At 44.8% G+C, this 230686-nt stretch carries 200 protein-coding genes and 2 riboswitches (2 of these 202 only partly in view); of the genes, 36 read left to right on the forward strand and 164 right to left on the reverse strand.

The genetic code is table 11. The annotated features are described in order from the left end of the window. Window positions 1–566 carry the 3' portion of a uracil-xanthine permease family protein gene (locus tag ACHZES_RS09460; RefSeq protein WP_395548139.1) on the forward strand. 895 nt of this gene lie to the left of the window's left edge, so the window shows 566 of its 1461 coding nt (coding positions 896–1461); its start codon lies off the left edge, out of view; the stop codon is at window positions 564–566. Between the two features lie 70 nt (window positions 567–636). Here the strand turns inward: ACHZES_RS09460 and ACHZES_RS09465 are convergent, their stop codons facing one another. Then, complete coding sequence (locus ACHZES_RS09465; protein ID WP_395548138.1) at window positions 637–2886, reverse strand: glycogen/starch/alpha-glucan phosphorylase; 2250 nt, start codon at window positions 2884–2886, stop codon at window positions 637–639. 140 nt (window positions 2887–3026) lie between these two features. On the opposite strand from ACHZES_RS09465, the gene ACHZES_RS09470 reads away from it, so the two are divergent. Together ACHZES_RS09470 and ACHZES_RS09475 are read left to right on the forward strand one after the other, a co-directional pair. After that, window positions 3027–3923, forward strand: a complete 897-nt coding sequence (locus tag ACHZES_RS09470) for a helix-turn-helix domain-containing protein (RefSeq protein WP_395548137.1) — start codon at window positions 3027–3029, stop codon at window positions 3921–3923. A 36-nt stretch (window positions 3924–3959) separates the two neighbouring features. Continuing rightward, window positions 3960–4424, forward strand: a complete 465-nt coding sequence (locus ACHZES_RS09475) for a TspO/MBR family protein (RefSeq protein ID WP_051835283.1) — start codon at window positions 3960–3962, stop codon at window positions 4422–4424. 79 nt (window positions 4425–4503) lie between these two features. Here the strand turns inward: ACHZES_RS09475 and xdhC are convergent, their stop codons facing one another. The 11 genes from xdhC to addB all read right to left on the reverse strand — a co-directional run bounded on the left by xdhC (window position 4504) and on the right by addB (window position 22316). After that, on the reverse strand, window positions 4504–4998 hold the full coding sequence (gene xdhC / locus ACHZES_RS09480; RefSeq protein WP_038283622.1) for a xanthine dehydrogenase subunit XdhC: 495 nt from the start codon (window positions 4996–4998) through the stop codon (window positions 4504–4506). Continuing rightward, window positions 4998–5879, reverse strand: coding sequence for a xanthine dehydrogenase subunit XdhB (gene xdhB / locus ACHZES_RS09485; RefSeq protein ID WP_038283624.1), 882 nt, complete (start codon window positions 5877–5879; stop codon window positions 4998–5000). Before xdhB ends, xdhC begins: the two co-directional genes overlap by 1 nt. Window positions 5880–5913: 34 nt before the next feature. Beyond that, window positions 5914–8196 (reverse strand): xanthine dehydrogenase subunit XdhA, encoded by a 2283-nt coding sequence (gene xdhA, locus ACHZES_RS09490; RefSeq protein ID WP_038283626.1) that lies wholly within the window; start codon window positions 8194–8196, stop codon window positions 5914–5916. A gap of 188 nt (window positions 8197–8384) precedes the next feature. Continuing rightward, window positions 8385–9779 (reverse strand): NCS2 family permease, encoded by a 1395-nt coding sequence (locus ACHZES_RS09495; protein ID WP_395548135.1) that lies wholly within the window; start codon window positions 9777–9779, stop codon window positions 8385–8387. A gap of 81 nt (window positions 9780–9860) precedes the next feature. Continuing rightward, window positions 9861–11141 carry an amidohydrolase family protein gene (locus ACHZES_RS09500; RefSeq protein ID WP_038283628.1) on the reverse strand — a complete coding sequence of 427 codons (1281 nt, stop codon included), beginning with the start codon at window positions 11139–11141 and terminating at the stop codon, window positions 9861–9863. Between the two features lie 151 nt (window positions 11142–11292). After that, a riboswitch (purine riboswitch) is annotated at window positions 11293–11388 on the reverse strand. A 274-nt stretch (window positions 11389–11662) separates the two neighbouring features. Beyond that, window positions 11663–11899, reverse strand: a complete 237-nt coding sequence (locus ACHZES_RS09505) for a DUF3343 domain-containing protein (RefSeq protein ID WP_038283631.1) — start codon at window positions 11897–11899, stop codon at window positions 11663–11665. Between the two features lie 66 nt (window positions 11900–11965). Then, window positions 11966–12871, reverse strand: a complete 906-nt coding sequence (locus tag ACHZES_RS09510) for a selenium metabolism-associated LysR family transcriptional regulator (protein WP_154522216.1) — start codon at window positions 12869–12871, stop codon at window positions 11966–11968. Then, on the reverse strand, window positions 12868–14010 hold the full coding sequence (locus ACHZES_RS09515; RefSeq protein WP_154522219.1) for an aminotransferase class V-fold PLP-dependent enzyme: 1143 nt from the start codon (window positions 14008–14010) through the stop codon (window positions 12868–12870). Before ACHZES_RS09515 ends, ACHZES_RS09510 begins: the two co-directional genes overlap by 4 nt. Before the next feature lie 4 nt (window positions 14011–14014). Further along, a complete protein-coding gene (selD, locus tag ACHZES_RS09520; protein ID WP_154522222.1) occupies window positions 14015–15061 on the reverse strand; it encodes a selenide, water dikinase SelD in 1047 nt (348 codons plus the stop codon). Window positions 15062–15175: 114 nt separating this feature from the next. Then, window positions 15176–18865: a helicase-exonuclease AddAB subunit AddA gene (gene addA / locus ACHZES_RS09525; protein ID WP_395548134.1), complete on the reverse strand. Its 3690-nt coding sequence runs from the start codon at window positions 18863–18865 to the stop codon at window positions 15176–15178. Further along, on the reverse strand, window positions 18855–22316 hold the full coding sequence (addB, locus tag ACHZES_RS09530; RefSeq protein WP_395548133.1) for a helicase-exonuclease AddAB subunit AddB: 3462 nt from the start codon (window positions 22314–22316) through the stop codon (window positions 18855–18857). The genes addA and addB overlap by 11 nt, the downstream gene beginning before the upstream one ends. 172 nt (window positions 22317–22488) lie before the next feature. Here addB and ACHZES_RS09535 point away from each other — a divergent pair, with 172 nt between their 5' ends. After that, entirely contained in the window at window positions 22489–22929 is a 441-nt protein-coding gene (locus tag ACHZES_RS09535) for a hypothetical protein (protein WP_038283642.1), read from the forward strand. A 132-nt stretch (window positions 22930–23061) separates the two neighbouring features. Then, window positions 23062–24459 carry an MATE family efflux transporter gene (locus tag ACHZES_RS09540; RefSeq protein ID WP_395548132.1) on the forward strand — a complete coding sequence of 466 codons (1398 nt, stop codon included), beginning with the start codon at window positions 23062–23064 and terminating at the stop codon, window positions 24457–24459. A gap of 73 nt (window positions 24460–24532) precedes the next feature. Here ACHZES_RS09540 and ACHZES_RS09545 read toward each other — a convergent pair whose 3' ends face one another. After that, entirely contained in the window at window positions 24533–25405 is an 873-nt protein-coding gene (locus ACHZES_RS09545; protein WP_038283644.1) for a YitT family protein, read from the reverse strand. A gap of 475 nt (window positions 25406–25880) precedes the next feature. On the opposite strand from ACHZES_RS09545, the gene ACHZES_RS09550 reads away from it, so the two are divergent. After that, window positions 25881–27290, forward strand: coding sequence for a spore germination protein (locus ACHZES_RS09550; protein ID WP_038283648.1), 1410 nt, complete (start codon window positions 25881–25883; stop codon window positions 27288–27290). Here ACHZES_RS09550 and ACHZES_RS09555 read toward each other — a convergent pair. Beyond that, complete coding sequence (locus ACHZES_RS09555) at window positions 27275–28126, reverse strand: PHP domain-containing protein (RefSeq protein ID WP_395548131.1); 852 nt, start codon at window positions 28124–28126, stop codon at window positions 27275–27277. The genes ACHZES_RS09550 and ACHZES_RS09555 overlap by 16 nt on opposite strands. Window positions 28127–28335: 209 nt before the next feature. On the opposite strand from ACHZES_RS09555, the gene ACHZES_RS09560 reads away from it, so the two are divergent. The 4 genes from ACHZES_RS09560 (at window position 28336) to ACHZES_RS09575 (ending at window position 32102) form a co-directional block, all read left to right on the forward strand. Further along, window positions 28336–29271 carry a MurR/RpiR family transcriptional regulator gene (locus ACHZES_RS09560; RefSeq protein ID WP_154522234.1) on the forward strand — a complete coding sequence of 312 codons (936 nt, stop codon included), beginning with the start codon at window positions 28336–28338 and terminating at the stop codon, window positions 29269–29271. Further along, a complete protein-coding gene (gene murQ / locus ACHZES_RS09565) occupies window positions 29228–30133 on the forward strand; it encodes an N-acetylmuramic acid 6-phosphate etherase (protein ID WP_154522237.1) in 906 nt (301 codons plus the stop codon). Before ACHZES_RS09560 ends, murQ begins: the two co-directional genes overlap by 44 nt. Before the next feature lie 38 nt (window positions 30134–30171). Continuing rightward, complete coding sequence (locus ACHZES_RS09570; protein ID WP_038283655.1) at window positions 30172–31608, forward strand: PTS transporter subunit EIIC; 1437 nt, start codon at window positions 30172–30174, stop codon at window positions 31606–31608. Between the two features lie 74 nt (window positions 31609–31682). After that, window positions 31683–32102 carry a DUF3842 family protein gene (locus tag ACHZES_RS09575; RefSeq protein ID WP_038283658.1) on the forward strand — a complete coding sequence of 140 codons (420 nt, stop codon included), beginning with the start codon at window positions 31683–31685 and terminating at the stop codon, window positions 32100–32102. 58 nt (window positions 32103–32160) lie between these two features. Here ACHZES_RS09575 and guaB read toward each other — a convergent pair whose 3' ends face one another. The 4 genes from guaB to groES all read right to left on the reverse strand — a co-directional run bounded on the left by guaB (window position 32161) and on the right by groES (window position 36411). Then, on the reverse strand, window positions 32161–33615 hold the full coding sequence (gene guaB / locus ACHZES_RS09580) for an IMP dehydrogenase (RefSeq protein WP_038283660.1): 1455 nt from the start codon (window positions 33613–33615) through the stop codon (window positions 32161–32163). A 218-nt stretch (window positions 33616–33833) separates the two neighbouring features. Beyond that, window positions 33834–34289: a DUF6106 family protein gene (locus ACHZES_RS09585; protein ID WP_404820361.1), complete on the reverse strand. Its 456-nt coding sequence runs from the start codon at window positions 34287–34289 to the stop codon at window positions 33834–33836. A gap of 128 nt (window positions 34290–34417) precedes the next feature. Next, a complete protein-coding gene (groL, locus tag ACHZES_RS09590) occupies window positions 34418–36037 on the reverse strand; it encodes a chaperonin GroEL (RefSeq protein ID WP_038283665.1) in 1620 nt (539 codons plus the stop codon). 83 nt (window positions 36038–36120) lie between these two features. Further along, the gene (gene groES / locus ACHZES_RS09595) at window positions 36121–36411 is read right to left on the reverse strand and encodes a co-chaperone GroES (protein WP_038283666.1); all 291 of its coding nucleotides are present in this window, start codon (window positions 36409–36411) and stop codon (window positions 36121–36123) included. Window positions 36412–36782: 371 nt separating this feature from the next. Between groES and ACHZES_RS09600 the strand changes: the two genes are divergently transcribed. Further along, window positions 36783–37427 carry a hypothetical protein gene (locus ACHZES_RS09600; RefSeq protein ID WP_038283667.1) on the forward strand — a complete coding sequence of 215 codons (645 nt, stop codon included), beginning with the start codon at window positions 36783–36785 and terminating at the stop codon, window positions 37425–37427. A 73-nt stretch (window positions 37428–37500) separates the two neighbouring features. On the opposite strand, the gene rhaD is transcribed toward ACHZES_RS09600, so the two are convergent. The 9 genes from rhaD to ACHZES_RS09645 all read right to left on the reverse strand — a co-directional run bounded on the left by rhaD (window position 37501) and on the right by ACHZES_RS09645 (window position 46432). Further along, complete coding sequence (rhaD, locus tag ACHZES_RS09605; RefSeq protein ID WP_038283784.1) at window positions 37501–38328, reverse strand: rhamnulose-1-phosphate aldolase; 828 nt, start codon at window positions 38326–38328, stop codon at window positions 37501–37503. A 13-nt stretch (window positions 38329–38341) separates the two neighbouring features. Continuing rightward, on the reverse strand, window positions 38342–39592 hold the full coding sequence (locus tag ACHZES_RS09610) for an L-rhamnose isomerase (protein WP_154522243.1): 1251 nt from the start codon (window positions 39590–39592) through the stop codon (window positions 38342–38344). 65 nt (window positions 39593–39657) lie between these two features. Further along, the gene (gene rhaM, locus ACHZES_RS09615; RefSeq protein WP_038283669.1) at window positions 39658–39972 is read right to left on the reverse strand and encodes an L-rhamnose mutarotase; all 315 of its coding nucleotides are present in this window, start codon (window positions 39970–39972) and stop codon (window positions 39658–39660) included. Window positions 39973–39995: 23 nt separating this feature from the next. Continuing rightward, on the reverse strand, window positions 39996–41429 hold the full coding sequence (rhaB, locus tag ACHZES_RS09620) for a rhamnulokinase (RefSeq protein WP_395548128.1): 1434 nt from the start codon (window positions 41427–41429) through the stop codon (window positions 39996–39998). A gap of 130 nt (window positions 41430–41559) precedes the next feature. Continuing rightward, on the reverse strand, window positions 41560–41793 hold the full coding sequence (locus tag ACHZES_RS09625) for a hypothetical protein (protein ID WP_038283672.1): 234 nt from the start codon (window positions 41791–41793) through the stop codon (window positions 41560–41562). 252 nt (window positions 41794–42045) lie between these two features. Beyond that, window positions 42046–42873, reverse strand: coding sequence for a carbohydrate ABC transporter permease (locus ACHZES_RS09630; protein WP_395548127.1), 828 nt, complete (start codon window positions 42871–42873; stop codon window positions 42046–42048). Between the two features lie 14 nt (window positions 42874–42887). Then, window positions 42888–43796 (reverse strand): sugar ABC transporter permease, encoded by a 909-nt coding sequence (locus tag ACHZES_RS09635; RefSeq protein ID WP_313580945.1) that lies wholly within the window; start codon window positions 43794–43796, stop codon window positions 42888–42890. An 8-nt stretch (window positions 43797–43804) separates the two neighbouring features. Continuing rightward, window positions 43805–45100: an ABC transporter substrate-binding protein gene (locus ACHZES_RS09640; RefSeq protein WP_395548126.1), complete on the reverse strand. Its 1296-nt coding sequence runs from the start codon at window positions 45098–45100 to the stop codon at window positions 43805–43807. A 51-nt stretch (window positions 45101–45151) separates the two neighbouring features. Beyond that, complete coding sequence (locus ACHZES_RS09645) at window positions 45152–46432, reverse strand: Gfo/Idh/MocA family protein (protein WP_395548125.1); 1281 nt, start codon at window positions 46430–46432, stop codon at window positions 45152–45154. A 367-nt stretch (window positions 46433–46799) separates the two neighbouring features. Between ACHZES_RS09645 and ACHZES_RS09650 the strand changes: the two genes are divergently transcribed. Both ACHZES_RS09650 and ACHZES_RS09655 read left to right on the forward strand, forming a co-directional pair. Further along, complete coding sequence (locus ACHZES_RS09650) at window positions 46800–47744, forward strand: AraC family transcriptional regulator (protein WP_154522251.1); 945 nt, start codon at window positions 46800–46802, stop codon at window positions 47742–47744. Window positions 47745–47824: 80 nt separating this feature from the next. Continuing rightward, a complete protein-coding gene (locus ACHZES_RS09655) occupies window positions 47825–49711 on the forward strand; it encodes a DUF5696 domain-containing protein (protein WP_395548124.1) in 1887 nt (628 codons plus the stop codon). On the opposite strand, the gene ACHZES_RS09660 is transcribed toward ACHZES_RS09655, so the two are convergent. The 6 genes from ACHZES_RS09660 to ACHZES_RS09685 form a co-directional block, all read right to left on the reverse strand. Continuing rightward, a complete protein-coding gene (locus tag ACHZES_RS09660; RefSeq protein ID WP_038283684.1) occupies window positions 49700–50662 on the reverse strand; it encodes an AraC family transcriptional regulator in 963 nt (320 codons plus the stop codon). The genes ACHZES_RS09655 and ACHZES_RS09660 overlap by 12 nt on opposite strands. A 21-nt stretch (window positions 50663–50683) precedes the next feature. Next, window positions 50684–51544 (reverse strand): hypothetical protein, encoded by an 861-nt coding sequence (locus ACHZES_RS09665; RefSeq protein WP_395548123.1) that lies wholly within the window; start codon window positions 51542–51544, stop codon window positions 50684–50686. After that, window positions 51537–52985: a PLP-dependent aminotransferase family protein gene (locus ACHZES_RS09670; protein WP_395548122.1), complete on the reverse strand. Its 1449-nt coding sequence runs from the start codon at window positions 52983–52985 to the stop codon at window positions 51537–51539. The genes ACHZES_RS09665 and ACHZES_RS09670 overlap by 8 nt, the downstream gene beginning before the upstream one ends. Before the next feature lie 153 nt (window positions 52986–53138). After that, window positions 53139–54812: a glutamine--tRNA ligase/YqeY domain fusion protein gene (locus ACHZES_RS09675; RefSeq protein ID WP_154522260.1), complete on the reverse strand. Its 1674-nt coding sequence runs from the start codon at window positions 54810–54812 to the stop codon at window positions 53139–53141. A 111-nt stretch (window positions 54813–54923) separates the two neighbouring features. After that, entirely contained in the window at window positions 54924–55199 is a 276-nt protein-coding gene (locus ACHZES_RS09680) for a GNAT family acetyltransferase (protein ID WP_395548121.1), read from the reverse strand. A gap of 151 nt (window positions 55200–55350) precedes the next feature. Beyond that, window positions 55351–57048, reverse strand: coding sequence for a L,D-transpeptidase family protein (locus ACHZES_RS09685; protein ID WP_038283689.1), 1698 nt, complete (start codon window positions 57046–57048; stop codon window positions 55351–55353). 218 nt (window positions 57049–57266) lie between these two features. On the opposite strand from ACHZES_RS09685, the gene ACHZES_RS09690 reads away from it, so the two are divergent. After that, window positions 57267–57776, forward strand: a complete 510-nt coding sequence (locus ACHZES_RS09690) for a hypothetical protein (protein ID WP_038283692.1) — start codon at window positions 57267–57269, stop codon at window positions 57774–57776. A 105-nt stretch (window positions 57777–57881) separates the two neighbouring features. Here ACHZES_RS09690 and ACHZES_RS09695 read toward each other — a convergent pair whose 3' ends face one another. The 4 genes from ACHZES_RS09695 to ACHZES_RS09710 are packed head-to-tail and all read right to left on the reverse strand — an operon-like array spanning window position 57882 to window position 61719. After that, window positions 57882–59564: an ABC transporter ATP-binding protein gene (locus ACHZES_RS09695; protein WP_395548120.1), complete on the reverse strand. Its 1683-nt coding sequence runs from the start codon at window positions 59562–59564 to the stop codon at window positions 57882–57884. Next, window positions 59555–60328, reverse strand: coding sequence for an energy-coupling factor transporter transmembrane protein EcfT (locus ACHZES_RS09700; protein WP_038283696.1), 774 nt, complete (start codon window positions 60326–60328; stop codon window positions 59555–59557). The genes ACHZES_RS09695 and ACHZES_RS09700 overlap by 10 nt, the downstream gene beginning before the upstream one ends. A gap of 20 nt (window positions 60329–60348) precedes the next feature. Next, complete coding sequence (locus ACHZES_RS09705) at window positions 60349–60951, reverse strand: ECF transporter S component (RefSeq protein WP_038283698.1); 603 nt, start codon at window positions 60949–60951, stop codon at window positions 60349–60351. Window positions 60952–60978: 27 nt separating this feature from the next. Continuing rightward, window positions 60979–61719 carry a nucleoside phosphorylase gene (locus tag ACHZES_RS09710; RefSeq protein ID WP_395548117.1) on the reverse strand — a complete coding sequence of 247 codons (741 nt, stop codon included), beginning with the start codon at window positions 61717–61719 and terminating at the stop codon, window positions 60979–60981. Between the two features lie 149 nt (window positions 61720–61868). On the opposite strand from ACHZES_RS09710, the gene ACHZES_RS09715 reads away from it, so the two are divergent. Beyond that, window positions 61869–62693, forward strand: coding sequence for a MurR/RpiR family transcriptional regulator (locus tag ACHZES_RS09715; RefSeq protein ID WP_038283700.1), 825 nt, complete (start codon window positions 61869–61871; stop codon window positions 62691–62693). After that, complete coding sequence (locus ACHZES_RS09720) at window positions 62677–63462, forward strand: MurR/RpiR family transcriptional regulator (protein ID WP_051835286.1); 786 nt, start codon at window positions 62677–62679, stop codon at window positions 63460–63462. The genes ACHZES_RS09715 and ACHZES_RS09720 overlap by 17 nt, the downstream gene beginning before the upstream one ends. Before the next feature lie 63 nt (window positions 63463–63525). On the opposite strand, the gene ACHZES_RS09725 is transcribed toward ACHZES_RS09720, so the two are convergent. The 27 genes from ACHZES_RS09725 to ACHZES_RS09855 form a co-directional block, all read right to left on the reverse strand. Further along, window positions 63526–65067 (reverse strand): PTS transporter subunit EIIC, encoded by a 1542-nt coding sequence (locus ACHZES_RS09725; RefSeq protein WP_404820362.1) that lies wholly within the window; start codon window positions 65065–65067, stop codon window positions 63526–63528. Window positions 65068–65158: 91 nt separating this feature from the next. Continuing rightward, window positions 65159–66484 (reverse strand): 6-phospho-alpha-glucosidase, encoded by a 1326-nt coding sequence (locus ACHZES_RS09730; RefSeq protein WP_154522278.1) that lies wholly within the window; start codon window positions 66482–66484, stop codon window positions 65159–65161. A gap of 264 nt (window positions 66485–66748) precedes the next feature. Then, window positions 66749–68161, reverse strand: a complete 1413-nt coding sequence (locus tag ACHZES_RS09735; protein WP_395548113.1) for a L,D-transpeptidase family protein — start codon at window positions 68159–68161, stop codon at window positions 66749–66751. A gap of 84 nt (window positions 68162–68245) precedes the next feature. After that, window positions 68246–69130 (reverse strand): DMT family transporter, encoded by an 885-nt coding sequence (locus ACHZES_RS09740; RefSeq protein WP_038283705.1) that lies wholly within the window; start codon window positions 69128–69130, stop codon window positions 68246–68248. A 249-nt stretch (window positions 69131–69379) separates the two neighbouring features. Continuing rightward, entirely contained in the window at window positions 69380–69580 is a 201-nt protein-coding gene (locus ACHZES_RS09745; protein WP_154522287.1) for a DUF4177 domain-containing protein, read from the reverse strand. Window positions 69581–69812: 232 nt separating this feature from the next. Beyond that, entirely contained in the window at window positions 69813–70853 is a 1041-nt protein-coding gene (locus tag ACHZES_RS09750) for a dihydrodipicolinate reductase (RefSeq protein WP_154522290.1), read from the reverse strand. Between the two features lie 107 nt (window positions 70854–70960). Then, on the reverse strand, window positions 70961–71815 hold the full coding sequence (locus ACHZES_RS09755; RefSeq protein ID WP_089993937.1) for a MerR family transcriptional regulator: 855 nt from the start codon (window positions 71813–71815) through the stop codon (window positions 70961–70963). A 151-nt stretch (window positions 71816–71966) separates the two neighbouring features. Further along, window positions 71967–72710 (reverse strand): ABC transporter ATP-binding protein, encoded by a 744-nt coding sequence (locus tag ACHZES_RS09760; RefSeq protein WP_395548112.1) that lies wholly within the window; start codon window positions 72708–72710, stop codon window positions 71967–71969. A 66-nt stretch (window positions 72711–72776) separates the two neighbouring features. Beyond that, window positions 72777–73787, reverse strand: a complete 1011-nt coding sequence (locus tag ACHZES_RS09765; protein WP_395548111.1) for an ABC transporter substrate-binding protein — start codon at window positions 73785–73787, stop codon at window positions 72777–72779. 22 nt (window positions 73788–73809) lie between these two features. Beyond that, a complete protein-coding gene (locus ACHZES_RS09770; RefSeq protein ID WP_089993945.1) occupies window positions 73810–74571 on the reverse strand; it encodes an ABC transporter permease in 762 nt (253 codons plus the stop codon). After that, a complete protein-coding gene (locus ACHZES_RS09775; RefSeq protein ID WP_025231669.1) occupies window positions 74540–74836 on the reverse strand; it encodes a thiamine-binding protein in 297 nt (98 codons plus the stop codon). Before ACHZES_RS09775 ends, ACHZES_RS09770 begins: the two co-directional genes overlap by 32 nt. Before the next feature lie 63 nt (window positions 74837–74899). Beyond that, window positions 74900–75012: riboswitch (TPP riboswitch) on the reverse strand. Window positions 75013–75097: 85 nt separating this feature from the next. Further along, complete coding sequence (locus ACHZES_RS09780) at window positions 75098–75589, reverse strand: transcriptional repressor (RefSeq protein ID WP_395548110.1); 492 nt, start codon at window positions 75587–75589, stop codon at window positions 75098–75100. Window positions 75590–75628: 39 nt separating this feature from the next. Continuing rightward, entirely contained in the window at window positions 75629–75766 is a 138-nt protein-coding gene (locus tag ACHZES_RS09785) for a FeoB-associated Cys-rich membrane protein (protein WP_038283714.1), read from the reverse strand. A gap of 58 nt (window positions 75767–75824) precedes the next feature. Continuing rightward, the gene (gene feoB / locus ACHZES_RS09790) at window positions 75825–78008 is read right to left on the reverse strand and encodes a ferrous iron transport protein B (protein WP_395548108.1); all 2184 of its coding nucleotides are present in this window, start codon (window positions 78006–78008) and stop codon (window positions 75825–75827) included. A gap of 74 nt (window positions 78009–78082) precedes the next feature. Beyond that, complete coding sequence (locus ACHZES_RS09795; RefSeq protein WP_395548107.1) at window positions 78083–78301, reverse strand: ferrous iron transport protein A; 219 nt, start codon at window positions 78299–78301, stop codon at window positions 78083–78085. Window positions 78302–78316: 15 nt separating this feature from the next. Continuing rightward, window positions 78317–78532, reverse strand: a complete 216-nt coding sequence (locus ACHZES_RS09800; protein WP_054740529.1) for a FeoA family protein — start codon at window positions 78530–78532, stop codon at window positions 78317–78319. 250 nt (window positions 78533–78782) lie between these two features. Then, the gene (locus ACHZES_RS09805) at window positions 78783–80852 is read right to left on the reverse strand and encodes a M13 family metallopeptidase (RefSeq protein ID WP_395548106.1); all 2070 of its coding nucleotides are present in this window, start codon (window positions 80850–80852) and stop codon (window positions 78783–78785) included. Between the two features lie 88 nt (window positions 80853–80940). Next, on the reverse strand, window positions 80941–82038 hold the full coding sequence (rpsA, locus tag ACHZES_RS09810; RefSeq protein WP_038283721.1) for a 30S ribosomal protein S1: 1098 nt from the start codon (window positions 82036–82038) through the stop codon (window positions 80941–80943). Beyond that, entirely contained in the window at window positions 82019–82870 is an 852-nt protein-coding gene (gene ispH, locus ACHZES_RS09815; RefSeq protein WP_038283723.1) for a 4-hydroxy-3-methylbut-2-enyl diphosphate reductase, read from the reverse strand. Before ispH ends, rpsA begins: the two co-directional genes overlap by 20 nt. Further along, the gene (gene cmk / locus ACHZES_RS09820; RefSeq protein WP_038283725.1) at window positions 82861–83556 is read right to left on the reverse strand and encodes a (d)CMP kinase; all 696 of its coding nucleotides are present in this window, start codon (window positions 83554–83556) and stop codon (window positions 82861–82863) included. The genes ispH and cmk overlap by 10 nt, the downstream gene beginning before the upstream one ends. Beyond that, entirely contained in the window at window positions 83553–84809 is a 1257-nt protein-coding gene (locus ACHZES_RS09825) for an NAD(P)/FAD-dependent oxidoreductase (RefSeq protein ID WP_395548213.1), read from the reverse strand. The genes cmk and ACHZES_RS09825 overlap by 4 nt, the downstream gene beginning before the upstream one ends. A gap of 137 nt (window positions 84810–84946) precedes the next feature. After that, window positions 84947–86446, reverse strand: a complete 1500-nt coding sequence (gene pap, locus ACHZES_RS09830; protein ID WP_395548105.1) for a polyphosphate:AMP phosphotransferase — start codon at window positions 86444–86446, stop codon at window positions 84947–84949. A 31-nt stretch (window positions 86447–86477) separates the two neighbouring features. Continuing rightward, on the reverse strand, window positions 86478–87593 hold the full coding sequence (locus ACHZES_RS09835) for an aldo/keto reductase (RefSeq protein ID WP_395548104.1): 1116 nt from the start codon (window positions 87591–87593) through the stop codon (window positions 86478–86480). Window positions 87594–87825: 232 nt separating this feature from the next. Continuing rightward, window positions 87826–89157, reverse strand: a complete 1332-nt coding sequence (locus ACHZES_RS09840; protein WP_154522318.1) for a 6-phospho-alpha-glucosidase — start codon at window positions 89155–89157, stop codon at window positions 87826–87828. A gap of 11 nt (window positions 89158–89168) precedes the next feature. Further along, window positions 89169–90776, reverse strand: a complete 1608-nt coding sequence (locus ACHZES_RS09845) for a PTS transporter subunit EIIC (protein ID WP_395548103.1) — start codon at window positions 90774–90776, stop codon at window positions 89169–89171. 276 nt (window positions 90777–91052) lie between these two features. Next, window positions 91053–92717 (reverse strand): alpha-glucosidase, encoded by a 1665-nt coding sequence (locus tag ACHZES_RS09850; RefSeq protein ID WP_395548102.1) that lies wholly within the window; start codon window positions 92715–92717, stop codon window positions 91053–91055. 86 nt (window positions 92718–92803) lie between these two features. Beyond that, a complete protein-coding gene (locus ACHZES_RS09855) occupies window positions 92804–93718 on the reverse strand; it encodes an AraC family transcriptional regulator (protein WP_154522324.1) in 915 nt (304 codons plus the stop codon). Window positions 93719–93927: 209 nt separating this feature from the next. On the opposite strand from ACHZES_RS09855, the gene ACHZES_RS09860 reads away from it, so the two are divergent. From ACHZES_RS09860 to ACHZES_RS09885, 6 genes are all read left to right on the forward strand, one after another. Then, the gene (locus tag ACHZES_RS09860) at window positions 93928–95745 is read left to right on the forward strand and encodes a sensor histidine kinase (protein ID WP_395548101.1); all 1818 of its coding nucleotides are present in this window, start codon (window positions 93928–93930) and stop codon (window positions 95743–95745) included. 1 nt (window position 95746) lies between these two features. Then, window positions 95747–97282 carry a response regulator gene (locus ACHZES_RS09865; RefSeq protein ID WP_395548100.1) on the forward strand — a complete coding sequence of 512 codons (1536 nt, stop codon included), beginning with the start codon at window positions 95747–95749 and terminating at the stop codon, window positions 97280–97282. A 107-nt stretch (window positions 97283–97389) separates the two neighbouring features. Next, entirely contained in the window at window positions 97390–98667 is a 1278-nt protein-coding gene (locus ACHZES_RS09870; protein ID WP_038283740.1) for an ABC transporter substrate-binding protein, read from the forward strand. A 24-nt stretch (window positions 98668–98691) separates the two neighbouring features. Further along, complete coding sequence (locus ACHZES_RS09875; protein WP_038283742.1) at window positions 98692–99570, forward strand: carbohydrate ABC transporter permease; 879 nt, start codon at window positions 98692–98694, stop codon at window positions 99568–99570. Continuing rightward, window positions 99570–100400, forward strand: a complete 831-nt coding sequence (locus tag ACHZES_RS09880; RefSeq protein WP_395548099.1) for a carbohydrate ABC transporter permease — start codon at window positions 99570–99572, stop codon at window positions 100398–100400. Before ACHZES_RS09875 ends, ACHZES_RS09880 begins: the two co-directional genes overlap by 1 nt. A 15-nt stretch (window positions 100401–100415) precedes the next feature. Beyond that, window positions 100416–102035 carry an alpha-glucosidase gene (locus ACHZES_RS09885; RefSeq protein WP_395548098.1) on the forward strand — a complete coding sequence of 540 codons (1620 nt, stop codon included), beginning with the start codon at window positions 100416–100418 and terminating at the stop codon, window positions 102033–102035. Between the two features lie 99 nt (window positions 102036–102134). Here the strand turns inward: ACHZES_RS09885 and ACHZES_RS09890 are convergent, their stop codons facing one another. The 4 genes from ACHZES_RS09890 to ACHZES_RS09905 form a co-directional block, all read right to left on the reverse strand. Then, on the reverse strand, window positions 102135–102932 hold the full coding sequence (locus ACHZES_RS09890) for a MurR/RpiR family transcriptional regulator (protein WP_395548097.1): 798 nt from the start codon (window positions 102930–102932) through the stop codon (window positions 102135–102137). Window positions 102933–103003: 71 nt separating this feature from the next. Next, window positions 103004–104323, reverse strand: a complete 1320-nt coding sequence (locus ACHZES_RS09895; RefSeq protein WP_038283746.1) for an aspartate kinase — start codon at window positions 104321–104323, stop codon at window positions 103004–103006. 121 nt (window positions 104324–104444) lie between these two features. Then, the gene (locus tag ACHZES_RS09900) at window positions 104445–105026 is read right to left on the reverse strand and encodes an HD domain-containing protein (RefSeq protein WP_395548096.1); all 582 of its coding nucleotides are present in this window, start codon (window positions 105024–105026) and stop codon (window positions 104445–104447) included. 27 nt (window positions 105027–105053) lie between these two features. Then, window positions 105054–105521, reverse strand: a complete 468-nt coding sequence (locus ACHZES_RS09905; RefSeq protein ID WP_395548095.1) for a DUF523 domain-containing protein — start codon at window positions 105519–105521, stop codon at window positions 105054–105056. Window positions 105522–105996: 475 nt separating this feature from the next. On the opposite strand from ACHZES_RS09905, the gene xdh reads away from it, so the two are divergent. From xdh to ACHZES_RS09920, 3 genes are all read left to right on the forward strand, one after another. Continuing rightward, window positions 105997–108615: a selenium-dependent xanthine dehydrogenase gene (gene xdh, locus ACHZES_RS09910; protein ID WP_395548094.1), complete on the forward strand. Its 2619-nt coding sequence runs from the start codon at window positions 105997–105999 to the stop codon at window positions 108613–108615. An 84-nt stretch (window positions 108616–108699) separates the two neighbouring features. Continuing rightward, entirely contained in the window at window positions 108700–109731 is a 1032-nt protein-coding gene (locus ACHZES_RS09915; RefSeq protein WP_038283756.1) for an XdhC/CoxI family protein, read from the forward strand. A gap of 101 nt (window positions 109732–109832) precedes the next feature. Continuing rightward, entirely contained in the window at window positions 109833–111035 is a 1203-nt protein-coding gene (locus tag ACHZES_RS09920; RefSeq protein ID WP_038283757.1) for an FprA family A-type flavoprotein, read from the forward strand. 90 nt (window positions 111036–111125) lie between these two features. Here the strand turns inward: ACHZES_RS09920 and ACHZES_RS09925 are convergent, their stop codons facing one another. The 6 genes from ACHZES_RS09925 to ACHZES_RS09950 form a co-directional block, all read right to left on the reverse strand. Beyond that, window positions 111126–112130 carry a tripartite tricarboxylate transporter substrate binding protein gene (locus ACHZES_RS09925; RefSeq protein WP_038283759.1) on the reverse strand — a complete coding sequence of 335 codons (1005 nt, stop codon included), beginning with the start codon at window positions 112128–112130 and terminating at the stop codon, window positions 111126–111128. A gap of 2 nt (window positions 112131–112132) precedes the next feature. Beyond that, window positions 112133–114367, reverse strand: a complete 2235-nt coding sequence (locus ACHZES_RS09930; protein WP_038283761.1) for a sensor histidine kinase — start codon at window positions 114365–114367, stop codon at window positions 112133–112135. 73 nt (window positions 114368–114440) lie between these two features. Then, window positions 114441–114695 (reverse strand): hypothetical protein, encoded by a 255-nt coding sequence (locus ACHZES_RS09935; RefSeq protein WP_404820363.1) that lies wholly within the window; start codon window positions 114693–114695, stop codon window positions 114441–114443. 76 nt (window positions 114696–114771) lie between these two features. After that, the gene (locus ACHZES_RS09940) at window positions 114772–116289 is read right to left on the reverse strand and encodes a tripartite tricarboxylate transporter permease (RefSeq protein WP_089991737.1); all 1518 of its coding nucleotides are present in this window, start codon (window positions 116287–116289) and stop codon (window positions 114772–114774) included. A gap of 12 nt (window positions 116290–116301) precedes the next feature. Then, a complete protein-coding gene (locus ACHZES_RS09945) occupies window positions 116302–116823 on the reverse strand; it encodes a tripartite tricarboxylate transporter TctB family protein (RefSeq protein WP_395548093.1) in 522 nt (173 codons plus the stop codon). Between the two features lie 73 nt (window positions 116824–116896). After that, window positions 116897–117952 carry a tripartite tricarboxylate transporter substrate binding protein gene (locus ACHZES_RS09950; protein WP_038283765.1) on the reverse strand — a complete coding sequence of 352 codons (1056 nt, stop codon included), beginning with the start codon at window positions 117950–117952 and terminating at the stop codon, window positions 116897–116899. Window positions 117953–118143: 191 nt separating this feature from the next. On the opposite strand from ACHZES_RS09950, the gene ACHZES_RS09955 reads away from it, so the two are divergent. Continuing rightward, complete coding sequence (locus ACHZES_RS09955; protein ID WP_038283766.1) at window positions 118144–118836, forward strand: response regulator transcription factor; 693 nt, start codon at window positions 118144–118146, stop codon at window positions 118834–118836. 98 nt (window positions 118837–118934) lie between these two features. Here ACHZES_RS09955 and ACHZES_RS09960 read toward each other — a convergent pair whose 3' ends face one another. The 9 genes from ACHZES_RS09960 to ACHZES_RS10000 all read right to left on the reverse strand — a co-directional run bounded on the left by ACHZES_RS09960 (window position 118935) and on the right by ACHZES_RS10000 (window position 129367). Then, window positions 118935–120959 (reverse strand): beta-galactosidase, encoded by a 2025-nt coding sequence (locus ACHZES_RS09960; protein ID WP_395548092.1) that lies wholly within the window; start codon window positions 120957–120959, stop codon window positions 118935–118937. Between the two features lie 83 nt (window positions 120960–121042). Continuing rightward, a complete protein-coding gene (locus ACHZES_RS09965; protein WP_038283769.1) occupies window positions 121043–121849 on the reverse strand; it encodes a carbohydrate ABC transporter permease in 807 nt (268 codons plus the stop codon). Then, complete coding sequence (locus tag ACHZES_RS09970; protein WP_038283771.1) at window positions 121842–122735, reverse strand: carbohydrate ABC transporter permease; 894 nt, start codon at window positions 122733–122735, stop codon at window positions 121842–121844. The genes ACHZES_RS09965 and ACHZES_RS09970 overlap by 8 nt, the downstream gene beginning before the upstream one ends. A gap of 24 nt (window positions 122736–122759) precedes the next feature. After that, a complete protein-coding gene (locus ACHZES_RS09975; protein WP_395548090.1) occupies window positions 122760–124076 on the reverse strand; it encodes an ABC transporter substrate-binding protein in 1317 nt (438 codons plus the stop codon). Window positions 124077–124196: 120 nt separating this feature from the next. Next, window positions 124197–125126, reverse strand: coding sequence for a helix-turn-helix domain-containing protein (locus tag ACHZES_RS09980; RefSeq protein ID WP_395548089.1), 930 nt, complete (start codon window positions 125124–125126; stop codon window positions 124197–124199). A 141-nt stretch (window positions 125127–125267) separates the two neighbouring features. Next, window positions 125268–125780 (reverse strand): ferritin, encoded by a 513-nt coding sequence (locus tag ACHZES_RS09985; protein ID WP_395548087.1) that lies wholly within the window; start codon window positions 125778–125780, stop codon window positions 125268–125270. Between the two features lie 260 nt (window positions 125781–126040). After that, window positions 126041–128212, reverse strand: a complete 2172-nt coding sequence (gene secF, locus ACHZES_RS09990; RefSeq protein ID WP_154522363.1) for a protein translocase subunit SecF — start codon at window positions 128210–128212, stop codon at window positions 126041–126043. Window positions 128213–128238: 26 nt separating this feature from the next. Continuing rightward, on the reverse strand, window positions 128239–128658 hold the full coding sequence (locus ACHZES_RS09995; RefSeq protein WP_038280896.1) for a hypothetical protein: 420 nt from the start codon (window positions 128656–128658) through the stop codon (window positions 128239–128241). A 133-nt stretch (window positions 128659–128791) separates the two neighbouring features. Further along, complete coding sequence (locus tag ACHZES_RS10000) at window positions 128792–129367, reverse strand: MarR family winged helix-turn-helix transcriptional regulator (protein WP_395548086.1); 576 nt, start codon at window positions 129365–129367, stop codon at window positions 128792–128794. Between the two features lie 266 nt (window positions 129368–129633). On the opposite strand from ACHZES_RS10000, the gene ACHZES_RS10005 reads away from it, so the two are divergent. After that, window positions 129634–130101: a GyrI-like domain-containing protein gene (locus tag ACHZES_RS10005; protein WP_395548085.1), complete on the forward strand. Its 468-nt coding sequence runs from the start codon at window positions 129634–129636 to the stop codon at window positions 130099–130101. 104 nt (window positions 130102–130205) lie between these two features. On the opposite strand, the gene fsa is transcribed toward ACHZES_RS10005, so the two are convergent. The 21 genes from fsa to ACHZES_RS10110 form a co-directional block, all read right to left on the reverse strand. After that, entirely contained in the window at window positions 130206–130859 is a 654-nt protein-coding gene (gene fsa / locus ACHZES_RS10010) for a fructose-6-phosphate aldolase (RefSeq protein WP_395548084.1), read from the reverse strand. 34 nt (window positions 130860–130893) lie between these two features. Further along, complete coding sequence (locus tag ACHZES_RS10015; protein WP_038280900.1) at window positions 130894–131268, reverse strand: VOC family protein; 375 nt, start codon at window positions 131266–131268, stop codon at window positions 130894–130896. A gap of 10 nt (window positions 131269–131278) precedes the next feature. Further along, a complete protein-coding gene (locus ACHZES_RS10020) occupies window positions 131279–131917 on the reverse strand; it encodes an RpiB/LacA/LacB family sugar-phosphate isomerase (RefSeq protein WP_395548083.1) in 639 nt (212 codons plus the stop codon). After that, complete coding sequence (locus tag ACHZES_RS10025; RefSeq protein WP_038280902.1) at window positions 131914–132849, reverse strand: transketolase family protein; 936 nt, start codon at window positions 132847–132849, stop codon at window positions 131914–131916. Before ACHZES_RS10025 ends, ACHZES_RS10020 begins: the two co-directional genes overlap by 4 nt. 4 nt (window positions 132850–132853) lie before the next feature. Beyond that, the gene (locus tag ACHZES_RS10030; protein ID WP_038281157.1) at window positions 132854–133666 is read right to left on the reverse strand and encodes a transketolase; all 813 of its coding nucleotides are present in this window, start codon (window positions 133664–133666) and stop codon (window positions 132854–132856) included. 34 nt (window positions 133667–133700) lie between these two features. After that, on the reverse strand, window positions 133701–134708 hold the full coding sequence (locus ACHZES_RS10035; protein ID WP_286173334.1) for an ABC transporter permease: 1008 nt from the start codon (window positions 134706–134708) through the stop codon (window positions 133701–133703). After that, window positions 134702–136210 carry a sugar ABC transporter ATP-binding protein gene (locus ACHZES_RS10040; protein ID WP_038280903.1) on the reverse strand — a complete coding sequence of 503 codons (1509 nt, stop codon included), beginning with the start codon at window positions 136208–136210 and terminating at the stop codon, window positions 134702–134704. Before ACHZES_RS10040 ends, ACHZES_RS10035 begins: the two co-directional genes overlap by 7 nt. 52 nt (window positions 136211–136262) lie before the next feature. Continuing rightward, window positions 136263–137252 (reverse strand): sugar ABC transporter substrate-binding protein, encoded by a 990-nt coding sequence (locus ACHZES_RS10045; RefSeq protein WP_395548082.1) that lies wholly within the window; start codon window positions 137250–137252, stop codon window positions 136263–136265. Between the two features lie 350 nt (window positions 137253–137602). Next, window positions 137603–138298 carry a FadR/GntR family transcriptional regulator gene (locus ACHZES_RS10050; RefSeq protein WP_038280905.1) on the reverse strand — a complete coding sequence of 232 codons (696 nt, stop codon included), beginning with the start codon at window positions 138296–138298 and terminating at the stop codon, window positions 137603–137605. Window positions 138299–138510: 212 nt separating this feature from the next. Further along, window positions 138511–141654, reverse strand: a complete 3144-nt coding sequence (locus ACHZES_RS10055) for an alpha-mannosidase (RefSeq protein WP_395548081.1) — start codon at window positions 141652–141654, stop codon at window positions 138511–138513. A gap of 20 nt (window positions 141655–141674) precedes the next feature. Next, complete coding sequence (locus ACHZES_RS10060) at window positions 141675–142496, reverse strand: carbohydrate ABC transporter permease (RefSeq protein WP_038280907.1); 822 nt, start codon at window positions 142494–142496, stop codon at window positions 141675–141677. Window positions 142497–142508: 12 nt separating this feature from the next. Next, entirely contained in the window at window positions 142509–143387 is an 879-nt protein-coding gene (locus ACHZES_RS10065) for a carbohydrate ABC transporter permease (protein ID WP_038280908.1), read from the reverse strand. A gap of 150 nt (window positions 143388–143537) precedes the next feature. Continuing rightward, complete coding sequence (locus ACHZES_RS10070; RefSeq protein WP_038280909.1) at window positions 143538–144959, reverse strand: extracellular solute-binding protein; 1422 nt, start codon at window positions 144957–144959, stop codon at window positions 143538–143540. Window positions 144960–145111: 152 nt separating this feature from the next. Continuing rightward, window positions 145112–146371 (reverse strand): ABC transporter substrate-binding protein, encoded by a 1260-nt coding sequence (locus ACHZES_RS10075; protein WP_395548080.1) that lies wholly within the window; start codon window positions 146369–146371, stop codon window positions 145112–145114. A gap of 1 nt (window position 146372) precedes the next feature. Then, complete coding sequence (locus tag ACHZES_RS10080; RefSeq protein ID WP_395548079.1) at window positions 146373–147884, reverse strand: response regulator; 1512 nt, start codon at window positions 147882–147884, stop codon at window positions 146373–146375. Between the two features lie 19 nt (window positions 147885–147903). After that, a complete protein-coding gene (locus ACHZES_RS10085) occupies window positions 147904–149730 on the reverse strand; it encodes a histidine kinase (protein WP_154522387.1) in 1827 nt (608 codons plus the stop codon). 189 nt (window positions 149731–149919) lie between these two features. Continuing rightward, window positions 149920–151833: an anaerobic carbon-monoxide dehydrogenase catalytic subunit gene (gene cooS / locus ACHZES_RS10090; RefSeq protein ID WP_154522390.1), complete on the reverse strand. Its 1914-nt coding sequence runs from the start codon at window positions 151831–151833 to the stop codon at window positions 149920–149922. A gap of 60 nt (window positions 151834–151893) precedes the next feature. Then, window positions 151894–152517, reverse strand: coding sequence for an undecaprenyl diphosphate synthase family protein (locus ACHZES_RS10095; RefSeq protein WP_038280911.1), 624 nt, complete (start codon window positions 152515–152517; stop codon window positions 151894–151896). A 175-nt stretch (window positions 152518–152692) separates the two neighbouring features. Beyond that, a complete protein-coding gene (locus tag ACHZES_RS10100) occupies window positions 152693–154390 on the reverse strand; it encodes an FAD-dependent oxidoreductase (protein ID WP_395548078.1) in 1698 nt (565 codons plus the stop codon). 33 nt (window positions 154391–154423) lie between these two features. Further along, on the reverse strand, window positions 154424–155806 hold the full coding sequence (locus tag ACHZES_RS10105; protein ID WP_395548077.1) for a cation:dicarboxylate symporter family transporter: 1383 nt from the start codon (window positions 155804–155806) through the stop codon (window positions 154424–154426). Beyond that, window positions 155807–157000: a MalY/PatB family protein gene (locus ACHZES_RS10110; protein WP_395548076.1), complete on the reverse strand. Its 1194-nt coding sequence runs from the start codon at window positions 156998–157000 to the stop codon at window positions 155807–155809. A gap of 277 nt (window positions 157001–157277) precedes the next feature. On the opposite strand from ACHZES_RS10110, the gene ACHZES_RS10115 reads away from it, so the two are divergent. After that, a complete protein-coding gene (locus ACHZES_RS10115; RefSeq protein ID WP_038280915.1) occupies window positions 157278–157760 on the forward strand; it encodes a MarR family winged helix-turn-helix transcriptional regulator in 483 nt (160 codons plus the stop codon). 175 nt (window positions 157761–157935) lie between these two features. On the opposite strand, the gene ppdK is transcribed toward ACHZES_RS10115, so the two are convergent. Continuing rightward, complete coding sequence (gene ppdK, locus ACHZES_RS10120) at window positions 157936–160560, reverse strand: pyruvate, phosphate dikinase (protein ID WP_038280916.1); 2625 nt, start codon at window positions 160558–160560, stop codon at window positions 157936–157938. Window positions 160561–160778: 218 nt separating this feature from the next. Beyond that, window positions 160779–162095 (reverse strand): MATE family efflux transporter, encoded by a 1317-nt coding sequence (locus tag ACHZES_RS10125; RefSeq protein ID WP_395548075.1) that lies wholly within the window; start codon window positions 162093–162095, stop codon window positions 160779–160781. Window positions 162096–162330: 235 nt separating this feature from the next. On the opposite strand from ACHZES_RS10125, the gene ACHZES_RS10130 reads away from it, so the two are divergent. From ACHZES_RS10130 to ACHZES_RS10145, 4 genes are all read left to right on the forward strand, one after another. Then, a complete protein-coding gene (locus ACHZES_RS10130; RefSeq protein ID WP_038280918.1) occupies window positions 162331–163494 on the forward strand; it encodes a BMP family protein in 1164 nt (387 codons plus the stop codon). 257 nt (window positions 163495–163751) lie between these two features. Beyond that, complete coding sequence (locus tag ACHZES_RS10135) at window positions 163752–165287, forward strand: ABC transporter ATP-binding protein (RefSeq protein ID WP_038280919.1); 1536 nt, start codon at window positions 163752–163754, stop codon at window positions 165285–165287. Beyond that, entirely contained in the window at window positions 165284–166393 is a 1110-nt protein-coding gene (locus tag ACHZES_RS10140; RefSeq protein WP_038280920.1) for an ABC transporter permease, read from the forward strand. Before ACHZES_RS10135 ends, ACHZES_RS10140 begins: the two co-directional genes overlap by 4 nt. Next, entirely contained in the window at window positions 166390–167343 is a 954-nt protein-coding gene (locus tag ACHZES_RS10145; protein ID WP_395548074.1) for an ABC transporter permease, read from the forward strand. The genes ACHZES_RS10140 and ACHZES_RS10145 overlap by 4 nt, the downstream gene beginning before the upstream one ends. Before the next feature lie 113 nt (window positions 167344–167456). Here ACHZES_RS10145 and ACHZES_RS10150 read toward each other — a convergent pair whose 3' ends face one another. The 17 genes from ACHZES_RS10150 to mtaB all read right to left on the reverse strand — a co-directional run bounded on the left by ACHZES_RS10150 (window position 167457) and on the right by mtaB (window position 185458). After that, the gene (locus ACHZES_RS10150; protein WP_038280922.1) at window positions 167457–168845 is read right to left on the reverse strand and encodes a glycine--tRNA ligase; all 1389 of its coding nucleotides are present in this window, start codon (window positions 168843–168845) and stop codon (window positions 167457–167459) included. A gap of 14 nt (window positions 168846–168859) precedes the next feature. After that, on the reverse strand, window positions 168860–169489 hold the full coding sequence (locus tag ACHZES_RS10155) for a hypothetical protein (RefSeq protein ID WP_395548073.1): 630 nt from the start codon (window positions 169487–169489) through the stop codon (window positions 168860–168862). Window positions 169490–169750: 261 nt separating this feature from the next. Next, window positions 169751–170416, reverse strand: a complete 666-nt coding sequence (recO, locus tag ACHZES_RS10160) for a DNA repair protein RecO (RefSeq protein ID WP_038280924.1) — start codon at window positions 170414–170416, stop codon at window positions 169751–169753. A 15-nt stretch (window positions 170417–170431) separates the two neighbouring features. Beyond that, window positions 170432–171337, reverse strand: a complete 906-nt coding sequence (gene era, locus ACHZES_RS10165; RefSeq protein ID WP_038280925.1) for a GTPase Era — start codon at window positions 171335–171337, stop codon at window positions 170432–170434. A 68-nt stretch (window positions 171338–171405) separates the two neighbouring features. After that, on the reverse strand, window positions 171406–174330 hold the full coding sequence (locus tag ACHZES_RS10170) for an insulinase family protein (protein ID WP_395548072.1): 2925 nt from the start codon (window positions 174328–174330) through the stop codon (window positions 171406–171408). Window positions 174331–174516: 186 nt separating this feature from the next. Further along, window positions 174517–175341, reverse strand: coding sequence for a YdcF family protein (locus tag ACHZES_RS10175; RefSeq protein ID WP_038280927.1), 825 nt, complete (start codon window positions 175339–175341; stop codon window positions 174517–174519). Between the two features lie 199 nt (window positions 175342–175540). After that, window positions 175541–176926 (reverse strand): TrpB-like pyridoxal phosphate-dependent enzyme, encoded by a 1386-nt coding sequence (locus ACHZES_RS10180; RefSeq protein WP_395548071.1) that lies wholly within the window; start codon window positions 176924–176926, stop codon window positions 175541–175543. A 430-nt stretch (window positions 176927–177356) separates the two neighbouring features. Further along, the gene (locus ACHZES_RS10185; RefSeq protein WP_154522420.1) at window positions 177357–178082 is read right to left on the reverse strand and encodes a cyclopropane-fatty-acyl-phospholipid synthase family protein; all 726 of its coding nucleotides are present in this window, start codon (window positions 178080–178082) and stop codon (window positions 177357–177359) included. A 253-nt stretch (window positions 178083–178335) separates the two neighbouring features. Then, window positions 178336–179562 carry a U32 family peptidase gene (locus ACHZES_RS10190; RefSeq protein WP_154522423.1) on the reverse strand — a complete coding sequence of 409 codons (1227 nt, stop codon included), beginning with the start codon at window positions 179560–179562 and terminating at the stop codon, window positions 178336–178338. Between the two features lie 101 nt (window positions 179563–179663). Further along, on the reverse strand, window positions 179664–180305 hold the full coding sequence (locus tag ACHZES_RS10195; RefSeq protein WP_038280931.1) for an O-methyltransferase: 642 nt from the start codon (window positions 180303–180305) through the stop codon (window positions 179664–179666). Further along, window positions 180302–180697, reverse strand: a complete 396-nt coding sequence (locus ACHZES_RS10200; protein ID WP_038280933.1) for an endolytic transglycosylase MltG — start codon at window positions 180695–180697, stop codon at window positions 180302–180304. Before ACHZES_RS10200 ends, ACHZES_RS10195 begins: the two co-directional genes overlap by 4 nt. A 21-nt stretch (window positions 180698–180718) precedes the next feature. Further along, a complete protein-coding gene (locus tag ACHZES_RS10205; RefSeq protein WP_089991584.1) occupies window positions 180719–182386 on the reverse strand; it encodes a ribonuclease J in 1668 nt (555 codons plus the stop codon). Between the two features lie 15 nt (window positions 182387–182401). Then, window positions 182402–182869: a Fur family transcriptional regulator gene (locus ACHZES_RS10210; protein ID WP_395548070.1), complete on the reverse strand. Its 468-nt coding sequence runs from the start codon at window positions 182867–182869 to the stop codon at window positions 182402–182404. A 33-nt stretch (window positions 182870–182902) separates the two neighbouring features. Beyond that, a complete protein-coding gene (locus ACHZES_RS10215; protein ID WP_100305860.1) occupies window positions 182903–183184 on the reverse strand; it encodes a DUF1292 domain-containing protein in 282 nt (93 codons plus the stop codon). After that, window positions 183174–183614, reverse strand: a complete 441-nt coding sequence (gene ruvX / locus ACHZES_RS10220; RefSeq protein WP_025231562.1) for a Holliday junction resolvase RuvX — start codon at window positions 183612–183614, stop codon at window positions 183174–183176. The genes ACHZES_RS10215 and ruvX overlap by 11 nt, the downstream gene beginning before the upstream one ends. A gap of 141 nt (window positions 183615–183755) precedes the next feature. Next, window positions 183756–184016, reverse strand: coding sequence for an IreB family regulatory phosphoprotein (locus ACHZES_RS10225; RefSeq protein WP_025231561.1), 261 nt, complete (start codon window positions 184014–184016; stop codon window positions 183756–183758). 80 nt (window positions 184017–184096) lie between these two features. Continuing rightward, the gene (gene mtaB, locus ACHZES_RS10230; protein WP_395548069.1) at window positions 184097–185458 is read right to left on the reverse strand and encodes a tRNA (N(6)-L-threonylcarbamoyladenosine(37)-C(2))-methylthiotransferase MtaB; all 1362 of its coding nucleotides are present in this window, start codon (window positions 185456–185458) and stop codon (window positions 184097–184099) included. Window positions 185459–185618: 160 nt separating this feature from the next. Here mtaB and ACHZES_RS10235 point away from each other — a divergent pair, with 160 nt between their 5' ends. Continuing rightward, on the forward strand, window positions 185619–185852 hold the full coding sequence (locus tag ACHZES_RS10235; RefSeq protein ID WP_013271604.1) for a PTS sugar transporter: 234 nt from the start codon (window positions 185619–185621) through the stop codon (window positions 185850–185852). Window positions 185853–185911: 59 nt separating this feature from the next. On the opposite strand, the gene thiI is transcribed toward ACHZES_RS10235, so the two are convergent. The 10 genes from thiI to hrcA all read right to left on the reverse strand — a co-directional run bounded on the left by thiI (window position 185912) and on the right by hrcA (window position 197007). Then, the gene (gene thiI / locus ACHZES_RS10240) at window positions 185912–187090 is read right to left on the reverse strand and encodes a tRNA uracil 4-sulfurtransferase ThiI (RefSeq protein WP_154522432.1); all 1179 of its coding nucleotides are present in this window, start codon (window positions 187088–187090) and stop codon (window positions 185912–185914) included. Between the two features lie 82 nt (window positions 187091–187172). Next, entirely contained in the window at window positions 187173–188327 is a 1155-nt protein-coding gene (locus tag ACHZES_RS10245) for a cysteine desulfurase family protein (protein WP_395548211.1), read from the reverse strand. 74 nt (window positions 188328–188401) lie between these two features. After that, on the reverse strand, window positions 188402–189139 hold the full coding sequence (locus tag ACHZES_RS10250; protein ID WP_038281167.1) for a 16S rRNA (uracil(1498)-N(3))-methyltransferase: 738 nt from the start codon (window positions 189137–189139) through the stop codon (window positions 188402–188404). 20 nt (window positions 189140–189159) lie between these two features. After that, entirely contained in the window at window positions 189160–190116 is a 957-nt protein-coding gene (gene prmA / locus ACHZES_RS10255; protein WP_395548068.1) for a 50S ribosomal protein L11 methyltransferase, read from the reverse strand. Between the two features lie 9 nt (window positions 190117–190125). Next, complete coding sequence (locus tag ACHZES_RS10260) at window positions 190126–190872, reverse strand: TSUP family transporter (RefSeq protein WP_154522441.1); 747 nt, start codon at window positions 190870–190872, stop codon at window positions 190126–190128. A gap of 510 nt (window positions 190873–191382) precedes the next feature. Beyond that, complete coding sequence (locus tag ACHZES_RS10265) at window positions 191383–191943, reverse strand: glucan-binding protein (RefSeq protein WP_395548067.1); 561 nt, start codon at window positions 191941–191943, stop codon at window positions 191383–191385. Window positions 191944–191983: 40 nt separating this feature from the next. Continuing rightward, window positions 191984–193117, reverse strand: a complete 1134-nt coding sequence (gene dnaJ, locus ACHZES_RS10270) for a molecular chaperone DnaJ (protein WP_395548066.1) — start codon at window positions 193115–193117, stop codon at window positions 191984–191986. 203 nt (window positions 193118–193320) lie between these two features. Continuing rightward, window positions 193321–195183, reverse strand: coding sequence for a molecular chaperone DnaK (gene dnaK / locus ACHZES_RS10275; RefSeq protein ID WP_089991561.1), 1863 nt, complete (start codon window positions 195181–195183; stop codon window positions 193321–193323). Between the two features lie 112 nt (window positions 195184–195295). After that, window positions 195296–195940: a nucleotide exchange factor GrpE gene (gene grpE, locus ACHZES_RS10280; RefSeq protein ID WP_395548064.1), complete on the reverse strand. Its 645-nt coding sequence runs from the start codon at window positions 195938–195940 to the stop codon at window positions 195296–195298. Between the two features lie 17 nt (window positions 195941–195957). Next, entirely contained in the window at window positions 195958–197007 is a 1050-nt protein-coding gene (gene hrcA, locus ACHZES_RS10285) for a heat-inducible transcriptional repressor HrcA (RefSeq protein ID WP_154522447.1), read from the reverse strand. Between the two features lie 372 nt (window positions 197008–197379). Between hrcA and ACHZES_RS10290 the strand changes: the two genes are divergently transcribed. Together ACHZES_RS10290 and ACHZES_RS10295 are read left to right on the forward strand one after the other, a co-directional pair. Next, a complete protein-coding gene (locus ACHZES_RS10290) occupies window positions 197380–197949 on the forward strand; it encodes a 3D domain-containing protein (protein WP_395548063.1) in 570 nt (189 codons plus the stop codon). Between the two features lie 195 nt (window positions 197950–198144). After that, the gene (locus ACHZES_RS10295) at window positions 198145–198867 is read left to right on the forward strand and encodes a 3D domain-containing protein (RefSeq protein WP_395548062.1); all 723 of its coding nucleotides are present in this window, start codon (window positions 198145–198147) and stop codon (window positions 198865–198867) included. A 95-nt stretch (window positions 198868–198962) separates the two neighbouring features. Here the strand turns inward: ACHZES_RS10295 and hemW are convergent, their stop codons facing one another. The 4 genes from hemW to gpr all read right to left on the reverse strand — a co-directional run bounded on the left by hemW (window position 198963) and on the right by gpr (window position 204822). Next, window positions 198963–200177: a radical SAM family heme chaperone HemW gene (hemW, locus tag ACHZES_RS10300; protein ID WP_154522456.1), complete on the reverse strand. Its 1215-nt coding sequence runs from the start codon at window positions 200175–200177 to the stop codon at window positions 198963–198965. After that, on the reverse strand, window positions 200167–201981 hold the full coding sequence (lepA, locus tag ACHZES_RS10305) for a translation elongation factor 4 (RefSeq protein ID WP_395548061.1): 1815 nt from the start codon (window positions 201979–201981) through the stop codon (window positions 200167–200169). Before lepA ends, hemW begins: the two co-directional genes overlap by 11 nt. 397 nt (window positions 201982–202378) lie before the next feature. Next, window positions 202379–203788, reverse strand: a complete 1410-nt coding sequence (locus ACHZES_RS10310; RefSeq protein WP_395548060.1) for a stage II sporulation protein P — start codon at window positions 203786–203788, stop codon at window positions 202379–202381. 56 nt (window positions 203789–203844) lie between these two features. Continuing rightward, window positions 203845–204822 carry a GPR endopeptidase gene (gene gpr / locus ACHZES_RS10315; RefSeq protein WP_038280960.1) on the reverse strand — a complete coding sequence of 326 codons (978 nt, stop codon included), beginning with the start codon at window positions 204820–204822 and terminating at the stop codon, window positions 203845–203847. Between the two features lie 279 nt (window positions 204823–205101). On the opposite strand from gpr, the gene rpsT reads away from it, so the two are divergent. Next, entirely contained in the window at window positions 205102–205365 is a 264-nt protein-coding gene (rpsT, locus tag ACHZES_RS10320; RefSeq protein WP_038280961.1) for a 30S ribosomal protein S20, read from the forward strand. Between the two features lie 121 nt (window positions 205366–205486). On the opposite strand, the gene ACHZES_RS10325 is transcribed toward rpsT, so the two are convergent. The 27 genes from ACHZES_RS10325 to ACHZES_RS10455 all read right to left on the reverse strand — a co-directional run. Continuing rightward, window positions 205487–207145, reverse strand: a complete 1659-nt coding sequence (locus tag ACHZES_RS10325; RefSeq protein WP_395548058.1) for an alpha-glucosidase — start codon at window positions 207143–207145, stop codon at window positions 205487–205489. A gap of 13 nt (window positions 207146–207158) precedes the next feature. Then, window positions 207159–208877, reverse strand: coding sequence for an amylo-alpha-1,6-glucosidase (locus ACHZES_RS10330; protein ID WP_395548057.1), 1719 nt, complete (start codon window positions 208875–208877; stop codon window positions 207159–207161). A gap of 12 nt (window positions 208878–208889) precedes the next feature. Continuing rightward, window positions 208890–211862 carry a beta-phosphoglucomutase gene (gene pgmB / locus ACHZES_RS10335; protein ID WP_395548056.1) on the reverse strand — a complete coding sequence of 991 codons (2973 nt, stop codon included), beginning with the start codon at window positions 211860–211862 and terminating at the stop codon, window positions 208890–208892. Window positions 211863–211879: 17 nt separating this feature from the next. Next, window positions 211880–212704, reverse strand: coding sequence for a carbohydrate ABC transporter permease (locus ACHZES_RS10340; RefSeq protein WP_038280966.1), 825 nt, complete (start codon window positions 212702–212704; stop codon window positions 211880–211882). 13 nt (window positions 212705–212717) lie between these two features. Next, complete coding sequence (locus tag ACHZES_RS10345; protein ID WP_100305890.1) at window positions 212718–213614, reverse strand: carbohydrate ABC transporter permease; 897 nt, start codon at window positions 213612–213614, stop codon at window positions 212718–212720. 87 nt (window positions 213615–213701) lie between these two features. After that, entirely contained in the window at window positions 213702–215060 is a 1359-nt protein-coding gene (locus tag ACHZES_RS10350) for an ABC transporter substrate-binding protein (protein WP_038280969.1), read from the reverse strand. Between the two features lie 22 nt (window positions 215061–215082). After that, window positions 215083–216102 carry a LacI family DNA-binding transcriptional regulator gene (locus ACHZES_RS10355; RefSeq protein WP_395548055.1) on the reverse strand — a complete coding sequence of 340 codons (1020 nt, stop codon included), beginning with the start codon at window positions 216100–216102 and terminating at the stop codon, window positions 215083–215085. A gap of 252 nt (window positions 216103–216354) precedes the next feature. Next, window positions 216355–217188: a lysostaphin resistance A-like protein gene (locus ACHZES_RS10360; protein WP_404820364.1), complete on the reverse strand. Its 834-nt coding sequence runs from the start codon at window positions 217186–217188 to the stop codon at window positions 216355–216357. A 210-nt stretch (window positions 217189–217398) separates the two neighbouring features. Continuing rightward, entirely contained in the window at window positions 217399–218229 is an 831-nt protein-coding gene (locus ACHZES_RS10365; protein ID WP_395548053.1) for an N-acetylmuramoyl-L-alanine amidase, read from the reverse strand. A 1-nt stretch (window position 218230) separates the two neighbouring features. After that, the gene (locus tag ACHZES_RS10370) at window positions 218231–218386 is read right to left on the reverse strand and encodes a hypothetical protein (RefSeq protein WP_157724375.1); all 156 of its coding nucleotides are present in this window, start codon (window positions 218384–218386) and stop codon (window positions 218231–218233) included. 85 nt (window positions 218387–218471) lie between these two features. After that, window positions 218472–218888, reverse strand: coding sequence for a holin family protein (locus ACHZES_RS10375; protein ID WP_395548052.1), 417 nt, complete (start codon window positions 218886–218888; stop codon window positions 218472–218474). Window positions 218889–218899: 11 nt separating this feature from the next. Further along, entirely contained in the window at window positions 218900–219037 is a 138-nt protein-coding gene (locus ACHZES_RS10380; protein ID WP_395548051.1) for an XkdX family protein, read from the reverse strand. A gap of 1 nt (window position 219038) precedes the next feature. After that, on the reverse strand, window positions 219039–219350 hold the full coding sequence (locus ACHZES_RS10385; RefSeq protein ID WP_395548049.1) for a hypothetical protein: 312 nt from the start codon (window positions 219348–219350) through the stop codon (window positions 219039–219041). Window positions 219351–219367: 17 nt separating this feature from the next. Further along, window positions 219368–220840, reverse strand: a complete 1473-nt coding sequence (locus ACHZES_RS10390) for a glycine-rich domain-containing protein (protein ID WP_395548048.1) — start codon at window positions 220838–220840, stop codon at window positions 219368–219370. Beyond that, window positions 220833–221267, reverse strand: a complete 435-nt coding sequence (locus ACHZES_RS10395) for a hypothetical protein (RefSeq protein ID WP_395548047.1) — start codon at window positions 221265–221267, stop codon at window positions 220833–220835. The genes ACHZES_RS10390 and ACHZES_RS10395 overlap by 8 nt, the downstream gene beginning before the upstream one ends. Window positions 221268–221279: 12 nt before the next feature. Then, on the reverse strand, window positions 221280–221693 hold the full coding sequence (locus ACHZES_RS10400) for a phage tail protein (RefSeq protein ID WP_395548046.1): 414 nt from the start codon (window positions 221691–221693) through the stop codon (window positions 221280–221282). A 15-nt stretch (window positions 221694–221708) separates the two neighbouring features. Next, window positions 221709–222626 (reverse strand): putative phage tail protein, encoded by a 918-nt coding sequence (locus ACHZES_RS10405; protein WP_395548045.1) that lies wholly within the window; start codon window positions 222624–222626, stop codon window positions 221709–221711. Beyond that, window positions 222619–223674 (reverse strand): baseplate J/gp47 family protein, encoded by a 1056-nt coding sequence (locus ACHZES_RS10410; protein ID WP_395548044.1) that lies wholly within the window; start codon window positions 223672–223674, stop codon window positions 222619–222621. Before ACHZES_RS10410 ends, ACHZES_RS10405 begins: the two co-directional genes overlap by 8 nt. After that, on the reverse strand, window positions 223674–224075 hold the full coding sequence (locus ACHZES_RS10415; RefSeq protein ID WP_395548043.1) for a DUF2634 domain-containing protein: 402 nt from the start codon (window positions 224073–224075) through the stop codon (window positions 223674–223676). The genes ACHZES_RS10410 and ACHZES_RS10415 overlap by 1 nt, the downstream gene beginning before the upstream one ends. 16 nt (window positions 224076–224091) lie before the next feature. Beyond that, the gene (locus ACHZES_RS10420) at window positions 224092–224406 is read right to left on the reverse strand and encodes a DUF2577 domain-containing protein (protein ID WP_395548042.1); all 315 of its coding nucleotides are present in this window, start codon (window positions 224404–224406) and stop codon (window positions 224092–224094) included. Beyond that, window positions 224399–225355 (reverse strand): hydrolase, encoded by a 957-nt coding sequence (locus tag ACHZES_RS10425; RefSeq protein WP_395548041.1) that lies wholly within the window; start codon window positions 225353–225355, stop codon window positions 224399–224401. The genes ACHZES_RS10420 and ACHZES_RS10425 overlap by 8 nt, the downstream gene beginning before the upstream one ends. Before the next feature lie 10 nt (window positions 225356–225365). After that, window positions 225366–226034, reverse strand: coding sequence for a LysM peptidoglycan-binding domain-containing protein (locus ACHZES_RS10430; RefSeq protein ID WP_395548040.1), 669 nt, complete (start codon window positions 226032–226034; stop codon window positions 225366–225368). After that, window positions 226034–228460: a phage tail tape measure protein gene (locus ACHZES_RS10435; protein ID WP_395548039.1), complete on the reverse strand. Its 2427-nt coding sequence runs from the start codon at window positions 228458–228460 to the stop codon at window positions 226034–226036. The genes ACHZES_RS10430 and ACHZES_RS10435 overlap by 1 nt, the downstream gene beginning before the upstream one ends. A 59-nt stretch (window positions 228461–228519) precedes the next feature. Then, window positions 228520–228687: a hypothetical protein gene (locus tag ACHZES_RS10440; RefSeq protein WP_395548038.1), complete on the reverse strand. Its 168-nt coding sequence runs from the start codon at window positions 228685–228687 to the stop codon at window positions 228520–228522. Between the two features lie 14 nt (window positions 228688–228701). Then, window positions 228702–229130 (reverse strand): phage tail assembly chaperone, encoded by a 429-nt coding sequence (locus ACHZES_RS10445; protein WP_395548037.1) that lies wholly within the window; start codon window positions 229128–229130, stop codon window positions 228702–228704. 22 nt (window positions 229131–229152) lie between these two features. Beyond that, a complete protein-coding gene (locus ACHZES_RS10450; RefSeq protein ID WP_395548036.1) occupies window positions 229153–229626 on the reverse strand; it encodes a phage tail tube protein in 474 nt (157 codons plus the stop codon). A 16-nt stretch (window positions 229627–229642) separates the two neighbouring features. Next, window positions 229643–230686, reverse strand: partial view of a phage tail sheath family protein gene (locus tag ACHZES_RS10455; protein ID WP_395548035.1) — the 3' portion only. The gene runs 255 nt beyond the window's last position; 1044 of the gene's 1299 nt are visible here — the last part of the coding sequence; its start codon lies off the right edge, out of view; its stop codon occupies window positions 229643–229645.

Genomic DNA, 230686 nt, shown 5'->3' on the forward strand with positions numbered 1-230686 from the left:
TCACCATTGCAGCGTTTGACAGGGAACCTACCTCCGAAGAAACATCTGGTGCTATCCTCGCAGATGCAGCTGGATCGATGTTAGCGGCTGTATTTAACGCACTGCCAAACACCGCGTTTGGACAGAATGCGGGCATTATCTCCATGACAAGAATCGTAAACAAATGGTGCGTTGCCATAGGAGCTATATTCTTGGCTTTGTGCGGACTCATTCCGAAATTGGCAGCTCTTTTCCAAACCATCCCGGATGCAGTTTTGGGCGGCGCTATTATTTCTGTATTTGCCATGATTACATTAAATGGTATTAAAATGATTGCCAAAGCAGGTTTCTCCGAGAGAAACGTAACCATTATCGGTATTACACTGTCATTCGGTATTGGACTTACCTCCATGAGTCTGGCCGTGGAAACATTCCCAGCGTTCATTCAGCCTTTATTAGAAGCCATTGCACCTTTAACAAGTGCACCGGCTGCTGTATGCTGTATCGTATCAATCTGCGCAAGCCTTTGCTTCCCAATGAGTAAAGAAGATAAAGAGAAAGCAAAAGCTGCTATGCTGGATGCATAATTAAACAAAATATTAACAAAATGCCCTTCCGCTTTAAGCCAAAGCTTTCAGCGGAAGGGCATTTATTATTTTACAGCTTCCAAATATCCCGGTTATACTCAAGAATAGTCCTGTCCGAAGAGAAATACCCTGCCTTACTAATATTAATTAACATCTTTTTCGCCCATACAGAAGAATCCTCATAATCCTTATAAATTCTTTCCCTGGCGGCCGAATAAGCTTTGTAATCTAACAGGGTCATGAACCAGTCTTTCTTTAATATCTCATCATAGAGCCTTTTTAAGTTCTCCTTATGGCCGATAGCAGTCATCTCCGCTCCCACCATAAAATCCAGAGCTTCCCGGATCTCCTCATCCGTTTCGTAATATTCCTTAGACACATAATCCGCTTTTTCATAATGCTGAATCACCGTTTCACTGGATTCTCCGAATATATAAATATTGTCCTCTCCCACCAGCTCTGCGATCTCCACATTGGCACCATCCATCGTTCCAAGAGTCACTGCCCCGTTTAACATGAACTTCATGTTTCCGGTCCCGCTGGCCTCCTTGGATGCCAGGGAAATCTGCTGGGAGATATCACAGGCAGGAATCAGCTTTTCTGCTTTGGATACGTTATAGTTTTCCACCATCACCACCTTCAAGTAAGGGCTTACCTGTGGATCATTGCCCACTAGCTCCTGTAGACACAGGATCAGGTGAATGATATCCTTTGCAATCACATAGGCAGGGGCTGCCTTGGCACCGAAAATCACGGTAACTGGGGTGGACGGTAAGTTTCCTTTTTTTATCTCCAGATACTTGTGAATCACATAAAGGGCATTCATCTGCTGTCTCTTATATTCATGAAGGCGCTTAACCTGAATATCATAAATGGAGTTTTCATTGATATCTACCCCCTGGGTTGACATAAGATATTCCTTTAATACTGTCTTATTCTGCCTCTTAATATCCAGGATTGCTTTTAAGGTTGCTTCATCATCAAACGCAGCCAGCTTTTCCAGCTCCATGGCGTCTTTCTTATACCCTTCTCCGATTCTGGAGGTAATCAGCTGTGTAAGCAAAGGATTGCATTGGAGAAGCCACCTGCGGAAGGTAATCCCGTTTGTTTTATTGGAAAATTTCTCTGGATAAATATCATAAAATTTCTTCAATTCACTTTTTTTCAAGATTTCTGTATGAAGGTACGCCACTCCATTGACGCTGAAGCCATAATGGATATCCATATGGGCCATGTGTACCAGATCCTTTTCATCAATGATCGCTACAGAAGGATCCTGATGAACGTTGCGGGCAAGCTTATCCAGCTTCTTTATGACAGGCACCAGTTGGGGCACAGCCTCCTCTAAATATTCCATCGGCCACTTTTCAAGGGCTTCCGCAAGAATAGTATGATTGGTGTAAGCACAGGTCTTGCTGACGATCTCCGCTGCCTCTTCAAAGGAAATCCCTCGTAGGGTTAAAAGGCGTACCAGTTCCGGGATCACCATGGAAGGGTGGGTATCATTGATCTGGATCACCGCATAATCTGGTAAATCATAAAGTTTGCAGCCCTTTTTAACGCACTCTTCAAGAATATACTGGGCAGCGCTGCTGACCATAAAATACTGCTGGTAAATACGAAGCTTCCTTCCGGCCTCGTCACTGTCATCCGGGTAGAGGAACAGGGTCAGATTCTTTTTAATGTTCTCTTTATCAAAGGAAATTCCATCTTGTATGATCTCCTCATCAATGGATTCTAAGTCAAACAGATGAAGCTGATTAGTCCGTCCTTGATAGCCAGTCACCCCTATATGATACATTCTGGAACGAACGGTCAGCCCTCCAAAGGTCACTGGATAACTGACTTCTGTCCGGGTAAGCCAGCTATTCTGCTCGATCCAGGGATTGGGATCCTCCATCTGAAGATGGTCCTCAAAGCTTTGCTTAAATAAACCAAAATGATAATTTAGACCAATGCCGTCTCCGTTTAGGCCAAGGGTTGCCATAGAATCCAGAAAACAGGCGGCAAGACGTCCCAGTCCGCCGTTTCCAAGAGAAGGCTCCGGCTCCATTTCCTCGATCTCGCAAATATTTTTTCCGTTTTCCATAAGGAGTTTACGGACCTCCTCATACATTCCAAGGTTGATCAGATTATTGGAAAGAAGTTTACCGATTAAGAATTCCGCAGATATATAATATACCTTTTTCTTTCCATCCTCTTGCTGTCTTTTTTCTGCTTCCTCCTGGACAATTTTCAGCAATGCAGAATATATTTCCTTATTAGAACACTGATTTACCACTTTATCGTTTATTTCAATAATCCGTTGCTCAAGATTCATAAAATCCACTCCTTTTTTGCATTCTATACCGCTACTCTTGTATTATAGTATCCCATGCGGTGTTTATCTTGCAGCATTCTGGCATATTATGATACAATACTATCATCAACCACTTAATCATTTCGAAAAACAGGTGTTTTATGAATATCATACAGTACGAAAACTATCAAGAAAAGCGGGAACAGGACCCTTCCGGTTTTCCTTACTTAACTTACCCCTGCACCATTCCCCTGGATTTTAACAAAGTTCCACTACACTGGCACGATGAGATGGAATTCATCTATATAAAGAAAGGGACAGGACTGGTATCGGTGGATTTTGTTCCCTATGAGGTCCATGGGGGTGACATTATTGTCGTCAGCCCTGGTAAGCTTCATACCATCGAAAAGTGGAAGCAGGAATCCATGGAGTATGAGAATATCATCTTTGACTTAAATCTGCTGCGCTCCAGGCATCCAGATATCTGTTGGGAATCCTATTTCTCCCCCATCAGCCGTGGACAGAAAAATCTTCCGGTGCATATGACAAAAGATATTCCCTTTTACAGTGGAATCGCTTCCTGCTTAGACCAGATTGATCAGGTCCGTGAGACATTTCCTGAGGGCTATGAGCTTTTAATCAAAGGAAAATTAATGGAACTGTTTTTTCTTTTCTGGAGCAATGAGGCATCATCTTCCTCTCCTCCTCCCCGCCCCAAAAAAGAGTTGGAGCGGACCAGGCAGATCCTTAAATATGTGGAACAGCATTACAACAGGCCGCTTTCCATAGAAGAAGTATCCGACGCCTGCGGCATGAGCCAGTCTCATTTTATGAGATTTTTTAAGAACACCATAGGTATGCCTTTTACCGCTTACTTGAATGATTACCGCTTAACCATGGCCTCCAGGCTGCTCCTATCCTCTGAGGATTCGGTACTAACCATTGCAGGGGATACGGGGTTTAACAATCTGTCCTATTTTAACCGGATCTTTAAGGAAAAATTCGGAATAACCCCCAGGGAATTCAGACGGCATATGGATATTACACCCTCCAGCTGAATAAGATAGTATCAAATCATAGACAGGTGAAGCCATATGGATAAAAACCAGATAAAATTATCTGCTTTTACCGCTATTCCCTTAGGAGTTGGGGCTTTGACAGCATTTTTGACGAGAAACGGCTTGTCCATATATAAAACCTTAAATCACCCTGCTCTTTCTCCCCCTATATGGCTCCTTCCGATCATCTGGACCGCATTATATATCCTCATGGGGTTCGGTTCCTATCTTGCCGTCTCCTCGCCGTCTCACAGAAAAGGAGAGGCTCTCCGGCTATATGGAACTCAGCTGCTGCTTAACTTCCTCCGGAGCCTGGTGTTTTTTAACTTAAAAAACTATCTGCTGGCATTTTTGATTCTCGTTTTCCTTTGGTACTCTGTTGTAAAAATGATATCTGCCTTCTGGACTGTCAATCCGGATGCAGCAGTTTTACAAGTTCCTTATTTACTTTGGATCACATTTACCGGTTACTTAAACCTGGGTATCATATTTCTTAATTGAATATAAAAGGAGCAAGGCTACGGCAACGTTTCTGTTGCTTTGGCCTTGCTCCTTTTTACCTGTTCCTTTTTAGCTGCATTTAGGATGGCAGCTTTCCTAATCTGCGGAGCATGGTTTTCTCTACCGCATTTAAGATATTCTCATAGCCCGTGCACCGGCATAAATGGCCGGACATCAGCTTTCTAAGCTCATCTCTGGTATACTCTTTTCCGCTTTCTAAAATTTCTACCGCTGACATGATAAATCCCGGCGTGCAGAATCCGCACTGGACCGCTGCCTCGTCGATAAATGCCTGCTGGATGTCGGAAAGCTCTCCATTTGGACCCATAAGGCTTTCTAAGGTTGTGATACTCTTTCCATCTGCCCAAACAGCCAGATAGATGCAGGAATTGAAGCATTCATGATCTATGATCACGTTACAGGCTCCGCATTCCCCTACCTCACAGCCTTTTTTTACGGAAGTCAGGCGGTAATCATCCCGCAGCAAATCGGTAAGAGAAGCCCGGACATCCACCATTGTTTCTGTGTATTTTCCATTGATGGTACATTTTACTAACTTATATTGTGCTGGCATTAGATCTCACCTCCTGAAAGTTTCACTGACTCTATGAAACAACGGGTTGCCATTTCCACAGCGATGTGCTTACGGAAATCCTTTGAGGCCCGCCAGCTATCACGAGGATTGATATCTTCAAGGATTTCTTTACCGAAGGCTTCTGCCAGCTCTTTCGATACCGGCTGTCCCTTTGCCAGTAGTTCTGCGCTTTTCGTGCGCATGGGAATCGGGCCTGCTACTCCAAAAGCGATCCTGATGTCTTCGATTGTCTTTTTATCCTCTGACAGCTTGACATTTACGGAACAGCCTGTGGTTGCGATATCCATAGCGTTTCTGTTGGCGTATTTGATATAATGGCCCTTATATCCTTCATAACTATTCTTAGGAATGATTACCGCTGTCTGGAGTTCTCCCTCTTTAATATCCACGGTTCCTGCTTTTATATAGAAATCGCTGATAGGGATCCGACGGATGCCTTCCGGACCGGTCAGTTCGATCACTGCATCCCATGCAAAAAGCGTAGATGCCGAATCCGCTGATGTAACACCGTTGCAGGTGTTTCCACCGATCGTTGCAATGTTTCTTATCTGGGGACCGCCAACCATATCTACTGCTTCTCCAAGAACGTTAATGTATTCCTGGATGATCGGATCCTTTGTAATATGGGAAAAACTGGTGAGAGAACCTATGCGTATGGCCTCTTCCTCGTCAAGTTTCACGCCTCTCATTTCATCAATCATATAAATACTGATCAATTCCTTACCGGCACGTTTTCCTTCTCGCATCTGTATTAAAACATCGCTGCCGCCAGCTATGATCTGTGCTTCCGGATGTTCCATACGCAGCTTTACCGCCTCTTCTACGGTATTTGCTTCATATAATGCTTTCATATCATACATAGAGCATTCCTCCTTACTATTCAGTTGTTACAGTTCAGAATAGTTCCTCTTCCTTGAACCGTTTAAATAAAGCCTGGGATGTCATTGGTATCTGGTACATGCTCACGCCTGTTGCATTTAAGATGGCATTACGGATTGCCGGAGCCACCGGACAGGCCGGAGGTTCACCCAAAGACTTAGTTCCAAATGCACTGGTTGGTTCATAATTTTCCACGAATTGGGCCTCCAGATGAGGATGGTCCATGGTAGTAGACAATTTATAATCCAGCAGATTGTCGTTTAAAGTTTTTCCAGTTTTTGCGTCAATGAGAAGCTGTTCTGAAAGAGCATAGCCGATTCCCATACTCATTCCTCCATGTACCTGAGCCTCGGCAAGAGCCGGGTTGATCAACTGTCCGCAGTCATGGACATTGATGATATTAACCAATTTCACTTTACACATCGGAATATCCACTTCTACCTCGGCAAAGCAGCATCCAAAGGAGTAGGCATTGGATTTTATCTGATAAGTACTCTCAGAGGTCAAATGCTCACTGTGAGACAGGCTGTAAAGAGCCTCCGTGGATAGTTCACCTAAGGTCATAAGCTCTCTTCCATCTGTGGTCCGCACAATCTTTCCATCTTTGATATCCAGGTTAAAGGACGGCATCCGGGTCAGCTCATAAGCATATTTTAAGATCCTCTCTTTTAATAAGAGTGCCGTCTGCTTTATGGCAAAGCCTCCTACATAGGTCTGTCTTGAGGCATAGGAACCAGTACCAAAAGGAGTGATGTCCGTATCCTGGCAGGAAATTACGTGAACCATTTCAAAAGGAATTCCCAGAGTAGCTGCTGTCATCTGGGCAAATGCCGTATCAGCACCCTGACCGATCTCTGTCTCCGCCAGCTGCACCTGTACCGAACCATCCTGATTGAGAACCATCCGGCAGGACGCGGATTCCAGACTGATGGGCCATACCGCTGTGTTATACCAGAATACAGAGCAGCCAACGCCCTTGCGTACAGGGCCGGTCTGGTTTTCGTATTCCTTCCTTTTCCGGTCAAAATCTATATAAGCCTTTCCCTTTTCCAAACATTGGTTAAAGGTGTCATAATAGTTTTCGTTTTTAGAAAAGCCATCCACATAGCCTACGGGCATCAGATTTTTACGGCGGAATTCCACCGGATCCATGCCGATAGCCAATGCAATGTCATCGGTCTGGCTTTCCACCGGGAACATAGCCTGAGGGATTCCGTAGCCACGCATGGCGCCTGCCACAGGCATATTGGTGAATACTGTATAAGCATCGCATTCTATATTTTCGCAGGGATATAACTGCGGGAAGGCATTCATGCCCTTAGCTGCAATTCCATGTCCGTGAGAAGCATAGGCTCCCTGATTGGAAAAGCACTCCAGTTTACGTGCGGCAAATGTACCGTCAGGGCGCACCCAGCTGATGATATGGCTGCGGATTGCGTGTCTTGTACGATTGCTTACAAATGTTTCCTCCCGGGTCACATCAAGCTTGACCAGACGTCCTCCCACGACCTTTGAAAGATAAGCACAAAGAGGCTCATACAAAGCATCCTGCTTATTTCCAAAGCCGCCTCCTATATAAGGTTTGATGATGCGGACGCTTCCCCACGGAATTCCAAGGGCCTGCCCCACGACTCTCCGGACGATATGAGGAATCTGGGTAGAAGATACTACTGATATTTTTCCATTTTCCATGCTGGCAAAACAAATATGGTTTTCAATATGGCAGTGCTGAACAACGGGAGTGTCATACCACTGATCAACTTTGATCAGCCCTGGTTCTTTAATGGCTTCTTCTAGATTCCCTTTTCTGATGCTGGAATGTCCCAATACATTACCCGGGTATTTCTCATGAAGACAGGGAGCTCCATCTGCCATAGCCTCTTGGACGTCAAGAACAAAGGGATATTCCTCATATTCCACCTTTAAAGCCGCGATTGCCTGCTTTGCAGCTATTTCATTTTCTGCGATTACTGCTGCCACATCATCGCCGCAAAAACGAACCCGGTCCGTTAAAAGAAGCCGGTCCGCCACATCCTGATGACTAGGATCTGTTGACCATGGATGTCCTGCTGTTGGGAAATAGATCTTAGGTACATCGAAGCAGGTCACTATCTTGACCACTCCCGGAATTTTCTCTGCTTCTGAGGTATCAATGGAGGTTACAACCCCATTGGCTTTGGTTGAGTGATAAATTTTAGCTACCAAAGCATTTTTCTCACAAAGATCATCGGTGTACTTAGATCTTCCCGTGACCTTATCAAGTGCGTCGACACGGGTAACACTTTTTCCGATTATCATATTTAAGCCTCCTATTTTTGATTCTGATGAGTAAACAGTTTTTCGGTCTTCCCTTATGATAAAGACTGACGGGGACGAGACTTTTTCAAAGCGCAAAACGCTTATCAAAGTGATGTCGCCGCCAGTCCCTGTATATTTTGACCGGTTATTAAGATTTTATTAAACTGTTTTATCAGTTGTTTTTTTATTTATATTAATATATATTTTAGGACAAATAATACTGCTAAAACATACATAAGGGTACTGATTTTCTTTTCTTTTGCTCTGCCTGTTAATACATTAATAACGACATAAGAGATAACTCCCATGGAGATTCCCTCGGAAATGCTGTACATAAAAGGCATAGCAATAATTGCGATATAGCATGGAATTGCCTCTGTGAAATCTGCAAAATCAACCTTGGTAACGGAAGTCAGCATTAAGAACCCTACCACTACCAAAGCCGGAGCCGTAGCAAAGGACGGAATGGCTAAGAAAATCGGGGATAAGAACAGGGATAAGCCAAACAAGATGGCTGCAACCACCGCTGTTAAACCAGTTCTGCCGCCTTCAGCAACACCAGCAGCGCTTTCTACGAAGGTAGTAGTTGTGGAAGTACCGAATAGTGCGCCTGCAGTTGTACCAACGGCATCTGCCATTAATGCACCCTTAATCTGAGGAAGCTTTCCGTCTTTATCCAGCATATCTGCTTTGGAAGCCACACCGATTAAGGTTCCCAGAGTATCAAACATATCAACAAACAAGAATGCAAACATGACTACCAGGAAATCCAGGGATAGAACTCTGGAGAAGTCCAGCTTTAAAAAGGTAGGACTCATGTCCGGAATACCAAAACCAGCGGAAAAATTAGGGAATACACTGAACATTCCAAGCTCTGCATTGGGCTGATATAAACCAATCGCCTCACAGATCATACCTAAAACCCAGGTAAAGATAATTCCCCACAAAATATTGCCCTTTACATTTTTAACTACCAGCACAGCTGTTACCAGAATGCCGATAATCGCTAATAAAACAGTAATGCCAACGGTATGGAAGGAACCATCCGCCAGAGACCCTTTAAAGGAAAACATTGTTACAAGAGTTGCCCCATCCACAACGATCTTTGCATTCTGCAGTCCGATAAATGCGATAAATAAACCGATACCAACAGATACTGCATGCTTTAAGTTTGTAGGAATTGCATTGAAAATCGCTTCGCGGACGTTGGTCAGTGAAAGTGCGATGAAAATAAGACCCTCAATGAATACGGCAGCCAAAGCCATCTCCCATGTATAGCCCATGTTAAGGACTACGGTATATGCGAAATACGCATTAAGTCCCATACCTGGCGCCAGTACGAAGGGATAGTTTGCAAGCCCTGCCATTAAAAGGGTGGCAAACAGAGATGCAAGTGCAGTAGCCGTAAATACAGCTCCGCTGTCCATTCCCGCGGCACTTAAGATGCTTGGGTTAACTGCCAGAATATAAGCCATGGTCATAAATGTGGTGATACCGGCTACGATCTCGGTCCTTGCATCTGTGTGATTCTCAGATAAGTGAAATACCCGTTCTAAGAGTCCTCCGCTTTTTTGTGTTTCCATACTTTACCTCCTTGTTAGTTAGAATATTTTCTTTGCTGTATTAAGATCTGCCCCATGCAGTTCTTTTTTTAATAAATAAAGCTAAAAAATTCTACTTCCCCCCGTATATTTCCCCTTTAAATGCCTGTCATCGGACAGATAGATGAATCGTTCCAGTCTCTCCCTTAAGTTAAGGACCTGAGGATGAGGCAAACCACTGTCATCCAGAATCAATGCGTCAAATTCATAGCCTTCCAGGAAGCTTCCCACCTTTCCAAAGAAAGAGCCTCCGCCTAAGGTACCTAAATAAAATGCCTCTTCTACAGTTAATGGCTTTAAGCTTTCATCTTTTAGCCTCCATCTAAGCTTTGACACCTGAATGGCATCTGCCATAGCGCGGAAAATGGATTCTCCGCTTCCTCCTGCCACGTCAGTTCCAAGCCCTACATTCAACTCATGGTCCAGATAAGTTCTGACCGGAGCGATCCCGGAAGATAAGTTGGTATTAGACTGTGGACAATGAGCGATATAAACCCCTCGCTCTTTTATTAATTCAATTTCCTCTTCGGAAGAAGATACACAATGAGCCATAACGGTCTTCCCGTTTCCTCCGAATAAGCCGAATTGATCATAAGCATCTCCGTAAAATTCAGAAGTCGGGCATAGTTCTTTTACCCATGCGACCTCCCCCTGGTTCTCCGACAAATGGGACTGAACCGGGAGTCCGTGCTCCTTCTGCAGCCTTCCCAACCGTTCCATCAGATCATCGGTACAAGACGGAATAAACCGTGGTGTAAGGATAGGCTTTACGTTTTCATATTTGGATCCTATTTCTTCAAGCCAGCGGAGAGTTTCCTGCTCCGACTCTTCTGCTCCCTGTTCCCGTAAGTAATCCGGTGAATTCCGATCCATATTGACTTTACCAATCATAGTCTTTAAACCGGTTTCCTCCATCAGGTCCATTAAAAGCTCTGTGGCCGGCCTGTGGATCGTTCCAAAGATACAGGCCCTTGTAGTCGCGCTTTTTTTCATGGATTCTGCAAAAATTCCATAAGCTTTTTTTGCATATTCCAGATCGGCATACTTGGCCTCCTCCGGAAATGTATTGGTATTCAGCCAGTCCAAAAGCTCTAAATCCATTCCCAGACCCCGAAAAGCAAACTGGGGCGCATGAATATGAAGATCCACAAGTCCGGGTACAATGAGCATATCTCCCCAGTCCTCCAAAGGATAATCTGTAAACTGCACAGGAAGTTCTTTATAAACTCCTGCCGACTTCCCATCCTGACAGACCAAGTACCCCTGCTCCACCGTCTTTAACGAGCGGACATCTTCACTGTAACAAATGTTTCCCTTCAAAACAAAATTTTTACCACCAGTCATAGAACCTCCTATTCCGTACCAGAAAAATCAAAAATGAGGCAGCCAAAATTGCGGCGTTCCATACATTCTGAAATTTTTACGCAATAAAAAACTACCGCTATTTCCATTTGTTCACACGCGCATAATAAAAACACAACAAAAAAGCCGGGCTTATTGTGGCGTGGAAACTTATAGGCAACTATTACGGTAGTTGGTAGAGACGCTCAACCAATTATGAGCATATATAAGTTCCTTTGAATACTGATACTAAAAAATCCTGTAATTTGTGACAGGTAGACTATATCATATTGTACAACTATTTGTCAATACTCATTTTATTTTTGTACATTATTTATAATTTAGTAGTATTCTTTCCAACCAAACCAATAATTGTCGGTAAATAATTCATAGATTTTTTCTATAAATAAAGTTTCATGCCGCATATTTAAAAAAAGAGAGTCATAAAGAAGCAACCGCAGCCCTTCCCCTCTGACCCTTTTTTCTTGAATCCGTTAAACTTTTCACATATTCCATGGAAATGTTTAGATCAAATATTCTCCAAACTTATCCCAATGGAGTCCCCTCGCCTCCATCCATTGACCGATATTTCCATCCCAGTCCGTTGGCATAGCCCAGGAAAGACCGCAGCCGGAAGAAATCTGTCTGGGAACCGGAATGAGTCGTCCCGGTATCCCCTCTTTCTGACATTGGGTCTCCATGGCAATGGCCTCCGCCGTTGTACGGAAGGTAATCACAATTTTTTGTTCTTTTTTTCTCATAATCTTTTACCTGCGTTGTATTAATAATACCAATTTCATAGGTTATTCCGATCCTATAGGAAGATTCTATAAATACGCATACAGTTCCCGGACAAAACGTATGAATAATCTGGCTGCCTTACCGGGCTTGTGATTTTTACTCCATACCATATACAATTTTCGGTAAACTTCCTGGTCTCCCAGTGAAAAACGAAGGAGGGAGCCCTGCTCTACATAATCATTCACAGCTGCTCCTGATATGATGGAAATACCCATTGCCGCTTCCACAGACTTTTTAATGGTTTCCTGATTGCTGATGGTTGCCACAATTTCCAGACGGTTTAAATCGACTCCCATATCCTGCAAATAGCGTTCCGCTTCTTTTCTCGTGCCGGAGCCTTCTTCCCTGACGATCCACCTCTCCTCATAAAGCTGCTCTATGGGAAACCCAGTTTTCTCATATTGGCGGTATTGGTCATTATTGGGGGTAATAATCACCAGACGGTCATGATAAAAAGGTTCAAATACGCAGGTAGGATCGGAGCCTGTGGTTCCTGTAAAACCAATTTCTACCAGCCCATCCTGAACCATCCGAACCACTTCCATGCTGTCCGCTTCCCTTAACTCCAATTGATTTCCGGGATAGGTTCTGGAAAACAGGGAAAGAATCTGAGGCAGAATATACTGACCGGGCACTGTGGAAGCACCCACGATGATTTTATTGGCTGTTTTAGAATCCTTCTGAGTGAAATCCCTGAGAATATTTTTTTCCAGCTGCAGCATCCGCCTTGCATTGTCATAAAGCAGCTCTCCCTCACGGGACAGCTCCACATCCTTAGTCGTGCGGACAAACAGCCGGACTCCCAATTCCTTTTCCAATGAGCTGATATGGGCGCTTACCGTAGGCTGAGTCAAATACAGTTTCTTGGCAGCCGCAGAAAAGCTTTTTCCTTCCGCTACACATACAAACGCTTCCAATTGTTTTAAATTCATAGGCTCAGTTCCCTCACAGCACGAATGGCTTCGTCAATCTCTTCTTCCTTATTATAATGGGACATGGAAAAACGCACGGCCCCCTGCTCCACTGTCCCAAGAGCCTGATGCATAAGAGGAGCACAGTGGGCTCCCGCCCTGGTATAGATTCCATAGGAACAGGCAAGCTCGTCAGCCACTTCTCCGGAATCGTAATCCCCAATGTTGAGAGCCACCACCGGGGCACGGAAAAGAAGGGCTTTTTCTGAAAAGTCCCCATATACTTTAACGCCAGGGATATCCGTTACCCCTTCATAGAACCGTCTCATAAGAAGAAGCTCCCTCTCCCGAATGGTTTCAATTCCGGTTTCTTTAAGATACAAAAGGGCTGCATGAAGACCTGCAATCCCGTGTCCGTTTAAGGTTCCCGCTTCCAAGACCTCCGGCATCTCCTCCGGCTGGGTCTTTAAATAGCTTTTCACTCCGCTGCCTCCTACCATATAAGGACGTATGGAAACACCCTCACGGACACAGATTCCTCCTGTCCCCTGAGGTCCCAAAAGTCCTTTATGCCCGGTAAAGCACAGCACGTGGATTCCCGTTTTCTCCATATCGATGTCAAACACTCCGGCTGTCTGGGAAGCATCCACCACCAGGAGAAGTCCATTTCTTTTACAGATGTTCCCAATGAGCTCTAAGTCGTTTATATTTCCAGTTAAGTTGGAAGCATGGGTACAGACCACTGCCTTTGTATTTTGTTTTACTGCCTTCTCGATGTCCTCATACCGGATCCTCCCCTTTTGATCTGCGGGAAGGATGGTAAGCTCTGCCCCCTGCTCTTCCATGCGGTACAAAGGACGAAGCACGGAATTGTGCTCCATCATGGTGGTGATCACATGATCACCCGGTTTAAAAAGGCCCTGGATGGCCATGTTTAAGCTGGCTGTGGAATTGGCTGTAAAGGCCACCCGGGAAGGATCTCCTGCATGAAAAAGCTCTGCAATGAGCCTTCGGGTATCGAAAATCAAGCGGGAGGCATCGAGAGACGCCCCATGAGCTCCCCGGCCGGAATTTCCAAAGGAACGCATGGCGTCAGTCACCGCCTGTATCACTTCCTCCGGCTTCCGGCAGGAGGTTGCCGCATTATCCAGATAGATCATGGCCTTACCTCAACTTTACTGATTTTCCTTCTTGCTCCACAACCCGCCCGATGATGCCGTAGGCTGTCTCCATTTGCACCTCTTTTAAATCCTTCATAATGTTTTTTGCATCCTCAGGGGAAACACTGATCAAAAGTCCGCCTGAAGTCTGGGGATCACAGAAAATATCACGGAGATATTCCTCTGTCTCTCCAAAATCCAGTTTTTCCTCTGTGTAGGAACGGTTCCGGTAAGCCCCTTCCGGAATAAGTCCCATTTGGGCAAGGCTTATTGCTTCTTTCTGAATGGGCAAATCCTTAACAGAGATTTCAATTGTAACCCCGCTGCCCTCCGCCATTTCAACCGCATGGCCTGCCAGGCCAAAGCCTGTGACATCAGTGCAGCTATGAACATCATAATGCTCAATGACCTGCTTTGCCTTTTTGTTCAAAGAGGTCATGACGCGGATCACTTCCTGCTTTGCCTCTTCTGATGCCATATCCGCCTTAACTGCCGTGTTAACGATCCCGGTCCCCAAAGGCTTTGTCAAAATAAGTACATCTCCCGGTTTTGCCTCGCAGTTTTTAAATACCTTGTCCGGATGGACAAAGCCGGTAACACTTAAGCCATATTTCGGTTCGTCATCCTGAATGGAATGTCCGCCGGCAAGTACGGCCCCTGCCTCAACAACCTTAGAAGCCCCGCCCTCTAAAATTTTCCCCAAAAGAGCCGGATTGACGCAGTTCGGCCATGCCACAATATTAAGAGCCACTTTTGGTTCTCCGCCCATGGCGTAAATATCGCTCAGTGCATTGGCAGCCGCAACCTGGCCAAAGGTATAAGGATCATCCACCACCGGGGTAAAAAAATCAAGGGTCTGGATCAATGCGGTCTCCTCGTTCACCTTGTAAATGGCACCGTCATCAGAGGTTTCAATCCCCACCAGCAGATTAGGATCCTCAAATTTTGGCAGGTTTTCTAAAATCCCGGCAAGAGTTCCAGGACCGATTTTAGCGGCGCAGCCGGCAGTTTTCGTCATTTGTGTAAGTCTCACTTCTTGATCTGGTATCATACCTGTTCTTCTCCTTATTCTCGCCCATGCTTTCTGGATATAGAGGTATCCCTGAAAGGGGGCTCCTCGTACTTATAGATATTTTCTATCACTATTTTAACATATAGTCGTTATTCAGGCCAGGGGTATTTCCTTTTCCAGAGCCATAGAATAAATAATTTTTTCTTTTACCTTTTTCCCCGTCATCTGTTCCAGCGCCCGCTGATAATAATTCATCTGCATCTGATACCGCTCAATGAGTATCTTTTCTTCTCCGGGCCTGATATGATCCGTCTTATAATCCACCAGAACCAGGCCTCCCTCTTCTTCCATATAGGCATCCATAATTCCCTGAATGAGGATCCGTTCATCAGAATCCCCTGCATCCATATCCCGGGCAGGAATTCCCACGACAAACTGCTGTTCCTTTTTTAAACGACCTGACAACTGAGCCGCAGCCAGCCGTTTTCCCATGGAAGAGTTTAAAAAGCCCATAAGCATATCCTCTGATAAAAGGGAAAGACTTTCTTCATCCATCCGCTGATCCCTTCGAAATCCATCCAGGGCATTTTGTAGGTCTTCTCTGGTTCTTACCTTTCCAAAATTCAAAAGCTCCAGAGCCCTGTGATAGGCAGTTCCCCGGAAAGCACCTTTCGGGCCTTCCTCTTTCCCTTCTTCTCTCAGGAATAAAGGAATCGTAGGCAGAAACTCGCTTTCCTCTTCATCCGTAAACTGACCCTGCTTTTTTAACTCGGATACGGTCAGCTTGGTATGAAGCTTAATATCAGCCTCATAGGGATAACGGTATTCAAAAGCAGCCTTTAAGTCTGCTGCAAACACCTCATCGTAAACCTTTCCCGTATCTAGGGAAAGGAGCGCATCCTTTGTCAGCTTTTTTTCAGCCTGGCGTTCTATCTCTCCCCCTACCAGACCGGAGACCGACAATTCCTTTAAAATCAGATTCCCGGTGTCTGCTCCTTCCTCCCCAAGGATCTGGGAAGGGGAATATTTTCCAGACAAACTCATGAGCATCCAGTCTAAGTAGGAATCCGCAGAACCGAGAATGGTGAAAGGGATCTGGCCCTCCACTCTTATAACGTCGGCAAAGCGTTCCAGCTTTTTGTCCAGATACCGGTCGAGTCCGGTCATCACAAGCTTTTCTTTTGCCCTTGTCATAGCCACGTAGAGCACACGAAGCTCCTCCCCCATGGCTCCAAGGTCCGTTTTTCTCCGAAGGACATGTTTCTTTAAGGTAGGTGCCTTGATCCGCCGATCAAGGTCCAGATGGTCGGTCCCTATGCCTAAGTCCGGGTCAATAAGGATCTTTCCATAGGAGTCCTGTTTATTAAACTTTTTCCCCATACCTGCCAGAAATACCACCGGAAATTCCAGTCCCTTGCTCTTATGGATGCTCATGACACGGACCGTGTTCTCCTCCCCTGCCAGGGAAGCTTCCCCAAAATCCGTATCGTATTTTTTTAGGTTTTCGATATAGCGGATAAAATGGAACAACCCGGTGTAGCTGGTCCTCTCATAGGCAGACGCCTTTTCCACCAGCATGGCAAGGTTGGCTCTCCGGACTTCTCCTGCCGGCATGGCGGAAATATAATCATAATACCCGGTTCCTTCATATAGATCATAAAGCAGTTCATGGATGGAAAGATAGGAGGATTTTTCTCTGTAAAGGGAAAGCAGTTCAAAGAAAGTCTTAAGCTTCTGAGACAGTTCCGGGTATTCCGGATCAGCCGCCTCTTCATATTCCTTCCTGTAATGCTGCCATGCTCCATATAATCCCCTGTCCTGGCCTTTTTTAGCCGTCTTTTTCCAGACAGCCATCAAATGAGCCATTTCCTCATCCGTTATCCTGCCAATGGGGGACTTTAATACTGCAGCCAGAGGAATGTCCTGCATGGGGTTATCAATGATATTCAGCATGGAAAGTATGGTTTCCACTTCAGGAGCGGTGAAATATCCGGTTTTCCGTTCCGCATAGGCCGGAATCCCTTCATTCATCAGAACGTTCACAAAGTCTTCCGCCCAGCCGCTTAAAGATCTTAGCAGGATTACCACATCTCCATATCCTGCGGTGCGGTAGCCTCCCTTTCCTCCCAGCCGTTTATCCCAGATCTGAAGGCCGTTTACCGGATCCGTCAGTTCTTTGATCTTCCCTGCAATTACCTTTGCCTCCATCTCCCGGCTGGTGTAATCGACAGCATCTTCATCAAGCTGCTTTAATAAGTTCCCTGACCCATGGATCATGAGAAATTCTGTTTTCTCCCCCACACGACCCTCAGCCTTAGGAAAATCCGCCCCCGGATGGAGTGCTGCATCCTTTGTATACTGTATATTCCCCAAGTTTTTTGTCATGATCTGGTAGAATACCTCGTTAATACTCTGAAGAACTTCATCCCTGCTTCGGAAATTCTGGTGCAGCTCAATTTTCTGGTATTTTCCTTCCTCTTTCGAGTAGGAATCGTATTTTTCTAAAAACAACTGAGGCCTGGCCAGACGGAACTGGTAAATACTCTGCTTCACATCACCAACCATAAATACATTGGGAGTTCCAAACCGCTCTCTGGAAATACTGCCGATCAGGGCTTCCTGGACATCATTGCTGTCCTGGTATTCGTCCACAAGGATCTCCTCGAACTGCCTGCTGAGCTCATCTGCCACCTCGGTGGTCACCGTCCTGCCATCTTCCTTCGTCAACAGGATTTCCAGAGCATAATGCTCTAAGTCATTAAAATCCACCAGGTTCTTTTCCCGTTTCTTTTCCTGATACCTTCGGGCATATTCTCCGGCCAGATGAAGCAGGGTCGCCACCGCGTCCCTTGTTCCACTGATATCGGATAGAACCTCATCCGGCGATTCAAAGCAGTATAAATCAAGGAGCTTTCCAACCGACTTTTTCACCCGGTCCCGAATGCCCGTTACAAATGCCTTCTTATCTGCATCAATATCCTTGCTCCGAATGGAAGCCAGGCGGTCGAAAGAGGCCTTTTTTAACTGCTCATTAAACGACTCATAATCCTCGGCAAGACTTAAACGGTCTAACAGCTGCAAGTCGTTAGCCAGCATGGGCAGATAAGCCTCCGGCCCGTTATCTTCCTCACAGACCTCCATGGCCTTCTTCACCTGAAATTTTAATTCCGAAAGCTGAAGCCCGGCATCCTTCATTAAAAATTTCATCCAGCCGGTATCCATGATCTGATCCATGTCAGAAGTCTCAAGCTCTTTTCTGCACTGGTCAAGCCACTCCATCGGCCAGGGATTGCTCTGGGAAAAGGTAAACACCTGCATGATATAATCTTCAATTCCCTTATCGGACTTTCCCGTGGCATAAGTTTCTACAAACTTTTCAAACAATGGATCTGCCTTCTCGTAATATTCTTCCAGCATATCCTTCATCACATCTGCCCGTAAAAGGATGAGCTCTCCCTCATCCCCCACTCGGAAGGCAGGGTCAATATCCAGCTTATTATAGTGATCCTTGATAAGCCCCAGGCAGAAACTGTCAATGGTGGTAATCTGAGCATAGGGAATCATGGCTGCCTGCATCTGTAAATGAGAGCTGTCCGGATTCTCCATAAGCTTTTCATCTACTGCCTTTAACACCCGCTCCCGCATTTCATCGGCAGCCGCCTTTGTAAAGGTCATGACCAGGAGCTGATCGATCCTAAAGGGAGCATCTCCTTCCGTGATCATGCGGATAATTCTTTCTACTAATACAGCCGTCTTACCGCTTCCTGCTGCTGCCGATACCAAGAGATTTCTGTTTCTGCTTTCAATGACGGCCTTTTGTTCCTCTGTCCAGCTAATCGCCATTTGATTCACCTTCCTCCTCTTCTCCCTCAATGACCGGCCATATTTCTTCGGATTTCAAGGCTTTAAATTTCCGGAAGCCATATCCGGTAGTCTTTAAATCAAATCCGCAGACCGCATGGTAAGGACAGTAATCGCAGGCGCTGCGGTTTCCCTGCTTATAGGGATTTACATCGATCACGCCGTCAAGGATCTCTCTTCCTTCTGACGTTAACTTTTCCCGAACAAACTGTCTTAATGCGGAAAAACGATTGCCGCCTGCAACCGATGACCTTGCTTCCTGAATGATCCCATTTTTCATGGCAACAGGAATTACATCAGATTCCGTTTCAATCTCATGATCCAGGTGCGTGATGGCATCTAAATCACTGTTGACCAGGCCATTCATGCGAAGCTGTTTCAATATCTTCCCGTTTATCTCCTCATCAGTCATGTCACCTTCCCTGTCGATGACCGGGTCGTTGATGTTATAATAAAAGATCCCGGCAGGAACCACAGACTTGTCCGGCTTTTTCCGCTCCTCCATCTCCAAAGCTGCATCCATGTAGACCACCAACTGAAGCTGAAGGCCGTAATACAGGGCCGTTAAGTCAAATGCCGTACTTCCTGATTTGTAATCAATGATCTTTACATAGACTTTATCTTCATCCTCGCATAAGTCCATGCGGTCAATCCTACCCCTTAAATGAATGGCTTCTTCCTTTGAGAGAGGAATCCTCATGGCATTTAACTGGTCGGCAGCGGAAAAGGAAACTTCAAATCCCACCGGGACAAAATCTCCTTTTTTCAGCTGCTCGGAAAGAGCCCACACCGTCCGGTCCGTAATCCGTTCCACCTTGCCGGCCAGATAGGCATTCCTGGCAGAGCTTTTTAAAATGGTATTGCCGTATTCTTCGGTTACCTTTGTCACGCATTCATGAACCAGGATTTTCCTTTCTTCCTCGGTCAGGGTCTTAAAATCCCTTCCTTCTTCTTTCATGCGCTGAAACCATAGGTCAATGGAATCATGAAACAGGTTTCCAATATCCATGGCAGCCAGTTCATATTCCTGCCTCTCCATTAACTCCAGCCCGTAATTTAAGAAATGGGCATAGGCACAGGAGGCGTACTGCTCCATTCTCGTAACGCTTCCGCTTATGACGGAACCGTAGAGAGCCTTTGCCGCCGCTTTTCCGATTCCTCTCTGATCATAGGCATAGAAAGCAGCTTCTGCCAGCCTCTTTCCTTCCTCCCTATGGTCCTCAGATAAAAGAAATGCCTTAAAAAGCTCCAAAAGCTTCCTGTCTTCCACAGTATTTCCAAACTCCCTAAGTCCCGTCGCCAGTCTGTCCTTTGCCTCCCTCATGGAAAGAGGAACTGCCGTCCTTAAAGGGGAAACTTCTAAAAGACCAGGAAACAATCGTTTCAGTTCGCCTACCAGAGTGGATGGGCGCAGACTTTTTCCGCTGCCATCCATGGCTGCATAGGATAAAACCAATCGTTTCTCCGGTTTTGTTAAAGCCAGGTAAAGATAAAATCTTTGCCGGAGTCCCTCTTCCCTGGCAGTCGGAGCCAGCTCCATATCATGACTTCCCAGAAATTCTCTTTCCCGGTCCGTAAATAAGCTGCTTTTTTCTTTTTTTACAGGCACGATCCCGTCATTGACCCCGACAAAGAACAATACCTTAATGTGATCCAGCCTGGTTCTGGTGATATCTCCCACCACCACACGGTCTAAAGTGGCCGGAATCAATCCCACCTGGATCTCCGAAAATCCGGCATCCAGAATCTCTCCATACTCTCTGCGGCTTACATGTTCTTCTCCTAAAAGCCCGGCAAGACGGTCAAATAAGTCTATAACCAGTCCGTAAACCTGGCTGTATTCCATGGCAAGGGTGAATTCGCCCATTTCCCGGAATCGTTCCTCGTAGGCCAGCATCTTTTCTTCGATTCCAGTCTCCATGAGAAGAACTGCCACTGCCCCGGTCATGGAAGCTACCGTGGAATCCGGATCTTTAAAGGCCTCTCTTAAACGTCTTAAGGGGGCCATAAGCTCTTCCCGGAATCCGTTTAGTTCTTCCAGATTAAGCTCCTTGCCTCCCCGGTACCAGCCTTCCCACGGGGCATCCCATCTTTTAAATCCCCTGATTCCCATGGCTATGACATAATTCTCCAGGCGGTCTATTTTCTCCTCATCCTCTTTCGCCGCAATGAGACCGGTTCTCAAATAGCGAAAAACAGATTCATAGGAAAAGTCTTTTTGAATGATCTCCATGGCAGCACGAATCAGCTCCACCATGGGATTTTTTAAAATGCTCTTTTTATTGTCCAGGAAAAAAGGAATTCCATTTAACTGAAACTGATGAATGATTTCATTGGAATAGCCCCCGATATCTCCGGTAATGACTGCCATATCCCGGTAGCGGAGCCCCTGATCCCGGATTTCTTCTTCCATGGAGCGGATCACAAAGGCGATTTCCTCATTTGGATTTAAAGCCTTAATCAGACGTATGGAATCGGAACCTTCCTGGCAGGATCTCCCCTTATAGCGGTATAAGTTTTGTTCCAGAAAATCCAGGGAATTTTCTCCGCAGCCGTTTTCTTCCGGGTTCTCTCCATTGGCCTCACAAAGGAAACGGACAGCCGGATGGTTCTTAAGAAGGATATCCTTTTCTTTACCGGCCTCTGTTTCTTTTGCCAGCTCATTTAATTTCCAGATCATCTGACGGCTCATGTAAAACAGCTCCTGAACTCCGGATCTTCTGCTCATGTTTTCGGCAGGGTCTATGGTCACTGTAACGATGACCCGTTTGCTGTAACGGAGAAAAAGCTCCAGGATCCGGTACTGGACCGGAGTAAAACCGGTATAGCCGTCAAGGGTGATCACGCTGTTCTTAATCAGTTCCGACCGTGGCAGAACCCGGCACAGCACATCTAAGATTTCCTCTGTGGTGATATATTTATCCTTTATGTAGTCCTTAAAACCCTGATAAATGACAGAAATATCGGAAAGCTTTTGTCGAAGCATAGGACTTATGGTATCCGGTATCTCCTCGTTCAGCATCTCCGGTGTTACGCCGTACTGATAAAGCTCTGACAGCATGGATTTTAGCTGGGAGATAAATCCGGACTTTGATAAATGTTCTTTATAAAGGACTAAGTCCTTTTTCTTATTGGCAGCTACCTTCCGCAGCACCATGGATTTTCCCATATCATCAAGAACCTGAGGACTTGAAATAGCAAGCTCCTCAAATACCCGGTAAGCAAGACGTTTAAAGCTTACGATATCAATATTCATGACCCCGTGGTTTGGATGAAGGGAAACGATCTCCTTCTGGGTCTGCATAGTAAACTGTTCCGGTACAATGGCGAAGTACCGGGTATCCGGTTCTTCTATGGATTGACGGATCAAATCCGTATAAAGGCGGAAGGTCTTACCGGAACCGGATCCGCCTAATATTAGTTGAAGGGACATAGCCTTTTTCGTCTCCTTTCCTACTTTTTACCCATGCATCCTGGGCAGAAACCAAAACTCGTGTTCGTTTACCATCTTAACACAGATTTCCTCCTCCAACAATGAAATCTTAGGTATGAAACCCCCGAACCCATTCATACATTATAACAAAACTGTACGGAGGGCTTATTTTATGAGCTCAAAAACAAAAATTGTTGTTTTACGAATGAAAGAAATTATCTATACCGCAATCTTCGTCGGCCTTGGAATCCTACTCATCACTTTGTTTTTAGTCATGTTCCGTCCGAAGAAGGATGCTGTTCCGACTTCCGGCGATCCTGTGTGCTATGTTCCGGGAGTGTATTCCTCTGTCATCACGTTGAACAGCCAGGATATTAATGTGGAGGTCACGGTTGACTCCAAAAAAATCACATCCGTTACCCTGGTACCTTTAAGCGAAGCCATCACCACCATGTATCCCCTGATGCAGCCGGCCATGGATAACCTTTCCCAGCAGATTGTTAAAAACCAGTCCACTAAGAACGTCTCCTATCCAACCGAATCCCGTTATACTTCGGGCGTGCTTCTAAAAGCCGTGGATCAGGCCATTACAAAAGCCCAGATTACAGAATAAGTCCGGGGATTGTATTTTTCCATTTTTGACAGTATAATGGAAAAAAAGATTACATAATTACTTACATGAGGAAACACCCGGCGGGTATACCTCCATGTCCAGAAGGTAAGGGCAGGAAAGAGGAAAATGGAGATGAACCAGAATACGGTCAAAACAGATGCACTTAAGCAGAATCAGATTACAGAGGGAGTGATTTGGAAACAACTTCTTCTGTTTTTCTTTCCCATTTTATTCGGGACTTTTTTTCAACAGCTTTATAATACCGCCGATGCAGTTATTGTTGGGCGGTTTGTAGGAAAGGAAGCACTGGCAGCCGTGGGAGGCCCTACAGGACCCCTTATCAATCTTTTGATCGGGTTCTTCATAGGGCTTTCTTCCGGTGCCGGGGTCATTATTTCCCAGTTTTACGGAGCCAGGCAGGAGGAACGAGTGAACAAGGCGGTCCATACCGCGATTGCCTTCTCCATCCTATGCGGCGTGATCGTGATGGTGGTCGGCATCGTGACAGCACCTTATGCCTTAAAGGCCATGGGAACGCCTGATGAGATCTTATACTACGCAGTCCTTTACATACGGATCTATTTTGTGGGAGTGATCCCAAATCTTGTTTATAATATGGGAGCGGGAATCTTACGGGCCATCGGGGATTCCAAACGCCCTCTTTATTTTTTGATTGCAAGCTGCTTCACCAATATCATCCTGGATATCATATTTGTGGTTTACTGGCACATGGGCGTGGCGGGAGCGGCGATTGCTACCATCATATCCCAGTTGGTCAGTGCCGTTCTTGTGATCCTGGTTTTAATAAGGTCAAAGGAGGCTTACCGGCTGGTGCCAAAAGCCATTGGAATTGATCGGGACATGCTGCAGCGGATTATAAGAATCGGTTTTCCTGCGGGTCTGCAATCCGTTATGTACTCTTCTTCCAACATCATTATCCAGTCCAGCGTTAATAGTCTGGGAACCGATACCATTGCTGCATGGACAGCCTATGGAAAGATAGACAGTGTGTTCTGGATGATTATCAGCGCCTTCGGTATTTCCATCACGACCTTTGTGGGGCAGAACTACGGAGCCGGAAAAAAAGACCGGGTCTACAAAGGGATCCGGGTCTGCATGGTCATGAGCTTTGCTTCAGCCATCGCGCTCAGCGCGCTTCTTTTTACCTTTGGAAATTACGTATACTTACTGTTTACCACCGATACAGCTGTAATTGAAAAAGGAACGGAAATACTCCGTTACCTTGCTCCAACATTTTTCACTTATGTCTGCATTGAGATTTATTCCGGTGCCCTCCGGGGAGCCGGTGACTGCTGGATTCCTATGATAATCACCAGCCTTGGTGTCTGTGCGCTTCGTGTTATGTGGATCTGCGTGGCAGTTCCCCTGCGCCCAACCATTGAAACCGTTATTTTCAGTTACCCATTGACCTGGGCTGTCACTTCTATCCTATTCATTATATATTTTAACTGGTTCGGCAAACTGCGGCGGAAACGGTTTCCCGCTCTTTTTAAGAAAAAACTGTCATAAAACCTCTTGCGAGACATTTCCTGCATTTTCTAAGCAGGAAATGTCTCACTTTCGATTTAATAGACCACCGGAATTATTCCATGGGAGCTCTGTAAAAATTCCCGTAAAACTGCTGGGTTTTAAACATGTTTACAATCACATGCTCATCCACCTCATGTAGCAGCTCTACAATGTCGGCTACCTCATAGGAAGACACCACAGTATGAAGAAGGTACATCTTCTTCTTGCTGTAGCCTCCTACTGCATCCACGCAGGAAATTCCATGATGGAAGGCCTCTACATATTTATTAGCAAGCATTGGGCCCTGGGCCGTAGTGATCTGAAGAGTTACTCGTTCATATCTGTGGTGAAAGGTGGAAATAACCTTTGTCCCTACAAACTGGAACAAAATGGAATACCCTGCGTAATCCCACCCAAAAATCTTTCCGAAAATACAAAGCAGCAGCACATTTCCTACGAAAACCTGGGACCAGATGGAATTGCCCGTCTTATTGGAAACATACAAGGCGATGAAATCCGTTCCCCCGCTGGAAGCATTGCCCCGAAGAGCAAGTACAATGCCAAAGCCATAGAGAACTCCGCCGTAAATAACATTTAAAATCCTGTCATCAAATATGGGTGAAAAATTAAATATCCTTAGAAACGCACTGGTTAAAAATACCTGCATTAAGGAAAAAAAAGTAAACCGTTTGCTGATATTTTTGCTGCAGGCCCATGCAACCGGAATGTTTAAAGCGATCATGCCCAGGGAAGTAGAAATATTAAACCCATACAGGGACGTCACCCGATCAACTAAAATCGCAATACCTGTAAATCCTCCTGACAAAAGACCTGCCGGTTTGATAAATGCCTGGATAACATAGGTCTGTAAAAGTGCGGAGACTACAACCGCTATGGTTGTCATCACATTGCGGGCACGTTTATCATGCCTCAATTTCTTCCACATAAAATTCCTCCTCATCATCTCCTAATTTTCGTCCAGCTTCTCAGGGCATAAAGTATCCCTGGAAGGTATTTCTTGATATTATATGTAAATCTTGCTCTTGTATCAACATTTTTAAAATTAATAGAGGATTGCCCTTCCCCCACAGAAGGCAATCCCCCGTCACGATCTAAAACCGTCACACTATTCAGTTTTTGCCAACTGGCATCCCCATGCCAAGATCATGCACACAAGGAACCCCTTTGTGCTTCTCACATGGACGATAATACCATCTATTGCCTAAAAAGTCAATGTTTTTAGTACATTTTACTAAAAGTCTTTTTATAAAAAAGGGCCATTCTCATATCTTTTCATACAATACCGGGACGAAAGTCTTTCATTTACGTACAGATTTTATAAAACATAATTTCATGGAAAATGCGCATACTTATCTTATTAACGTCTTAAACGATGGACTAACTGCAAGGAGATAATCACCATGGAATTTTCCAACAGCCTTTCCAATAATATGAACTATTTAAACACAAAGATTGATGTAGCCGGAAACTTTGACATCGTTTACCGGACCTTTTATATCGGGGAACAGGAAGCCTGCCTTTACTTCATCGAAGGATTCACTCAGAGTGATGCGTGGCAGAAGATCCTTAACAGCTTATTATCCATCAAAGCGGAGGATATGCCGCCGGATGCCCATGAATTTTCCAAAAGATTTCTCCCTTATGGTCAGGTAGGGCTTGTAAAAGACGATGTAACCATGATCAATCAGCTTTTGACCGGAGTATCCTGCCTGTTCGTTAACGGATACGACAAATGCTTAACCGTGGACTGCCGCAGCTATCCTGCCAGAAGCGTTTCAGAGCCGGAAAAAGATAAAGTGCTAAGGGGATCAAGAGATGGATTTGTGGAAACCCTGGTTTTTAATACCGCTCTTATCCGCCGCAGGATCCGTGATCCAAAGCTTACCATAGAAGTCATGAATGCCGGGGAAAGCTCCCACACGGATATCGCCATCTGCTATTTCAAGGGACGGCATGATGAAAATCTTCTTACCCTGATCAAGGATCGGATCAACAAGCTGAAGGTCGATGCCCTTACCATGAACCAGGAAAGCCTTGCGGAGTGTATCTATCCACATAAATGGTACAACCCTTTCCCCAAATTCAAATATTCCGAACGCCCGGATACCGCAGCCGCTTCCATACTGGAGGGGAACATTGTCGTCCTGGTGGACAACTCTCCCTCCGCCATGATTTTGCCTTCCTCTGTTTTTGATATTATCGAAGAAGCCGATGACTATTATTTTCCGCCTGTGACCGGGACTTACTTAAGGCTGTCCCGCCTGGTTATTTCCATTCTGACCTTGTATTTAACACCTTTGTGGCTGCTTTTTATGCAAAATCCGGAAATGATCCCTTCCTGGCTGCAATTTATCCGCTTATCGGAACAGCCTCAGGTACCCTTACTTTTCCAGCTCCTGATTCTGGAATTTGCCATTGACGGTTTAAGGCTTGCCGCAGTCAATACTCCCAGCATGCTGACCACACCTCTCAGTGTGATCGCCGGTATTGTACTGGGTGAATACTCCGTAAAATCCGGCTGGTTTAACAGTGAAACCATGCTTTATATGGCCTTTGTGACCATTGCTAACTATTCCCAGTCAAGCTTTGAGCTTGGCTATGCCTTTAAATTCATGCGTCTGATCATGCTGATCACCACCGCCCTGCTGAACTTCTGGGGATTTGTGGCTGGTGTGGCGCTTTCCATAGGCGCAATCGTATTTAACAAAACCATAGCCGGAAAAAGTTATATCTATCCCCTGGTTCCATTCCACATTTCAGAACTGAAAAAACGGTTCTTCCGGGGAAGGCTTCCTCACAAGGAGAAATAACCGGTTAATAAATGCTTTAATCCTACAGCCAGTTCTTCCGGCAGTTTTTCAGACCCCGGAAGAGCTGGCTGCTTCATGTAAATACCGTGGTAATCACTGCCGCCGGTGACCATGAAACGCCTGCTTTCAGCCACTGCCAATAATTCTGCCCGGACATCTTCCGGGTTATCATGATGGTAAACCTCCACGCCATCCAGACAATCTTCTCTTAAAAGGGCATCATAAAGCTGGCGGTTCTTTCTCTTTATCTTACCGGGGTGAGCCAAAACCACATATCCCCCGGCTTCCTTTATCATCCCGCATATTTTATAGAAGCTTTTATAAGAGAAATGATCTTCTTCCTCATAAGGAGCTCCTTTACCAAAATAAAGGGACAGACTTTTCATAATATCTTCTCTTCTAAGGAGCCCATGGTCAGCCAGAACTCCCAAAAGCTTAGCCCGGTAAAGCGGTCCGCCTCCAGCCTTTTCAAAAAACTCTTTTTCTTCAATCTCAATTCCAGCCTGCTGCATTTTTAAAATCTGGCGCCCTGACCGTTCATTCATCTGTTCTAAAAAGCAGTTGGAGTATCGAAGCAATTCCGGATTATCCGGATCAATCCCATATCCCAGTACATGAAATTTCATCCCCTTCTCTGCCGCCGTAAACTCTGCCGCCGGTATAAAAGGAATGCAGTACTTTTTTGATGCCTTTTCTTCTTCTTTAAGGCCTAATATTGTATCGTGATCCGTTATGGCTGCCGCTTTAAGGCCCTGCTCCTTTGCCAGGGAGTAAATCTGCATAATGGTTTCACTTCCGTCAGAAAAACTAGAATGCATATGAAAGTCCGCTTTCATGAATGACCTCCTTAAACTTAAAGGTTCTAATAGTCCCATTATAGGCTTATGCTATAGAAAGGTCAACAAATTGCCCATTTTCTGGCATAGGACAAGATAAAAACCGTACATTTCCTCCAATATATGGTATAAAGTTTCATGAGAAGCTTAATGTCTTGAACTATTAATCCATGCTGCATATACTAATACCACAACAAGGGGAAATAAAAATGAAAAGTGTACTGGTTCGTTTGCGAGAATATCAAAAAGAAATGAGTGTTGCGGAGACCGGCGTCGTACGGTATCTGTTAGACACACCGGAACAGGCAGTGAAGCTTTCGGTCCATGCTTTGGCGGAAAAAGGGTTTTCTTCCTCTTCCACCGTTATCCGGTTATGTCATGAACTTGGTTTCTCCGGGTACAAAGAAATGAAGGCCGCCCTGATCTGTGAACTGGCCATCCGGCAAGAAAATACCAGAGAAAAAATGGAGGAAATCACAGAGAACGATACTCTGGATCAGATTATCAACAAAATTACATATAAAAACATCGCCTCCTTAGAAGATACCAGAAATTTAACCGATATATCCGCCCTGAAAAACTGCATCGACCTCTTGTGCCAATGCCGTACCATCTGTTTGTTCGGAATCGGTTCTTCCCTTCTGGTTGCCCGGGATGCCTATTTAAAATTCCTCCGGATCAATAAGCCCTGCATCTTAAATGATGACTGGCATTCCCAGCTTTTACAGGCCCGTAACATGAGCCGGGATGATTTAGGACTGATGATCTCCTATTCCGGCAGAACCATGGAAATGATCGAGTGCGCCAGGACCATGCAGCAGGTAGGGGCAAAATTCATCCTGATCACCCGTTTTGCCGTATCACCGCTTTCGGAAATGGCGGATTACAACCTTTATGTGGCTGCCAATGAATCCATCTTTCGGAGCGGAGCCATGGGAAGCAGAATCAGCCAGTTAAACATTATTGATATTCTGTATACTGCATACGCCAACCACAACAGCCAATATTCTCTGACACAGTGGCGTAAAACACACATCTCCAAGAAAAATCCGTCGTATTTTGAACCTTTCGACGAAGCGTATAATGAGGAGGAAATCAATCATGGTAGATTTAAGCAAGATGACAACAGAAAGCCGCAATCCTGACACCATGGATCTAGACACCATGACACCTTTCGAACTGGTGACGGCCATGAACCAGGAAGACCGGAAGGTGGCTGAGGCGGTGGAAAAAGTCCTGCCCCAGACCGCCAAAGCAGTGGAATGGGTCTGTGAAGCTTTTGAGGCCGGAGGCCGGCTCATCTATATGGGGGCCGGAACCAGCGGAAGGCTGGGCATCTTAGACAGCTCCGAATGCCCTCCCACCTTTGGGGTTGATCCGGGCATGGTTATCGGCCTGATTGCCGGCGGGGATGAGGCCATAAGGCAGGCGGTAGAAGGAGCCGAGGACTCTGAGACTCTTGGCATCGAAGATTTAAAGGCCTTATCCTTATCCCCAAAAGATGTCGTGGTAGGCATTGCGGCAAGCGGAAGGACGCCCTATGTATCGGCTGCCTTAAGCTATGCTAAAAGCATAGGCTGCCGCACCGTATCCATTGCCTGCAATGAGGGAAGCCTCATTGGGACCCATGCAGATCTGGCCATCGAACCGGTGGTGGGACCTGAGGTGCTGACCGGCAGCACCCGATTAAAAGCCGGGACCGCTCAGAAGATGATCCTTAACATGATCAGCACCGGCGCTATGGTGGGCATCGGAAAAGCATATCAGAACCTGATGGTAGATGTGGTGCAGAGCAATGAGAAACTGCGCTCCCGGGCTGAAAACATCCTGATGGCTGCTACGGAAATAACACGAGATGAAGCCAGAAGGCTGTTAGACGAAGCTGGCGGCAGCGTAAAGCTTGCCATAACCATGAAACGAACGGGCGCAGGGCCGGAAGAAGCAAAAAAGAACTTAATGGAATCCCGCGGACATATCCGCGCATGTATGATAAGGGATTCCATATAAATATCAATTCATTCATTTCAAATATGGAGGTGTCTATTATGACAAATGAAGTATTGCTTCAAAAGATCCTGGAATTATCGGGAGGGAAAGAAAATGTGGCAGCTGCAGCCAGCTGCATGACACGCCTTCGCTTAAAGGTAAAGGATCCTGATCTGGTACAGGAGAAGGAACTGAAAGAGACTTCAGGAGTACTTGGTCTGGTTGCAAACGGAATCGATGTACAGGTGGTCGTCGGACCTGGAAAGGCCAGAAAGCTCATGGATATCTGCCTTGGCATGGGCATCCCAAGCGAGCTTGGCGGCAAAGGACTCTCCACCAACGCTTCCTGGCAAGAAAACAAGGAAGCAGTAAAGGCCGGCCAGAAAGGTGGCGGTTTAAAAAGCAGCATACGGGTTATCTCCGATATCTTTATTCCTATGATTCCTGCTATCGTTGCAGCCGGTTTATGCAACGGTGTAGCCAATATCATCAGTCAGGGTGTGGACGCACAGATATTGGGAGGCAGCTTCTGGACCCTTCTCATCACTATACTGAAGCTGTTTGGCGGTGCATTTCTCGGTTATTTTTCTATTTTTACCGGTGTCAATGCAGCAAAAAGCTTTGGAGCAACGCCAGCCCTTGGCGGTATGATCGGCTCCATGAGCATTATGTCGCAGATCACGGACATATCGAAGTTCTTTGGTCTTTACAATGAACAGATCCCGAACAGCTCAACCTTGATTAGCGGAAAGGGCGGGATCATCGGCGTTATCATCGGTGTCTGGGTTCTCTCTAAAGTAGAACGCTGGGTGCGCAAGCATGTTCCCGATGTCCTTGACATCATGCTGACCGGATTTCTAAGCATACTGATCACCGGAACCTTGTTTGTTCTGGTACTGATGCCGGCTGCCGGCTTTTTATCTGACGGTCTGGTCTGGGTATTATCACTCCTTGTAAATTCCGCAAATCCGGTCGTCAGCGTTTTGTCCGGTTACATCATGTCAGCCGTATTCCTTCCCCTGGTCCTTTTGGGACTGCATCATGGGCTGGTTCCCATCTATGCGGTTCAGCTGGAACAAATGGGCGGAGTCTCCTTATTCCCGGTCCTGGCCATGGCTGGCGCAGGGCAGGTGGGTGCGGCCATTGCCATCTATTTAAAAGCAAAACGATGCGGAAACAAACGCTTAAAGAGCGTCATCATCGGTGCACTCCCGTCTGGATTCTTAGGCATCGGCGAACCGCTTATTTATGGAGTTACTCTTCCCCTTGGTAAACCTTTCATAACTGCAGGATTGGGAGCCGGATTCGGCGGCGCTTATGTGATGCTCATGCATGTAAGGAGCATTGCCTGGAGCCCGTCTGGCCTGTTAGCCATTCCCATCATGAGCAGCCCTGTTAATATGCTCAATTATTTTCTGGGCCTGGTGATCGCTTACATTGCTGGATTTATTATCACCAGCCTGTTTATTAAGGAAGATGAAGTTGCTAAAGCATAAGCAATAAAGCTTAACCGGCCTTTTACTTGATTTCTTTCCTGCCCTATAATACAATAGAGGATAAGGAGGATGCCATGAAGAAGGAAGACAAGAAAATCGTTATCATTGACGGGCAGGGCGGTAAAATGGGGCAGTCCGTGATCGCTCAGTTTAAAAAGTCCTTTCCCAGTCTTTCGGTCATTGCCATCGGTACCAATTCCATTGCTACTTCCGCCATGCTAAAGGCAGGAGCCGATGCAGGAGCAACCGGTGAGAATCCGGTCCTTGTGGCCAGCCGGGATGCCGATATTATTATCGGCCCTATTGGGATCGTCATTGCTGATTCTCTCCTGGGAGAGATCACTCCGGCCATGGCTGAGGCCATCGGAAAAAGCCGTGCCTATAAGATCCTTATACCGGTGAATAAATGCAATCATCATGTGGTAGGCTGTGAAAACCTGACTTTAACGGAATCCATTGCCCTGGTAATCAAAGAGGTGGAGAATCATTTATGATCTCCACCTCTTTATTTATGAGGAAATTGGCTTTGCCATCGGCTTATCCAACTTCTATCTATTCATCAATACTATAGTTTGGCGCTTCCTTTGTGATATGAATGTCATGAGGATGACTTTCCTTAAGGGAGGCTGCCGTGATCTTTATGAATCTTCCCGTTTCCTGCATGGTCTTGATATTCACTGCTCCGCAGTATCCCATACCGGACCGCAAACCGCCGAGCATCTGGAATACAGTATCCTCTACCATTCCTTTGTAAGCCACACGGCCTTCTACTCCTTCCGGAACCAGCTTCTTTGCATCTGTCTGGAAGTAACGGTCCTTGCTGCCGTTTTCCATGGCTGCAATGGAACCCATGCCACGGTATACCTTGTATTTTCTACCCTGATACAGTTCAAAGGTTCCCGGGCTTTCGTCGCATCCGGCAAACATGCTTCCCATCATACAAACGCTTCCGCCGGCTGCAATGGCCTTTGTTAAATCTCCGGAATACTTGATTCCGCCGTCAGCAATGATTGGCACGCCGTATTCTTTTGCAACTGCATAGCAGTCCATAACAGCCGTGATCTGGGGAACACCGATGCCGGCTACCACACGGGTCGTACAGATAGAACCTGGCCCGATTCCCACCTTCACTGCATCAGCTCCTGCTTCTATGAGATCCTTTGTTGCCTGTCCGGTTGCTACATTTCCTGCTATGACAGAAAGAGCCGGATAAGCTTCTTTAATCATTTTCACGCACCGGAGTACGTTTTCGGAATGTCCGTGAGCGGAGTCTAAGACCACCACATCCACTTTTGCTTTTACCAGAGCGTCCACACGGTCAAGCACGTTGGCAGTGATACCAACTGCGGCTCCGCACAGAAGTCTTCCTTGTCCATCTTTTGCGGACAACGGATATTTGATCTGCTTTTCAATATCCTTAATGGTGATAAGGCCCTTTAAATTAAAGTCTTCGTCAATGATCGGAAGCTTTTCCACCCTTGCCTTTGCAAGGATCTTTTTTGCTTCCATAAGGGTAATGCCTTCCCTGGCTGTCACCAGATTTTCAGAAGTCATGCACTCCTTAATCTTCCTGCTGAAATCCTCTTCGAATTTTAAGTCACGGTTGGTGATGATTCCCACCAGCTTTTTTCCTTCTGTGATCGGCACTCCGGAAATGCGGTACTTGCCCATAAGTTCATCCGCATCTTTTAATGTATGTTCCGGGGAGAGATAAAATGGGTCCGTTATAACGCCGTTTTCTGACCTCTTTACCTTATCAACCTCTTCTGCCTGCTCCTCAATGGACATATTCTTGTGAATAATACCGATACCTCCCTGTCTTGCCATGGCAATTGCCATACGGTGTTCGGTAACGGTATCCATGCCTGCACTCATAAGCGGTATATTGAGCTTGATGGTTTTTGTAAGGTTGGTCGTTAAGTCAACCTGATTAGGAATGACCTCTGAATAGGCCGGAACTAACAGCACATCATCAAAAGTAATGCCTTCGCCAATTATTGTACCCATTAACTTTTCCTCTCCTTCTTTATTTTTTTATTATTGAAACTAATAAGCCTTTTCACTTGTTAGTTACATAGTTTAACAAATTTTGCAGGGGTTGTCAACGGACATTTTCCTGTTTCTTTCCGTCACTCATGGACAGCTATGGATAGGGTCGTCTGTCTTTTCTGTAAGGAAAAAGGAACCGGACGGTTTTTTGTAAAACCGACTGATTCCTTTTTCTTTTATACCTGCTTTATAACCTTACGGGGCGCTGTCATCCGCATACACTGAAGCAGCTTATCGTTAGGTTCAAATATGATCTTTGTGGTTTCAGCACCGGACTGGCTGATTAAAGTATAAGTCTTTGCTCCCGGTACGTGAGATGAAAAATCAAGTAATTTCATGTTTTTTGTTTCATGGTCCCTGGCCTCTGTGGAATCGGTGGGAGCTACAATCTGGATCCCTTCCATAGAGCCTTCCCAGGCTTTCTTTCTCTTGCTTCTGCCGTAGATCCGGTCAATGGAAAGCGTGTTGGTTACATACAGGTATTCAAATTCTACTTCGCTGTTGCGGAATACAAAGTATGTGGCAGCTGCGGCTGCAAGCAGAATAAGCACTCCAAAGATTCCGAAAACCGGAGACATGGAGAGGAAAAATGCTATTACGCATAGGATTCCCATCGCAATTTTTATCAACATGGTATAGGCTGGTGATTTTCGCTTCACTAGCCATTCTGCATACATTTCATTCATAACGATTTGGGTCCTTTCTTGTTACCTGCTTGGCTGCATGCACTGCTCATTGCTTTCGTGAACAGTCTAGAAGCTTACATCATATCCATTCCGCCTGGAGCTGGCATTGCAGGTGCTTTTTCTTTAATATTAGCAACAACGGACTCTGTTGTCAATAAGGTAGATGCAACACTTGTAGCATTTTGAAGTGCACTTCTGGTAACCTTAGTCGGATCCAGGATTCCTGCTTCTACCATGTCTACGTATTCTTCCTTATATGCGTCAAAGCCGGTTCCTACCTTGGACTCTCTCACCTTATTGATGATAACGCTTCCTTCTAATCCTGCATTGGCTACAATGTGGTATAACGGAGATTCAAGAGCCTTTAAGATGATCTTTCCGCCGGTTCTCTCATCGCCTTCTAAATGCTTAACAAGTTCTTCAATCTGATTGATGGCATGAACGTAAGCAGAACCGCCGCCTGCAATCACGCCTTCTTCAACTGCTGCTCTTGCTGCAGATAAAGCATCTTCCATACGAAGTTTTGCTTCCTTCATCTCGGTTTCTGTTGCAGCGCCTACGCGGATCACTGCTACACCGCCGGATAATTTAGCAAGTCTTTCCTGTAATTTTTCTCTGTCAAAATCAGAAGTGGTATCTTCGATCTGGCCCTTGATCTGGCCGATTCTTGCAGTGATAGCTTCCTTATCGCCGCAGCCGTCTACGATTACGGTATTTTCCTTCTGAACCTTAACGGATTTTGCACGTCCTAAAAGATCAAGAGTTGCATTCTTAAGCTCATAGCCTAATTCATCAGAGATCACAGTACCACCTGTTAAAACAGCGATATCCTGTAACATTTCTTTTCTTCTGTCGCCATAGCCTGGTGCCTTAACAGCGATTACATTGAAGGTTCCTCTTAATTTATTAACGATTAAGGTTGTTAAAGCCTCGCCTTCCACATCTTCTGCGATGATAAGAAGTCTTGCGCCGGACTGTACGACCTGCTCTAATAAAGGAAGGATCTCCTGAATGTTTGTAATCTTCTTATCAGTAATGAGAATGTATGGATCGTCTAAATTAGCTTCCATCTTTTCCATGTCGGTGCACATATAAGCAGAAATATAACCTCTGTCAAACTGCATACCTTCAACCAGGTCTAACTCTGTCTTCATGGTCTTTGATTCTTCAATGGTAATAACGCCGTTGTTGGAAACCTTCTCCATAGCGTCAGCTACCATCTCGCCAACTTCATCATCTGCTGCGGAAATTGCTGCAACTCTTGCGATGGATGCCTTGCCCTTGATCGGCTCGCTCATCTTTGCAATTGCTTCTACTGCTGCTTCCGTTGCTTTTCTCATACCTTTTCTTAAAACGATTGGATTAGCGCCTGCTGCCAGGTTCTTCATTCCCTCGTTGATCATAGCCTGAGCTAAAACGGTAGCTGTCGTAGTACCGTCACCTGCTACGTCATTCGTCTTAGTAGCAACCTCTTTTACAAGCTGTGCGCCCATATTCTCAAAAGCATCTTCCAGCTCGATTTCCTTTGCAATGGTAACACCATCATTAGTGATGAGCGGTGAACCAAATGATTTATCAAGTACAACGTTTCTGCCCTTAGGCCCTAATGTTACACGAACGGTATCTGCTAACTGATTCACTCCAGATTCAAGTGCTTTTCTGGCATCTACGCCATATTTAATCTGCTTTGCCATGATTCATTCCTCCAGTTTTCTGTTAAAATAAAGATACGTACTATCTAAAATCTGACCTTATGACTGCGGTATCGCCTTCTTAATTATCCGATCACTGCCAATATGTCATTCTGTTTTACAATCACATATTTCTCGTCATCTTCTCCGGTCTCTATTTCTGTTCCTGAATACTTGGAGAAGATTACTTTATCGCCCACTTTAACCTGCATGGTAACTTCCTTGCCGTCTACCAGACCGCCAGGTCCTACTGCGATAACTTCAGCCTGCTGCGGCTTTTCTTTTGCCTGACCCGGCAGAACAATACCGGACTTTGTTGTCTCCTCTGCAACCAATGGTTTTAACACAACTTTGTCAAATAATGGTACTAATTTCATTGCAATTCCTCCTCATAACTTTCTGCTTATTATTTCTTTCTTTGGCCTTCCGAAAGAAGATTTATTTTATTCACATACTAAGTTATATCACTCATTATTAGCACTGTCAATAGTTGAGTGCTAACTTTATATTTTTTTTACATTTTTACCATATTTGTACGATTTTCTCCTTTACTTACATAGTTTATAGAAATTTTCTTATTATATACCTTTATTTTTTCTTATGAACGTATTACAATAACAAAGAGAATGAAGCGCCTTATAAGCGCACCATTATGCCCATCAAGCATAAGCCGTGACAAGGAAGCACCTTGCAGGCATACCTCTATGCCCAGAATACATGGACGGTAATAAGGAAAGGAGTGTTTCAAATGGCAAAAAAGGGAAATGGGTTAGGAAAATTCGTGGCTTTGGCCACTGTGGCCGGCGTTGTTGCTGCCGGCATCTCTTATTTCACGAAATACAAATCCTTCCACAAAGAACTGGAAGAAAACTTCCACGACTTTGAGGATGAGGGAAATGACGACATTTCCAAAATTGACAGCACGATGAACCGCAACTATGTTTCTTTACATGCCAATAAGGATGAATTTAAGGTCGCCGCTGACCATATGGCAGATGCTGCCAAGGATGCGGTAAGTGCGGCAAGAAACTTAGTAAAGGATGCAGCGAGCATTGTCTCTGATACGGCAAAGGAAGCGGCTTCAGCCGTGGCATATACCGCGAAGGACATGTTTGACTCTGCAAAAGAACAGACAGATACGTTTTTAGATGACGAAGATTTTACAGAGGATGGCGGTTTGGATTACGCTGCCGGAGCTGCAGAGCAGCTGGCAGAGAAGGCCAAAGAAACTGCAGATACGATAAAAGAAACAGCGGAAACTGCTGCCGAAGCAGTAAAGGATGCGGCGAAGGATGGGATTGATGCGGCAAAAGAAGCAGCGAAGTCCACCGGAGAAGCAATGAAAGAACTGGCTGATGAAACTACTACCATTGTGGAAGAAGAGATGGATTAATCATAATCTATAAGAAGGAATTGAAAAAGCCATTGGAAAGCATTTGTGCTCTCCAATGGCTTTTTTTCACAGATTATTTTTCATATAGAAATTCTTCCGGCAGATTCACTTTAAAATCAACCGCCAGATCACGGAAGTTCTGAGACGTAATGGTCTGTAGCTTATCCGGACGGATAGAAAGTACTTTAACAAGGATTTCCGCAGACTTTTCCACCGTATGCATAAGGCCAAAAGTTAAGTCGAAATCCTCTCCTGAAACGAATAAGCCGTGATGAGCCCATACAGCCACATCGTACTTCTTCATCAGCTCGCTGGTTGCCACTGCGATGTCCCGCCCACCCGGCACCATCCAGCCGACTACACCTACGCCGTCCGGGAAAACCACCGGACATTCTGTAGCCATTTCCCATAATTCCCGGGTAAATACTTTATCCTCTAAAGGAAGAACAAACGTAAGGGCAATTACATTGGCAGGATGGGCATGGTAGATTACCCTGTGCTTACCGGACGTAGCCTCTTTCTTTACTTCATGGTTCATAAGATGGGAAGGAAGCTCGCTGGTAGGACGCCCGCCGTTTACCAATCCCCAGCGGATTCTGTAATTTTCACCGCTTTCATCCACTTCAATGATGCAGGTATTGGCTTCCGGATCAAGGATTACGTTACGGAAATATTTCCCGCTTCCGGTCACCATGAAATACTCTCCAGCCAGCCCCTTTACACTGGTTCCGATGGGCTGCCAGGGATTCTTATCCGTAAAACCTTCTCTCACTGATTCTACTTCTGACTCCTTGATGCGGTAACTTAAATTGCCGCCGTTTCTCTCATGCCAGTTCTGGCAAAAGCCGTCGTCACATAAGCGGATAAAGCCTTTTACAAATTCAGTATCTAACATATTCATATTCTTTTTCTCCTTATTTCCGGTTAAGCAGCACTTCTTTTTCATAGCTGCGTACTTCTTCAAACCAGTCTTCCTTTGCCGGGACTCCGTTTATCTCGCAGAAGTAATTCCACACATCGCCTACGGGATAAAGCTTAAGCTCTTCCTGAAGCATCATCTGTTCTGTAAACTCTCGTTCCTCCTGTAATCTTGCAAGTGTTTCATTCGGAAGAAGAAGGGCATTTAACAACGCCTTCTGCATGTTGCGCATTCCCACAATCCAGGCACTTAAGCGGTTGATGCTTGCATCAAAGAAGTCAAGGGCTAAAAGGATGCGGTCCGCCCCGCCCCGGATGATTTCCTTTGCGATCTCCTTTGTTTCGTCATCAAATAACACCACATGGTCGCTGTCCCAACGCACCGGCCTTGTTACATGAAGGGCCACCTTGTCAAAGAATAGGAGCATGGAAGATATCTTATCGGACACAACCTCCGTGGGATGATAATGGCCGCTGTCTAACAGGCATAAGATATCGTTCTTAGAAGCGTAATTCATATAAAATTCATGGGAACCAACCGTACAGCTTTCCATTCCGATTCCAAATACCTTGGATTCTACGGCTACATATACCTTGGTTTTATCGTAATCCATGGAAAGGATCTGGTCAAGAGAATCTTTTAACCGTGCCCTTGGAGAGGTACGATCCGCAGGAATATCCTTAAATCCGTCAGGAATCCAGATGTTCATGGTACATGGAGTACCCTGCTCACCGGCAAAATATTCAGATATGCGGATGCATGCCTGTACGTGTCTGATCCAGAAGCTGCGGATCTCCTCGTCTTCACTGGACAAGGTGGCATTCTCTGCCTTTGGATGAGAAAACAGGGTAGGATTAAAGTCAATACCGATTCCTCTCTCCTTGGCAAACTCCACCCATTTTGCAAAATGCTTTGGTTCCAGCTGATCACGGTCCGCCCATTCTCCCTCTTCAAATATGGCATAGCTTGCATGAAGGTTGATTCTGTGTTTTCCTGGAATGAGGCTCAGCGCTTTGCCCATATCATTCATCAGCTCCTGAGGATTTCTGGCCCGTCCCGGATAATTGCCTGTCGTCTGAATGCCGCCTGACAGCCCGCCGGCTCCGTCAAATCCAATTACGTCATCTCCCTGCCAACAGTGCATGGAGATAGGAATCCTCTTAAGTGCCTCCAATGCCTCATCTGTATTTACACCAACGGCCTTGTATGCTTCCCTTGCTGCTTCGTATCTTTCATTTATTGTCATAGCTCTTTTCTCCTTTTCCTAATTTCCGCCCGGCCTCTAAGAGCCTGAGCTTCCTATGATATCGTTCAGTCTAAATGAAATACAGGCTTTAAGCCAACAGAAACCGGGCTGTTATCCGGGTTGGTCTTCATGATATCGGCCATATAATCCCACCATTTCCGGTTGATCGGCGTATCCGCTGATTCTGCCCATTTCGCTTCATCCTCTATCTCAATATATCCGTAAAGGACATTGGTTTCCTCATCTAAGAAAATAGAGTAATTATGTCCTCCGTGCCGGCTGATCATGTCCTTCATTTCCGGCCAGAGCAAATTGTGCCTTTTCTCATATTCTTCGGTCATTCCTTCATTTAAGTACATTTTAAAAGATTTTCTAATCATGAATTTCCTCCGTTCTGGGACAACTAATTCCCTGGTTTATACTCCTTTACGGCAAAGGACCGGTATACTGCCTTCCTTGCCTGTTCCAGGCTTTCAAATTCTCCGGCAGCCAGCATTTGGGCTAAAAGATTTCCGATGGCAGTGGCTTCTCCAGGTCCGGCATAAACGGTCCGTCCGGTGCGGTCTGCTGTCAGCCGGTTCAAATACTCCGCATTAGAGCCACCTCCTACCACATGGATGGCCGGATAGGTCCGTCCGGTGATGGATTCCAATTCCTTTACCGTATTTCCGTAGCAGGCTGCAAGGCTGTTGTATATGACTGCCGCAATCTGTCCCGGAGTCTTAGGAATCTCCAGCCCAGACCTCCTACAAAAGTTCTGCACCTCCATAATCATGCTCTCAGGAGACAGGAATGCAGGATCATTGCAGTCTACAATAGAAGGGATCACTTCCTCAGAGGCCATCTGGCAAAGCTCTGCAAAGGAATAGGCCTCTCCCTTTTCCTTCAGCTCCTTTTTCACAGATTGAATCATCCAAAGCCCCATGATATTTTTTAAATACCGGAAGCGGTGATCATAGCCGCCTTCATTGGTAAAATTCGCTTCCATGCTTTCCATGGTACAATCCGCCTTAGGAAGCTCCGTTCCCATAAGGGACCAGGTTCCTGAGCTTATGTAAAGAAGATCGCCTACGGAATCTTCACCGTCCGTATCCAGGGGAACCGCCATGACGGCAGAGCCAGTATCATGGGTAGCCGGAAGGACTACCTGGCAGGGAAACCCTACTTCCTCTTCAATGGCTTTTGTCAATGGTCCCACTGATATTCCCGGCATGGACAGCTCCCCAAACAGCCTTTCAGGCAGTCCCAGTTTCCGAATCAGCTCATAATCCCAGGTTCCGGTTTCCCCACTCACCAGCTGGGTGGTTGTTGCATTGGTATACTCCTGTTTTTTCACCCCCGTCAGCAGATAGTGGAAATAGTCCGGAATCATAAGGAAGGATTCCCCTTTCTCTAAAAATTCCGGGGTTTCTTCCCTGACAGCCATGAGCTGATAGATGGTGTTAAAGATCTGCTTCTGGATTCCGGTTCTTCTATATAAATCATTTAAGGAAATGGTCTCATATAACTTATTATCCATTCCCTGTGTCCTGTCATCCCGGTATCCCACCGCATTTCCCAGCATCCGGTTCTCTCCGTCCAAAAGGACAAAATCCACAGCCCAGGTATCGATCCCCATGGTGGCCGGGATCTTCCCAAGCTTTCTACACTGCTTCATTCCCTCTTTAATTTCGTAAAATAAGGAATCTACATCCCAGCACAAATACCCATCCTGTTGTTTCATACCATTGTCAAACCGGTAAATCTCCTGAAGGACCAGTTTTCCCTCCCTTACGGTCCCAAGAATATGGCGGCCGCTGGATGCGCCGATGTCCACGGCAAGATAATACTTCTCCATGTAAACCACTCTCCCATTATTTTCTTCTTTCTTTATCTATCATAGCGGATTTCAGCAAAAAAAATAAGGACGCTGTTTAATTAAAACTGCGTCCTTATTTGCATATCCGTTTTCCGGTCATCTAAGCGTTTCAATCTGCCTTTGATGAAATAAGCAATTCCTTTAAATCCATGATCGACATTTCATGCTCGTCCAATATTGTTGATACTTCCTTAAATTGTTCCAGCTTTATTTTATCCTGAATGTCTTTCTCTTTTTCGCCTAAAGTTACCAGACAGTTCTTGTATTGCTGAATCGATTCCTGGACCTCTTTTAATTCTTCCTGAAGTTTTTCAAGTGGTGTCTTTCTTACTCCTCTTGGCATACTGGTTCTCTCCTTTACAGAAATATTTTTATCAACCATATATTACCAAGTATATGCAAAGTTCCATTTGTTTATTACTTTATAACTCCCATTATTGAAATATTTCCTGAAAGAACTTTTGTCAATGCGTTTCGATTTTAAATGTCCGTACATGGATAAATGAAAGGAAAGGAAAACGAATATGATCCGCTTTCCTTTCCCTGTTTCAAACAATCCTCTTATCAATTCTAAAAACAATTACCTGTTGGTTCTTTAACCTTTTACTCCCGTATGAGCCACTCCTTCAATAAACTGTTTCTGGAAAACAAAGAACAAAACAACCATTGGAATAACAGCCAGAACAGCGCCTGCCATCTGTGCAGGATAATCGTTGGTATGCTGTCCCTGAAGTGTCGATAGTGCCGGAGCCAAAGTCATTTTTGTTGTAGTCGTATTGACAATCAAAGGCCACATAAAGTCGTTCCAGGCAAACTTTGCCGTGAAAATCACAAGGGCTACAATCCCCGATTTTACCAGAGGGACCATGATATTGATCAGGATCTGGAACCTGCTGCACCCGTCCAGTATGGCTGCCTCCTCCAATTCATCAGGAAGGGATAAGAAAAACTGTCTCATCATAAAAGTTCCGAAGGCACTGAATAAGTTTGGCAGAAAAAGTGCACACAGGGTATCTAAAAGCCCCAACTTCTGCACGATTAAATACTGAGGCACCAGAAAGATCTGTCCCGGCACCATCAGAACGGAAAGCACCAACAAAAACAGGATATCTCTTCCCGGAAACTTAATTCTGGCAAAGGAATAAGCAGCCAGAGTACAGATTATTACCTGTCCTGCAACCGTTATGACTGTAGAAAATACAGTATTCATATAGATCCTTCCAAAGGGAAGGGCGGTCAGAACATTATGATAGGCTTCTGTGACAAACCGTTCCGGCAGAATCGTGGGAGGAATCATCATGGATTCTCCCTTTGTTTTAAATGAGGTACATAGCATCCAAAGAAATGGAAGCACGGTAATACCGATTCCTGCGATCAGTATCAGGTGGATCAATAGTTTTTTACGTCTGCTCGATTTCATCATCCGGCTTCACCTCCTTAGTCGTAATTGACCCATTTTCTCTGTCCAATCATCTGAATCACTGTTACCAGCATGATGATGGAAAAGATCAAAATGGATATGGCAGCTGCATAGCCCTTATGGCCATAATCAAAGGCATTCCGGTAGAACATCATGACCAGGGTCTGGGTGCTTCGATAGGCCGTATTCGTTTTTACAACCATCATATAAATGGTATCAAACACCTGAAATCCGCTGATGATAGAGGTGATCATGACGAAAAATATGGTCGGTGACAGCATGGGGATTGTGATTTTAAAAAACTGGTGAATGCCGCTTGCCCCATCCACAGATGCCGCCTCATAATAGGATCTTGATATCCCCTGCATGCCTGCTAAAAGAATGATCATGTTATAACCTACAGTTCCCCATATCCCAACGATCATTATCATGAACAAAGCTGTTTTGGGGTCGGTGATCCAGCCGTGTGGAGCAAAACCCACAGCCTTTAACGCCGCATTTAAAAGACCGTACTGCTCATTATAAATCCATTTCCAGACCATTGCCACCGCGGCCGACATGGTCACGGATGGCAGAAAATAGATGGTCCGGTAAAAAGAAGTTCCCCTGATTTTCGTATTGAGCAGGGCAGCTACAAACAAGGATAACATAAGGCCCAGGGGCACGGTGATCCCGACGTAGAGAAGTGTATTGCCAAGAGAGTTCCACAGTTCTTTATCCTTAAACATTTCCAAATAGTTGTTAAGGCCATAAAAGGTGGCTACATTGAATTTATTCACTTCATTAAAGCTGAACCAGAAATTCTGAATAAAGGGAAAAATATAAAATACGAAGATTCCAAGCAACAGGGGTGTTATGAATAAGTACCCCTCTCCCCATTCTTTCCATTGCCGCTTAGCTATTTTCTTTTTTGTCGTACCCTGCATATAAACACCTACTTATTATTTTTTGCTAAAATCGCATCAGCGTCTGTTTTAAGCTGGCTGCATACATCCGCTAAAGTCTTATCGCCGGAATAAGCTGCCTTCAAAGCTTCTGCTTCTATATCATAGAGTTCTGCCACAGATTTGCATACAGGAAGAGGATTGGCTTCCCCTGAATGATTGGTGTAGGCTGCCAGGTTTAAATCCTTGTTGGAATCGGCAAAATACTTCTGGGCATCGTTCCGTGCGGAAATAACGACTCCGCTTTCTCCCTGGATCTTCATGGCCTCTTCGCTTCCAAGCCATAATGCAAAATCTGCTGCCGCGTCCTTATTTTTACTTCCTGCAAACACGGCATAACCAAGTCCGTTAATGATATTTGGCTCTTTTCCGTTAAATTCCGGGAATTCTACCAGGTTGATCTTGGTGTTGATGGCGTCATTAGAAGTATACTCCGGTGTCATGTAGGAGCCTGCTAAAACCATTGCCAGCTGTCCGCCTTCGAACATGGCATCGGCACTGGTTTCTGACAATGCTGCTGCTGATGGGGAATATCCCTCATTGATCAGATCGATCCAGCACTGGATTCCTTCCTGGGTCTTAGGATCTGTATAACCGGTTTCTGTTTTGTCAGCATTTAAGATCCAGCCGCCACCCGCATATACGGTTGGATAATACCATGTCTGGAAATCGATAGGGCAGGCAAAAGGATATGCTCCTGAATCAAGACCTGCTGCCTTTAAATCCTTACATGCCTTTGCAAGATCATCAAAGGTCCAGTCATCGGTTGGATATGCCACTCCTGCCTTATCAAAGATATCCTTGTTATACCAAAGAGCATTGGTATCAAAATCCTTTGGTATGGCGATCTGCTTCTCCTCAAAGTTATAAGCCTTTATAAGGGCTTCCGGGAAATTCTTCTCTATATCAAGGTCTGATTTTTTCAAATAATCATTTAAATCCAGAAGAATTCCTCCGTCATAGTAATCCTCTGCGTGAAGTACATTGATCCAGAATACATCCGGTGCTGTTCCGCCTGTTGCCGCAGCCTCCAGCTTGGTCCAGTATTCGCCTCCTTTATAAGGGGTAAGCTGGATATCAATCTTTACATTTTCATGAGTTTTCTGGTAGGCCTGGATCATGGACTCCATGACCGGACGCTGTTTTTCATCCCAAATTCCGAAGCTTAAGTTCGTAGTCCCTCCCTTAGAAGCTCCGCCTCCGCCACTGCATCCGGCAAGACTCATAGCTGCCATGGCTAATGCCATTCCCATTGCCAGCACTTTGGTTCCTCTCATTCTCTTCATAATCTACTCTCTCCTTTTTATATTGATATTTTATTAATTTGCATATCCTATTTAACGAATGTCCTCTAAACGAATCAGCTTTCCTCCGGAGATTCTGGACTGTTCCGCCGCCAGAGCAATATAGTGGCTTTCCAGGGATTTATCCAGTGTGGTCATGGATCGATTCGGTTCGGTTCCTTCCCTGACCATATCAAGTAACTGCTCCACCATCCGGTTATCGCCTCCGGCATGACCGGAAAAGTCATCGGACAATTTGGAAACGTCTATGACTTCCTGTTCCTTGCCAAATGGTTTTACGGTTATGAGATTGGAGTGAAGGCTGGCTTCAATTTCTCCTTTGGTTCCCATAAATCTGGTAAACCGGGAATTTTCTTCTGTACAGCCTGTCATGGTAAAGCTGATGGTAGAGCCGTCAGTCATATTTAAATTTACTACCTGATGATCCACCACATTGTTATCGCAATGATACACACATCTTCCATAAGGGCCGGTCTTTATGGCTTCCATAACCGATTCTTCCGTGGGATGAAGGGTAAGTATGTTGCATGGCCAGTCAGACTTACCATGGGCAATGCCGGTTTTTTCATTGGTTATGTAAATCTTTTCTGCATCAAAGGGACATTCTGCCTTTACAGCGCATCCATCCAGACAGCGTTTTGCTGCGCCCTCCGGAGCTTTTTCTTCTTTGAATAAATAGGTGCTTCCAAAGGAGTTCACGGATTCGCAAGTCTTTCCTGTCAGCCACAATAAAAGGTCCATGTCATGGCAGCATTTTTGAAGGATCATGGGGCTTGTTATCTCTGAGTTTCTCCAGTTACCCCTGACAAAGCTGTGGGCCTGATGCCAATAGCCTACATTTTCAATCCCCATAACAGTGACCACATCGCCGATTACTCCGGAATCGATGAGTTCTTTTACCTTTGTGTAAAAAGGAGTATAGCGCAGAACATGGCAGACTACAACCTTCCGGCCCGTTTCATTGGCAACCTTTAACAGCTCCCTGCATTCGTCTAAATCTGGCGAAACAGGCTTTTCCAGCAAAAGGTCATATCCTTTTTCAAGGGCCGGAATCGCATGGCCCACATGTTGCCTGTCCTGTGTGGCAATAAACATCACATCAGCCAGTCTTTCCTGTTTTAGCATTTCCTCTGCACTGGTATAACACCGTTCCTTTGGAATTCCGTATTCCCTGGCTACCTCTTCTACCTTTTCCTCAACAATATCCGCTATGGCTGTGATTTCCATTTTTTCAGGAAGCAGCTTTGCAACCGGCGCATAGGTATCTTTGCCTCTGCTTCCCAGGCCCGCAAGGGCAACTGTAATTCGTTTCATATTTTCTTCCCTTCCTGCATCTTGGTTCTTTTTGTAAATGTATAATAATTATATAATGAATTGAAATGATATGCTTATACTATTATCCAGACTCATTGCCAAATTCATTGTTTTTTAGGTTATTATGCACAAATCATTCCATAAAATATTCCATCATTAGGTTATTTCAACGGATTATGACTGGAGATATAAAAAAAGGCATCCATGCAAATCGATGAATGCCTCCATTGGCGAATTAATATTTTATTCATTATACTCTAATTAAATGGGTTTGAATTGCAGGATTGTCCTATCTTGTTATCAAATTAACCATTCTTGCCAGCGGCTTTATTTCATGCTAACATAATGTTCAAAGGAGGTATTTCAAATGGCATATTGCAGCACAGCGCTACCCATCGAATTTGAAATCCATGAGATCATAACCGTCCACTATTTTGAATACATGAAGGATTTTGTGTTTTCGGGAGAATCCCACGATTTTTGGGAGTTTCTTTACGTGGACAAGGGGGAAATCACAGTACAGGCAAATCAGTCCATCTATCAACTAAAAGCCGGAGACGTGATTTTTCACAAGCCAAATGAATTCCACGCCTTAAAAGCGTCCGGAAACAAGGCCCCTAATCTGGTAGTCATGTCCTTCCGCTGCTCTAGCGAAAGCATGAGTTTTTTTGAAGAAAAATCCTGTTCCTTAAATCAGGAAGAGCGTTTCCTCATTTCCATGATAATTGCAGAAGCGAAACAGGCCTTTTCCACTCCCCTTCACATTCCATCCGTGGAAAAGGTGGAGCTGGTCCCTTCCCCGCCATTCGGAGCCCCCCAGCTCATCCTATTATACTTACAGGTTTTCCTGATCCATGTGAAACGGAATCATTTTGAAGAAGGTGATGCACCCATTCCTAACCTTCCAACCGAGCAGATGGTCCTTTCCTCCAATTCCAGCCATCTGGAACAGATTATTCAGTTTATGGAGTTTCACATCTGCGAACACCTTACTATAAAAAATATTTGCAATGAATTCTCCATAAGCCGTTCCACCCTTCACTCCCTGTTTCACAAGGAAAAAAACTGCGGGGCTATCGATTATTTCAATTTAATGAAAATCGAACGTTCTAAGGAAATCATGCGGGATGGCAACATGAATTTTACGGAAATTGCTTATTTCCTTTCCTACAGCTCATTACAGTATTTTTCCAAGCAGTTTAAGAAAACAACCGGAATGTCACCTTTGGAATATTTTAATTCCGTAAAAAAATATTCCAATGATATCACAAATGCTAGTAAGAAAAAGAGAGAGGATAACCGGATGATTTGACAAGCTTCCGTGATGATTCCGTAAGGCTTTTTTCTGAAAAAGTGCTATATTAGAACCATCAATACAGTGGAGGATGGACAATGCACGATATTAAATTCAATCAAACAGCCTTGAGCTTTGAGGAAAGCTCCCTCCTTTTTTCCATTCAGCATGGAAGTGCAATTTGGAAATGGGATGCAGCTTACAAACCCCGCCTGATCGCCGGAGAACAAACCGTTTATTTCCACGATGCCGCTTCCATTACCCATAGCCAATGGAAAACAGGAGTCGGGGAAGGGATCATCAGCCATTACCAGGGCTTCCAGTTAGATGGCGCCGATCTTTCACTGGCCTTCGAAACAGTCACATGGATCGAGTATGCCACGGAGGACGTTCATTTTGAATGGATCCCTCTCACAGAAAGCAGCATCCCGGTTTCAGAAATATACTGGCCCGGATACATGGAATTTGAAAAGGAAAGTGACCGCTGGTATACTCTTTTAAACATCCAGCAGGGGCTTCTTATCCCAAATACCTGGGAAACAGCTCTTGATAAGCTGCCCTTTGACGGCATGATGTGCACAGCCGGCTCTTACATGCCATGGTTTGGACAGGTTAAGGAGAAAGACGGCTACTTAGCCATCTGTGAACAGCCCTGGGATGCCGCTTATTATGCGGAGCATCCGGCAAAGGGACCTTATACCCACACCGGCATCAAATGGCTGCCTAGCCTGGGCCGGATGAACAGCCGCAGGACGATGCGTTATTCCTTTCTGACAGACTGCGATTACAATGATATCTGCAAGCATTACCGGACCTACGTAAAAGAACAGGGCACCTTTTGTTCCTTGAAGGAAAAAGCGGCAAAGGCCCCTGTACATAAGCTGGTCGGCGCTTCCTTTATCCATAAGGGAATCAAAACCAAGGTCATGCCGGATTCCCGCTTCTTTGACCCAGAACAACCGGACAAGAATAACCATGTCTACAGCTTTGAGAAACGAACCGGCGAGATCCATCATTTCTACAAGGATCTGGGCCTTAAAAAGCTGTATCTCCATCTGGATGGCTGGGCGGAGCCAGGTTATGATAACCAGCATCCCGACTATCTTCCCGCCTGTGAAGAGGCTGGCGGCTGGGAAAAGATGAAGGAGCTTGCGGATACCATGCACGGATACGGATATTCCTTTGGCATCCATGACCAGTACCGGGATTATTACCGCAGAGCCAGGACCTTTGACCAGAATTTTGCAGCACAAAAGCCTGACGGAACCCTTACAGAGCACGCCAACTGGGCAGGCGGACCTCAGACCTATCTGTGCGCCACACAGGCCCCTTATTATGTAAAAAGGAATTTTACTGAAATCGAGAAAAACGGTGTAGAATTAGACTGTGCTTATTTAGATGTGTTCACATGTAATGAGCCTGACGAATGCGACCACCCATGGCACCGGATCAACCGGAAGGAATGCTTAGACTACCGGAGTCTTTGCTTTGAATACCTGCTTTCCAAAGGGATCCTTCCAAGCTCTGAGGAAGTGACGGACTGGTCCGTAAAAAGTCTTGTGTTCTGTCACTATGCTCCCTATTCCTTTATGATGCACGAGCCAGGGGCTGACCGTCAGGGAATCCCGGTTCCTCTCTTTAACCTGGTTTATCATGACTGCCTGATCATCCCTTGGATGATGGAAAAATACGAAAAAGAGGATTTTATGCTTTATGCTCTCTTAAACGGCGGTGCGCCATATTTTATCCGGGATGGGGCTTATGAGAACATTGACGGCTCCTTTGGCGGCCATCAGACCCTCTCAGAGGAAGAGATGGCAGCCCGCTGCAGTGTTGTTGCTTCCCTTCACGAAAGAGTCGCCATGTGTGAAATGCTGTCTCATGAATTGATTGACGGAGACCCCTTCCGGCAGCGTACCGTCTTTTCTGATGGCACCACAGTGGAAGTCGATCTCCTTCACGGAACCTATGTCCTAAGTGTCTGAAGCTCTGTATTCCTTTGGGGACATTCCATAATAGTTCCGGAAGATTCTATGAAAATAGCTGGTATTATCATATCCTACCGCAATGGAAATATCTGTCACGGAAAGCCTGGTATTTAAAAGAAGAACAGAAGCCTGATTCAGCCGCTTTACCTGCAAAAGCTCCTTATAGGTCCGTCCGGTCAATCTCTTTATCGCCCGGCTCAGCCAGTAAATGTTATAACTTAAGAGGGCCGAAAGCTCAGTCAGCTCCCCATCTTTATAATTTTCATCAATGTAGGTGAGCACCTGAAAGATAAGCTTCTGTTCAAAGCTTTCCAGAGTATGGCTGATCTTATCCGTATAATGCATAAGCTGAAGAAACAAAAGCCCCATGGTAATCTGGTTGATGCTCCTTTTATTTGGCTGATCACTTAAGAGGGTCCACACCATGTTTTCCACCAGATTCTGTACCGGCAGTACATCGGCTACCTGAAAATGAAGGTAACTGGCGTAACGGGGATCAAAACAGAGACAGCCTACCAGGAAGTCCCGCAGCAGGTTTTCTTCTTCCCCCATCATTTCAAAGGCAGTATCAAAAAACTCCGGCAGGATAATGAAGTTTATTCCAATATCCTCCTCTCCTGCCGGAAGGATCTCCTGGGTGGCATGCTGGTTTAAAAACAGCAGCTCCCCTGTCTTTAAGACTACCTTTTCCCCATCAATAAAATGGACCGTTTCTCCCTTGCACATATAGATCACTTCAATGTAATTATGCTTATGCTTAGGGAAATGGACGAATCTGGTGTGGGGCCTGATGCGGATCATTTTCCCATGCTCCAGCATCTTTTTGCTGTCAATGACCAGCTCCTGTCCCTCGGTATACCGGTTACGGTCGATTTCTGTCCGTCCGTTTATAATTTCCCGTTCCTCGTCTGTAATCACTCCCAGACGGTCTAAGATCTCCTGGTTCATCCGTCAAGGCCTCCTTTTTTGTCACACATAGGGGAATATGATCAGGTTTTTCCACCTGTCCTCTCCTATGGCGTTTTCCCCCAGAGCATAGGCATGGACTATATCATCTTTTGCCATTAGTTTATAAATAACGGCCCCGGAGCTGTCCGTATCTTTGATCCATCGATCATCCTTAATAATCACACCATCTGCAACCTGAAACTGCCAGACAGAAGCTCCCCCTTCCGCATTGGTACTGGTATAGGTAATCTCTCCCTGCATCAGATCATCCTTAAAATCACCTCTTTTTGCATTGAGCTTGGTGATGTCATCTATAACTCCGTCGTAATAATTGTAACCACACTCACCGTTCCCGTTCATCTTTCCATTCGCCCATGTCCCATAGGAGTAATCGTAACGCTTCCCCTCCTCCAGTTCCAGGACCTGAAGGGCCGCACATTCTCCCTCAGGCTTCCCGTAAGCAAAATTCCCGTAATAAACCGTGGAGGCCTTTACAAACACCAGGCCTTTTCCAGAAGTTATCTTCCCAGTCATCGCCGCTCCATCATACATACAGGGAAAATCTTTCCAGGGAATGTCATATCCGTCTAACAGCCTGGCCGCTCCTTCTAAATCCCCCTGGTCAAAGAACCCGGTCAGCTGCGTTAAAAACTCCTTGTCCCCGGGAGAAAGGATAATCTCATCTGATAAAGTCTCATTTAATGGCACAGCCATTGCTTTTGGTTCCGCTTTTTCTACATCCTTTACGGGATCTTCGTATCTCTTTCCATTCCTGAAAGAGCCAGCCATGCTAAGAAGCAGCAAAAGCACCGTAATCAGCCCGATCCAAAGAAGGATGCGAAGATTATCTCTTTTTCTTGGATCCGTCCATTTCTCAAACACAAAATCCCTCCTTCCCGTCATATACAGACCACGCCTGGCTAAGAAGCACAAGGCCTATCCTTATCTCTTCTTCCGTAAGGCTTGCAAACCCAAGAACAATGGTTGAAGAATAGGTCCCCGGCTGTTCATGGATAAAATAACCCGACATGCCGTAAACCTTAACCCCGGATTTTGCCGCCATATTAATGAGAAGACTCTCCGCCCTTCCCTTGCGGTCTGTTAACAGAAGATGGAGTCCCGCATGTTCTCCTCTGATTAAGAACTGGCTTTCAAAGGGTTTCAGCCCTGCAGCCAATGTATCGTGCTTTGCCTTATAGACCGCCCTCATCCGGTTCAAATGGCGCTCATAGTGCCCCTCTGCCATAAACTGATAAAGGATGTTCTGGTCAATACGGGATACTGTGGAAGCATAGAAATTCATCCGCTCCCGGTAAACCGCCAAAAGTGGGACAGGCAGCACCATATAGCTTACACGGATGGCGGGAGCAATGGATTTGGAAAAGGTACCGTAATAAATTACCCTGTTTCTTCCGTCCATTCCCTGCAAAGCAGGAATCGGCTGTCCCTTATACCGGAATTCACTGTCATAATCATCCTCAATAAGATACCGCCCTTCCTTTTCATAAGCCCATACAAGAAGCTCCTGCCTTCGCTTTACCGGCATAACAATACCGGTAGGATACTGATGGGAAGGCATGACGTAGGCGATATCCGCCCCGCTTTTTTCCAATAGCTCTACATCCATGCCGGACCGGTCCATGGCAACAGGAACCACCTGGTATTTTAAGCTGCCAAAAACCCGGTATGCCTGCTTATACGTGGGGTTTTCCATGGCGATCACCCGGTCGGTTCCCAAGATCTGGGACAGCAGCATCAAAAGGTATTCACTTCCGGCGCCTACAATGATCTGATCTGCCTGACAATTTACCCCGCGGGCGGAATGGAGATAGGATCGGATGGCCTCCCTTAAGGCCGGTTCTCCCTGGGGATCTCCCGGCATAAACATCTCCCGGTTGTCATCAACCAAAGTATTTTTTGATATCTTCCTCCATGTATTGAAAGGAAATGCACAAAGATCAATGCCTCTGGGAGAAAAATCCACTTTCCAGTCCGGGACTTTTTCCTTATCAAAGGATGAGGGACTAAGAAGAGAGGGAATCTTATCCCTTTGTTCCTGCCCGGTATGCACCAGATCCTCGATCCTGCATACAAAATACCCTTTACAAGGGACTGCCTCAATGTAACCCTCCGATAAAAGCTGTTCGTAAGCCATTTGGGTGGTACTGCGGCTGACCTTTAAATTCTCCGCCAGCCTTCTTGTGGAAGGAAGGCGGTTGGCCGGCTTTAGATTCCCTTTTTTTATTTCCTCTTTGATGTAGCTGTAAATCTGGCTGTAATAGGGCGACCCAGGCTGATTCTTTAAAGGTATCATTAGCTCCATAAAAAAACTCCTTTCCTGCCCATATTTTCGGCATATCTATATTATGAACACAGGTTGTCTCTTTCCAGGATATGAAGAAATGCCGCACGTCCTTGTTTCTTCCGGTCATGCAGCACTCTTCTTGTTTGACCTGCCTCTTGGCCTGTCAACGTATTATTTTGTTATTTTAAATGAACTCTTTAATGAAACGATCCGGTTGAATACCAGCTGTTCCGGTCTGCTGTCCTTGCAGTCAACACAGAAAAATCCGTTTCTCACGAACTGGAAGCTATCATAGGCTTTTGAACCTACAAGGCCCGGTTCCACATAACAGTTCTTTAAGATGACCAATGAATTTGGATTTAAGTTTAAGCTGCCGTCCTCGTTAAGCTTACCTTTTTCTTCGTCCACAATGTTTTCATACAGACGGCATTCTGCCTGTACTGCGGTGGAGGAAGCTACCCAGTGAATCGTTCCCTTTACCTTTCTTCCTTCAAAGCCTGAGCCGCTCTTGGTCTCCGGGTCGTAGGTACAGTGAACCACAGTCACATTGCCGTCTTCATCCTTTTCGCAGCTGGTACAGGTCACAAAATAGGCATTCATCAGGCGGACTTCATTGCCTGGGAAAAGACGGAAATACTTCTTAATGGGTTCTTCCATAAAATCTTCCCGTTCAATGTAAAGCTCTTTCCCAAAGGGAACCTTTCTCTCTCCTAATTCAGGATTTTCCAGGTTATTTGCAACATCCAGATACTCTATGGTATCTTCCGGATAGTTATCGATGACCAGCTTAATGGGATCCAGGATCGCCATCATTCTTGGCCTTTTCAGCTTTAAATCCTCACGGATACAGTATTCAAGCATGGCGTAGTCAACAGAGCTGTTAGCCTTGGATACACCTACCAGATCCACAAACATACGGAGGGATTCCGGCGTATAGCCTCTTCTTCTTAAAGCTGCAATGGATACCAGGCGTGGATCATCCCAGCCGTCAACGATACCGTCCTCTACCAGCTTTTTAATATAGCGTTTTCCCGTAATCACATTGGTAAGATACAGTTTTGCGAATTCAATCTGACGAGGCGGATGCACGAATTCACATTCTTCAACTACCCAGTCGTAAAGCGGTCTGTGATCTTCAAATTCCAGAGTACAGATGGAATGGGTGATGTGCTCAATGGCGTCCTCGATTGGGTGGGCAAAATCATACATAGGATAAATGCACCACTGATCGCCGGTGTTATGATGAGTCATGCGGGCTACACGGTAAATGACCGGATCACGCATGTTGATGTTGGGAGATGCCATATCGATCTTGGCACGGAGAACCTTTTCTCCATCCTGATACTTGCCTTCCTTCATCTCTTCAAACAGTTTTAAATTCTCTTCCACGCTGCGGTTCCGGTAGGGGCTTTCTTTACCGGGAGTCTTAAAATCTCCCCGGTATTCCCTGATCTCCTCCGCAGTTAAATCACAGACAAATGCCTTTCCCTTCTTTATTAATAGGATGGCACAATCATACATCTCCTGGAAATAATTGGACGCAAAGAAAAGGCGGTCATCAAACTCAGCCCCCAACCACTTTACATCTTCCATAATAGATTCTACAAATTCAGTTTTCTCTTTTGTCGGGTTTGTATCGTCAAAACGGAGGTTGAACTTTCCACCATACTTCTGAGCCAGGCCGTAGTTAAGTAAAATTGATTTTGCATGTCCGATATGCAGATAACCGTTTGGCTCCGGTGGAAATCTGGTCTGCACATGATCATAAACACCCTCCGCAAGATCCTTATCTATCTCCTGTTCAATAAAGTTTTTAGAAACTACTTCTTCTTTGTTCTCTTCCATTTCTCTTCCTCCATGTCAGTAATCCCAATATTAAACTATCATACCATACTTCATCCATTTAGGAAAGGGGGAAAATACTGCAAAGAGCCGGGCTTTTGGCGGGCAGAACATTCATTTTCTTGCGGCCTTTTCCCAGGCCGTCTGGTTTTCCTCATACTGCTCATTGATCCAGTCCACAGCCTGTCCCCGTCCCTCTTCTGTAAAAGGAAAGGATGTCCTTATTTTCTGCTCCTCAGGAGTCGCTTCATAACAATAGGGCTCCGGATATACCACGGCTGAAAATTCCTCTTCTTCCTTTGCCACCCGGTAACGCATTCCTTTCATACTTCCGGTGTAAGCCTCTTTTTTAAAGAACTGCAATGGTACGAAGGTATCTTTATTAAGCATTTTATTTTCCTCCTTACATATGGCTTTATCTATTGAAACCCTATACCAGTATTATGCCATTGTCAAGAAAATCCTATCTTGCCATGTAAAAATAAAAGGCTGCAGCCCCGGTTTATGTAAACAGCCGGTGCCGCAGCCTAAGGGCTTCGCATTACTTATGTACGCCAGGCCCTGACTTCTTCTTTCCTGAGCTATTAGAAACTCCAGGTCCGATTTCCCCGTCCTTTGAAGGAGCACTTGTTGAAACCTCTGTCTCCGGTTCCTTTGTTGCTGGAGGAGCCGCAGTCGTGGGCGCTGCTGTTGTGGGTGGAGCCGTTGTTGGTGCTTCCGTAGGTTTCGCTGCGGTGGTCGGCTCAGTCGCAGGCTTTGTCTCCGCCGGCTTTGACGTTCCGTTAGAAGCTGTCTGGGATTCCGTTCCAGGCAGATGATAACAAAGAACCGGAACTCCTGCTGCTATATTTTCGAAGATGGTCTTTGCCACAGCCGGGGGCAGATTGACACAGCCGTGGGAGCCGCTGGTCTTATAGATGGTTCCGCCGAAGGTACTGCGCCATGTAGCATCATGGAGGCCGATATTTCCGTTAAATGGCATCCAGTAGGACACGGGAGTCCTGTAAGTTTCTCCCTTTAGCGTCGCATCCCTTTGCTTATAGGTAAGGGGAAAGACGCCCGCAGGAGTGGACCACCCCTTTGACTCATTGCCGGATACAAAATCTGATTCTACCAAAAGCTTTCCGTCTTTATAAAAAAACAGGTGCTGGGCTGTTAAATTGATTTCCACATAAGTACTTCCGTAATCGTTCTCTCCATGGCTGGCTGCCTTCTGTTTGTAGACAGGCTCCCTGACCACGCTTTGCCCGGAACGGATCAGCTCCGCCAGTTCATCCGCCTCGGTGCTTTGATCGATTCTCCAGCCATAGCTTCCTCCCGTGATCCTTACGGTCTGTCCATAGGAGGTCTTTAAGTTTTTGGCTCTGGTGGACGTATCATACTGGGAAGCCAGCTCCTTTACGTATGCAGAAACAGAGGAACTGCTTAAATAAACCTTGCCATCCTCTCCGATCCCGATCCACTTGGAGATTGTATCACCGTTTAATACCTTTTTTTCATTACCAAAGTTGTATGTAATCGTGACATTGACATATTTGTTCAATGTCTGTATCTGCGCGATCAACTGAGGATCGTCAGCAGGAATCTGAGGCTTCACATAAGCCCCAAGCTCTTCTAAGGATATTTCCGGGTTTAAGCCCATCACAGCTTCAGAAATTCCTGACTTCACCTTTTCCGGGTCAAGCTGGTTTCCTTCCTTGGCAGCTATAATGTGGTAGCCCTGCCCTGATACATAATCGGACACATGTGCATTTTCCGGCTTCTCCACAAGTTCATCCTTTAAACAGTCTAATCCGGAAACAGCCGTATCAAATTTGTCCTGATCATACTGTATCATGGTCCCTATATCAAATTCCTGGGGCGTTTTTACATGTTTCAGCCATTCATAAGTCTTCTGGTCCGCCAAAAGCTTTTCAAGGCTCCCGTCAAAAACTGACTCAAGGCCGATATCCCGTCCCTTTATCTCTTGTGTGCTTCCTCCTCTTTCCCCGATTGACAACACATATTCCTGCGCGCCGGAAGCTATTGCATTCTTTACTTCTTCAACGGATTTCTTTGATGCATCCATTCCGTTGATCGTGGTGTTGGGGAAAAACACCTTCTCATACTGCTTGCCCGTCTGAAGATAGACAAGGGCAGCAATCAGCGCCGCTGCAGCTACAGTCCCGCTTCCAATTGCTGCCAAGCCCTTTAATCCAAATGGCTTTTTCTTTCTGCTGCGCGGTTTTACATTTTCCATTTACTACCTACCTCTTTACCAGCCTTTTCTTTCAGTATTCATTATACATGAAAACCGCGAAATTTGTCTAAATTTTTACGGTATTTTTCTTGACTTTTTTATTACGATTCCTCTTTGGGACCTAAAAGTGATCCGTCTCTTTGTGGTGACAAAATATTTCATAATACTCCCGCAGTCTTCATAAGATGAATTAAGAATGATGAAAAAAGGATTCCTTCATGGCACGCTATACCCCAGTCTACGGAGAAGTAACCGCCGTCAACCCTTTAAGGTCCTCTGCCACAGACAAAAGCTGTTCTATGATCATTTCCATAATGAGCGAGAGCATCGGACAGACCAACTTTATTGTCACTCCGCAAACCTATGTCTTTAAACAGCACACCTTTAACCCCGGAGATTCTATTGTCGCCTTCTATGATACAAAAGCACCTGTTCCCCTGATTTATCCGCCTCAGTACACAGCAGTCGTCCTTGCGGAAAACAGCGATGGGTTTGAGGCTGTTTTTGATTATTTTGATGAAGACCTGTTAAATTCATCACAAACCTTAAAGCTGAGCCTGTCCGACCAAAGCGAGACCGATATCCTCCTTTCCAACGGCCAGACCTTCTTTTACAATCCAGGAGGCCATTTTCTTCTTGTCTTTTATGCCTTTACCACTCGCAGTATTCCGGCAATCACCACTCCTCAGACAATTGTAGTCTTCTGCACTCCCGAGAAGAAAACCTAGGAAGGTCACTGCTGCCGGCATAAAAAAACACCTGGCTTCAAAGGAATTCCTCTGAGCCAGGCGTTTCTGCCTGAATATAAGCGAAAAAGCATGAGACTACCTGCCTTAAACTTTCATATCTTCTGCTGTCAGAAATGCACCCTCATACCCCAATCGTTCACACAAACGGGTAGTATGGGGCTGTTCCAGCCGGGCCTTTAACAGGCTTTCTTTCTCATAAAAAACCTTTTCCCCCGGCCCGTCTGAGAGCACCTTTCCGTGGGCCATAATTATGACCCGTTCAAAGTACTCCGCCACAAAATCCATATCATGAAGAATCGCCAGTACAAATTTTCCTTTTTTACTTAAGGTTTGGACAATCCTTCCCAGCACAACCCGGCCATTTGCATCCTGAGCAATGGTCGGTTCATCCAGAATAAGCACCTTCGTATCCATAGCCACCACCGAAGCAATGGCTACCATTTTCCGCTCCGATAAATCCAGGTCATAGGGATTTTCCTCCGCCGCATCCGTAAGCCCTACCATCTCAAGAGCATCAGCCGCCAGCTTTTGCGCCTCTTCCCGGCTCTTTCCTAGGTTTAATGGTCCCACCATAACCTCTTCCATCACCCGGTTTTTGAATATCTGGTCATCCGGATTCTGGAACACATATCCCACCTTTCCGGCAAGCTGGGCCACGGTTTTTTGGGATATATCCTCGTCTTCAAAGAATATATTCCCTGCATTTGGCTTTAAAAGTCCCTTTAACAGCTTGACCAGAGTGGTTTTTCCCGCACCGTTCTGACCGATGATTGCGGTAGGCCTTGCATCCAGACAAAGATCCAGGTGTTCGATCACCGGAATGTCAGGAAGATAATGAAACTTTAAATCCTGGATCTGGAATACTTCCTGACCATCGATCTCCTGCTCACCATTTACAAAAGTCCTGCCGGTAAGCGTTGGAGGAAACTGGTCCCTTAAACGCTCCATCTGTGCCAAAGTAACCGGATAAAGCCTGTCCTCTCCCTCAATCCTGCTCACTTCAAGCGCTCTGCAAACCTGAGTATAGACCGGTGGCTTAACGCCCAATTCCTCTAAGTCATCCCTGGAAAAAATCCGTTCCGGAGTATCATAAGCGATCTGCTTTCCTTTGTGAAGAAGGAGGATCTTATCGCAATAAGAAGCCAGCTTTTCCATCTTCTGTTCTACCATGATAATGGTTATGCCTGTTTTAGCCAGCTTTTCAACCACCCGGAATACCTCTTCACTTCCCTGAGGGTCTAATTGGGAGGTGGGCTCATCAAGCACAATCACTTGAGGCTCCATAGCAAGGATGCTGGCAATGGCTACACGCTGTGTCTGGCCTCCTGATAAATCAAAGGGATTCCTGTCTCTGTATTCCTCAATATCCAGAAGCTTTAAATTTTCTTCCACTCTCTTAAAAATCTCTTCCCTGGGAATTCCCAGATTCTGAAGCCCAAAGGCGATTTCCTCAAAGACCGTATCTTTTGCCCCAGAAAGCTGGTTAAAAGGATTCTGGAACACAAGACCAACCTTCTGACACAATTCGGCAATGGGAGTTTTCGCCGCTTCCGCTCCGTCAATGAGAAGCTTCCCACCGTATGCCCCGCGAAACATGGTGGGGACCAGACCGGCAAAGGCCTGACACAAGGTGCTTTTCCCGGCCTTATTTTCACCGGCGATCCCGATAAACTGCCCCTTCTCCACTTTAAAATCGATTCCGTCAAGAGCTAAGTTTTCCGTATGGGGATACCGGTATTTTAAGTTTGTCACTTCGATCAAAGCCATGTAAGCACCCTCCATACAATAGAACCTGCAATAAGCAGGGCCATCAATAACATGAATGTTTTGTCCTTGCCTGCCAGCTTATGTTCTCTTAAAAATGTCTTTTTGTTTTTCGAATCAAATCCCCGGACTTCCAGGGCAATGGCCCTTTCTCTGGTGTTGATCAGGGAGCTGCTGACCACAGGTGAGATCAGTGGAATAAATGCCTTAGCTCTTACAAACAGACTGCCTTCTGTTTCCATTCCCCGGCTTCTCTGGGCATCCATGATAGTGTTCATGGTCCCCATCATCTGGGGAATAATCTGAAAAACAGAACTGATCATGTATCCGAACCTGGGAGAAAAGCCTGCCTGTTCCAGATCATCAACTAAGTCCGCAGGCTTGGTAGTCAATACAAACGTGGCGAAGGCCAAAAGCATGTTTAAGATATTAAGCCCGATCCTGGCGGCATAGAGAAGTCCTTCCTCATAAAAGGCAAGAGGCCCTAAATGGAACAGAACCTTCTGGTTTTCCTGGTTAAAAAGACCATGAATCAAAAAAATGGTGATTATAATGGTAAAAGAAAAGGCAATCAGAGGGAAAACCTTTCTGATAATCTTCCCGCTGATCAAAAGACACAGGCTGATGGCAAGAAAAAGGCCATAGATCCACAGCGCACCCCCGATCAGGGGTGCGCTGACGGCTGCCAGAATATAAAACATCTTGGCAAATGGATGAAGCCTGGTCAAGCAGGTATCTTTATCCACGTAAAGACTGATACTTTTCATATGATTCTGCCTTTCCTGCTTTAATCCAGACTTGCCACTTCATCATCCAGCTCGTAAAGGGAAGTCAGTTTCTTTGGAAGACCTTTGATGATCGCGTACACGATCAAAAGGGTGATTAATTTATCCGGCACATCCACGAGAACCTCATCAAGGAAGGAGCCAAGAGCAACGGGAAGCCCTGATGCCTGTGACCAGGCAAACACAGCGTCTCCCCAGATATTTCCTGTGGTTCCGCCCCAGAAAATGAGATTTAAAGGTGTGGAGATTACAACAGCCGTAAGGCCTGCCACACAGGCGGTAAGAATCGCTCCGGAAAGCTTTTCCATACGGCCAAGTCTTGCCATGATTCCTACTGCAACACCGATACCTAAGCTGGTTAAGGCATATACCAGAGTGATGGAATCACCGGTGGTAAAGCCGTAAATCAAGTTATTAGCCGCACCGCAGATTCCCCCGATTATGGGGCCCCCAAGAATACCGCCGATGCAGGTACCGATCGAATCCAGCCAAAGGGGAAGCTTTAAAACAGACGCAAAAAGCTTTCCTAAATAATTGATTCCAATACAAGCCGGAATCAATACAAAACAGGCTGCATTCAATTTGGTTTTAAATAAATTTTTCATCTCATTTTCCTCCAATTATGTTTTCTTTCAACCCTGATTCATACGGACAAAGGCTTCCAATGCCGTAAGAATCTCCAAATGCTCTCCCCTCATCATGGCGGACTCTCCAACCGTATAACTGTTGATGTTGTCCTCTAAGGATTCCTCAGACTCCACTACTACATTTAAAATGGAGGCGGTTTTTACTCCCCTCAGTCCGCCTACCACAAATAATGCAGCAGTTTCCATATCCGAACCCATGACGCCTTTTCCTGCCCAATAAGCGCAGACCTCTTTTTCTTCGTCAATGTAAAAGCTATCATGGCTTCTGGCTATTCCCACATGAGATCTCGCTCCCAATTCCCTTGCACTTTCCATGCAGGCCAGTAAAAGCTTTGTATCCGGTATCGCCGGATAGATGGAGTCCGCATAAGAGGACGATGCTCCGTCATCCCGGACCGCTCCGTTTACCAGAATTAAGTCGCCAAGGCGGATCCCCTTTTGAAGTGCTCCGCAGCTCCCGATCCGGATCATGGCCTTAACTCCAATTCTTGCCAGTTCCTCCACTGCGATCGCCGCAGACGCACCTCCAATCCCTGTAGAAACCGCCATTACGGGCACTCCCCTGTATTTTCCCTTAATACTTCGGAATTCCCTGTTGTAAGCCAGTTCCTCCGCCTCCGTCAGACAGGTGGCAATCCGGTCCAGGCGTTTTGGATCACCCGGCAGCAGCACATAGGGAACGGCCTGTTCTTTCGACAGCTTGATATGAGGCATGATCTCAGCCACAGGTATCATCTCCTTTCACCTTTTTATGTCCTGAATGTAGCACAAAGAGGCTACCCTGTCAATCTGTTGACACAAACTATTACCCGGCTGCATTGACTTATCATGTATTCGTGATAAAATGGACGGAGAGATTTACGAGGAGGTTTCCTATGGTCACACTTCATCTGGATGACGCTGTTATCAAAAGCCTGAGCAACAATGAACTGAATGTCTTAAAATATGTCTATGAACACTCGGATGAGGTTTTGGATATGAGCATACAGACACTGGCCGCCCAGACATCTTATTCCTCTGCCACGATTCTGCGCTTCTGCAAGAAGCTTGGATATTCCGGCTTTGCGGAATTCAAATATGCCCTCCGCGCAGAGGGAAGAAAAGACACTCCCGGAACATCGGCTGCGAAGGCCCAGAATTTTAATACCCGGATCATGATTGACAGCCTGTGTTCCAATGTCGAAGGAACCTCCAATCTGATATCGGAAGACCAGCTCATCCATACGTTCCGGTATTTTGACAGCAACTGTCCCATCTACTTATGGGCCCCGGGAGGGATCACTTCTATTCTGAGCGACTATTTTGAGAAGCTTCTTTTCTCCATCGGACGCCAGAATGTATACAAGATCGAATCCAGTAAAATGGGAGAACACATTTTAAGAAATATCCACTCAGAATCCCTGCTTATCTTAATTAGCACCACCGGGGATTTCGGTCCGACCGTACGTCTTGGCAAAATCGCCCGGATGAACAATGTCCCGATTCTATCCATTACCCCATATACCAACAATGAAGTTGCCAATTTAGCCACTGTCAACTTCCGCTTCTTCACCAACCAGCGCGAGAACCGGGGAGCGGAGTTCACTTCCAGGCTACCTGTGTTTTATATGATCAACGCAATTATACGCTGTTATCTTCAGTACAAGCTGTCCGGCCGGGAACAAACGGAACAGGGGGAAAACCATGATTCCATTATTTGAAAAAGCACATCAGCTGCACCTTACGGATACGGAAGAAGAAATCCTTAAGTATTTTGAATCCAATCTTCCCTCGTCCGTGTATACCAATTTAAATGACTTAAGTGCCAGCCTGTATACTTCCAATGCAACCATTGTCCGTTTCTGCCAAAAGCTGGGACTGAAGGGCTATAACGAATTCAAATACCAGGTGCGAAAGGAATTAAAGCAGCTTCACCCCCAGAACTTCCGTACCGATGATCTGGTCCATCATTCTCTCGCCCTGTTTAAGGATAATTTAGATCAGATCGATGAAAAGGAGCTGGAGGAGATCGCCGGGCTTTTAACCAGTGACCGGCCCATCTATATCTATGGCTCCAATTTAAGCTCCCTTGCCGCCAAATATCTCCAGACGGTCTTAAACACCCTTGACTATCCCTGTATTCTGGTCGAATGGCGGCGCCTGTTAAATGGCCTTGTTCATGAGATAAACAGCGACGCCGTACTTTTCATTATCACGGCCCATGGAGATGCCAGGCGGTATCTGTCTGTATTCCGAAAAGCTAAGGCCCGGGGCACCATCACAATTCTGCTCACCTGTGAGAAGGACAGCCCTTTAATCCCCTACAGCACCTTCGCACTCTGTACCAATGACCGGAATGAGGAGTACCGTCATGTCGATATCAATCCAAGGCTGGGGATCTTTACGATCGTCCAGATTCTGATTGAACTGGCCGCCAGGATCAAACAGAATTCCCAGGACGGCGGTGATACCTTTGGTTCCCTTTCTTAACGAAAACAAAAAAGCTGCCCGGTTCCATGTTTCCCATGGCCGTGCAGCTTTCTCTTTGTATCTTTAATATTTTAATACTTCCCTTACATTTGATGCAATTCCTTCCACTTTCGGTCCATAAATCACCTGGATATGGGTATCACTGGTGCGGACTATTCCCATGGAGCCTGTTTTCTTTAAAAGTTCGTCACTCACCATTGCCATATCTTTAATATCCACACGAAGTCTTGTCAGGCAGTTGTTCACTGTTTTGATATTACCATATCCGCCAAGTCCCTCTATAATTTTCGATGCGAGGGCTTTTTGTTTTTCTTCCATGGTGTTCTCCGAAACATCCGCTTCCTGCTCTTCGTCAGATACATCGATGGAGAGCTGTTTTCTGGTCAGGTAACTTTTAAATACAAAATAATAAATAACGGAGAAGAACGGCCCGGTAATGATCACCCAGTACCAGCGGGATCCTGGCTGGAATACGCCCCAGATCAGGAAATCGATCAGACCGCCGCCGGTATTGCCGATAACAACCTTAAATGCTGACATCAGCATGAAGGACAGACCGCCCATTAACGCATGGAACAAAAACAGCGGCGGTGCAATGAACATGAATGAGAATTCCAATGGTTCCGTAATGCCTGACACAATGCTGGCTGCGACGCCTGCAATCATAAGAGCCTTTACTTTATTCTTTTTCTCCGGAGGAGAGGTCCTGTAAATAGCCAGTGCTGCTGCCGGAAGACCAAACATCATCATCGGCATTTTGCCCTGTCCTAAAAATACCGTAAACGGCCTCAGCTCTGAGATGTCTACTTTATCGACAAATTGAAGGAAGATATTTAAGCATCCTTCTACTCCTTCATAGGTTCCGCCAATGGAGGTGGTACGGAAAATACCGTTTAATACATGGTGCAGACCGGTAGGAATCAGCAGCCGCTCCAGGAATCCATAGCCGAATACTCCGACCAGTCCTGTAGCAGATATCAAGCCTCCCAACCCGTCAATAACCATGGAAACCGGTGACCATAGGATCGGTGCGGCAAGACCCACAACTGCCATGGCCATAATAACAACAATGGCAACAAAACGTTTCCCTCCATAAAAGGAGATTGCCACTGGAAATGTGACTTTATGATACCGGTTATGGAGTGAGGCAGTCATGATACCTGCAACAATACCTGCGACCGCACCCATATCCAGGGTTTCCACACCCAGGATCGTGGATATCTTCAAAGCACTAAAATTCATAAAGCCGGAATTGATCATACATGCCGATGCCGCCAGAAATGTATAATAACCGATAAATCCTGCAAATGCCGCGATTTCCTTTTCCTCTCTCGCCATTCCAAAAGATATGGAAATGGAAAACAGCACCGGAATCAATGTAAATACAACACCTGATATTTTATTTAAAGTAGAAATAATGAAATAAATAAGCCCCTGCTGTAAAAATGGAACAGCCGACTGTACCTGCGCTTTCATAAGCGCAGAAGTTAACCCCAAAACGATACCGCATGCGGCCAAAGCAGCAATCGGCATCAGCAAACTACGTCCGAGAGCCGAGAAAAAATCCATTGCCCTGTTTTTCTTCATGATAATATCCTCTCCCATCACAGACTACCCTGCAACGTTACATCCTGTTTTCTTATGATTCTCCATAGGAGTACATTTCATTTCACTCCCGCCAAGTTTTTGCTTCCCCTTAATTTAACTCCGGCCACATTCCTTTATTGGCTTCAATCAAAGCATCCAGCACCTTTCTTGCTTTCTTTGCATCGCCGATCAGCCTGTTAAGAGTAAATGCCTCCAGAGCCTTCTGATAAGAATTCTCAAAATAAGCATCTACAATCAGCTTTTCACAGGATACCTGGTTAACCAAAAGTCCCAGATAGAACTGAGGAATATTTCCCACTCTCATGGGGCGGGGGCCATTTGCTCCAAGTTCGCATACAACCTCTACCATGGCATCGTCCTGCATATTGGCTATGGCACCGTTGTTCTCAACAATCAGGATATGCCTGTCATTTTTATTAAAAGCGATGGATTCCGCAACCTTAATCATCATTTCGGCATGGGCATCGGAAATCTCATCAAACTTATCTCCCAGCTTTCCTTCTTTGATCACCTGGGCACACTCGCTGAATACCCGTTTTTCTCTCCCCGCCATAACCTCATCCGCACGTGTAAAATCAGCATCCAGATGACTAGCCTTATATTCCGGATATAAGTAATACTGATCATAAGTGTTTGGCAAAAACTCCGGGAAATCTTCCATGATTGTCTTTACCATTCCGTAGGTATCCAGCCAGGACTTATCTCTCTGTTCTGCATCCTGGGGAAGGAAGCCGTTCTGAGCAACCATTTCCCTGATTTTGGGAAGCAGGTCTTCTCCCGTATGAACGTCATACATATGGGTAAACCAGCCATAATGGTTCAGGCCAAAATAAACCGGGTCTAAATCTTCCCAACTGCATTTTAAAAGTCTGCTGCAGGAGCGTACCACATTCTCCGGCTGATCACAGATGTTTAAGATTCTCTTGTCATCCGGAAACTCTCTGCGGAGTGCTTCTGCAACAATAGCTGCGGGATTGGAGTAGTTTAATATCCATGCATCCGGTGCATAGGTACGGATATCGTGTACGGCCTTGATCATATCCACGCAGGACCTGAGACCATAGGCCATCCCTCCCGCCCCGCAGGTTTCCTGTCCGATGATTCCCATGCTCAGCGGAATGTGCTCATCCTTTGCACGCATCGGAAGTCCACCGGAGCGCATCTGCATAAATATGAAATCCATTCCCTCATAAGCTTCCTTAACATCAGTTGTGTAAGAGAAATCCAGCTCCGGAAATCTTTCCTTAAACAGAATCTCACCATACTTTCCTATCGGTTCCTGGCGGTCGTTATCGATGTCAAACAGCACCAGCTTCTTTAAAGGGAATTCCTCTTTAAGTCTGACAAATGACTTTAAGAAACCTAGTGTAAAAGTACTTCCCCCTCCAACGATGCATACGTTAAATGTTCTCATTGTTTTTCTCCTTTACCTCTTTTTACTTATCCTTGATGGCCTTATGATACTTCATTTCATTTAACGTGTAAATAGTTTCACATGCATACGGATACGATCCCATATTTCAACATTTATTACTGTTACAGTTATAATTTTCACTCTTTTTATTACAAATGATGACTGCATTTTTCAAATAAAAAACGGCACAATTAAAAGCCGGTTCGGATATAAAACCCGAATCGGCTTTCTCTTTTTTTCTTGTCCAAGACCAGGACATTTAACTTAATAGTGGCAAATTACCGGAATTCCGGAATAAACAAGTCCATATAATACCTTTGCCTTCTCCGGCGGAAGATTCACACAGCCATGGCTTCCCGTTGTTTGGTAAATGGCCCCGCCAAACCGGGACCGCCAGTTGGCGTCATGGAAACCGATCCCTCCGTTAAACGGCATCCAGTAATCCACATGACTTTCATATTCATAGGTGCCGTCTGCCTTTTTGGCTCCACGCAGAATCCGGTCTGTTTCCTTATTGTACAGGGTGAAAATACCCTCGGGAGTTGTGTAATTTTTGGAAACATTTCCTGTCACACAGGGAGAATCCCATACCAGAGCGCCTGCCTTATACATGTAAACATGCTGGGCCGCCATATCTGCTTCCACATAAGTCCCGCCCCAGGCACTGGTTTTGTCAGCCACTGTCTGAATATACTTTGGTTCCCTTTTCTGACTGTGTCCCGATTGAATGATGGCATTAAGGGCAGCCGTTTCTTCCGCCTGATCCATCTTACGGCCATAGGAACCAGGAAGAAGGCTGGGTTTTCCATTTGTAACGCGAAATGCCCGTTCCTTTCCTTGTATATCATACTTGTCCGCCAGACCTTTAACATAAGCCGTAACCTTATCTCCCTTTACATTTATAACGCCTTCCGTCATTCCTGATACCCAGGAATAGATTTCCTCTCCCTTTAAGACCTCTGACTGGCCGTCTCCAAGGACATAAGTGATCTCCATTGCCCTTATCCCGTTAAAGGAATCCCGTTTGGCAATCAATCCGGCATCTTCTGAGGTGACTGTAATGGTATCATAACAGCCTGATTCTTCAATATTTATCTGGGGTGACACCTCATTTAGCGCAGCCTTTACCAACGCTTCCAGTTTTTCAAGGTTTACGCTGTTCCCCTGTACTTCCGGAAGTATCGTAAAGGGAATTCCCTGCTGCCAGTCAGTAATCCGGGCATTCGTCGTAGCCGTAATACCCTCGCCGCTCATGCAGGAGAGTGAATTCAGTCTTTCCTTTAACTTTCCTTCATCATAACTGACTACTCCCTTTTGGCTATAGTTATTATCAGCTGCAGGACCTGCCACTCTCCCCGAAGCATTCTGCTCATCTAAAACCGTCTTAAGCCCTTCCGAAAAAACCACCTGATAGCCGATCTCAGGACCATTTATGACTTCTTCAGCGTCTCCCTTCTCCTTAATGGAGAGCTGATATTCCCTGCTATAAAAGCCTTCTATTTGTATCTTCGCTTCTTCAACTGTCATTCCTCCTACAAGAACACCGTTTATTTTGGTTCCCGGGACAAATTTAGAAGCGTCATCTGCCAGTGCAATCGTCGTACCTGCCAGCATAAATAGGACTGCCAGAAGGATGCTCTTACTCATCGTACCTGCATGACTTCTTTTTCTGCTCATTTACCATAAATCCTTTACTTGATATTTGGAATATTATTCCACAACTTCTAGAGTAACACTATTTATACGGAATCTCAAGAAAAATCATTCCCCATTTTTCTCCACTCTGGAATACAGAAGCACACCGCCAATGGTAATCAGGCCTCCGGCAATCTGTAAAAGTGCTGGAAGCTCAGCAAAAAGGAAAACAGCAAATAGAGCCGCAACCACCGGCTCACAGAGCTTGGATGCCGATACAAATGAGGGAGACAGGAATTTTAAGCACCAGCTGAAGATACTGTGTCCTAAAAGGGTGGAGAATACAGCCAGAAGAAGTCCCACCACCACAGAACTCATCCCATAACCATGGAAAGGAATTCCGGCCGCTGCCGTAAATATGCATAGCACCAATGCACAGAAGAAATATACGATGTAGGTGTAAGATATTGTCGACATTCCTTTTCTTACTTCCCGGCCGATCAGGGTATAAACAGCGGAAAATATTGCCGCTGCCAGAGCCAGCCCGTCACCGGACAAATGGTCTCCTCCTGCCGAATAATCAGAGAAGGCAATAAGCAGGCTGCCGAATACAGTTATAGCAATGCTTAAAAGGGCTGCTTTTCCAATCTTTCCTTTTAAGAACACGACAAATCCCAAAGCCACCCAGATGACCTCCGTGCAGACAATTGCCGTCGAGCTTGCCACAGAAGTCTGCTTTAAAGATTCAAACCATGACGTAAAATGAAGAGCCAGAAATATTCCGCTCACTGCACATAACACAATGGTCTTCCCGTTCGTCTGTTTTAACTCCGCCCGGACCTGGGCTTTCCCAAATACAACCGGTGTCATTAGCCCCACCGTCCACAAGAGCCGGTACGCAGCCGTCACCACGGAGGGTGCACCGGAATATTTGACAAAAATTGCAGAAAGGGAAATTCCTATGACACCGATTACAATCATGACCATGGGATGCTTTTCAAGAACTTTCATTTTTCTTCTCCTTTGTTATCCTGTCTCAATATATGCCTCCTGATTATAGCATCACTTCTGGTATTGTCAAAGCTTAATAAGGAAAGAAAGCAAATCCGTGCTTGCTGATCTATATCATTTTTATCATGCTTTTTCGATTGTCTATTAAGGTTCACGGTTGAATCCTAATGGTTATTGGGTTATTTCCCCCTTTTCATGCGTAAAACCTTATATTTCCACATTTACCCATTATATATCACTCATCATTCGTCACGCTACGACTTTCCGTTTGAATATTGAAATAATCCACCGTGTGCTCCCATAACTTTGAGCGGCAGGAACCGTATTTACCAGCTCCCAGCCCTGCTGGCCTAACTCATTTAACTCTCTTTGAAATGCGTTCTGGTCCACTTTCCCCCCAAGCATTCCCTTTGCATCAGTAAACAATGTCTTGTACTCAAATTGCTCCATATTCTTACCTCCTGTTATTTTTCCTTCCTTGTATCGTAGAGAAATCTAACGAACTTCTGGCTGCTTTAAATAACAGCAGTCTTATCCTCATAATACCATGTTCCAACTAATGAGAAAAGGGTTAACTTTCCCCGGTCGGACTGCCATGACCGTTCTGCCGGAGCAGTCACTTTTTAACATGCAAAAAAACCGCAGAGTCTGATTTCTCTGCGGATTTTTATAATCTTAATTCTTAGCTTTCCAGATATAAATGCATTGGATAAGACATGTACTGAACATCGTCAAGCTTTTCAACCGTTACAAATCCTGCCGGAGCATTTAGTATGGTTGGAATGCGGTTTACAATGTTTGCACAGGTATGCTCTACCGTAGCAGGCTTCTTAACGAAGAAGGTAGTGTCCGGCTCACCAATGATTTTCCAGTCACACATATCTCCGTCATCCGGGCCGTAAACCTTGCCGATGCACTGGGTTTCAATGACCGGTCCCTGGAAGGTTTCCGTAGTTACAACTGCGCTCATGCCGATGCAGTTACCCTTGGGAATCGTAGCTCCAAGAGTTTCGGAATATAAGTCTTTATCATAAAAATAAGGAACACACTTCTGCGTCTGGGATTTGATGGTCCAGCCCATCTTATTGCACAGCGCCTCGTTGGAGTTCCATACATAAGAAGGCTCCAAAGTGGTCGGATGGGCAATCTTTTCTTCGAATTCCTCAGGGGTAAGGCCTGCGCCGTGAGCTTCGGCAAGAGCCAGTCCATAGTCTTCCACGTTATAGCTGACTGCTCCTTCAATGCGGTCGATCCGATGAACACCACCTGCCACACAGCCAATCATGTTGATCCAGTAAATATCCTGCATTCCGGCTCCAACGATGGTACAGCCATTTTCTTTTGCCAGACGGTCCAGGCGGTTGGTAATGGCGGAGGCAGTGGTCCATGGATAAATGGCTTCCTCACAGGTTGTCACCACGTTGATTCCTCTGGAAACACATTTCTCGAAATGAGGATATACATCTTCCATAAAGCTGAACAGGGTAACGACTGCGATATCTGCATCACACTCATCCAGAACCGCATCTGCATCGCTTCGGATGGGAACACCGATATTAAATCCAAGACCGGCAAACTCGCCTACATCCATGCCTACCACATCAGGGTTTACATCAATGGCGCCTACGATTTCCGCACCCTTTTCATAGAGATATCTTAGGATATATTTTGCCATTTTTCCGCATCCATACTGTACTACACGAACCTTTTCATAATTCATCATCATCGTCATCCTTTCTTTATAAGAAATTGTTTTGGAGCACAGCTCCTGATGCTTTCATTATAAAGGTTATAGATGGTATCAGGTCAATGGAGCAAAATCACGAATTATCAGGACATGCGTACCGGTACCTGAAGGCGCAGGAACATGCCTCTTTCTTTATAGTCAAGAGGCATCTCAACAATGACTTCACAAATATAATCTCCGATTACCGTGTAGTGATTCTCTTCTATGGTCGCCAGCAGACGGTCAATGTACTCTTTTTCTTTGGAAAAGCGGTCACAATATATGCAAAGATAGGAATTGGCCGGTATGACGGTAATCAGCTCTTCCTCAACGTATTCCTGGTCCACGAACACAAACACCTGGGTGGAATACAGGTTTCGCTTCATGAAATTCTCCCGCTTCAATATGGTCCCTGCATTGGCAAAGTAAAACGGAGATATCTTACGGGCTCCCATATCCTCCTTTAAGCTGCGCAGGAGACGTTCGTATTCATCGATTTCATAGTCATAAAAGTTCGTTTTCGTCTCTTTAACATACATCCGCCGTTTTGGTATGTACTCCATAACAATGGCTCCATCGGGAGGAGCCGCTTCATAGCGGTCATAACTGTCAAGAGTCCGTTCTATGGCACGCTTTTGAAGATTAAGTTCCACAATCTTCTGGTCAATTGCATCCCGGTTCTCCCTGAGAAGCTGTTTTACCCGTCCCATATCCCACTTTTTCATGTGAATCCGGATCTCCTTTAAAGGCATCCCCAAGGCTTTCATGTACCGGATCATGTCAAGCTGGGCACTTTGGCGAATGTCATAGTAGCGGTATCCGGTGTTTTCATCCCGGTATACGGGAGAAAACAGTTCTTCCCGATCGTATAGTCTTAAGGTCTGCTCTGTTATGTGATTGATTTTAGCCATTTCTCCGATCGTCATTTTTTTAACGTTGAAATTTTTCAAATTTATCATATTTAACAATCTCCGCAGTTGATCATAGTGGTTTCTCTCTTTATTATACAAAATAAACCTGATACTTACAATAATGTTTTTGATATTTTCTTCACATAGTCTTTTTAAATATAGTGAAAAAAAAACGGGCTTTTAAAAAGCCCGCATACAATCATATCCCTTCCAAATGCCTTAGAATCTCCCTCTTATATTCCATAAATTCCTTCGAGATGTTAAAATCCTTATCCCGTGGCTTTGGTTCCTTTATGACGATTTCTTTTGTAATCCTGCCGGGAGATCCGGTCAGCAAACAGATTCGGTCTGACAAAAGAATGGCCTCGTCAATATCATGGGTGATAAAAAGAGTGGAAAGATGAATGTCATCCATCACCTTTAAATACCATTCATGTACCCCCCGCTTGGTCATCATGTCAAGAGCGGAAAAGGGCTCATCAAGAAGAGCGATGCGATTGGAGAACAGATACGTCCTTAAAAGAGCTGCCCTCTGCCTCATACCGCCGGATAGCTGGGAAGGGTACTGCTTCTCCGTCCCTTCCAAACCAAACAGCTTAAAATACTCTCCCGCCATTTTCCTTGCCTCTGTTTTCTTCATGCCCTTAATAAGAAGGGGGAGGGCCACATTATCCACGATGGTACGGTATGGCAGCAAAAGGTCCTTTTGCAGCATATAGCTGACTGACCCCGGTTTTCCGGTAATTTCTTCCCCATTCAGATAAACATGTCCCTCATCCGGCAGAGAAAGGCCTGCAATGATATGAAACAGGGTTGTCTTACCTCCACCGCTGACGCCAAGAAGAGATACCAGCTCCCCTTCCTTAAGCTCTAAGGATACGCCTTTTAAGACCGCCTTTTCATCAAAGGATTTTGTAATACCTTCCACCTTTAAATGTGTCATGGTTTCCTCCTCTATGTTTGCAGGATTACCTACATGGCAAATGCTGCAAAAGTCAAATCCTCCCACTTACTGAGGCAAATAATCGTTTGAAAATCCGGCATTTTCCGGGATCTCAGGACTAGAAAGGCCATTTTCATTCAGCCAGCCATAAAATTTATTCCACCGTTGCGGATCGATATATCCCCACGTTTCCACATCCGCCTGATATTTATCCGCAAGATATTTCTGGCTTTCCATTACCAGCTTTTCATCAAGCTCCGGCGCTGCCTTAAGTAATATACGGGCTGCCCCTTCCGGGTCCTTTTCTGCATCCTCATACCCTTTGCTCACAGCCCTTAAAAATGCTTTGGCTGTCTCAGGGTCCTGCTTTAGGAATTCATTTCCCGCAATAATAACCGGTGTGTAATAATCAAACGCCGGATTTAAATCTGCAAATGCAAAGTAATCCGTATCAAGGCCTTCTACTTCCATCTTAATACCTGCCCATGCATAGAAGATCCAGATGGCATCCACTGATTTTGACTTTAATGCGGAAACCTCATCCGTAACAGTGCTTGGAATCAGCTGCACCTTGGAAAATTCCCCTCCATCGGACTCCACCACATCTTTGACCATGGCCTTTTCCACCGGAATATCCCAGGTGGCATATTTCTTTCCTTCCATTCCTTTTGGAGAAGCAAGTCCTTCGCCCTTTCTGGAAATAATACCGGAGGTGTTATGCTGAATAACCGCTGCTACTGCTGTAATCGGAAGGGCATTTTCCCCTGCCAGAGCCGGAGCCATGGAGTCCTGAAAGGACATTCCAAACTGGGCTTTTCCAGAGGCTACCAGAACTGCCGCCCCATCCTCAGGTGGCTGAACGATTTCTACCTCAAGCCCTTCATCCTTAAAATATCCCTTTTCCTCTGCCACATAAAGTCCGGTATGATTGGTATTGGGCGTCCAGTCTAAAACAAATGTTACTTTTTTTAAATCCGATGCATTTGTATTTGCTGCCTGTTTCCCGGTTCCCCCGCAGGCAGTGAGAAATACGGCAGCGGCTGCCGCCATAAGAATTGCCAAACCTGTTTTCTTCATTTTATCCTCCAATTCTATCCTATCACTGTTTATCCCATGGCATGCATTTCTTAGAAAGCATGTCCACGCCTTTCATAAGAAGAAGACTGATGGCCGATATGAGAAAAATGACCGCAAACATCTTATCAAAGGAGAACGATTTTTTCACCCGGGTCATGTAGACTCCCAGCCCGCCAAAGCCTCCCAGCCATTCGGAGATGACTGCCCCGACCACGGCATAGGAAACTGAGATCCGAAGGCTTGCAAAAAACTGCCCCATAGCTCCGGGAAGCTTAATATAGCGAAATATTTTTACTCTTCCTGCTCCCATGGATTTTAAAAGGTTCACGGCATCCGGATTCACTGACTTAAAACCGGTAAGCATGCCCACGGTAATGGGAAAAAAGGTAGTCAATACGATGAGGATTACCTTAGGAGCCATTCCGTAGCCAAACCACAATACCAAAAGAGGGGCAATGGCTACTGTGGGAACGGTTTGTGTCAGAACCACAAGGGGATAAAAAGCTCGGTAAAGGCCTTCAAAATGATCCATGATCACAGCGATCACAAAACCAGTTGCCACCCCCAGGAAAAGCCCGGTAAACGCCTCGGCGAGAGTGACTCCCGCATTGACTGCCAGTACTGGGAATTCCGTTACAAATGCCCTTCCCACACTGATGGGTGAGGGGAGCAGAAAGCGGTCCACAAGACCGAAAGAACTGATCCCCTGCCACAAGACCAAAAGTCCAAAAACCGCAGAGCAGGACCAAAGCTTACTTGTGATGCTTTGTGACTTTCTTTTCAATGGTAAGTACCTCCCCTTCCGGCCGGTAGGTGACTTTGATATAAGCGGCTACAGAAGGAGCACCTGCCCTTATGGCAATGTGCTGACATTCCTTAACAATGTCCATGAGTTCATCATAATCCCCTTCAATGGCGGTTTCAAAAGGCCCTACATAATAGTTCAGACCGGTACTCTTAATATAATCAATCACCTGGTCAACGATACGGATCAATTCCTCATCATTCTTTGCCTCCGGCAATGTTTGGATCGCTACGCTTGCATTCATATCTTTTCTCTCCTTTTATCATTAATAGAAATCAAAAACCCGCCCGGATATCCGGGCGGGTGAACAGGCTTAGCCTGAAAGCTTCCTACGCTGGCATTATCCAGATCAGGTTACAGGGTTTAAAGCAATACTGCCTTATCTCAGCCGGACTTTCTCCAGCACCCCTTTTCAATTTTCATTGCAAGTATACAACGGTATGGTCAGAAAGTCAAGCAACCTTCTGACGGAGCCGGTAAGCCGGCTCCAATGGTTTCATGCATATCAGACACAGTCAGCGTTTTCGCATTCACAGGGTTTTACGATAATGGAGGATATCTTCTGCCCATCTAGGTATCCGCAGGCGGCAAGTCCGGCCTGAACCACTGAGTTCCAGTTCTTTGCAGAAAGCTGATAGGTGGTCTCATCATCTAAGACCACAGTACATGCCTCCTCCATAGGGCAAGTCTCCGAATAAACGACTTTATACATGTTCTTTCGGCTAATGGCTCCGATCTCCTCCAGGATATTGACCATCCGGTAAACGGTCGCAGCGCCGATGGTCTCGTCAACGCCTGATGCCTTATAATAAATCTCCTTGCAGCTGGAGCATTCATGCTCCAATATGATATCTAACAGCGTACTGCGCTGCTTCGTGATTCTGCAGCCCTTTTCCTTCAGCTTTTCAATGATCAGTTCTTTCTGCATCTTAGTCCTGTGATAGCTTCTGGAATCAGGCGTTTTTCTTTTCTCAATAATATTCGTTCGTTTCTCCATTTGCGCGCCTCCGCTTATTTCTTCCAGCTGCCGCCTCAATTAATGGCAATGGCCTCCGCAATGTTTACAATCTCCGCCGCACTGAATGGATTTTCCGCTCTTTTTGTCATTGATCATGCTTCTTACTGCCAATGACACCAACCCGGCAACAACGATAAAAACAACAAGTGTTCCCATAAAGTACCTCCTTATATTTTGAGCCTGCAGATAAGGTGCAGGCTCTCATGGGGCAAGCCTACTTAGCTCCTGCCACGCTGTTTAAATGAATTTTTGTTACTTTTTCTTCCTTTGACGGTCTTATGAGCAGGTAGATGAATCCTGCAATCAGCGCAAAGGCAACGACTGTAAAGATCCCAAAAGCACCTGTAGAAATAAGAGTGCCGATCTGATAAACACAGAGAGATACTACATAAGCCAGAAGGGTCTGATATCCGATCGCAATCCAGAACCATTTTGCATTATTCATCTCTCTCTTAATGGCGCCCATAGCCGCAACACAGGGAGCGCAGAGAAGGTTGAATACCAGGAAGGAGTAAGCGGCAACAGCTGTCATGCTTCCTGCAAGAGTGCCCCAGATTTCCGATCCGTCTTCCGCCACTTCCGCAAAACCGTAAAGAATACCAAAGGTTCCTACTACGTTTTCCTTGGCAATCAGTCCGGTAATAGCAGCTACTGTTGATCTCCAGTTCCCCCAGCCCAGAGGTGTAAAGATCCAGCTGATCGCGCTTCCGATTACCGCCAGGATGCTGTGATCAAGCTCTACCGCATCCAGCATCCGGAACTCTCCGTCTACCCAGCCAAAGAAGGAAGTAAACCATACGAATATGGTGGAAACTAAAATGATGGTTCCTGCTTTTTTTATAAAGGACCAGCCGCGCTCCCACATACTGCGGAGAACATTTTCAACTGTCGGCATATGGTACGCCGGAAGCTCCATAACGAAAGGAGCCGGGTCCCCTGAGAATAATTTAGTCTTCTTTAAGATGATTCCGGAACAAATGATAGCGGCAATACCCACAAAATAAGCGCTTGGGGCTACCCAGGCCGCGCCGCCGAATAAAGCACCTGCAATCAGGGCAATAATGGGAAGCTTGGCTCCGCAAGGGATAAACGTGGTGGTCATAATTGTCATTTTACGGTCCCTGTCATTTTCAATGGTACGGGAGGCCATGATACCGGGAACGCCGCAGCCGCTTCCTATCAACATGGGAATAAAGGATTTTCCGGAAAGACCAAATTTGCGGAAAATACGATCCATAATAAATGCAACTCTTGCCATATATCCGCAGCTCTCTAAAAATGCCAGGAAGATGAAAAGAACAAGCATCTGAGGTACGAATCCAAGAACAGCGCCAACTCCGGCTACGATTCCGTCAAGAATCAGACCCTGGAGCCAATCCGCACAGCCTACGGCCGTTAAAATGCCTTCTACAACAACCGGTATACCAGGAACGTCTAAGCCAAAGAAGGTAAAGCCCTCTCCGAATAAGCTGTCATTGGTCCAGTCAGTCGCCCAGGTTCCAACCGTTGTAACAGAAACATAATAGACAATGAACATCGCTGCTGCAAAGATCGGCAGAGCCAGGAAACGATTTGTTACAATCCGGTCTATTTTATCCGATATGGTCAGCTTTTCCACCTTGTTACGTGTAAAACACTCATGAATGATAGATGAGATATAGACGTAACGTTCATTGGTAATGATGCTTTCGGTGTCGTCATCCATTTCCTTTTCGATCCGGTCGATTTCTTCCGTTACATCCGGTACATGCTTCATCTGAGCCTGGATCTTATTGTCCCTTTCTAAGAGCTTAATAGCAAAGAAGCGCTTCTGCTCTTCCGGGATCTCATTTCCCAGCTTATCCTCGATGGAGTCCAGAACAGATTCCACTTCCGGTGCAAATTTATGGACAGGGATTGTATTGTTTTTCAGATTAGCCAGGGCTACGGCCTTTTTAGCCGCCTCCTGGATGCCGGTTCCCTTTAATGCGGAAATCTCTACTACTTCACAGCCCAGCTTCTGGCTCAGCTTCTGGATATGTATCTTGTCTCCGTTTTTCTCAACAATATCCATCATGTTGATTGCCATAATCACCGGGATACCCAGTTCCATAAGCTGAGTGGACAAGTATAAGTTACGCTCGATGTTGGTTCCATCTACAATGTTCAGAATCACATCCGGCCGATCAGTGATTAAATAATTTCTGGCCACCACTTCCTCCAGGGTATAGGGAGAGAGTGAATAAATGCCGGGAAGGTCCATGATGATCACATCTTTATGGCCTTTTAACTTCCCTTCTTTCTTCTCTACCGTTACGCCCGGCCAGTTCCCCACAAACTGATTGGATCCCGTAAGCGCATTAAACAGCGTTGTCTTTCCGCAGTTTGGATTACCTGCTAATGCAATCTTAATTGACATACTCTACCTCTTTCTGCCTGTCAGCACCTGATTTATCGGGTATTAGTCATACCTAACTCATTTGCAAAAATCAATTATTCCACAAGAATCATTTCCGCATCCGCTTTCCGCAGAGACAATTCATATCCTCTTACGGTTACCTCAATCGGGTCCCCAAGGGGTGCGACCTTACGCACAGAAACGTCCACACCTTTTGTGATACCCATGTCCATGATCCGTCTCTTAACCGGGCCTTCCCCGGTAAGCTTTGTTACCTTAACTGTTTTTCCGCACGGAATTTCCTTTAATGTCATTGTCTGCCTCCCTCTCTATTCCACCAGAATCTTGTTTGCCATATCTTTTCCAATCGCCACTCTGGAATCTTTTACATTTACAATCATATTTCCGCCAATTTCAGAAACAACCGTCACAACTCCTCCGGATACAAAGCCCAGATTCTCTAAAAAACGTCTTGTTTCTTCCTTGCCGCCTACCTTACGGATTACATTCGGTTCGCCTGTTTTCACCATTGTCAGAGGCATCATTCATCATCTTCTTTCTTTTTATATTGCCCTTCCATTTGGTCAGGGGCCAGCCCCGCATTGCGGGATGTAAAGATACATCTAGGAAATATTTTTTAATAATATTAATGAGAATCATTCCCATTACGCAATAGTTAGTATACACTAACCTAAGGCAGTTGTCAAGATTTTTATAAAATCTTTTTGTATGAAATAAAAAAAGGGCTGCGGCAAAATATCAATACTATTTTGCCGCAGTCCTCTTCGATTGTTCTTACCAGATCTTCACTCGTTTCTCGGGCGCCACGTACATGGCATCTCCCTCCTTTATTTCCGGATAAGCCTTATAAAAAGCATCGGTGGCGCTAAGCACTGCATTAACTCTCACCTTGGCTGGAGAATGAACATCCGTGTTTAATCTTCTGATCATGTTTTCCGGCGTGTATTTCGCAGCCCATATGGTCGCATACTGCTCAAAAACCTTCTTTAGACTCTCTGCATCATCTCCAACAATGGATGTGATACAGGCCATGGAACCGAGATCCGCAATATTCTCATTTAACGTCTGCGCTCCGTTTACGTGGCGTCCTTTATAGCCATCCTGTTCGCTATAGTAGGCCACCACCTGGTCCGCCAGCTGTTTAAATTTAGCCCTGTCCTCATTGGTCCACCATACATGATAATTTCCCTTTTCGTCATAAAGGGAGCCGGAGGAATCAAAGGCATGGCTGACTTCATGGGCAATGACTGTTCCGATCCCTCCCAGATTTGATGCGTAATCCTTGTCAGGATCATAGAAAGGAGCCTGCAAAATAGCGGCCGGGAACACAATTTCATTACCAGTAGGGTTATAATAGGCATTCACCGTCTGAGGTGTCATGCCCCATTCCGTTTTATCCACCGCTTTACGGTACTTTTCCTTGTTCACAGCATTTTGGGCCTTTGTAAGGGAAATGACGTTATTAATTAGGTTCCCTCCTTTTTCAACCGGTGTGATGGTTGCTTTTGCATAATCATTAGGCCACTTGTCAGGATATCCGATCTTAAGGGTCATGTTGTCCAGCTTTTTCATTGCGGCTGACTTTGTTTCTTCTCCCATCCAGTCTAAGCCCATAATCTGCTTTTTGTAATTCTCAAGGATATGGTGAACCATCTCTTCAATGGCCGTCTTATCTTCTTTTGAAAAACGCTTTTCCACATATAGTCTGCCGAATTCAAACCCAAGCATGTTCTGGGTTCTTTCACTGGCCAGCCTCTGATCGGTTTTTCTTTCCTTAATGCCGTTCTGGGTGTTATTCCAGTCCTGATAATTATCTCTGATCTCAGCGGTAAGGTATGGTGCAAAATCATTCACCAGGCAGAAGATCGAATAGTTCTTTAATACAGGGAGATGCTCATTGGTAAGATACTTGCCTATTTTCTCCATCTGCGCCTTCTGAGTTACCACTAAGGAATTAACATCGGTCAGTCCTGCCGACGTAAGATAATAGTCGGCAGTGCCTTCCGGAAGCAAACCCTTGATATCCTTCATGGAATAAGGGTTGTATATGATATCCGGGTCGTTTTGCTGGCTTAAGGGAAGGGCGCTTGCAGCCATATCTCTCTGAAGTACCATAATATCTGCAGCAGCTTTCTCTGCCTCCTCACGGCTCAGTCCCGTGTATTCCAGGGTACTTCTTATATAGCCCTGGTACTGGTCCATCAGCTTTGCCTGGGTCTTATCCTCCAGTGTTTCCTTTCCTGGCCCTAAATCCGCCCCATCCACATACAGGGCATACCGGCTGGAATCCTTCATATCTTCCATCCACTGCATCGTAAGAATGCTGTTGGCTCCCAGATCCCCATAGATGGTGCCCACCGCTTTCAAATATTCATCGATATCAGAGGCATTTCTTAACTTATCCAGATAAGGCTGAAGCTGTCCAAAACCGGCTTTTTTCCGCCCTTCCATATCCATGGCTGATAAATATAAGTCTGCGATTTTCTGCTCCAGGGAACCTGGCTTCGCATGTTTCCGGTTTTTTACTGCCTCTTCCAATACTCCCTCAAGTACTTCATAGGAATCCTTTTCCAGCTTATAAAAATAACTCCAGCCGCTGGAATCATTAGGTATTTCCACCTGGTCTAAGATTTCCTGGTTTACATAATCATAATAATCATCCTCCAGCCGAATTCCATCTGATTCATCCGCAGCAGCACTTCCCGCTTCCCCTTGCACATTGACAGGCTGAGCTGCTGTCTGCTCCGGCTGCTCCGGCTGCGTCTCCATCTTCTTACGGCACCCGGTCAAGAGTAAAGACATCATTAATATAGCTATCAGACAGAACTTGATCCTGTTTTTCATATTGTACCTCATATCTTTCTACAGGTTTTTTGCACTAAAAAGGAAGTGGATCTCTCCACTTCCTTATCGGTTCTATCTTCTATTATGCTTAAACTTCGTCAGAATATACTGCTGCGTCATCTGCAGCCTCATCCTGTGACTGAAGTGCCTTAATGCTTAAACTGATCTTCTTATCGCCTTCATTGAAATCAACCACTCTAGCCTCGATTTCCTGGCCGATCGCCAGAACATCAGCAGGTTTATCCACATGCTCTTTGGAGATCTGGGATACGTGAAGCAGTGCATCTACGCCTGGTTCCAGCTCAACAAATGCGCCGAAATCAGTCATACGTGCAACTTTACCGCTTACTACGTTGCCTACTGCATATTTTGTAGAAGCATCTTTCCATGGATTGGTCTCTGGGAACTTTAAGCTAAGGGCGATCTTATCACCGTTGATATCTTTAACCAGGACTTTGATCTTCTCACCAGCCTTGAAAGCTTTCTTCGGGCTCTCAACTCTGCCCCAGCTCATCTCGGAAATATGAAGCAGACCGTCAGCACCGCCAAGATCAATAAATGCACCAAAATCGGTTACATTCTTGATGGTACCTTCTACAACATCGCCTGTATGGATTCTTTCAAATAATTCCTTCTGGAGTTCAGCTCTCTTAGCAACCATGATCTGCTTTCTGTCGCCGATGATTCTTCTTCTCTTAGGATTGAATTCGGTAATGATAAATTCAATTTCCTTATCTGCATACTTGGATAAATCCTTCTCATAAGTATCGGATACCAGGCTTGCAGGAATGAAGACTCTTGCTCCCTCTACAACCACACTTAAACCACCGTCAAGTACCTGCGCAACTTTTGCAGTAAGTACCTCGTGGTTTTCAAATGCTTCTTCTAATCTCTTATTGCCTCTGTCTGCAGCCAGTCTCTTGTAAGACAGGGCTACCTGGCCTTCGCCATCGTTTACCTTGATGACTTTGGCTTCCATCTCTTCACCAACCTGTACAACAGTTGTAAGATCTAAATTCTGGTCATCCGTGTACTCACTACGCGGAATGATGCCGTCGGACTTGTAACCTATATTCAAGACGATTTCATCTTCCTTTACGTCGATGACTTTACCAGTGACGATCTCTCCTGTACGTATAGTTTTCAATGATTCTTCTAACATTTGTTCAAAACTTAACTCTGACATTAGTATGAACCTCCTCGATAATATAATTCGGGGTTGAAGCCCCGGCTGTAATACCTACGCTGCGCACAGAATTTCCACAATCAGGATCTAAATCACCTAGTGTCTGGATATAGTAAGTGTTCTTACATTCCCTTCGGCATATGTCGTACAGCTTCTGGGTATTAGAACTACTTTTTCCGCCTATAACAATCATGGCATCCACTTCTGAAGCTATCCGCTTTGCTTCCACCTGTCTTTCCTGTGTTGCATTGCAAATCGTATTTAAAACAAGTATATCATACCTCGTTTCAGAAATTTTTTCAACTAAATCTTGAAATTTATTGTAATTAAATGTCGTCTGTGATACAATACACAGCTTTTCCCCTTCCGATAGAGGTAATCTTTCCACTTGCTCGGGTGTTTCCACCACTAAAGTATTGTCATTTCCCCAGCCTTTAATACCTTCCACCTCCGGATGGGATTCATTGCCGATAATAAGAAGCCGTCTTCCCGCCTGATTTTGCTCCTCGGCAATGCGATGGATCTTCTTCACATAGGGACAGGTTGCGTCTACAATCTCGATCCCGTTTCGCTCCATGATCTCATAAATCCGCTTCCCTACTCCGTGGGACCTTATGACAACAACTGCATCCCTGACCGCTTCCAGTTCCTCTTCCGAATGAAGGACCTTTACTCCCTTTTCCTCTAAATCACGTACCACTTCCTCGTTGTGGATAATGGGGCCGTAGGTATAGATGGGCTTGTCGTCTCTTTTCAGCTGTTCATAAACCTGTTCTACCGCCCGCTTTACTCCAAAACAAAACCCGGCGGTTTTGGCAACAATCACTTCCATAGGCTGCCTCCTTCCGTTTTTCTTTCCTGAAAAAGTGCAAGGATCCGGTCCACTACCTGTGGAACGGTCATGGAGGAAGAATCCACAAGGACAGCATCCTCTGCCTGCTTAAGGGGAGAATTCTCCCGGTTCATATCCCGGTAATCCCGTTCAATGATATCTTTTTCAATGTCATTAAGGCTGCATTCTTCTCCCTTTGCCCTAAGCTCCTCATACCGTCTTTTTGCCCGGACCAGGCTGCTGGCTGTTAAATAAATCTTTAAGTCCGCCTCAGGAAGGACGCAGGTTCCGATATCCCGTCCATCCATAATGACATTTTCTTTTAAGGCCAGATTCTTTTGAAGCTCCACCAACTTATTGCGTACCGACATATAAACGGAAGCCGCAGAAGCCATGGCGCTGACCTCCCCCGTGCGGATCAGTCCGGAAACGTTTTCTCCGTTTAAGATCACCTGCTGCATCCCGTTCTCATAGGTAATGGTGACGTTCACCTCTCCTGCTGACTTTGATATTGCTACCTCATCATCTGCCGGTATCCCATTTCTTAAAAAATGCAGTGCCATCGCACGGTACATGGCTCCTGTATCCACATATACGAAGTTTAGCTTTTCTGCAACAGACCTTGCAATGGTGCTTTTTCCTGCCCCGGCCGGTCCGTCTATGGCTATATTATAAACTTTTTTCATTCGTTGAATTTCTCCTCTCCGGCAGCACTTCCGGCCGCCCATCCGGTGGACCAGGCGATTTGTAAATTAAAGCCTCCGGTCACTGCATCAAGATCCAGCACTTCCCCGGCAAAATAAAGGCCGGGAAGAAGCTTGGATTCCAAGGTGGATGGGTTTACCTCTTTAACAGAAACACCGCCCTGGGTGATGATGGCCTCATTGTAGCCCCGAAGTCCTGTAAGGGTCAGGAGAAAGCCTTTGGTTACACGGACAAGACGCTGGCGTTCTTCTCTTGTAATTTCATTGACCTTCTTCTCCGGCGGTATATTGCTTCGATCCACCATGACCGGCACCAGCTTGGAAGGATACAAATGCTCCAGAGAATTCTTAAACTGCTTGTTCGCAGCCTCTTCAAAATCCCGCAGGATCCTGGCATCAAGCTGTTCTTCGGAAAGAGCCGGCTTTAAGTCTATGGAAAGGGTCAAAGGCCCTTTCTTCAGTTCCTTTACCGCATAACTGCTGGCGCTTAAAAGAACCGGACCGCTGACCCCGTAATGGGTAAACAGCATTTCCCCGAATTCCTTATAAACCACCTTTTTCCCGTTTAATATGGAGGCCTCCACATTGCGAAGGGATAAGCCCTGCAGTTCCTTTACCACCGGCTCCTCTACCACAAAGGGAACCAGGGCAGGAGAAAGAGGGGTAACCTTGTGTCCGGCTTCTTTTGCCATCTCATACCCGTCTCCTGTGGAGCCGGTTGCCTGATAGGACAATCCGCCGCAGGCTACGATCACCGCATCTCCGTGCACCTTTGTATTTTTTCCACCGTCTTTTATAACCAGCCCCTTAAGGCTGCCGTTTTCTATCAAAAGATTCTCCACCTGGGTGCGGTAATGGATGGAGACTCCAAGGTCTAAAAGTCTTTTTGTAAGAGCCTTTATTACGTCGGAAGACTTATCAGAAGCCGGAAATACCCGGTTTCCCCGTTCTGTCTTTAAGGAACAGCCAAGTTCTTCTAACATGTCCATCATATCAAAATTGGTAAAGCCGTAAAAGCTGCTGTATAGGAATTTGGCATTGGTTACTACGTTTCCGAACAGCTCCTCTGTATCACAGGCATTGGTTACATTGCAGCGTCCCTTTCCGGTGATATAGACCTTTTTTCCAAGTTTTTCATTTTTCTCAAAAATGTGGACGGTACCGCCCTTCATGGCTGCTGCTATTCCAGCCAGCATCCCTGCAGCGCCACCGCCCACGATTAAAACCGTATTCATGCTTTCCTCTTTCCTTCCCATGCTTTCTGGGCATAAAGGTATCCCTGGAAGGGGCTTCCTCTTTCTATCCCTGAAAGGGATTTGCTTTCGTTCACTATTTTCTTACTTTACACGAAAAAGAGGGAAAAAACAAGCGGTCATGAATTTTTCTTTCTTTTTTTTATCTCTGACTCCAAGGCCTCCACGACAGTCTTTAACACCTTAACCCTGGCATAATACTTACAGTTTCCTTCCACTACCACCCAGGGAGCATAGGTGGTGGAGGTCCGCACCAGCATTTCATTGACCGCAGATTCATACTGATCCCATTTCTCCCGGTTTCTCCAGTCCTCCTCCGTGATTTTCCACTGCTTCGACGGATTTTCCTGACGCTCTTTAAAGCGTTTTTCCTGCTCATCTTTATCAATATGGAGCCAGAATTTAATGACAACGGCTCCGGCATTTGCCATGTGGTTCTCCATCTCGTTGATTTCCTGATAAGCCTGCTTCCACTCAGCCTCGCTGCAAAATCCCTCGATCCGTTCTACCATGACCCGGCCGTACCAGGTCCGGTCAAAGATGGCAATATGGCCTGCTTTTGGCACATGATTCCAGAAACGCCACAGGTAATGATGGAGCCGCTCCAGATCATTGGGAGCCGAAGTTGGATATACCTTATAGCCTCTGGGGTCTAGATTGCTGGTCAGACGCTTGATTGCCCCGCCCTTTCCTGCCGCATCCCAGCCCTCAAAGCCAAGGACTACAGGGATTCGTAACCGGTATATCTGGCTGTGAAGGGATTCCAGCTTTTCTCCCAGCTGGCTCATCTCCTTCTTATATTCTTCCTTTGTCAAGGTCTTTGATAAATCCACGCCGGATAAGACTCCGTTCTGGAATTTCTCTGAACGGACCGGCACCTCTTTTTCTTTTCTATCTCCCCTTAGCTTCCTCTGCCTTAGGGCATCCTCTAAGCAGTCTGACACCTGGGTGATGATTTTGGCGGAGGCAAAGTCCTTATCAGTGCCCTCGATGATAGTCCATGGAGCACAGTCCATGTCCGTCCTCTGAAGCATCTCCTCTGAGATTTCTAAAAAACGGCCGTATTCCTTATTTCTGCGCCAGTCCTCTTCTGTCACCCGCCAGCTGTTTTCCTTCGAGGCTTCGAGCCGGTTAAACCGCTTCTTTTGCTCATCCTTTGATATATAGAGGAACAGCTTTATGATGACCATGCCATCGTCTGTTAACTGCCGCTCAAAGGACTGAATATCTTGAAAGGCCTCTGGCAGAGCTGTCTCCGGGATCTTGCCTTCAAACCGCAGGGTGGTCACCTGCCGGTACCAGCTTCTATCAAAGAGGGCGATTCTTCCCTGGGCCGGAAGCTTGGTCCAGAAACGCCATAAAAATGGGCGCATCCGTTCCTCTTCCGTTGATTTATCATTGGCATATACATCAAAACCTCTGGGATCCAGCGCCTGAATCAGGCGGTTGATCTGGGTGCCCTTTCCTGATGCTCCCATGCCCTCAAACACGATCATGACAGGAATGCCTGCTTCCTTGCACTCCCGCTGCAAAAGGCCCAGCCTTTCGCTTTGCTCTTTCATTGTGTCTTTGTAGGTTTTTTTATCTATCTTCTTCGATAAATCAAGTTTCTCCAGCATAAACCGTCCCTCCTTTGTTAAACAGTTAAGCTTAAAGCTTTGCAAACACCTTAGCCACTTCCGGCATAACCTCACTGATCTTAATCATCTGAGGACATTCCTTTTCGCAGTGATGACATGCCTTACAGCCTTCTGCCTTTACTCCCATGGCCTCGTATCCGGCCTTTGCCTCGTCCTCTTTATGGGCGGCAGTCATATTGTAATAAGAGAATATTTCCGGGATTTCCAGGCCAAAGGGGCAGGGGAGGCAGTAACGGCATCCGGTGCATCCCACTAAAGCCATGGAATCAAAGATTTCCTTTGCCTTTTTATAAATCTGCTTTTCGTCCTCTGTCACCATTCCGATATGGCTGCGGTCTGCATATTCTATGTTTTCCCGAAGCTGCTTTTCGTCGCTCATTCCACTTAGAAGAAGGCTCACTTCCTGCTGGTCCCATAAAAAATCAAGGGCATATTCCACCGTGGATTTTTCCTCAGGAAACACCGTTTTTACATGATCTGCAGGATCAGCCAGCTTTCCTCCAAGAAGCGGTTCCATGACAACCACCGCAAGTCCCTTGTCAGCCGCAGCCTTCAGTCCTTTTAAACCAGCCTGATGCTCTAAGTCCACGTAGTTATACTGAATCTGGCAGAAATCCCATCCATCATAATAATCTAGGATATCCTGAAATACATCATATGAATCATGGAAGGAAAATCCAAGATATTTTATTTTGCCGTCTTCCCTTGCTTTTTCCATGCGCTTTACAAGATCGAATTTTTTGATCTTATCTTCAAAACGGTCTCTGCTTAAGGCATGAAGCAAATAAAAATCAATATGGTCTGTCTGAAGCTTTTTTAACTGTTCATCTAAAACTTCATCAAAATCTTCCGGCTTTTCAAGCTTCCATACCGGACATTTGGTGGCCAGATAGGTTTTCTCCCGGTAACCATCCCTTAATGCGTTTCCTACGATTCTTTCACTTTCTCCCTGGTGGTAAGGATATGCCGTATCAATGTAATTTACCCCTTCATCAATGGCATGGCGGATCATGGATACCGCCCGGTCTTCATCCACCTGGTCTCCCTGAAGGATCGGAAGTCTCATGGCTCCAAATCCCAGGGCCGATACTTTTATTCCTGTTCTTCCAAAATCACGATATTGCATAATCTTCCTCCGAATAATATGTATTACGGCTTTTTCTGCCCGCCGCTCTTCCCTATATTGTACCATATTTCAATCCCGTGCCAAATACTTTTTTCTCAACCCGAAGAATAAACCGCAGGGCAATAAAGATCATACTAAAATGCCGCGGTAATACTGAATTTCAGTACACCGCGGCTCAATCAATACTCCCCTGTTATGCGAGATCAGAATCAGATCCGGCCTGATTATTATTTTATTTTAACTCTGGCCAGTAATCCTTATTCGCTTCAATCATTTCATCCAAAATCTGTTTTGCGACCATTGCTGATGGTATGGTCTTGTTCAATGTAAATGCTGCCAATGCTTTGTCATAGCTTCCTTCTATTGCCGCCTCAACGATCAGCTTTTCACAAGCCTCCTGCTGCTCGATCATTCCTTTGAAGAAAGTCGGAATTTCTCCTACTCTGGTAGCTTCCGGGCCTTCCTTTGTAATATAGCAGGGAATTTCTACCATGGCATCGTCCGGTAAATTTTTAACAGCACCATTGTTCATAACCATAACCAGATGACGTTTCTTTAAATTAAATGCAAGGCTCATCGCTACTTCCACGATAAATTCCCCATGAACACCGGTAAAGAATGGAGTCATATCAATTTCTCCGGTTGTTTCATACTGTTCAGCCGCCTGGAAAATCCGTTTTTCCCGTCCATCCATAACTTCATTGGCTCTTGTATAATTCTTATCGGAATGCTTTACAATCTCATCCCCTAACAGATAGTATTGCATATAGGTATTAGGCAGATAGTCCGGGAACATTCTCATTAAATTCTTTGCATTGTCAAATGTGTGTTTCCAGGATGCATCATTATGACGTACTTCACTTCTGTCATCCGGAGGCATATAGCCATGTTCTCTTACATAATCCTTTAATTCTTCTGTCCGGTCCTCTTCCCCGACACGGATTTTTGTAAACCAGCCAAAATGATTCAGTCCAAAATAATCCGGTACAATATCTTTTCTGTCACAATCCAAAATGTTAGACATGTTTCTCATGATTGCTACCGGCATATCACAAATATTTAAAATTCTGGCATCTGGACGAAGCTTATGCATAGCTTTTGCAACAATGGCAGCCGGATTGGAATAGTTTACGATCCAGTAGTCCTTGCTTGCATATTTTTCACAATAATCGATGATTTCCACCATTGGGTTAATGGTTCTTAAACCATAGGCAAGTCCGCCAGGTCCGCAGGTTTCCTGCCCTACTACATCATATTTTAAAGGGATCTTCTCATCCAGTTCCCTCATATGATATAGCCCTACCCGCATCTGGGCAAAGATAAAATCTGCATCCGTAAATGCTTCTTCGGGATCTGTTGTAAGAACCAGTTTCACTTCCGGATCAAACATCTCAATTACCTTTTTTACCAAAACTCCTACTTTGTCCTGGCGTTCTTTGAAATTATCATAAAGCCTTAATTCGGAAAGTTTAAATTGATCCTTCTGATCCAAAAGGCTCTTTACAATTCCCGGTGTATAAGTACTGCCGCCGCCTACAATGACTAATTTAAACGTTTTATTCATAGCTAATCTCCTTATTTATTTGATTCCATCTTCTCTAATGCATCATCTACCAAGGTTCTCATTTTTGAAACACTAAGACCGTAAACCACCTGGACATCATTTCCCTTTTTCATAATACCGGCTGCTCCAGTGCCTTTTAGAGTCTCTTCATCAATCCTTGTACTGTCTTTAACTTCCACTCTTAATCTGGAAAAGCAGTTTTCCAGGCTTAAGATATTCTCTTTTCCGCCTAATGCTTCTATGATGGTCCTGCCCTGGTTCAACCGGTCTTCCTCAGTCTCTCCGCCGCCGGACTGTTTTGCTTTTAATTCTTTTTTTACTGCTACTGCATTTGCATTTAAATCAAGTGCTATTTCCGTATCATCATCCTCACGTCCCGGAGTTTTTAAGTTCAGCTTTTCAATCATAAACTTAAAGACAACGAAAATCACAAGGATTTCAATAAGGCCGACCAGTACATACAGAGGCCATAAGGTTCTGCCGATTCCTGCCGGAAGATTTAACACAAGGAAATCCAGAATTCCGTTGGTGGCGCAGACACGGACGCCGATTAAATAAACTACCATCTGAAAAAAGCCATCCAGAACAGAGTATACCAGCCATAATAATGGAGCTGCAAAAATAAAGGTAAATTCCAGGGGTTCTGTAATTCCTGCGATCACTGCTGTTAAAGTAGCCGGGATCATCTGAGCCTTTAAGTTCGCCTTTTTCGCTTTCTTTGCGGTTACATAGAAAGCCAGTGCCACACCGATGATACCAAATGTCTTCATCAGACCATAGGTCAGGAAACGGCTGGTATCCGGCATCATTCCGGCTGTTGGATCACTTAAGAGCGCCAGGAAGATCGGCTTTGCACCAATTACGTTTTCTCCGCCGATCACCGCCTGTCCGCCAACTGCTGAATAAAGGAAGGGTGACCAGATTAAGTGGTGCAGCCCGGTGGGTATCAGGAACCGGTTTAAGAATCCGTATACAAATACACCGGCAGCTCCGGCAGTGCTCATAAAGCCGGTCAAAGCGGATATTCCGTTTGCAACTCCCGGCCACACATAGGTCACGCCAATGCTTAATACTGCAATGACAGGAATCATGATCATGTAAACAAGTTTGCTGTTGCCATAAGGAGCAAAGCCGCCCTTAAACTCGGTATCACAATGCTTGTTGTGAACCAGAGCCACCAGAACACCGATGATCATACCAAGAAACACGCCCATATCTGTTACGTGAAATCCTAACTGAATTGTTTGACCTGTACCATATAAAGCTCCGGCAGTTGCCCCTTCTATCATCTTTCCTGACAGCTCCAGCCACTTGCTGTTAGCTCCTAAGAACATGATGTATGACATCAATGCTACGAATGATGCATCTGCTTTTTTCTTTTTTGCCATACCATTTGCAATTCCCACGCAAAATAAAATACTTAAATTCCCCATAATAGAATTCAGCATGCTGTTAAAAAATTTGCCAACCGTCCACAGCATCCCACCTTCTGATACAAATGCGGTATTGGTCATAATTGCAGTCAAAGCAATCATCATACCTACGACAGGCAAAAATAACACTGGCCCAATCATAGCTTTAGAAAAGCTCTGCATGGATTTTACTACTTTATCCCTCATCTCAAATTCCTCCATATATAGTTGTTTACACTGGTAATTACCTTGTGGTGGGATTTTATCATACTTGAATACAAATCAAAATATTTTAAACGTTATTCACAACATGTTGACCATATAGTGAACATATTTACTTATATTCATGACATATTTTGATGCCAGATGGTGTAATAGGCATAAAAAAAGCATTAATACTCATTTCCTATCACGAAATGAGTATCAACGCTTTCCTCTTTTATACTTATTATTCCCGATAAATACCTATGCCGCACTGGTCAATTAAATTTCCAATACAAGGAACTGCCAGCCTTTTAAACGAATCCTGGTCTCGTCATAAGATACTTCCTGATAATTATTGATCAAAATCTCCTTTGGCATCCGGGGAAGAGGTACTTCCTGCTCATCCTTTTGAAAATTCCCAATGATCAGGAGTGTTTCCGGCCCTTTCCGGTAGTAGGCCATAATATTCGTTTCATCCTCAAGAACAGGTTCCAGGGTTCCATAGATTATGGTTTCCTTCCATCTGGGATGTTTCCTTAACTGGATCAGCTTTTTATAGAACATGAAAACCGAATGTTCATCGTTCATCTGGTCAGCCACATTGATATCCCTGTAATTCGGGTTCACCTTCAGCCAGGGGGTGCCATTTGTAAAGCCTGAATTGGCAGATGCATCCCACTGCATGGGAGTTCTTGCATTATCCCTGCTGTAACGGCTTACAATGTTAAGCGCCTCTTCCGGTGAGTGCCCTGCCTCCAGGGCGGTCTGGTACTGGTCAAGGGTGGCAATATCATCCACATCATCAATGCTGGAAAAAACAGTATTTTCCATACCGATTTCCTGTCCCTGATAAATAAAGGGGATTCCCCGGAGCATAAAGTTTAAGCCGCCAAGCATCTTTTTTGCTTCCAGACTGCATTCTCCTTCCGGAAGGTAATGGCTGACTCCTCTAGGCTCATCATGGTTTTCAATGATGTTGGATAAAAACCCGGTAGTCCCCACATGCCTTTGGGCGGCAAAGCAGCAATGCTTATAATCTTCCGGAGTGATCGCTTTGGCATCGTACCAGCCCTTTTCACTTCCGCCGAATATGGTTTCATTAAAATCAAATTTACTGGAAAAGTAACCATTTTCACCGATAAAGGAATCTAATTCTTCCGGCTTTTCATCAAAGACCTCTCCAACGGTAAAAGCATCATGAGGTTTAAAGCAGCGGTCCCGCATTTCGCTTAAAAATTCACCGACTCCATTGGCGCGGGACAGCATTTCCTGGATGCTGCATAAACCATCTGCCCTGTCTGGTTCATAATCCTGTAAGGGAAGGGCCTTTTTTATATTAATGATTGCATCAATCCGGAAACCGCCCAATCCTTTATCCAGCCACCAATTGATATTTTTATAGACTTCCTCCCGGACTGCTTCATTTTCCCAGTTTAAGTCCGGCTGTTTCTTATGGAACGAATGGAGATACTGCTTATTGGTACCGGGAATATCGCTCCATACAGAATTCCCAAAGTAGGAACGCCAGTTGGTCGGTGATTTACCGTCTTTTTTCTCACGGATATAAAAGTAGTTTCCATATTTTCCATCCGGATCGGCACATGCCTTTTTAAACCATTCATGCTCGTCGGAGCAATGGTTAACAACCAGATCCATGACGATATACATCTCCCGTTCTTTCGCTTTCTCAATGAGTTCCTCCATATCCTCCATGGTCCCGAACCTGGGGTCTATGTTGTAATAATCGGCGATGTCATATCCCTGATCTGCAAAAGGGGAAACGTAAATCGGGGAAAGCCACAGGATATCCACACCCAAGTCCTTCAAATAATCCAATTTACTGATAATCCCCTTTAAATCTCCAATGCCGTCCCCATTGGTATCCAGAAAGCTTTTTGGATAAATCTGATAAGCTGTTTTGTCATGCCACCATTTCTTAGTCATCGTATGTCAACCTCTCTTTTCAGTAGTAGCTTCATTCTACCTCTCAGAACAAGATTTGTCTTACACTTCTATGATTAAAAAATTCACTATTTTGACTTTTCTTTCCGATATTGTAAGGGAGTCGTACCGGTATACTTCCGGAATATTTTCAAAAAATTTCCAAGGTTAAAAAAACCGGAGTCCAGACATATGTTCATGATCGGGAGGTCGGTGGTTTCCAGCAACGTGATTGCCTTCCGGATCCGGTAATCATTGATGTATTCGGTTGGAGTCCTGCCAAGTGCCTTTTTAAAAAAGCGGCAGAAGTACTGTTCATTCATATTGGCAAGAGAAGCAAGGTCATGGATATAAATCTTTTCCCTGTAATGGTTCCTGATAAAGGTAATAGAGGCTTTGATCAGTTCTACCCGCGTATCCGTGTTGCGGTGGGAATCGGAATATAAGTGGAACTGGTACAAAGTGGCAAGCATTTTAAGAAGGGAAGCTTTGATCTGAAGCTGGGAGATCACAGCTTCAAAAACATCTTCCTGCTGCTCTAAGCCTTCCTCTCCGCCAAAGGAATCAGTCACGTTTATAAAGCACTCCAGGATAGAAGAATAAGACGGATGATCTGGCTGAATGCATCTGGGAAAGGAAAGTTTATTATTTTTTAGGGGATTGATTAAGTACATCTGAGCGGAATCATAGGCGTCAAAGCTTAAAAGCCCCGGCTGGAACACGATGGCATGCTCCTCTTTTAAGCTTTTGGATTCACTGATGATTCCATGAAGCTCCCCTGGATTGATAAAAAAAATACATTCTTCCTTAATTTCATAGGACTCCATGTTGACTAATAAACGAAAATGCCCTTTAAGAAAATGGATCATTTCAATTTCCTCGTGCCAGTGGTGCTTTACCAAAATGCCCTTTTGTGTTGATTGTGTCCGGTAGATCCCACAGGGAAAAGAACTGGTGCCATGGGGACGTCCCTCTTTTAATTTGGATTTTATCTCTGGATTCATGATTATCCTCATTCCCGGCCGTATTTATGCCTTTAAATCAAGCGGATTTTCGCAATCCGCCCGCTGCCTGATTTGGTGAAATATACGGTATATTACGTGTATCATACCACAGGGAGGGAAAGGGATTCAAGCAAAAGCAACTGGTCAAGAAGTTATGTTTATAGTACACTTAGTAACATAACCCATGCCAGAATACCAGGAGGAATATTATGATCAGACGATTCCGCAGATTATCTTTTCAGTCCAAAATACTGCTTACTTATTTGCTCTTACTGCTGTTTACCGTGGTTATTTTTGCCATCTGCTATATTCAGGGGGTCTCTTCTGCCCTTACCTACAACATTGAATACATGAAACAGTCTAACCAGCAGAAAAACATGAACTTAGATATTGCCATGGGAAATAACAGCTCCTTAAATCTTCTGCATCTCATCGATCCCAAGATCAATGTCATACTCCATGAAAAATCCAGCAATATGACCCCCAAAGACCGTTATGAAAGGGACTATTATATGCAGACCGTTCTTAAAATGCTAACGGTCATCAATCCCCATGTACAAAGAATAACCATCCTGACTTCTGCAGGAGACACCTATTGCAGCATAAACAATATATCAGAGGACTATATAGGAAACGCATGGAAGACCATCGATAGCGTCGCCTGGAAAACAAAGAGCCAGAAATACTATACAATCCCTTATCCTCAGAAAATAGGGAATACCGGATATTCCCTATTAACGGTATACCACCAGCTTTCGGATATCGGCGAGTATAAAACCTATGGATATCTGCTGGCAGACTTGGATTTTGGATCCATTGCAAAAGATTTTAATTCCACGGATGCAGCCGACGGTCTGGCATCTTCCTTTGCTATTGTATACAAAGATCAGGTCATCTATAATTCCAGAAACGCCCACATCAATCTGGAGACCGACCTTTCAGAAAAGGAAAAGCAGGAAGCCTTTCCTCATCTGGAACAAATTGAAGCCTCCGGAAAGGAATCAGGGGAGCTTTTTCTAAATGGTACCCTCTGCATAGCATCTGTTTTAAAAAATGAATCCACCGGCTGGTATCTGGTACAGTATATCCCAAAGCATCTGCTGATCAACACCAGCATGGAAAGTATGCTAAATGTCATGGCATGGGTGATGCTTATCCTGACTGCAGCCGGAATCTTAAGCCTCATATTATCCAAGCAGGTCAGCCGTCCCATTAAAGCACTGGCAGAAACCATGAACCAGGCAAGACAGGGAGAGGTAAAGCTTTTAACAGGATTGGAGCCCAGGGAGGATGAAATTGGCAATCTAATTGAAATCTATAATGATATGGGAAAAAGGATCAATGACAGCATTACCAAACTGTATATTATGCAGATCAATCAAAAGCAGACAGAACTTAAAATGCTTCAGTTCCAGATCAATCCCCACTTTCTGTATAATGCGCTTAACACAGTTACCGCCATTGCAAGGCTGGAAGAAATTGAAGAAATCCCTGCCATCACAGAAAGTCTGTCGGATATGTTCCGCTATAACATAAAAGGAACTGATTTTGTAACCTTAAAGGATGAAGTGATCCAGCTAAAGAACTATATCCGCATTCAGTCCATCCGGTTTCCCGGGCGCTTTGCAGTGAAGTATGATATCCCTGAGGAATACGAAAATAATGGGGTGATTAAATTCATCCTGCAGCCTATTGTGGAAAACTCCATTCAACATGCGTTTAAGAATAAACGGGACCAGGACTATTTAAAGATATCCGTCTCACAGGATTCGGAAGATTACCTTTTGATCTCCGTGTACGATGACGGTTGCGGTATACCAAAAGAGAAAGTGGATGAATTAAACGATGCATTATGGAATACAAAAGCCAACACCCTGTTAGGAGAGGATGGAACAGGCATCGGGTTAGCCAATGTAAATGCCAGACTCAAAAACTTTTATGGAGAAGATTGCGGAATTGTGGTGGAAAGCCGGTACGGAAGCTTTACCTGCATTCACATGAGGATCAAGAGAAATAAGGAGGGGTAGAATGAAAGTCATCATAGCGGAAGATGAATATTACGCAAAAAAAATGCTTGTTAAGCTTTTAACTAACATTAATATGGACATCACCGTATGTTTGGAAGCCGAAACCGGGAAGCAGGCCGCAGATTATCTTGCCGTCAAGGACGCAGACCTTGTGATCACTGATATCCGCATGCCGGAAATGGACGGGCTGTCCCTTGCAAACTATGTAGAAGAACACTGCCCTGCAACGGATGTGGTTATCGTAAGCGGCTATTCGGATTTTAACTACGCCAGGGAAGCCATGAAGTATGGGGTCCGGTATTACCTTACCAAGCCGGTAAAACCAGAGGAACTGGAAAAAGCCATATGGGATATTACAAAAGCCAGAGAAGAAAAGAGAAGGCTGCTTGAGAAGCAGGTGGACCGGAGGCTTTTGCAGGAATCCCTCCAATATGTGAATATCTCCGGCATTCTGGCTAACCGGGCCCTAATGGATACCTTCCGTGATCTGTGCGGCGGACAGCTAAAGGAACGCTCCTACCAGATGATCTTATTGCAAGGGAAACAGCGTTTGAGCCGGGAGGAGGCAAAGAAGCTGGCTGAATTCTTAGAATCCGCATCAGACCACGCCAATATCCAGGTCTTTTATTTCCAGCAGCCGGACGAGGTGATTGCCATGAAGTTTGATGGGCAGGATGAGCTGTGGGATCAAAAGCTTTACCACCGGCTGAAGCAGGAACTGCCTCAAAGGGAAATAGAAATCACCTGCGGCATAAGTAGGATTTACAAAGGGGAAGAACTGTTAGGAGACGCTTACCGAGACTGCGTATATGCCATTAACGGAAGACTGCTTGATGAAAAGACCAGAGTGTTTGAATATGAACCGGAGCTTTCTATGGAACAGATTCTGACACAGCAGGAGGAGCTGTCAATCTACGAAAGTGTGATGAAGGGAAGCTACCAGCAGGCAGAGACTGCTCTCCGTCAGTTTTTTGAAAAATGCAGGTCGGATAGCAGGAATGTATATTCCTTGTACAGCGGTATCATGCAGATTTTTTCCGTAATCAGCAGAGCCTATTGCAGCAGGGAAGCTTCTTCCGAATCAGAAGAAGTAAACCGGTATCTTTTATTTTCCTTCAAATCAGATCTTTATCAGTTCCGTACCATGGAAGAGCTTAAGCGGTACATGTTTAAAATTCTGGAAAACACCTGCGGCTCCCAGGAAGAAAAAGGAAGCATCATCGAGGAAATCAAGAATTACGTATCCCTTAATTTCCGGTACGAGATTTCCCTAAATGAACTGGCAGCCCATAAGTATTTTATGAATTCCAGTTATTTAAGCCGTCTGTTTAAATCAGAAACAGGGATGAATTTTTCCAAATACTTAATCACCTACCGCATGGAACGGGCAAAGGAGCTTTTAAAAAATACAGTTTTTAAGATAAACGAAATCGCCGATTATGTAGGCTATAATAACACCTCCTATTTTATCCACACCTTCAAACGCCTTTATCAGATGACCCCCGAGCAATATCGCGCCCAGGAAGAAAAAAGGTAAAAAATGTTTTACGAAACATCTCAGATACCTTATATAGGTGGTCATGATTTGTTTTGTATAATGAAACTACCAAATAACAGGAAACAGAAAGGGCGAGGATGATGTATATGAAAATGAAAAAAATGTTGGCAGTTGGTTTGACCTGCTCCCTGGCAGCGATGCTGGCTGCAGGATGCAGTGATTCAGGCAAAACCTCAGGCAAAAGTTCCGATTCGGGAGTCGCACACCTGGAGTTTTTCTCTTCAAAGATGGAAAATGTATCCACCATGCAAAAGCTCGTGGATAAATTCAACAACCAGAATACCGATGTCGAAGTCACCTTAAATTCCCCGGCAGATGCGGGAACTGTATTAAAGACCAGGATGACTAAGGATGATCTGCCGGATATCATCGCCTATGGCGGCGATAACATCTATACGGAACTTACGGAAGCAGGGATCTTATTGGATTTAAGTGACCAGGAAGTATTAAAGACCATAAATGATTCTTATATGCAGATGGTCTATGATATCAATGGGGATAAGGCAGAAAAGGCATATGGCATCCCCTTTGCTGCCAACGCTTCCGGTGTTATCTATAATACAGATTTATTTCAAAAAGCAGGTGTAACGATTCCGGAGACTTGGGATGAGTTCATTGAGGTATGCGAAAAGCTGTCCGCAGCAGGCATCCAGCCCTTTGAATTAAGCTTCAAGGATAGCTGGACCATCTTACCCTCCTGGAACTCTCTGGCACCGGCAACCCAGCCCGAAGGCTTTTTAGATGCAAAGAAAGAAGGAACAGCCACTTTCCTTGGCACCCATGAAGAGGTTTTGGAAAAATACAGCAAGCTGGTGAATTATGCTCAGACAGACTTTATGGGAACTTCCTATGATGACGGCAACCGCAGCTTTGCAAATGGCGAAGCAGCAATGTTAATTAACGGCGTATGGGCCGTACCTGAAATCAAAAAAACCAATGAATCCATCAATCTTGATATGTTTGCTTATCCTGCAACCAATGATAAGAGTAAAAACAAGGTTGTATCCGGGATCGATGTCATGCTTATGGTGACAAACCAATGCAAGAACCCGGAAGCTGCCAAGCGCTTTGTGGCATTTATGTTGGAACCGGAAAACAGTCAGCTTTATATAAACGAGCAGTTTGCATTTTCACCGGTGGAAGGCGTTGTACAGGAGGATGCTTCGGTGGCCGGCCTGGCAAAGGATATTGCTGATGGAAAGGTTACTGATTTTGTAGACCATTATTATCCCAACGGTTATAATTTGTCCGCTATTTTATCCGAGTTTTTCTTAAACAAAGCAAATGGTATGGATGAAAGCGAGAACATAGCTGCAACACTGAAAAAGTGCGATGAACAATATGATATCCTCAATACCCGTTAAGCCTGGTAAAAGGAGGATCACACATTGAATAAACATAGAAATAACCATATCAGTCCAGCGTTCTATCTTATGGTAGTTCCCGTGGCAGCACTGTTCTTTTTACTCCATACGGTCCCCTTTCTAAAGGGTATCTTTTACAGCTTTACCAACTGGAAGGGCTATGGGAGCTGGGAATTTATCGGATTTAAAAATTTCCTGCAGTTTTTTAAGGATCCTTCCATAAAGCAGGCCTATGGCTTTACCTTCCAGTTTGCACTTTCCGCCACTGTCTTAGTAAACGTTTTAAGTCTGTCGCTGGCATGCGGGCTCAATGGAAAAATCCGGGGAAAGAATCTTCTAAAGGCGCTGTATTTCCTGCCATATATGCTGGGGACTTTAATCATTGGTTTTGTATTTAACTTTATCTTTGGCAATATCATTCCGGGATTTGGAAAAACAGCGGGTATCCCTGGTCTAAGCGTAAATATCCTTGGTACCAGCAAAGCATGGCTGGGGGTTTTGTTCGTTACTGTCTGGCAATCCATGGCCTTTAACACCATGATCTATCTCTCTGGTCTTCAGACAGTGGATAAGGATATCTATGACGCGGCATCCGTTGACGGTGCCGTTGGCCTCCAGCGTTTTATCAAGATCACTTTTCCGCTTATTGCTCCTTTCTTCACCATCAATATGGTATTAAGCGTTAAGAGCTTTCTTATGGCATTTGACCAGATTATGGCAATGACAGGGGGAGGGCCAGGAACTGCGACCACCACGATCTCCATGTTGATTTATAAGAGAGGATTTGACGGCGGACAGTTTGCCTACCAGTCAGCCAATGCCGTTATATTATTTTTAGTTGTGGCGTCTATTTCCGTATTCCAGCTGAAGATCTTAGAAAAAAGGGAGGCGAAAGTAAACTGATGAAAGAGAAAGAAAAGACCAATTGGCTCCTGACAATCCTTCTGTCAGTAATCGCTGTTATCGTGATCCTGGGCCCTCTTTATATTACTGTGGTAATCGCCTTAAAATCACCGTCGGATATGGAACATATACTGGCTCTTCCCACTTCCCTGCACTTTGAGAATTTTTCCATGGCATGGAAGCTTACCGATTATCCGAGGAAGTTCCTAAATACATTTTTTATCACAAGCATCAATCTGGTGTTTACAATCCTGACCAATTCCATGGCAGCTTATGCCATTATACGGAATAAGGATAAAAGCAGATTTTTTAATCTCATGTATTATTATTTTATCAGCGCCATGTTTATCCCTTTTAATGTGATTATGCTACCCCTGGTAAAGCAGGCCTCAGCCTTTCATTTGGATAACATCTATGGCATCACATTAATTTATATTATATTCGGACTGCCCATGAATACGTTTCTTTATTCAGGCTACATCAAATCCCTGCCTGTGGCATTAGAGGAGGCGGCGAAGATCGATGGGGCGGATACATTCCAGACCTTTTGGAGCATTATATTTCCGCTTCTTAAGCCCATGAGCGCTACGGTGGCAATCCTGTCCTTTATGTGGACCTGGAATGACTTCTTAATGCCCCTGGTTTTGCTGAGCGACGCCAGCCAGCAAACCTTGCAGTTGGCCCAGTATGTGTTTAAAGGCCAGTTCTCCACGCAGTATAACCTTGCCTTTGCCTCATATTTAATGGTGCTGCTGCCAGTTTTAGCTGTATATGTTTTTTGTCAGAAATGGATCATCGCAGGAGTGACCAGCGGTTCTGTAAAAGCTTAAGGAAGGAAGAAGAAAATGGACAGACAATGGTGGAAACAAGCGGTTATATATCAGATTTACCCCAAAAGCTTTCAGGACAGCAACGGGGATGGGATCGGAGATCTTCAAGGGATTATCTCCAGACTAGATTATTTGAAAGAACTTGGGATAGATGCTCTCTGGCTCTCCCCTGTCTATTGTTCGCCACAGGATGACAATGGTTATGATATATCCAATTATCAGGATATTGATCCAATGTTCGGAAATTTAGAAGATATGGAAGAACTGATTAAAAAAGCAGGAAGCCGTGGGATCCGGATTATCATGGACCTTGTATTAAACCATACTTCCGATGAGCATCCTTGGTTTACAGAGGCGAGAAAAAGTAAGGATAACCCCTATCATGATTATTATGTGTGGAGGGATGGCGTGGAAGGAACTGCTCCCAATAGACTGAAAGCCGCTTTTGGAGGCTCAGCCTGGGAATGGGTACCGGAACTTGGACAATACTACTTCCATCAGTTTTCAGTGAAACAGCCAGATTTAAACTGGGATAACCCAAAGGTTCGTCTGGAAATCCGGGATATGATCCTTTGGTGGATGGAGAAAGGAGTCGGCGGGTTCCGGTTAGATGTCATCGATTTGGTTGCCAAGGAGCCTGACCGTATGATCACAGCCGATGGTCCAAAGCTCCATGAATTTATACAGGAATTAAGCAGGGAAACCTTTCAGAAAGGAGATTTAGTCACCGTAGGCGAAGCATGGAGTGCGAATCCGGACAATGCCGTTCGTTACAGCAATCCGGATGGCAGTGAGCTTTCCATGGTATTCCAGTTTGAGCATATCTGCCTTGACCAGAAAAAGGGCGGAGAAAAATGGGACTTAGCTCCTCTTCCATTCCTGGAATTAAAGCGTGCCTTATCCACCTGGCAGGAATCCCTTTACTTAAAAGGCTGGAACAGCCTGTTCTGGAACAACCATGATCTGCCGAGAATTGTATCCCGCTGGGGAAATGATAAGGAATATCGGATCGAATCTGCCAAAATGTTTGCAATTCTCCTTCATGGAATGCAAGGCACCCCCTATATCTACCAGGGAGAAGAACTTGGAATGACCAATGTAAGATATGATATGGAAGACTACCGGGATATTGAAACGTTAAATATCTATAGGGAAAGAACCGGAGCGGGATATAATGAAGCAGATGTCATGGAGTCTATCTATACAAAAGGCCGGGATAATGCGAGAACACCGATGCAGTGGAATCATGGCAGAGAGGCTGGATTTACTGATGGAACTCCCTGGATCAAGGTGAATCCAAACTATCCGGAAATTAATGCAGAGGCCGCAATGGCAGATGAAAACTCTATTTTTCACGTCTACCAGAAGCTGATTGGATTAAGAAAAACCCACGACGTATTCGTAGATGGGAAATACCGGCTCTTAATGCCGGAAGATCCCGATATTTTTGCCTATACCCGCACGCTGGAAGAAACTACTTTGCTTGTAATTTGTAACTTTCACGATAAAACAATACCATTGCAGCTGCCCAAAGAGCTTGACCGTGAGAAACAGCAGTTAATCAGCTCTTATATGGATGAAGGCCAGGCAGATGTGCTTAAGCCGTATGAAGCCAGAATGTATCTGATCGGATAAGTCAATCGGATATTCGCAATCCGCTTCGCTGCTTTATGAGGTTAAAAAGAAGAGAGCCATTACCGGCTCTCTTCTTTTTTTATCAGCCATGGGCGTCTTTCACTGGCACTCATTTAATTCTTCTAACACCTGGCTCATTAAATATTCAAATACCACAATCACCCTTGCATAAAAATAATTGGACTGCAGATTCCGGTCATCCAGGGTCTTATCATCCAGAATCGGAATATTGACGGTAGACGTGCGGCCAATATAATTGCTCTGTTCTCCTGTAAAAGATATGATATCCACCTGATTTTCATTTGCGTAGTCAACAAGCTTTGCAATGGTATCTGTTTCCCCGCTCTTGGAGACCACTATAACAAGTGATGCACCAAGACGGTTTTTATCATATACTGCATAGGCATTGGTCTTAATAACCCGGAAACCGGTTACCAGAAGCTTACGCTCTATATATTCCGCCAGTGGTGAGGAAAATCCGGTAGCAGATACTAAAATAATATCATTTCTGTGTTTTTTTAACTGGCCCATAAAATCATTTAGTAATTCATCTGGTATATCGCTGATAAAGCTGGTAATATCCGACAGTCTTTCTCTATTTTTCCTATGACTCGTAATCATAAAATTAAGCCGGTATATCATATCGGTATATCCGGTATATCCCATCTTTTTTGATAATTTGATGATCGTTGCAGCAGATACAAAATTTTGATTTGCAACTTCTCGTACTGCCATATGAAGTACCTGTTGATTATTTTCCAGAATATAATTTAATATCTGGGTTTCCGTATCTGTCAGCTTGTATTTATCCGCCAGTTTATAAACATCAAATTTCATAAGTCCGCTCACCTTACTCCCTTCCTTTTTATAATATCCCCTGCTGTCAATATCATTCATTCCACTGGTTTTAAGGCACACAAGAAAAAAGACAGGCTGTCAGGTACTTCCTTTCAGCCTGTCTTTCTGTCTTAGACCTCTGTCGTAATAAATATATCATAAATTGCCCTGATCGCTTCCTCAAAATCTGCGTTCTTTACGCCAATGATGATGTTGAGTTCACTGGATCCCTGGTCAATCATTTTTACGTTTACCCTGGAATGGGCAAGAGCCGAAAAGATTCTTCCGGCAGTTCCTCTGGTTGCCTTCATGCCCCGGCCTACCACAGCAACAAGTGCCAAGTCTGATTCCATCTCAAGGAAATCCGGTTCTACGGCCCTGTGGATTCCTGCGATGACGGACTGTTCATAATCTTCAAATTCTGACTGATGGACAAAAACGGTCATGGTATCGATTCCTGATGGCATATGCTCAAAGGAAATGCCGTACTTTTCAAATACCTCCAGTACCTTTCTCCCAAAACCGACTTCCGCATTCATCATGGCCTTTTCAATATTAATGGAGCAAAAGCCCTTCTTTCCTGCAATTCCCGTAATGGTATAATGGGGCTTTCTGCAGGTGCTTTCCACGATTAAGGTTCCTTTGTCCTCCGGTTTATTGGTGTTCCGGATATTGATGGGGATTCCTTCTTTTCTTACCGGGAAAATAGCATCCTCATGAAGGACGCTGGCCCCCATATAGGCAAGCTCTCTTAACTCCCGGTATGTAATGGTCTCGATGACCTCAGGATTCTTAATGATCCTGGGATCTGCCACCAGGAAACCGGAAACATCCGTCCAGTTTTCATACATATCCGCATGAATGGCCTTTGCAACAATGGAGCCTGTTATATCAGAACCGCCTCTGGAAAAGGTTTTTATGGTCCCGTCATCCTTTGCTCCGTAAAAGCCCGGGATTACCGCCCTCTCCACATGTTCTAAGCGTTCTCCAAGCTCTTTATTGGTGAGCTCTGCATTAAAATTACCGTCTGCATCAAAGAAAATCACTTCAGCCGCGTCAATGAATTCGTAGCCCAAGTATTCCGCCATCACCAGTCCATTCAAGTACTCTCCTCTGGAAGCCGCATAATCACGCCCCGCCTTTTTAAGGAAATTTTCTTCAATGGTTGCAAACTCATGATCCAGATTCAGATTAATGTCAAGTCCGTCAATAATCTCTGCATAACGTTCCTTGATTTTTTCCAGAATCTTTTTATAGCTTTTTCCATCTGCTGCCCCATCATAACACTGGTATAACAGATCAGTCACCTTCTCATCCTTGTCATGTCGCTTGCCTGGCGCTGATGGCACCACAAACCGTCTGCTCTTGTCCCCGCGGATGATCTCGCCAACTTTCTTAAACTGCTTTGCGCTGGCCAAAGAGCTTCCTCCGAATTTCACAACTTTTTTCATAGGCATATCTCCTCTGATACAGGTTATCATTACATATTTAACGGAAATAATATCCTAATTGGTATCAGCTGTCAAGTATTTTTAATAATTCATGCATAAATTTCCATTTTTATGCATAAACTTACTCCTCCATCTCCCGGTTTATCTTCTCCTCGCAGGAACGCATGGCCAGGATGGTCTTTTCAAACAGTTCATCAAGAGTCCAGCCCAAATTCTCTGCACCTGACGTGATCACATCCCTAGAACAGCCTGCCGCAAACTTCTTGTCTTTAAACTTTTTCTTAAGACTAGAGACTTCTAAGTCCATAACGCTTTTGGAAGGGCGCATCCTGGCAGCCGCTCCGATGAGCCCTGTCAGCTCATCTGCTGCAAACATGATCTTTTCCATCACATGCTCCGGCTCTACCTCCGAACAGATGCCATAACCATGGCTGCATATGGCATGAACAAGCTCTTCTTCCGCCCCGATTTCAGAAAGAAGCTCAGGGGCCTTTTTACAGTGTTCTTCCGGAAACTGTTCAAAATCCACATCATGAAGAAGTCCTGCAATTCCCCAGAATTCTTCCTCAGACCCAAATCCCATATCTCCTGCGTACCAGCGCATTACTCCTTCCACGGTCAGACTGTGAAGTATATGAAACGGTTCCTTATTATACTTCTTTAGTAACTCCAGTGCCTGTTGTCTTGTGATTGCTGTTTTCATAGTGTTTTCGTCTCCTTATCTATAAAACTATGTCTCAATGTTGCTTTCTCCTGATACAAGGATTCCATTTTCTTCCAAAAGCCTTGCGGTCACACCGTCTCCAGGAACCTTTGTCCCGGAAAACGTCCCGTCATAAATGCATCCATGGCCGCAGGACGGACTCCGTTCCTTTAAAATCGCCCGCTTACAGCCATATAGCCTGGCTAACTTCAAAGTTTCCTCTGCTCCCTTAAAAAAACTGTCTGTCACGTCTTTTCCTGACCGGTCCACCACTCGAACTATGTCAAGATCCCCTGTTTCACCAGAAACAAGCTGCTGCTCCGCAGGCTCTCTGGGCGTCCCTAAACCTCCAAGCTGCTCCGGACAGACTGGTATGAAATTGTATTTATCTATAAGTCCAATAAGGCCATCCTGTTTGCCGTTACCGCCGTCATAGCGGCAGTTGACTCCCAGCAGGCAGGCACTCACCAGTATATTTTCTTTTTCTCCGCTCATCTTCCGCCTCCTTTTTCAATTCTACCTTCACACCTTTGTGTAAAAAAACATCCTCCAGGCAAAAGCCCAGAGGACATTAATTCTTCGTCTTTTTTAATTATAACATATGGAGTAAAATTTGCAATATTTTTGAAATTTAATATACTTTATCAGTATATAAAAATTTGTTTGAAAATCCTTAAAATCACCTTTGTTTTCCAGCTTCATTTATAGATTTTATCTATAAGTAAAAGCAAGGAAACCTCCTGTTTAAGCGAAAAAACGATTGTTCTAACTTTTTTTGTATGGAACTAAAAATTTTTTATATTTTCATGGAATATTAATTGTTTTTGTTTCGTTTATATGTTAAAATGTACGAGAAAGAAGAAATACAGACGCCATCTTTAACAAAATTATGCAAGAGAGTATTGTTAAAAACAATGTGCGGAATTATATAATATCAACTAAGAATGAAAAGAGAGAGAGAGGTATTGTCATGTATGTAGTAAATGTCAACGGCAAGGATTACCAATCAGAAGAAGATTTAACATTAATGGATTTTCTCAGAAACAGACTTGGTATCACCTCCGTAAAAAACGGTTGCAAGGAAGGTGCCTGCGGAACATGTACGGTAATTGTTGATGGGAAGACTGTCCGTGCCTGTATCATGAAATTGTCCAAACTGGAAGGCAAAAAGGTACAAACCATTGAAGGTTTTACACAGAGAGAACGAGATGTCTTTGTCTATGCCTTTGCGGCAGCTGGAGCCGTACAGTGCGGCTTTTGTATTCCAGGAATGGTAATCAGCGGCAAATGCTTAATTGACCAGAATCCAAATCCAACCAGAGATGATGTAAAACAGGCGATCCGCACAAATATCTGCCGTTGTACCGGCTATACGAAAATAGAAGACGGTATTATGCTTGCAGCCAAAATGTTCAATGAAAATTTAGAGGTTCCTGAACTTAAGCAGACCGCTGCGATCGGGGAAAGAACCTGCCGTGTGGATGCAGAAGCAAAAACATTGGGAACCGCCAAATATGCAGATGACTACTATCTGGAAGGCATGCTTTACGGAAAGAATGTATTCACCAAATATGCACGCGCGAAGATCAACGGAATCGATACCAGCAAAGCTCTTGCAATGCCAGGCGTTGTCGCTGTCTATACAGCAAAGGACATACCTGGAGACAGATACATCGGCCATCTGGCACATGACTGGCCAGGTATGATCGATGTAGGCGAAGAGACAAAATGCATCGGCGATACCCTTGCCATCGTCGTGGCTGAATCAATGGAACAAGCAATGGCGGCAGTAAAAGCCGTAGAAATAGATTGTGAAGAATTAGAGCCAATCCGCTCCCCAAGGGAAGCTATGGTACCAGGCGCTCATCAGGTTCATGGCGAAGGCTTTATGCATTTTGGCAAATTCAGAACTCCGGCTAATAACCTTCTTGACCATGAAGAAGTAAAACGAGGTGATGCAGAGACAGCTCTTGCTAATTCCAAATACGTTGCAGAAGGCACCTTCTATGTTCCGCCAACAGAGCATGCGTTCATGGAACCGGAAACTGCTGTTGGTATTCCTGACGGCGACGGTGTAAAGGTAATTACCGGAGCACAGGGAATTTATGATGAACATCACGAATTAAGTGCATATCTTGGCCTCCCTCTGGAGAAAGTAAGAATTCAGAGTGCTTTTGTCGGCGGCGGCTTCGGCGGAAAGGAAGATATGAGCGTTCAGCATCAGGCTGCTCTTTGTGCTTATTTATCCAAGAGACCTGTAAAAGTATCCTTCTCCCGCCAGGAAAGCATTAATTATCATCCAAAGCGTCACGCCATGGAAATCTACACCAAGATCGGCTGTGATGAAAACGGTATTATCCAGGGTATGAAGGCAAGACTTCTCTCTGATACGGGAGCTTATGCTTCTCTGGGCGGTCCGGTGCTTCAAAGAGCCTGCACCCATGCAGGTGGACCATATAATTACCAGAACGTGGACATTGAAGGAGATGCTTACTATACCAACAATCCTCCTGCAGGTGCGTTCCGCGGATTCGGTGTGACCCAGTCCTGTATGTCAACGGAAGCTTTGATCAACCAGTTAGCAGAGCAGGTGGGAATTTCCGGCTGGGAGATTCGTTACCGCAATGCCATCAGACCAGGCCAGTCCCTTCCTAACGGACAGATTGCTGACGAAGGCACCGGTATGGTGGAAACTCTGGAAGCAGTAAAAGAAGATTTTGAAAAATATGAAGCAGATCCCAATTATTTCGTAGGCATTGCTTCTGCCATGAAGAACGCAGGAATCGGTGTGGGTCTTGCAGACGTAGGCCGCTGTATCTTAAGAATACGTGACGGAAAAGTTGTGACTGGCTCTTCCGCTGCTGCAATCGGCCAGGGACTCCAGACCATAACCTTGCAAATGGTCTGTCAGACCACAGGTCTTGTACCGGAACAGGTATTGGTTGGACATCCGGATACAAAATACACACCAGACTCCGGAACTACCACCGCATCCCGCCAGACCGTATTTACAGGAGAAGCAATCCACATTGCCGCAATGAAACTGAAAGAGGATTTGGATGCAGGACTTTCCTTAAAAGATTTGGAAGGCAAAGAATACTACGGCGAATTTGATTTTAAAACAGATCCTATCGGCAGTGACAAACCAAATCCGGTAAGCCATATTGCTTATGGATATGCAACACAGCTTTTTGTTATTGACAACGAAGGAAAAGTTGTCAATGTCATTGCAGCTCATGACATAGGCAAAGCCATCAATCCTCTTGCAGCAGAAGGACAGGTGGAAGGCGGTGTTGCCATGGGTCTTGGCTATGGACTGACCGAGGACTTCCCATTAAAGGACGGCATTCCTCAGGCTAAGTTAGGTACTTTAGGTATCTTTAAAGCACCTCAGATGCCTCCGATCGATGTACGGTTCATTGAAAAGAATCCATCTGATGTAGCATTTGGAGCAAAGGGTGTGGGCGAGATCGTATGTGTTATGGGAGCACCTGCTTTACAGAATGCTTATTACAAGAAGGATGGCGAATTCCGTTACAAACTTCCTTTGGATAATACCTTCTACCGTAAACCAAAGCCAGCAAAATAAAATATCAGAATACCCCAAAAAGGGCGGAATGAATACCGCCCTTTTTTCTTATAAAAGCACATAGCCGGAAAAGGGAGTGATCATATGATAACAGGATTTTATGAAGAACTAAAAAATGCTGATAAAAACATGAACATAGTCAGTCTGACTATCATAGAAGGACAGGGAGTTGGATCCAAAGCCTTGTGGTCAGGCGGAAAATTTATCTGCAAACAGGGAGATGAACATGCTTTTGACGCTTTTTCAGAGGATTTAAAGAATATTGATAAAACACAGACAATTAAATCTCAGAAAAGTACCCTGTTCTGCGAATTTGTCACAGGAGAAAAATACATGGTGGTATGTGGAGCCGGTCACATCTCCATCCCCATCATAAGAATCGGAAAGATGCTGGGATTCCATGTTACGGTTATTGATGACAGATTATCTTTTGCTAATACCGCAAGAAAAGAAGGAGCTGACACCGTTATCTGCAAGCCTTTTAGGGAAGCCTTAGAAGAGATCGAGGGAAGCACAGGCCATTACTTTATCATCGTCACCAGAGGGCACCGGTATGACCAGGACTGCTTATCCCAGATCATTGGCAAAAAAAATGCCTACATCGGTATGATCGGCAGCAGAGCCAGGGTAAAACTAGTTAAGGATTTTTTAGTAGACGAGGGAATCAGCAAAGAGCTGCTTGACCAGGTTTACACCCCCATCGGACTTAAGATCAATGCCCAAACCCCGGAGGAAATCGCCGTTGCCATTATGGCGGAGATCATTCAGGTGAAAAACGGAAGTAAAAATAGCTTTGGCTATCCAAAAGAAATCCTTGACGGTCTCACTTCCCAGGAATTATCTGACATGCCAAAGTCCCTTGTTACCATTGTCTCCAGAAAAGGCTCCGCTCCCAGAGATGTTGGCTCAAAGATGGTGGTCATGCTTGACGGGAGCACCGTCGGAACGATCGGAGGCGGTTGTGTGGAGTCCGAGGTGTGCATCGCGGCAAGAGAAGTCGCCAGAGAAAAACAGCCGGTACTAATGAAAGTTGACATGACTCCAGGCAACGCAGAGGACGAAGGCATGGTATGCGGAGGCATTGTAGAAGTATATATTGAGCCTGTCTTACGCTGAGCACATAAATTGGCCTTTAAAAAACACAATGACATTTTCTTAAATTTATAGTATACTTCTATGGATGGATTAGTACGAACGAAAGAAAGGAAGGCTGCACCATGTATTGTGTAAAAACTATTAAAGATGATTTGTTCTGGGTTGGAGGAAGTGACCGTCGTCTCGCCCTGTTCGAAAACGCCTACCCCATTCCGAGAGGGATTTCCTATAACTCCTATGTCCTGCTAGATGAAAAAACCATTCTTTTTGATACGGTTGACCGGGCTATTACCGGACAGTTTTTGGAAAATGTAGAAGCAGTCCTTGGAGGACGGGAACTGGATTATATCATTGTAAATCACATGGAGCCGGACCACTGTGCCACCTTAGGTGAAATGGTCAGAAGGTATCCGGATGTAAAGGTGATCTGCAATGCCAAGACGGTCCCGATTATCAACCAGTTTTACGAATTCGGCGTTGATTCCAGAGCTGTCATCGTGAAGGAGGGGGACACGTTCTGCTCCGGCAAACATACCTTTACATTTTATATGGCTCCCATGGTTCACTGGCCGGAAGTAATGGTCACCTACGATACCACAGATAAGGTTCTTTTTTCGGCCGACGCCTTTGGCACCTTTGGCGCAATGAACGGAAACTTATTTGCAGATGAAGTAAATTTTGAACGGGAATGGCTTGATGAATCCAGAAGATACTATTCTAATATTGTCGGAAAATACGGACCGTCTACCCAGACTCTTTTAAAGAAAATCGCTGAGCTGGACATTCAGTTCCTTTGTCCCCTTCACGGGCCTGTATGGCGTTCTGACATTTGCTGGTATATGGATAAATATTTTAAGTGGAGCAGCTATACACCGGAAGAAAATGCTGTGATGATCGCTTATGGCTCCATTTACGGCAATACGGAGAATGCCGCCAATATTCTGGCATGCCGCCTGGCAGAACGTGGCATTCGCAACATTGTTATGTATGACGTATCCAACACCCATCCGTCTGTGCTCATTTCAGAAGCATTCCGCTGCAGCCATCTGGTATTCGCTTCGGCCACCTATAACGGAGGAATATTCAGCAGTATGGAGCACCTGCTTCAGGATATGAAAGCCCATAACGTGCAAAACCGCACCGTAGCCCTTATGGAAAACGGTTCCTGGGGTATCATGGCAGGCAAAAAGATGACTGAGATCATTTCAGAGATGAAAAATATGACCATACTTGAACAGACCATTACCATCAAATCTTCTGTAAAAGAAGATCAGCTGGCTGAAATCGGCGCATTGGCCAATGCCATTGCAGAATCTATTCAGTAAATGATTCATATAAAAATACCGGGGAAACAGCTTAAAAGCTTGCTTTCCCCGGTATTTTTGTTTACGCTTTGTCAACTGCTTCCCAAATAATTACTGTCTTGACAATCCAACTTCATCAAGAAGCTCTCGGTATTCCTCATTTACCTGTCCCAAAAATTCAGTAAATTGCTCGTGGTCCTTATACTCCATGGTCCAACCATACTTTCTGCAGGTTGCCTTCCACTCATTGGTTTCCGTCATCTCTTTTAAGACATCTTCCCAGTATTTCACCGCATACTCCGGCATATCTCCAGGCCCAAACAGACCTCTCCAGGTGATGAACCCGGCGTCTATTCCCTGTTCTCTGCACGTTGGGATCTGAGATATGACCTCCCCTTCCAGCCTTTTATCCGATGTAACCGCAAGTACCCGGATATCACCGCTTTCCACCAGCCCTACCACATCACTGATTCCAGTAGAAAGAATGTCCACCCTGCCTCCCATGAGCTGGGTCACTCCTCCACCGTTTTCAAACCCGTCATACCGGATGCTTTTTAAATTCTCCACTCCGGCTGCACGGGCTATTTTTAAGAACTGGATATGGTCCATAGACCCTAGAGAGGAGGTTCCCCCCACCAATATGGATTCGGGTGATTCCTTCAGTTCCTCCATCACCTCGCCTAGATTCTGATAGGGGGAATCCGCCCTAACCGCAAAACATCCGTAATCCACAACCAGCTGGGCAATGGGTGTCGTATCCTCCGCATAGTTTAAATCCGTGCTCCCATTTAAATTAATGAGACAAATGGGAGGAGAAAATATGGAGAGCACATTATTCCTTCCTCTCGCCTCATTTAAATATTCCATATTGATCCGGCCTCCGCCGCCGGGTTTATTGGTAACAGGCAGAGGAACTGAAACCAGTCCCGTATTCTCCAGGCACTGCACGATGGAACGGATGGTCAAATCATAACCGCTCCCATTACCGGCAGGTGCAACCATTTCTATGGCTTCCAGAGGATATTTCCGCTCCGTCTCCGCCTGCTTTGCCTCCTGGCATCCCGTAAGCCCTATGACCGCTGCCAGCAGACATAGGAATGCCTTCCGCTTAATCATATTTATATCCGTTCCTTTCCTGCTGCCTTTTTAATTTCCTGGATCAGCATATTATAATTAATGGGCTTGACCAATATACTGTCAACAACGCCGGCCTGCTTCAGCTGGAGCGCATCCGATTCCACCAGACCGGTCACCATAATGATGCCGATGTCCGGACGCCGGATTTTGATTCTCTGTGCCAGCATTGTTCCCTTCATCTGCGGCATCATGTAATCCACAACCACTGCATTCCACCGCTCCGGATTCTGCTCCAGGGCTTCCAGAGCCTTTAAGGGGTCAGCATATGCATCCACATGATATCCGCTTCTCTCCAGACGTCTGGTGATATATCTTACCACACGCTCCTCATCGTCTACCAAAAGCAGGGATATCTCCGTTGTTAATTCCCGTTTCGGCTCCACCACTGCTGCCTGAACGGCTGACCTTCCCGCACTCACCGGCAGATATATGTAAAAACAGCTTCCCTCTTCCGGAGTGCTTTCGACTCTCACGAAACCGCTGTGGCTGATCAAAATATCCTGCACCACAGATAATCCCAGTCCGGTCCCCTCTCCTGCCTCTTTTGTGGTAAAGAACGGACTGAATATCTGGCGGAGTATTTCCTCCTTCATTCCACAGCCCGTATCCGCCACCGACACTTCCACATATTCCGTTCCCGCTATCTGCCGGTATTCCTCCGGCAGCTGATCGGTTTTCAGCCTGCGGGTGCTGATGGTCAGCATACCGCCCTTTCCTTCCATGGAATGAATCGCATTGGTGTACAGATTTAAGAGTACCTGATGAAGCTGGGTTGCATTGCCGTAAACATTTGCCTCACAGTCATCTAAAAGTACCTTTAATCCAATATTGGAAGGAGAAATAAGGCTGACCATCTTCACCGCATCCCGGATTACTGCATCTAAATTAAGAGGCCGATACTCCGTGGTATCCGTTTCCTTTCGGCTGAAGGGAAGAATCTGTTCCACGATCTCCTTTGCCCGCACCCCGGCCTTATGTACCTCATCAATATCCTGGTAATATTCGTTCTCTTTACCAAGCTGTTCCTTTAAAAATTCCGCATAACCGAGAATCGGCGTGAGAAGATTGTTAAACTCATGTGCAATTCCTCCCGCAAGGGTGCCGATGGTCGTCAGCTTCTGGTAATGACGGGCTTCTTCCCTGCTCTGGTGAAGCTCCTCTAAGGTGTCGTTGATTTCTCTCAAATAAACAGTCTCCAACTCAAGCTTTTGCCGGTTTTTCATCAGAGAATAAATAATAACGCTGGCAGCTAATACAATGAGTAAAACGGCGCCGAATAATATTCCGAATTTCCGCAGATTTTCAAATTCCGCAGATACCGCCTGGTTATACGGCATGACTGCAGAAATATACCATGAGGTTCCCTGCAGGTTCATCCTGGAAAACGCAGAGATCTCCTTATCGGCCGGCATAACGCCATTGGCATAGGAATCATAGATTGCCATTCCTTCTTCTCTTGTATACTGTATACCAAGCATTTCCCTTAAGCTGTCATACTGTTTCAGCTCCTCAAAATCTTTTATATCCCTTCTGTAATTGAATCCGAGCATTTTCTCATTGGGATGCATGATCATGATTCCCTGCTCATCCTTAACCGTGATATATCCCATCCCGCCCACATTGAGCGGCAGAACATACTTCTGATACAAATTTTCCAGATCCATTACGCTGACCACAGCTCCAAGATACCTGCCTCCGCTGTACACACTGTTAATTAAAGACAGCCCATAGTGATGTTCACTGATGGGAAATACAACCCCGATTCCGGTTGTGCTTTCCAGTGCGCTGTTTTCCAGCTGCAGCAGTGACTCATCAAATTTTTCCAGAAACGGATACTGATTGTAATGGAAAATAGGTTCTCCGTTTGGATACAGGAGGTACATCCTGGAAGGCCCGCTCTGGTCAGACAGCATATACGAAAAAATATATTCCTTGATCTTCTCTGTCTCTCCTGTCCGGTAATGGGTCTCCATGGCATCGAGAAAGCCTGGCGTCTGGATTAATATGCTGATCTGCCTCAGCTGTTCTGAAATATTGAGTTCCAGATTCTGGGACACTGCACGAGTGATTAACATCAGGTTCTGCTGCTGCTGCTCTACAATCATCCGTCGGTATGCCTGATAGGTATTGTACATGGCAAAAGTCAGGAATATGATCGTTCCTGACATAAAAACCGATAAAATTTGTTTTTTCCCCTTTTCCCAAAGTCTTTTCATCTGTAGTTTCTCCCTTTCTTCCCTTATCAGAGTTGTACCACAGTTGCCCTATTTATAAAAGCCCTAAAATCACTCATTTTAACAATTTTTCGCCGCAGAACGGGCACCAGGACTCCTTACTAAGGGGATATTTCATGTCCAGTTTCTGCCCGCATACGGGACAGCAGTAATTGTGCTTCTCTAAAATATAAGCTCCCAGAAGCATGCACAATCCGGCAATCCAGCTTCCGGCAACAAAGAAAAAGATTCCCGCAATCACAGCCAGTATACAAACCGGTTTAACACAGGCAAGCGGTATATTCACCCTCATCCATTTTCCCTTCATCATTATCCTCCGTACCATTCTTTTTCAATAGGAAAAACAGGTCTGCCGCTGCAGGCCCGTTTCTCTTTTGTATTCTCAATTATGCTGTTCCCTGTTTCTTCTTATCAAGCAATTGCTTAATAACCGGATTTAAGAGAACCACCAGACAGATCAAAAGGATGATTCCTGTCATGGGACGTGTCACAATGTTTACGGTAGCTTCCATCAATGTGGCCCCGTCGGCAATGGTATAAGCGCGGCGAAGGTTTGATTCACAGATAATGCCCAATACCAGGCCGAGAATCATTGCGGAGCTGTTGAATTTACACGTTACAAAGATAAATCCGATGAGGCCGGAGATCGCCATGAGAATGACATCAACAGATGTGTTCTTGGTAGCATAGGCACCGATGGTGGCCATCATAATGATGGTAGGCCCCAGCACGCTGTAAGGAATCTTTAAAATCTGCACGAAGATCTTAGCAATCACAATCGCTGCGAATACCATGATGATGTTGGATACAAACATGGATGCAAAGGTTGCGGATAAGAACTGGGGCTGGTTGATTAACAGCAGCGGTCCCATGGTAACACCCTTTAGCACCAAAGCCGACATCATGATTGCGGCTGCATTACCTCCTGGAATTCCCAGGGAGAGCAGCGGCACCATGGCTCCGCCGGTCGCTGCATTGTTTCCTGTCTCTGGAGCTGCAATACCTTCCAGACATCCGGTGCCGAACTTCTCCGGTGTCTTTGATAGTTTCTGCTCCGTGGAATAGCACAGGAAGGAGGCGATGGTGGCTCCCGCTCCGGGCAGGATTCCAATAACAGTACCCAGAACAGAACATCTGGCTATAATCCATTTAACGGAAAGAACTTCTTTCAGAGTGGGCATTTTTGCCGTCATCTGCTCATTTTTACTGTCGCCTACAGCTTGAAGCTTGGAAGGCTTGTTGGTCTGCTTCAGCACCTCGGTCACTGCGAAAAATCCGATCATAACCGGGATCATCTCAATGCCGGAAGTTAGGAGCCTGGTTCCGAAGGTGAGACGAGGAACGCCCAGCAGAGGGTCCAGGCCGACACAAGCTAACATCAGGCCAATGAGACCGGAGATGAGGGTGCGGCAGATGTTATCAGTTTCAAGACTTGTCAGAATGGAAAGTCCCATAAAAGAAATCGCAAACAGCTCAGACGGTCCGAAGCTCAAAGCTGCCTGTGTAAGCTGGGGGCTTAACAGAAGCATACATATGGCTGCAAATATACCGCCGATGGCCGAACAAAGCAGCTGCATGCCCAAGGCCTTGCCGGCCTCACCTCGCTGTGCCATGGGATATCCGTCATAGGTGGTAGGCGCACTGGAAGGAACACCGGGAATCTTAAACAGAATAGCAGTCATACCTCCGCCTGTAATTGATGCGCAGTAGATGGCAACCAGAAATGCAATTGCATTGACTGCATCCATCTTGTAAGTAAACGGAATGCCTAGGGTAACCGCCATCGTAGCGGATACGCCCGGAAGGGCCCCGAAGAGGGTGCCTAAAAATACTGCAAAAATAATCAGAATGAACATCTTCGGTGCAAACACCACCGCCAGACCACTGGTTAATAAATCAATCATACGACACCTCCTTTAAAATCTCGGAATCAGGGACTCAATGAACAACGCTAGATTTCTCAGGAAGGAAATCTGGCCCCTTGGCAGCATTACTCCCAACAGTACGGCAAATCCTATATACAGGACAATCGTTATAATAATGGATGTCCCGATCAGAGCCGGCCATTTCCTCTGTCCCAGAAGATATCCATAGGCTATCAGGAACAGCAGACAAGTCAGCATAAAACCAATTGGCTCATACATGAGAGCCATAATAACTACCAATACCATTCCGGCAAACAGCTTGCTCTTTACAAGCCTTCCGATCGATGGGATGAAATCTTTGAATGCTGCTGTGATTTCCTCTTTTTTATTCTTTTTAAAATATTTGAATATGTTCCAGCACAGTGCCGGTATCAGAACAATCAACAAAGCCTGAGGCCACTGTTCGGCCCCCAGTTCATTTACGGCAGACGATGGCATGGTTGCGCCTACGTACCAATAGCAGAACAGGGAAGTTGCCAGCAATAACAGATTAATAATCAATTCCAATGCCATAGGTATAATGTTCTCCTTTCTCATCATGAACTCAGGCGGCGGTCTGGGGCCGCCGCCTGTTAAAACAAGGGCATTACTTGATCAGACCTGCACTCTTTAAGTATTCTTCGAATGTTGTGTACTCTTTGTCTACCAATGTCTGCAGTTCATCCGCAGTAGCATAGCCGGGACGGTCTAAATAGCCTGCATTCTTCATGAAATCCTGATAAGATGCGCTGTTCCAAGCCTCTTTGATTGCCTTTGACATAGCATCAACTGCTTTGTCAGGCGTATCCTTACGGGCGAAGATACCGCGCCAGGTTCCTACATAAGAGTCGATTTTGTGTTCTCCCGTGCTTTCAATGTCAGGGAAGCTTGACATGCGTTCCTCGGACATGGAAATCAACGGAACGATATCACCAGACTCGATCAGACCTTTGATTTCATCGGCTCCGGTGATGTTGATATTGATGTGGCCGCCTACCATTGCAGAACTCAGTTCAGCGCCGCCGGAATAGTTTACAATTTTCACATAATTCTCAACTTCGGTGATGTCACATCCTAAACCGCCTGCCAAAGTTTGTTTTAAGGATACGGAATCCGCTCCTGTTGCCGTAAGCATACCGCAGGTCAGCTCCTGGGGATGGCTCTTTGCATACTCAACAAATTCGGTAAAGTTAGAATATTTACCTTCCATGGCCTTTTTGGAGGATGCAATGATATTGATGGAGTGAACCAGCTTGGAAACCGGACGGAACTCTTTTCTAAAGTCAACCGGAAGGATCTTTTGTAAGTCCAGCATGATGTGTGACTGTGTTCCAAGTACATATGTATAGCCATCTGCCGGCTGTTTGTTTGCAAAATCAATGCCGTTTGCACCGCCTGCGCCTTCAACGTTGACGATCTCAACCGGAACCCCCAAAACCTTCTCAAGCTCCGGCTGAAGCGGACGAAGGGTGCTGTCTGCGCCTCCTCCTACGCCCCATGGACATACCAAAGTCACTTTTCTTTCCCATTTCCATTCACCTTCGGCTCCTGCTGCTTTCGCACTGGTTCCTGCCCCCTTTGAGCTGCATCCGGCTAAGGCAGATGCTGCTATGCTGGTCACCAGGGCCATGGACATTATGAACTTAAATCCTTTTCTCTTCATACTTGCTCTCCTTTTGGTCATTTTGTATATTTCTTACCTTTTTTTAGATTATAATTAAGCTAACTTAACTCTGCTCATACTTTTGTTTAAATTTCTGTAAGGTAATAATAACCATATGAAAAAGCTGTCGGGTTGTGTTATAATGTTGTTAATTTATGGAATTTACTACAACCGAAATGGAAGGTAGGATTATGAATTACAATAAGATACTTGTGGTAGACGACGATCCGTCGATCCGCCGCATTATATGTCGCATCTTAAACAGCGAAGGAATTCTGACTGACGAGGCCTCCGGAGGCTTAGAAGCGATTCAGAAAACGGAGAATAACACCTATTCCCTGATCATTCTGGATCTGGTAATGGATGATATGAACGGCTTTCAAGTCATCCAGCACCTGCGTGCCCACAGCATTCTGACTCCGCTGTTTGTTCTGAGCGGAAGGCAGGCAGAGGCAGATAAAGTTCTTGCGCTGGGGATCGGAGCCGACGATTATATTACCAAGCCTTTCAGCAACGTGGTTTTCAGCGCCAAAGTCAAAGCCTGCTTAAGACGTGTAAGCTTATCTGCAGCTGCCAGCTCCAACGAACTATATGCCGGCTGTTTCCGCTATATCTGTGACGAGATGCGGCTGTTTAAAAATAACGCCGAATTATTTCTCTCCAGCAAGGAATGTCTGCTGATGAAATATTTCCTCAGCAACCAGAATAAAATCCTGACGAAAGAACAGATATACAGCCATGTCTGGAATGATACATTTATAGATGACAACACGATCATGGTACATATCCGCCGGCTCCGCATGAAGATCGAAGATGACCCCAATCATCCGGTATACTTAAGAAATGTCCGCGGCATCGGTTATCAGTTCATGGTGAAAAATTAATTGCTTTGGCCAATGCCATTACAGAATCTAGATAATATAAAAAAATCAAGAGCAAGGAAAATGGCTGAAAACCGCCAGATACCTTGCTCTTTTATACTTTATCCCTTGATTCTTCTTATAATCACCGTCCCATATGATTCTATTTCTCCCTTATCAGAAATCTCTCCAAGCAGCACCGTTCCCTCTGAAAGGCAGTCTAAAAGCTTCTGTTCCAGAGTAACAGGTTTTTGGCTGAAATTCTGCAAAAACAGATACTCATACTGATCCGATTCCCTTGAAGTCAATTCAACCTCTTCCGGTATCAGCCCTTCCACAAGTGGCTGGATTCCGGCTTCACAAGTCACCTTCCAGAATAAATCGTCATAAAAGTCCTGTCCAGCATCGGCACATACATAATAGGCAGTTCCATTCCCATAATGATTTTTTGTAAGGGCCGGATATCCCTTATAAAAGTCATTCTCATATACCATAAGAGCTTCTGCCCCATGAAGGCTCACCAGATCGCAGAGATTACGGCACTCATACCGGTCACCGTCTTCCCCGGATGCAGGAACCATATAATTGCTCTCCCAGTCATAAAGACCGTCTATTTCCGTACTGCGAAGCCCTACTACCTCCCGGAGCCCATGAGGAACGCCCCCAAGAAAACACCTGTCAGATTCATCCACAATTCCGGACCAATAGGTCATTACCAACTGTCCGCCATTACGGACAAACTGTTCTATTTTCTCTTTAATGCCGCTGCGGTATAAATATAGCATGGGAGCGGCCACGAGCTGGTAATCCTCCAGGCTGTCATCCATGGTTATCACATCCACATTAAATCCCAGCTTTTTTATGGCGCTGTAGACTTTTACACAGGTCTCATGATAATACAGTCCTTTATTTCTGGGACCTTGTGCATCTTCCATTGCCCAGCGGTTTTCCACATCATAGATCAGGGCTGCTTTGGACTCCACTCCTGTCCCGGATAATTCCCCCAGAAGGACAAGCTCTTCTCCGATTTGGCTGACCTCCTCAAATACCCTGGTATCTGTGCTTCCATAATGGTCAATGACAGCCCCGTGGAATTTTTCCGAGCTTCCCGGACTTTGGCGGATCTGGAAATACAGGACACTGTCCGACCCATGAGCAACTGCCTGCCAGGAAGCCAGCTTTAAAAGGCCGGGTTTTTTAAGTTTACTGACTCCCTGCCAGTTTGTGCTGCTGGGACAGGATTCCATGAGCAGAAACGGTTTCTTCTTTAAGCTTCTCATGAAATCATGCTGCATGCCGTTGTCCCTGGCCGTAAGAATCTCCTTTTCCTTGTGCCACAAAGGATAGGTATCCCAGGAAACCACATCCACTGCTTTAGATAGCTTCCGGTAATTAAGTCCCTGATAGTCATACATAAAATTAGTGGTAACCGGCTGCCCCGCTCCCGCCTCCCGCAAAGAGTCGGCCTCCCACCGGGCAAAATCCGTGGTCTGATCCGTCACAAACCGCTTCCAGTCCAGATTTAAACCATGTACCATGCTCTCGCCTATGGCAGAAGGGCTCTCCACCTGGTCAAAGGACAGATAGCCGTGGCTCCAGAATGCCGTACACCAGCTTCTGTTTAAACGGTCTATGGAGCCATACCTTTGTTCCAGCCATTTCCGGAACGCATCCTGGCACAATGGACAGTGACACTCACCGCCGTATTCATTGGAGAGATGCCAAAGAAGAACTCCTGGATGGGAGCCAAACTCCTTTACCAGCCTTTCATTGATCTGCTTCACCTTCTCCCTGTATACAGGAGAGGTGTAACAATGATTGTGACGTCCGCCAAAACGTTGGCGCCGCCCTGTATCATCGACCCGCAGCACCTCCGGATATTTGTCTGACATCCATTTGGGCCGGGCACCGGATGGGGTACCCATGATGGTGTATATTCCGTTTTCATAGAGCCGGTCCAGCCGTTCCTTCAGCCAGGAAAACTCAAATTTTCCTTCCTCCGGCTCCAGAAAAGACCAGGCAAACATCCCCATGGTAACCGTATTGATCCCGGCCTTTTTCATATATTCCAGATCCTTTTCAAGGATCTCAGGCTCTTGAAGCCATTGTTCCGGACTGTAATCCCCTCCGTGCCATATATTTTTCATTTTAATTACTCCTTTTCTCCCAAAAAATACCGCAGCCGATTCCATATCCGGAAGCCGGCCGCGGCATCTGATTTGATTTCTTTTTATTTTACTGCTCCTGTAATACCTTCTGCAAAGCTTCTTTGCAGTAAGAAGAATACGATTACCGTAGGAATAGTGCAGACCAATACGGCCAGCATAAGGATTCCATAATCGGTCACATATCCTTCTGTTAAGTTAGCCACAAGCATTGGCATGGTAATACTATTCGCATCGGACATGATCACCTTAGGCCAAAGGTAACTGTTCCAGGCACTCATAAAGGTAATGGTCATAGCTGCCGCATAGGTGGAGCGCATGGTAGGCAGAAACATCCGGTAGAATATCTGGAACTCACTTAACCCGTCAAGCCTTGCCGCCTCCATGATATCCGACGGAAAGGATCTTGCGCTCTGGCGGAACATCATGATCAGAAACGGGGTGGATATGGTGGGGAGTATAAATCCCAGGGTACTGTTTAACAGCCTTGCACTTGAAAACATCCGGTAAAGAGGGATCATGGTCGCTGCAAAGGGAACCATCATGGCCAGCAGGATCACGCTCATAACCCGGTCCTTTGCCTTGTCATGAAAGACTTCAAACCCATATCCTGCGATGGAACAGACAAGCAGGGAGATAAACGTCATGATAATGGAATACTTAAAGGAATTCCCAAGGGCTGTAGCTACATTCTGGGAAGCGAACAGCTTCTTCACATTGTCAAAAAGTGCCGTTCCGAATATTAAGGTCCCTCTGGACACATCCACACTTTTATTGGTGGCCGCAACCATCATCCAGTACAGAGGAAACACTGAGATGACAGAGACAACGGTTAAAAATGCATAGGCTAAAAACTTTTTTCCCTTAGTCACGCTTATCACCTACCTTCAGCTGTATAAATGCAAGAACTGCCACCAGAATCAGGATTAAGTAAGACATAGAAGCTGCATACCCGAAGTTTGGCACATACTTGAATGATACATTATAAATATAGTGGGACATGGTAATGGTAGCATTGGCCGGTCCGCCGTTGGTTAAGTTCACGGACTCATCAAACAACTGCAGGGTACCGTTGGTGGACATGATGGCCGTCAATAGGATGGTGGGCTTTAATAACGGAATCGTAATCCGAAAGAAGGACTGAAACGGAGAGGCCCCGTCAATTTTTGCCGCTTCATACACGGAATACTCAATGTTTTGCAAGCCGGATAGATAGAACACCATGTTATAGCCTGTCCACCTCCAGATCAGGGCCAGGATAATTACGATCCTGGCAGAATTTGGATGACCCAGGAAGTTGTATCCTGTGGATAATATCCCAAGCTTTATCAGGACGATATTAACCAGCCCATCCACAGCAAATAAGGAACGGAAAATTACTGCATAGGAAACCAGGGAGGTCGCACAGGGCAGAAAAATCGCGGTACGGAAAAGCCCTTTGAACCGAAGGTCTTTATTGTTCAGCAGAGAAGCCAGGACCAGAGCTGATATCAGCATGATGGGAACCTGTATGATCAAATAGATAAAATTGTTTTTAAGAGCCTGCACAAACACAGGATCCTTGAACATTCTTACATAATTGGTCCCGCCCGTCCACTTCATTGCCGCACCGATTCCCGTCTGGAAAGAAAGGAACAGTGCCTGGATCATGGGCAGAAAGCTCATAATCGCAATCAGGATGACCGCAGGCGTTAAAAATATCCAGCCCGCAAGGCTCTGTTTCTGGCCTAAGGACAGCTTTTTCTTTGAATTTCCCACTGAAATGCCTCCTCCCTCTTATTTTTATTTACCCATAGCAAACTTAACTGTATCTTCTGCTGTCTTAATCTCTGAGTCAATGTCTGCTCCTGAGACTACATGAGTAATGGCAGTTGCTACCGCATCACGGGCTTCATAATAATAAACACCTGTATTATTGGAAGGAACCTTTGATGCAAACTCTGTGATCTGTGCATATACAGGCTTTCCTCCAAAGAATTCCTGAGGCTCTCCATAAACCTTACTGTCTGCTGCAGGAAGATAGGTTGCCAGTGCTCCGGATTTTGGAAGAATGGTCTCATAGAAAGGTACGCTTCCTGCAAATGTTTTTGACAGGAAATCTGCAGCCAGCTCCGGATTCTTGCTTCCGGCAGTTACTGCCCAGCTGGAACCTCCGTTATTGGAATAATTGGTTGCATCGCCTACACCTTCAAGCTTCGGTATATTGGTAATCGCCCAATTGCCGGACTGGTCTTCTGCCGTCTGGATGCTTGCCATGATCCAGCAGCCGTTAATTGTTCCTGCCACTGTGCTGTTTGTCATCGTTCCAACATACTGATCCCAGTCATTGACTTCTACAAGCACACCGCTCTTAACAAGGGAAACATAGGTCTCGATAACCTTTTTCAGCTTGTCATTTCCAACCATGCTCGGATTCCCGTCCTTATCAAAGAGGCTTCCCCCTGCGGACTGGAGCATGATCATGATCAGATCGGACTCTCCTGCCGTACAGGATAACAGGGGTTTGCCTGTCTTGGCTAAAATCTCCTCGCCCATGGCCTGATACTTACTCCAGGTAATATCTGTAAAATCTGCATCCGTAAATCCAGCTTCTTTTAATACATCAGTACGATAAGCGGCAATTGCAGCTCCATTATCAAAAGGAACCCCGTAATTTTTCCCTTCTACAACAGAGTAAGCAGTTTTAGCCTTTGGAAACTTTGAAAAGTCAATTCCGCTTCCGGTTAAATCCTTAAAGGCGTCGGGATAGCTGATTACATTCTTCTGAAATGCGTTGTCCTGCATCAACAGGATATCAGGAAGAGTATCCAGGTTTTTAGAAGTAGCCGCCGTTGTAAGCTTGGTCTGAACGTCAGCCCAAGGCGTTTCCACTACATTCAGCTTAAAATCCGGATGATCTTTCTGGTACACCTTTGCCGCTTCTTCCATAGCATAAATGTTAAATGCAGGGTCCCAGCACCAGACAGTCAGTTCGTTTGCCTTAGCCCCATCTCCTGTCTTCCCTCCTGCATTCTGCCCTGCACCGCCGGAATTTCCGCAGGCTGTTAAGGAAGCCACCATGGCCCCAGCCAGTAATATGGATGCAATTCTTCTCTTCATATCAAAACTCCTCCTCTTTCATAAAAAATTGGCTTGTATGATAATTTCATTATACCAACATTTTTTGATTTAAAGTCTTTAGATTCAATTAAAAAATGCGCATATTCGATCATTATTCCCTTATTCCCAGCCTTTTTCAGCGCTGATTTTGCAGTGGAGCAGCTTTCCCTCATAATTTTCTTTGGACTTTTTCCATTGATAAGGGGATACATTTAATATCTTTCTAAAATTCCGGTTAAATGCAGAAATTGAAGCAAATCCCGACTCTTCACCAACCTCTTCCATGGATTTCCCCGTCTTTTTTAACAGTTCGCAGGCACTCTGAACCCTGACTAAATTGATATAATCCAAAGGCTTCATATTCATTCCCTCTTCAAAAACACGGCGGAAATGACTTTCACTCATGTTGCAGGCCTCTGCCAGACTGCTGACTTTAATTTCATGATGATAATGCCTGGAAACATAATCCAGGGCGCCTGCTAAAACAGCATCACTGCTCCGGCCCCCCACGATCCGCTCCTCATCATCGGAAAGACGCAGAAGTTCTACCACAAATGCATAAAGATATCCCCGTATGCTGTCTTTGTAATAAGGCTTCTTATGACGTACTTCTTCCATGATTCCCAAAACCAGTCTGGATAGGGCGGGATTCTCCTCCCCTGGCAAAAGGTATCCGGTACGATGGAGCCTCTTTAATACGGTACTTTGGAGCACCGGATCATAGCCGTATACTTCAGATACGGTTTTTTCCAGATCAATGTACATCCACTCCCAATAACCCTTTGTCCCCTCCACAGTGCTCGTGGTATGAGGAAGCCTTGGCGGTACAATCATCACGGAATGACCGGAAAAAGGAAGGCGTTCTTGTCCCAATACCACCTCGCCGTTCCCCCAGTGGCAATATCCAATTTCCATAAGATCATGAAAATGAAGGTATTTGATATCCTTTCCATATTCCCGGATCCAATCCTCCCCCAATAGAGCCAGGACCGCCTCCGTCTCCGGAATCGCATAGTAGCGCAATTCCATCTTCTCCCTTTGTTTTGCCACAATATCTTTCCCCCTTTGTCCAAATCGTTTCCAAAGCATTCTCTGACTTTTTTGGTAAAAATAGAAAAAGCATCCCCTACCATGAAAATCTTCTCCTATCATGGCAGAGACTGCTCTTCTTTTGAATTATGGTTATGATATTTAAATTACAAGGGAGGGCGGCGTATAAACTCTTGTCGTTAACTCCGTATCCAGTAAATATAATCCCTTAGGATCATTACCAAATAAGTCATATCTCTTTATAATTTCGTCCGTATTTTTCTCCTCTTCATTCTGTTCTTTTACGAACCAGTCGAGAAACTGCATGGTACGGAAATCTTTTATTTCGTAAGCTGCTCCGTAAATATCATGAATGGAGGCCGTTACCTTCACCTCATGTTCATAAGCGGCCATGGCGGGCTGGCGAAAATCCGTGTAAACAAGATCAGGAGCCTTTATATCTTCAAGTACCACCTTTTCTCCATTATTAAGTAAATAGTTCATAAAGAGCATAGCATGATCCCGCTCTTCCTGTGTCTGGATCTTAAACCAGTTTGCAAAACCGTTTAAATTACTGTCCGCATAATAGTTGGCAATATCCAGATAGATGTATGCCGAATACAGTTCAAAATTGATCTGCTTGTTTATTTTTGCAACAATTTCTTTATTTAACAAATCTACGCCTCCTTTTTTTCTTGTTTTTACTATTGTTTCTTTACTATCAGATTGCATTGATATGCAAAACGATATATTATATTCTAACATTTATTACCAAATTATTCAATGGTGTAATAAGAATTATTTATTTTAATTAACGTCAGATAATAATCCCATATGACATCGTTTATAAACATCTTTACACAAAAAAGGCCGCTGCTTTGTCTTCAATTACTAAATGACAAAGCAGCGGCCTCTACAAGCTTATAAATCGCTTATTACTTTTTTGCAACTTCTTTTTTCTTTTCCCACATAGCCCAGAGCGTACCTGCCACGCAAATGGAGGAGTAGCATCCGGTAATGATACCAAAGAACATTGGAAGTGAGAATTCCAATATAGATCCGATCTGGAAGTAAACCGAAGCAGCCAGAATGATCAGCACGCAGATACCTGTGGTACAGGACGTATTGATGGATCTTCCAAGTGTCTGGGAGGTGCTGACATTTACCAGCTCATCAACAGGCATTTTGGAATCTTTCTTTCTGTTTTCACGGATTCGGTCATAGATAACGATGGTATCGTTAATGGAATAACCGATAATCGTTAGGACCACCGCCACAAAGGCATCGTTTAACGGTATCTGGAACAGCACAAATACAAAGAACACCACTACCACATCATGGATCAATGCAATCATTGCAGTAACTCCTGCCGGTAGACCGGATATAGCAGAAAACCGGATCCAAACATATATAACAATGAAAAGCAGAGACAGTAAAATGGCTACCACTGCGTTCTTCATTGCCTTTGCTCCGATATAAGGCTCAACTACATAGGTCTCAGACAGCTTTGCATCTACCTTTTCGGAGGTACTGTTGATGGCATCCGTTACCTTTTTCTGGTCTTCCGGAGACATACCCGAATTGCCAGCAAGTGTAACGGAAAGTCTCTTAAGTCCGGTCATGTTGTCTTCCTTGATCTGAACCGTCACAGGCCGGTTTGTTTCCCTTTCAATAGCAGCCTGAATCTTACCTGTATCCGCTTCGTCTGATACGGAATAGCTTAATACCGCACCTCCGGTAAACTGGGTATCCAGCTTTACTCCAAAAATGAAGCAGCCTGCAATTCCGGAAAGGATAACCACTCCGGAGATAATTCCAAATATATATTTCTTCTGATAGAACGGTATAATTTTTTTATCTTTTCTGATCCGGAACCATTTCGCATCATTCCATGGAGCATTCTGAATCATGGATAATAAAAGATGTTTAGAAACGGAAACCCCCACTAAGAGGTTCACGATCATACCGATCAATAACGTGTAACCAAAGCTCAGCATGGTGCCTGAACCCAAAAACATCAGGATGATTGCAACAATGGCTGTTGTTACATTACCATCTAAAACAGATGAGAAAGCATTTTTATATCCGGCCAATACTGCACCTTTCACAGAAATACCCTTTTTAAGCTCATCCGAAATTCGCTCTGAAATAATGATATTCGTATCCACTGCCATACCTATGGTCAGGATAATACCGGCAATACCTGGAAGGGTAAGGGTATACTGCGGAATAGAGACGGCAAGCATCTGCAGAACTGTCTGCAACACCAGAGTAACACAGGCAACAGCGCCTGGCAGCTTGTAAAATACCAGCATGAATAAGCAGATCACTAAAAATGCAGCAATTCCTGCATACACCATAATTGATAAAGCATTGTTACCAAGAGAAGGGCTTATGGTGGAGAAATTGGTGGTCTTAAGGGAAAATGGCAGAGATCCTGCATTGATCTTTTCAGCCAGGTTCTTTGCATCATCATAATCCTGCATTCCTGTAATAACTGCCTGACCGCCTGAAATCTTAGTCTGTACGGTCGGGCTTGAGATCAGATCCTGATCCATGTAAATGCTCATCCGTTTTCCGATCAACTTTCCAGTCGCTTCTTCAAACAGCCTGGAGCCTTCTGCGTTAAAGCTAAGAGCTACCTGATAGCTCTTGATCCCGTTGTTATTTGCGGTCTCAGGGGCTGCGCTCTGTACATCTTTTCCCTGGATCAGCACATTACCATCAGGATCGCGGAATGTAAGCTCAGCCATTTCTCCTAATTCTGCAATGGCTTCTTCCGGATTAAAATTGGTCTCTCCGGATTTCCATGGGAAGCGGACGATGATATATCCACCGTTTTTATCCACGGTAACCTCACGGTCAACGATATTCTGGTTATCCATACGGGTCTCTATGACCTGTCTGGCTGTATCAAGTTCCTTTTCTGATGGGGTGCGGTCAAGACCCTGGGGCTCAAATACTGCCTCCACTCCTCCGCGGATGTCGATGCCGTAGCGCATTTCACGTACGCCCTTAATACTGCTTCCGGCCCCGAATGCCGCAACATAAATGAGAGCCGCAATTACTATTAATATTGCAGCAAGCATTTTCTTACCTGGCTTCATAGGTTATCCTCTTTTCTTATTAATATTTAAATACTTTTTAAAATTCCTGTCCTTACTCCTTTCTCACCATCCGAATCATGGATGTACCTGATCAGATATTTTCTGCCAGTATACCCTTCCTTCATCAACATGGTTCGTTCCGACCATAAAATAAGCGGGACAAACAGGAAAAATCCCCTGACCGCCAAATACTTTAATGGTGAGATCCCGATTAAGTACCTGCTCCAGGCATCAACCAAAGTTTCACCTGCAGCCTCTTCCTCTAAGGCTCCCGGAAATTCAGCAAACGCATCTTTCTTTTTCGGATGAGCATATCCCTTTTGCAGGGCTTGTCCAGGAATCCAGTCCATGCCCAGCACATTCAGTTCTCCAAAAAATAAGGCAATACAACATAATAGTGCCAGTATCCGGCTGACAGACCTGGTTTTCTTTACCTGGTATTTCAATGGTGCTCCTCCTGCGGCAGCCGCATGATAAAAAACGTAATAATCGGATGATATCCTGTTGCATTGTACTACAATTTGTTACGAAACACAACCCTGGTCTTATGGAAAATGCCATATTCATGGTGTGGTTTGTTCATCTCAGAATTTTTTTCAGAATATGTTCCAGCGAGCTCTTTTCTTCCTCAGTAAGCGGAGAGAAAATACTGTCATTCTCACTCTTCCAATCTCTCATATGTTCTTTGGCCGATTCGTATCCTTTAACGGTCAATATAATCTTTATGTCTTTTCCTTCATCCGGCTTCCGGATGATGCAGCCCTTTTTCTCCAGCTTTTGCAAAACTTTTTCCAGTTCCTTAAAATGCAGACCGGAATTTTCCTTAAGCTCCTTTTGGGTCAGGCCACCTTTTTCTGCCAATGCTGCTACTATATATAGCCTGGCCGCTTTCCCGCCCTGCTTCCCGGCTTTCCGCTCAGGCAGCAGATGGCAGCCGTTCTTACAAAGGCGCATCAGCCTGATTTCAGACTGGATATCTTTCCATTCATCAGCCTCAGGATCTATAGATGGTTCCTTTTTTTCTTCTTTTTCCTTCTTCTCTTCCTTTATTCTCTTTGCCGCCAAAGCTTTTCCCTTTCCGCAGTGGGGATCGATTAAAGAACAATGTCTTTTGCAGTATGGGCAGTGTTCTTGTGCAAGTATCTCATTTTTCATTTTTGTTCCTCCATTGGTACCATTCGATACTGTTATTATATTTTTCTGCACGGGTTATTTCAAGCTATTTTTTTGATAATCCATACTTACACGAACGGAAATTGAAATTGCCGGTTACCAGAATATCCTGGTTTTCTCCTCTGCGGTTGGCCATGCGGTACCCATTGGTAAAAATGTACAACATTTAAATGTTCAGTTGCATTTCATTTTATATCATTGTACTGTAAAAAAGGATCGGTCCTAATACAAGGAAAGAAGGAAATACAATGATTTTAAAAATAGAACAGATTACTCCCTGCTCCATGGCTTATATCAGGCATACCGGCCCTTACGGTCCGGGCAATATAGTGATCATGGAACGCTTAAAACACTGGGCAAAGTCCATGGATTTAATGAACAGTCATTCCGTCATTTTGGGTATCGCCCAGGATAATCCGCAGATTATACCGCCCGAAATGTGCCGGTATGATGCCTGTATTCTCCTGCCTGACGGATACTCTGGCGGAGACTCTGCCATGGAAGAGGATGTTCACGTTGGCGGCCTCACAGGGGGCAAGTATGGGGTTTTTACCATAGACCACACAGCCGAGGCGGTTAAGCAGGCCTGGGAAGAAGTTTTTCGGCAGCTTTTCGCAGAAAGATATATTCCTGATTCTTCACGTCCGATTTTAGAGCGCTATAAGGCTGAGCTGATCGAGCGGCACCTTTGTGAAATTTGTATCCCAGTACTATAAATCCTGATTGAAGGTCCGGCAGCCGATGGACTTAAAAACCTGAATCAGGAAATAAAAAAAAGGGCGAAGCCTGAAAAAGGCTTCGCCCTAAACTACTCTACTGGCTATTCACCAAATACTGCTTTATAATCCGCCTTAAATTTCTCAATTCCCTGATCGGTCAGCGGGTGCTTTACCATCTGTACCAGTACACTGTAAGGTACGGTAGCAATGTCAGCTCCTGCCTTTGCACAGTCGATGACATGGATCGGATTACGGACGCTGGCTGCAATGATTTCTGTCTCTATTCCGTGTTCCCTAAAAATATCCATGATGTCACAAATCAAATCAATACCTGGCATGGAGATGTCATCCAGACGGCCTAAAAATGGAGAAACATAGGTCGCGCCTGCGCGGGCAGCCAAAAGTGCCTGAGCGGCAGAAAACACCAGTGTCACATTGGTCCTTATTCCTTCTGCAGTCAATACTTTAACGGCTTTTAGTCCTTCCACGGTCATAGGGATCTTTACAACCATATTGGGATGAATCGCTGCAATCTCACGGCCTTCTGCGATCATGCCTTCTGCATCCTCGGTTGTCGCTTTCACTTCTCCGCTGATGGGTCCGTCTACAATGGATGTGATTTCTTTGATGACTTCAACGAAATCCCGGCCTTCTTTGGCAATCAGGGAAGGATTCGTGGTAACACCGCAGATGATGCCCATATCGTTTGCTTTCTTTACGTCTTCCGTATTTGCTGTATCGATAAAAAATCTCATGGCAATTCTCCTTAAATGTTATATTTATTCGTAACTAGCCAACTTTGCAAAATTCAATCTTCTCTCCATTCGGTCCCTGAAAAAGAAAGAAACGATTGGGGAGAGGCGCAAACATCTGGTTGGATTCTATTCCGTCGGATAAAAGTTTATGTCCCTGGGCCACGATTTCCTCGTATGCTTCATCCAGGTTTTCGCAGGTTAAAGCAATGTGGTCGATGTTTCCGATGGGCTTAATCTCCTGGCGTCTGGGATAGTATTCAATGACACAGGTTCCGCACTGCAGCATTCCCCGGATTCCTCCATCCACCAGTCTGGTAAATCCCAGATTCTCATAGAAAGCTACGGTTGCTTCCGGCTCATCCGTGGGAATTGCCACATGGGCAACTCCCGATGGTTTATTTTTCAGCATAAGAAACCTCCTATGCCAGCAGGCTCTTTACATATTCAGCAATGGATTCATCCTTGCAGTTTGCGAAGAACAGCTCGCTGAATTTCTCGCCGCCAATGGCTCCCTTTACCAGTTCCTGTTCAAGTCCCTTTAAGCAGGTCAGAATGTCCTTTAAGGTATGTTCTCTTACCACATCTAAGATTTTCTTATTTCTCTGCTCTGGAATGGCTCTTTCTCTTGGATAGCCCTGTCCGCTCTCTTCAGAGAATAATTTTTCAAATGTATATTCCAGATTCAGCTCTGCGCCCCAGCCAAAGCCCTTTGCAAATGGCATTGCAATCGCATTGCCGTCGTTGATCTGTGCAAACATATAGCCGTCGCTTGGGTCACACACATGACCGCAGATCACGCCCGGGAAGCTGTTTAATGCCAGCATGGCACCTTCGCCGGTTCCGCATCCGGTTATTACATAATCTGCTGCGCCGGAGTTTAAAAGAATGGCTGCCAGGATTCCGTTCTGTACATAAGTCAGGGAATTGCTGTCCTCTGCGGAATACATGCCATAGTTATCCACTGTATAGCCCTTTGTATCTGCAACCTTCTTTAAGCTGTTGTAAATCATTCCGTTTTTAGCCGCCTGGCTGTTCTCATTAATTAATGCGATTCTCATGCTTCTAACACTCCTTTTATCTGATTATATACTTGTTTCTCACTCAGTCCGTATTCCTCTAAAAGCTCTTCCGGTTTTCCGGACTGGCCGAACCGGTCCTGTACACCGATCTTCTTAAATGTTACGTTACACTTGTTTTCCAGAAGAACATCGCCGACTGCATCTCCAAGACCGCCGATGACGCTGTGTTCCTCCACGGTTATCACATTCTTACACTTCTCAGCATATTTCAATATGCATTCCCTGTCAATAGGCTTAATGGTATGCATATTAACAACAGTGACAGATTTTCCTTCTGCTTCCAGCTTCTTTGCACATTCCAGTACGGTAGATACCATGATGCCGCAAGCAAATATCACTGCATCCGTACCTTCTTTTAATACGTTTGCCTTTCCGATTACAAAGGGCATATCCTCTTCAAACACCGGGCTTGGAAGTCTTGCCAGGCGAAGATAGGCAGGTCCCTGCATTTCTGCAACTGCCTTTACGGCACGGTGGGTCTCGCTGGCATCACAGGGAACAACCACGGTCATGCCGGGGATCACCCGCATAAGCGCCATATCTTCAATGGCCTGGTGGCTTCCGCCGTCCTCGCCAAGTGTAATTCCGGAATGGGTCATACCCAGCTTAACATTAAAATTAGGGTAAGCAACTCCATTTCTTACCTGCTCGTAAGCACGTCCGGCACCAAATATGGCAAAGGTACTGCAGAAAGGTATGTATCCCATGGTGGAAAGGCCTGCGCTCATATCAACCATGTTTGCTTCTGCAATTCCTGCATTAAAAAACCGCTCCGGGAATTTTTCTGCAAAGGTCGCAGTCATGGTGGCATGTGCCAGATCCGCATCCATTACAACAACTTTCTCATTTGCCTCGCCAAGTTCAGCAAGTGCCTCACCATATGCCACTCTAATTGCTTTCATTTCACTCATGTCATTAACCCTCCAGTTCCTTTAATGCCTGCTGTCTTTCTGCTTCACTTGGTGCCTTACCGTGCCAGCCTACCTGGTTTTCCATAAAGGAAACGCCTTTTCCTTTTACGGTGTGTGCCAGGATGCATTTTGGCTTTCCTTCCATGGTGCTGATGGAGTATGCTGCCAGTACTTCTTCCAGATTGTTACCGTCCGGAAGTTCCAGTACATTAAATCCAAATGCTTTGAATTTGGAAGATAAATCACCGAGAGACATAACCTGATCATTGGATCCGTCGATCTGAAGGCCGTTGTTATCTATGATGATGGTGAGATTGTCCAGATGGTAGTTGGCTGCTGCCATGCATGCCTCCCAAACCTGTCCCTCCTGAAGTTCTCCATCTCCAAGTAAGGTAAATACTTTTGTATCCTTGTTCTGGGCTTTTGCTCCAAGTGCCATTCCTACCGCAATGGAGATTCCCTGTCCCAAAGATCCGGTGGAAGCATCGATTCCGGGAACCTTTTTGGCATCCGGATGTCCCTGAAGAATGCTGTGGAGCTGACGGAAGTTCTTGAACTCTGCTTTGTCAAAAAAGCCCATCTCACCTAATACCGCATAATAGCAGGGAGCTGCATGTCCCTTGCTCAGTACAAAGCGGTCCCGGTCCTCATTGTCCGGATCCTTTGGATCTACCCGCATCTGTGTATAAAACAGTGCTGCCATCAGCTCTACGGCTGATAAAGAACCGCCTGGATGACCGCTGGCTGCATCAGCTGTCATATTAATAATATCCTTACGGATATCCTTGCATTTCCCTTTTAATTCCACAATATCCATCATGTTCTTATGCCTCCGTCTAAATTATGTAATATTACTTTTTGAGGGAACCTCTCTTTTTTAAGTAATCCACGTATACCGCTCCAAGGATTACGCATCCCTTTACTACAAACTGCCAGTAGCTGCTTATCTTAAGTAAGTTCATACCGTTATTAAGAACACCGATGATCAGCACGCCGATCACGGTTCCGCCCATTGTACCGATACCGCCGTTAAAGCTGGTACCGCCAAGTACGGAAGCTGCGATTGCATCACGTTCAAAGCCTTCTCCTACGGATGGCTGACCGGAATACAGTCTTGCTGCCAGAACCACACCGGCTAAGGCTGCCATCACACCACTGATGATAAATACCCTTACCTGAATCCATTTGGTATCGACACCTGCGTATTTGGCTGCTTCCTTGTTTCCGCCGGTGGCATAGACATGACGTCCAAAGGATGTACGGTTCATAATGAAATAAAGAATTACAAATGCAACGATTACAAATACAACCGGAATGGGAATTCCAAGGAAGCTTCCTACTCCCATGTTGTTGAATGTTTCGTTATTGGACTGTGCGGGCTGACCGCCTGTTAATATGTAGCTGACACCTCGTACGATAATCTGCATGGATAAGGTTACGATAAATGGCGGCAGAGTTGTGTGGGAAATAACATAACCATTGAAAAGGCCGATGACCGCACCAAATAACAGGGGGATCAGAAAGCAAAGGATTACCGGAAGTCCCGCATTCCCGCAGCGTACGGCAATAACACCGGCAGCCGCTACAACGGAACCAACGGATAAGTCAATGCCGCCGCAGATCAGTACGCATGTGATACCGAATGCGATAAAACCATTGACACATACCTGACGCAATACGCTGAGCAGGTTATTTTTAACAAGAAAGGTATCGGTTGTAATCGATAAAATAATACACAGGAATACCAACGCGATCATGGCCGCCATGTTGCGTTTCAGCCAGATCATAAAGGGATTGGTGTTCCAGAGGCTTGGTGCTTGTATCTCAGATGTCTCTGATTGGTTCTTCTTGCTTAACATGTTGTATGTTCTCCTCCCACTGCAAATGACATGATCTTTTCCTGTGTAGCTTCCGTCTCCTGCTGGTCTAAGATTCCGGCCAGATGTCCTTCCCTCATGATAGCAACCCGGCTGGAGTTATTAATGATCTCCGGAAGTTCGGAAGAGATCATGATAATGGAAACTCCTTCACTGGCCAGGCTGTGCATCAGCTTATATATTTCTGCCTTTGCGCCTACGTCGATCCCTCGGGTCGGCTCGTCCAGAATAAGTACTTTCGGCTTTGCTGCCAGCCATTTGGATATAACGATCTTTTGCTGGTTACCGCCGGAAAGCTCTCCTGCCGTCTGTTCCACGGAGGCCATCTTAATAGAAAGCTTCTGCTTGAACTCATCTACAATATTAGATTCCTTTTTCTTGTCCACTCGTAACTGATGTATAAATTCAGAAAGCACCTGAAATGTCAGATTGGTTGCAATGCTATGGCCAAGGAAAAGCCCCTGCTCCTTACGCTCTTCCGGCACCAGTGCGATGCCTGCATTCATTGCATCCTTGGGCTTACTGATGGTAAGCTTTTTCCCTTCCAGCCAGATTTCTCCTGACTGAATGCTGTCAATGCCGAATAACGCCAGTGCCAGCTCGGTACGCCCCGCTCCTACCAATCCTGAGAATCCAAGTATTTCCCCTTTTCTCAATGTAAAACTGATATCAAATACCTTATCTGTTGTTAAATGTTTCACTTCCATGATGACGTCCCCGCCGATGACACGTTTGTTTCCATACATGTTGTTAAATTCACGGCCTACCATCATGCTGATTAATTCATTTTCTGTTGTTTCTTTTGTATCTCTGGTTCCTATAAACTTACCGTCACGGAGTACCGTTACCGAATCACAGACCTTAAAGGTCTCTTCCATACGATGTGAGATGTAGATCATCGCTACTCCGGCTTTTTTTAAACGGTCGATCTGTGCAAACAGATTGTCTGTTTCGCTTTTTGACAAAGATGCTGTGGGTTCGTCCAGAATCAGGATTTTTGCCCCTTCATTTACTGCTCTTGCAATTTCTATCATCTGCTGCTGTGCTACGGATAACCCCCGAATCAGCATCCCAGCATCCAGATCCAGTCCCAGCGCATCAAGAGCTTTCTGCGCCTCATGTTTCATTTTCCGGTAATCCACCAGCTTCAAATGGTTTTTGGGTTCCCGGCCAAGAAAAATATTTTCTGCAATTGTCATCTCAGGTATGTTGGTGATTTCCTGATGGATAAAGCTGACACCATACTTGCGGGCATCGTCTACGGTCTTTATGGAAGCTTCCTTCCCGTCCATGTAGACAGTGCCCGAATCAGCACTGAAAATTCCGCCAAGTATTTTCATCAAGGTGGATTTTCCTGCGCCATTCTCTCCCATAAGAGCCCGGACTTCTCCGGGCTTTATGGAAATACTGACTCCGTCAAGTACTACATTGCGACCAAACGCTTTGGTAATATCTTTCATTTCAAAAACATATTCATTTGACATGTTTTTAACACTCCTGTTCTGCATTCTTCGCTACGGGTCAACACTTTACGGATTACTGATCTACGTTCTCTCCTGTAATGATAGACATTGGTACAACTACCTTCTCTTCAATGGTCTGTCCGGACAGAAGACGATAAGCTGTTTCGATACAGGTTGTACCGATTCCAGCTGGATCCTGTGCTGCAGATGCTATCATTTCACCGGCACGGATAAAGCCTTTTCCTTCATCAGAACCGTCTACGGAAACAACCTTGGTTGCATCTAAGCGGCCTGCTTCTTTAAGAGCTGCGATAGCACCGCGTGCTGTCGGATCATTGATGGTGAATACACCGTCGATAACTGGGTTTGCGTTGATAAAGTCTACCATGATCGGCTGAGAATAATCGGACTTTGGTTTCTCAACGTCTTTGGTCTGAATGATTTCAATGTCTGGATACTTCTTTAATTCTTCTTCAAAACCGAACTGACGATCATAGCAAACTTCTGTGGTACTATATGTAATTTCTACTACTTTTCCTTTACCGCCTAAAGAGTCTGCCAAAGCCTGTGCACACAGTTTTCCGGCTTCTTTATTATCAGATACAACGGTACACTGAACCAGTTCCGGATTCTTTACTGAAGTATTGAATGCAATGACAGGTATGTCAGCTTCCTTGCATGCTTCCAGAGTCGCACGTACTCCTTCAGAGTTGATCGCGGAAATACAGATAACGTCACAGCCCTGGTTGATCATATCTGCTACGTCATTCATCTGCTTATTCTGGTCACCGCCGGCATCCTGAATGATCAGTTCATCCTTTGTTCCGCTAAGAGCTGCCTGCATGGCATCCTTAATCTGGATAAAGAACACATTGGTTAAATCCGGTGCAGAAACACCAATCTTAATCGGCTCTCTGGCTTCTTCTGCTTTCGCTGCGGTTGTTTCAGTACCGGAGCTTGCTACTGTGGTTTCCTTTACATCGGTTTCCTTTGCAGTGGAACCGCAGGCACTTAATGACAAGGCCATCATGGCTGATAATACAATTGCAGTAACTTTTCTCATAATAATCCACCTCTCAACATTTTTTCATTCTTTTGTAGCATACTTTGATTTGTTTTTGTTTTTATACCCTAGTTTTTGTTACATATGTTTAAACCATTGTATGATATCATTCTCTATTGCGTTCCCGGGTTTGCATTTTTGTCTGCTGTCATACAATACCGCAACTAAATAATACATTTTTTATCGAATTTTGTCAATAGGAATTTTAAAATTATGCAAAACTAACAAAAGACTGTCATACACTTCCCTGCTCAAATTGTATTACATCCTTACCATTTTCTGGAAATTCCCATAAAAAAGGCAGCAGAACGATCTTTATCCATTCGTTCTGCTGCCTTTTTTTCTACCTCTTACCGCTTAATGATAACATTCAAATCCGTGTTGATCAGAGAGATATGCCTCTTTGCATAAAGCTCCGATACCTCTTCATCCCGCGCTTTTAAAGCTTCTACAATATTATGATGGGCTCTTATGGCATTCTGTGCATTTTGCGGGACCTGGAATGTCTTTAACCGGAAGTCCCGGATGCATTCATCAATCTTTCTGCTCATAAAAATCAGCATCTTATTTTTACTGGCTTCTACGATCTGCCGGTGGAGTTTCTCATCATATTTTGCCATTCCGGCAATGTCCTCTTCCTCTACTGCACGGATAAACCGGAAATGGATCCGTTCAATATGCTCAAGCTCCGCATCAGTAGCCCGCTTTGCTACGATCCTTGCACATAAGGGTTCTACGGCACTTCGTACCTCGATATAATCTTTTAATTCCACTTCATTTTTTAGGAACCATTCTGCCAGTTCTTCCTGCCCTAACTCTTTTTTACTGACTAGAAATGCTCCCCGTCCAGGTTTGATTTCTACCAGGCCCCGGGCCTCTAGAATACGGAACGCTTCTCTGACTGTACCACGACCCACCGTCAGCTTCTCACACCATTCTTTTTCCGTAGGCAATTTTTGCCCGACTTCTATTCCGTCTGCTGCAGCAAATTCCTTCATACTGTTTACCACCTGCTGCACGATTGGAATTCTAGAAACCTCTTCCATTTATTCACACTCCCTCTTCTTCATATTCATCTTTCGTATAAATATTCCATGATGTCATACAATCATTGTATCACATTTGATGAAAACTGCAAACATAAACATGATTTTTCTATTTTTTTCATACCCATCAGACAATCCAGAGGCTTATCCACTGCATAAAAAAGGCCAAAGCAGAGACTTGAAAAAGCCTGCTGCTTTAGCCTTAAAAAGAATTACCGGAATGTAACCTTCCATGTTTTGATTTCGTAAGGATGAATTACAAAGGAAGCCGTTCTGTCCTGATAAGTTACTTCTGCTGCCTCATCCTCTTCCAGCATGCTGCATTCCATGATTCTCTGAATGTCCATGCCAAAGGTCATATTCCCGCTGGTCCGTCTGTTGTTTGTCTCATAAAAGCGAAGAATGAGTTCATTCCCCTTTTGTGACTGCTTCACAACCTCAATAACAACGTTATCGGCATCTGCTTTTACCAGAGAAAATGCTCCGGGCAGCTGCCCACCATCGTTCTTTTTTACAAGGGCAGTCATTGGATTATTCATGGCATAAGCCTTTTGTATTGTTTTTGCCGTTTTCCAGTCGCCCTTGTGAGGATAAATGGAAAATACAAAGCTGTGGTGCTCCTTATCTGCATCCGGGTTTGGATAGGTTGCCGATTTTAACATGGAGATTCCGATTTCACCGTCATGAACATGACAGCCGTACTTACAGTCATTGATCATGCTGACTCCATAATCATCCTCTGAAACATCGATCCACTTATGCATGCATACCTCAAATTTTGCATAATCCCACATGGTATTGTAATGGGTTTTCCTCTTTACATTACCATACTGAATCTCAAATGTAGCTTCATCCGTATGGATATCAACCGGGAGAATCGATTTTAATAAGATATGATTTTCCTTCCAGTCGATTTCATTGCGTATGATGATTTCCGGGCTGTTGTATAGCAAGGAAATGTACTGCTCAATGACGGAATCCAGATATCTTCTCTTTACACAAATGGTAGCGCGGACCGGGCCGTTTTCCACAAGTTCCATACTGCTTACGTCCGTAATCTCCCAGGACTTTTCTACATAATAGTTGTTTACATCCCAAGCGTCATAGTTGTGGGGTCTGTCTTCATAGGTCATAAGCACGTTGGCATGCCTGTTTTCTTTCAGCACTTCCCGTTCATTCTGCTTATCATATATCGAAGAAATCTGTCCGTTTTCATGGAAGGTCACGCAGATCAACTCATTCTCTAAATGCCTCTCATCTGCTCTTAAGCCGGTATCACAGCTTCCTTCCCGCAGCTCAAAGGTCTTATAGCCCTTGGAGGGAACTTCAGAAGCGCAAAACAGCCAGGTGCCATCTCCTGTCTTCTGCGCAGGAACCAGGACCTCTCCATCCATAACCGCTAAGTTATCCATATGCTCCGGAGCCTTGAAGGATATAGCTCCCTCTCCTAAAAAGCTGTTAGGATTAAATACCACCAGATTATCTTTATGGGCAGACACATGCTCTAAAACACTGGAAAGGGCATGTTCCACCAGCTCCCTGCCGGTTTTTCCGATTGCTTCATATTCCTTCTTGGAATCCTCATATACCTCTTTAATGGAGGACCCCGGAAGAATATCATGGAACTGGTTTCTCAGGATCACTTCCCATGCATCCTTAATGGTCTCCTTAGGATAAGGATTCTGGTTTAATACGCCATCTAACATGGAGTAAAATTCTGCATTCTCAAATAAAAATTCTGATTTCCGGTTGAACTTTTTATTTCTTGCCATAGAGGTATAGGTACCTCTGTGGTATTCTAAGTATAATTCTCCGACCCAGGAAGGCAGATATTTTTTTCCTCTTACTTCTTTATCCAGCTTTTCAAAAAATGCTTTAGACGTACTCATCACAGTCCTTGGGCTGCCTGGTATGCCCTTTTGAAGTCTCCTTTGGTTTTCCAGCATATCTTTGGTAGGGCCGCCTCCACCGTCGCCATAGCCAAAGGACATTAAGACCTCATCATTTAAATATTTCTGGCTGTATCTGGCCCAGGCACCTTTTACCTGAGAAGGGTTTATGTATGCGTTATAGGTAGTAAAATGCTCGGTTTCTGTACCACCTTCCTCAGCGGCCTTATTATAATCCCGGCTAGGGCTGAAGTGTGTTAAAATTCTGGTTCCGTCAATTCCTTCCCATTCAAAGGTGTCATAGGGCATTTTATTGAATTCATTCCAGCTGATTTTCGTAGTCATAAAATATTTGATGCCGCATTTTTTCATGATCTGAGGCAGGGCCGCGGAATATCCGAACACATCGGGAAGCCATAAGATCTCATTATCTTTCCCAAATTCTTCCCGGAAAAATTCCTTGCCATGAAGGAACTGGCGCACAAGAGACTCCCCGGAGGAGAGATTGCAGTCTGCTTCCACAAACATGCCGCCTTCTGTCTCCCATCTTCCTTCTGCAACACGTTTCTGTATCTCTTCGTATACCTCAGGAGCATGTTTCTTAACATATTTATAAAGCTGAGGTTGGCTTGACATGAAGATATATTCCGGATACTGTTTCATCAGCTCCAGTACCGTGGAAAAGCTTCTTACCGCCTTATCCTCCGTAACCGCAAGAGTCCATAACCAGGCTACGTCAATGTGGGTATGGCCCACACAGTAAATCGTTTCTTTGCTGTTTCCGCTATATTTATCATAGAATTCTTCCTTCATGTATTGCCGGGCTCTTCTCAGGCTTTCATAATATTCTTCCGAATATTCTTTTCTTAAGTCCAGAAGATTTAAGGATTCATTCACTGCATGAATGATGGAGAGATAGGCACTGTCACTGTCAGGGAGAAGCCTTGCGACCTGATAAGGAACGGAAATATCATAATAATACTGCTCTGTTTCTCTATCCAGCACCTTTAACTTGGAATCCATAACAAGCTTAAAATTCTGATCCCCGGTAAATGCGGATAAAACGATCCGGAACGTCTCACCTGACTCCGCTTTTTCCGTCAGCAGGACCTCCCTGTGATTGACGTCAAGCCCCTGACGTCTGACGCCATTGACGTAAATGGTAAACTGAGGATTCGTGGCATCCCACAACCCTTCTCTTCCGGTTTTTAACTCATACACCACACATTGATCCTTAAACTCCTCAGGAAGGGTAATAACTGTTTCAAACCAGAAATATTCTCTGTGGCCGCCCCACAGCTCAGCACTAGTAAGTTCCTCCCAGTCATCGGTATGCAGATCCTGGACATTTAAAAATCGTTCCCTGGATTTTAACATCCGGTAACTGGCAACCGGAACTTCTTTCACATAAATCAGACTCTTAAGATCTTCCACCAATTTTCCAATCCGTTCTTTGATCAGTATCATTGTAGTCTCCTCCTTTTGCATCAGCCTTTGGCTGCGCCGGCCATATTAAAGCCCTTTGACATATAATTTTGTGACAAAATATAAAGTAAAATAGAAGGAATGGCATAGACGGCCGAGTAAGCGGCCAACTGTCCATATATTATCATACCATGCTGTCCGAAAAATTGATATAGAGTAACAGAAGCCGGTAATTTATTTAAAGTCTGCAGCAGGATATAGGGTATAAAAAAGTTGCCCCAGCTCCCTGAAAAGGTAAAGATAAAAACCACACAGATCCCAGGAAACATTAAGGGAGCGATGATTTTCCGAATGCTTGCCAATGTGGACGCACCATCTACCCAGGCCGCCTCCTCCAGTTCAATGGGGACATTGTCCATAAAATTTTTCATAAGCCAGATCCCATAAGGCATGGAAGTTGCCGTCAGGAATAAAATGAGGCCCAAAGTCTTGTCATACAGGCCTATGGTCAAGAACATCTTATACACCGGAACCATGACTGCTGTTATGGGAAGGGAGGTCATAAATAAAATCGTATATAAAAATAGACTTTTATAACGAAGTTCATATCTTGACAGGGGATAGGCTGCCAGGCCTGCGAATAATACCACCAAAACCGACTGTCCAAAGGAGATGAGCAGTCCGTTGGCAAATGCCCTCTGATTGGTCTGGCTGGACAGGATCACCTTGTAATTATCAAGGGTCCACTGGGTGGGCATCTTCACCGCCTGAGATGCGTTGCCGTCAAAGGAGGCCAGCAGGATCCAAAGCAGGGGAAGGACAAATATAATCGCTAATAAGGTCAGCACCACATAGGGCACCGTTTTTCTGAATTTCCAATACATGAAGCACCTCCTCTAATCCTTTCTCATGACTCTTGTATAAAAAACACTAAGTACAATCCCGATCACAAGCAGAATCATGGAAATAGCCGTACCGTATCCCAGCTGCTGGGAAATAAATGCCTGCCGGTACATAAAGATGGGTAAGGTCAGGGTTTTGGTTCCAGGTCCCCCGCCTGTCATCATGTAGATTAACCCAAATACGCCAAGGGTGGATAAGGTATTCAGCATGGTATTTGTGGCTATGGTGTTTTTAATGCAGGGAAGAATAATCCTTAACATGGTCTGAAAAGGGCCTGCCCCATCCACCTTTGCCGCTTCCTCAATATCCGCAGGCACCCCATCTAAGGCTGACTGAAAGTTCATCATGGAAAATGCAGTTCCATGCCAGATGTTTGCCAGAATAACCGTTGCCATGGGAATGGCAAACAGGAATTCCACAGTGGGAAGATGAAAAAAGGAAAAGATCTGGTTTAAGGTACCTTCATCTCCAAAAAAAGTGCTGCAACATAAGGCCACGACCACCTCAGGCATGATCCAGCCTGCCAGAAATACAGGACCTACGATCCCCCGGAAAATCCTGTTTCTGTTCCTCATGTTAAGGGCAATGAGAAAACCCAGTACCTGCTGCCCGATCAGGCTTCCAAGGAGAAAAACAAGGGTGTTGACAATGCTGATGCGTACGGTGCGGTCCTTAAACATGCTGACATAATTAGACAGGCCGATAAATTTAAGCTGTTTTGCATTCTCCCCTGATAGAGCCAGGTTTGTAAAAGAATAATAAACGGTCAATAAAATCGGCATCACAAAAAATATAAGCAAAAGGACCATAGAGGGCAGAATTAATACTGATTTTCTTGCTTCCGCAAAAAGCCGGCTGCTTTTTTTATTCATGGTTTCCTCTTTTCTGCCCTGCTTCTAAGGGCATATGGGTATAAGGGCATATAGGTATCCCTGTAAGGGGCTTCCTCCGTTTGGATAAAAACAGGGAGAGCCAGGTGCTTTGCTATTGCACGTTAGCCCTCCCCTTTAATTCCTGAACGTTTATTTTGTCACGGTATTATCTGCGCCAACGCTGTTCGTCACATCTGATTTATACTGCGCCATAGCATCCTCCGGGCTCGTTCCTGATACAACTGACTCCACCATGGTCTGTATATGGGTGGTAACCGTTGAATACTGGCTGTTTCTGGGCCTGTAGAAGGCGCCGGATAAAAAGCCTGTGCATTTTTCCATAAAGGGCTGGGAAGCGTATGTAGGATCGGCTGCAATATCAGTTCTGGTTGCAATATTTCCCTGGGCAATGATGGTATCTAAGTAAATATCATAGCTCATACAGTGCTTGATAAAGTCCATGGACGCATCCTTCTGATCGGAAAGCTGGGGAATGGATAAGGCCCAGCCGCCTGACATGGTGATGCTTCCCGGTTTCTGCCCCTCAGAGGTAGGCATGGCTGCGATGCCAAGTTTATCCTTGTATTCCGGCCATGGAGCTGATCCTGTTTCCTTGTAATTTCCTGTCATCCAGTATCCGTCTAAGGAAATGGCAAGCTTGCCGCCCGGTAAGTATTCTCTGGAAGCAATGTTTCCTGCTTCTCCGTTTAATACCTTGGACAGGGAAGGCCCATATCCGTCCTTATATATGGTATTGATAAAATTTAAGGATTTTAAAATATTTTCGCTGGATGCGATCCATTTGTCATTTTCATCTAAAAGCTGTTCACCTGTTCCGTAAAGAAGCATCTCATAGGTCTGCATAGAGGTGGCCTCGCCGCTGGCTACTCCTGAATTGCACCAGAAAGGTACCACATCCGGGCATTTCTCCTTAATGACCTTACAGGTATCCAGGATCTCCTGCCATGTTTTTGGCTGCCACTCCGTATCTAAGCCGGCTGCCTTAAATATGTCTTTGTTATACCACAATCCGCGGGTATCGGTACAGTAAGGGATCCCGTACACACTTCCGTCACTGTATGTAACCCCATCCACCAGCGGTCCGTAGAACGTTCCGTCATTCCACTCCTTATAATCCTTTAAGTAGCCAGAAAGATCGGTAAGATAACCGGCTGCCACGTCAGAGGGAAGCTGGAATGTATCTTCGCAGACAATATCCGGAGCCGTATCCGCTGACTGAAGTGCCAAAGCCACCTTTGCAAAATAATCTCCTTCCGAAGCGGTAATGGGGGCAATGTCTAGTTCAATGGAATCCTTTTTATCATAGGTCTCATACGCATGCTCAAACCAGTTCTTTAAGGCATCGCTTCCACCATCCCGGAAGGTAATGGAAATTTTCGTCTTTCCGCCTGTGCCAGGGGTTTCCGCTGTTTTTCCGGTTTCCCCGGAACCTGCTTCTGTTTTTCCCTGGGCTGTTGCCTCCGTCTTTGCCCCGGAGCCCTGACATGCTGCCAGGGAAAGAACCATGGTTGATGCAAGCACCGCTGCTGCAACTTTCTTCATTTTCTTCATAAAACCCTCCCATCTCTTATTCTCTTCCCAGACCACCTGGGAAGAAACGTATACCTGTAGGTATTTTTATTGGTTAAGAAAATGATAGCATAAGTCGGTTTTAGAGAATATTCTAAAATTTTAGAAAAGGGGTACAATTTTAACCTTTCCGTCTACCTTTCCAAAATAGCGCTCCTGATGTCCCCCTGAAGCCTTTTGGAAACTTCCTCCGGTGTGATGGCCTTGTTTCCGAAAAAATCGGTTAGATTCCCTGCTATCCCGTCTGATATGATAAACCATGTGGTATAGGCATTTTTTAAAATGCTCTGATTCCTTTCCCGTTCCACAAACTCATCCGGAAGGCCTCTTACCCGTCCAGGATTTACCTTTACATCCGTTCTTACGGAAAGGCAGTAAGTATTTTCGTAATAGTTTTTTATCACCTCACTGGATGTAAGATAATCCAGCAGTTTTATGGATTCTTTTATGTTTGCCGTTACCGTAATCCCGATGTTGTCTCCCTGCAGCAGATAAGTCTGTTTTTGGATATAAGGGATTTCCGCGATTTTATACTTACACTTCCTGTCAGAGTTCTCTAATATGGACATGGAGCTTAGCTCTGCAATGGCGATCTTTACATATCCCTTGGAAAATGCCTTCATTAACTCCTTCTGATTCCAGTTGATCACATCCTGGTCTATGATCCCCTCATCTCTCATGTTGCCAAGCATTTCATAAAGCTTCATGCAGTTTTCCGAATCCAGGCTCCGAAGGGTTCCTCCGGCTGAATAGATCATCTGCAGAAAACTGGAAGTAATATCCTCTTTATTCTTCATGGCTATTCCGAAATTATAGGTGCCAAGGGTGCTGGTTTCCCTGCACAGCTTATAAAGTTCTTCCATCGTATCCGGTATGACGGCGTTATGCTTCTTCAAATGATCCTCATTATAAAATACCACATAGGGGTTGCTGGTAAAGGGAACGGAATAGCAGATGCCGTTTACTACCGTGCTGCTGTATGCATTCTTTAAATACAAAGAAGCCCTGTCCGTTGTCATATAGTCGGACAAATCCCGAAGGATCCCCATGGACTCAAGGGCAGGTGTCATGACGTTTTCACAAATGATTAAATCAGGTAGGTTGTTCTGGTCCTTATCAATGCACAGCTGCTTTTGAAAGCCGGACTGAGAGACGTACTGAATCTTAATCTCCGGGTTCCCAGGCATTTTAGAATATTCATCCGCAAGCCGCTTTAAGGATTCACCGCTTCCATCCTCCTCGCAGACAGCCATAATCACAAGCTTGTCCCTTTTGTTCTCCTCAGCTGCCACCACATTGGATTCCCTGTAATATTTACAGATCACGCTGATCAGTAAAAAGGAAAACAGCAGCCATAAACCGATCAGAAGTCTTTGCACGGTCCTGTTCATCATCTTAAAACACCTTTCTATAGTCTGAGGGCGATACTCCCATAATGGAACGAAACACCTTATTAAAATATTTTGTATCTTTATATCCCACCATTTCTGCTACCTCATGGATCTTATAATTGCCGGTTGCCAATAGCTTCTTTGCAACACTGACACGAAACTCCCCTAAAAAGGTACTAAAGTTAATCCCCATTTCCCTGGTAAACAGCTTGCTTAAATATTCCGGTGTAATCCCCACCAGACCGGCCGCATCGGAAAGTGAGATTTCCTTATCATAATTCTGCCTTATGAATTCTATTACATTTAAAATCATGCCATTGCCGGTTAAGGCTTCCTGTTCTTTGTCATCTGCAACCATATCAATAATCTTCCAGTAATTGTTCAGAAAGATCTCCCTGATTCCGGTTTTCATCATATCGTTTAACAGGTACTGGTACAGAGCTTCAATGTCTTTGTTTTCCATCAGATCCCTTGCAGTGTTTAAAGCAGCCATGACAAAACGGACGGTATGGTTTTTAATCACCTTGGGCTCTTCCCTGCTTTGAATGACTGTTTTCTCAAATTTCCTGGCGTTTTTTCTGATTCCCTCCTTGTTTCCATTTCTTATGTCCCTTTTTACTCCGCGCTCTAAATATTCCGGATATTCCACCCTTTCAAAGGACAGATTCTGGGTCAGCTCCCTGTCAATGATGCACTGGTCCTGAAATACAAAGGAATAAGAAAGATATTCCTGCATCTGCTTTAACGTATCTTTAAGACCGGAAAGACTTAAAAGTTCCTCGTAGCTGATGAGGAATTCTCCCTTCTCCTTTAAATCCTTCAGTATCTGAGTTTTAAATATGTTCTTTAAGTACCTGGCGTTCTGACCGTCTGAGATCATGACAAGGATTTGCTTTTCATAGGGAAGCTTAAAGATGAAAAATCCTGTGAGGCAGATTGCATCCAGGCTGTCTTTCAGCACTTCCGCCATCTGGTTCGTCGTATCCTCAAGAATGCTTTCCGATTGGATCAGAAACATGGAAATGACCTGATCCTTTTGCTTTCGTATCTTTTCAGCAAGTTGTTTTTGAATGACTTCCTGATCGCCTCCGTCTCCTGTCAGGATGGAAAACAGCAGCTGCTCTGCAGAAACCTGCTCCACCTTGTTCTTTGATAACTTTTTCTCCACCGTACCAAGGACCTCTATGATGTCCTCCACATCCAGAGGTTTTAACAAATATTCAGCTACGGATAATTGTATGGCGCGCTGGGCATATTCAAACTCCGAATACCCGGTAAGCAGGACCGCCGCCGTCATAATCCCAGCTTCCCTGATCTTGTGGATCATGGTCAATCCATCCATCTTTGGCATGTTGATATCCGTTATAACGACATCCGGAAGTAATGATAACACCTTTTCAAACCCTGCCTCCCCATCGCATTCCCCTGCAACCACTTCATGTGACGTATACTTTTCAATGATTTTTATAATCCCGTTCCTGGTGTTTGGTTCATCTTCCACAATTACTACTCTCATACCGGCAAATATCCCCCTTCTATTCTTCGAATAAAATTTCAGCTGTTATTCTGGTTCCCCTGTCATTCGATTCAATAAAGAAATATCCGTCTTCTCCATAATAATATTTAATCCTCATTATCACATTCCGCACCCCGATACTCCCCTCCATTGCGCCGCTTAAATAATCGTAGTGGTTCAGTTCCCTGACCAGCTCCTCCTCCATGCCTTTTCCATTGTCCTCAACGAAAATCACAAGATGCCTATCCCCCTTTCTTTTAATGGATACCGTGATCATATCCTGTCCCGTATTGCCTGGAAATCCGTGAATGATGGCATTTTCAATGAGGGGCTGGAACAGCAGCTTGTGCATTTTTAAATCCAGAACCTCCTCCTCCACATCCATGATACAGTGGAAGGAAAAAGAAAACCTTTGCTGCTGTAGAAAAATATACTGTTTTAAATATTCGATCTCACTTCGGACACTTACCACACCATTGCTTTTATGTACGCTGTAGCGCAGGATATTTCCAAGATTTTTAAGCATTCTGCTAATTAAAAACTGTTCATTTTCTATGGCGATCCAGTTGATGGCATCCAGGGTATTATACAGAAAATGAGGATTGATCTGCGCTTCCAAAGCCTTTAATTCTGCATTTTTCTCACGGAGCAGGGCTTCCTTTTCAATCTTTCCCGACTGGTCGATCTTCTGTACCATGTGATTGAAATGTCTGGCGATCTTCCCAAACTCATCTTGCCAGGTATGCTCGATCTGAACCGTATAATCTCCCTTATAGGCTCTGTCCATGGCAGAGGTGATTTTTTCTACCCGGACCTGTAAGGAACCTGCAAACCGGATCATAATCAGAATGCTGGTGATGATAATCAGTATTGTAAGGAGGATGATCACCTCAAAGATGTATTTAAAGTCCTTTAGAAGCTCTCTGTTATCCCGAAGACTGACCAGTACAAACTGATTTTTCAGTACAGGCTTTGTATATATGCTGTAGAATCCGGTATTCATGATCTGATGGGCCTCCACGGCCTGCCGGATCTTCGACTCGGTCTTAGAAAACCGCTTCTCTCCGCCATCGGCCCATTCATCAAAGATGCCTGTCCCAATTAAGTCTGTACGGGTACTGGATACGATGTTTCCGTTTGCATCACAAAGGAAGGAGACATTGATCCCATTATCGTCTTCCTGGGAATAAGTTTCCCGTATGTTGGTTTCGTCAAGGCAGATCAGAATGCTTCCCACCGTTCCCTGCCTGTAATTATTAATATCTGCAATCCGGTGCCCCAAATAGACGATATTTCTTTTTGTTCCGTTTGCCTGCTCACGGTTTACCACATGGGAATAAACGGTCTGGGTATTATGAAAGGTCTCATCTGTTACATCCAGCCAGCTTCTGTCCTTTTCCGGAAAGCAGAAGCTGTCCATGGCATTGTTGGTAATGGAATCATACAGGATGCATTCCTTTTTCAGCGTTACCACAGCAATTCCCAATATTTCCGGATGAAGATAAGAGATATTTTCCAGATCATCTTCCAGCTGCTTCTTTAACAGATAATAATTCCTAGAATCCCATACATTCAGCTTTTCCAGCTTTAGAGCATACTCGTTCTCTGTATAAATGGACATGATGATGCTGTCGTATTCCGAGAAAAAGTCCTCCAGCCCTTTCTGTGACAATTTCATATTGCTTTCCACCAGAATGCCTGTCTGCTTTTTTAAGGTATTAGCCGCTATAATACAGGTTAGGATTTCAATTGCCATGACAGGAATGATTGAGACGAAAAGCAGGATGATCAATGTCTTTTTAGCAATTCCACATCCTCTGTATCTGTTTACCAAATATTTGATCAAGTATTATCCCCCCTTTGTTAAATTCTTCCAATTTCCTATTCATTTTTGTATTATAACATAATTTATATATAACAATAGGATTTTCAGGCGGTAGGCATAAAAAAACTTATGAATGAAAATTATATCAGAGTCTTGCTGACTGAGGCAGCCGATTCCTGTTATAATCTTCATCCATAAGTTAGGGATCAATTATGAAAGACCCATTTTCTGTCTTTTTTTCATTATATGAGCTTCAATATCATTCGCTACCTGTACCGGATCATCTCCTAACGCTACTTTCCCGCCTGTCAGTCCCTCTACGTCTTCCGTAAGCAATTTTACAAGCTTTGGTGCGCCGGTGATAAAGGGAGTGGGAGAAAGATGGGTATAGGCGCCGTATGCTATGGCAAATAAGCCATCTATGGTGGCCTTCTGTTCCATCCACTCCGGTGCAGTCACTGCAATGGGAAGATCTGAAATGTCGGCATCTAAGTGGTCGGCTAAGGCTGTTACAAGCATGGAAATCCTTCCTGTATCCGTACAGGTTCCAAAGCTTAACACAGGAGGGATCCCCAGGGCTTTACACACTCCCCGCAATCCTTCTCCTGCCTGATCGATGGCATCCAAATTGCACATTCCTGCAACCTCTAAGCCATGGTTTCCGCAGCCCCCTGCAACTACAAGGATGTCTTTTTTAATCAGCTCTTTTGTTAAATTCACCGTATTCCAATCCTGGGGACCATTTCTCAAAGTCGAGCAGTTTGCCAAAGCGACAATTCCTTTTAACTGACCTTTTGCAATTACATCTACCAGGTTATTTAAATCATTCCCGATTGCTCCTAAAACTGCTTCTGTAGAAAATCCGGCAATGGCTTTTTGTTTGTACTTCGGAACCATTGGCTTGATTTGTTTATGTCTTTTTTTAAAGTTCTCGATGGCAACGTGAATGCACGTTTCCGCCATTTCCTCCGCCTTCTTCGGATAATATGGCATCTTATGTTCCGTGCCGGGAACACCGATAATCGTGCTGACGCTTACCAGCGCAACCTGATACTTTTCTGCATATTGATCAATGGCAGGCGGTGAGCAGTTCTCTTCCATTACAAATGCGTCCACCGTTCCTGTTGCCAAAAATGGTTCAATGGATAACCAGTTACCCATAAGGCCCACAAACACATCATCCATTTCAAATCTTTGCAGTAATTCCTGCCCGGTCTCAATGGAACCTACAATATGGATTCCTTTTGCACCGGCCTGTTTGGCCAAGTCCTGAAACTCCTGCATTCTTGCCTTCTGCAAAGCAGCGACCCCAATCCAGGGCTGATGTCCATTAAATGCAATGTTCACATAATCAGGATCCATAATTCCTAGATCCACATCCACTTCATGAGGCATCGGCGTTCCGAATAAAATATCCTGGGTCATTTCCAGGCCTATTTGCGCAGTATAAATTGTAGACAAACCTAAGCGCAGGGCTTTTGTTGCCAAGGAAACATAATCACCATCTACATTGGTAAGACAGCTTGCAATGCTGTTCTGCACTTCATGTTCAACGCCTGAAGGGTAAATGTGTAAGTCATCCCATATCTTTTTCCGTTTTTTCGGTGCAAAGACTTCCACCATTACACTATGTTCATCAGGGCTTATCTTCATCTCCCGGTCAAGAAACTCAGCCAGGCAGACAGCCATCTGATTCACATCCTGATTGGTGTTGATCCCGGTTAATTCACACATCCACTTTAATTTTTTGGTATCTGTAATCTGGAAAATGGTATTGCCCTTTCCAGTTTCCTTTAAGGTCCGAAAGGCTTCGTAGGCATGATGGGCATAGGTGGCTGCTCCCATAATATTTCTCATGAGAAGATTTCTCATTGCCATGGCATCGGGGCCAATTCCGCAAACACCTTTTTCCGGTCCTTTTTGTTCATTGATTCTGCAAGGTCCATTGGTACATAATTGACAGCTTAATCCCTGCAGGCAAAATTTGCATCGTATTTTTTCCTGCTCATCCCATCTGGAAAATACGCTTGATAATCCGTCATCTCTTATCCTAACCAGCATCTCTTCCACGGAGTCATGGTAGCTCACCCGACCTTCTGTTTTTTCTAAAACCGTCTCTGGCATAATTACCTCCAATAAAATATTATTCCGTCAGTAGTATGCCAAATTTTAGTAACTCTATTCTCACCCTCCCAGAGTCACATCCTGTTTGGAATACCATTCAATCGCATCGTATACGTGCTGGGGTGTAAAATCCGGCCAGTAATCATCGATGACATACATATCCGAATAAACGGACTGTACCGGCAAGAATCCGGACAGTCTTCTGCGGCCTCCCCACCGAATCACCAGATCGATCCTGGATACATCGGCCGTTTTTAATTTAGGGCCTATGGCTCCGTCCTGAAGCCCCAGATCCCACTCCCAGCTGTAATTGACCAGAAAGTTGATCTTCATTCCCCCATTGCCGAACTGGTGTCTGTTGGTATATGGCTTCAGCTCCTCCGGAAACATGGCTGACGTTGTTTTTCCCAGAACCAAAAGCTCGGCATCTTCCTTTGACAGTTCCTCCACGGCTTTTACACACGCCTTTGAAAAGGCTTCCCTTTGGATTGAGGGACGCTTTGTATTGTCTACGGTAAAGCCGTAAAAGGTCATTTCATTAATTCCCAGTTTTCTACAAAGGTGATAAAGGACCATTCCAGGGGATATTCCATTGTCATACCCCGCCTCTTTTTCCATTCCTTTTCCAAGGGCCCAGCGGCGGTTGCCGTCTGGTATGATCCCGATGTGCTTTGGAATTCTCATATACGTTCCTCCATTTTTCCTGCTATATTTGAATTATATAGAAAGTATAGCCAATTTTTTCTCTTCCATAATTCTTACACTGGTAAATCATCTTAGACAGGAAATTCATCCAACATATAAAAACAGACGGTATACCCTTCTTCCAAGGGCATACCGTCTATCTCTATACATGCTTTTACAGAAAATTATATTCCGTTAGTATCTTCTCCCGTCCCGTAGTCATATCCGTAAAATATTCATAATAGCTGATTCCCAGGAAGGAACCAGAAATGTTGATTACGTTATCAAAACCACGGCCCTTTAACGCCATAACGGCATTATAGCTTCTCTGACTGGTCCTGCAGTGTAAGTATACCGGCCTGTCATTAGGAATCTCCGATATACGCTGTCTCAGTTCACCTAACGGGATATTCAAAGCTCCAATGAGATGACCCATCTCAAACTCGTCCCGGCCTCTCACATCGATAATACAGGCTTTGCTCTCCACTAACTCCCGAACTTGACTTACATGAACCTGTTTCACGGCTCCGTGCAGGACATTAAGCGCCACCAGTGCAGACAGATTAACCACATCTCTTGCTGTGCCAAATACTGGTGAGTAACAGAGTTCCAGTCCCTTTAAATCCTCCAGTGTTCCATTCATGGCAATTAGGGTTGCGATAACGTCGATTCGTTTGTCTACATTCCCTTTGCCGATGGCCTGGGCTCCCAGGATCCTACCTGTAGGTACTTCGAATACAAGCTTAAAGTGCATAGGGGAACTGCCGGGCATTAAGCCTACCTTATCCATGGTCATGGTGTAGACAGAATCGTAGGGTATATTATTTTCTTTTGCGGTTTTCTCATTAAGTCCTGTGGCCGCAGCGTTCAAATCAAACAGTCTGACAGCGCAGGAGCCAATGACTCCGTTATTACTGGTGGACATGCCATACATGGCATCAGCGGCTGCTCTTGCCTGGCGCAGAGCCGGACCGGCTAATGGGAGCCTGGTTGGTTTGTGGGTAAGACGTTGGTAAACCTCAATGGCATCACCCACTGCATAGATATGCGGATCGCTGGTACGGTAATCTGCTGACACCTTAATTGCACCGGTCTCACCGATTTCCAGACCGGCCTGCTTTGCCAGCTCTGTCTCAGGCAGTACGCCAATGGAGAGCACCACTGCATCGCAGGGTAACTCCCTGCCTGAGTTTAAGATTACCTTATCCTCAGTGATGGCCTTAACACCGTCACCCACAGCCAGTTCCACGCCCTGATCATAAAGCTCTTTTTGCAGGATCTGGCTCATATCATAGTCAAATGGTGCCATGATCTGGCCGGCAGCCTCTGCCACAGCTACCTGCTTTCCTGTTGATTTTAAATTTTCTGCTACCTCAAGGCCGATAAAGCCGCCTCCGATTACAACCACACTGCGGATTTCCTCTCTGGCAACATATTGATCCAGTTTTGCAATATCATCCACATTGCGCACGGTAAACACATGAGGGAGAGATACTCCCTCGATTGACTTAGGGCGGATCGGATAGGATCCTGGCGAAAGAACCAGTTCATCATATGATTCTTCATATTCCTGACCGGATACGCTGTCTTTAATTCGTATTTTCCTAAGAGTGCGGTCAATGCCGCACACCTCGCTGTTAACACGCACCTCGATATCGTAGGAATTCTTAAACCCCTCAGGCGTCATCAGCACCAGATAGTCCTTGTCCTCCACGGTCCTGCTTAAATAATAGGGGAGTGAACAGTTGGAAAAGGATACATGCTCTCCCCGCTCAAATATGGTTATGGATGCATCTGCATCCAGACGCCTGATTCTGGCTGCGGCGGACGCACCGCCGGCAACACCTCCCACAATAAGAACACGTTTGCCCATATTCACACATCCTTTGTCAATTATTTTTTATTATTAGCCTTTTGCTGAAGATGGCTTCTTTTCTAAGTTCAGCGAATTGTCATTGTATACTTTCATGTCAATATTATTGGTTAGTTTTGCAGCAACTAAACCAGTTACCATACCATCGCTTACATTCAGGGCAGTTCTGGCCATGTCGATCACAGGCTCAATTCCTACCAACAGACCTGCGATACCAACCGGGAGCCCAAGTGCGGATAACACGGTGATACCTGCAAAGGTTGCGCCGCCGCCAACTCCGGCGATACCAATGGAAGCAAACGTGATGACAACTACCATCAGAATAAAGAAGGAAGGTGTAATCGGCTGGCCCACAGCAGGAGCCACCATGATTACCAGCATGGCAGGATAAATAGCCGCGCATCCGTTCTGTCCGATGGAGGTACTAAGGGAACCGGCCAGGTTGGAAACTCCATTATCCACCCCCATCTCATCGGTCAGAGTTCTGATGGTCAGTGGCAGGGTTCCTGCACTGGTACGGGAAGTAAATGCAAATACCAAAGTTGTCATGGCCTTCTTAAAATAAGTAAGCGGGCTGATTCCAACTACAGCCAGTATCAGTCCATGAATGATGAACATGATAAATATAGCGGTATAAGAAGCTAGAACAAAAGTTACAAGCCGCAGGATACTGGTGTAGTCACTTCCAGCAATGGTCTTGGTCATCAATGAGAAGATACCGAATGGCGTCAGCATAATAATCATCATGACCACTTCCACCACCAGGGTGTTTAGTGAATTCATTAATTTACCGAAAAACTCCGCCTGTTCCGGGGCATAAGTCCGTACCCCGATTACTCCGATTCCAAGAAGTGCTGCAAAGAGTACCACGGAAAGGGTTGCATTGCTTCCCTGTCCGGTCATGGCATAGATAGGGTTTGAAGGAATGATATCAATAATGGTATCTTCAATGGAAAGACCCTCCTTGGCCTTCTCCTCCAGCTGAGTAGTCTTTTTACTCTCGGCTTCGCCAATCTCCAGTCCCTCAGCGCTGACGCCAAATGCGGAAGCAGTGACACCACCTACCACTGCTGAAACTGCTGCCGTGGATAGTAGGATTACCAGTACAAGAGCAGTAATCTTACCAAGGTTCTTGCCTGACTTCTGGTTAATGATAGCACACACGATGGATACAAAAATCAGCGGGATAACCATCATTTTCAAAAGCTTGGTATAAGCAGTGCCCACCAGGCTGATCCAGCGCAGGCTCTCAGAAACTGCTGCATCGTCTGCCACTGTCTTTAAAATCGCTCCAAATATAATACCGCCGAACAAACCGGCTACTACACGTACATTAAAAGATTTGCCTTTTTTCTGCAATACAAACAGAACACCTAGATAGATTAAAAAACAGATTACACTAATAGAAACAGCCATTTATTCCCCCACCTTTTCTTTGATATTTTTGATAATGCTCTCAACAGCAGTTACAACATTCTTTGAATCTGTAGCCAGGTTAATCCGGATAAATCCGTGTGCCATGAGGCTGAACCATTCCCCAACGTCGCAGGCAAGACGGCACTTGTTCTGGATAAAGCCGGCAGTCTCTTCCCCGGTCAGATAGCCCCTTAAGTCAATCCAGGACAGATAGGTTCCTTCAAGGGGGGTAACAATGATCTCTGGAAGCTCCCTTGCAAACTCCTGCTTCATATAATTGTAATTGTGAATAATCAGTTTCTTTACATTTTCCAGCCATTCTTCCCCACCCCGGAAAGCGGCCTCCACGCCTACAAGACCCATAAGGTTTGTTTCCGCTGAACCAATGCCTTTGATGTATGCATCATAGGATTCCATCAATTGTTTGTCGAATATGATGACATGGGAGTGAATCAGACCGGCCAGGTTAAATGTCTTGGAACCTGCATTCAAGGTAATCAGAATATTCTTATACTTACCATCCCCTACCAGTGCGGAGGATACAAACTTCTTCCCCTCATAAGTAAAATCCTGATGAATCTCATCGGAAACCACCAATACCCCATGTCTCTGGCAGATGTCAAACATGGAATCCAGCTCCTCCTCTGACCATACCCGGCTTACAGGGTTATGGGGGGAGCATAAGATAAACATCTCTACCTTGTTGTCCACAATTTCCTTCTCAAACTTTTCAAAATCCAGAGTGTAATAACCGTCGCTATTATCAAGTTCACAGGTTACCAGCTTTCTGCCGGTGTTCAGTACGGCATCATAAAATGGGTAGTATACAGGGGGGCAGATAATTACGGACGCTTCTTCTTTCGTATATGCCCTTACAGCCGCATACAGGGATCCCACAACCCCGGTTGCAAACCTTACATGTTCCCTTGCAAGTTCTACATTATGATGCTTCTTCTGCCATGCAAAGAAAGAATCAAAATATGCCCCCTCTACCGTACCATAGCCAAACACTCCGTGCTCCACACGCTTCACCAGCGCCTCCCTTACTGCTGCAGGTGACTGGATCTCCATATCAGCAACCCAAAGCGGAAGTAAGTCTGCATCTCCAAAAATCTCCTGAAGTGAGTCCCACTTTAATGTACCTGTCCCCCGTCGTTCCACACAATTTTCCCTACAGAACTTCTCAATGTCCATGAAAAATACCATCCTTCTTCTAGTATAAGCTAAATGCTGTAAAATATTGTTCACTAACTGAACTATATTATAAAATACTTAGTATATATTGTCAATATAGTTTTAATATAATTTTTATAATTAGGGCAATTTACACATAAAATATTAATATTTATTATTTATAGTTAATTTGCTTTACTATATTTTCAGTTTTGTTTGAAATAATATATTGAAGCCCTATTCTTAATATGGTACTATTACATGTACAGATATCATCAATTGGAACAGGAGCATCTATATGAGTCATATTTCAGATATAAACAACGCGTATCAAAAGTTGAATGCACGTGCAGATACATTGTATGAATTTATCATTTTATATCACAACTACATCTATGCCCATCACACATATGAGAATGAAAACTTTAACATGATGGAGATACATACCCTTACCTATATTGACGACTCCCCAGGGATTACTGCCACTGAGCTGTCAAAGATATGGCACAAAAGCAAAAGTGCCATTTCCCAGGTCATCAAAAAGCTGGTTGACTCCGGATACATAGAAAAGCGCTATAAGGAGAATAATGAAAAGTCCGTATGCCTGTACGTAACAGAAAAGGGACAGAGACTTTCCTCGGTACACAAAGCTTACGATGTGGCTGACATCACACAGACCACCTCCTATCTGATTGAACAGTGCGGTGAATCAGATCTGGACGCATTTTACCGGATTATAGAGAAGTATAATGAACTTTTAAAATCTGATTTGGAATCATAGTAAGAATAGCAAAAAGGCTGCATAATCCAGACCGTTTGGTCCGATTGAGCAGCTTTTTTTCTATCCATTTGACGCCCAAAGGGGCCGTGTACCAAATTGCCGGTACCACAACCCCTTTTGAGTTTCATATATTGATATATATAATTATTTAAGTCGTTTCGACTTCTAAAGCTCCTTAATTGTTCAAGGCTGCCTGTGCTGCTGCCAGTTTTGCAATCGGCACACGGAATGGAGAACAGGATACATAATCCAGACCAATCTTATGGCAGAACTCTACGGAAGAAGGATCTCCGCCGTGCTCGCCGCAGATACCAACATGCATTTCCGGACGAACGCCCTTGCCTAACTTGATTGCTGTTTCCATAAGCTTGCCTACACCGGTCTGATCCAGTTTTGCAAATGGGTCATTCTCGAAGATCTTGGTGTCATAGTAAGCATTTAAGAACTTGCCTGCATCGTCACGGGAGAAGCCATAAGTCATCTGAGTTAAGTCATTGGTTCCGAAGCAGAAGAATTCTGCCTCTTTGGCAATGTCATCAGCGGTCAGGCATGCTCTTGGGATCTCAATCATGGTACCTACTTCATATTTTAAGTTGCTTCCTGCTGCAGCGATCTCTGCGTCAGCAGTTTCAACTACGATCTTTTTAACAAACTTTAATTCCTTCTCATCACAGATCAGCGGAATCATGATTTCCGGGCAAACATTCCAGTCAGAATGTGCCTTCTGAACGTTGATGGCTGCACGGATTACTGCCTTTGTCTGCATCTTTGCGATCTCAGGATAGGTTACTGTCAGACGGCAACCACGATGTCCCATCATTGGGTTGAACTCGTGTAAGGAATCGATGATGCTCTTGATCTGAGCAACTGTCTTGCCCTGTGTATCTGCCAGCTTCTTAATGTCGTCTTCCTCTGTTGGAACAAACTCATGCAGAGGCGGATCTAAGAAACGGATGGTAACAGGATTGCCTTCCAATGCTTCATAAAGCTTTTCAAAGTCATCCTGCTGTACAGGAAGGATCTTCTCTAAAGCAGCTTCTCTCTCTGCAACGGTATCGGAGCAGATCATCTCGCGGAATGCGTCGATTCTGTCTCCTTCAAAGAACATATGCTCGGTACGGCAAAGGCCGATTCCTTCTGCGCCCAGTTCTCTTGCTTTTCTTGCATCAGCAGGAGTATCAGCATTGGTTCTTACTTTCAGTCTTCTATACTTATCTGCCCATGCCATGATTCTACCAAATTCACCGATAATGGCTGCGTCTACTGTCGGAATGATTCCGTCATAGATCTTACCGGTAGATCCATCAAGGGATAAGAAGTCTCCTTCATGATATTCCTTGCCTGACAGGACAAATTTCTTGTTCTCTTCATCCATAATGATTTCGGAACAGCCGGATACACAGCATGTACCCATTCCGCGTGCAACAACTGCTGCATGAGAAGTCATACCGCCGCGTACGGTTAAGATACCCTGAGCGGCCTTCATTCCTTCAATATCTTCCGGAGAGGTCTCAAGACGAACCAGAACAACCTTCTCGCCTCTTTCATGCCATGCTTTTGCTTCGTCTGCTGTAAATACGATCTTACCGCATGCAGCTCCCGGAGATGCTGCCAGAGCCTTTCCAATAGGTTCTGTCTTCTTTAATGCATCTGTATCAAACTGAGGATGGAGTAAAGTATCCAAGTTTCTTGGATCGATCATCTTAACTGCCTTCTCCTCTGAAATCATGCCTTCATCAACCAGATCACAAGCAATCTTTAAAGCAGCCTTTGCTGTTCTCTTGCCGTTACGGGTCTGAAGCATGTAAAGTGTTCTATCTTCAATGGTAAATTCCATATCCTGCATATCTCTGTAATGATCTTCCAGCTTATTGCAGATTCCTACGAACTGCTCATATGCTTCCGGCATAACTTCCTTTAACTGGTCGATCTTCTGCGGTGTACGGATACCAGCAACTACGTCCTCGCCCTGTGCGTTCATTAAGAATTCACCCATAAGGTGTTTCTCGCCGGTTGCTGGGTCACGTGTAAATGCAACACCGGTACCGGAGGTCTCGCCCATGTTTCCGAACGCCATCATCTGCACGTTAACAGCAGTACCCCAGGAATATGGAATATCGTTGTCGCGGCGGTATACGTTTGCTCTTGGGTTGTTCCAGGAACGGAAAACAGCCTTGATTGCTTCCATCAGCTGTAACTTAGGATCTGCCGGGAAATCTGCTCCGATCTTTTCCTTATATTCAGCCTGGAACTGTTTTGCAAGCTCCTTTAAATCATCAGCAGTTAAATCTACGTCCTCTGTGATTCCTTTTTCTTCCTTCATCTTATCGATAAGCTCTTCAAAGAACTTTTTGCCTACCTCCATAACGACGTCGGAGAACATCTGGATAAATCTGCGGTAACAATCCCATGCCCAACGGGGATTACCGGATTTTGCAGCCAGAACTTCCACTACCTCTTCATTTAAACCAAGGTTTAAGATGGTATCCATCATACCTGGCATGGATGCTCTTGCACCAGAACGAACAGAAACCAGAAGAGGATTTTCCTTATCGCCGAACTTCTTTCCGGTGATCTCTTCCATCTTAGTGATGTGTTCCATAATCTGGTCCATGATCTCATCGTTAATCTTCTCGCCGTCCTCATAATACTGAGTACAAGCCTCTGTTGTTATGGTAAATCCCTGGGGAACTGGAAGACCTAAATTTGTCATCTCTGCCAAATTGGCTCCTTTTCCACCTAACAGGTTTTTCATGCTTGCATTACCTTCGGTAAACAAATAAACCCATTTTCTTGCCATAAGTAAATTTCCTCCTCAAATTGTGTTGGTTGTCCAACTCTTCTGCCGGATTCATTTGCAGAAAAGCCCTGCAAATATTATAGCATAATTCAAACGCTAGTAAAGGGGGTTTTTTTAATTATTGGCAAAAATTAGCTCTTTTTTCGATACAATTACCTTGAAAGTACTTCCATAGTCAGTCATTTTCCGATATACGATTTTAGTTCGTATATGCGAATTTAGGTGTTCTTTTTTTCTTTCAGCAACACCAGGCAGAGTCCCAGCGTTAAAAATTCTGCCGCCGGCATAACGGCCCAAATTCCATTTACTCCCAATGCCATTGGAAGGATAAATACCAGGATGCTGCTTAATACAAGTCCCCGCATCAGGCAGATGAACAAGGCTTTTCCCGGACTTAATACCGACTGGAACCAGGTGCTGAACAAGATATTAAATCCCATGGGAAGAAATGACAGGAAATATATCCTGACAGCAGGAACCGACATGGCTAAAATCTCATCCGCAGGCTTTACAAAGGCCTCTGTTACCAGAGCCGGGAAAAACATACCCAATCCCACAAACAGCATACCGGCAAAGCAAACGGTCAATTCTCCCATACGGCGTGTTTCCTTTAACCTCTCCTTTTTCCCGGCCCCATAATTTATGGCCAGAATTGGTTGGGAGGCCTGGGAGATACCATTATTAATAGAAGCTACGATCAAAGCGCTGTTGGATATGATACCATACACCACCACTCCAAGATCACCAACGTAAGCCAAAAGCTGGCGGTTAAATAAAAACATGACGATTCCACTGCATGTCTCTAATAGGAAGCTGGAAAGGCCGTTTACCACGATTTCCCCAGCTTTTCTCCATTTGAAGCCAAGGGCAATTTTTAAGGAACTTCCCTTAGAAAATAAATGGGTAATCAGAATGCCAAGGGTCAGGCAGGAACCGATTACAGTAGCCGCTGCTGCTCCTGCCATACCCATATTCATAGGAAAGATGAAAATATAATCCAGGATCACATTGGTAACACCGCCTGTAATCACGGCGGCCATGGCCATTTTAGGAGCTCTGTCATTTCTCACAAAGGCTTGCAGGAAAGAAGAAAGCAGAAATACTGGCGCTCCCCATACCAGGATCCTTCCGTATTCCCTGACATAAAGATCCATGGTTTCATTTCTCCCCAGAAACTTTGTCACAGGATCAAACAGCAGATGCCCTGCTGTCACATAGAACACTCCGGCAACAGCCGCCATGCAGAGTGCAGCCGTAAAATATTCCCTGGCCCCATGCTCATCTCCCTTTCCCTTGGAAATGGATAAAAGCACGCCTCCGCCTACGCCAAACAACAGGCCGGTTCCGAAAAACAGACTGTATAAGGGCAGAAGAAGGTTTAAGGCAGCAATGCCGATGGCACCGACTCCCCGTCCGATCATCAGGGTGTCCGCCAATATATATATGGAAGTAACCAGAGTGGCACTGATGGATGGCATCAGATACCTTAAAAATAATTTTTTCACCGGATCTTCCAGTAGATTTGCCTTTTTCATAAATATCCTCCTTTTCAAATCTTTTAACAGTGTATCATTTTTCTTTTAAATAACAAGCAAAATCAGAGAATATCCTTTTATTGTAAAAGGTTAAGTAATATATTACATAAAATGCTCGATTGTTTTTTGATTTTTTCTGTAAAATAACACCAAATGAGATTGTTTCCAGAGCGAAAATGTGATACATTAGTGGTATCTCTGAAAATTAATCAAAAACAGGAGGAAAAACAAGATTATGAAAAAGAGAGCATTAGCATTAGCAATGGCAGTCATGATGACTGCAGCATTAAGCGGATGTGGATCTTCCAATCAAGGCGGCGCTACTACAGCTGCACCGGAAACCACAACTGCAGCTGAAAAGGCGGCAGAAACAACAGCCGCAGCTTCAGAAAAATCTGACAACGGGTATGAGCTTGCATTGGTTACAGACTTAGGAACCATTGACGATAAGTCCTTTAACCAGGGTGCTTGGGAAGGCATGAAGAAGTATGCGGAAGAAAACAAAATTTCTTACAAGTACTACCAGCCACAGGAAGGTACCACGGATTCCTATCTTGAGACCATCGGCCTTGCCATCGAAGGCGGCGCCAAATTAGTTGTTTGCCCAGGATTTTTATTTGAAGAGCCTGTATTCCTTGCTCAGGATCAGTACAAGGATGTTCATTTCATCCTCCTCGATGGCGAACCTCACAATGGTGATTATTCAGAATTCAGAACAGAGGCTAATGTAATGCCGATCCTCTTCCAGGAAGACGAGCCTGGATTCTTAGCAGGCTATGCAGCAGTGAAAGACGGCTATACAAAGCTTGGCTTCTTAGGCGGTATGGCAGTTCCTGCAGTTATCCGTTATGGCTACGGATTTGCAGAAGGTGCTGACGTTGCAGCTAAGGAAATGGGAATCGACAGCGTAGAAATTATGTACAACTACACAGGTGCATTTGCCGCTACACCAGAAGCACAGTCTATGGCAGCTTCCTGGTACCAGAACGGAACTGAAGTAATCTTCGGTTGCGGTGGCGCAGTTGGTAACTCCGTTATGGCTGCTGCTGAAGAAAAAGGCACAAAGGTTATCGGCGTTGACGTTGACCAGAGCTTTGAATCCAACACCGTTATCACCTCAGCTATGAAAGAGCTGTCCGTATCCGTTTACGATGGAGTAAAGGCATTCTATGACAATTCTTTCCCAGGCGGAAAAACCAGCATCTTCTCAGCAAAGAACAATGGTATCGGACTTCCAATGGAAACTTCCAAATTTACCAAGTTCACACAGCAGGATTATGATGGTATCTTTGCTCAGTTAAAAGACGGTAAGATCGAACTTGTTCAGCCTTCTCAGGATAACAACAATCCTACGGTTGACTTAAAGCTTGAAAAGACAAAAATTAACTTTGTAGAATAACCTGCAAAAGAAGCGCCCTTCGGGCATACCTTTAAGCCCAAATAGCGTGGGCTAGAAAGCGGAACGCCTTCAGGCATACCTATATGCCCAAATAACATGGGCTAGAAAGTGGAAAGGAGATGCCGTTTGATTCACCAGTCAGAACAGACCTGGTCTCTTACGGCATCTCTTTTTTATTTCTCATAAAAGCAGAAAAATACCAAGGTGTATTTTATTAACCAGGTCCCATAGATAGGTACCGAATTAAGGGGGATTTTATGGACTACATTATTGAGATGCTTCACATCACAAAAGAATTTCCAGGTATCATAGCCAATGATGACATCACTCTTCAATTAAAGAAAGGCGAGATACTTGCTCTGCTTGGTGAAAACGGCGCGGGAAAATCCACGCTCATGAGTGTCTTATTCGGCCTGTACCAGCCGGAAAAAGGCGTCATTAAGGTCAGAGGCAACGAAGAAAAAATAACCGGGCCTCTGGATGCCAATGCTCTGGGTATTGGCATGGTTCATCAGCATTTTAAGCTGGTGGAAAATTTTACCGTACTTCAGAATATTGTTCTGGGCATTGAAACGACGAAACGCGGGTTTTTAAAGATGGATGATGCCCGCAAAAAAGTTATGGATTTAAGCGAGAAATACAAATTATTCGTGGACCCGGATGCGATTATATCGGACATTACCGTTGGAATGCAGCAAAGGGTCGAGATTTTGAAAATGCTTTATCGCGACAACGAAATCATGATTTTTGACGAACCCACTGCGGTTCTTACACCTCAGGAAATTGACGAACTGATGCAGATCATGAAAGATCTGGTAAAGGAAGGCAAATCCATCCTGTTTATCACCCACAAGCTCAATGAAATCAAGGCGGTTGCGGACCGCTGTTCTGTCCTGCGCCGCGGTAAATATATTGGAACGGTAGAGGTAGCAGAAACAACACCTGAAGAAATGTCAGAGATGATGGTCGGCCGGAAGGTAAATCTGACCGTTGAAAAGAATCCTTCCAAGCCCGGAGATGTTGTGCTGGAAGTAAAGGATCTTTCCGTGGAGGCCAAAAGAGAAGGCCAGACAAAGAAAATGGTTCATGATGTCTCATTCAAGGTTAAAAGAGGTGAGATCGTTTGTATTGCCGGCATCGACGGCAACGGCCAGACAGAGCTTATTCATGCCATTACCGGCATTTCCGATATGAGCACCGGTACCGTTACCATCAATGGGGAAGACGTGACGAAAAAGAGCATCCGTTACAAAAACACCCATGGTCTGTCCCACATACCGGAGGACCGCCATAAACACGGTCTTGTCCTGGATTATAACCTGGCCTATAACCTGGTTCTTCAGCAGTATTTTGAAAAGGAATTCCAAAGCAGTACTTTCTTAAAAAATGACAAGATCTATGAATATGCGGAAAAACTGATCCAGGATTATGATATAAGAAGCAGTGAAGGCTCCTATACCACAGCCCGCAGTATGTCCGGTGGAAACCAGCAAAAGGCCATCGTTGCAAGAGAAATCTCCAAAGCTCCCGATATTCTTCTGGCCGTTCAGCCCACCCGTGGCTTAGACGTGGGTGCCATTGAATACATTCACCGCCAGCTGATAAAGCAAAGAGATGCAGGAGCAGCCATTCTCTTAGTATCCCTGGAGTTAGATGAAGTCATGAATTTAAGCGACCGGATTCTGGTTATGTTTGAAGGCGGAATCGTAGCCGACTTAAACCCCAAGAACGTTACCGTTCAGGAATTGGGTCTTTATATGGCAGGCGCAAAGAAAGAAGGTGGCAGATCATGAAACCGAAACAGATAAAAGACCATACAGGAATTCTTTCTTCCATTTTTGCCATTGTGCTTGGATTGATCGTAGGCCTGATCATTCTGTTCCTCTGCAATCCAAAGCAGGCGCTTCCCGGATTCGCAACAATTTTATCAGGAGCATTTACCCATGGCGCCAAGGGTGTTGGACAGGTATTTTATTATGCAACACCTATCATTCTCACTGGTCTTTCCGTGGGATTTGCCTTTAAGACAGGGCTTTTTAACATCGGAACTCCCGGTCAGTTTATCATGGGCGGGTTTGGTGCTGTCTATGTGGGAATCCTCTGGACGTCCTTAGGTCCGGCTCACTGGATTGTGGCCCTTCTTGCCAGCGTCATCTTAGGTGCTGTGTGGGGCCTTGTACCAGGGCTTTTAAAAGCTTATTTTAACGTAAATGAAGTAATCGCCTCCATTATGATGAACTACATCGGCATGTATCTGGTAAACTGGATTGTGAAAAGCTATAAACCCTTATTTAATAACCTTCGTAATGAATCACGGAATGTGGCTGCAACAGCCAACATCCCGAAGATGGGACTTGATAAGATATTCCCAGGTTCCAGTGTTAACGGCGGAATTCTCATTGCTATCCTTACGGTTATTGTGATTTGGCTCCTTCTGAACAAGACAACCTTTGGTTATGAATTAAAGGCTGTAGGCTTTAACCGGGATGCCAGCAAATATGCCGGTATCAATGAAAAAAAGAGTATTATTTTATCCATGGTTATCGCAGGAGCCATTGCAGGACTGGCAGGAGGACTTCTGTATCTGGCTGGTACCGGTAAGCACATCGAAATCAAGGATGTGCTGGCATCGGAAGGTTTTACCGGCATTTCCGTTGCATTGCTGGGCTTAAGCAACCCAATCGGTGTTCTGTTCTCCGGTATCTTTATCGCATACTTAACAGCCGGGGGATTTTACTTGCAGCTGTTTGAATTTTCTACGGAAATCATTGATATTATCGTTGCAGTTATTATTTACTTCAGCGCATTTGCCCTTATGGTTAAGATCATTCTTTCTAAAATCCACAAGCAGAAAGGCGAAAAAGCAGAAGCAGCTAAGGAAGGAGGAACGAAATCATGAGTGTAGTTTATTTCATTTTTCAGCAGACCATGTATTTCATGATTCCTCTCATGATCGTAGCTTTGGGAGCCATGTTCTCTGAGCGAAGCGGAATCATTAACATTGCTTTGGAAGGAATCATGACAATGGGAGCCTTTACCGGTATCCTGTTCATTCATTTTACAGGCGGCTCCATGAACGGCCAGTTCCAGCTCATCGCTGCGGTGCTGATCTCCATGGTAACCGGTATGGTATTTTCCCTGTTCCACGCCTACGCTTCCATTAACATGAAGTCCAATCAGGTAATCAGCGGTACGGCATTAAACATGTTCGCTCCCGCATTTGCCATATTCGTGGCCCGTGTCATTCAGGGAGTACAGCAGGTTCAGTTTAACAATACCTTCCGTATTACCTCCGTTCCGTTTTTAGGAAAGATACCGTTTTTCGGTCCTCTCCTGTTCCAGAACGCTTATATTACCACTTATATCGGCATTGCAATCTTTTTGCTTTCAACCATTGTTCTTTATAAAACCCGGTTTGGTTTAAGGCTTAGGTCCTGCGGCGAGCATCCCCAGGCAGCCGATTCCGCCGGTATTAACGTATACCGGATGCAATATGCAGGCGTTATGATCTCAGGCGCTCTTGGCGGACTTGGTGGACTTGTTTTTGTGGTTCCTACCTCCACCAATTTTAACGCAGACGTAGCCGGATACGGTTTCCTGGCTCTGGCTGTTTTGATCTTCGGCCAGTGGAAACCGGTCAATATCATGCTTGCCTCCCTTTTCTTCGGGCTTATGAAGGCTATCGCATCCGCTTATTCCGGTATCCCGTTCTTAAGCTCATTGGGCATTCCAAGCTACTTCTATAAAATGGTGCCTTATATCATCACCTTGATCGTACTGATCTTTACTTCAAGAAACTCTCAGGCTCCAAAGGCAGAGGGTATTCCTTACGATAAGGGGCAGAGATAAAAAAGTAATATGTATCCGCTGTGAGATAAAAAAGAAGGAGAAAGAGGCAAATGCCTCTTTCTCCTTCTTTTTAAGTTCTACGAACTATTTCTGTTATATTAAAACGATCATATTTAGAAACGGAATTTATCCTCAAAATAGCTCTTCAGCTCTGCAATAGGAACTCTTACCTGATCCATGGTATCACGGTCACGGACGGTTACTGCGAAATCTTCCTCTGAATCAAAATCATAGGTAACGCAGAATGGAGTACCAATCTCATCCTGTCTTCTATAACGCTTTCCGATGTTGCCTCTGTCATCGAATTCGCAGTTATAGTATTTGCAAAGCTCTGCATATACTTTTTCTGCGCCTTCATTCAGCTTCTTGGAAAGAGGCAGAACGCCGATCTTAACAGGTGCAATGGCCGGATGGAAATGAAGTACGGTACGTACATCTCCTTCTGCAATCTCTTCTTCGTCGTATGCGGCACAAAGGAATGCAAGGGTTACACGGTCGGCTCCCAGAGATGGCTCCACTACATAGGGAATGTAACGCTCTTTCTTTTCATCATCAAAATATGTCATATCCTGTCCGGAAGTATTCTGGTGCTGGTTTAAGTCGTAATCGGTTCTGTCTGCGATTCCCCATAACTCGCCCCATCCGAATGGGAACAGGAATTCAATGTCAGAGGTTGCCTTGCTGTAGAAAGAAAGCTCTTCTTTCTCATGATCTCTGACACGCATCTCGTCTTCTTTGATGCCCAGAGTCTGCAGCCAGTTGATGCAGAATTCTTTCCAGTATGCAAACCATTCCAGGTCTGTATCAGGCTCACAGAAAAACTCCAGCTCCATCTGCTCAAATTCCCTGGTACGGAAGGTGAAGTTTCCTGGAGTGATCTCGTTACGGAAGGACTTTCCGACCTGTCCGATTCCGAATGGAATTTTCTTACGGGAGGTTCTTTGTACGTTTTTGAAGTTTACGAAAATACCCTGAGCTGTCTCTGGTCTTAAGTATACGGTATTTTTGGCATCTTCAGTTACTCCCTGGAAGGTTTTAAACATCAGGTTAAACTGACGGATATCTGTGAAATCATGCTTGCCACAGCTTGGGCAGCAGATGTTCTTCTCATCGATATAGCTCTTCATCTCTTCCTGGGACCAGGCGTCAACTGAACCTTCGATGGTGATATTGTTTTCTGCCATATAGTCTTCAATCAGTTTATCTGCACGGAAACGCTCCTTACATGCCTTGCAGTCCATCAGCGGGTCGGAAAAACCGCCTAAATGTCCGGAAGCAACCCAGGTCTGGGAGTTCATCAGGATGGCACAGTCTACGCCTACGTTATACGGGCTTTCCTGTATGAATTTCTGCCACCATGCTTTTTTTACATTGTTCTTCAGTTCTACACCTAAGTTGCCGTAATCCCAGGTATTTGCAAGGCCGCCGTAAATTTCGGAGCCAGGATATACAAATCCTCTTGATTTTGCAAGTCCCACAATCTTTTCCATTGTCTTTTCCATGATCTTAACCTCTCTTATTTAAAAATGATGTAATTTTTCCCTTTTGCTGTCTGAACGGTATAGTGATCCTTTATAGATACATTCTTGGATGTAAATAAAAGCTTTCCTTGGGTTTGTATTGTCACCGGTTGGGGGGTCTCTACGACGATGGCAAAACAGTCTCCTTTGTTGGATAATGCCTTTTTTTCTGCTGGTTTTCCATCGGAGGCTTTTTTAAAGGCGACTCCTTCTGACTCACTCTGTTCCAGGATATCGGACACACGGGTCACGGTAATGGAATCTACCTGGTTTACTTTATCTTCGTATTGGGAAGTAAAACCTGCTAAGTCACTTCCTGATGCATAACGGAAGACCATCTTGGCATTTCCGTTTTCTAAAGTGCAGGAATCCAGGGTTACCGATCCTTGACCATGGGTCTCGTTATATCCGGAAACAGCTTCTTCCAGATAGGCTTTTAATTCATCTGCACGATAGTAATCTTGTTGTGTGTAGGTTTCTACTGTGGCGGTCTGAAGGGCTCCTTCTTCTGTTATATATATTCTGCTGCTCTCCGTATTCATGGTGCCGCCTCCGCTTCTGCCTAAGCAGCCCGTTAACATTCCGGCGGCTATAAAGGCAGCCAGAAAGGCTTTCTTTTTTTTCATACTTTTCCCTCCTGCTTTGAAATTGGGGGTGGCGGGTTGGGGGAGTTGCAGTGAAGATCGCGGAGCAGACCGTGAAGCGCGGTGCAACCCGTGAAGCCGCAGTGCAGCCCGTGAAGCCTGTGGCTTCACGGGCTCACGGACATTCGCCCTATGAATCAGGGCACGAGAAAATTTTCTTATGTGCAAGCACAACGAAAATTTTCTCGTACCCTGATTCGCACTGCTCATTGCATTCTTGAACATTATACCAAACCCCACCTGTCATTTCAATAGTTTCCATCCAGTCATGGTGTGTAAAATCTCTAGCGAATGGAAATTTTTGTCCACATAGCGTTTTTTATTAATTTCCACGCAGCGAATAAATTCCTCCAACACTGGTTCTGTAAGCGTAAAGGTATATAGGTGTTCTGCAGGTGAAACAATTACATATTCCCACGCATAACTTGCTGAATCACTGACAGGGCAGGGTGGGGTTTCTGTGTATTCTCCGTTTAACACCATTGCTTTTAGTTCAAAAATCCTTTGAACCAGCTCATTTTTCAGGGCTGGTTTTAAGAGCGCCCGTATGGACTGGTAAAGTAGCTTTAGAAGACCTGTTCCGTCCATATTCTCCCTGGCGTAATAATCTGCCAGTTCCAGGAAATAGGAACCGTAGCAGGTTCCTTCCACATCTAGGGACAATTCATCAAAATAATTGGTGATCTCCGCCGACCTAAGAGTATAGGAATCCCTTCCCTCATACAGGGAAAACTGCCCGAAGGCAAAGGGGCGGCTTACCGCCATAAGCGGATTGCCTGGTCTTCTGGCCCCTCTGGCAAATGCGATGATCTTTCCTCTTTCCCTGGTGAGTATTACAAGGCGCTTATCCATTTCTCCAACCGGAGATACCCTTATTACCATCCCCGTCATGGTCTCAACTTCCCTCAATTCCTACCACCACTTTTAAATGTCTTTTTCATTATATCCATAATTTTTCATATACAGCTCACTGTCACGCCATTCTTTCCGTACCTTGACCCAAAGCTGTAAATTTACCTTTGTATCCATCAGAGCTTCTATTTCCCTGCGGGCAGAACTTCCGATCTTTTTAAGCATGGAACCGCCTTTTCCAATGATGATCCCCTTGTGGGATTCCCGCTCACAGATAATTTCGGCTTCAATGTCCATGATGCCGTTATCCCGCTCCTTCATCTTTTCAATTGTTACAGCGATTCCGTGGGGAATCTCATCATTTAAAAGACGAAGGGCTTTTTCCCTGATAAGCTCCGCTGAAATCTGTCGCATGGGCTGGTCTGTTACCGTATCCTCATCATAATACTGGGGACCCTTTGGAAGATATTTATAGATAAGCTTCAGCATCAGATCCGTATTTTTGTCTTTCAAAGCGGAAACAGGCACGATCTCAGCAAACTGGCAGACATCCTTATACGTGTCTATAAAGGTCAGGATTTCCTCCTGGTTTTTCACTGTATCAATTTTATTAATAACAAGGATTACAGGAGTTTTCACTTGGCTTAGCTGCTCTGCAATATGCTGCTCGCCGGCTCCAATGTAGGTAGTCGGTTCTACCAGCCAGAGCACCACATCGACTTCTTTTAAGGTGCGCTCCGCGACACTTACCATATATTCTCCCAGCTTGTTCTTTGCCTTATGAATTCCGGGGGTATCAAGGAAAATGATCTGTCCTCTCTCATCCGTATACACGGTCTGGATCCGGTTTCTGGTTGTCTGGGGCTTATCGGAAGTTATAGCGATCTTCTGGCCGATGAGATGGTTCATCAAGGTAGACTTTCCAACATTTGGACGTCCGATCAGGGTAACAAAGCCTGATTTATAGTTGTTTTCCATATAGGGGTTTCCTTTCCTCTTTCGTGTCCACGTTTTTGGACATAAAGGTTTGCCTGTAAGGCTTTGTATTATGAGTGGAATAAGTTCTTGGTTTCTCCAAACAGATCCTTATCCGCCTCGATTTTTTCTTCATTTCCAATGACGCAGAGACTTCCTGTATCCAAAACAGCTTTCACGAGGGAGGCCAGACTGCGGATATCTTCCTGAGTGGCTGTTAATACCTCTTCCCGCTCTTTTTCCATCATTTCCTTGTCAACTCCGGATAAATAGGCGGAAAGGCCACGGTTTCCTCTGGTAGAGGGAGGGAACGGTACATCCATGTCGCTGATGGTACCGATGACATACTTTGTCATATCCCGGTCTGTTTCCTGAAAGCTCTCTAAATAATCCACGACTCCGTCATAGATACGATTTGTTTCTCTTACGTTTGGATCCCGGTAGGAGGTAAAGTACCCTTCACCTGAACGGCCGAATCCGCTCATGCAGCCATAGGCTCCGCCTTTGACTCTTAAATTGATCCACAGGTAATCATAGCTTAAAATAACTTTTAATATTTTAAGAGCACCTGTATATTCCTGGCCGCTGCCCGCAAAGGTTCCGCATCTGGCCACATAATTGACCTGAGAAGCGGTGCTGAAGCCTTCGTTCCTGTTTCCGTTTAAAAAAGTGAAGGGATAACATGTTCCTTCTCCTTCAGGCAATAGGTCTGTGAGCTTCTTAAGAGAATCCGGAAGCAGCTTATATCCTTCTTCATCTGCCGTATAGCTGACCAGCATGTTTTTGGAGGTGAAGAGTTTTTCCATGACCGCTTTTAAACGGGCGATGATTTCCTTCTTGTGAGTAGGATATTCCTTTTCCAGGTTTTCTAAAAATTCATAGTAGCCGATTCCGCCGGTCAAATCGTTAAAAGAAGAGGTGGCTGAAAAGTAAGAAGTAGCCCTGGCCACTGCTGCCGAATGGCAGGAACCTTCTAACTTCATTCTGGCTCTTGACCTGGTTTCACTGATGACTTCGCCTACCCGCTTTTCATCATCTAATATAGAACGGGTCAGAATCTCACCAAGAATAGAGAAACCAAAGTCAAGCTTCTCATAAAGAACCCTGGCGCTTGCCATGAAGAAGCCTTTAAATTCTCCCTTATTTTTTAAGTCGGGATAAGAGGATACGCTAAAGCTGACACCGCCGCTGTTTAAATGGATCTCACTGGTTAAATCCCCATAGGAGAAGTTCTCTGTATTTACATAGCCTAGCAAAGATTTTAAAAATCCAACGTAAGGCAGATCTTCGACTGGAACTGCAGAAGTATCGAATAAAACCTTTAAATACCCGATTCCGGAGGTAAACATCTCATGATGGATCACCTTGATGCCATGGGCCGATTTTTCTTCCCATATGATTTCCTCTGCTTCCCTGCTAATATCTTCTCTTGTAAGCATAGGGATCTTCTCCAGCATCTCCTGGGGAGATGGGGTTTCCTGGTATTCTTTTAGAGCGCGGGTCTGTTCTGCAAGTTCCCGAAGCTCTTCTTCTGAAAGAGAGGCTTTGTATGCGGCAAGCTTCTTTGCCTCCTTCTCATCTTCCATTGCCGTTAAGTTCTTTTTAGGGCTTACGGTTAAGACGGCCTCAAAAGGATTATCCAAAAGGTATTCCTTGATGAGCTGCTCAAAATATCCGTCATCCACTACTTTTTTCAGATAATCAAAGGTATCCTGATATTCTAAGTGCATCATGGGGTCTCCGTCATAGAGCCAGCTGTCCATGCATTGAAGCCCATACATCAGGCCCTTTGGCGCGGAACCGTAATCTGCTTCCCTGTAACGGAATTCGTAGTAGTTCATTCCTGCTTTCAGGCTCTTTCTGTTGATTCCCTCATCTGCAAGCTTTCTTAAGGTACCTTTTACAACAGCGAGGAATTCCCCTCTCTGCTCCTTGTTTGCATTTTTAGCAATGACGGTAAAATAGGGCTGAAGAATGCCGCTGTCATATCCGCCTAAAATGTCCTGACCAATCCCGGCATCAATAAGAGCCTGCTTTAATGGCGCGCCCGGTGCATCCAAAAGGGTGTATTCCAGGATTTGGAATGCAATATATAGCCTGGGATCTAAGTCTGTCCCCACGGCTGTACTGACGGAAAGATAGGTGGCATTTTCTTCGGACTCTCCTTCGGTTATGGAATAGAAAGTCTCTCCCTCTACTGGGTTTAAAAAAGGCTTCTGCCTTGGAATCCTGGAATCAATGGTTATCTCATCGTATTGGCTTAAGTATTCTTTATCAAGCCATACGAGTTTTTCTTCCATATCCATATCACCATAGAGGTAAATATAGCTGTTTGAAGGATGGTAATATCTCTTATGGAAGGCCAGAAAATCTTCATAGGTCAGATCCGGAATAAATGCAGGATCTCCGCCTGATTCCTGACCGTAGCAGTTATCCGGGAAAAGAGTTTTCCTGGTGTAACGGTCCAGCACTTCCTCCGGGGAAGAAAATGCTCCCTTCATCTCATTATATACCACTCCATTGTATATCAAATCGGATTCCGGGCTTTCCAGTTCATAATGCCAGCCCTCTTGCATGAATATCTTCGGTTCTTTGTAAATATTGGGGTGGAGTACTGCATCCAGGTACACGTTCATTAAGTTCTGAAAATCTTTGTCATTGCAGCTGGCTACCGGGTATACGGTTTTATCCGGGTAGGTCATTGCGTTTAAAAACGTATTGAGTGAGCCTTTTACTAACTCTACAAACGGATCTTTCACCGGGAACTTATCGGAACCGCAGAGTACGCTGTGCTCCAGGATATGAGCAACTCCGGTGCTGTCTGACGGCGGGGTACGGAATCCGATGGAAAATACTTTGTTCTCATCATCACAGGATACGAGGAATAGCCTGGCACCGCTTTTTTTATGGCGGAGCACACATCCGGATGCATTGATCTCTTTTATTGCCTTTTCTTCTACAACCTCATAGGCTGCAAGGTTTTTAAACTGATTCATTCTGCGTTTTTTCCTCCTGCATGTTCTTATTATACGTGAGTCCGCAGTGCGGCAAGCGAATCTGGAAGATTCGCTTGCCCACGGGCATTCGCCCTATGAAATAGGCCATGATAAGATTTACTTATGTGTAAGCACAACGTAAATCTTCTCCTGTCCTATTTCGCACTGCTCATTGCTAGCGTGTAATTACATATTGCCCACTAATTTGTCTTTTAATATGGCTGCGCACTCTCTGACGCAAAAGTGTACGAAAAGAATGGGGTCAGATCCACAGGATATGCCATAGATATCCGGTATTCCCCATTTTTTTCCAATCTGCAGCGCTCGAAATACATGAAAATCACTGGTGAGGACACCAATTTTAATGGGTTTATCCGGCACCTCTTCAAATGTTCCCGGCTCCATGAAAATTGGTTGATCCTGACGGCGGGCTTTCCTTTCCGCCTGATCTTCTTCAATGGCTACACGGCTGTATGCAATATTCTCAACCGTGCTGGTGGATCGGGTCTCTAAGATCAGCTGTTCTTCTTTTACTCCGTTAAAGACCAGATAGTCCCGCATGGCTGCGGCTTCACTGACGGGTTCATCATCACCCTGGCCGCCGGACAGCACAAGAATCGTAGAAGGATTGTCATCTAAGTACTCCATGGCTTTATCCAGCCGCTTTTTTAAGGATTTGCTGATTCCTGTTTCCTTTACTCTGGCACCCAGCACAATGACATAGTCCAGGTTCGAAGTATCCCGGGCAGCAACTCCCGTAAATACCAGGATTTCCACCATCAGGAATACCAGAATTCCGGTACAGCACATGGTAATCACTGATACCGGAATCCATAAGGGGACCTTATCCTTATGTTTTACATAGGCTTCCCAGCCCACCGGCAGCAATATGCATATGGCAGCAAATACAAGCCATATAAAAGAAAGTGATGTGGTCAGACCTGAATAAAGAACGATCACAACATAATAAATAATGCAGGAAACGGCCATCAGCCAAAGTATTAACGCCATATGCCAGCCTCCATTCTACACGTTTTAAAACCAGGTAAATTCTGGGCATAATTCTTTTATAGCATACCACAATATAGGAATTTCTACAACTATCACTAAAATTATAACAAAATCAAGTATGGATAAAAAGGCGGCCGGCAAAAGAAAACCAGTCCCTGTCTCCTTTTGCCAGCCGCTCTAATCTATTATATAAGGTGTTTTATTCCATATTTCCCGGAAATCTTGGAATTCCGTCAAATCCGGCCTTCAGATCATCATCGGTCGGGATGTAGTCTGTCATCACTCCGTCATGGAATTTTTCATAAGCCATCATATCAAAATATCCTGTGCCTGTAAGGCCAAAGAGGATCGTCTTCTCTTCTCCTGTCTCTTTGCATTTCAAAGCCTCATCAATCGCCGCTTTAATCGCATGACTGCTTTCCGGTGCCGGAAGTATTCCTTCGACTCTGGCAAATTGTTCCGCTGCCTCAAATACAGCTGTCTGCTCGACAGAACGCGCTTCCATGTATCCGTCATGATAAAGCTGTGACAAGGTGGAACTCATCCCATGATACCGCAGGCCTCCTGCATGATTTGCTGATGGGATAAACCCACTTCCTAGAGTATACATTTTAGCCAGCGGACATACCATTCCAGTATCGCAAAAATCATAAGCAAAAACGCCTCGTGTCAGGCTAGGGCAGGATGCAGGTTCTACCGCGATAAACTGGTAATCTGCTTCACCTCTGAGTTTTTCACCCATAAACGGTGATATCAGACCCCCAAGATTGGAACCGCCGCCTGCACAACCGATGATGATATCAGGCTTGATTCCGTATTTATCCATTGCGGTCTTGGCTTCCATTCCGATCACGGACTGGTGAAGCAGTACCTGGTTTAAAACGCTTCCAAGTACATACCGATACCCTTCTGTATGTGTTGCCACTTCCACTGCCTCAGAAATGGCACAGCCCAGACTTCCTGTGGTTCCAGGATGCTCAGCCAGGATTTTCCTTCCTACTTCTGTTGTCTCAGAAGGAGATGGGGTCACGCTTGCCCCATAGGTACGCATTACTTCTCTGCGGAAAGGTTTTTGCTCATAGGAACACTTAACCATATAGACCCTGCAGTCCAAGTCCAGATAAGAGCATGCCATGGAAAGGGCTGTACCCCATTGCCCTGCCCCGGTCTCAGTGGTCACTCCCTTTAACCCTTGTTCCTTTGCGTAATAGGCCTGTGCAATAGCAGAATTCAGCTTATGACTTCCGCTTGTATTATTGCCTTCAAATTTGTAATAAATCTTAGCCGGAGTCTTAAGCTTCTCTTCCAGGCAGTATGCTCTTACTAACGGAGCCGGGCGGTACATTTTATAAAAGTCACGGATTTTTTCCGGAATTTCTATAAAACGATTATCATTATCCAGCTCTTGTTTTACCAGTTCCTTGCAAAATACAGTTCCTAGTTCCTCCTCAGACATTGGCTGTAAGGTTCCGGGGTTTAGAAGGGGAGCCGGCTTATTCTTCATGTCAGCACGTACATTGTACCACTCTTTTGGCATCTCACTTTCTTCCAGATAGATTTTGTAGGGAATCTTGTTTTCACTCATGCAAAAATCTCCTTTCCTCTTTCCTGCCCATGATTTTTGGGCATCTCTCCGGGATAAGTAGATTTTTAAAATAAAAAATACTCTTATCCCTCACAATAAATTATTGCAGGGACAAGAGTATGTATCGTCATAACTCCTGCGGTGCCACCCGGCTTGATGCATCTGGTGCATCCTCTCACGCATACTGACATATGCTGACTTTCTTAACGGAGTTTACTCTCCGGCTCACCTACTTACCATTCAGTTTGCCCTCAGAAGCCCATTCCCAACTGCCTTTCCCTGCCGCAATTCCACCGCCTGCGGCTCTCTGTGTGGTAAGTACAATGGTACTTGCTCTTCCTCATAGGTTTAAAAAAACTCTAACACGGGAAATGTTAATTGTCAATATTTTATTGACTATAAATAATGGTTTTTAGCTAACCTCATTTATTCAGAGTACTTTAGCAATCAGCTGGATAAGATTAAAATATTTTCCGCCCTCGGCCTCCATCATTTTGATATCCTCCGCAACAACAGGATGATTCCCAGTCAGCCATTCATTCCACGCCTGTCTGCAACAGGCCATTTCACGGCTATCTACCATTTCAATGCCCTTTGCTTTCTTCCATAAATCCCTCCACCACTCAAGAGAGTGCAAGGTTCTTTCCATCTCGCTATTCCAGAATGGTATCATTTCATCGGGAACATTATCCCCAAATTCGTATTTTAATCCGGGAATCGCTACGGCGATATAGCCGCCCTTTTTCACAAAAGGAATAAGTGATGGGAGCATTTCTGCCGTATCGCCGAAATAATGGTAGGCATCTACGGAGAACAACAAATCAAAATATCCGTTTGCAAAAGGCAGTCCTTTTGTCGCATCTGAAGAAATCGGAACGGCCTTATCATCAATCCCGATCGATTGAAAGCGCTCATAGTTTTCAGTTGGCGGAATCCAAAGGTCAGCGGCAAAAACGGACGCGCCATATTTTTTTACCAACAAAAGCGTAGAAAGACCACACCCACATCCTAGGTCAAGGACTCGCATATGTTCATTGATGTTTAAGTGCGAAGATAATTCCTCTGATAACCGCATGGCATTTGGCCCCATCATAGCGGCTTTCAAGTACTGAACATTTTTATCATCCGTAATAAACTGGTTTGTAAATGTATCCATGATATTCTTCCTTTCTTCAAGTTTTACTATTTTGATATTGAAAATTTGTAAAAATTTCTTTCAATTTCATTGGTCTGATTTCCTGCTGTATTCTATTTGTATATTAACATAAAAATCCTTTTCAGTCTTGGTATATTTTGCAATAAAGGAAGCAAACGCGGTACCAATGGAGGCACATCAAATGCAAAAGGCAGCTTATTTAAAAAACAAGCTGCCTTTTTGCTATGTGGGTTGCCTATATAAGCGCGGCCAATCAGGCCTTGCAGCGCAAAATATCATATTCCTGCGGCACATCTCCCTCGAGTTCTATATACAGCACCTGCTTGGAATGAGGAGCGCTTTCCTGGGAGTTTCCTTCTTCATCATAGATGGCTTTAACAAGAACTTCTAAGTTCCTGCCATCAGGCTTCATCACCTCAATGGTGTCTCCCACGGAAAACTTGTTCTTCTGCGTGGTACGGGCAAATCCTCTCTCATCGATAGACTCAATAGTTCCCAGATACGTATAGTTTTTCACATAAGTGTTGTTGTCATAAATCTGAGTGGTTGAATCAGGCTTACTAAAATAAAAGCCGGTGGTAAATTCTCGGTAAGTGCACTTACCGATTTCAGAGCGGTACCACTCCATATTTGCCCGGTATATTTCAGGGTCCTTATTATAATCATCAATGGCTTTCCGGTAAGTTCTGGCCACGGTCGCTACGTAAAGAGCGGTTTTCATGCGGCCTTCGATCTTAAAGCTGTCGATCCCCGCATCCATCATTTCCGGGATGTATTCGATCATGCATAAATCCTTGGAATTGAAGATGTAGGTTCCTCGTTCATTTTCATAGACCGGCATATATTCGCCAGGACGCTGTTCCTCAACAATGGAATACTTCCAGCGGCATGGATGGGTACAGGCTCCCTGATTGGCATCTCTTCCTGCCATAAAATTGCTTAATAGGCACCGTCCGGAATAGGAAATACACATCGCTCCGTGGATAAAGCTTTCGATCTCCATATCCTCCGGAATCTGGCTGCGTATTTCTTTAATCTCTGCAAGAGAAAGCTCCCTGGCGGAAACAACCCGTTTGGCTCCAAGCTGGTGCCAGAACAGATAAGTTCCGTAATTGGTATTGTTGGCCTGTGTGCTGATATGGATCTCTAAATCCGGCATGATGCGCTTTGCAATAGCAAATACACCAGGATCTGAGATAATCAAGGCGTCAAGGCCTGTATCCTTTAATTCTTTAAAATATTCCTCTACTCCGCTTAAGTCATCATTATGTGCCAGAATGTTGGCCGTAACATAGACCTTTACCCCTCTTTCATGGGCAAAGACAATCCCTTCCCGGATCTCTTCCATTGTAAAATTCTTTGCTTTGGCGCGGAGGCCAAAGGCTTCTCCACCGATATAGACAGCGTCTGCGCCGTAAACTACCGCAGTTTTAAGTACTTCCAGGCTGCCTGCCGGAATCAAAAGTTCGGTCTTTCTCATGAAAATCCTTTCTTATGTCCATATTGAAAGAAGTCCGACTCGCCTGACGGCTCGTCGAACGACTAATTTGCTAAGTGTCATATTTATAAATTTCAGGCCCATCAGTGCAGAATGCTGACGGTAATTCCATCCCCGATTGGTACAATGGTCGTTGTAAGCCGCTCTGAGTGTTTTAGTTCATATAAGTAATCCCGCATCCGCCCGTGAATGGTCCGGTTGCGTCGCTCCACCGCATAGCGGGATTCTATGATATCCCCATCCTGAAGGACATTATCAGAAATCAACATCCCGCCGGGGGCCATAAGTTCTAAAATCCTTGGCAGCCATAAAAGATACTGTCCTTTGGCTGCATCCATGAAAACAAGGTCAAAGGGGCGGTCAAGCCCCTTTAATATCTCCTGTGCGTCTCCTTCAAGCAAGGTAATCCGTCCTGTCTCTCCGGCCTCTTTAAAATTTTCTTTGGCCTCTGGAATCCTTTTTTCATATTTCTCTATGGTGGTAATATGACAGTCAGACGGCATGACCTCGGCCATTAAAAGAGTAGAGTACCCCACCGCCGTTCCAACCTCAAGGATAGCCTTTGGCCTCATGGCAGCCGTCATTGTCTGAAGAAATGCGGCAGTCTCTTCCCTGATGATCGGGACGCCTTCCTGTCTTGCCTTTTTTCCGATCTTTGAAAGGAGCGGGCTTCTGTCTGGTTCCAGAGACTTTATATAATCCGTAATCCTATCGTTTACAATCATTTTTTATCTTCCTTTTCCCCTGTATTCTCATTCATTATCTGAAGGATTTCTTTGGAGGTCATGGAAGTGTTAAAGGTATAGTCTCCCGGTTTTACCTTATAAGCAAAAAATTCCGCCTGTATGATAAAGGAATATTCATTGGATATCAGACCATCGTCCTTTAAAAGCTTTGCCGCCTGGGACACAGATGTACCTTTGTTAATGGTTATCTCCTTGTTCCGTCCCGGCTCTGCTTCCATTGCAGAGGCATAGAATATTTCATGGCCGAACTCATATCCTCTGGTGACTCCCTCGTAAAGGAGAAGAATCACCAGGGCAAGGATAATAAGCCTGCTCGAAATCGCAATGACTGCTCCAGTTATTTTATTAATCTCTTTCGTTGCACGGCTCATATCCTGCTCCTTTCCCCAGTACTATACTTCCATAATGATAGGCAGAATCATAGGATTCCGTTTCATCCGCTTCCATAAAAAGTCGCTTAAGCTGTCGCGTATCACATTCTTAATCTTACCCCAGTCATTGACATGGCGGTCCAGGCAGTCAGCGACCGCGTCATTGACAACGTTCCTGGCCTCCTCCATTAAATCCTCTGACTCACGCACATAAACAAATCCTCTGGATACAATATCCGGACCTGCCAAAAGCTGATTGGAATATTTCTCTAAAGTCAGAACCACCACGATAATTCCGTTCTGAGCCAGATTCTGTCTGTCTCTTAATACGATATTTCCTACATCTCCAACACCAAGACCATCTACCAGGATTCCTCCTGCCTGAACATGATCCACGATCTTCCAGGATTCCTGTCCCAGTTCTACCACATCGCCGGAGGACATGATAATTACATTCTCCTTTGGGGTTCCCATCGCCTGAACCAGATTTTTCTGGGCCATGATATGACGGTATTCACCGTGTACCGGAATGGCGTATTTGGGGCGGACCAGGGCATACATCAACTTGATTTCCTCCTGGCATGCATGTCCCGATACATGAGTGTCATCGCTGATTACCTCTGCTCCCTTCATAGAGAGCTCGTTAATGACCTTGGAAACAGCTTTTTCATTGCCAGGAATCGGATGGGAGCTTAAAATTATCACATCGGTTGGCTTAATGGAAATCTTTTTATGGGTGCTGCTTGCCATTCGGGAAAGTGCAGCCATGGATTCTCCCTGGCTTCCGGTGGTGATGAGCACAGTCTGCTCATCAGGATAATTTTTTAACTGGTCTATTTCAATGAGAGTTCCATCCGGAATATTGATATAGCCAAGCTCACTGGCCGTACCGATCACATTGACCATACTGCGGCCTTCTACCACTACCTTACGGCCATACTTGGCCGCGGAATTGATGACCTGCTGTACCCGGTCCACGTTGGAGGCAAAGGTGGCTACAATGATGCGGTTATTCTTATGATCTGCAAAAATATTATCAAAGGTTTTTCCAACGGTCTTCTCCGAAGGGGTGAACCCTGCTCTCGTCGCATTGGTGCTGTCACACATCAGGGCCAGAACGCCCTTTTTACCCAACTCGGCAAAACGCTCTAAGTCAGCCGGTTCGCCAAATACCGGAGTATAGTCAATCTTAAAATCGCCTGTATGCAAAATCACGCCGGCCGGAGAAAAAATGGCAAGGGCGGAGGCATCGGCGATGCTGTGGTTTGTCTTGATAAATTCGATACGGAAACAGCCTAAATTAACGGACTGTCCGTGCTTGATCACCTTTCTCTTGGTGTTTTTCAGTAAATTATGTTCTTTCAGTTTGTTCTCGATCAGGGCAATGGTAAGCTTTGTTCCGTATACCGGCACATTGATATCTCTTAGAATATAAGGAAGAGCGCCGATATGATCCTCGTGGCCATGGGTAATAACAAATCCCTTTACTTTATCAATGTTCTGTTTTAAATAAGAGACATCCGGTATTACCAGATCGATCCCAAGCATATCATCCGTTGGGAATGCCAGTCCGCAGTCCACAATGATGATGCTGTCTTCACATTCAAAAGCAGTGATATTCATACCGATCTGCTCCATTCCGCCTAAAGGAATGATTTTAACTTTCGCGTTGCTGTCTTGTTTTTTCAATATTTTACCTCCATCTTATGATTTTCCGTCCTGTTCTTCTTCCATTGCCTCCCGGCATTCACTGCAATACCCGTGCAGCTTCACTTCATGATCGGTCACAAGAAAACCTGTCCTGTCAAGAAGGGCCTGCTCCAGCGTATCCAGTAAATCGCCTTGAAAGGAAAATACGTTTCCGCATCGGTTGCAAATCGCGTGGTGGTGGTGATGTCTGGACTCACGATCTAAGCCCCCTAATTCATAGCGGGCAAATCCGTCATCAAAACTGACCTTGTCAATCACTGATAAATCTACCAGTACCTGCACAGTCCTGTAAATCGTGGCAAGCCCAATCTCCGGGCACTTCTGCCTGGCCAGATCATAGATCTCTTCCGCAGTCAGATGCTGCCCGGGGCGCTCTGCCATGAGCTCCAGTACCAGCATGCGCTGGTTGGTCACCTTGAGTCCTTTCTCTCGAAGCATATTTTTAAAAATTTCCTGTTTCATTAACAGTCCCTCAATTACTCACCAACATTTTTCTTAAATTTGAATATCCACATCTGCTCCGTCCAGCAGTTCGGAAAATATCTTAAATAAATAATCTATCTCGTTATCATCCTCTACAAACTCATACAAAGCCTGGCTGTCTTCCTGCTTTGATAAATCCTTTAAGATGTAACATTCCCCTTCGTCATCGTCATCTGCCGCATCAGTTACCAGCAGATAATTCATCCCATTAATTCTGGTTTCCTCCAGAACGTAAAACTCCACGTTTTCCCCTGAATCCGTTGTCAGGGTAATCTTCTTCTCATCACTGTTCATTTCCTGTCTCCTGCTTTAAGCTGTCCAGATAGCCCTGCAGGATCAGCCCTGCCGCCACCTTATCAATGACTGCCTTGCGGTGTTCTCTTCTTACACCGCTTTCCTGTAATATTCTCTCCGATGCAACGGTCGTGAGCCGTTCATCCCATAGAATGACGGTAAGTCCAGTCCGCCTCTCGAGCATCTCTTTAAACTGTTCCGTTTTCTCGGCCCTATCACCGGCCGTATTATTCATATTTTTCGGATAGCCGAGGACAATGGCTTCAATCTCATATTCCCGAATCAGTTCTTCAATCCGGGCACAGGTCTTTCTCAGTTTATTCTCGTCTTCTCTCGTAATTGTCTCCACTCCCTGGGCGGTTATACCAAGTAAGTCGGAAACTGCAACTCCTACAGTTTTAGAACCGTAATCAAGCCCCATAATCCTCATATTTTTCCTCCAAGGTTGCTCTTTTTCCAATCTTTATGCAGCAAAAGAAAGCTGGTCCAAAGCCAACCGTATAAAAACAAACTGTCAGACTCCGCCTACTTCCACTTCATCTGACAGCTAGACTTATGATTATCCACAGCCTTATTTCAACTTCGTATCAATATATACTCCCATAAGTTCTTCCAAAATCTCATCCCGCTCAACTTTCATGATAAGACTTCTGGCATTCTTATGGCTGGTAATATAAGTAGGATCTCCTGACATAATATAGCCCACGATCTGGTTGATCGGATTATAGCCCTTTTCATTAAGGGCAATATAAACCTGTTCCAGTACCTGGCTTACATTCAGTTTATTTTCCTGCACTGCCTTGAAAAATTGCGTATTATGAATATCGCCCATGTTTCTCACGTCCTTTAACTGTTCTACTATATTCTAAACCAAAAGTTGGGATTCGGCAAGCCAAAAATAATTTTTATATGTTAATGCTTTAAAAATGCCACCTCATCGTTCATCATTTCCATAAGAATTCCTTCTATCACCACGCCCTTTAAGCCTTCTACAAAGGGCACTGCGGCCTTCACGTATTCTCTGGTGTGGCCGATCATGTAATGAATGTCATTCCACCAATATTCCTCTTCCATAAGCACTTCTGTCCTGGATCCTAACCATGACTTCCGGTACTCAAGGGACATTTCCTTCTCCAGGCAAAGGAGGTCATTGCTGCGCTCCGCCTTTATGGATTCCGGTACCTGATCAGGCATTACCGCGGCCTTGGTGCCGTTTCTTTTGGAATATTTAAAAACATGCATCTCATAGAACTGTACATTTTTCAAATATTCTTTTGTCACCTGAAAGTCCTCGTCGCTTTCTCCTGGAAACCCTACGATCACATCTGTGGTAATCGCGGGATTTTTAAATGCCTTCCGTAAAATCTGACAACGGTTTAAATAGTCCTCAGTCGTATAATGGCGGTTCATTCTCTTTAAGGTATTATCGCTTCCGCTTTGCAGGGATAAGTGGAAATGGGGGCAAATTTTATGAAGTCCTGCAAGCTCTGATGCAAACTCTTCCGTCACGATCCTGGGTTCCAGGGAACCAAGACGAATCCGTTTTAAGCCTTCCACTTCGTGAATGCTCTTAATCAGATCCAGGAGAGTAAGCCGTTCTTCCTCGGGAAAATCCATGCCGTAAGAGCTTAAGTGGATTCCTGTAAGTACGATCTCCTGGTAGCCGGAAATGGTCAGACGTTTTACTTCTTCCACCACCTCATCGGGTCTCCGGCTTCTCACCCGTCCTCTTGTATAAGGTATAATACAGTAGCTGCAAAACTGGTTGCAGCCATCCTGGACCTTGATAAATGCCCTGGTATGGTCTGAGATTCTGTCAATAGACAAATTCTCGTATTCCCTGGTGTCACCGATATCAATAATCGTTTCCAGCGTTTCATCGGGGGCATTATTCTGACTGTAGGCTATGTCTTCTTCCGGCTTCTTCCTTTGGGCAAAGTAGTCTTCCAGAATGGAAACCAGATCCGTCTTTTTGTTGTTGCCAACGACTAAATCCACCGCTTCATCCTTTTTAAGTTCCTCACCTGCTGCCTGTACGTAGCATCCGGCTGCCACGACCACTGCCTCCGGATTCATTTTCTTTGCCCTGTGAAGCATCTGTCTTGATTTACGGTCCGCGATATTTGTTACGGAGCATGTATTAATAATATAAACATCTGCACCTTCCGCAAATGGAACGATCTCATATCCGGCGTTTTCAAGAAGCTGCTGCATGGCTTCTGTTTCATAGGAATTAACCTTGCATCCAAGATTATGCAGGGCTGCCTTTTTCATCTTGTTTTCTCCTATCTAAATATTCCTTTTATTTTCAGTATTTTCATGTAATATTACCATTGACTTTTATACAATATATCAGTAGTATTGAAGTGATTAAGGGTCGGTCCCCGAGCGGTCCCTCATTAAATAAAAGAGCTCACTCAAGGAGGTTTTTCACATGAAAACAGTTCGTATATCTTTAAATTCCATCGATAAAGTAAAATCTTTTGTAAACGATTTAACAAAGTTTGATACTGATTTTGATCTGGTATCCGGCAGATACGTAATTGATGCAAAGTCTATTATGGGCATCTTCAGCCTGGATCTTTCCAAACCCATCGATTTGAATATCCACTCTGAAAATAATGCTGATGAAATCTTAAACGTATTATCTCCATACATCGTAGATTAAGCATAATGCCTTTCGGGGTCCGGCCTTTTCCAAAAGGAGCCGGACCCCGATTTTATTTTTTAGCACCAAACTTTTTCTACTGTGCTTATAGCGGTTTCAACTAATTCGTCGATCTTTTCTTCTAACTTTTCCTCAGACCGTTCAATCATCTTCAAACTCGGTTTTGTCACCGGATGCTTTGCCACAAAAATGGTACAGCAATCTTCAAAAGGTAGCACGGAAGTCTCATAAGTACCAATCTTTTCCGATACATCCACGATTTCCTGCTTGTCAAAGCCAATGACAGGACGGAATACCGGCATCGTTGTGGCCGCATCCGTAGCAGCCAGAGACTGCATGGTCTGGGAAGCCACCTGTCCGATGCTCTCTCCGGTTATGAGTGCCATAGCTCCGCTTTCTTCTGACAGGCGCTCTGCAATTCTCATCATATAACGTCTCATGATGATGGTAAGCTCCTCATGAGGGCATTTATCATAAATGTACAGCTGGATGTCCGTAAAATTCACAATATGAAGGCGAATCGGACCGGAATATTTAGAAACCAGCTTTGCTAAATCGACAACCTTCTGCTTTGCACGCTCACTGGTATATGGCGGAGCATGGAAGTAAACGGCATCGATCTTAACCCCTCGCTTTGCGATCATATAACCTGCCACCGGGCTGTCGATACCACCGGATAAAAGAAGCATGGCCTTTCCATTGGTTCCCACCGGCATGCCGCCAGGACCAGGAATGACATGGGAGTAAATATTGATCTTATTGCGAACTTCCACATGAAGCATCACATCCGGCTTATGAACATCTACCTTTGTCTCGGGAAATGCATGAAGGATCAATTCCCCCAGATCCCTATTGATCTGCTCGGAATTTACCGGATATTTTTTGTTTCCTCTGCGGGCGTTGACCTTAAAGGTGAAATTCTTATCCTCATAGAATTCATCCACATAAGACTGCACCTGTTTCTTTAAATCCTCGTATCCATTGTCCTCCACCTGAACCATAGGGCAGATGGCGGCAATGCCGAAGATACACTTTAACGCTTCTATGACCTCATCAAAATCATATTCTGACTCTGCATTTACATAAATACGTCCTGATTCCTTGGAAACTATAAAATCACCATCCACTCTCTTTAAGGAGTGGCGGATCTGAGTCACCAGGGCATCCTCGAACAGATAACGGTTTTTTCCTTTCACCCCGATTTCTGCATATTTAATTAAAAATGATTGATATTGCATCTGTTATCCTTTCCTCTTTCCTGCCCATGAATTTTGGGCATAAAGGTATACCCGAAGGGTATTACTTTCTGTAAACTACTCTTTAACCTCTCTGATACCGTCTTAATACAGGCAAAAGCTCCTTAAGTACATCTATGCAGTAATCCACTTCCTCTTTGGTGTTATAAACCCCGAAGCTGAACCGCAGCGTGGAATCCAAAAGCTCAGGTTTTACGCCGATTCCCTTTAACGTTCCGCTGACAGCCGGATGATTTGAAGAGCAGGCAGACCCGGAGGATACATAAATCTCCTTATCTTCCAGAGCATGCAAAAGCACTTCGCTTCGGATTCCAAAAAAGCTTGCACTGACAATCTGAGGCGCTGACAAATCACCAGGCAGACTGTTAACCGTAACGCCGTCGATCTCTGAAAGCCTGTCAATCATATAATCTTTAAGGGTGATCATGGACCGCATCTTCTCGCCATGATCCGTATACATCATGTTAGCTGCCACTCCCATGCCTGCAATTCCAGGAACATTTTCCGTACCGGAACGCATGCCTCTCTGCTGGCCGCCTCCATAAATCAAAGGCCTGATTTTCACCCTCTGGTCAATGTATAAAAATCCTACTCCTTTTGGCCCATGTATCTTATGGGCGCTGACGGATAAAAGGTCGATTCCCTGACGTTTTGGACGGATGACAAATTTTCCGTAAGCCTGAATGGCGTCCACATGAAACAGGATGGACGGATTCTTCTTTTTTATGACCTTTGAAATGGCTTCGATGGGTTCCACCGCACCGATTTCATTATTCACATACATAATGGAAACCAGAATGGTCTCCGGACGGATTGCCGCCTCCAGCTCGTCCAGACGGATATGTCCCTGTGCATCTACAGGAAGGTAAGTCACCAAAAAGCCCTGTTCCTCTAAAAACGCCAGAGGATTATACACGGAGGCATGTTCTATTCCGGTGCTGATGATGTGGTTTCCCGCCCTTTTATTGGCCATAGCAGTCTCAATCAGGGCCATATTGTTGGATTCTGAACCACCGGATGTAAAAACAATTTCTTTTGGGGCAACTTTTAAGGTCCCGGCTATGATCTCCGCTGCTTCCTTAATATAACGTTCCGCTTCCATTCCCTTTTTATGCTTGGCAGATGGATTTCCGTAGTCCTCCGTCATGATCTTTACAACAATATCTCTTACCGGCTCCAACACTCTGGTCGTTGCCGAATTATCAAAATAAGCTTCCATATATGGCTCGTTCCTTTCCTCTTCCCTGTCCATGCTTTTGGGAGGGATATCAGTAAGTTGTTCCCCGGGCTCTGTCAGCCTTCCAGCTGGAAGGCCAGCACGGATACAATCGCAAGGCCGGCGGTTTCCGTCCGAAGGATTCGTTTTCCAAGGGTAATCAGTTTTGCTCCGAAATTCTTTGCAAGCTCCATTTCAGAATCCTCAAAGCCTCCCTCCGGTCCGATAAATATCCCCGCACTCATTCCCGGCTTGATGGCTGACAGGATTTCTTTCGTCTCTGCCATATCCTTTGCGTGTTCAAACGGAATGACCGTTATATCAAGATCCTTTGCAAAGGTCAGAGCCTCCTGAAACGTCATGACACCGGTCACCTCCGGTATGATAAGCCGCTTGGACTGCTTGGCAGCGCTTTCTGACACTGCATTCCAGCGGCGAAGCTTTGATTCTTCCTTCTTTTTATCCAGCCGTACAACTGCACGTTTGGTCTGCACCGGTATGATCTGGTATACACCAAGTTCCACAGCCTTCTGGATAATTAATTCCATTTTATCACCCTTTGGCAATCCCTGAAACAGGTAGAGCCTGGCAGGAAGCTCAGTGCCTCCTTCATCGACTGACAGGATCTTGGCCGTAACTTCCGTAGATGCCACCTCCAGAATCTCACACAGGTAATCCTTGTCTACGCCATTGCTGATTAAAATCTGTTCTCCGGCGCCCATCCGCAGAACATTCTTCATATGGTTTACATCCGGCCCCATGATCCGGATTGTCTCTGCTCCGATTTGATCCGGATTAACAAAAAAGTGATACATCCTTTTCCCCGTTCCTCTTCCTATTTCTTCCTGACTGTTATAGAAACCCATTCGCCCTGATAAGTGGTTTCCACAAGCTCAAAGGCATTATTTTCCTCAAATGCTTTCTTCACCGCTTCTTCTTTCATGTTAATGATACCGGAAGTAATGAAAATAGCGTCTTTTTTCATGTGAACAGAAATTTCCTTCTGAAGCAGGATGATGATATCTGCCAGGATATTGGCTACCACCACATCATATTTTTCAAAGCCTGCTTCCTCTTGTATCGCCCTGTCATCAATAATATTGCCCTGTATTACTTTAAACTTCTCCATAGGGATATCATTGGCTTCCATGTTTTCCTTAACGGCGATAATAGCATTTTCATCAAGGTCCGTTCCAAATACCTCTTTCGCACCCAGCTTTAAGGCAGTGATTCCCAGAATGCCGCTTCCGGTTCCCACATCAAGGAGAGTTGTCTCCGGTGTCACATATTTGCGCAGCTGACGGATGCAAAGCTGGGTCGTCTCATGCTGTCCGGTTCCAAAGGCAGTTCCCGGATCGATCTCAATCAAAAGCTTGTCCTTATGTTCCTCCGGAATTTCCTCCCAGGTAGGTTTAATCAGGATATCATCCACGGTAAAAGGCTTAAAATACTGTTTCCAGTTATTAATCCAGTCTTTATCCTCAGTCTCACCGGACGCAATGGTGCATTCCCCTAAATCCGTGAACATGGAAAGCTCAGTCAGTCCTTCCTCTACTCGTTTTAACATGCCATCGATGTCAGAATCCGGCTCCAGATAGAAGCTGACCTTTGCAACGCCCTCATCCGGGGGAAGCTCCGGCAGAATGTCGATAAACATGCCTTTTGTCTCCGCCTCTGTAAGAGGGATATTATCCTCGATTTCAATTCCTTCTATACCGATTTCATCAAACATGCTGCTGACTAAATCCACGGCCTCTGTCGTGGTGGTCAGCGTAAATTTTTTCCATTTCATAGCAATTCCCTATCCTTTTATAATTTTCACAAACAGACACAAAAGCACCACTAAGACAATCGGGCGCACAATCTTTAATCCATTTTTCACCACCAGGCCTGATCCGATATAATGGCCTGCAATGCAGAAAAGTCCTGACACCAGTCCTAAGGGGATCAAAACCTTTCCATTTATTAGAAAAGTCACCAATGCTGCAATGTTGGAAGACAGGTTGATCACTTTCGTGGTGCCTGATGCACTCCTGACATCCATTTTGGCGAATCCGGTCAGAATCAGCAGTAGAAAGGTTCCCGTACCTGGTCCGTAAAATCCGTCATAGCATCCGATGACCAGTGCTGCACCTATGCTGATTAAAAACATCTTTTTCTCAGGCAGGCTACTGCTCTCCTCCGGATTTCCAAGACTTTTATTCTTAAGAACATAAAAGGCAACAACCGGAAGCACCGCCAGCATCATGCCCTTTAATACCCGTTCACTGGCTAGCATGGATAAATGCGCTCCGATTACAGAACCGACCACAGCAAAAAGTGCAGCAAGCAGAGACAGCTTTGCTTTAATGTAGCCGCCCTTCGCATACCTGGCTGTAGAGATCACAGTTCCCATGGTGGAACCCAGTTTATTGGTCCCAATGGCCAAATGAGGAGGTACCCCTGCTGCCAGATACGCCGGAAGGGATATCAGGCCTCCGCCTCCTGCTATGGAATCTACAAAACCCGCCAGAAAAACAAGAGGGCATACGATCAAAAATGGGTTCATAGGCTGTTTCCTTTCCTTGACATCCGGGAACCGGACTTTCTCTTTATAGTATATGAATGTTTTGCTCTCAGCTTTAAACCACAAGATATCATAACATACAATGAAATCGCTTGCAAGCGTCTAACATGTACGAAATTTGAAGGGTTATTTCGCATTTAATAAAAAAATTTATTTTTTTTAAAAAAGATGCAATAAAAACTGAAGCTGGTGCATTAACTAATTGAACGGATGAAAATAACTTTTGTTTCGTTCCGATCGCAAGGGCAAAAAAATATCAAGTAAACGAAATTCCTTGATGCATTACACCCCATCACACCCGCCTGAGCGACTGGAATTGAAACAGGAACTATTTTCACAAATTACAAAGCAAAAATTTTTGTAATGAAAAACAAGGGACGCACCTCATGGCTGATTCATTTCAGCTGTCTGGTGCGTCCTTTGTTTTTTATTGAGAAAGAAAAGGTACAGCAGAAAATTTCCGCCATACCTTTTAAAAACATTCCATCAAGTTTATTGGATCCATGCGCCGTCAGCTCCTACCTTATATCCGTCAGGTGTGGTCGTATTGGTAAGCATCCTTCCCTTATAACCATCGGACATGGTGTTAAAGTAATAAGCTTTTCCGTCTACAATCTGCCAGCCTATCCTCATAGTTCCCATAGTTCCGTCATCTACCGGATTTAAGTAATACCGGAAGCCTCCCTCATCGGTATACCAGCCGGTCAGCATATGGCCTTCAAAGTTAAACCGGTACCATCTTCCATCGATATACTTCCAGCAGTTAGAGGGCCAGCTGCCATCACTATACTGAAACCACCAGCCGGATGGGCTGTAACGCCAGCCTCTCTGATAGCTGTAGGCCCCCGGACCATCATCATCGTCATCGTCGTCATCCCAGCAGTCAAAGGATACACTTCCCTCAATAGGCCCTTTGTTTTTTGTGCCCGAGCCGTTCCAGCCCGGAAAATCCCGGACTGCCTGCCCGTCCCCGGCCATAGCGACCGCCGGAAATAAAGCTGTTATCCATATGACAGCGGCAGCCAGGGCCAGTTTTTTTGCAAACCTTCCCATACATTCCCCTCCATTTAAAACCATGTACCTTCCGGAATCCTTATTTAAAGATTCCCTTCTTTTTATGTTTGTCGCCTTCCACTGTGCCGTTCATGGCCTCGTCAAACTTACGAAGTGCCTCTTTTTGAGCCTCTGTCATGCGCTCTGGCACTGAAACCACCAAGGTAACAAAATGGTCGCCGCGAATGGCACGGTTGCGCAGGGAAGGAACACCCTTTCCTTTTAAGCGCACCTTTGTATCCGTCTGGGTACCCGGCTTTACTTCGTATTCCACTTCTCCATCCACGGTCTTGATCCGGATGGTTCCGCCCAAGGCAGCATTCGTAAAGGAAACCGGTACCGTTGAGTAAATGCTGGTATCCTGGCGTTTGAAAATCGGATGGTTGGATACCACTGCCTCTACCAGAAGATCGCCTCTCTCTCCGCCATTGGTTCCCGGTTCTCCGGCACCTGCAAGGCGCACAGACTGTCCGTTATCAATTCCTGCCGGAATGGTAACTTTAAATTTCTTTCTTTTGGTAATGTATCCGCTGCCATAGCAATCCGGACATTTATCTTTCACGATTTTCCCGCTGCCGCCGCAGTCCGGACACGTCTGAACATTCTGTATCTGTCCGAAGAAGGATTGCTGGGTATACATGATCTTTCCTTTTCCGTTACATTTTGGACATGTAACCGGTGAGGTTCCCGCTTTTGCACCACTTCCGTGACAAGAGGAACACTCTTCCTTGAAATTGATCTCAATCTCCTTCTCACAGCCAAATATTGCATCCTCAAAAGTTATGCGGATGCTGGTTCTAATATTTGCTCCCCTAGATGGCCCATTGTAACGGGCGCTGCTTCTTCCTCCGCCAAAGATATCTCCGAAAATATCTCCGAAAATATCTCCCATGTCCGCTCCACTAAAATCAAAGCCGCCAAAGCCGCCTGCTCCGCCGCTACCATCAAAGGCAGCAGAACCGAACTGGTCATATTGGCGCCTCTTATCAGCATCGCTAAGGACACTATAGGCCTCGGAAGCCTGCTTGAACTTTTCAGCAGCCGCAGTATCTCCGGGATTTGTGTCAGGATGGTATTTTTTAGCTAATGCCCTGTAAGCCTTCTTAATCGCTGCATCATCTGCATCTTTAGGAACGCCCAGGGTTTCATAATAATCTTTCTTACTCTCTGCCATCTTAGGTCTACCTTTCATAGATTAAGAAAATTCGATTCACCTTTGGCTCACCGAACGGCTGAGTTTCCTAATACCCATCTGGGTAAACCACAGCCTTCGTTTTCTCTCGTCTTTGCTGAGGAACTCATGCCTGAAGAAATTCGGAAAAAGTGCTGTATCGCTACAACACTTTTCCCAAAGTCCTGTCTACTGACCAGACTAGTTTACACCTCTTTGTAATCGCCGTCAACCACATCGCTGTCCTGATAGGTTGCATTTTCTGCTCCCATGTCAGGGCCTGCACCCTGTGCTCCGCCCTGAGCCTGAGCCTGCTCATAAACTTTTGCAAATAAAGCCTGTGCACTGTTCATCAGTTTTTCTCTGCCTGCCTTGATATCTTCAATCTGAGCATCAGTCATATCATCAATAGGAGCTCTGTTAACCGCTTCTTTTAATGCGTTCAAATCTGCTTCTACAGATGCCTTATCGTTTGCATCGATCTTGTCTCCAACTTCCTGCAGAGCCTTCTCTGTCTGGAATACCATGGAGTCCGCATCGTTTCTTGCGTCAATGCCATCCTTACGCTTCTTATCCTGAGCCTCATATTCAGCTGCTTCCTTAACTGCCTTATCAATATCAGAATCAGACATGTTGGAGCCGGAAGTAATGGTAATATGCTGTTCCTTGCCTGTTCCTAAGTCCTTAGCAGAAACATTAACGATACCGTTGGCATCAATATCAAAGGTAACCTCGATCTGAGGAACGCCTCTTCTTGCAGGCGGAATTCCATCCAGACGGAACTGGCCTAAGGTCTTGTTATCTCTTGCGAACTGTCTCTCACCCTGTACCACGTGGATATCAACCGCTGTCTGGTTGTCAGCCGCTGTGGAGAAGATCTGGCTCTTCTTTGTGGGGATAGTCGTATTTCTTTCAATTAATCTGGTAGCAACACCGCCCATGGTCTCAATGGACAAGGAAAGGGGAGTTACGTCCAGAAGAAGGATATCGCCTGCGCCTGCATCACCAGCAAGCTTTCCGCCCTGAATGCTGGCACCGATGGCAACACATTCATCCGGGTTCAAGGATTTGGAAGGTTCCTTACCTGTCAGCTGTTTTACTTTCTCCTGTGCAGACAGCATACGGGTAGATCCGCCTACTAACAATACTTTTCCTAACTCTGCAGCAGTGATGCCTGCATCTCTTAATGCATTCTGTACCGGGATTGCAGTGCGCTCGATGAGATCTGCTGTCAGCTCATCAAATTTCGCTCTGGTTAAGTTCATATCCAGATGCTTTGGACCTTCTGAGGTAGCAGTAATAAATGGCAGGTTGATGTTGGTGGTCGTTGCAGAGGATAATTCCTTCTTTGCCTTCTCAGCAGCTTCTCTTAATCTCTGCATAGCCATCTTATCACCGGATAAGTCAACGCCCTCAGCCTTTTTAAATTCATCTACCATCCACTGGGTTACGCGGTTATCAAAGTCATCACCGCCCAGACGGGTATCGCCGTTGGTGGAAAGAACTTCGATAACGCCGTCGCCGATTTCAATGATGGAAACGTCGAAGGTACCGCCGCCTAAGTCATATACCATGATCTTCTGCTCTTTTTCATTGTCAAGTCCATAAGCCAGAGCTGCTGCTGTCGGCTCGTTGATGATACGCTTTACATCAAGACCGGCAATCTTACCGGCATCCTTGGTTGCCTGACGCTGTGCATCGTTAAAATATGCCGGTACGGTAATAACCGCTTCGGTTACTTTTTCTCCTAAATAAGCTTCTGCATCTGCCTTTAATTTCTGAAGAATCATAGCAGAAATTTCCTGAGGACTGTAATTTTTTCCGTCAATTGCTACCTTGTAGTCTGTACCAATATGTCTTTTGATGGAAGAGATGGTACGGTCAGAGTTTGTTACTGCCTGACGCTTAGCAGGCTCGCCTACTAGCCTCTCTCCGTTCTTTGTAAATGCAACAACGGATGGTGTGGTTCTTACGCCTTCGCTGTTGGGAATTACAACTGGTTTACCGCCTTCCATAACGGCTACACAGCTATTTGTTGTACCTAAGTCAATACCAATGATCTTGCCCATAGTTTTTTCCTCCTAATTAATAAACAAAATATAAATGATTACCTTTTTCCTGCCCCTATTGGGGTATCAAGGTATACCTGGAATGTATTATCTGCTTCCTGATGCCATGTGACTAATTAGCTACCTGCACCATGGAATGCCTTACCACGCTGTCACGATAAGTGTAACCCTTCTGAAGCTCCTGGGAGACTACATTTTCACCCAGTGACTCATCTTCAATATGCATTACCGCATTATGGAAATTGGGATCAAACGGCTTTCCAATTGCTTCAATTGGTTTGACGCCGGCTTCTTCCAGCGTTTTCATAAGCTGCTTATATATCATTACCATTCCATCTGCAAAAGGAGCGCTTTTTTCCTCCTCAGATATGGCTGCAAGGCCTCTTTCAAAGTTATCAACTACCGGAAGGATCCGTTCAACGATATCCTTTGCTCCGATTTCAAACATGGCTGACTTTTCTTTTTCTGTTCTCTTGCGGTAATTATCAAACTCAGCCATGGACCTCTGAAGGCGGTCTGTGAGTTCCTCTATTTTTTCATCCTTTGGATCTTTCTTCTCTTTCTTTTTTCCGAAAAGGCCCTTTTTCCCGGATTCTTCTTTGGAACCCTCTTCAGCCGTTTCTTCTTCCGGAACATATTCCTGGGTTCCATCGTCCCCGCAGGATTCTGCACCTTCTATTTCTTTCTCAGTGGGAACGGCATCCTCTGTATAAACAGTCTCATCTGCCAGATTCTCATCTGTTTTCACATCTTCCATGCTCAATGCTCTACCCTTTACCTTTCATCTTTTTTCAAAATGGTGTCCAGCTGCGTCATGAGATTACGCAATGTGCTGAGAACCTTTTCATAATCCATCCGTTTCGGTCCTATGATTCCTATAGTCCCTCTTAAGCCTTCGCCCAGTTCATAGTTGGCGGTTACAATGCTGCAGTCCTTCATTGTTTTAACAGGCGCCTCATCACCGATGTATACCTGGATTCCGGATCCGCTCTCCGAGCTGTTCACATCATCGATCAGCCCCTGCAAAAGATCCTTCTGTTCCAGCGTACCGATAAGCTTACTGGCCCTTTCTCCGTCACTTAACTCCGGATACTTGAAAATGTTCGTGGCCCCGCTGGTATAAATCTGAAGGTCATCATCATCACCCCGGATAGCGGTAGCTACCTCGCCTAGAACCCGGTCCACCACATCACAGTGGGGCCCTGCCTGAACCTTCATTCTGCTGATCACTTCAAGATTGATCTCCTCTATGGTCAGCCCGTTAAGGGCATTGTTAAGAAGAATGTTAAGATTCAAAAGTCCTTCGTCATCTAATTCCGTATGAATGGGAATCATGGTATTCTTAATGATATTGCCCTCCACCACAATCACTACAAGAAGCTTTTCTTCGTCAACCTTGGAAAGCTGGATAAACTTCAGTTTGTTCCGGTGGAACTGGGGCGCGCTGATCATTGCAGCGTAATTGGTGTTCTGGGCGAGAAGCTTTGCCATCTGTTTTAACAAGAGCTCTACCCGGTCCACCCGCTTTAATATCATATCTTTGATCTCAGTGACTTCCTCTTCTTTTTCCTGCATGATCTGGTCCACATAAAAGCGGTATCCTCTGTCTGAAGGAATCCTTCCGGCGGAGGTGTGAGGCTGCATGATATATCCAAGCTCCTCCAGATCAGACATCTCATTCCGGATTGTGGCAGAACTTAAGTTTAAATCCGTATACTTTGATATGGTACGGGAACCTACCGGTTCTCCGGTTTCCAGATAAGTTTTGATAATAGCCTTTAATATAGTTACTTTCCGCTCATCTAGCTGATCCCTGTCACTCAAACTGCCCCACTTCCTTTCTGAGTTGTTTTGTTAGCACTCAACGTTTAGGAGTGCTAACATCTTCTTTTCATAATATATTCTTTTTTTCTACATTTGTCAATACATTCCTGAAAATATTTTGGTGAAGTTTTTGTGGCCTGCTTGTACATTTTTCCTCATATATCAATGAAATATTACATGCTGTTGACATTATTTCCTTGACTTTTAACACTTTTGTAATATAATGGTAATTATGACACCATAACAACACAATTGCGAGGTAGGGTTGGAAGAAAGAGTCTTACAACCTTGAGCTTGTGAACAGCGTGCCCCGCTTTACCGGGCATCAACTGGATATGCCTGCATATTAGTTGATCCATTTGGAGGTAAATTATGAATAGTTTTTCAGGGAAAAAGAGGATCACCGGATTCCTGACACTTCTTTGTATCCTGCTGTTGTCTACCACTGCACTGGCAGCCGAGACTACAGGAAATGACGAAACCGTGAATCAAGTACAGTCCGAAAACTCTGGAACGGATCACCAAACCATACAAGCCAGCACTGAAAATCAGGCGGCAACAGCCAGCACTGAGGAAATCGGACCTGGCATTAAGAAAAAAGAAACCGAACCTGTAAAGCCGGAAGAACCGGCCAAACCGGTATATGAAAAGGGAGAATCCTTAGGACTCTTCTCCGCCACGGCTTATTGTCCGGGCGAAAGCGGCAGCAAACAGTGCCGAACCTATTCCGGGACGATTCCACAGCCACAGCACACCATATCCGCAGATATCACAATTCTTCCCCTTGGAACAAAGGTCATGATCGATGATATCGTTTATACCGTTGAAGACATCGGAAGCGGTGTGAAGGGAAACAAAGTCGATATTTTCTTTGCAAGCCGCGCGGAAGCATTAAATTTTGGAAGACAAACAAAAGAAATATTTACAGTCATTGAACGTTAGAAAATGTCCATGTGACGCCGCAGAACAGTGAATTTTATCACTGCTCTGCGGTTTTTTTTCGTCTTAACCTTGACAAAACTGGAAAAATGTGTAAAATGATTACTTGTACCTCATTTATTACAATTCTGTTACATATAATTATAAATATATTAAAACTTGTTACAGATTGTAAAAAAGAAAGGAAGTATTTGTAATATGCAGAAAACAAACCGAATTCACTGGTTCCTCGGAACCTTACTAATGATGGCATTTTTCTTAATAAGTGCATGGAACGTTTTGGCAGCCCAGACAGCAGGGATTATTGACAATGCGGACGAAAGCAATGTAAGGGGCTGGGCCCTAAATAGCTCTGATCCAAGCTCTGCGGCAGAAGTAAAGGTTGTCATCACCAATCAGTCAAACGGGCAGGTCGTAGCAGAGCTTACCACCACTGCCTCCAAGTACCGAGAGGATCTGGCATCTAATGGAACCGGAAATTACGGTTTTGAAATACCAGTTCCCTGGAATTCCTACGGAGACGGCACTTACCTGGTGGAAGCCTATACAGGCGGCCAGAAGCTTTCCGGCACCAGAGTGCATGGAGTAGGAGCTGCCGCTGCCGCAAGTCTTCAAAACAGCAGCTCCAATCTCCGTTCCCTGGGCGCATTTAAAACCACAGCTTATTGTCCCTGCCGAAAGTGTTCCGGAGGCTGGGGAGGACGTACCAGCACGGGAACCATTGCAACAGCAAACCATACCATTTCTGTTGATCCAAGGGTCATTCCTTACGGCAGCCGCATCATGATAAACGGAGTCATCTATACGGCGGAGGATTGCGGAGGCGGAGTTAAGGGAAACCACATTGATATTTTCTTCAACACCCATGGAGAAACCCGAGCCTACGGCACCAGAAGTGTAGAAGTGTATCTCGTTCAATAATACCAATTCTATAATAATAGCCCGGTAAAGATTTTACCTTTTACCGGGCTATTATTATATTATCGTTCTCTTTTATTTTCTCATACATCTTCCGCTTAAGTTAAAAACCGGCTCATGACATAATTACTGATGTCGATCCCTCTGGAAGTCAGACGATAATTGCCGTCTATAAACTCCATAAGCCCTTCCTCTTCCATCGCATCCAGCACCATACCATAAACACTCCGGATATTGTGGCCAAAGCTTCCGGCAAACCCATGGGCAGAGACACCTTTCATCAGACGCAGCCCCAGAAACATGTACTCTTCCATCTTATCCTCTATTGTCAGCTGTTCAAACTCCTGCCTAAGCACCCTTTGAAATGCTTCTTCCTGTTCCAGATGGGCGCTGCAATACTCATCGAATACCGGAGTATTGTGAAAACGGCAGCCATTTATATAAGAGGCCGCCCCCAGACCTAAGCCAAGATATTCTACTCCGGTCCAATAGCCGATGTTATGCCTGCACTCATATCCGTTTTTGGAGTAATTGGATATTTCATACCTTTCATACCCTTGTTCGTTTAGAAATTCCTGGGTCAGGTAGTACATTTCACGCTCTGTATCTTCATCCGGCAATTCCGGCAGGGACATAAGACTATTCCGCTCTTCCAGTGTCAGGGAGCGGTTTTCCATGTTCACTTGCTCTCCATACCGATCAAAATATGGGGTCCCTCTTTCCACGATCAAACTATAGGCAGATAGATGCTCCGGTTTCAGCATGGTCACCTTTTTTAAGGTATTCTTCCACGATTCCAACGTCTGGCCTGGAATTGCTGAAATCAAATCCACATTCACGTTGTCGAAACCGGCCATACGAACTCTCTGATAACTTTTCAGGAATTCGTCGTAAGTATGAATTCTGCCTAAATAGCGCAGTTCTTTGTCATCTGCAGATTGAAGTCCAATACTGATTCGGTTCACCCCTGCTTCCCTGTAACAGGAAAGGGCCTCGGCCGTTACCGTACCAGGATTTACCTCCATCGTAATCTCTGCTTCGGGGACAATCTCAAATTCTTCCCTGAGAGAATGAAGAACTGCTGCCATGTCATCAATACCTAATATAGAAGGAGTGCCTCCCCCTATGAATACACTGATCACCTGGTATTCTTTGACTTTGGCACTCTGGCATTTGATCTCCTCTATTAACTTTTTTGTATATTCCCGCTGCGCCTGCTGGTTACCCGGAAAAGAAAGGAAATCGCAGTAAGCGCATTTACGCGCGCAGAACGGGATATGCACATAGATCTCAAGATTTTTTTTATTCATCATCTAATTTCAGTACGCTCATAAATGCCTTTTGCGGTATCTCAACGTTACCGACCTGGCGCATACGTTTTTTACCTTCCTTCTGCTTTTCAAGAAGTTTCTTCTTTCGGGAAATATCACCGCCATAACATTTGGCAAGAACGTCCTTTCTCATGGCCTTCACTGTCTCGCGGGCAATGATCTTGCCGCCGATAGCTGCCTGGATAGGGATTTCAAAAAGCTGTCTTGGAATCTCATCCTTTAGCTTCTCACACATTCTCCGGCCCCTGTCATAGGCAGATAATGCATGGACGATAAAAGAAAGAGCATCCACTTCTTCTTTATTAACCAGAATGTCTAACTTCACAAGCTCTGACTTCTCGTAGCCCTTTAATTCATAATCAAAGGACGCATATCCTTTGGAACGGGATTTTAAGGCATCAAAGAAATCATAAATGATCTCATTTAAAGGAAGCTCATATCTTAAGAGTGCCCTGGTAGCTTCCATGTATTCCATACCCAGATACACGCCCCGCCGTTCCTGACACAGGGTCATGATGGCGCCTACAAATTCTGTGGTCACCATGATCTCAGCACTTACAATTGGTTCTTCCATATATTCAATTTCAGTTGGATCAGGCAGGTTGGAGGGGTTTGTTAACTCCAACTTCTCACCGTTCTTTTTATAAACATGATAAACAACGCCGGGTGCTGTTGTTACCAGATCCAGATTATATTCCCGTTCCAGACGCTCCTGAATGACCTCCAGATGAAGGAGTCCTAAAAATCCGCATCGGAAGCCAAAGCCAAGGGCAAGTGAAGTCTCTGGCTCAAAGAACAGAGAAGCATCGTTAAGCTGAAGCTTTTCCAAAGCATCCCGCAGATCATTATAACGGGCTCCATCCGCAGGATACAGGCCGCAGTAAACCATGGAAGTAACTTTCTTATAGCCTGGGAGGGCCACCTTGCAAGGACGGTCCGCATTGGTAATGGTATCACCCACTGCGGTTTCCTTTACATTTTTAATGCTGGCTGTTAAATATCCTACCATACCGGCACTTAATGACTCACACGGAAGGAACTGGCCTGCGCCGAAATAGCCTACTTCCACCACCTCTTCTACTGCTCCGGTAGCCATCATGCGCACCCTGTCGCCCTTTTTCACCGTTCCCTCCTTCACACGGAAGAAAACGATGACACCTTTATAGGAATCATAAAGAGAGTCGAAAATCAGGGCCTGAAGGGGTGCATCAGGGTCTCCCTCTGGAGCCGGGATCTTTTCAACAATGGCATCCAGGACTGCTTCCACATTTAAGCCTGTCTTTGCGGAAATCCTTGGAGCATCGTGGGCTTCGATCCCGATGACATCTTCGATCTCCTCTACCACACGCTCCGGTTCTGCGCTTGGGAGATCGATTTTATTTAATACCGGAAATACATCAAGATTATGATCCAGAGCCATATAAACGTTAGCCAGTGTCTGCGCCTCGATTCCCTGGGAAGCATCCACAACCAGGATGGCTCCGTCACAGGCTGCAAGGCTACGGGATACCTCATAGTTAAAGTCCACGTGACCTGGAGTGTCAATCATGTTAAAAATGTATTCTTCGCCATTCCCTGCTTTATAAACGGTCCGGACTGCCTGGGCCTTAATGGTAATTCCCCGCTCTCGTTCCAAATCCATATTATCAAGCACCTGAGACTGCATTTCTCTGCTGGTGAGCAAACCTGTCTTCTCTATAATCCGGTCTGCAAGAGTTGACTTACCGTGATCAATATGAGCGATAATACAAAAGTTACGTATCTTATTCTGCTGGGCAGCTGCCATATAGTTAATTCCTCTTTTCTGATGTTTCTGGTGTTTTCCGGCCAGCCCCATCCCAAGGAGGGCGCAATTCGCCAGATTACTATGATATCTTTAAAAATATACCATTAAAATTACCGATTGTCCACTGTGAAAGCATTGAATTTCCTTGTAATTCCGTTGAAAAATCAAAGTTGATCCCTTGGTTTGCTGTTCCTGGTAAAAAATAGTAGTATCATAGTGTTACTAAAATGACATCCCTTTCACATGTAAATACAGTATAACGATGTATTAGAATAATATTAAAGAAACAACCGCCCCATTACAAGGGGTTGGCCAAATACTCTGAATAGAAACTCCATCCTTTTCACTCGCCAAAGTTTACAAGGATGGTTTTTCTATATGTATTTAAATAAATTTTTTAATTACCTTGCAACACCATATCCAAAATTTCAGACAGTGGTTCCATGGCGTTTAACGCTTCCTGGTATGTATTCGTCTGGGCTCCTACTTCAATAAGGGCTGACCTTGCTCTTAAGTGCTGGTTATATCGAAGTCCTTTTATGTATATTTTCCGGGTCAGATTTGGAAAATAGGCCGCTGCGTCAAGCTGCATCTGTAAGCTGAAAGCAAGATTCTGCGTACGATAAGGATTGGGAAGATACTCAATCGGCCCTTTTGGGGTCTGGCTGACTCCATTAAAAAACATAATGGGAGCAGTTGGTTTCCCATTTACCTGGTTTACCATATGCAGATTCTCGTTCACCCCATCCCGGTGAACATCCAGTATTACCTCAATAGATGGATTCTTCTGCAGGATTTCTGTAATGCCATCCAAGGCATAAGTATATGCTTTGTTCCTATCCAGCTTCCCGTTTTGCAAATCATAAACCGAGGTATCGTGAATCACGTTGTAGCCCTTTTTGGTCAAAAGCTCTGTAAGATAGTTTCCGATTCCCACCACAGTCGCATTGGGATTCTTCGGCCCATGGTCCGCAAATTCCTCCTGGGAATGGGTATGATAAATGAGAATCTGTGGTTTGTCGTTTCCGCCCTCCAGGGTAAAATCCTTGGAAAGGAATTCATCCGCCTTCATTAAATCCCTGCCTGCCGTTGTGGAGGTATGGATACTGTAAAAATGCTGGATGAGGAAGTCATAGTCAGCCAGCTGTTCCTTGCGGTATACGGCCCCTGCTATCGGCCATATAGTGCTGGACGCACAGGTCATGGCAGGGTCCTTATCCGCAGTCAGCGTATTTACTTTATCAACTTTTGCCACCTCAGTTTCAGCTGCTTGATTTTGCTCCGGTCCCTGATTGGCTGTCGTTTCTCCTCCAGCCGGTGGCTGCTCTGACGGCTGTGCCTTATGGGTTCCTGCATTGATGCTTCCGTCTTCTCCGCTTTCCTCTCCGCCGTCATATAAAAGGAAACTATGTTCCTCATAAAACCTTCCGCTTTCTAAATATCCTTCATAGGCCGGGTCCGCTTCTCCATGGTTCGTTTCCGTTTTGCCGCTGCCTCTATACCGGTAAAGTGGAGACTGGCTGAAAAGGATATCACAGAGAACGTTTACCATGGATTTTTCATGGGTTCCGGACAGAATACTGCTCTGATCACTCTCATCCCATGTTGCGGCCGGATACTGGAGCCTCCAGATATAGGAAATCCCAAAGCCGGCCCCTTCTTTTGCCCAACTTTCCACCTTATGAGGATCCGCCTTTTTTCTCACTTCTGAAACTTCTTTTATGCTGAAAAGAACGGCCAGAACCAGGCTTACGATGATCATCATTTTACTTATATACCAGTTAATTTCCTTATTTCTCCGCCTCATAACCGCCTTCCTGCATAGATTATTCATAATATCCTATGCAGAATACCTGTCATTTACTACGAATCTTCCTGTCCCAAAAATGCCATATGAATTCCTTCCGAGATGGTAAAGCTAAGTTCCTTTACTGTTTCATCAATGTCCGGAGGCGTTACATACAATGGTCCAAATTCCGGTTCCAGCAATTCCCGGATAAGGTCATACTGCTCATCCGAGTTCAGCTTTCCAATAAAGTCTCCCATTCCCTTGGTTTCCATGCTCTTTGAAAGAGCTCCAATCATAGCGGAAACCGTATCATGGACAATGGCTGCCGCCCCTACAACCGTGGGTACTCCGATCGCCATGACCGGCACGCCAAGGCTTTCCTTCGTAAGGCTGTGCCTGTGATTGCCCACTCCGGACCCCGGGTGAATCCCTGTATTCGTAAGCTGAATGGTAGTCCCAAGCCGCTTTACGCTTCTGGCTGCCAGCGCATCAATGGCAATGATGAGATCCGGCTCTGTTTCTTTTATAATTCCCTTTAAAATCTCCGCACTTTCCATTCCAGTCTGAGCCATGACTCCCGGAACGATACCACTGATAACAGGCATGGTTCTTCCCTTCCAGAAATCATCTCCATACTGGATTTTCAAATGCCTTGTTACTTGAAGATTTTTAAGAACTCTGGGGCCAAGAGAGTCCGGTGTAACAGAGGAATTGCCAAGCCCGGCCACCAATACATGAAAATTCGGTTTCCGGAAATCTTTCCCCGCAAGAAGACGTTCAATCTGGTTTGCCAGCTCTTCTGAAACCTCTCTGTGATAATCTTCGTCTTTCATGGAAAGCTCATCAGCTTCCAGGGTAATATAGGTTCCAATGGGTTTTCCCATGGCCTTTGAGCCTTTTTCGTCAAGAATTTTCACCTCAGTCATTTTTATATGGCTGTCTGATCGATGCCACTCACGCAGTGATACTCCTGATATCTCGCCGCCGTCACCTGGGAAACTCTCTCTTTCTTCTACCGCAAGGTCTGTACGCACTGTAAATGTGTTTTCCATTTTTTCCACCTTTCCTATTTAATGCCCATATCTTTAGGGCATAAAGGTATGCCTGTATGGCTTTCCTCTTTATTGCTCATGCTTTTTGGGCATAAAGGTATGCCTGTATAACTTTCCAGCATTTCTAAGGTATTTTCTGCAAAAATACGGGAATTATGTATTGACATCTGCGTCGAAATTCGTTAAAATATAAAAGTATGTTTACATTGAACTGTCCGTGTCCAGGCTTTGATGCAAAACAAAGAATAATCATATATCATATTATTGGAGGTGTACCGATTGGCTAACATTAAATCTGCAAAAAAGAGAATTTTAGTAAACGAAACAAAGGCTGCAAGAAATAAAGCGATCAGATCCAAAGTGAAAACATCTATCAAGAAGGTAGAGGCTGCTATCGTTGCCGGTGACAAGGCTGCTGCACAGGCAATTTTAGTAAACGCTATCTCAGAGATCGATAAGGCTACTACTAAGGGCGTATATCATAAGAATACTGCATCCAGAAAAGTATCCAGAATCTCTAAAGCTGTAAACACAATGGCTTAATTCATAGAACAGACTTTTATCCCATTCGGAATAACCCACTGAATGGGATTTTTTGTGCTATTTTTAAGGCTTTTGCAGAATAGTCTCACGCACTATTTTGCAAAAGCCTTTTTATTTTTAACTATTGATAAATCACAAATGCTTCATAAGGTTTCAGTTCTCCGCTTTTTCTCTCCATTGATTCATAATTGCTGATCAAAACAGTTCCGGATTTAAATTCCTCTGGTAAGCTGTAATCTATCGTCCGTCCGCAGAAGCTGCATACAACCAGAAGCTTCCTCTCTCCCAAGGTCCTCACGTAGGCATAGATGTCCGGATCATCAGGAAGCAACAGTTCGTAACTGCCATAAACGATGATCTCATATTCGTGGCGAAGAGTGATCAATTGTTTATAATAATGGAATACGGAAGTCTTTCGTTCCACCTGTTCTTTGGCATTGATGCTTTTATAATTGGGATTTACCATGATCCAAGGGTCGGCCTCTGAAAATCCGGCATTCGTGCTTGTATCCCACTGCATGGGGGTCCTCGCATTGTCCCGGCTCTTATACCTTAAATACTTCATCATTTCCTCTTGGGTAAAAATTCCTTTTCCTGTCAGCTCATAGTAGGCATTTATGCTGTCCAGATCCCGAAAATCATGGATGGTTTCAAAGGGGACATTGGTCATTCCCAGTTCCTCTCCCTGATACACATAGGGAGTTCCCTGCATCATATGGAGGCAGGTGGCAAGCATCTTGGCTGAGCGTTCCCGGTATTCCTCACAATCATTTCCAAAACGGGAGACAACTCTTGGCTGGTCATGATTATCCCAGAACAGGCTGTTCCAGGCAATTCCCTCAAGCCCTTTCTGCCATTTTGTCATAATGGCTTTAAGATCCGGAAGATACAGTTTCTTATCCGTCCATTTGTTGTCAGGATCCCCATCTACATCCATATGCTCAAACTGGAATACCATGTTAAGTTCACTTCCATCAGAGGCTGCGTACCTGGCCGCTTCCTCAAGAGTCACGCCGGAGCACTCTCCTACCGTCATGATATCGTAGCCGGATAAAACCTCCCGGTTCATTTCCTTTAAATATTCGTGAACATTTGGTCCGTTTGCTGAAACATTAAAGCTGGCATACCCATTGATCATGGCCGGACCGTCGGGAAGTCCTTCCTGCTTGGAAATCAGGCTGATCACATCCATGCGGAATCCATCGATCCCTTTATCCAGCCACCATTTCATCATATCATATACCTCTGTCCGGACTTTCCCGTTATCCCAGTTTAAGTCCGGTTGTTTTTCGGAAAAAAGATGAAGAAAATACTGGTCTGTTTCCTTATCATATTTCCAAGCCGGTCCGGAAAAGCAGGATCCCCAGTTATTAGGTTCTTTTCCGTCTTTCCCATCTCTCCATATGTAATAATCCCGGTAAGGATTATCCTTTGATTTTCTGCTTTCTAAAAACCATGGATGCTCATCTGAGGTGTGGTTAACCACAAGATCCATAACCAGTTTGATTCCCCGTTTGTGTAACTCTTCCAAAAGTCTGTCAAAGTCCTCCATGGTTCCAAATTCCTTCATGATATCACGGTAATCACGGATATCGTAGCCATTGTCATCGTTTGGAGAATCGTACACGGGAGACAGCCAGACCACATCAATCCCTAGTTCCTTTAAATAGTCCAGCTTGTTTATGATTCCCCCTATATCGCCGATTCCATCCCCATTGCTGTCACAGAAGCTTCTGGGGTAGATTTGATATACTACAGATTCTTTCCACCAGATTTTCATAGTCTTCTCCTTTCTAATCCAACACATAATCACGCAGCAGAATAAGAAACACACTGGCTGTCCAGGTAAAACCGTGATCTCTCAGACCCCGCCCGTCCAGCGCACTGTAATTTTCATAAAATCCATTTTCAGCACAAAGTCTGCAGAAACGTTCTGCATAAGAACGTGCCTCTTTCTGTCTGCCGCACTGTTTTAAAGCATCTACCAGAATCATGGCAGCGGCTGGCCAGACCGCTCCCCGCCAATATCCGTCTTCTTCAAACAACATGCTGTCCAAAGGCTCTGATGCAAACCCCCAGGGACCGGCCAGATGGCCTTTCTTTAAAAGCTCTGAAATCAGATTTTCCCGTATCTTCTCTGGAAGGCGCTCCCCAAGAATCAGGGGAAGATACAAAATCAGGGAATCGGAAGGAACCACTTCCATCTCAGGGATCTTCATCGCTTCAAACCGTCCATCTCTCACAAAATAGGTCAGAAGCTTAGAGAACAGACTTTCCCCCTTTTCCTTCCACGCTTCAGCCTCTGACAGCCAGCCAAGCTGCCTTGCCGTGTGCTCCAGAAACTCCATCTGCAAAACAAGCCAGGCCGATAAATCCGGCGACTGGACCGGCAAGCCCAGACGGAATACGGTGGCATTGTCCCAGCCGGAATCATTGCCATGCTGGTAGGTTGGGATGCCGTTTTCCTCTACCCGGTAGGTCAGCCACCAATCGGTAAAGGAGGCAACAGAACGGTACAGCTTCTCCTTTACTTCCCTGCCCGGATCGTGGATCTGAAACATCTTCTTTAGGATAAATCCCTGGACTGGAGGCTTTACAAAGGAACGGATGATCGTCCTTGCCTGGTAAGCATCGGGGTATGCGCCATACTCATCCTGTTGATCCGCCATGGCCAAAAACTGTCCGTATGCCAGCTCCGGCTGGGACGAGACCAGGGCAAGGCCATTAAAGGCATAATCCCAGCTCCATACCAGATTCATCCAGTTTTTCGTCATGACCATGACAGGTCTTTTGATATAACCGGAAGGCTGAAGCACGGAATGCCACAAAACATAGGCTGCTTCCCTTCCGGCTTTTTCAAAAGCAGGATCTGCCTTCTTTAAATCTTTCATGATCCCTTTCTCAAACTCCAGATATTCCTCTTTTACAGTCTGACGGCACAAGGCATAGCTCCCATACTCTTTTTTCTGTAAGCTTAAACCGGTAAGGGTGATCACGGCCAACAGTTCTCCCTCTTCCGGGCTTAGAAGAAGCCCCGTCCTGCTGCTTCCATAACCATTGTCCGGACATGCCGATTGATCCTTTGTCTTTCCTTTTTGCAGGGTCACGCGGAGGGCCATATCATCTCCCGCTATTTCAAAGCTTCCATCCATGTGTCTCATCACTCTGTAATAGGAACCAGCTTTTGTCTTTGTAATCAGAACAGAGCTGTTTGATTTAAAGAGAAACCCTTCCTCATCCCCAAAGCATATAGAGTATTCTCCTGTTTCAGAAGTTACGTTCAGTTCCCAGGGTGACATGGAAACTGCAATCGTTTTTTCCGGTTTCCCATCATCATTTACCGGTATGATGGGATAAGTCTCCTGTTGGGAAAACGCTCCGTAAAGCACCCGCACCGCAATGTGGCCGTCAAATTCCTTCGTGCCATCCTGAGGGTAGGAAAATGCCAAATAAGAGCCGTATCTGCTAAAAGGTACGGAATGGATATCCAGTTGTCTCCTGTGTTCCTCCATTTAAATCCCTCCTTATCCGACGATCTCCAGCAGCTGTCGGAAGGCTGACAGCTTATAATCTGCTAATAAAGATTTTACCGCATCTCCCACTGCTCCGCAATCCATTCCGCCAGATTTTGCTGCTATAAGTCCTGCCTCGGCATCTTCTACTACAAGGCAGTTTTCCGCCTTGCAGCCCAGCATTGCTGCTGCTTTTTGAAATACTTCCGGATGAGGCTTTGAATGGGTAATTGCATTCCCGTCAGAGACGGCATCAAAAAAATGTTCCAATCCCAACTGCTTTAAGATCAGTCCTGCATTCTTGCTGGAGGAGCCGATCGCAAGTTTCATCCCCCGTTTTCTAAGCTCCATCAACGTATCCTTTGTTTCCTCCGGCAAATCGGAAGGGGTCATGCCTTCCAACAGCTTTTTATAACCTTCATTTTTCTTTGTTAGATATTTATTCTTATCTTCTTCCCTCATGACCTTGTCATACCGTTCCAGTATGATGTCAAAGCTCTCCTTCCGGCTGACCCCACGCAGCCGGTTATTGATGATCTCATCAAAATAAATCCCCAACTCATCTGCCACCTCTTTCCATGCAAGATAGTGGTAATGATCGGTATGACAGATCACACCGTCCAAATCAAAAATAACCGCTTCATAGGTTTTCTTTTCCACGTAAACAGATGCTTCCGGTTCCACCCTGGTGTTTCTTCCCAATACCATAAGCGATACCGGGCAGTTTCCGCTGTTTCCGATTGTAACGCCTTTCTTATCCACTGTAACCGTCAGCTTCTGGCCCTTCCATACCAGAGGAAACCGAAGCTCTTCCCAGGCCTTAGGCAGCTTTGGATTAAGTTCCAGGCCACCACGGCGGATCCTCAGCCCTCCAAAGCCCATGACGCAGCTTAACCAGATTCCTCCGATGGAGGCACTGTGGATTCCTTCCTCCGATGATTTCATATTGGGCCCCAGATCGATGGAGCATGCCGCCTGATGCATCTGGTAGGCCATGTCCTCCATTCCGTAATCATTGGCTAAAACTGCATGAACGCAGCGGCTTAAGGATGAATCATGAAGGGTCTTATCTTCATAAAATATAAAGTTTTTTCTTTTTGTTTCCAAAGAAAATAAATCTGGCATCACAAAATCCAGCATGACCGTATCGGCCTGTTTAGAGACCATGAGTTTCCCCATCTGCTCCATATTATAATCCTGATGGATTCCAAGGACCTTTCCAGAGGCCTTATAAGGTGCCAGGTCAATGGGCTGTAAGCTCATATATTGGTCAGTTTGAGGGACAATGCCATTTCCCCCGGGAACCGGTAAGTAGAGCTTTTCCCTTTTTTCCTTTAGCCTCTGTATTAACCGGTCAAAATGGAACTTTTGGTCCAACCGGTCTGAAACCTCCTTATTTTCCTTTGGCAAAGCTTCCATAATACGTTCAGCCAGCTCCATATTATAATTCGCCATATAATTGGTATAGGCATTATTATCCACATGCTCCTTATACTCATCCGGCCCGATCACGTCAAGGATCTCATAACAGTCCTTTTTCTCATTCCATTCCAGCCGGCTGGACCAGAAAAGAGCCGTATCCAATATGATCTCATATCCATACCGGTCCATATAGTCCTGATCTCCGGAGGCCTGGTAATACTGCCATACCGCATAAGCCACATCCGCACTGATATGGTGTTCGATTAATCCTGTCAGGCACTTTTGCACCTTGCCCGTTACTACGTCGGTGCCAAGATATAAGGGAGTTACCTCTCCGTCATCGATCCAGGCGCATTCCCATGGATACATGGCCCCCTCCCAGCCGTTTTCGGCGGCCTTTTTGCGGGCGCCATAGAGATTTCTGTAGCGATATTCCAGAAGGGTTCTGGCGGTTTGAGGTTCCGTAAGGGTAAAATAAGGCAGGATAAACATTTCCGTATCCCAAAAGGAATGGCCCTTATAGCCTTCTCCTGTCAAAGCCTTTGCAGCGATCCCCACCCGGTTGTCGTCCTTTTTCACCATGACATTTAAATGATACTGGGCAAAGCGGAGGGCGAGCTGATCAAAATCATCGCTTCCCCGAATGATCACCTCATGATTTTTCCAGAATTCTTTCCACGCTGCCTCTGACTCCGCCAGCAGTTTGTCATATCCCTTATCAAATTCAATCCGTAAGCATTCCATACCGTCCGCTTTCAGACGTTCAAAATTACCGGAGCACTCTTCCTTTTCGTAAGCCAGATCCCTGGAGGAATGAAAGCAGGATATCTTTTCTAAGCGGATGGTTTCACCGGCCTCTGCTTTCACAGACCAGCGCAGATCCATATTTCTTCTTCCCATAACCGGAAGAGGCTTTTCATCCCGGTTTATCCTGCAGGCACTGTGGACCGCTGTCAGCACCCGGGACTCGGTGGTTTCTGCCAGGAACTGCATGGTGATACCGTCATAGATCCTGCGCCTTAAATTCTCAAAATGCATGGCTCCATGGTTTGTGACATCCCCATGAATTCCAGTTTCAATCACCAGCTGCGCGCTGCCATCACAGGACAGCTCCAGGTATTCTGCCGCAATATGTTCATTTTTTAAGGATACAAACCGTTTAAAAACAGCCGTAACCAGAGTTTTTGATGGACATTCCCACACAATCTTTCTGGTGGTTTCTCCGTTCTTTAAGTTCATGATCCTGGAATACTCCATGACCTTACCGGACTGCAGGTTCAGACGGTATCCGTCAACAAAGATATCCATAGCAGTTACATCCGGAAGATTGGGAAGTTCTGTCACCTCTTCGTCTCCCGCTTTATTAAAGGTTCCGGTGATGAATGTGTTCCTCACCTCTTCCACATACCGCTCTTCCAGAGCATTTCGCATCCCTATGTAACCATTTCCCTGGGCAAAAACCGCCTCATATTTTCCCAGGTTCCGGGCATCAAATTCTGTTTCCTCAATCAGCCAGTTTTTTAAATCTCCCTGACCCTTAAAAAAATTCATTGTGTTAATCATTATGCTCTCCTATATTGTCAGCCTTTTACTCCGGTTGCCGCAACGCTGGCCTGCACCTGCTCCTGGGCCAGCGCATATAAAATGATGCCCGGAAGCACGACAAGGGTCAAAGCGGCAAACAGCTTTGTGTAGTCATATGAAAATGATTCGGTAAAAAATTGCAGCGCCACCGGCAGAGTCCTGTTCTTATTAGAAGAGGTCAGCAGGGAAGCATAGAAAAATTCATTCCAGTTATTCAAAAACATAAGAATCCCGGCCGTAGCCAGCCCTCCTTTTGCCAGAGGAAGGTTGATCTGGAAAAATACCCGGAGAAAACCTGCCCCTTCCAGCCTGGCCGCCTCATCTAAGGATGATGGAATGGACATAAAGGTGGATTTTAAGATAAACACGGACATTGCTAGACCCATGGATAAGTAAACCACCGCCAGACCCCAGATGTTGTCATACAGATTTATCTTCATAATCAGGGAAAAGATGGGCTGTGCCTTGGAATGGGAAGGAACCAGCAGGGTAATGGTAAACAAGGCAAAAATCAGGGATTTTCCTGGAAAACGGTACTTTCCGATCACATAAGCGCCCATGGCAAAGAACAGGAGCGACAGGAGCGTTGAGGTAATGCAGACCAGAAAGGAATTGACCGCGTACCGTAGAAAATCATATTTCTCAAATAAGTATATATATGGTTCAAAACTTATGGAGGTCGGCAGTGTAAATGGATTTCCAAGAATCTGGGCATTGGTTTTAAAGGATGACATGATCACCCAGAGAATCGGAAAGACCGATATGATCACAGTAAAGACCATAAGAAAATACATGCAAAACACAGTAATTTTTTTCTTCATTTCGCCCCTCCTCCTAATAGATGCTGTCATTCATACGGAATGTAATATTGACGGCTGCCAGGATGATTAAGCCCAAAGCAAACATGACCATACCGTTGGCATTGGCGTATCCGTACTTCATATCAGATATGGAATTGACCAGAATTAACGGTATATTCATGGTATCGTCCCCAGGGCCTCCTGCAGTCGTCAGCCTGATCTGCTCATACATGGCGATCCTGGAGGTAATGGAACAGATCACTCCGGTACCAATGGCATTTCTGCAAAGGGGAAGCATGATATGACGGGTCAGCTGCCATGGGGATGCCCCGTCTACCCTGGCGGCTTCCACCACTTCCTCCGGGACTGCCATCAAATCATTTAATACCACCAGAGTCACAATCACCGCATAAAAGATCCAGGTGCATGTAACTGCCCAGAATGCATATGGGGATTGAAAGAACCATTGGACATGAAAGTCCGGAGAAAACCTACGGATTAAGTTATTTAAAATACCCATATCGTCATTGAAGATGAATTTATATATCATGGCCCAGGCAGCCGCTGAGATCACGTTAGGAACCATAAAAATCACCCTGGTAAATTTCCAGCCTTTTGGCTTTGCATACAGTACAAATGCCATCAGCACGCCGAATCCCACATGGAGAGTGGCTGCAATCACGGACCAGGCAAGAAGGTTTTTCAAAGATATGAGAAATGTTTTGGAATGAAAAAGATCGATATAATTTTTTAGCCCTATGAAAACCGGTTTGTTAAAGCCATCCCACTTGGTAAAGGATGTGGCGATTACAGTAAGAATTGGTGATAAGTAAAACAGTAAAAATATCAGGAGGGAGGGCAGCAAAAATAAGTAGCACCACTTATAATTCCTTCTCTCCAAAACAGTGGAATTTGATTTTCCTGCTTTCATTTTCTTCCCCTCTTTCTAAAAAATACTGCTGCAATACACCTATTTTCACAGGCTTTTGCAACAGTATTTAATTCCCATGTACGATGTTTAGTTTTTCGCTTCTTCTGCTTTCTGAGTCAACTGACTGCAGAATTCCTCCGGCGTAAGAGTTCCGTCTGCAAGCTTAGGAAGCAGCTTACCAAATTCCGTATCAGCAACAGAAGCCGGCATCACATCGAAAATAGAGGCGGTGTATCTGGTATTTTCATCCATGCTTTCGGCAAGCTGGGATAAGATACGGTTTTCTGCCTGTTTCTTTAAGAATTCGTCACTGTAATCAAGCTTCGGAGCCACACCGCCTTCGGTCAGTACCAGCTGCTCGATTTCTTCCTTGGAATCGCGGAAAGCAAAGAAGGCTTTTGCCAGCTCTTTTTCCTCATCAGAAGCGGTATTTGCAATCCAGAATTCACCGAATACTCTCGGATTGGCAATAGCAAAATTTCCTGGATAAATATCTGAAGTCACTTCCTCACCAGTAAATCCATTTGACCACTTGTCTGCTGATTCTTCATCAAAATCAGAGGCCATCCAGGAACCGTTGCATATAATGGCAGCACTCTTGCTCATAAATGCATTGGCTGCATCTGCGTAAGCTGCGCCAATGGTATTGGCTGATGCATTACTCTGAAGGAGTTTCTGCAAAATGGATATAGCGGAAACGATCTTTGCATCGGTGTAATCATAAAGTTTGTCATCCACATACTGAGCCAGATATGTCTCTCCCCCCTCCTGATTGGCAATAAGAGCGGTAAGGAGAAGTCCTGATGTCCAGGCATTTTCCGCAGTCTGGAATGCAAACTTGTTATCTCCGATGCTTTCCATGAACTCGTCAAGTTTCATATCCTTAACGGCTTTTTCCGGCTTATACATGGTATTGTTATAATACAGACCCACAGGCTTTAACACGGAAAGGGGCTTGCAGATAAGTTTTCCGTCCACGGTGCAGTAATCCATGGAGTCATCAATCCAGTTATTCTTTACCTCCGGGTTCGCATTTGCAAATTCGCTTAAGTCATATGCCATGCCATTGGCAAGAACTACGCTCTTGAACCACTGAAGATCGATACCACCGGAACCAGGTGCGTGGACAATGGCGGGAAGCTTATTCTGCTGGGCCAATTGCTTAATCTTTTCCGCATACTGGGCCTGAGGAACCTCCTCGATCACGATCTTATACTTGCCTGCGTATTTCTGATTAAACCGTTCTACTTCAGGGAGAAAGAAAACAGCACCAACATTTTCACCTGCCAGATAGGTTGGAAAAGTCATCTGTATTTCCTTTCCCGACGCATTTTCAGAATTGCCTGCCCCCGGTGCCGTTGTTTTACTGTTCCCACCGGAACAGCCGCTGATCACCGTTGCCGCCGCCATAACAGCTGCCATAATCCCCGCCAATTTTCTTTTCATAAATATCCTCCTTAATATTTTTTTACAATTGTTTCACACTCTTGCCTTCCTCAAGAAAATATTTCGTCATATGAACTCTGGAATACTTTTCGTCATTCACCATTTTCATGAGAAGCTTTGCCGCATCGTAGCCTTTTTGCCACATATTCTGGTTGATGCGGGTAATAAAAGGATCAATGTATTTCATAAAGTAGTTGCCGTCATAACCGGTAATGGAAAAATCCTTTGGGCTCTGATATCCCAGCTCCTCAACTGCTCTTAAAACTCCTATGGCCGTTAAGTCGCTCATGCAGACAAACGCAGTCCCAGCCTCCTCTTTATATTCCTTCAGCAGTTTCTTTGTTCCTTCATACGCTTTCTGTTCCATAAAATCCGTATAGATCACTTTGCAGCTTTTGGGATCAATGCCGTTCTTTTCAAGGGCATCTAAGTAACCCTGTTGACGTCTGATGGAAACATCGGACTTTTTCCGTCCATAAACAAGAATCAGTTTCCGGTGTCCGCGATCGATCACGTACTGGGTGACCTGCTCAAATGCCTTTCTGTCATCTGTCATGACTGCTGATGTGCATGCTCCGTCCAGCTGAATATCAATGGACACACAGGGCAGGGCGGTGTGAGGCAGGCTTTTTACCAGAGGATCCGTTATCCTGAGTCCCATAATTACGGCTCCTGATAATGAATATTCTCTGCAAAATGTGTCAAAATCCTTTTTCTCCTGTTCTTCCTTTCCAATGGAATACATGGCCAGATTGATCTCATGCTTCATCATATAGGTATAAGCTCCCTGGATAACATTCATCATGAACTCGTTAGACTGGGCCTCTTCCAAAAGCCCGCAGATGAGTAAAGCCACATTTTTTTTGTTCTTTGAAGACAGATTTTTGGCACTGGTATTGGGAACATACCCAAGTCTTTCCGCCGCCTCCACCACGCGCGCCCTGGTTTTGGCCGATACATCACTGTATCCGTTTAATGCTCTTGATACGGTACTTATTGATAATCCCGTTTCCTGTGCCACGTCATAAATTGATTTTGCCATTCTACACCTCGTTTTTTCCAAAAACGTTTTTGGTCTTTGGTTTTTTTTAACACTTCATTTTAGAAGTGTTGCATGAAAGACCTATTTACGAAAACGTTTTTGATAATTACAAAATACCATTTTCTTAGTCCCGTGTCAATATATTTTATATAATTTGTTGTAAATGTTGAATATCTATCGTTATTTTTAGGCATATTGTCCTCCGTAGTTTGTTTGAGAAGGTTGTTCTCATTTCTACCACACGGATGGGATCTATTTTTTTCTGTTACGAGAGATATAAAAGAAAAGTACTATGAGAAATGAAAGGGTTTGTGCAATGGTAATGCGGACAGACAGTAATTCATCCACGCCGGATGATGTGACTACGTGCAGCAAGTTAGCCGTGGTGTTATTCACAAAATGAGCCGTCATTCCTGCCCACAAGGATCCTGTAAGCTTATAAAGCATACAGTACTGAATACCAAGCAGAGTACTGGTGACTACCAGAATTAGGCCGGCCATAAATGCACCTGCCATGGACTGATTGCCGTCTATAACATTTCTTAAGTGCTGCATGATATGCCAGACTCCAAAGAGAACGGAAGACAGGATACATGCGACGGGAAAGGAATACTTTTCTTCTGCCAGCCGGACAAACAGTCCACGAAAAACGCCCTCTTCCATTATCACATTGATCATGTTTCCTGCGATACAGATCATGATAAACAGAATGCTGCTCTCCATCCCCCGGTTACCTAAAACGGAATAGCTGGTCACATAAAATTTAAGTCCTAAAAAATTGCCTGTTGACGATTGAATCAGTATTTCAATCCCATATCCAACAGTAAAAACAACTGCGCCAAGCAATGCTCCTAATAAAATATTTCGCAGCACCTTTACAGGGGAAAAACCGACTTCTGTCCATGAATACCGGAATAGTGAAATAGAGAGCCAAAGCAGTAGAATGCCGGCCAGTTTATGTATAAATGCTTCGCCGATCAACGTCTGGTCGGTACGGAATATGAAATATTCTATTGTCCGGAATGCAAAGCAAATGGCATAGAACATAAGAATGATTGGAATTGGGTTTCGTTTATTATCCAGCATAGGGTTACCTCTCTGACTGTTGTTTATGACGTTGGAAAAATTCCGCTGCCTCTGATTCATTGGATCATCTTTGATTACATGGGATGCACAATTATCTGCTATACAGGCAATTTTAGCATAGTGTATGAATATTTTCCAGCATCTTTAGACGTCTTTAGACGGCTTCCATATTTTTAGACGGGGCCGGATTGCCGGGCTCCCGTCTTTTTTTCAGACAATATGCAGGGCACCTTTTTCATTAGTGCTCAGATTCATTTTTCCTTCAAACATGCTTCCGTCTTCCGTAACCCGGTATAGCTCTTCTTTCCAGATAATCCACTGGCTTTTTGCCATAGAACCGTTGTTATTTAGATAATACCATTTGCCATCTGACCCGGTTTTCCATGTATCTTTTACCATAAATCCGGCACCATCGAACCAGTACCAGTTTTCTAAGTCCTTATACCAATCGTTCGTAACATATTTTTCGGTATTCCCTAAGTAAAACCTCCAGCTGCCCTCTTCTTCAATCCAGCCGGATTTATGCATCGGCTCTTCTGCCAGTGCTGCTTTAAAGCCGTCCCATGTATGTTCGGTATGATTGTATACATAAGGATTGGGACAGATTTTTCCCGTTACATCATAATGGCGGATTACGTGATCCGCCGGAACGTTGTACTGTTTCATCAGTTCTTTTATCAGCTGGGCAGCGGCTTCTACTGTTGCATCTTCAAAATACCAGTCTCTGCTTGTATCTGATTGACTTCCATTGTTCCTGACACAGAGCTCTATTCCCAGGCTGTTGCTGTTACGGCACTCCGGATGGGAATATGTTTTTGCTCCGCAATGCCATGCGATATCTTTGTCCTCAACGGATTGCCGTATTTCTCCGCTGAATCCGACAAAATAATGGGCGCTGGCCCCAATGTATTGGGAGGCGTAATATTTGCAGTTTGCTTCTGCTCCTCCGAGAGCTCCTACATAGTGTACTACAATATATTTTATCCGGTCTATTTGACCGTTGCTGTAGTTGTATGGTGTCAATAGTTTTTGAACTTCCATATTAAATTCCTTCCCTTAGGCCCACAAAACCCATCTCGTCTGCATCAAAGGATTCTCGGAAACGTTCAATCTCCGTGTAATCGGAATTCTTTAGATTTTCCTGTATTCCCAACAGCTCTATGTTTGGCATAGTTTCAGTTGCTTCGCTTTTAACCATTAAATCACCTTGTCCTTTTTGTATTATTATATGATGGTTGGGGTGGGAATGTACCGGAGGGAGGGAGATGGGCTTTTAGGGGCTATCACAATGTTTGTGATTTTTTATTTAAAAGGTCTATGGCATTAATTAAGGCCGCTGGGAGAGGCAGGCCCATAAGGCCTGCATTCTCTACGATGGATATGAGCTCGTTTGCCATAAATCCGATGATAACTGTGTCGCGTATGTAAGGAGTGCCTAGCGATAGGTCTAGGCGATGGGCCACCAGTACAAACAAGAGCGCCATACACTTCCTGCATAAGCCTTTAAAGCCTGCTTTCGATTCCAGTGTTCCGGATTCTGTCTTTACACTTTTATGGAATACTCCGGCTACTGCCAGGCCAGAAAGAAAATCAATGGCCATGAAAAGTATTAATGTTCCGATACCGGTATCCCACCCTCCAAATAAAGATACTATGAAGCTGCCCACAGTTCCTGCTATCACACACAATATATTTTTCATCCTCATTTCCCTCACTTTTTCTCATACTCTCTCCCTGTGATCTCCAGGAACTCATCGGCATTGATCCAGCGATCCACTGCATTCCTTACCATTTCATCAGACCACAAACCTGCATAGTAAAATTCTCTTACCTTTTCAAACTTACTCATATTATACTCCTTCCAAGTCAAAACCGGTCATCATAGCTAAATATGATACTTGGGCATTCAGTGCCGGCATCTGCTGTTCTGCAGTAGCGATGTTATCAATCACCGTTTCGTTCCCACCATCATCTACGCGGTAAAAGACTCCTTCGCGATACTTATCACCGATCTCACATGGGTACAGTAGGCAGTCAACTGCAAATGCCTCATCTCCATAAGAACCTCTTGTAAGCCAGTTGGCCATTTCATAGTTGTCGCACACTATAATGTTTTTAATTTCGCCTTCATAAATCTGTGAAAAAACCTGATGTATAATCATCGTATCAACCTCCTTTGTCAATATCCCCATCTTATTAAACAGATACCAGAACCACCCGCAAATCCAGATCCTCCTGCCGATCCGTATTGGTATCCACCACCACCACCACCACCGGTTCCTGCAGTTCCATTAGAGCCTAAATTACCCATCGCGTCGCTACCATTTCCTCCACCGCCAGCACCGCCATATCCTCTGTTTGTGTTTGTGTACTGTCCATTTCCACCGCCACCGCCACCGCCGGCATAAAGAGTATTGGAGGACTCTCCATAAGCCCTTGTGGTAGTTTTTTGGCCGCTACCGCCATATCCATATGGGTCACCAGTAGCTCCGTAGGAGCCATCTGACCCCCCATTTCCCCCATTATAGCCAGCGGTTGACCCAGCACCGCCACCTCCTGAGCCACCTGCACCTCCTGGGGTAATAGCTGCTTTTTTTCCTCCATTCGCTGTACAGTAATTTGTTCCACTAATAGTCACATAGGAGGTGCCTCCATCTGTACCGGATGTCATGGAAGCTCCGCCAGACCCACCAGACCCCACAACTATAGATATTTGTTGTCCTGGAGTAACAGGAATGGCCTTTTGAGTAGCAGTATAACCACCTCCACCACCGCCGCCGGCGGCATATTTAGTTCCGCCTTTATCTCCTCCAGCACCTCCGCCACCTCCGCCTATACAGAAAACATCAATACTTCGCACTCCCGCAGGAATCGTAAATGCGCCAGAAGAGGTAAATGATTGCTGTCCTTTTGTAGTTGCGGCTGTTGCTGTATATGTAGTTGCACTTACCCATTCTGCCCCGTCCTTGACAGCATAGGAAAATGCCCGGAAATAGTAGGTGGTTCCTCCCGCAAAGCTTGTCACGGCAGTACTGGAAGTTCCGGATGCAACAGAATTATTTCCGGAACCCTTATAATATCTAGTTCCATCTGTAATACTCATCGGGTGAGACCCTGTCTTTCCAACAATAATAACTCCTGAAAAGGGTCCCTTTACAGGGTTTTGCCATGTAAATTCAATCGCCGTGGACGAGTACACGGCAACACTAAAAGACAGAATACTGTTTACTGAGAGAGTCCCTGTAAGTTTACTTCCATTCACCCATGCAGTCTGCCCGCTTATTATCTGCGCTGCCGTAGCCGTCGCACTGGTCTGACTTGCCAAACTGTTAGCCGTAACTTTACCTCCTCCATTGTGGAAACCGGCAGGCACCGTATAGGAGGCACCAGCATTCAAACTCAGGGACACCGCACCATGGTTTACCATAGAACCTGTTCTCTTAATCTTTGGATTCGAATTATAATATGTTTTTCCTTCCAGTACCTGACTATCTGATACGTCACCGGTAAGTTCTAATGTCCCCTCTACCACTTCATCATCGGAATCTGATGTAATTGCTTTATACCCCTTTAAAACCTCTGACTTTGAAGCTGTACACTCATCAGAACCTGCTCCTGATCCACCGCCTCCGGCAATAATCACTTTACCCATTATCACTCACCCCTCTCAAATACACGCTGAAATCTCCGGTCGGCTTCTTTTCTCCGCAGTAAAACGTTACATATCCGTCTTCTGTTTCCCCGTCAGTTATCATTCCAACCATTTTTCTTCTAAGTTTCACCTCTGCCGGAGATAATTCCTTTGGAGTACATGGACTGATTACTGGGTTATCTGACGCTTTTATCCCAGTTACCGCAACTTTCTGGCTGTATGGAATCATATTGCTCCAGCCAGATGCAGGAATAATGACCTCTATGGGCCGCTCATGCTGCTCCTGAATCTTCTTATTATAGAAAGTATTATTGAAAAGCTGTTCTATTTCAAAAGCCATTTCCTGACCGTCTGCCAGAGTCTCTCTGTCCCATTTTCTGATTTCCGTGGTATATTCAGGCGGATTTTTTACATTGCAAAATATCATAATTAAACCTCCTTAAAAAATTTCATCCATATCATATATCTGAGGAATGTCCGCATCTTTTCCTTTACGCATAAATGTCCGATAAGCAACTAGATCGCCGTCCGAATCGAACAACCCCATTTCCGATATTTCTCTTCCTGTTAGTTCGCCCTTATCCAGAGTAGCAGTAAAACGGCATGTCGATTCCGCATCATTTATGTATGCATGTGCTTCTATTTCTTTCTTCATTAACTCATTGTAAAGCCCAATTTCATTGCCTGTTGTTTTCTTAGGCTGTCCGTTTTCATCCACGCCTCCGTCTCCCCATGCCATGTGCGTGATAGTCGGGAGTGTTATATCCCCGGCATGAGCCTTGCAGAACTTCTTCCTGCCTGTTGTTGTTATTACTCCATTTGATGTTATTACTCCATTTGATGTTTTTGTCATTTTTCTCTTCCTCTCTTATAAAATTGATAAGCCACCATTTAACTTACGCCTACTATCTAATTTCCAAGTGTTATTCACTACATTTACGTTCATAACGCGGGTAGGACCTGCTGTTACCTGTTCCTCTGTTTCAGACGCAAAAGCCACTTTCTCTTTGCATTGTATATCTCCCCTTAAGTCAGTTCTAAATCTCAAAATATTATTACCTGTGGTAATTCGCTCCACAGTTACCATAGGTACTTTTATTCGTTCTGTCGCTTGTACAAATTCAGGAACATTCACCCCAAATCTGGATCTTATCGGATAAAAATCGATAAATTCTCCACTGTTATACCCATTCAACCTGCGGCTGCCATCTAATAACCATTGATTGTCCAAATATAAGTGAGGCAGATTATAGCGAGGATAAAAGCCTGTCCAGTAGCGGATTGAATTTTTACAAGAAGTCTGAATATTATAATTTTCCTGATATTTGCTTAAAAAAAACGTCTCCAAATTGGCTGGTATCATTTCCCGAATCATTCCTTGAATACTTTTCAAGACAGTTATCGGCCTCTCCTTCACCACAAGCTTTAATTTATAAATATGATGAAAAATATATAATTCATAGTCTTCACCTAGCAAAGCTGTTAGCTGTTCACCTAATTTACTCTTCGAATAAGGGAGTTGGTAATTCCAATTTGCCAGAACTGCTGATCTTCTCTCATCAAGAGTAAATTGAGGCTCTGGTTTTAAATCCAAAAACAGCTCCCATTTCTTTATTCCCTGATAGTCTGCCGTCAAAATGAATCCAGCGTCCCAAAGATCCTGACAACCATCACAAAGTACTTTGAGTTCTTTGGCTTCTAGTTTGGCGATACTGTCAAACTCAACAAATTCCTTAACGTAGTCCGGGAAATAAGATTTCAAATCATTTTCTCTCCGATCATACATGAATTTCACCCCTTACAGCTATCCTGTCCGATGGAATTACATAATTTCCACTTTTTCCATTGATGTTTGTATCAAACACATCAAGTATTCCTTCCACATCGAGCAGTTTGCTTTCAATTCTGGAAATCCTCACTACGTTTTCATTAACCTCCTGCCAGGATTTGTTTAGTTCTGCAAGATAGTCATCTATTGCATTACTGATATCACCAAAGCACCGACTAGCATCATACCCTGTTTGATATGTAATATTAGTTACAACAGATATTTTCTCCTCCTCTGCTCCAACTACTGTTACTTCATGGCCAATAGGTGCTAGTCCATAACCTTTCCCTTGATTCGGCTCTGGGTCAATTTCATCCTGTACTGCTTGAATCAAATCAGCAGTAGGAATACTATAAGATGAATCAATAATAACCAGCTTCACAGTTCCACCACCGGCCCATGCAGGAAAGACCTTTACCCCTCCCACTCTGGAAATTGCAGATACCTTTTCTTTATAATCTGCTATATTTCCACCATACGCCTGTGATTTTAAACTATTAAAATAGCGCTTACGAAACCGCTCTGTTTCTTCCTCATCTTCTCCAGGTATTAATAATTCCGACAATTCTGCCTTTGTCAGCCCTTTTATATATTCAATAGGGATTAGCCTGCCGAAGTTGCTGTTTCCAGCTGCTCCTATTGTCTCGCATCGCATTCTATATTCACCAGTACCTAATCGTTCTACAGCTGTGTAATTAAAAACATTTAATGAAAAACGGCTGCCTATAGGTATTTCTATATTGAATTCTCCTTTTAATTCTGCATATGTAGCGGCTTTTGGTGTTACTCCACGCTCTGCTGCCCTTCGAATTAAAAAATCTCGGCTTGCTGAATCAGCAAACATTTCCTTTAAAACATGGTCCAATTCAATATACGTAATTGCAATTTCTGCTGCTGCCGGAGCCAAAGCCGTGTAAATGACGGATCCTTCTCTCCTATCCAGATCTTTTGGAACTCTATCCAACATCCGCCTCAAAATAACTTCATACGTCATATCCTCATACATTAAATACTCACCTCCTTTTCCATCATAATTTCACCATAAGTGGTATGAACCATAAACCTTACATGAAGGATTTTCCCATCATCTTCAAAGGAAAATGTATCAACACTCTGAATCCTGTCATCCTGCTGCAATGCTTCTTTGATTCTTTTTTTGATCTTTGCTTTTACCAGTCCTGTTGACTTCCCGAATAAGCCGTTAAGCTCCACACCATAATTCCAGCTATAAATGAGCCAGTCGAACCGTTCAGTATTAAGAATGCAGAAAACCGCTTGCTTTACCGCCTCCAAACCATCTACCGTTCCGATTACCCGCTTTCTTTCCGTATCCAGCCGAAAGGTCTTTGACGGCATCTGTACCATTTTAAAATCCTGTTCCAAAATATTACCTGTCACCGGAAGCATGGCAACACCTCCTTTCCTACCATGTGCCTATTGCCACGTACTGTTGTCCTCCCCTTTTCTGAAGCAAAAGAACCTTTTGACCTTCTTTTAATCCATTTTTCACGGTTACAGTCACCTCTCCGACCCCAGGAATATTCATCACTTCCCCATGATCTGTAAACTGCTTCGGCAAAATAACCTGGGATTTGGATAGAATCGTTTTCTGGTCAATTTGTATTTCAACGGGATTTTCCTTTATTACAGTCCCCGGAATCACGTCACATGGATCTCCTGCTTCAACCGCCTGAATAACGATCCGCTTTATATTTTCAATCCATTCTACATCAGCCACTGACTTTCGCCCCCCTCAATGTCAAATCCATAGTATGTATTCCCTCGTCAATTTTATGGGCTGCAGACTCGATTACCAGATAATTTTTTATTCCCTCATCCTTTATATCAAGGAATACCGGAATCAGGCAGCCTGCCCGTACCCGGATATCTCCAAAGGCATCCTTGATGGTCAGGGTCCTGGATGGGCGGTTATACAAAGTCAGATATGTTTCCGCTATGGCCTGGCCGTCTGCCCCTTTATCAATAGACTCATCTTTCTGGAGAATTCCCCATTTATTGATATTTTCTGTGTGCTTTGTCATATAGATTTCTCTTTGCTTTGTATCACTGTTGTCACAATACAGTTTGATCTGGTTGTAAGTATCGCTGTCAATGCTGACCTTATAGTCATAATCCTGCGCTGTCTTGTTATCTATCATGATGTCAAGCTTCATGTTCTCCATATTTTTCAGAGAGAGTTTTCCTGCATCATCATAAAATGTAAACAGTTTTTTCGTATGTATCATTGCAAGATCCAGATTGTTCAAAATAATATCAAACAGCGTTTTATCCTTTTCCTTTCTGGAAATCCTGTCTCCCGTATCCTCTAATTCCCCCGTTTTCAAATGATAATCCCTGGCTATCATCTGGATCACCTCTCCGGCAGTTAAATCCGTGTAATTATAAGTCTCCTTATTTTTTAAATATCTAAGCTGATCGTACGCGGTAACCTTCATTTCTCCATCGCTGCTCCAGCTTCGTTCAAAAATAAATCCAAAGAAAACAGGTTTCCCATCCGCATCCAGACGGAGGGCATTGCCCTCCTCGATCTGGAGTCGTTTGTCCGGGATCAGGGTAAAAGAACACTTTCCTGGCTGCCCTCTGCGCTGTGTTTCCCAGGTAATAGCTCCTTTCACTACCGGTTCGTATACGGTCTGGCCGTTCTGGATATATAAATGTGCTTCCATTTTCTACCTCCTATGGCATAATGAGAACCTGTCCTGGATAAATAACGTTTGGATTTGTTATTTTGTCCCGGTTCAGATTATGGATTTCCTGCCACCGACCCCCGTTGCCAAGCTGTTTTTTCGCTATGGACCATAGACAGTCTCCCTTTGCAACCGTATAGTTCTTTACTGGCGGCGGCTCCCCCTGGCGTTCCTCTTCCTGCTGCCCAGACTCTATTTCCTGCTTCTCCTCAACAATGGTAAAATTCATTATTTTAGTTCCATAACTTTTATATTCCTTCATTGTAAGGGAGACAATAAGATCAAGTCCCTCACTCACATCATCTGTAACCTTATAATCTTCCAGAGTTACATCCATGCTGGTATCAAATAGACTGTTGCCTCCCATCCCTTGCCGGATAACGGTAAATTCAAAGGGGCTTTGGCCCTCCTTTAAATCCTGAAGTCTTTCCAGAAAATCCTCCGCACTGTCAATACTTCCATCCCAGACCGCACTGGGGTAATCCATTTGTGGAATGATTACATCAATGCTTATTTCAGCGAGGCCAAAGGATTTGACCAAATTGATCTCTTCTCCGTTTACCAGGTTTACCGTCTTGTTCTGCCCGCTATACTTGACAGGGATCTTTTCCGGAGGCAGTGGGAGAAGTATATCGTCAATATAAACTTCATATGCCATTAAAAATTCACTCCTTCCGCAGCCGAAGCAAGAATTTCGCTGGTAGCATCACCAAGCCTTCGATTCAGTTCATCATAATCAGTCATATTCTTTATGGTGTTGTTGTTATTTACATCTACCTTCAGTTCCGCCAGTGTAAAGCGGTTAATGATTTCCTGCTCTGCGGCATCCCGCATATATTTCAGCTCCTCATCCATGATATCCATTGAGTCTGCCATGGCTGCCGTATTCATGGCAGTATCTCCGGTACTCTGGGCAATGCTGTCGGCCGCATCCGACGGATTAAAACCCGAATTTTGATTATGCCTGTCAAATGTTTCTTTAATGTCTTCAAATCTTTTCTTTGCAGTATCTTCTGCTCTGTCCCCACCTGCATACGCTTTTTGGGCAGAATCTTTTAACCCAAACCGATTGAAGTCAATCCCGAAATCAGCAAGTGTCTTATCCATATCCAATTTGTCAGCCTTCACTTCATACGTTCCATTTCCATACTTCTCAGCAAGCTCATCGGCAATGTCTGACAAACCATCCCGCCAACCTTTTATAGTGTCTTCCATATGAGAACCAGAAATAAAATCCAAGGCTTTTGCTATTTTTTGTATAATATTAAGTACTCCATCTGCCAGATCTGCAAATAAATATATGATTGATGATACCGGATCGTTAAACAGGTTCCCAAAAAAGTTTGCAAAAGCAACCCAGCCGTTGTAAAAATACTCAATGATCCCAAAACCAATTTCTAATACTCCCATTAAGTTATTAGCAATATATGCTCCTGCAACTGCAAACGCTGCGCATATCAACCCAGTAGCACTGTAAGATGTTCCGGCAAATTTATTAACAGCTGCTACACCTGCATAGAAGAGTGCTACTAAAATAATGATCAACATGATAATCCAGGTAAGAGGACATTCCGCAAATGCTGTATTCAGACCTTTTTGTGCTATTGTCATTGCCGTAGTTGCTACTGCACCAGCAAAATCACAAATTGCTTTCAATGTTGAAGTAGAATTATAAACAAGCAAAGCGGCTATAATCCCCCATAAAATAGGTTCAACGATAGACCAATTATCTGTGATGGTACTTCCTACAGCTCCGGCAACAACGCCGATAGAACCAAAAATCCCGTTGGCTTCTCCTATATTCCCTTGTAATCCTGCAGTAAAATCATTTAATTTTTCTGTTATACTTACTACGAGACCGGACATGGGACCAGCAAGCCCCATATTGACGGTCTTAGTCAAAGAACTCAGCGCGCTGGCTGCATCGTTGTATTTCACATTATTTAATTCTTCCAGGTGTTCCGTTGACAGCGTTACAGATTCATCTAAGTTGGACAATGCCATAATTCCTTCACTGCCAAGCTCTCCCCAGGCGCTGCCAAACAGCTTCATTCCTGCTATATTTCTTCTGACAGGATCTTCCATACTGCTTAAAGCGGCAATGGTCTGCTGGAATGCCTGTTTGGCTGTGTCACCGCCGCTTCCAGATGCTTCTGTCATATTAGCCGCATCAAGTCCCAAAACTGAAAAACCTTCCTGAGCGTCCTTTCCTCCGCCAACAGCCCTTGATGAAAATTCCTTTACAGCCTCACCTAAAGTGCTGACTGATACTTCTCCATTCTGCGCTCCATTAATCAGCATGTTAAACATTTCCGCCCCTTCAAAGCCTAAGTTTTTAAACTGTGAAGAATATTCATTGATCGAATTAAGCAGTTCCCCGTTTTTATTAAGTCCAGCCTGGGTTGCCTGTACGATTAAATCTAATGACTGAGCACCGGTAGCTCCAAACCTCTCCTGCAGCACTCCTGCAGTGCGGATACTGTCTGCCAGGCCGTAACCAAAGGTGTCTTCAAGGAGCAATCCTGCTCTTGTAAGCTGCTCCAGGCTATCACCTGTCTGACCAGTCATCTGATGAACCGAAGATAAACTCTTTGCTGCATCTTCAGGACTGCCGCTTATGTTATCCACATATAGATTTTTAGCACTTTGCTTTGCCAAATCCAGATCCTGCCCCTGCATTCCGGTCCTGGACTGTATGAGATTTCCGGCTGCTTTTATATCATTTGCCTGGTTGAATATATCCACAGGACTGGTGTTGATTCCCATCTTACCTAAACCAGATAATGCTTTATCCCAGAGTTTCTTCATTTCCTGGAGTTTGCCCTTGCCATCATCAATGGTTTTATTTAACTCTTCCTGCTTTTCCTTGGCCTGTACGATTACTTCAGTGACCTGTTCAAACTGAATTCCCATACTCTGAATATCTGTTATGGAAGCCGACATCCCTTGCAGACCCATAAAACCACCTGCCGCCATCTGGAATTTTCGAAAGGACTGGCTAGTCATATTGATTGACTGATTGATTTTCATTAATACGGAGGAGGCTCCATCCTGAAGCTGTATTGAATTTTGTATTGTTGCCAAACGCTTTCCCTCCTTTCTTTTTTTTGGAAGAACACCCTAAAAGGTGCTCTTCCATTCTTCTATCCTCTCCTGGCACTCTTCGTCTTTTGAGCCTCTTTTTTATCATTTTCCAGCTTAAGCTGTACCGCTGCCATAACAAACGCCCGTTCATACCGGTCCAGGCTTAGAAACTCATGGGGCCATTTGTGGAGCTTGTGGAGGCAATAGTAAGCAATATTTGCTTCCATATCACCTCCTTCTATCAGTTTTTTGCCTCTTCAACCTGCTCTTCCAGTGTGATATCAAAACCATTTACCTGCTGAATTCGTTCCAGATAACCTGCGTATTCGCCTGCAGTCAGCATGGCCTTTAAAAGTCCATCTGCTCCCATTACATGATAGGAATCCTGTAATTCCTTATCATTTAGGTTAGGATAAACCGTACATTCAGCTGCCAGCTTCCCAAGATAAAGGTTATAATCGGTCTCCTGGGTATACTGTCCCTTTTTTCCTGTTACCTGAACCCGTTTCGTGCTCTCTTTTCTTAAGGCTTCATCTTCTTTAGAGGTAATGGCTTTAATCTCCCATTCCACCGGTTTTTTCCCCGGCCCTAAAAAACGTTTGGAAGCAATAAATTTTTCATGCTCCGCCTTAACTGCATTTTGGCTTAAAAAACAACTTAAATCTCCCATATCCTTTTATTCCTTTCTTCTTTTACTGCATTCCCGCAAGATTACTGAATCTTTCAGGCATTTCCCAGCTTTCAAATGTGAATTCAAACTCATCATCCAAGTACTCTCCAGTTGCATCAAATTTGGCAATAATACCTCCATTTAAGTTGCAATCCTTTAAAATCACAGTCTGACGGCCTACCCTGGAAGCAGGGTCCTCATTGGTCACCTGGATATCAAAATAGATATCATTTCCGGTCTGCTGGAACTTGTATAAAATATCCCGGAAAATACTTGTATTATAATGGAAAGTAGCTGATCCGCTTCCTTTCATTCCTACGGTCTTATTCCCTTTCATGGCTCGTCCCAGAATTGGGATCTCTGATTTTACCTTTTCAATCTTAGCCTCCAGATTCAATGCCTGCATAAAATTATACCGTTCATTTCCGATTGTGATATAGCACTCTGCTTTTGTAGCGCTGATCGCGTCCCATGCGTCCATTGTAATATTATTCATGTTCATTACCCCTTTCTTATGATACAATTACTGTCATGTATAAAATGCTCATGGAATTAATTGGTCTCACTGGGAAGTTCACTACAACGGACCGTTTGCCCTGTCCCTTTTCCACAGTAACCTCTTCTGAATTTACAGCTTCAATCGCCCTTAGCACCGCCAGCTGTTTTCCATATGTAACAATGTCATTCCAAAGACTTACCCGCCCTGCATCGTCATTCGAAATTTTACCCAGGTAACGTGTATGGAAAAGAGAAGCAACGTCATTTCCAATCTGGTCCAGAACACGTACCGTCTGGTTGCTAGAGAAATCTTCCCCTTTTTCCTCCGTGTAAGTAACTAAGGTGTTACTGTCCGTCAAAATTCTGATTTCGCTTCCTACTTTGTGAAGCATAAGTTTACCTGCCTTTATCGAGTCTGCAAGCTGAGCCTGGGTATAAGAAGCCTTAACGGTATACTCCCCGTCATAAACTTTATTTTCAATGGTCTTGTTGACAGGACATGCAGCTTCTGCGCCTGCTACCCAATAAACAAGGCCTGAGGCTGATTCTTCCGCTTCATTCTCAACGGAGATAACACCTTCGTAATCAGCCTTGGAATACTGGTGTAATACAGTCTGGAACTTCACACCAGCCTCATCCCTCATACGTTTTGTAAATGCTGCAAACAAAGCCTTTACCTTTCCGTCAGCAGAGGGGCAGCAAAGAATCTGGAAGGAGGTACTTTCCATCTTATCCAGAAATTCTGCATAATCCTCTCCTGTCACATCAGCGCCATTAGCCCCTCCTGTAAATGAAAGTCCTGCGGTCTCTGCCAATTCGGCATCCTTTTTGAATATAACATAACTGTTATCCATCAGATTTTTTGCCTCTGCAACTGTCTGACAATCAACTTCTCTTCCCGCAAACAGGGTTTTCACATCAAATTTTGAAGCATTATCCACATTTTTTGTAATAATGGTCATCAGATTATTTCCCCTGTTACCAGAGTATTTTGCCGTACCATATTCATTGGCCCCATGTGTCCCTGTATTTAAGCGGTAAAAAATTCCTTTCGTCAT

It is taken from the genome of Lacrimispora sanguinis (genome assembly GCF_044987295.1).
GTDB classification, from domain to species: Bacteria; Bacillota; Clostridia; order Lachnospirales; family Lachnospiraceae; genus Lacrimispora; species Lacrimispora celerecrescens_B.

What these genes read in the sequence shown, in the direction of transcription:
- ACHZES_RS09465 (WP_395548138.1), bottom strand. Translation starts at nt 2,886, where the DNA reads ATGAATCTTGAGCAACGGATTATTGAAATAAACGATAAAGTGGTAAAT.
- ACHZES_RS09470 (WP_395548137.1), top strand. Translation starts at nt 3,027, where the DNA reads ATGAATATCATACAGTACGAAAACTATCAAGAAAAGCGGGAACAGGAC.
- ACHZES_RS09475 (WP_051835283.1), top strand. Translation starts at nt 3,960, where the DNA reads ATGGATAAAAACCAGATAAAATTATCTGCTTTTACCGCTATTCCCTTA.
- xdhC (WP_038283622.1), bottom strand. Translation starts at nt 4,998, where the DNA reads ATGCCAGCACAATATAAGTTAGTAAAATGTACCATCAATGGAAAATAC.
- xdhB (WP_038283624.1), bottom strand. Translation starts at nt 5,879, where the DNA reads ATGTATGATATGAAAGCATTATATGAAGCAAATACCGTAGAAGAGGCG.
- xdhA (WP_038283626.1), bottom strand. Translation starts at nt 8,196, where the DNA reads ATGATAATCGGAAAAAGTGTTACCCGTGTCGACGCACTTGATAAGGTC.
- ACHZES_RS09495 (WP_395548135.1), bottom strand. Translation starts at nt 9,779, where the DNA reads ATGGAAACACAAAAAAGCGGAGGACTCTTAGAACGGGTATTTCACTTA.
- ACHZES_RS09500 (WP_038283628.1), bottom strand. Translation starts at nt 11,141, where the DNA reads ATGACTGGTGGTAAAAATTTTGTTTTGAAGGGAAACATTTGTTACAGT.
- ACHZES_RS09505 (WP_038283631.1), bottom strand. Translation starts at nt 11,899, where the DNA reads ATGAGAAAAAAAGAACAAAAAATTGTGATTACCTTCCGTACAACGGCG.
- ACHZES_RS09510 (WP_154522216.1), bottom strand. Translation starts at nt 12,871, where the DNA reads ATGAATTTAAAACAATTGGAAGCGTTTGTATGTGTAGCGGAAGGAAAA.
- ACHZES_RS09515 (WP_154522219.1), bottom strand. Translation starts at nt 14,010, where the DNA reads ATGATCTATCTGGATAATGCGGCAACCTCCTGCCGGAAGCCGGAGGAA.
- selD (WP_154522222.1), bottom strand. Translation starts at nt 15,061, where the DNA reads ATGATACCAGATCAAGAAGTGAGACTTACACAAATGACGAAAACTGCC.
- addA (WP_395548134.1), bottom strand. Translation starts at nt 18,865, where the DNA reads ATGGCGATTAGCTGGACAGAGGAACAAAAGGCCGTCATTGAAAGCAGA.
- addB (WP_395548133.1), bottom strand. Translation starts at nt 22,316, where the DNA reads ATGTCCCTTCAACTAATATTAGGCGGATCCGGTTCCGGTAAGACCTTC.
- ACHZES_RS09535 (WP_038283642.1), top strand. Translation starts at nt 22,489, where the DNA reads ATGAGCTCAAAAACAAAAATTGTTGTTTTACGAATGAAAGAAATTATC.
- ACHZES_RS09540 (WP_395548132.1), top strand. Translation starts at nt 23,062, where the DNA reads ATGAACCAGAATACGGTCAAAACAGATGCACTTAAGCAGAATCAGATT.
- ACHZES_RS09545 (WP_038283644.1), bottom strand. Translation starts at nt 25,405, where the DNA reads ATGTGGAAGAAATTGAGGCATGATAAACGTGCCCGCAATGTGATGACA.
- ACHZES_RS09550 (WP_038283648.1), top strand. Translation starts at nt 25,881, where the DNA reads ATGGAATTTTCCAACAGCCTTTCCAATAATATGAACTATTTAAACACA.
- ACHZES_RS09555 (WP_395548131.1), bottom strand. Translation starts at nt 28,126, where the DNA reads ATGAAAGCGGACTTTCATATGCATTCTAGTTTTTCTGACGGAAGTGAA.
- ACHZES_RS09560 (WP_154522234.1), top strand. Translation starts at nt 28,336, where the DNA reads ATGAAAAGTGTACTGGTTCGTTTGCGAGAATATCAAAAAGAAATGAGT.
- murQ (WP_154522237.1), top strand. Translation starts at nt 29,228, where the DNA reads ATGGTAGATTTAAGCAAGATGACAACAGAAAGCCGCAATCCTGACACC.
- ACHZES_RS09570 (WP_038283655.1), top strand. Translation starts at nt 30,172, where the DNA reads ATGACAAATGAAGTATTGCTTCAAAAGATCCTGGAATTATCGGGAGGG.
- ACHZES_RS09575 (WP_038283658.1), top strand. Translation starts at nt 31,683, where the DNA reads ATGAAGAAGGAAGACAAGAAAATCGTTATCATTGACGGGCAGGGCGGT.
- guaB (WP_038283660.1), bottom strand. Translation starts at nt 33,615, where the DNA reads ATGGGTACAATAATTGGCGAAGGCATTACTTTTGATGATGTGCTGTTA.
- ACHZES_RS09585 (WP_404820361.1), bottom strand. Translation starts at nt 34,289, where the DNA reads ATGTTGATAAAAATTGCGATGGGAATCCTATGCGTAATAGCATTTTTC.
- groL (WP_038283665.1), bottom strand. Translation starts at nt 36,037, where the DNA reads ATGGCAAAGCAGATTAAATATGGCGTAGATGCCAGAAAAGCACTTGAA.
- groES (WP_038283666.1), bottom strand. Translation starts at nt 36,411, where the DNA reads ATGAAATTAGTACCATTATTTGACAAAGTTGTGTTAAAACCATTGGTT.
- ACHZES_RS09600 (WP_038283667.1), top strand. Translation starts at nt 36,783, where the DNA reads ATGGCAAAAAAGGGAAATGGGTTAGGAAAATTCGTGGCTTTGGCCACT.
- rhaD (WP_038283784.1), bottom strand. Translation starts at nt 38,328, where the DNA reads ATGAATATGTTAGATACTGAATTTGTAAAAGGCTTTATCCGCTTATGT.
- ACHZES_RS09610 (WP_154522243.1), bottom strand. Translation starts at nt 39,592, where the DNA reads ATGACAATAAATGAAAGATACGAAGCAGCAAGGGAAGCATACAAGGCC.
- rhaM (WP_038283669.1), bottom strand. Translation starts at nt 39,972, where the DNA reads ATGATTAGAAAATCTTTTAAAATGTACTTAAATGAAGGAATGACCGAA.
- rhaB (WP_395548128.1), bottom strand. Translation starts at nt 41,429, where the DNA reads ATGGAGAAGTATTATCTTGCCGTGGACATCGGCGCATCCAGCGGCCGC.
- ACHZES_RS09625 (WP_038283672.1), bottom strand. Translation starts at nt 41,793, where the DNA reads ATGCCAAGAGGAGTAAGAAAGACACCACTTGAAAAACTTCAGGAAGAA.
- ACHZES_RS09630 (WP_395548127.1), bottom strand. Translation starts at nt 42,873, where the DNA reads ATGATGAAATCGAGCAGACGTAAAAAACTATTGATCCACCTGATACTG.
- ACHZES_RS09635 (WP_313580945.1), bottom strand. Translation starts at nt 43,796, where the DNA reads ATGCAGGGTACGACAAAAAAGAAAATAGCTAAGCGGCAATGGAAAGAA.
- ACHZES_RS09640 (WP_395548126.1), bottom strand. Translation starts at nt 45,100, where the DNA reads ATGAAGAGAATGAGAGGAACCAAAGTGCTGGCAATGGGAATGGCATTA.
- ACHZES_RS09645 (WP_395548125.1), bottom strand. Translation starts at nt 46,432, where the DNA reads ATGAAACGAATTACAGTTGCCCTTGCGGGCCTGGGAAGCAGAGGCAAA.
- ACHZES_RS09650 (WP_154522251.1), top strand. Translation starts at nt 46,800, where the DNA reads ATGGCATATTGCAGCACAGCGCTACCCATCGAATTTGAAATCCATGAG.
- ACHZES_RS09655 (WP_395548124.1), top strand. Translation starts at nt 47,825, where the DNA reads ATGCACGATATTAAATTCAATCAAACAGCCTTGAGCTTTGAGGAAAGC.
- ACHZES_RS09660 (WP_038283684.1), bottom strand. Translation starts at nt 50,662, where the DNA reads ATGAACCAGGAGATCTTAGACCGTCTGGGAGTGATTACAGACGAGGAA.
- ACHZES_RS09670 (WP_395548122.1), bottom strand. Translation starts at nt 52,985, where the DNA reads ATGGAGCTAATGATACCTTTAAAGAATCAGCCTGGGTCGCCCTATTAC.
- ACHZES_RS09675 (WP_154522260.1), bottom strand. Translation starts at nt 54,812, where the DNA reads ATGGAAGAGAACAAAGAAGAAGTAGTTTCTAAAAACTTTATTGAACAG.
- ACHZES_RS09680 (WP_395548121.1), bottom strand. Translation starts at nt 55,199, where the DNA reads ATGCTTAATAAAGATACCTTCGTACCATTGCAGTTCTTTAAAAAAGAG.
- ACHZES_RS09685 (WP_038283689.1), bottom strand. Translation starts at nt 57,048, where the DNA reads ATGGAAAATGTAAAACCGCGCAGCAGAAAGAAAAAGCCATTTGGATTA.
- ACHZES_RS09690 (WP_038283692.1), top strand. Translation starts at nt 57,267, where the DNA reads ATGGCACGCTATACCCCAGTCTACGGAGAAGTAACCGCCGTCAACCCT.
- ACHZES_RS09695 (WP_395548120.1), bottom strand. Translation starts at nt 59,564, where the DNA reads ATGGCTTTGATCGAAGTGACAAACTTAAAATACCGGTATCCCCATACG.
- ACHZES_RS09700 (WP_038283696.1), bottom strand. Translation starts at nt 60,328, where the DNA reads ATGAAAAGTATCAGTCTTTACGTGGATAAAGATACCTGCTTGACCAGG.
- ACHZES_RS09705 (WP_038283698.1), bottom strand. Translation starts at nt 60,951, where the DNA reads ATGAAAAATTTATTTAAAACCAAATTGAATGCAGCCTGTTTTGTATTG.
- ACHZES_RS09715 (WP_038283700.1), top strand. Translation starts at nt 61,869, where the DNA reads ATGGTCACACTTCATCTGGATGACGCTGTTATCAAAAGCCTGAGCAAC.
- ACHZES_RS09720 (WP_051835286.1), top strand. Translation starts at nt 62,677, where the DNA reads ATGATTCCATTATTTGAAAAAGCACATCAGCTGCACCTTACGGATACG.
- ACHZES_RS09725 (WP_404820362.1), bottom strand. Translation starts at nt 65,067, where the DNA reads ATGGGAGAGGATATTATCATGAAGAAAAACAGGGCAATGGATTTTTTC.
- ACHZES_RS09730 (WP_154522278.1), bottom strand. Translation starts at nt 66,484, where the DNA reads ATGAGAACATTTAACGTATGCATCGTTGGAGGGGGAAGTACTTTTACA.
- ACHZES_RS09735 (WP_395548113.1), bottom strand. Translation starts at nt 68,161, where the DNA reads ATGAGCAGAAAAAGAAGTCATGCAGGTACGATGAGTAAGAGCATCCTT.
- ACHZES_RS09740 (WP_038283705.1), bottom strand. Translation starts at nt 69,130, where the DNA reads ATGAAAGTTCTTGAAAAGCATCCCATGGTCATGATTGTAATCGGTGTC.
- ACHZES_RS09745 (WP_154522287.1), bottom strand. Translation starts at nt 69,580, where the DNA reads ATGGAGCAATTTGAGTACAAGACATTGTTTACTGATGCAAAGGGAATG.
- ACHZES_RS09750 (WP_154522290.1), bottom strand. Translation starts at nt 70,853, where the DNA reads ATGATGAATTATGAAAAGGTTCGTGTAGTACAGTATGGATGCGGAAAA.
- ACHZES_RS09755 (WP_089993937.1), bottom strand. Translation starts at nt 71,815, where the DNA reads ATGATAAATTTGAAAAATTTCAACGTTAAAAAAATGACGATCGGAGAA.
- ACHZES_RS09760 (WP_395548112.1), bottom strand. Translation starts at nt 72,710, where the DNA reads ATGACACATTTAAAGGTGGAAGGTATTACAAAATCCTTTGATGAAAAG.
- ACHZES_RS09765 (WP_395548111.1), bottom strand. Translation starts at nt 73,787, where the DNA reads ATGAAGAAAACAGGTTTGGCAATTCTTATGGCGGCAGCCGCTGCCGTA.
- ACHZES_RS09775 (WP_025231669.1), bottom strand. Translation starts at nt 74,836, where the DNA reads ATGAATGCAAGCGTAGCGATCCAAACATTGCCGGAGGCAAAGAATGAT.
- ACHZES_RS09780 (WP_395548110.1), bottom strand. Translation starts at nt 75,589, where the DNA reads ATGGAGAAACGAACGAATATTATTGAGAAAAGAAAAACGCCTGATTCC.
- ACHZES_RS09785 (WP_038283714.1), bottom strand. Translation starts at nt 75,766, where the DNA reads ATGGGAACACTTGTTGTTTTTATCGTTGTTGCCGGGTTGGTGTCATTG.
- feoB (WP_395548108.1), bottom strand. Translation starts at nt 78,008, where the DNA reads ATGTCAATTAAGATTGCATTAGCAGGTAATCCAAACTGCGGAAAGACA.
- ACHZES_RS09795 (WP_395548107.1), bottom strand. Translation starts at nt 78,301, where the DNA reads ATGACATTAAAGGAAATTCCGTGCGGAAAAACAGTTAAGGTAACAAAG.
- ACHZES_RS09800 (WP_054740529.1), bottom strand. Translation starts at nt 78,532, where the DNA reads ATGATGCCTCTGACAATGGTGAAAACAGGCGAACCGAATGTAATCCGT.
- ACHZES_RS09805 (WP_395548106.1), bottom strand. Translation starts at nt 80,852, where the DNA reads ATGAAAAACAGGATCAAGTTCTGTCTGATAGCTATATTAATGATGTCT.
- rpsA (WP_038283721.1), bottom strand. Translation starts at nt 82,038, where the DNA reads ATGTCAGAGTTAAGTTTTGAACAAATGTTAGAAGAATCATTGAAAACT.
- ispH (WP_038283723.1), bottom strand. Translation starts at nt 82,870, where the DNA reads ATGGAAGTGATTGTTGCCAAAACCGCCGGGTTTTGTTTTGGAGTAAAG.
- cmk (WP_038283725.1), bottom strand. Translation starts at nt 83,556, where the DNA reads ATGAAAAAAGTTTATAATATAGCCATAGACGGACCGGCCGGGGCAGGA.
- ACHZES_RS09825 (WP_395548213.1), bottom strand. Translation starts at nt 84,809, where the DNA reads ATGAATACGGTTTTAATCGTGGGCGGTGGCGCTGCAGGGATGCTGGCT.
- pap (WP_395548105.1), bottom strand. Translation starts at nt 86,446, where the DNA reads ATGCTGGAGAAACTTGATTTATCGAAGAAGATAGATAAAAAAACCTAC.
- ACHZES_RS09835 (WP_395548104.1), bottom strand. Translation starts at nt 87,593, where the DNA reads ATGCAATATCGTGATTTTGGAAGAACAGGAATAAAAGTATCGGCCCTG.
- ACHZES_RS09840 (WP_154522318.1), bottom strand. Translation starts at nt 89,157, where the DNA reads ATGAATAAAACGTTTAAATTAGTCATTGTAGGCGGCGGCAGTACTTAT.
- ACHZES_RS09845 (WP_395548103.1), bottom strand. Translation starts at nt 90,776, where the DNA reads ATGAGGGATAAAGTAGTAAAATCCATGCAGAGCTTTTCTAAAGCTATG.
- ACHZES_RS09850 (WP_395548102.1), bottom strand. Translation starts at nt 92,717, where the DNA reads ATGACTAAGAAATGGTGGCATGACAAAACAGCTTATCAGATTTATCCA.
- ACHZES_RS09855 (WP_154522324.1), bottom strand. Translation starts at nt 93,718, where the DNA reads ATGAATCCAGAGATAAAATCCAAATTAAAAGAGGGACGTCCCCATGGC.
- ACHZES_RS09860 (WP_395548101.1), top strand. Translation starts at nt 93,928, where the DNA reads ATGATCAGACGATTCCGCAGATTATCTTTTCAGTCCAAAATACTGCTT.
- ACHZES_RS09865 (WP_395548100.1), top strand. Translation starts at nt 95,747, where the DNA reads ATGAAAGTCATCATAGCGGAAGATGAATATTACGCAAAAAAAATGCTT.
- ACHZES_RS09870 (WP_038283740.1), top strand. Translation starts at nt 97,390, where the DNA reads ATGAAAATGAAAAAAATGTTGGCAGTTGGTTTGACCTGCTCCCTGGCA.
- ACHZES_RS09880 (WP_395548099.1), top strand. Translation starts at nt 99,570, where the DNA reads ATGAAAGAGAAAGAAAAGACCAATTGGCTCCTGACAATCCTTCTGTCA.
- ACHZES_RS09885 (WP_395548098.1), top strand. Translation starts at nt 100,416, where the DNA reads ATGGACAGACAATGGTGGAAACAAGCGGTTATATATCAGATTTACCCC.
- ACHZES_RS09890 (WP_395548097.1), bottom strand. Translation starts at nt 102,932, where the DNA reads ATGAATGATATTGACAGCAGGGGATATTATAAAAAGGAAGGGAGTAAG.
- ACHZES_RS09895 (WP_038283746.1), bottom strand. Translation starts at nt 104,323, where the DNA reads ATGAAAAAAGTTGTGAAATTCGGAGGAAGCTCTTTGGCCAGCGCAAAG.
- ACHZES_RS09900 (WP_395548096.1), bottom strand. Translation starts at nt 105,026, where the DNA reads ATGAAAACAGCAATCACAAGACAACAGGCACTGGAGTTACTAAAGAAG.
- ACHZES_RS09905 (WP_395548095.1), bottom strand. Translation starts at nt 105,521, where the DNA reads ATGAGCGGAGAAAAAGAAAATATACTGGTGAGTGCCTGCCTGCTGGGA.
- xdh (WP_395548094.1), top strand. Translation starts at nt 105,997, where the DNA reads ATGTATGTAGTAAATGTCAACGGCAAGGATTACCAATCAGAAGAAGAT.
- ACHZES_RS09915 (WP_038283756.1), top strand. Translation starts at nt 108,700, where the DNA reads ATGATAACAGGATTTTATGAAGAACTAAAAAATGCTGATAAAAACATG.
- ACHZES_RS09920 (WP_038283757.1), top strand. Translation starts at nt 109,833, where the DNA reads ATGTATTGTGTAAAAACTATTAAAGATGATTTGTTCTGGGTTGGAGGA.
- ACHZES_RS09925 (WP_038283759.1), bottom strand. Translation starts at nt 112,130, where the DNA reads ATGATTAAGCGGAAGGCATTCCTATGTCTGCTGGCAGCGGTCATAGGG.
- ACHZES_RS09930 (WP_038283761.1), bottom strand. Translation starts at nt 114,367, where the DNA reads ATGAAAAGACTTTGGGAAAAGGGGAAAAAACAAATTTTATCGGTTTTT.
- ACHZES_RS09935 (WP_404820363.1), bottom strand. Translation starts at nt 114,695, where the DNA reads ATGATGAAGGGAAAATGGATGAGGGTGAATATACCGCTTGCCTGTGTT.
- ACHZES_RS09940 (WP_089991737.1), bottom strand. Translation starts at nt 116,289, where the DNA reads ATGATTGATTTATTAACCAGTGGTCTGGCGGTGGTGTTTGCACCGAAG.
- ACHZES_RS09945 (WP_395548093.1), bottom strand. Translation starts at nt 116,823, where the DNA reads ATGGCATTGGAATTGATTATTAATCTGTTATTGCTGGCAACTTCCCTG.
- ACHZES_RS09950 (WP_038283765.1), bottom strand. Translation starts at nt 117,952, where the DNA reads ATGAAGAGAAAAGGATTTAAGTTCATAATGTCCATGGCCCTGGTGACC.
- ACHZES_RS09955 (WP_038283766.1), top strand. Translation starts at nt 118,144, where the DNA reads ATGAATTACAATAAGATACTTGTGGTAGACGACGATCCGTCGATCCGC.
- ACHZES_RS09960 (WP_395548092.1), bottom strand. Translation starts at nt 120,959, where the DNA reads ATGAAAAATATATGGCACGGAGGGGATTACAGTCCGGAACAATGGCTT.
- ACHZES_RS09975 (WP_395548090.1), bottom strand. Translation starts at nt 124,076, where the DNA reads ATGAAGAGAAGAATTGCATCCATATTACTGGCTGGGGCCATGGTGGCT.
- secF (WP_154522363.1), bottom strand. Translation starts at nt 128,212, where the DNA reads ATGAAGCCAGGTAAGAAAATGCTTGCTGCAATATTAATAGTAATTGCG.
- ACHZES_RS10000 (WP_395548086.1), bottom strand. Translation starts at nt 129,367, where the DNA reads ATGAAAAATGAGATACTTGCACAAGAACACTGCCCATACTGCAAAAGA.
- ACHZES_RS10005 (WP_395548085.1), top strand. Translation starts at nt 129,634, where the DNA reads ATGATTTTAAAAATAGAACAGATTACTCCCTGCTCCATGGCTTATATC.
- fsa (WP_395548084.1), bottom strand. Translation starts at nt 130,859, where the DNA reads ATGAGATTTTTTATCGATACAGCAAATACGGAAGACGTAAAGAAAGCA.
- ACHZES_RS10015 (WP_038280900.1), bottom strand. Translation starts at nt 131,268, where the DNA reads ATGCTGAAAAATAAACCATCGGGAGTTGCCCATGTGGCAATTCCCACG.
- ACHZES_RS10020 (WP_395548083.1), bottom strand. Translation starts at nt 131,917, where the DNA reads ATGAGAATCGCATTAATTAATGAGAACAGCCAGGCGGCTAAAAACGGA.
- ACHZES_RS10025 (WP_038280902.1), bottom strand. Translation starts at nt 132,849, where the DNA reads ATGAGTGAAATGAAAGCAATTAGAGTGGCATATGGTGAGGCACTTGCT.
- ACHZES_RS10030 (WP_038281157.1), bottom strand. Translation starts at nt 133,666, where the DNA reads ATGGATATTGTGGAATTAAAAGGGAAATGCAAGGATATCCGTAAGGAT.
- ACHZES_RS10035 (WP_286173334.1), bottom strand. Translation starts at nt 134,708, where the DNA reads ATGTTAAGCAAGAAGAACCAATCAGAGACATCTGAGATACAAGCACCA.
- ACHZES_RS10040 (WP_038280903.1), bottom strand. Translation starts at nt 136,210, where the DNA reads ATGTCAAATGAATATGTTTTTGAAATGAAAGATATTACCAAAGCGTTT.
- ACHZES_RS10045 (WP_395548082.1), bottom strand. Translation starts at nt 137,252, where the DNA reads ATGAGAAAAGTTACTGCAATTGTATTATCAGCCATGATGGCCTTGTCA.
- ACHZES_RS10050 (WP_038280905.1), bottom strand. Translation starts at nt 138,298, where the DNA reads ATGGAAGAGGTTTCTAGAATTCCAATCGTGCAGCAGGTGGTAAACAGT.
- ACHZES_RS10055 (WP_395548081.1), bottom strand. Translation starts at nt 141,654, where the DNA reads ATGATACTGATCAAAGAACGGATTGGAAAATTGGTGGAAGATCTTAAG.
- ACHZES_RS10060 (WP_038280907.1), bottom strand. Translation starts at nt 142,496, where the DNA reads ATGTATTGGAAATTCAGAAAAACGGTGCCCTATGTGGTGCTGACCTTA.
- ACHZES_RS10065 (WP_038280908.1), bottom strand. Translation starts at nt 143,387, where the DNA reads ATGAATAAAAAAAGCAGCCGGCTTTTTGCGGAAGCAAGAAAATCAGTA.
- ACHZES_RS10070 (WP_038280909.1), bottom strand. Translation starts at nt 144,959, where the DNA reads ATGAAGAAAATGAAGAAAGTTGCAGCAGCGGTGCTTGCATCAACCATG.
- ACHZES_RS10075 (WP_395548080.1), bottom strand. Translation starts at nt 146,371, where the DNA reads ATGATGAACAGGACCGTGCAAAGACTTCTGATCGGTTTATGGCTGCTG.
- ACHZES_RS10080 (WP_395548079.1), bottom strand. Translation starts at nt 147,884, where the DNA reads ATGAGAGTAGTAATTGTGGAAGATGAACCAAACACCAGGAACGGGATT.
- cooS (WP_154522390.1), bottom strand. Translation starts at nt 151,833, where the DNA reads ATGCCAGAGACGGTTTTAGAAAAAACAGAAGGTCGGGTGAGCTACCAT.
- ACHZES_RS10095 (WP_038280911.1), bottom strand. Translation starts at nt 152,517, where the DNA reads ATGAGAATTCCAAAGCACATCGGGATCATACCAGACGGCAACCGCCGC.
- ACHZES_RS10100 (WP_395548078.1), bottom strand. Translation starts at nt 154,390, where the DNA reads ATGGGCAAACGTGTTCTTATTGTGGGAGGTGTTGCCGGCGGTGCGTCC.
- ACHZES_RS10105 (WP_395548077.1), bottom strand. Translation starts at nt 155,806, where the DNA reads ATGGCTGTTTCTATTAGTGTAATCTGTTTTTTAATCTATCTAGGTGTT.
- ACHZES_RS10110 (WP_395548076.1), bottom strand. Translation starts at nt 157,000, where the DNA reads ATGGACATTGAGAAGTTCTGTAGGGAAAATTGTGTGGAACGACGGGGG.
- ACHZES_RS10115 (WP_038280915.1), top strand. Translation starts at nt 157,278, where the DNA reads ATGAGTCATATTTCAGATATAAACAACGCGTATCAAAAGTTGAATGCA.
- ppdK (WP_038280916.1), bottom strand. Translation starts at nt 160,560, where the DNA reads ATGGCAAGAAAATGGGTTTATTTGTTTACCGAAGGTAATGCAAGCATG.
- ACHZES_RS10125 (WP_395548075.1), bottom strand. Translation starts at nt 162,095, where the DNA reads ATGAAAAAGGCAAATCTACTGGAAGATCCGGTGAAAAAATTATTTTTA.
- ACHZES_RS10130 (WP_038280918.1), top strand. Translation starts at nt 162,331, where the DNA reads ATGAAAAAGAGAGCATTAGCATTAGCAATGGCAGTCATGATGACTGCA.
- ACHZES_RS10135 (WP_038280919.1), top strand. Translation starts at nt 163,752, where the DNA reads ATGGACTACATTATTGAGATGCTTCACATCACAAAAGAATTTCCAGGT.
- ACHZES_RS10140 (WP_038280920.1), top strand. Translation starts at nt 165,284, where the DNA reads ATGAAACCGAAACAGATAAAAGACCATACAGGAATTCTTTCTTCCATT.
- ACHZES_RS10145 (WP_395548074.1), top strand. Translation starts at nt 166,390, where the DNA reads ATGAGTGTAGTTTATTTCATTTTTCAGCAGACCATGTATTTCATGATT.
- ACHZES_RS10150 (WP_038280922.1), bottom strand. Translation starts at nt 168,845, where the DNA reads ATGGAAAAGACAATGGAAAAGATTGTGGGACTTGCAAAATCAAGAGGA.
- ACHZES_RS10155 (WP_395548073.1), bottom strand. Translation starts at nt 169,489, where the DNA reads ATGAAAAAAAAGAAAGCCTTTCTGGCTGCCTTTATAGCCGCCGGAATG.
- era (WP_038280925.1), bottom strand. Translation starts at nt 171,337, where the DNA reads ATGGAAAACAACTATAAATCAGGCTTTGTTACCCTGATCGGACGTCCA.
- ACHZES_RS10170 (WP_395548072.1), bottom strand. Translation starts at nt 174,330, where the DNA reads ATGAATCAGTTTAAAAACCTTGCAGCCTATGAGGTTGTAGAAGAAAAG.
- ACHZES_RS10175 (WP_038280927.1), bottom strand. Translation starts at nt 175,341, where the DNA reads ATGGCGTTAATACTTTGGCTGATGGCCGTTTCCTGCATTATTTATTAT.
- ACHZES_RS10180 (WP_395548071.1), bottom strand. Translation starts at nt 176,926, where the DNA reads ATGAGTGAAAACAAGATTCCCTACAAAATCTATCTGGAAGAAAGTGAG.
- ACHZES_RS10185 (WP_154522420.1), bottom strand. Translation starts at nt 178,082, where the DNA reads ATGGATACATTTACAAACCAGTTTATTACGGATGATAAAAATGTTCAG.
- ACHZES_RS10190 (WP_154522423.1), bottom strand. Translation starts at nt 179,562, where the DNA reads ATGAGAAAGACCGAACTTTTGATTCCGGCAGGCAGCCTGGAAGTACTT.
- ACHZES_RS10195 (WP_038280931.1), bottom strand. Translation starts at nt 180,305, where the DNA reads ATGATTGTAAACGATAGGATTACGGATTATATAAAGTCTCTGGAACCA.
- ACHZES_RS10200 (WP_038280933.1), bottom strand. Translation starts at nt 180,697, where the DNA reads ATGAGCCGTGCAACGAAAGAGATTAATAAAATAACTGGAGCAGTCATT.
- ACHZES_RS10210 (WP_395548070.1), bottom strand. Translation starts at nt 182,869, where the DNA reads ATGAAACAGGAAATTTTTAAAAATATGCTTCGAGAGAAAGGACTCAAG.
- ACHZES_RS10215 (WP_100305860.1), bottom strand. Translation starts at nt 183,184, where the DNA reads ATGAACAGTGATGAGAAGAAGATTACCCTGACAACGGATTCAGGGGAA.
- ruvX (WP_025231562.1), bottom strand. Translation starts at nt 183,614, where the DNA reads ATGAGGATTATGGGGCTTGATTACGGTTCTAAAACTGTAGGAGTTGCA.
- ACHZES_RS10225 (WP_025231561.1), bottom strand. Translation starts at nt 184,016, where the DNA reads ATGGGCGATATTCATAATACGCAATTTTTCAAGGCAGTGCAGGAAAAT.
- mtaB (WP_395548069.1), bottom strand. Translation starts at nt 185,458, where the DNA reads ATGAAAAAGGCAGCCCTGCATAATCTTGGATGCAAGGTTAATTCCTAT.
- ACHZES_RS10235 (WP_013271604.1), top strand. Translation starts at nt 185,619, where the DNA reads ATGAAAACAGTTCGTATATCTTTAAATTCCATCGATAAAGTAAAATCT.
- thiI (WP_154522432.1), bottom strand. Translation starts at nt 187,090, where the DNA reads ATGCAATATCAATCATTTTTAATTAAATATGCAGAAATCGGGGTGAAA.
- ACHZES_RS10245 (WP_395548211.1), bottom strand. Translation starts at nt 188,327, where the DNA reads ATGGAAGCTTATTTTGATAATTCGGCAACGACCAGAGTGTTGGAGCCG.
- ACHZES_RS10250 (WP_038281167.1), bottom strand. Translation starts at nt 189,139, where the DNA reads ATGTATCACTTTTTTGTTAATCCGGATCAAATCGGAGCAGAGACAATC.
- prmA (WP_395548068.1), bottom strand. Translation starts at nt 190,116, where the DNA reads ATGAAATGGAAAAAATTTACGCTGACCACCACGACAGAGGCCGTGGAT.
- ACHZES_RS10260 (WP_154522441.1), bottom strand. Translation starts at nt 190,872, where the DNA reads ATGAACCCATTTTTGATCGTATGCCCTCTTGTTTTTCTGGCGGGTTTT.
- ACHZES_RS10265 (WP_395548067.1), bottom strand. Translation starts at nt 191,943, where the DNA reads ATGGGAAGGTTTGCAAAAAAACTGGCCCTGGCTGCCGCTGTCATATGG.
- dnaJ (WP_395548066.1), bottom strand. Translation starts at nt 193,117, where the DNA reads ATGGCAGAGAGTAAGAAAGATTATTATGAAACCCTGGGCGTTCCTAAA.
- dnaK (WP_089991561.1), bottom strand. Translation starts at nt 195,183, where the DNA reads ATGGGCAAGATCATTGGTATTGACTTAGGTACAACAAATAGCTGTGTA.
- grpE (WP_395548064.1), bottom strand. Translation starts at nt 195,940, where the DNA reads ATGGAAGATGTGAAAACAGATGAGAATCTGGCAGATGAGACTGTTTAT.
- ACHZES_RS10290 (WP_395548063.1), top strand. Translation starts at nt 197,380, where the DNA reads ATGAATAGTTTTTCAGGGAAAAAGAGGATCACCGGATTCCTGACACTT.
- ACHZES_RS10295 (WP_395548062.1), top strand. Translation starts at nt 198,145, where the DNA reads ATGCAGAAAACAAACCGAATTCACTGGTTCCTCGGAACCTTACTAATG.
- hemW (WP_154522456.1), bottom strand. Translation starts at nt 200,177, where the DNA reads ATGATGAATAAAAAAAATCTTGAGATCTATGTGCATATCCCGTTCTGC.
- lepA (WP_395548061.1), bottom strand. Translation starts at nt 201,981, where the DNA reads ATGGCAGCTGCCCAGCAGAATAAGATACGTAACTTTTGTATTATCGCT.
- ACHZES_RS10310 (WP_395548060.1), bottom strand. Translation starts at nt 203,788, where the DNA reads ATGAGGCGGAGAAATAAGGAAATTAACTGGTATATAAGTAAAATGATG.
- gpr (WP_038280960.1), bottom strand. Translation starts at nt 204,822, where the DNA reads ATGGAAAACACATTTACAGTGCGTACAGACCTTGCGGTAGAAGAAAGA.
- ACHZES_RS10325 (WP_395548058.1), bottom strand. Translation starts at nt 207,145, where the DNA reads ATGAAAATCTGGTGGAAAGAATCTGTAGTATATCAAATCTACCCCAGA.
- ACHZES_RS10330 (WP_395548057.1), bottom strand. Translation starts at nt 208,877, where the DNA reads ATGGAGGAACACAGGAGACAACTGGATATCCATTCCGTACCTTTTAGC.
- pgmB (WP_395548056.1), bottom strand. Translation starts at nt 211,862, where the DNA reads ATGATTAACACAATGAATTTTTTTAAGGGTCAGGGAGATTTAAAAAAC.
- ACHZES_RS10340 (WP_038280966.1), bottom strand. Translation starts at nt 212,704, where the DNA reads ATGAAGAAAAAAATTACTGTGTTTTGCATGTATTTTCTTATGGTCTTT.
- ACHZES_RS10345 (WP_100305890.1), bottom strand. Translation starts at nt 213,614, where the DNA reads ATGAAAGCAGGAAAATCAAATTCCACTGTTTTGGAGAGAAGGAATTAT.
- ACHZES_RS10350 (WP_038280969.1), bottom strand. Translation starts at nt 215,060, where the DNA reads ATGAAAAGAAAATTGGCGGGGATTATGGCAGCTGTTATGGCGGCGGCA.
- ACHZES_RS10355 (WP_395548055.1), bottom strand. Translation starts at nt 216,102, where the DNA reads ATGGCAAAATCAATTTATGACGTGGCACAGGAAACGGGATTATCAATA.
- ACHZES_RS10360 (WP_404820364.1), bottom strand. Translation starts at nt 217,188, where the DNA reads ATGCTGGATAATAAACGAAACCCAATTCCAATCATTCTTATGTTCTAT.
- ACHZES_RS10365 (WP_395548053.1), bottom strand. Translation starts at nt 218,229, where the DNA reads ATGGAAGTTCAAAAACTATTGACACCATACAACTACAGCAACGGTCAA.
- ACHZES_RS10370 (WP_157724375.1), bottom strand. Translation starts at nt 218,386, where the DNA reads ATGGTTAAAAGCGAAGCAACTGAAACTATGCCAAACATAGAGCTGTTG.
- ACHZES_RS10375 (WP_395548052.1), bottom strand. Translation starts at nt 218,888, where the DNA reads ATGAAAAATATATTGTGTGTGATAGCAGGAACTGTGGGCAGCTTCATA.
- ACHZES_RS10380 (WP_395548051.1), bottom strand. Translation starts at nt 219,037, where the DNA reads ATGAGTAAGTTTGAAAAGGTAAGAGAATTTTACTATGCAGGTTTGTGG.
- ACHZES_RS10385 (WP_395548049.1), bottom strand. Translation starts at nt 219,350, where the DNA reads ATGATTATACATCAGGTTTTTTCACAGATTTATGAAGGCGAAATTAAA.
- ACHZES_RS10390 (WP_395548048.1), bottom strand. Translation starts at nt 220,840, where the DNA reads ATGGGTAAAGTGATTATTGCCGGAGGCGGTGGATCAGGAGCAGGTTCT.
- ACHZES_RS10395 (WP_395548047.1), bottom strand. Translation starts at nt 221,267, where the DNA reads ATGATATTTTGCAATGTAAAAAATCCGCCTGAATATACCACGGAAATC.
- ACHZES_RS10400 (WP_395548046.1), bottom strand. Translation starts at nt 221,693, where the DNA reads ATGACAAAAACATCAAATGGAGTAATAACATCAAATGGAGTAATAACA.
- ACHZES_RS10405 (WP_395548045.1), bottom strand. Translation starts at nt 222,626, where the DNA reads ATGTATGATCGGAGAGAAAATGATTTGAAATCTTATTTCCCGGACTAC.
- ACHZES_RS10410 (WP_395548044.1), bottom strand. Translation starts at nt 223,674, where the DNA reads ATGTATGAGGATATGACGTATGAAGTTATTTTGAGGCGGATGTTGGAT.
- ACHZES_RS10415 (WP_395548043.1), bottom strand. Translation starts at nt 224,075, where the DNA reads ATGCTTCCGGTGACAGGTAATATTTTGGAACAGGATTTTAAAATGGTA.
- ACHZES_RS10425 (WP_395548041.1), bottom strand. Translation starts at nt 225,355, where the DNA reads ATGGAAGCACATTTATATATCCAGAACGGCCAGACCGTATACGAACCG.
- ACHZES_RS10430 (WP_395548040.1), bottom strand. Translation starts at nt 226,034, where the DNA reads ATGGCATATGAAGTTTATATTGACGATATACTTCTCCCACTGCCTCCG.
- ACHZES_RS10440 (WP_395548038.1), bottom strand. Translation starts at nt 228,687, where the DNA reads ATGGAAGCAAATATTGCTTACTATTGCCTCCACAAGCTCCACAAATGG.
- ACHZES_RS10445 (WP_395548037.1), bottom strand. Translation starts at nt 229,130, where the DNA reads ATGGGAGATTTAAGTTGTTTTTTAAGCCAAAATGCAGTTAAGGCGGAG.
- ACHZES_RS10450 (WP_395548036.1), bottom strand. Translation starts at nt 229,626, where the DNA reads ATGAATAATATTACAATGGACGCATGGGACGCGATCAGCGCTACAAAA.